The organism is Pseudomonas hormoni (assembly GCF_018502625.1).
GTDB classification, from domain to species: Bacteria; Pseudomonadota; Gammaproteobacteria; order Pseudomonadales; family Pseudomonadaceae; genus Aquipseudomonas; species Aquipseudomonas hormoni.
Genome location: NZ_CP075566.1, coordinates 5168865 through 5398413, shown reverse-complemented (window position 1 = coordinate 5398413; position 229549 = coordinate 5168865). Strand labels below are relative to the sequence as shown.

Here is a 229549-nt window from a genome sequence, read left to right as displayed (position 1 = left end):
TTGGTTGAAAGACCACAAGATCACAGAAGTCGAATGCATGATCGCCGACTTGACCGGGATCACCCGGGGCAAGATTTCGCCGACCAACAAGTTCATTGCCGAGAAAGGCATGCGCCTGCCCGAGAGCGTTCTGTTGCAGACCGTGACCGGCGACTATGTCGAAGACGACATCTATTACGAACTGCTCGACCCGGCGGACATCGACATGATCTGCCGCCCCGACCAGAACGCGGTGTATGTGGTGCCCTGGTCCATCGAGCCGACCGCTCAGGTGATCCACGACGCTTATGACAAACAAGGCAACCCGATCGAGCTGTCACCGCGCAACGTGCTGAAGAAAGTGTTGAAACTCTATGCCGACAGAGGCTGGCAGCCGATCGTGGCGCCGGAAATGGAGTTTTACCTGACCAAGCGCAGCGACGACCCGGACTACCCGTTGCAACCGCCGATTGGCCGTTCCGGGCGCCCGGAAACCGGCCGTCAGTCGTTCTCGATCGAAGCGGCGAACGAATTCGATCCGCTGTTCGAAGACGTCTACGACTGGTGCGAACTGCAGGAACTTGACCTCGACACGCTGATCCACGAGGACGGCACGGCGCAGATGGAAATCAACTTCCGTCACGGTGATGCCCTGTCCCTGGCCGACCAGATCCTGATCTTCAAGCGCACCATGCGCGAAGCCGCGCTCAAGCACAACGTGGCGGCGACCTTCATGGCCAAGCCCATGACTGGCGAGCCGGGCAGTGCGATGCACTTGCACCAGAGCATCATCTGCATGGAAACCGGCAAGAACGTCTTCTCCAATGAAGACGGGACCATGAGCCAGTTGTTCCTGAACCACATCGGTGGCCTGCAGAAACTGATCCCCGAGCTGTTGCCGCTGTTCGCGCCCAACGTGAACTCGTTCCGCCGCTTCCTGCCGGACACTTCGGCACCTGTGAACGTGGAGTGGGGCGAAGAGAACCGCACCGTGGGCCTGCGGGTTCCGGATGCGGGGCCACAAAACCGTCGGGTGGAAAACCGCCTGCCGGGCGCCGACGCCAACCCGTACCTGGCGATTGCCGCGAGCCTGCTCTGCGGTTACATCGGCATGGTCGAAGGCCTGAACCCGAGTGCGCCAGTGGTAGGGCGTGGCTATGAACGCCGCAACCTGCGCCTGCCCCTGACCATCGAAGACGCGCTGGAACGCATGGAAAACAGCGCGACTGTCGAGAAATACCTGGGCAAGAAATTCATCACTGGCTACGTCGCGGTCAAGCGGGCCGAGCATGAAAACTTCAAGCGCGTGATCAGTTCGTGGGAGCGGGAATTCCTGCTCTTCGCCGTCTGATGCGCCGGGCGCCGCTGCACTTGGCGGCGCCCTTTACTGGAATCTTAGGAGAATTCGCATGACCAGCAACAACCCGCAAACCCGTGAATGGCAAACCCTGAGCAACGATCACCACCTGGCCCCGTTCAGCGATTTCAAGCAGCTGAAAGAGAAAGGCCCGCGGATCATCACCAACGCCAAGGGCGTTTACCTGTGGGACAGCGAAGGCAACAAGATCCTCGACGGCATGGCCGGCCTGTGGTGCGTAGCGATCGGCTACGGTCGCGATGAACTGGCCGATGCCGCCAGCAAACAAATGCGCGAACTGCCTTACTACAACCTGTTCTTCCAGACCGCTCACCCGCCGGTGCTTGAGCTGGCCAAGGCCATCGCCGACATCGCACCGGAAGGCATGAACCACGTGTTCTTCACCGGTTCCGGTTCCGAAGGCAACGACACCATGCTGCGCATGGTCCGCCACTACTGGGCGATCAAGGGCCAGCCGAAGAAGAAAGTCATCATCAGCCGCAAGAACGGCTATCACGGTTCCACCGTGGCCGGCGCGAGCCTGGGTGGCATGACCTATATGCACGAACAAGGCGACTTGCCGATCCCGGGCATCGTCCACATCGCCCAGCCGTACTGGTTCAGCGAAGGCGGCGACATGACACCGGAAGAGTTTGGTGTGTGGGCGGCCAATCAGCTGGAAGAGAAGATTCTGGAAATCGGCGTGGACAACGTCGGTGCCTTTATTGCCGAGCCGATCCAGGGTGCCGGCGGCGTGATCATTCCGCCAGAGACCTACTGGCCGCGCATCAAGGAAATCCTCGCCAAGTACGACATCCTGTTCGTGGCGGACGAAGTGATCTGTGGTTTCGGCCGCACCGGTGAGTGGTTCGGTACCGATTTCTACGACCTCAAACCCGACATGATGACCATCGCCAAAGGCCTGACGTCCGGCTACATCCCGATGGGTGGCCTGATCGTGCGTGACGAAGTGGTGGCGGTGCTCAATGAAGGCGGCGACTTCAACCACGGTTTCACCTACTCCGGTCACCCGGTGGCGGCGGCGGTGGCGCTGGAAAACATCCGCATCCTGCGCGAAGAGAAAATTATCGAGCGCGTCCACGCAGAAACGGCACCCTATTTGCAAAAGCGTCTACGGGAACTGAACGATCACCCGTTGGTGGGGGAAGTTCGTGGGGTGGGTCTGCTGGGGGCCATCGAACTGGTTCAGGACAAGGCCACGCGTAAACGTTACGAAGGCAAGGGCGTCGGCATGATCTGCCGCACGTTCTGCTTCGACAACGGCCTGATCATGCGCGCCGTGGGGGATACCATGATCATCGCTCCGCCGCTGGTGATTACCAAGGCTGAAATCGATGAGCTGGTGACCAAGGCACGCAAGTGTCTGGACCTGACCCTGAGTGCGTTGCAGGGCTAAGTGCTAGGCTCTGAGCGGGAGTCATGAAACTTTCGCTCGGAGCAGTCAGAAAGGTTGGCCTTTTCTTGAAAGACCGCCTCGGATCTTGCCAGACTAGCCGCGGTTCCAGTTGTCCGGGTTCGGCCGCTGAACAAAGTGGTTCAAAAAAGAAAAATTTGGAGCATTACGCATGAAGGCATTAGGAAAAAAGCTTGCTGGCAAGACACTCCTCGCCATGTCCCTGATGGGCATAATGGCGGGTGCGGTTCAGGCGGACGACAAGGTGTTGCACGTCTATAACTGGTCCGATTACATCGCTCCTGACACCATCAAGAAGTTCGAAACCGAGTCCGGCATCAAAGTCGTCTACGACGTTTTCGACAGTAACGAAACCCTGGAAGCCAAGTTGCTGGCAGGCAAGTCCGGCTACGACATCGTCGTGCCGTCGAACAACTTCCTGGCCAAGCAGATCAAGGCCGGCGTTTACCAGAAGCTGGACAAGTCCAAGCTGCCTAACTGGAAGAACCTGAACACTGACCTGCTCAAAGCGGTATCGGTGAGCGACCCGGGCAACGAACACGCCTTCCCGTACATGTGGGGTTCGATCGGTATCGGCTTCAACGCCGAGAAGGTCAAGGCTGCACTGGGTGCCGATGCGCCAACCAATTCCTGGGACCTGCTCTTCAAACCTGAGAACGCGGCGAAGTTGAAATCGTGCGGTATCAGTTTCCTGGATTCGCCAACCGAGATGATTCCGGTGGCACTGCATTACCTGGGCTATCCAACCGACAGCCAGGACAAAAAACAACTGGCCGAAGCCGAAGCACTGTTCCTGAAGATTCGTCCTTCGGTGGGCTACTTCCACTCGTCCAAGTACATCTCCGACCTGGCGAACGGCAACATCTGCGTAGCCGTCGGTTATTCGGGTGACATCTACCAGGCCAAGTCCCGCGCGGCTGAAGCCGGTGACAAGGTGAAAGTCAGCTACAACATTCCGAAAGAAGGTGCCGGCAGCTTCTATGACATGGTCGCCATCCCTAAAGATGCCGAAAACGTCGAAGGCGCCTACAAGTTCATGACCTTCCTGCAGAAGCCGGAAATCATGGCTGAAATCACCAACGCCGTGCGCTTCCCGAACGGTAACGCGGCCGCCACCCCATTGGTCGAAAAAGAAATCACCGATGATCCAGGCATCTACCCGCCAGCGGACGTGCTGGCCAAGCTGTACGCGATCGCCGACTTGCCGGCCGCGACCCAGCGGATCCTGACTCGCAGCTGGACCAAGATCAAATCGGGTAAATAAGCCGGTTTGAGGCAACAACCTGTTGTCGTCGCCTGCGCGGTGACGGCAACAGGTGTAATTAAATGACAGAAAGTTTTGCTGGAACGGTTTTTCGAGGGTAAGTTGCGCGCCGGTTTTGTTGCTGGGCAGCTACGACTGTCATGTAACGCGGGGCAACTTGGGCCCAACTAATTTTAGAGGACCTCCACTTGCCTATTTCTTCTTTGCTGCGCAATGCCTTGCTGGTTGGCGCCGGGCTGACATTCGCTGTCAGTGCCCAGGCCGCCGGCACCGTGCATATTTATAACTGGTCGGATTACATCGGCGAGACCACCCTGGCCGACTTCCAGAAAGAGACCGGCATCAAGCCGGTTTATGACGTGTTCGACTCCAACGAAACCCTGGAAGGCAAGTTGCTCGCCGGGCGTACCGGGTATGACGTGGTCGTGCCGTCCAACCACTTCCTTGGCAAGCAGATCAAGGCCGGTGCGTTTCAGAAACTCGACAAGTCGAAGTTGCCGAACTACTCGAACCTCGACCCTGTATTGCTCAAGCGTCTGGAGCAGAACGATCCGGGCAACCTGTACGCCGTACCGTACCTGTGGGGCACCAACGGCATCGGTTACAACGTCGACAAGATCAAGGCTGTGCTGGGTGTCGACAAGATCGATTCCTGGGCTGCGGTGTTCGAACCGGAGAACATCAAGAAGCTGCACAGTTGCGGCGTGGCGTTCCTCGATTCCGCCGATGAAATGATGCCGACGGTCCTCAATTACATGGGCCTGAACGCCAACAGCACCAACCCCGAAGACTACAAAAAGGCCGAAGCCAAGTTGCTCGCGGTGCGGCCTTATGTGACTTACTTTCACTCCTCCAAATACATCGCCGACCTGGCCAACGGCGATATCTGTATCGCCATCGGTTTCTCCGGCGACATGTTCCAGGCCCGCAACCGTGCGGCTGAAGCGAAGAAAGGCGTGAACATCGCCTACTCGATTCCAAAGGAAGGCGGTGCGCTGTGGTTCGACATGCTGGCGATTCCAAAGGACTCGGCCAACGTCAAAGAAGCCCACGCCTTCATCAACTATTTGCTGAAACCTGAGGTGATCGCCCAGGTCAGTGATTACGTCGGCTACGCCAACCCTAATCCGGGGTCGGACACACTGATGGAACAGTCCATTCGCACCGACGAAGCGGTATATCCACCGCAAGCAGTCCTCGACAAGACCTACGTGTCGATCGAGTTACCACCAAACATTCAACGTTTGATGACCCGCAGCTGGACCAAGGTCAAGTCGGGCAAATAGCTTCAAGGCTCAAACTATCCAAGGTTGGCTCACCTTGAGCGAACTGCACTCTTTTTTTTTGGGAGTTTCGTAAATGGCAGTTGCCTCCGGCGCCTATAAGAAAGCCCTCGAGGGCGACCAGTCACCTAAACAGGTGCTGGTCAAAATCGACCGGGTCACGAAGAAGTTCGACGAGACGATTGCCGTGGACGATGTGTCCCTGGAAATCAAGAAAGGCGAGATTTTTGCCCTGCTCGGCGGTTCGGGATCGGGCAAATCCACCTTGCTGCGCATGCTCGCAGGCTTCGAACGGCCCACGGAGGGGCGCATTTTCCTCGATGGCGTAGACATCACCGACATGCCGCCGTACGAGCGGCCGATCAACATGATGTTCCAGTCCTACGCCTTGTTCCCGCACATGACCGTGGCGCAGAACATCGCCTTCGGCCTTAAGCAGGACAAGCTTCCCGCTGCTGAAGTTGATGCCCGCGTGGCCGACATGCTCAAGCTGGTACAGATGAGTCAGTACGCCAAACGCAAACCGCATCAGTTGTCCGGTGGTCAGCGTCAGCGTGTGGCGTTGGCGCGTTCGCTGGCCAAGCGGCCGAAGCTGTTGCTGCTCGACGAACCGATGGGGGCGCTGGACAAGAAACTGCGCTCGCAAATGCAGCTGGAGCTGGTCGAGATCATCGAGCGCGTCGGCGTAACCTGCGTCATGGTGACCCACGATCAGGAAGAGGCCATGACCATGGCCGAACGCATCGCGATCATGCACCTGGGCTGGATCGCCCAGATCGGCAGCCCGATCGACATCTACGAAACCCCGACCAGTCGCCTGGTCTGCGAGTTCATCGGCAACGTCAACATCTTCGACGGTGAAGTGATCGACGACGCCGAAGGCCACGCCACCATCACCTGCAAGGACCTGGACCGTCAGATCTACGTGGGCCACGGCATCAGCACCTCGGTGCAGGACAAGTCCGTAACCTACGCGATCCGTCCGGAAAAACTGCTGGTGACTCCGACCATGCCGACCTGCGAATACAACTGGTCCAGCGGCAAGGTGCATGACATCGCCTACCTCGGCGGTCACTCGGTGTTCTACGTCGAGCTGCCGAGCGGCAAGATCGTCCAGTCGTTTGTCGCCAACGCCGAGCGCCGCGGTCAGCGCCCAACCTGGGGTGACCAGGTTTACGTGTGGTGGGAAGACGACAGCGGCGTGGTGCTTCGCTCATGAACATGCGCAAATTCAAACGCCGCCTCAACCGAATAATTCCCGGTGGCCGCCAGCTGGTCATCGGGGTTCCGTTCATCTGGCTGTTCCTGTTCTTCATGCTGCCGTTCTTCATCGTCCTGAAGATCAGCTTCGCCGAAGCCGACGTGGCCATTCCGCCGTACACCGAGATCTACAGCTTCATCGACCAGAAGCTCCAGGTGCTGCTTAACCTGGGCAACTACGCGATGCTCGGCGACGATGAGTTGTACATCGCCGCCTACCTTGGCTCGCTGAAGATGGCGCTGATCAGCACCATCCTCTGCCTGCTGATCGGCTACCCGATGGCCTACGCCATCGCCAGTGCCCGCAAAGAGCTGCAAACGGTGCTGGTGTTGCTGATCATGATGCCGACCTGGACCGCGATCCTGATCCGCGTCTATGCGTGGATGGGCATCCTCAGCAACAACGGCCTGCTCAACGGTTTCCTGATGACCATGGGCTGGATCGACGAACCGCTGCAGATCCTCAACACCAACCTGGCGGTTTATATCGGCGTGGTTTATTCGTACCTGCCGTTCATGATCCTGCCGCTCTACGCCAACCTGGTGAAGCACGACAACAGCTTGCTGGAAGCCGCATCCGACCTGGGTTCGAGCACCTTCAACAGCTTCTGGAAGATCACCATTCCGCTGTCCAAGAACGGCATCATCGCCGGCTGCATGCTGGTGTTCATTCCGGTGGTGGGCGAGTTCGTGATTCCGGAACTGCTCGGCGGTCCGGAGACGCTGATGATCGGTAAAGTGCTGTGGCAAGAATTCTTCAACAACCGTGACTGGCCGGTGGCCTCTGCCCTGGCGGTAGTGATGCTGGCGATCCTGATTGTGCCGATCATCCTGTTTAACCGTAGCCAGGCCAAAGAAATGGAGGGCAAAGAATGAAGCGCTTCCGTTTCTCGAGTTTCATGCTGATAGCAGGTTTGCTGTTTATCTACGCGCCGATGCTGATTCTGGTGATCTACTCCTTCAACGCCTCGAAATTGGTGACGGTGTGGGGCGGCTGGTCGATCAAGTGGTACGTCGGGCTGATGGACAACACCCAACTGATGGGCTCGGTGGTGCGCTCGCTGGAAATCGCCTGCTACACGGCGGTGGCGGCGGTGGCGCTGGGCACGTTGGCGGCGTTCGTCCTGACCCGTATTACCCACTTCAAGGGCCGCACACTGTTCGGTGGCCTGGTCACCGCGCCGCTGGTGATGCCCGAAGTGATTACCGGTCTGTCGCTGTTGCTGCTGTTCGTGGCCATGGCGCAGATGATCGGCTGGCCACAGGAACGCGGCATCGTCACCATCTGGATCGCCCACACGACGTTCTGTGCGGCGTATGTGGCGGTGGTGGTGTCGGCGCGCTTGCGTGAGCTGGACCTGTCCATCGAAGAGGCGGCCATGGACCTTGGCGCGCGGCCGTGGAAGGTGTTCTTTCTGATCACCATCCCGATGATCGCGCCATCGTTGGGTGCGGGCGGCATGATGTCGTTCGCCCTGTCGCTGGATGACCTGGTGCTGGCGAGCTTCGTGTCGGGGCCGGGTTCCACGACTCTGCCGATGGAGGTGTTCTCGGCGGTGCGTCTGGGCGTGAAGCCCGAGATCAACGCCGTGGCCAGTCTGATTCTGCTGGCGGTGTCGCTGATGACCTTCCTGGTCTGGTTCTTCAGCCGTCGTGCCGAAGAAGCGCGCAAGCGTGCGATTCAGCAGGCCATCGAAGAAAGCGCTGCCGACTCCTGGAAGCAACCGGACGTGCGTCGCGCGCAGCAGGCGCCGGAAGCGGCTTGAAGCGTTGGCCACAATTACGTGGTCAACCCCGATCCGATGTGGGAGCGAGCCTGCTCGCGATGGCGGTGTGTCAGACGACGAAAATGTTGACTGACACACCCTCATCGCGAGCAGGCTCGCTCCCACATTTGCTTTAGGAAACCCAAGGCGATTTGCGGATGATCTCGACGAAGTTCATCGGCTTGAACCCTGGCTCGCTGTCCACCAGCACGTCCGCATTCACCGTACCGAACGTGGTATCCGGCTTGTGTTTGAAACCGTTGGCGAATGCACACAGGATGCACTCCTTGAACCCTTCACCCCGTGGATGGGCATGCACCACCGCTTCGCGTTGCACGGTAGGGAACGCCGCGTAGTCGATACCCAGCACGTCCATTTCAACCCCCGCGGTCACCAGCGCCACGTTCGGACGCAGGTGTTGTGGCACGCCCGGTGTGGTGTGCAGGGCAATCGACAACCACACTTGCTCGATGTCGTCGTCACTCAACCCGTAGGGCTTGAGGAACGCTTTGGCGGCGTTGGCGCTATCGACTTCGAAGCGTTCGTCGTCCGTGCGATGGCCTTCCACCAGACCCAGGTCATGGAACATGGCGCCGACATATAATAGCTCGGGGTTGTAGGCCAGTTGCTTGCGTTCACCGCTCAACGCACCGAACAGAAACACCCGGCGCGAGTGGTGGTAAAGCAAATCGGATTCGACGTCGCGAATGTAGTCCGTGGTGGCCCGGGCCAACGCGCTGTCAGGGATTTTGATACCGGCGATGGTGCTGCTCATGGTGCTGTCCTCGTGGGGAACGCCGTGGCGGCGCTGATGGAACAAGTCTGTTCCGGCAGCCAAAACCGGACAATCGATCCATGGCTGCGATCCTTGCCAATGAGCATGTATATCGCGCCAGCCTCGCTTGTTGGGTGCGGATTGGCTAAGTTTGCTGCCAGCGAGAGAGCTTTTGTGGCGAGGGAGCTTGCTCCCGCTGGGTCGCGAAGCGGCCCCAAAGAAACTGCAGCCGAATTCTGTCAGGCACATCGCATCCGACGGTTTTGCGACTGCTGCGCAGTCGAGCGGGAGCAAGCTCCCTCGCCACAGGTAAGCGTGATCCACAGAGGCGTTTTGAACCATGAGTAAAACCGTTGCCATCGTGGTCTTCGCCGGCGTCCAGTCCCTGGACGTCACCGGCCCCATGGATGTGTTTTCCGAGGCCAATCGTTTCCTGGCACCGGAGGATCACTATCGGCTGGAGGTGATCGGCGTGGAGCGCGGGATGATGCCGTGCTCCAACGGTTTGGCGCTCAATGCCCATCGCCATTTCAGCGAGGCGCTGGACGCGTACGACTTGTTGCTGGTGGCTGGAGGGCCGCAGTTGCCGTTCATGGATTTCGGCGCAGCCTTCGATGCCTGGCTGCGGGATGCCAGCGCACTGGCGCAACGCTTCGGCTCGATCTGCAATGGCGCGTTCATGCTCGCCCGCGCCGGGTTACTCGAGGGGCGAACGGTGACGACTCATTGGGGCGATGCAGCGGCGCTCGCGGCGTTGTGTCCTTCGACTCAGGTCGAGGCTGATCGCCTGTACGTGCAGGACGGCGAGCTGTACACCTCGGCCGGCGTCACCGCGGGAATCGATTTGTCGTTGTACCTGTTGGCCCGGGATCACGGACCGGAAGTCGCGCTGAGTGTGGCCAAGCGGCTGGTGGTGTTCACCCAGCGTTCGGGCGGGCAGTCACAGTTCAGCCCATTCCTCACGCCCCATGCCGAACCGACGTCGGCGGTGGCGATGGTTCAGCACTACGTGCTGGCCAACCTGACCGGCGACCTGACCATTGCCGACCTGGCCAACGCGGCCAACATGAGCGCTCGCAACTTTTCCCGGGTGTTTGCCAAAGAGGCGAAAGTCACCCCGGCGGAATTTGTCGAGCGGGCAAGGGTGGATGCGGCGCGGGTGATGCTGGAAAGCACTGGGGCACCGCTGAAAACCGTGGCGTACCAGTGCGGATTTCGCGATGCCCAGCATATGCGCAGCGTGTTCAATCGCCGGTTGGGGGTGACACCGCAGCAGTTCAGGTTGAATTTTGCGGCGATGGTTTGAGCCATGAATAGGCGTTGTTCTTGCGGGCCTCATCGCTAGCAGGCTAGCTCCCACAATGGATCTGCGTGCACAGGACCACTGTGGGAGCTAGCCTGCTAGCGATGAGGCCAGTCCAGCCAATACAAATCTACTGAGCACTGCGCGCCGGCAACAGCTTCAACGTACTCCGCGTATTCGCCGTGACTTCCTCATCATTAAGATGCGCCTGGAAGTACACCCCTTCGACATACGCCTCAGCCTGATCTTCATAATGCCGGTCAAACGGCACACCACTTTGACCTACCGGGTTCACGGTCAGGCTGTGCGCCGGGTCGGCGAAATCGATCAGGCGCCGGGTCGATGGCCCGTAAGTGACTGGCCATGGCGCCGGCCCGATTTTGGCCGAGAGATTGTTCGGCACTTCATGGGTACCGGGCGCCGCGAACGGCCCGACATTGAAAATCCGGTCCAGCGGCTTCTGCTGCCCCAGCGGATGACCATGGGTCAGCGTGTGCGCCTTGCCCCACTGCCATTGCGCGAAATCCGCGCCCAGCGTGGTCTTGAGGTGCGCGATGCTCGCTTGCCACGCCACCTTCACCGTATCGCCACGGGTTTCCTTGCCGAGGGTGTTGCGGTTGTCCCACCACGGCGAGTCGGCGTTCGCCGCCAGACGCGGCAGCGCGGCATCGATCACCCGGGTCGAGAGCAGCGTTTCAAAAAAGTCATTGCCCAGTTCATCGTGCATCGATGCGTCCGCGAGGTTGAACAGGAACTGGTTGAACAGCGTGGCGCTGGTGGAATCCAGCGGGTAGTCACCTTTCCACTGAGCCAGTTGCTCCACCAGTTTGAGTTCGGCGGGATCGCTCACCCCTTCACGCAGCACCGGCAACAACGGCGCCAGCAAGCGCGAGCCGTAGGCCGTGGTGGTGCCCAGTTGCAGCTTCTGGCTGGTCTCCAGATCCCATTTGACGGTTTTGTCGCCGAGCTGGCGATTGAGCTGCTGACCCCGATCCGCGAGGTTGTAGTAACCGGGAATCTCCATGCCGGTCGACGACACGGGCTGGAAGTTGGCCGAGACAATGTAGCCCCGCGCCGGGTTCTCTTCCTGCGGGTTGGCGCTGAACGGGTAGAAGCCGTCCTTGTCCGCTTCGGCGCTGCTGCCGTCGAGGATGAACCACGGCCGCACACCCGCGGGGCGTTTCGGCAACTGCGCCGCCGCCCACCAGCCGATGTCGCCCTTGGCATTGGCCCACACGATGTTCAGGCCCGGAGCCTGGACCTTGGCGGCGGCACTGCGCGCCTTGGCCAGGGTGTCGGCGCGATTGAGTTGGTAGAAGCCTTCAAGGATCGGATTCTGGCTTTCGAGAAAACCCCACCACATGGCGATTGGCGTTTTGCCGACGCTGTTGCCCAGCGCATCGTTGACGATCGGCCCGTGGGGCGACTGGCGCAGCACCAAGGTCACTGGCGCCTGGCCCTTGACCGCGATCTGCTGCTCGCTGGTGACCATGTCCACCCATTTGCCGCGATACCAGACCTGATTGGGGTTGTCAGGATTGACCTTCTCGGCGATCAGGTCGAGGTCGTCGTTCTGGAACATGGTGATGCTCCAGCCGAAGTCTCGGTTCATTCCCAGCGAGGCGAACGGCATCAACGCCTGATAGTGACCGTAGAGTTCGAAGCCCGGCGCCGAGAGCTGCGCTTCGTACCACACCGACGGCGCGGAAAAGCGGATATGCGGGTCACCCGCCAGCAGCGGCTTGCCGCTTTTGGTGCGGTTGCCGGAGACCACCCAGGCGTTGCTGCCCTCGAACTGCGGCAAGCCGTTGTCGGCCAGTGCTTGCTCGCTCAGGCGGGCGAGGGCGTTGAGGTCTTTCCAGTCGGCGCTGGCGAGGGTCGGCATGGCGCTGCCGGGGTTTTTCGCCAGCACACCTTTGGGCTGCCAGTCGAGCTCGAAGACGTTCAGGTAGTCGGCACCCAGCTGGTCACGCACGTAAGTCAGCAAGGGTTCGGTGCGAAACGCCGCGGCAAAACTGTAGGCCATGTAACCGGCGATGCTGATGGTGTCCTGAGCGGTGAACGGGCGTTTCGAAATGCCCAGTGCATCGAACTCGGCGGGTTTCGGATGGCTGTCCTGATACTGGTTGATGCCATCCAGATAGGCCTGCATGGCAATGAATGAAGGGGACTGTTTGTCCAGATTGGCGAGGTAGGTTTCGGCGCGTTCGCGAATGCGCAGGCTGCGCATCAATTTGTCGGTGTCGAGCAGTTTCGGGCCCAGCACTTCGGCCAGTTCACCGCGGGCGAGGCGACGCAGGACTTCCATCTGAAACAGCCGGTCCTGGGCGTGCACGTAGCCGAGGGCGCGGTACAGGTCGGTTTCGTTTTCGGCGCGGATGTGCGGGATGCCTCGCTCGTCGTACCGGACGGTGACGGAGCCTTGCAGGTGTTGCAGTTCAACCATGCCCTGGCGTGTCGGCTGCTTGCTGTAGACGTACCAGCCGGCGCCTGCGGCGAGCACGACAATCAGCAGGACGAGCGCAGTCAGGAGACGTTTCATGGTGATTCCTTGTTCTTGTTATGAGTGGCAGCAATTCCCTGGCGTCACTGTTTAACACGGCCTGCCGAATCGGCCCATCACCCGTAGGAGGGATTCTTGTTGCCTGATCTGTCGCTACTTCGTTGTATCGACAGGCCACGGGCAGTAACACCCCACGGCCAGAGTGTGCGTGGCATTCACCTCGCGGCCGGCGTTCAACGCTTGCAGGATCGGCTCGATAAAGCTGTTGCTCGAATTGCAGGTCAGGCCCTCGCTGTAAGGGCCGAAGTAGGCGAGTTTGCCACTGCGATCCCAGATCGCCACGGCCGGGCTGGCCGGGATCTGTTCCGAGCCTGGGAGGACGGTGATGGTTTTCAGGCTGCTCAAGGTGCTGGGCAACTGGCCGTGGCTGCCGGGCTTTTGTACCGCATAAAATTCGACGCCCTGCGCAGCGTACTGCTCGACCAGTTCGCTCAGGTGTTGCTGATTGCCGACGTTGCACGGGCAGGCCGGGTCCCAGAAATGCACGAGGCGGATCGCGCCGGGGCCGGCGAGGTGGTCGGGCAGGCGCAACGGGTCGCCGGAAAATACCGCGGTGTGCTCGCTGAACGCGCGCAGATAGCGTCCCTGAAACCAGTCGTAAGCCGCCCACAACACACCGGCACACACGAGGGCGATCAGGCTGGCAAGCAGTGGGGTGCGGTAGGGCGAACGCATGGGTGTCGATCCTCGAAGGTCGCCCAGCTTGCCATGCTTGCCGCGACAGATGAATATCGCAGGCTTATAAAGTCCGCTTCGTGCTCTGGAATCGCCCATGTCCGCCACTTTCGACCCTGATCATCTGCGTGCCGGCCTGCGGCCTTTGGCCGAGTGGCAGCCGCTGTCCGTGGAGGCGCTGGCGTACCGGCGGTTCTACGGCCTGGATTTTCCGGGGCGTCAGTTGCGCAGTGGCCTGGGGCGTTTCGAGGTGGACGGTTATGAGCTGGTCAGCCAGCTCTGGTGGCCGGAACGGGCGAAGGCGACGTTGTTTGTGTTTCACGGTTTCTACGATCACACCGGGCTTTACCGGCATGTGATCGAGTGGGCCCTGGATCAGGGGTTTGCGGTGATCGCCTGCGACTTGCCGGGGCACGGTCTGTCCAGCGGCGAACGGGCGAGCATCAAGGATTTCGCCGAATATCAGGACACGCTGCAAGGGCTGTTTGCCGAGGCGCAATCCCTCGATCTGCCACAGCCGTGGCACCTGTGCGGGCAGAGTACCGGTGGCGCCATCGTGATCGACCATGTGCTGAATGAAGGCGCTAGCAGCCCGGCCCAGGGCCAGGTGATTTTGTTGTCGCCATTGGTGAGGCCGCGGGCCTGGGGGTGGTCGCAGCTCAGTTATTACCTGCTCAAGCCTTTCGTCAAAGCCATCGCCCGGCGCTTCAGCGAGAACTCCAACGACCCGGATTTCCTGCCGTTCCTGCAAGCCGACCCGTTGCAGCCGCTGCGGCTGCCGACGGCCTGGGTTGGCGCGCTGGCGCGGTGGATCAAGCGCATCGAAGCCGCTCCGGGCAGCATGCGGCAGCCGTTGATCGTGCAAGGGCAGGCGGACATGACGGTGGATTGGGAGCACAACCTTGAGGTGTTGAAAGCCAAGTTCGATCGGCCGCAGGTGTTGATGCTGCCTGAGGCTCGGCATCATTTGGCGAATGAGACAGTGGCGTTGCGCGGGGAGTATTTCGGGTTTTTGAGCAAGCGGATCAAAGGCCGGAATCTTTAGTGATTGTTCCGGCCCCTTCGCGGGCAAGCCTCGCTCCTACAGGGTTCACGCATGACCTGTAGGAGCGAGGCTTGCCCGCGAAAGCGTCCTCTCAGACGCTGAGCATTACTGGGTCAAATTCGAAGGATCCTGCCCCACCGCCAACCCCGCCCGAATCGCCGCAAGCGCCGCCTGGTAATAAGCCTTGCCTTCGGCCGACTCGGCAAACGTAGCAAACTCCTCAAGCTCGTTATCCGTCAGGTCGCGATAGACATACAACAGCGTGTTGTTCAGGTCGCTGCCGATCTGATCCATCAAGCGCTGACGCTGGCCGTTCAACAGACCTTGCGCCTGACCGCCGCCGAGCAGGCCGGGGATCATCGAACTCAAGCTGTCGGCCGCGACGCCGGCAATCGCCAGGCTGACTTCCGCCCCGGCCTCACGCGCGGGCAAGGCCTGGGCGAGGTGACCGATGATCAGCGTGCGGCTGTCGCTGGCCTGAATCTTCGGCAGGCCCTTGGCGTTCTTCGCCAACTGATCACGACGGGTCGCCAGCAGCTCGGCGGCCACGATTTTCTGGCCCAGCGGCGACTGGAAGAAGGCCAGTGCAGGCTTCGGATCAGCGAGGGTTTTGCGCAATTGCGCTTCGGCGCGCTGGTCCACGGCCTGCGGGGCAAAGCGCTGATTGCTGTTGTTCACCAGCGCCTGAAACACGGCGGGCGGCAGGCTTTTCTGGTAACGCTGCTGAGCGGCGGAGAGGGCATCGCTGAAATGCGCGCGTTGTTCTGGCCAGCCGGCGACCTTGTACAACTGGTCGTGGCCGTCTGCCCAGGCGGGCAAAACGCAGAACATCATCAGGGAAAAAAGCAAACGGCGCATAGGGACTCCTGTCAGCAGGCGACTATTCTCCGTGTGGCATACAGACTTGTCGAGAATTCGTATCAAGCCGCTGTGCGGCTCTGTCGGATTTTCGGGCACAGGAATACTATGCGCGCCATGCAAATATCCTCTGATCACCCGCTGCTGTTACGTATCGTCGACGACCTGGCTGAACGCGGCTGGTCGCAGCAGAATATTTTCCTGCCTTTGGGTCTGACCCAAGAACTGGCGGCTGAGTGCCGTAAACGTGCCGCCGAGGGTGAACTGGCCCCGGCCGCAGTGGGCCGCGGGCCGACATCGGAGATTCGCGAGGGGATTCGCGGCGACAAGATCCAGTGGATCGAGCCCGGTCAGGCGTTGGCATGCGACAGCTATCTGCAGTTGATGGACAGCCTGCGCGAGGCCATGAATCGCGGTTTGTATCTGGGCCTGGAAGATTTCGAAAGCCATTTTGCGATGTACCCGCCCGGTGCTTTCTACCTCAAGCATGTCGACCGCTTTCGCGATGACGACCGACGCATGGTCTCGGCGGTGGTCTACCTCAACGACGGTTGGTTGCCGGCGCACGGCGGTCAGTTGCGCATGTACCTGAAGGATGGCGTCGAACACGATGTGGTGCCTACCGGCGGATGCCTGGTGGTGTTCCTGTCGGGCGAGGTGCCCCACGAAGTCCTGCCCGCGACCCGTGATCGCCTGTCATTGACCGGCTGGTTCCGGCGCCGTGGCAACGAGCCTTTCTGATCATGCAGAAAATCCTGGTAAGTCGCTGCCTGCTCGGCCACCGCGTGCGTTACGACGGCGGAGCCAGCGGGCCGTTCGATCAGCTTCAGCAGTGGCTCGACGAAGGCCGCGTCGTGCCGTTGTGCCCTGAGGTCGCCGGCGGGTTGCCGACGCCTCGGGCGGCGGCAGAGATTCCGGGCGGGCAGGGTAGTGACGTGCTGGAGGGGCAGGCGGCGGTAATTACCACCGAAGGCGAGGATGTCAGTGCGCAGTTTCTTTCTGGCGCTTATCAGGCACTGGAGCTGGTAGAAAAACACGGCATCCGCATCGCCGTGCTCAAGGCCAACAGCCCGTCTTGCGGGAATTTGCTGACCTATGACGGGACGTTCAGCGGAGTGAAGGTCAGTGGTGAAGGTGTCACCGCTGCGTTGCTCAAGCGCCATGGCGTGCAAGTGTTCAGCGAGCTGGAACTGCCTGAAGCGGCGGCAGCGTTGGTCGCGCAAGAGTGAAGCCCTGCACAAACCCTGTGGGAGCGAGACCGGCTTGCCGGCGATAGCGGTTTGTCAGTCGATATCTCTATCGGCTGACAGGGCCCCATCGCGAGCAGGCTCGCTCCCACAGGGTTATTCATCAGCCTGAGATCAGGGTTTCGGTTCTACGCTCGCATCCGCCCCAAACCATTTCTTCTCCAGCGCCGCCATCCGCCCATCCGCCTTGATCCGCTGCAAGGCGCTTTCCAGGCTGGCGTGGAACGCCGGATTACCCTTCTGAAACGGAATCGCCAGGCTCACAGCCGGGGCGGTTTTCGGTTTTTCTTCCGTCAGCGACTGCACAAGCAGGATCGAACGCGGCTCTTCTTTCTGCGCGATCAATTGCGAATTGGTGTGAATGTAAGGTTCGCTGAAGTCGAAACGATCCTTGAGTTCCGGGGTCACTGCTATGTGGTTGATGGCGACGTCGTACTTGCCGCTTTCGACGCCGGCCAACAGATCGCTGGAGTCGGTGACGACAAAGTCGGCCCGCACATCCAGTTCATTGGCCAGCAGTTGGCCCAGTTCGACTTCGAAGCCCGAGAGTTGGCCGTCGTCCTTGAAATTGAAGGGCGGTGTATTAGCCTCAAGGGCAATGCGCAATTCGCCGCGGTCGTTTACATCGTCAATCAGTTCGGCATGAGCCAAAGGGCTCAGAAGGGGTAGCAGGCAGATCAGGCCAGGCAGAAAGCGCATGGTCACTCCTTTGAATACATTTATCGCGATGCGCTGGTTCAGGCTCGCTTTGCTATGGTTGTCGAGAGCCTTCGACAACGAATGGCCGTGAAGTTGTCATGGTCGTGCGGATTTTATGAAAAAACTGGAGAAGAGAATGAAAACCTTTATGTCACGTGCTGCGTTGGCGGGCCTGCTGATGGGCGTTTCGGTGCTGGCCAGTGCGGCTACGCCGGCACCCAAGGGCGCTGAAGTGTCCATTGTTTCTCCTAAAGATGGTGGGACTGTCCCGCAAACTTTCAAAATCAAATTCGCTGTTGAGAACGTTGCGTTGGCGCCAGCGGGCGATGCCACCAAGAATACTGGCCACCACCATTTGCTGGTCGATGCCAAGGACGTAGTTGCAGCAGGGGCCGTCATCCCGGCAGATGCCAATCACGTTCATTTCGGCAAGGCGCAGACAGAAGCCGAGCTGACGCTGACACCTGGCAAGCACACCTTGCAGTTGGAGTTGGGCGACAAGAACCACATGGCCTTCGATCCGCCGATCGTCTCCGAGAAGATCACCGTCAACGTTAAGTAACGTTAGTAGCGCCCATGAAAAAGGAGACCCGAGGGTCTCCTTTTTTTGTCGCTCAAGTTGCGATCAGAACAACACGCGGCAACGAATGGTGCCGTTGATGTGCTGCAGCTTCTCTTGCGCCAGGTCCGAGTACTCGGCGTCGACGTCGATTACCACGTAGCCGACTTTCTCGTTGGTCTGCAGGAACTGACCGGAAATGTTGATGCCGTTTTCGGCGAAGACCTTGTTGATCTCGCTCATCACACCCGGAATGTTCTCGTGGATGTGCAGCAGACGGTGCTTTCCAGGGTGAGCCGGCAGGGCCACTTCCGGGAAGTTCACGGACGATACCGAAGTACCGTTGTCGCTGTACTTGACCAGTTTTTCCGCCACTTCCAGACCGATGTTGGCTTGCGCCTCGGCGGTGGAACCACCGATGTGCGGGGTCAGGATCACGTTGTCCAGGCCACGCAGCGGGCTTTCGAACTCTTCGTCGTTGGAGCGTGGCTCCACCGGGAACACGTCGATGGCCGCGCCGATCAGGTGCTTGTCCTTGATCGCGTCCGCCAGGGCTTGCAGTTCGACCACGGTGCCGCGCGCGGCGTTGATCAGGATGCCGCCCTTCTTGATGGCGCGGATTTCCTTCTCGCCGATCATCCACTGGGTCGCAGCGGTTTCCGGAACGTGCAAAGTGACGATGTCGGACATGCCCAGCAGCTCGTGCAGGTTGCCGACCTGGGTTGCGTTGCCCAGTGGCAGCTTGGTCACGGTGTCGTAGAAGTACACCTGCATGCCCAGGCCTTCAGCCAGAACCGACAATTGCGTACCGATCGAGCCGTAACCGACGATGCCCAGCTTCTTGCCACGGATTTCGAAGGAGTTGGCCGCGCTCTTGATCCAGCCGCCACGGTGGCAGGAAGCGTTCTTCTCAGGGATGCCGCGCAGCAACAGGATCGCTTCGGCCAGCACCAGCTCGGCAACGGAGCGGGTGTTGGAGTACGGAGCGTTGAACACCGCGATGCCGCGTTCGCGGGCAGCGTTCAGGTCAACCTGGTTGGTGCCGATGCAGAAACACCCTACAGCCACGAGCTTCTTCGCGTGATCGAAGATCTCTTCGGTCAGTTGAGTGCGGGAGCGAATGCCGATGAAGTGAGCATCAGCGATCTTTTCCTTCAGCTGGGCTTCCGGCAGAGAACCAGTGAGGTACTCGATGCTGGTGTAGCCCGCCGACTTGAGAACGTCGACAGCCGATTGGTGGACGCCTTCGAGAAGAAGGAACTTGATCTTGCTCTTATCGAGAGAAGTCTTGCTCATCTGCGTAAACCCTGTATCCCGGAGAAAAATGGCAGGAAATGGAGCAGCCTGGAGCTGACCCGGACGGCAAGTAAGCCGTCGCCGCAGAACAGCCTTTCGGCACTACCCTGCGGGGTCGGTATGCTAGCATAGGCGCCCCGCTAAACACTCATTCCTGCGACGTGAAGCGTTCTCAGGATGACCATGAATTGTTCGAGAGTTCTGTCGATGACCATTCCTGCGCTGATTGATGAGCTGAAGACCCTGGTTGAGCCTGGCAAGGTGCTGACCGATGCCGACTCCCTGAATGCTTACGGCAAGGATTGGACCAAGCATTTCGCGCCGGCCCCGACGGCCATCGTGTTTCCCAAGACCACCGAACAGGTCCAGGCCATCGTCCTTTGGGCCAATAAACACAAGGTGGCGCTGGTGCCATCCGGCGGGCGAACCGGGCTTTCCGCCGCCGCCGTGGCTGCGAATGGCGAAGTGGTGGTGTCCTTCGACTACATGAACCAGATTCTCGACGTGAACCTGACCGACCGCACCGCCGTGTGCCAGCCGGGTGTGGTCACCGAACACTTGCAGAACGTCGCTGAAGAAAAAGGCTTGTACTACCCGGTGGATTTCGCTTCCGCGGGTTCGAGTCAGATTGGCGGCAATATCGGCACCAATGCCGGCGGGATCAAGGTGATTCGCTACGGCATGACCCGCAACTGGGTCGCCGGCATGAAAGTGGTCACCGGCAAAGGCGACGTGCTGGAACTGAACCGCGACCTGATCAAGAACGCCACTGGCTACGACCTGCGTCAGCTGTTCATCGGCGCGGAAGGCACCCTCGGTTTTGTGGTCGAAGCGACCATGCGTCTGGACCGTGCCCCGAAGAACCTCACTGCGATGGTCCTCGGCACCGCTGATTTCGACTCGATCATGCCGGTGCTGCACGCGTTCCAGAGCAAGCTCGACCTGACAGCCTTCGAATTCTTCTCCGACAAAGCCCTGGCCAAAGTCATGGGGCGCGGCGACGTGCCGGCGCCGTTCGAAACCGATTGCCCGTTCTACGCGCTGCTGGAATTCGAAGCGACCACCATCGATGTGGCCAACCACGCCCTGGAAACCTTCGAGCACTGCGTCGAGCAGGGCTGGGTGCTGGACGGCGTGATGAGCCAGAGCGAAACCCAGCTGCAGAACCTCTGGAAGCTGCGCGAATACATCTCCGAAACCATTTCCCACTGGACGCCGTACAAAAACGACATTTCGGTCACCGTGTCGAAAGTACCGGCGTTCCTCAAGGAAATCGACGCGATCGTCGGCGAACACTACCCGGATTTCGAAATCGTCTGGTTCGGTCATATCGGCGATGGCAACCTGCACTTGAACATCCTCAAGCCGGATAGCCTGAGCAAGGACGAGTTCTTCGCCAAGTGCGCGACCGTCAACAAGTGGGTGTTCGAAACCGTCGAGAAGTACAACGGTTCGATTTCCGCCGAACACGGCGTGGGCATGACCAAGCGGGATTACTTGACCTACAGTCGTTCGCCGGTTGAGATCGAGTACATGAAAGCCGTCAAAGCGGTGTTCGACCCGAACGGCATCATGAACCCGGGCAAGATTTTCGCTGTTTGACGTTTGAATTTAAGAGCTACGAACCAGGAGTCGGTAATGAGCTATCAGCACCAGTATGTCGACGGTACGCGTATTCATTTCCCGCTGGGAAAAGTGGTGTGCATCGGCCGTAACTACGCCGAACACGCCAAGGAACTGGACAACCCGGTGCCAACGGAGCCCCTGCTGTTCATCAAGCCCGGCAGTTGCGTTGTGCCGCTGGAAGGTGGTTTCAGCATTCCGACCGAGCGTGGCTCGGTGCATTACGAAGCGGAAATCGCTGTGTTGATCGGCAAGCCTTTGTCGACCAAACCGAGTCGTGAAGAAGTGCTCGACGCAATCTCCGGCTTCGCGCCGGCGCTGGACCTGACCTTGCGTGACAAGCAGGCTGAGTTGAAGTCCAAGGGCCTGCCATGGGAAATCGCCAAGTCCTTCGACGGCGCGGCAGTGATTGCGCCGTTCGTGTCCGGCAGCACCTTTGCTGACCTGACTGACATCGGCATTCGCCTGACCATCAACGGCGAAGTCCGCCAGGATGGCAACAGCAGCGCGATGCTTAACCCGATCGTGCCGATGATCCAGCACATGGCTGGCTGCTTCTCGCTGCAGGCGGGTGATGTGATCCTGACCGGCACGCCGGTTGGCGTTGGACCGTTGAATGTTGGTGATGAGCTGGTACTGGAATTGCCAGGCGCCAGCAGCTTTACCAGCAGCGTCCGCTAATCGCAACACCGCCTAACCCTGTGGGAGCGAGCCTGCTCGCGATGAGGGCATAACATTCAACATCCATGTTGAATGTTGCGCCGCTATCGCGAGCAGGCTCGCTCCCACAGTGGTTTTTGGCGGCCTCAGTTCAGCACTCATGCAGGGCAATCCCGCCATTTGCCGTTTTTTTCACATCTTGTCTGGATAATTCCAGGGTTTCTGGCGTCTGAGCCGGTCCCAATTGTGCTATTACCCTTAGCCTGAATTTCTGGAACGCATCCTTGATGGCCACCCAACCACTGCCCACGCTTAAAACTGCCCGTCGCCCGCGCTTTTTCATGCGCTGGTATTACTGGCTGTTGCTGGCCGTGGCCGCCGCGTATGGCCTCGCGTTTGCGATGCATTGGGATGACCGCGGTGTGCTCTGGGTGCTGGAGCGTTTCGAAAGCCCGGCCGAACGCCAGGAAAGTATCTGGCTGCCGGATTACCGCGCTGTGATCGATGCCAAGCCAATGCCGGGGATGGAAAAGGACGAAGCGTCCGACCTGGCCTACAACCCTGAAACCAAAACCCTGTTCTCGGTGATGGGCAAGAACCCGTTCCTGGTCGAGCTGACCTTGCAGGGCGACGTGCTGCGCAAAATGCCGCTGGTGGGCTGGAGCAATCCGGAAGGGGTGACGGTCATGGGCAACGGTCTGCTGGCGATTGTTGATGAGCGCGAGCACGTGCTCACCATCGTCAAGGTCGATGCCGATACCCGCGAGCTGAACATCGCCAACTTCTCGAAGTACGACCTTGGTCCTTCGAAAGACCAGAACAAAGCGTTTGAATCGGTCGTCTGGGATGCGCGCAACCAGCAAATGCTGCTGGGTGAGGAGCGTCCGCCGGCGCTGTTCACCTGGAAAAGCGCCGACGGCCTGACGCTCACCGGCGACAAGCAGAAACTGGCCAATGACGACCTGGACATCCGCAACCTGTCGGCCCTGGCCATTGACCCGCGCACCCGACACACGCTGGTATTGTCCGCCGACTCCCATCTGTTGCTGGAGCTGGACGAGAAGGGCGAGCAGGTGAGTTTCATGACCTTGCTGGGCGGCTTCAATGGTCTGAAAAAGACCATTCCCCGTTCCGAAGGTGTGACCATGGACGATGCTGGCACGCTGTACATGGTGAGCGAGCCGAACCTGTTCTATCGTTTCGAAAAGCAGCACTGATCTGTGTCTTGATCCGCGATCTTGTAGGAAACGCGACGCTCAGTTGTAGGCCCCGGCTAATGGCCATTAAGCTTCAATTCAGACTGCCGTGGTATTTCATCCGCCTGTCCTGATTTCGAGCTCGCCTGAATGCGCCGACTTGCCCGCCCCAAACCCCTGATGCTGATTCTTTTGGTGATTGTGCTGATCGTGCTGGTTGCGATCGGCCAGTACCTGCGGCTGTTCGAGCGCACCTGGTTCAATCTGCACACGTTCTGGCAGCCGGAGAGCGAGCAGTCCATCGGTCTGGGTCACTATCAGGTCACGGTCGAGGGGCGGGTCATCGAAGGCCTGGATGACGATGTATCGGCGCTGACCTTCGATCCGGTGCGCAAAAGCCTGTTCACCGTCACCAACAAAAACTCCGAACTGATCGAGCTGTCGCTGGAAGGCCAGATCATTCGGCGTGTCGCGCTGGTCGGCTTCGGTGATCCGGAGGCGGTGGAGTTCATCAGCGCCGACACTTACGTGATCACTGACGAGCGCCAACAACGGCTGATCAAGATTCATCTGGAAAAGGACACCACGTTCCTCGACGCGGCGGAAGCCGAGCAGATGACGCTGGGCGTGCACATGAGCGGCAACAAGGGCTTTGAAGGCCTGGCCTACGATTCGGTGGGCAAGCGTCTGTTTGTCGCCAAGGAGCGCGACCCGATGCTGATCTACGAAGTGCAGGGCTTCCCGCATTACAACCCAGAGAAATCCTACGCGGTGCATGTGGTCAACAACCCCAAGCGCGATGCCGGGATGTTTGTCCGAGACCTGTCGAGCCTGCAATACGACGAGCGCAGCGGCCATTTGCTGGCGCTGTCCGACGAGTCGCGACTGATTCTGGAGCTGGACGTGGACGGGCGACCACTGAGCACCATGTCATTGAACAAAGGGCGTCAGGGGTTACAGAAGACGGTCCCGCAAGCGGAAGGGATCGCCATGGATGACGACGGCACGATGTACCTGGTGAGCGAGCCGAACCTGTTCTACGTCTTCAAGAAACCTGCACAACCCTGACCAACACCCCAACCCCTGTAGGAGCAGAGCTTGCTCGCGAAGGCGGTGTGTCAGTCAATAGAGATGCCGACTGACACACCGCCTTCGCGAGCAAGCTCTGCTCCTACAGGGGGTTGTATTTGGCTTACTCGGCGCGCAGGGTCTTCACGCCTTCGCTGGTGCCCAGCAACAGCAAGTCCGCCGGACGCGCCGCGAACAACCCATTGGTTACCACGCCGACGATCGCATTGATCTGCGACTCCAGCTCTACCGGGTTGGTGATCTGCATGTTGAACACATCCAGAATGATGTTGCCGTTGTCGGTCAACACGCCTTCACGGTAAACCGGGTCGCCGCCGAGCTTCACCAGTTCGCGAGCCACGTGGCTGCGGGCCATCGGGATCACTTCCACCGGCAGCGGGAATGCACCGAGTACCGGCACCAGTTTGCTGGCGTCGGCGATGCAGATGAAGGTCTTGGCCACGGCCGCGACGATCTTCTCGCGGGTCAGGGCTGCGCCGCCGCCCTTGATCAGGTTCAGGTGCTCGTCGCTTTCGTCGGCGCCGTCAACGTAGAACTCCAGGTCGCTGACCGTGTTCAGCTCATACACCGGAATGCCATGGCCCTTGAGGCGCGCGGCGGTGGCTTCGGAGCTGGCGACGGCGCCGTCGAATGCGCCTTTGTGCTGGGCCAAAGCGTCGATGAAGCAGTTGGCAGTGGAGCCGGTGCCGACCCCGACGATGCTCTTGTCGTCGAGTTTCGGGAGGATGAAGTCGACGGCGGCCTGGGCCACTGCCTGTTTGAGTTGATCCTGGGTCATGCGGGCTCCGAAAGCGGGCAAGGGGGAAACGAAGGCCGGCATTATAGGCGTCGGGGCGGGGAAGGTCATTGCCCGATTGGCGGGCGGGGCAGATTGGCTTTTGTGGCGAGGGAGCTTGCTCCCGCTCGACTGCGTAGCAGTCGCAAAACCTGTTTGCACAGTATGTCTGAAAGAATGCCGGGGACCGCTTCGCGCTCCAGCGGGAGCAAGCTCCCTCGCCACAAGGGTTCGATGGTGTCTAAAACCACCTGTTTAGTGTGGTCGCCCGGCCGAAAGCCGGGTTAGACTCCTTGACCCTGCCCAACCCGCTCAGTGATGCTTTCCGATGCTCGAACAGTACGTCAAAAAGATCCTCACCTCGCGCGTTTATGACGTTGCCGTAGAAACCCCATTGCAGACTGCCCGCCAGCTCTCCGAGCGGCTGGGCAACAGTATTTTGCTCAAGCGTGAAGACTTGCAGCCGGTGTTCTCGTTCAAGATTCGCGGTGCCTACAACAAGCTCACGCAGCTGAGCGATGAAGAGCGCGCTCGCGGCGTAGTGACGGCTTCGGCGGGCAACCACGCGCAGGGCCTGGCCCTGGCAGCGAAAGTGCTGGGTGTGAAAGCCACCATCGTCATGCCCAAGACCACTCCCGAGATCAAAGTCGAAGGCGTACGTTCCCGCGGCGGCAAAGTGGTACTGCACGGGGATTCGTTCCCGGAAGCCCTGGCCTACTCGCTGAAACTGGTCGACGAAAAAGGCTACGTCTACATTCACCCGTACGACGATCCCCACACCATTGCCGGGCAGGGCACGGTGGCCATGGAGATTCTGCGCCAGCACCCTGGGCGTCTGGATGCGATCTTCGTTCCGGTGGGCGGCGGTGGGCTGATCGCCGGTATCGCGGCGTACGTGAAATACCTGCGCCCGGAAATCAAAATCATCGGCGTCGAGCCGGACGATTCCAATTGCCTGCAAGCTGCGATGGCCGCCGGCGAGCGCGTGGTGCTACCGACCGTGGGCCTCTTCGCCGACGGTGTCGCGGTCGCTCAGATCGGGCAGCACACCTTCGACATCTGCAAAGACTATGTTGATGAAGTGATCACGGTCAGCACCGACGAAATCTGCGCGGCCATCAAGGATATCTACGACGATACCCGCTCGATCACTGAACCAGCCGGCGCTCTGGGTGTGGCCGGGATCAAGAAGTACGTCGAGCAGCACGCCGTCACAGGCCACACCTTCGTGGCCATCGATTCCGGCGCCAACGTCAACTTCGACCGCTTGCGTCACGTCGCCGAACGCGCTGAGCTGGGCGAGGGTCGCGAAGCCATCATCGCCGTGACCATCCCCGAGAAACCGGGTAGCTTCAAGGCGTTCTGCGAAGCCATCGGCAAGCGCCAGATCACCGAATTCAACTACCGCTACAACACCGGCAGCGAAGCGCACATCTTCGTTGGCGTGCAGACGCACCCGGAAAACGATCCGCGCAGCGCGTTGATTGCCAGCCTGACCGAGCAGGGTTTCCCGGTGCTGGACCTCACCGACAACGAACTGGCCAAGTTGCACATCCGGCACATGGTCGGTGGCCGCGCGGCGCAGGTTGTTGATGAAGTGGTGCTGCGCTTTGAGTTTCCGGAGCGGCCGGGCGCGCTGTTCAACTTCCTCAACAAACTCGGCGGCCGCTGGAACATCTCGATGTTCCACTACCGCAACCACGGCGCGGCGGATGGCCGCGTGGTCGCGGGGCTGCAAGTGCCTCACGAGGAACGTCATCTGGTGCCCGCAGCGCTGGAAGAAATCGGCTACCCATACTGGGACGAAAGCGACAACCCGGCCTATCAGCTGTTTCTCGGCTGAGGGGCTACGCTGATGGGCAGGTCATAAGGAAATCGAACAATGGAAACGTTAACCGCCCTGAAAGTGGCGCACATGGTGGCGACGGTGGTGTTGCTGGTGTGTGCGCTGGGCCTGGGGATCTGGGTCTGGCGGACTCGGCGTAATGGCGACGCAACGGCGGCAAGCCGCACCCTGCAACGGCCGCGTGTATTCATCTGGCTGTTGATGGGGCTGGCGCTGCTGAGCATGCCGTTTACCGGTTGGTGGATGGTGCATCTGGTGGGTTGGCCGCTGGGGCAGACGTGGTTGCTGGGATCGAGTGTGCTTTATGCCTTGGCGGCGTTGGGGTGGTTCTGGTTGCTGGTGCGGCTTAACAGGCTGCGCACTGCGCCGGGAGGTAGCGGCAAGTTCACCTTCGCCTTGGCTCTGTTCAGTTTTGTTTGTTTTATCGCAATAGCGGGATTGATGGGCGCGAAGCCGGTTTAAGGCTTGGGACCGAGTCGACCCCTTCGCGGGCAAGCCTCGCTCCTACAGGTCATGCGTCAATTATGAAAATGACGCAAACCCTGTAGGAGCGAGGCTTGCCCGCGAAGGCGATTTCAGTTGCGCAGACTAATCACCGGCCAGCCACGCTTCTCGGCTTCGGCGCGCAGATTCGGGTCCGGATCAACCGCCACCGGATTCGCCACCTGCTCCAGCAACGGCAAATCATTCATCGAGTCGCTGTAGAAGTAACTGTCTTCCAGCGAATGCCCGGTCTCTTCCAGCCAACGAGCCAGCCGCGTCACCTTGCCTTCGCGAAAGCACGGAACGTCGGTGCTGCGTCCGGTGTAACGGCCATCGACCATTTCGCACTCGGTGGCGATCAGGGTTTCGACGCCCAACCGCTGGGCAATCGGCCCGGTGACGAAACGGTTGGTGGCGGTGATGATCACCAGTTTGTCACCCGCCTCGCGGTGCTTGGCCAGCAGCTCGAGCCCCTTGGGCAGCACGATCGGTTCGATGCAGTCGCGCATGTAATCGAGGTGCCATTGATCCAGCGTGGCCATCTCGGTGCGGCCGAGGACTTCCAGGCAAAAGTTCAGGTAGGCATCGTTATCGAGCTTGCCGGCCAGGTAGTCCTGATAGAACTCATCGTTGCGTGCCTTGTAGGCGACGGCGTCGAGGAAGCCGCGTTCGCACAGGTAATCGCCCCAGGCGTGGTCACTGTCGCCGCCCAAAAGCGTGTTGTCCAAGTCGAATAAAGCCAGCCGCATTGCAGTTACTCGCTGAAAAGTTTGTAGAAAGGCCTCCAGAATACGGACTTTTCACAAGAGTGCACATAAGGTAGGCCGGCTCGTTGCTGCCTTCACAACCTTTGTGGAACAATGCGGCGACATGCGTTTGCGAGGTTGTTGCCGTGATCGACCCCGATGGTTTCCGCCCCAATGTCGGGATCATTCTCACGAATGATGCCGGACAGGTGCTATGGGCTCGCCGTATCAATCAAGATGCCTGGCAGTTTCCGCAGGGTGGTATCAACCCCCAGGAGACGCCGGAAGACGCCTTGTACCGCGAGTTGAACGAAGAAGTGGGTCTGGAGCGCGAAGATGTTGAAATTCTCGCCTGCACCCGGGGCTGGTTGCGCTATCGTTTGCCGCAACGTCTGGTCCGTACCCACAGCCAACCGCTGTGCATCGGCCAGAAACAGAAATGGTTTCTCCTGCGCCTGACCTCCAACGAGCAGCGGGTGCGGATGGATTTGACCGGTAAACCGGAATTCGATGGCTGGCGCTGGGTCAGTTATTGGTATCCGTTGGGCCAGGTGGTGACATTCAAGCGCGAGGTGTATCGACGCGCTCTCAAAGAGCTTGCCCCGCGCCTTTTAGCGCGCGACTGACGACGGAGTTCGACCCCGAGCCATGCTCAATACGCTGCGCAAGATCGTCCAGGAAGTTAACTCCGCCAAGGATCTCAAGGCGGCGTTGGGGATTATTGTGTTGCGCGTCAAAGAGGCCATGGGCAGCCAGGTCTGCTCGGTCTACCTGCTTGACCCCGAGACCAACCGCTTCGTGCTGATGGCGACCGAGGGCTTGAACAAGCGCTCGATCGGCAAAGTCAGCATGGCACCCAACGAAGGTCTGGTCGGCCTGGTCGGCACGCGTGAAGAACCCCTGAACCTCGAAAACGCCGCGGATCACCCGCGCTACCGCTACTTCGCCGAGACCGGTGAAGAGCGCTACGCCTCATTCCTCGGGGCGCCGATCATTCACCACCGGCGCGTCGTCGGCGTGTTGGTCATTCAGCAAAAAGAACGGCGCCAGTTCGATGAAGGCGAAGAAGCCTTCCTCGTGACCATGAGCGCGCAGCTCGCCGGCGTTATCGCCCACGCCGAGGCCACCGGTTCGATCCGGGGCCTGGGCCGTCAGGGCAAAGGGATTCAGGAAGCCAAGTTCGTCGGCGTACCGGGTTCGCCGGGCGCGGCGGTCGGTACGGCGGTGGTCATGTTGCCACCGGCCGATCTGGACGTGGTGCCCGACAAGACCATCGTCGACATCGAGGCCGAACTCGGGCTGTTCAAGACCGCCATCGAAGGCGTGCGCGCCGACATGCGTGCGTTGTCGGCCAAACTGGCCACGCAGTTGCGCCCGGAAGAAAGGGCCTTGTTCGACGTGTATCTGATGATGCTCGCCGACGAGGCGCTGGGCAGCGAAGTGACCACCGTGATCAAGACCGGTCAGTGGGCCCAGGGCGCGCTGCGTCAGGTGGTCACCGATCACGTCAACCGTTTCGAACTGATGGACGACGCCTACCTGCGTGAACGCGCCTCGGACGTCAAGGACCTTGGCCGCCGCTTGCTTGCCTACTTGCAGGAAGAGCGTCAGCAGACCCTGGTCTACCCTGACAACACCATCCTGATCAGCGAAGAACTGACGCCGGCGATGCTCGGCGAGGTGCCGGAAGGCAAGCTGGCGGGTCTGGTGTCGGTGCTCGGTTCCGGCAACTCCCACGTGGCGATCCTCGCGCGAGCCATGGGCATCCCGACGGTGATGGGCCTGGTCGACCTGCCGTACTCCAAGGTCGATGGCATCCAGATGATCGTCGACGGCTACCACGGTGAGGTCTACACCAACCCGAGCGACGTGCTGCGCAAGCAGTTCGCCGAAGTGGTCGAGGAAGAGAAACAACTGGCCCTCGGGCTGGATGCGTTGCGCGACTTGCCATGCGTGACCCTCGATGGCCACCGTATGCCGCTGTGGGTCAACACCGGCCTGCTGGCGGACGTGGCGCGGGCGCAGAAGCGTGGCGCCGAGGGTGTCGGTCTGTACCGCACCGAAGTGCCATTCATGATCAACCAGAGGTTCCCGAGCGAAAAGGAGCAGTTGGCGATCTACCGCGAGCAACTCGCCGCGTTCCATCCGCAACCGGTGACCATGCGCAGCCTGGACATCGGCGGCGACAAATCGCTGTCGTACTTCCCGATCAAGGAAGACAACCCGTTCCTCGGCTGGCGCGGCATTCGCGTCACCCTCGACCACCCGGAAATCTTCCTGGTGCAGACCCGCGCGATGCTCAAGGCCAGTGAAGGCCTGAACAACCTGCGGATTCTGTTGCCGATGATCTCCGGCACCCATGAACTCGAAGAAGCCCTGCACCTGATTCACCGGGCCTGGGGCGAAGTCCGCGACGAAGGCACTGACGTGCCGATGCCGCCGATCGGCGTGATGATCGAGATTCCGGCGGCTGTTTATCAGACCAAGGAACTGGCGCGGCAAGTGGACTTCCTGTCGGTCGGCTCCAACGACCTGACCCAGTACCTGCTGGCCGTGGACCGCAATAACCCACGGGTAGCCGACCTCTACGATTACCTGCACCCGGCGGTGCTGCAAGCGTTGCAGAACGTGGTGCGTGATGCCCATGCCGAAGGCAAACCGGTGAGCATCTGCGGCGAAATGGCCGGTGACCCGGCGGCGGCGGTGCTGTTGATGGCGATGGGGTTCGACAGTCTGTCGATGAACGCCACCAACTTGCCGAAGGTGAAGTGGATGCTGCGTCAGATCAACCTGAGCAAGGCCAAGGAATTGCTCGCGGAGCTGATGACCATCGACAACCCGCAAGTGATCCACAGCTCGCTGCAGTTGGCGCTGAAGAACCTTGGGTTGGCGCGGATGATCAATCCGGCGGCGATCAAACCCCACTAAAGCACGGATGGCCCTTGTGGCGAGGGAGCTTGCTCCCGCTGGAGTGCGAAGCGCTCCCAATCTGGCCAATGTTTTCTTTCGGAAAACTTCATTTGCCATTTTGCGATTGCTGCGCAATCGAACGGGAGCAAGCTCCCTCGCCACAATTTATTGCCAGACTGTCAGATCTTTATCTCCACTTCCCCCAAATGCCCGCCATACGGCCCAAAACTCCGTTCAACCAGATGCCGCGTTCCATCGGCATGAACAATCAACGCCGTACTCGCCCGGGTCCCGTAACTCTGGCTGGCAATAAACACACTCGACAACAGCGTCTCGGTCGCCAAACCCACCCCGGTATCCGGCAGCTCCGCAAACGGCGCGGTCTGCGCATCACTCAGCAACGCCAATAACGCCTCAGGCTGCGGATCCTCCAGAACCGTCTCCAGCGCCGCCCGTGCCTTGAGCAACTTCGGCCACGGCGTATCCAGTCCCGCATTCGACAATCCATAAACACCCGGCTGCAACATCACCGCCTCAGTCGCCCGAGCGTTGTAATACCACAACTCATTGGCATTGCCGATCAGCAGGTTAAACCCGGCATATTCCAGCGAACGTCCTACAACGTCGCCCAAGTAGTCATCAATCGGCATTTCGCCATTGAGAAATCGCGCGACCAGTTCACCGCGAGATTTTCGAGCGGGCGGTTGATGAGGATCCCGGATATTGGTCAGCGCCGCGAAGCGCCCGTTGGCGCCGACACCGAGCCAGGTGCCGCCGGCTTCCAGGTCTCGACCGGCGTAGACCTGCGGTGCTTCGGGCCACTGCGCCAGGGGCAGGCTGGGCCGGGCATAGAATTCGTCGCGGTTGGCCGCCACGATCAGCGGCTGGGCATGACCCGGGCGCCAGGCTAAGACAATCAGGCACATAAGGTAGTCCTTGTGTGTTTTTTTGCCCACTCTACGCAGTCATTGTGCTGGTATCCATCGCCATCCAGTGGAGCCCAAGGCCATGCATCCGTTACCATGCCGCTCCGGTTTTGGGGTTGGGTGGGGAAACAGCATGGAATTTCTGCTCTATCTGGCGCTCGGCGCCTGTGCCGGGGTGCTGGCCGGGCTGTTTGGCGTGGGCGGCGGCATCATCATCGTCCCGGTGCTGGTGTTCAGTTTCACCCTGCAGGGCTTCGATGCGTCGATCCTGACTCACCTGGCGGTTGGCACCTCCCTGGCGACGATCATCTTCACCTCGGTCAACGCGGTGCGCGAGCACCATCGCCGCGGCGCCGTGCGCTGGCCGATTTTTGCCTGGATGACCGTCGGTATTCTGCTGGGTGCCGGTTTCGGTGCGTTGACCGCCGAAGCGATCTCCGGCCCGAACCTGCAAAAAATCATCGGCGTGTTCGCCCTGATCATCGCCGTGCAGCTGGCGCTGGACGTCAAACCCAAGGCCAGCCGAACGGTGCCGGGGAAAGTCGGTCTGACCCTGGCCGGCACAGTGATTGGCTGGGCTTCGGCGATTTTCGGGATTGGCGGCGGTTCGCTGACCGTGCCGTTCCTGACCTGGCGCAGCGTGCCGATGCAGCAAGCGGTGGCGACGTCGTCGGCGTGCGGCCTGCCCATTGCGCTGGCCAGTGCATTAAGTTTCATGATTCTGGGCTGGCACGATCCGTTGCTGCCGGCCCATAGTCTCGGTTTTATTTATTTGCCGGCGCTGCTGGGGATCGCCCTGACCAGCATGGTCTTCGCCCGCCTCGGTGCGCGACTGGCCCACAGGCTGTCGCCGAAGTTGCTGAAAAGACTGTTCGCCGCTTTGCTGTTCTGCGTAGGTTTGAGTTTTCTGATCTGACGCACCGCACAATCCTGGCTTAATCCTGAGGTGGCAGCGTCGCCCGGGAATTTTGAAGGTTTCAACTCTAACGAGGAGTCGCAATGCTGCCTTACCCGCAGATCGACCCGGTGGCCCTGGCCATCGGTCCGCTGAAAATCCACTGGTACGGCCTGATGTACCTGATCGGCATCGGCGGTGCGTGGCTGCTGGCGTCGCGCCGGCTCAACCGTTTCGACCCGACCTGGAGCAAAGAGAAACTCTCCGACATGGTCTTCTGGATGTCGATGGGCGTTATCGTCGGCGGTCGCCTGGGCTACGTGCTGTTCTACGATCTGAGTGCTTATCTGGCCAACCCGACGCTGATTTTCGAAGTGTGGAAGGGCGGCATGTCGTTCCACGGCGGCTTCATTGGCGTGATGCTGGCGGCGTTGTGGTTCGGTAAAAAGAACAACAAGTCGTTCTTCCAGCTGATGGACTTCGTCGCACCGATGGTGCCGATCGGCCTGGGCGCCGGGCGTATCGGCAACTTCATCAATGCCGAATTGTGGGGCAAGGCGACCGACGTGCCGTGGGCGATGATCTTCCCGCCGTTCAGCGATCCGGCGCAGTTGCCGCGTCATCCGTCGCAGCTGTATCAGTTCGCGCTGGAAGGCGTGGCGCTGTTCCTGATCCTGTGGCTGTTCTCGCGCAAGCCGCGACCAACCATGGCGGTGTCCGGGATGTTCGCGCTGTTCTATGGCATCTTCCGTTTCATCGTCGAATTCGTCCGCGTACCGGACGCGCAACTGGGCTATCTGGCCTGGAACTGGCTGACCATGGGCCAAGTGCTGTGCGTGCCAATGATCGTCGGCGGTCTGTTCCTGATCTGGCTGGCGTATCACCGCGCTCCGGCGACGCCAGCGGCAGCCGTATAAATTCGAATGCCGGGGGCGACGGCCTCCGGGTTCAAGGACACAGGTAACTCATGAAGCAATATCTCGAACTGGTCGCCCACGTCATCAAGAACGGCACCAAGCAAGCCAACCGCACCGGTGTGAACACCATCAGTTTTCCCGGCGCGATGCTGCGGTATGACCTGCAAGAAGGTTTCCCGGCGATCACCACGCGCAAGATGGCCTTCAAGTCGGCCATCGGCGAGATGTGCGGTTTTCTGCGTGGCGTTAACAACGCCGCCGAATTCCGCGCGCTGGGTTGCAAGGTCTGGGACCAGAACGCCAACGAAAACGCGCAGTGGCTGGCCAACCCGTTCCGTCAGGGCGAAGACGACCTCGGCGAGATCTACGGCGTGCAATGGCGCAAATGGCCGGCGTACAAGCAGATTCCGGTCAGCAACAAAGCGGCCATCGAGCAAACCCTGAGCCAAGGCTATCGTCAGATCGCCGAAGGCGAAGAAGACGGCCAGGCTTACGTGGTGCTGTACAAAGCGATCGACCAGATCCGCCAGTGCGTCGACACCATCATCAAGGACCCGGGCAGCCGCCGCATTCTGTTCCACGGCTGGAACGTTGCGCAACTTGATGAAATGGCTTTGCCGCCATGCCACTTGCTGTACCAGTTCCACCCGAATGTCGAGACCAAGGAAATCTCCCTGACGCTCTACATCCGCTCCAACGACCTGGGCCTGGGCACGCCGTTCAACCTCACCGAAGGTGCCGCGCTGCTGAGCCTGATCGGTCGCCTGACCGGCTACACGCCGCGCTGGTTCACCTATTTCATCGGCGATGCGCACGTCTACGAAAACCATCTGGACATGCTGAACGAACAGCTCAAGCGCGAGCCGTTCCCGATGCCGAAACTGGTGATCAGCGATCGTGTGCCGGAGTTTGCCAAGACCGGTGTTTATCAGCCGGAATGGCTGGAGTTGATCGAACCGAGTGATTTTTCGCTTGAGGGTTATCAGCACCATGCGCCGATGACCGCGCCGATGGCGGTCTGACAATCTGCACGCAATACCCCTGTGGGAGCTAGCCTGCTAGCGATAGCGACGGCACATCCAACAATGATGTGGCTGAAAAACCGCTATCGCTAGCAGGCTAGCTCCCACATTGGGTTCTGTGGTGGTCTCAATGACCGTGACTGCGGCCCACATGCGAATGCTCAACCTCCGTCGCCACAACCCCGCCACTCACTTCCAACCGCTGCAAAATCCCGCATTGATCAATATCCGGCCCTTCGCCACAGCGTTGGCGCAGGTCGAGCAGTTGTGCCTGTAACGCCATCAACCCATCAATCCGCGCTTTCACGTGATGAATGTGTTCGTCGATAAGCGCATTCACGCTTTCACACTGATCCTGCGGACTGTCGCGCAAAGCCAGCAGGCTGCGGATTTCCTCGAGTGTCATGTCGAGGGTGCGGCAGTTGCGGATGAAGGTCAGGCGTTCGGCGTGGGCCTGGGTGTAGACGCGGTAGTTGCCGTCGCTGCGGGCCGGTTCGGGCAGCAGGTTTTCGCGCTCGTAATAGCGGATGGTTTCCACGGCGCAGTCGGTGAGTTTCGCCAATTCTCCGATCTTCATGACGGCAATCTCCAAATAGGTGCTTGACCCTATAGTGGCTACAGGGTCTTTACTTGGCAACAGGCACCTTCATGGACGCAACCAATGAGCGATTCCCTTCACACCCACAAACGCGAGGCTGATCACGATCACGATCACGATCACGATCACGATCACGATCACGATCACAGCCACAAGCTGCAGCCTGTGCAGAAGCATGACGATGGCGGCCACGGGGATTCCTGCTGTTCTTCCAAAACGGCGGCGCCGTCGCTGATCACGCTCAGCGAAGCGCCAACCGCCAATGCGCGGTTGAGCAGTTTCCGCATCGATGCGATGGACTGCCCGACCGAGCAGACGCTGATTCAGAACAAGCTCGGCAAGATCGCAGGTGTGCAGCAACTGGAATTCAATCTGATCAACCGCGTGCTGGGCGTCACTCATGACTTGCCGAGCACCGAGCCGATCATCGACGCGATCAAATCCCTCGGCATGTTGGCCGAGCCGCTGGAGCAGGGCGTCGAAGCGCCTGCTCCCACGCCCGAGAAAAAGCCGTGGTGGCCGTTGGCGCTGTCCGGCGTGACCGCGCTCGCCGCCGAAGTCATCCACTTCACCAACGCTGCGCCCAACTGGGTCGTGGCGGTTATCGCGTTGATCTCGATCCTCAGCGGCGGTCTCAGCACTTACAAGAAGGGCTGGATCGCGCTGAAAAACCTCAACCTGAACATCAATGCCTTGATGAGCATCGCGGTGACCGGCGCGATCCTGATCGGGCAGTGGCCGGAAGCGGCGATGGTGATGTTCCTGTTCACCGTGGCCGAGTTGATCGAGGCCAAGTCCCTGGACCGCGCGCGCAACGCCATCAGCGGCTTGATGCAGATGACGCCGGAGCAGGCCACGGTGCTGCAGGCCGACGGCAGCTGGGTTTTGCAGGACGTCAAAACCATCGAGCTGGGCGCGCGAGTGCGAGTCCGTCCCGGTGAGCGAATTGGAATGGACGGCGAAGTCGTGTCGGGCAGTTCGACCATCGATCAGGCGCCGATCACCGGCGAAAGCCTGCCGGTAGAGAAGACCGTCGGCGATAAGGTATTCGCCGGCACCATCAATCAGGCCGGCTCCCTGGAATATTCAGTGACCACCGCAGCCAACAATTCGACCCTGGCGCGGATCATCCACGCCGTCGAACAGGCGCAAGGTGCGCGGGCACCGACCCAGCGCTTCGTTGACCAGTTTTCGAAAATCTACACGCCCGCCGTGTTCATCTTCGCCCTCGCGGTGGCGGTGATTCCGCCGCTGTTCATGGGCGCAGTCTGGTTCGACTGGATCTACCGCGCGCTGGTGTTGCTGGTGGTCGCATGCCCCTGCGCATTGGTGATTTCCACCCCGGTGACCATCGTCAGCGGCCTCGCGGCGGCGGCGCGCAAAGGGATTCTGGTCAAGGGCGGCGTGTATCTGGAGGGTGGTTACAAACTCGACTACCTGGCGCTGGACAAGACCGGCACGATCACCCACGGCAAGCCGGTGCAGACTGATTACCTGTCGCTCGATCCCACGGCCGATGCTTCGGCGCCGGCCATTGCGGCAGCGTTGGCCGGTCGTTCGGATCACCCGGTATCGCTGGCCATCGCCAACGCCGCTGTGGATAAACCCTTTGCGCCACTCGTTGTGGATAACTTCGAAGCCCTGGCCGGTCGCGGGGTGCGCGGTGAGATCAACGGGCAGACCTACCATTTGGGCAATCACCGTTTGGTGGAAGAGCTGAACCTGTGTTCGCCGGCGCTGGAAGAAAAGCTGTTTGCGCTGGAGAAACAAGGCAAGTCCGTGGTGCTGTTACTCGACAAATCCGGCCCACTGGCGTTGTTCGCCGTGGCCGATACGGTCAAGGAATCCAGCCGTGAGGCGATCCAGCAGTTGCACGATCTGGGTATCAAAACCCTGATGCTCACCGGCGACAACGTCCACACCGCCCAGGCGATTGCTGCGCAAGTCGGCATCGACGAGGCCAAGGGTGATCTGCTGCCGACCGACAAACTGCAAGCCATCGAAGCCCTTTATGCACAGGGCCATAGCGTCGGCATGGTCGGCGATGGGATCAACGATGCTCCGGCACTGGCCCGGGCCGAAATCGGTTTTGCGATGGCCGCCGCCGGCACCGATACCGCCATCGAAACCGCGGATGTCGCCCTGATGGACGACGATCTGCGCAAAATCCCGGCGTTTATCCGCCTTTCGCGCCAGACGTCGAGCATCCTCAAACAGAACATCGCCCTCGCTTTGGTCATCAAGGCTATCTTTCTTGGGGTAACCTTCGCCGGTATCGCCACCATGTGGATGGCGGTGTTCGCCGACATGGGCGTGAGCCTGTTGGTGGTGTTCAACGGTTTGCGCCTGTTGCGCAAGTAAGCGATGAGGAGCGGGTGTGCTGAGTGCCGAGCTGAAGGCGTTTTACATGGTGGCCCGCCTGGGCAGCATTACGCTGGCGGCGAAAAAGCTCGGCCTGAGCCAGCCCACGGTAACCACGCAGATCCGCAATCTGGAAAGCCAGTATTCGGTTGAGCTGTTCTACCGTGGCGGCCGCCGCCTCAGCGTCAGCGACGAAGGCGCGCGGTTGCTGCCGATGGTCAAGGCGCTGTTGCAGCAGGAAGCCGACATCGAGTTTTTCCTGCGCAACAGCGGCCAGGTCCAGGGCACATTGCGCATCGCCGCCACCGCGCCGTATTACATCCTCGATCTGGTGAAGACCTTTCGCGAGCGTTTGCCACAAGTGGAAGTGTCAGTGGAAATCGGCAACTCGCAGCAGGTGCTGGAAGCCTTGGAGGATTACCGGGTCGATGTCGCGGCGTCCTCGCAACTGCTCGACGACGCGCGACTGATTCGCCGGGTGCTCGGAAGCGATCCGCTGGTGCTGGCGGTGCATCGCAATCATCCGCTGGCGGTGCACGATCATGTGCCGCTCAGCGCGTTGGCCGGGCATACGTTGTTGATGCGCGAATCCGGCTCGACCACTCGGCGGTTGACCGAGGAATTGCTGGCCAGCGCCGGGGTGAGTTTCGGGCCGTTGCTGGAGATTGGTAGCCGTGAATCGATTCGCGAGGCGGTGCTGCGCAACATCGGGATCAGCATCATTGCCCGGCAGGAAGTGCCGCATGATCCGCAATTGCGTGTGCTGACCATCGAGAATGCGCCGCAGATTCCGGAGTATCTGTACTGCCTGAAAGAGAGAAAGAACGCCAGGTTGCCCGCGGCGTTTCTGGGGTTGGCGCAGGAAATGGCCCCGGCCTGAAATCTCTATTGCCTGTGCTGGCCTCTTCGCGGGCAAGCCTCGCTCCTACAGGTTGATCGCGTTCCCCTATAGGAGCGAGGCTTGCCCGCGAAGGCGTCTGTCGGGACACCGCCGAACCCAACCCAAATCCCCGAATACCACTATCAACCGTTTTTGCCTCACTGCCACATGACGGACGCATTACCTCCCTAGGATGGCCTTCATCTGCTTGATGAGGCCTGTCCATGAACCACTCGATCGCAACTGCCCTGACCAACCCCGGCGCCCCGATGAAGGTGCGCAGCGTGCAGAAACGCTTCGGAGCCTTCACCGCGCTGGATAACGTTTCCCTCGACGTGGCGGCCGGTGAACTGGTGTGCCTGCTGGGCCCGTCGGGTTGTGGCAAAACCACCTTGCTGCGTTGCATCGCCGGTCTGGAAAAACAGGACAGCGGCGAGTTGCACCTCGGCAATCGCGACGTGTCCCACTTGGCACCGCAGGCTCGGGACTACGGCATTCTGTTTCAGTCCTACGCGCTGTTCCCCAATCTCACCGTCGAAGCGAACATTGCCTACGGCCTCGCCGGCAGCGGTCGCGATGAAGTGCGCAAGCGCGTCGGTCAGATGCTGGAACTGGTCGGCCTGACCGGCAGCGAGAAAAAGTACCCCGGCCAATTGTCCGGCGGTCAGCAGCAACGTGTTGCGCTGGCCCGCGCCTTGGCGCCGGCGCCTTCGTTGTTGCTGCTGGACGAACCGATGTCGGCCCTCGACGCTCGGGTTCGCGAGCACCTGTGCACCGAACTGCGCCAACTTCAACGCAACCTCGGCATCACCACCCTGATGGTCACGCACAATCAGGACGAGGCCATGCTGATGGCCGACCGCATTGCTGTGATGAACAACGGCAAGGTCGAACAGTACGCCACGCCGCAGGAAATCTACGACCGCCCGGCCACGCCGTTCGTGGCGGAGTTCGTCGGTCAGGGCAACTGGCTGCCGTTCCACCGCAGCAGCGACAGCCACGCCCAGGTCGGCGGGATGAACATGCGTCTGGCCGATGGCAGTGCAAAAACCGCGTCTGGCCGGTTGTTCTGCCGCCCCGAGGCGATCAACGTCAACCCGCTGGTGCATGAGGAAAACCTGTTCCCGGCCAAGGTTCGCGAAATCACCTTCCTCGGCAACCGTTGCCGCATGAGCTTCGAACTCGATCAACTGCCAGGCCACGCATTGCTGGCGGAACTGGCACCGGAAGCGATGCCGCGCCTCGGCGCGCAGCACATCATGGTCGCCTTGCCGCCGCGCAGCCTGCAGGTGTTTGCCTGATGAGCGCGAACATCGCGCTGCCGATACCGCACAAGCAGGTTCGGCAGACCTCCCGTGCCGAGATCGGCGACCGGGTGTTCGTGGTCGGCGGCAAAATCCTGTTGCTGGTGTTGCTCGGCGTCGCGGTGTTGATGCCGTTGCTGGCGATCTTCTGGCGTGGTTTCAGTTCGGAGGCCGGGCAGGGCGGTGGTCTGGTGGCTGCGCGTGAATTGGTCACCAGTGCGAATTTCCACTGGTTGCTCGGCAATAGCCTGAAAGTTTCCCTCAGCGTGGCGGCCATTGTCGTACCGCTGGCCTACCTGTTTGCCTACGCCCTGCAACGCACCTTGATTCCGGGCAAAGGCCTCTGGCGTGGCCTGTCGCTGTTGCCGCTGATGGCGCCGTCGATGTTGCCGGGTATTGCGCTGGTTTACCTGTTCGGCAACCAGGGCATGTTGCGCGGTTTGCTCTCGGACAATATCTACGGCTTCTGGGGCATCGTTCTGGGTGAGGTCATCTACACCTTCCCACACGCCTTGATGATTTTGCTGTCAGCCCTGTCCCTGGCGGATGCGCGACTCTTCGATGCCGCCTCCAGCATGGGCGCCAGTCCGGCCAAAGCCTTTCGCAGCATCACTTGGCCGGCCACCCGTCAGGCGGTGTTCGCAGCGTTCTGTCTCGTATTCACCCTGACCATCACTGACTTCGGCGTGCCCGTGGTGGTCGGCGGCGACTATCAGGTGCTGGCGCTGGAAGCCTACAAAGCCGTGGTCGGCCAGCAACAGTTCGGTCGCGGTGCGTTGATCGGCATGGTCCTGTTGCTGCCGGCACTGTTCAGTTTTGCGGTCGATGCCTGGTTGCGTCGGCGTCACGGTGATTCCATGAGCGGTCGGGCGCAGGTGTTTCAACCGACGCCGTCGAAACTGCGCGACGGCTGCTACCTGGCCATCGTGCTGCTGATCTGCGCGGTGTTGTTGCTGGTGTTCGGCATGGCGGTGTTCTCGTCGCTGGTGAAGTTCTGGCCATACAACCTGTCGCTGTCGCTCAACCATTACCAGTTCAACGACACGGCGGGCGGCGGTTGGCTGGCTTACGGAAACAGCGTGAAGATGGCCCTGTGCACGGCGTTGATCGGCAGTGTGCTGATCTTCACCGGCGCCTATCTGATGGAAAAAACCAAGGGTCAGCGCGGACTGAACCTGACCCTGCGCATGCTCAGTTTCGTACCGATGGCGGTGCCGGGTCTGGTGCTGGGCCTGGGTTATGTCTTCTTCTTCAACCTCACCGACAACCCGCTGCATGTGCTCTACGGGACCATGACCCTGCTGGTGGTCTGCACCATTGCTCACTATCTGACCACCGCGCAAATGACCGCGACCACCGCATTGCGTCAGCTCGACGCCGAGTTCGAAGCCGCCGCGCTGTCGCTCAAGGCGCCGCTGTATCGGCATTACCTGCGGGTAACCGTACCGATCTGCCTGCCGGCGCTGCTGGATATCGTGCGCTACCTGTTCGTCTCGGCCATGACCACCGTCTCGGCGGCGATCTTCCTCTACAGCCCCGACACCATCCTCGCGGCGGTGGCGGTGCTGAACATGGATGACGCCGGCAACGTCGGCGGCGCGGCGGCGATGTCGACCCTGATTCTGTTCACCTCGGCGGGCGTGTCCCTGCTGCTGGCCTGGGCCTCGCGCGGTTTGCTGCGCCGTTCCCAGGCCTGGCGGCAGACCGCGCCCGGCCACTGATTTCCAATCCCGCAAACCTCAACTCAAAACAGGAAAAGATCATGTTCAAGCCCCTGGCCCTGGCCGCTGCTGTCCTCACCGCTTTCAGCCTGAACGCCTTCGCGGCGCAAACCGAGTTGACGGTGTACACCGCCCTCGAAGCCGAACAACTGAAGACCTACAAAGAAGCCTTCGAAAAAGCCAACCCGGACGTCGAGATCAAGTGGGTGCGCGACTCCACCGGCATCATCACCGCCAAACTGCTGGCCGAAAAAGCCCGTCCACAGGCTGATGCTGTCTGGGGTCTGGCGGCGTCGAGCCTGGCGATCCTCGATCAGCAAGGCATGCTGCAAAGCTACGCGCCGAAAGACCTGGGCAAGATCGGCGGCAACTACCGCGACGCTGCCAATCCGCCAGCCTGGGTCGGCATGGACGTCTGGGCCGCGACCATTTGCTTCAACACCGTCGAAGCCGAGAAGCAGGGTTTGACCAAGCCCGTGAGCTGGCAGGACCTGACCAAGCCTGAGTACAAAGGCAAGATCGTGATGCCGAACCCGGCCTCGTCCGGCACCGGTTTCCTCGACGTCAGCGCCTGGCTGCAAACCTTCGGCGAGAAGCAGGGCTGGCAGTACATGGACGACCTGCACCAGAACATCGGCCAGTACGTTCACTCCGGCTCCAAGCCTTGCAAACTGGCAGCTGCGGGTGAGTTCCCGATCGGTATTTCCTTTGAATACCCGGCCGTTCAGTTGAAGCGCCAGGGTGCGCCGCTGGACATCATCCTGCCGAAAGAAGGTTTGGGCTGGGAGATCGAAGCGACGGCTGTGATCAAGGGCACACCGCATGAAGACGCGGCGAAGAAACTGGCTGACTTCTCGGCTAGCCCGGCGGCGATGGAGCTTTATAAAGAGAACTTTGCGGTGCTTGCGCAGCCGGGGATTGCCAAGCCGCAGACTGAATTGCCGGCGGATTACGAGCAGCGTCTGATCAAGAACGACTTTGCCTGGGCGTCGAAAAATCGCGACGAGATCCTGACCGAGTGGCGCAAGCGTTATGACGGCAAGTCCGAGAAAGTGGTTGCCAAGTAACTGACTCACATCCTGTGGCGAGGGAGCTTGCTCCCGCTGGAATGCGCAGCAGGCCCTTTTTTGGGGCCGCTTCGCGGCCCAGCGGGAGCAAGCTCCCTCGCCACAAAAACGGGATTATCTTAATGACACACCCCAACGACATGCTGATCGTAGGCGCCGGCATTCTCGGCCTGTCCCACGCCTACGCTGCCGCCAGGCGCGGCCTCAAGGTCACGGTTTTCGAGCGCAGCGAAACCCCGCTCGGCGCCTCGGTGCGCAACTTCGGCCAGGCCCTCGTCACCGGCCAGCCGCCCGGCCCGATGCTGGAACTGGCCAAAGCCAGCCGTGAAATTTGGGGCCAATGGGCGCAACTGGCCGGCCTGCAGCTCAAGCGCAACGGCTCATACCTGTTCGCCCGCACCGAAGCCGAAGAACACCTGCTGGAAGTTTTTTGCGCCGGACGAGCCGTAGAACACGGTTACCGCGTCGACCTGCTGCGCGGTGCTGCATTGCGCGATTTATACGGCGGCCAGTTCAGCCATCACCGCGCCGCGCTGCACGGCATGGACGATCAACAACTGTATTCCCGCGAAGCAATCCCGGCGTTGATCGATTACCTGCGCCGCGAAATGAACGTCGAGTTTCACTTCTCCACCCTCGTGCGCGACATCGAGCCCGGCCGCTTGCACAGCACCGCCGGCACCTTCAGCGCCGAGCAGATCATCGTCTGCTCCGGCCACGATTATCAGACCTTGCTGGCCGAGCCGATCGCCGCGCTTGACCCGCAAATCTGCCGCCTGCAAATGCTTCGCGCCCGACCGCAGATCAATCTCAACCTGCAACACGCGCTGCTCACCGGTTTGAGTTGTGTGCATTACGGCGCGTTCGCCGATCTGCCGGAAGCGGCGGCGGTGCAGGCGCACATCCTGCGTGAAGAACCGCACCTGCACGAAAACGGCATTCACCTGCTGATCAGCCCGACGCCTTACGGCGAACTGATCATCGGCGACTCCCATCACTATGGCAGCGATCCATCTCCCTTCAACGCCGAGCAAGTGGACGACTGGATGATCGAACTGGCCGAGCAGACGTTGGGCTGCAAGGTGCAAGTGGTCGAGCGCTGGCAGGGTGTCTATGGTTCCCGGGGGCCAGGACCGTTTTCATTCCTGCGGCCGATGCCGGGCGTGAGCGTGGCACTGATGCACACCGGCGTCGGCATGAGTGTCGGGCCGGCGATGGCCGAACGCAATGTCGCAACTGTATTGGGAGAGCTTTGATGGACCGCACTGCGCAAGTGATCGACGAGGTATTCGGGCTGTACGAGCGTTTTGGCGACAGTGATTACATCGGCGAGCCGGTGTCGCAGATCGAGCACATGTCCCAGGCCGCACAACTGGCCATGGCGGAGGGCTTCGATGACGAAGTGGTGCTCGCCGCGTTCTTCCACGACATCGGGCACATCTGCGCCGAGAGCGCCGAGAACATGGGCGGTTTCGGCGTGGTCAGCCACGAGCGACTGGGCGCTGATTACTTGCGTCGCGCAGGTTTCAGCGAGCGCATGGCGCGGCTGGTGGAGTACCACGTTCAGGCCAAGCGTTATCTGACACTCAAAACGCCTGGGTACTACGAGCAATTGAGTGAAGCCAGTCGTCGGACCCTGGAGTATCAGGGCGGGGTGATGACCGAGGCGGAAGCTGAAGCTTTCGAGCAGGACCCGTTGTGCGCGATCAGTCTGCGCATGCGGCAGTGGGATGAGCTGGCCAAGGAGATGTGGGTGCCGGTCATTGATCTCGACGTGTTGAAGCGCAAGGCCGTGAACGTCTTGTCCGGCGAGGCGCGTTGAGTTGTCTCACAGGTAATAGCGAAACGGTGGATGGTTTGCCTGGCGGCGACGGTGCAGTCTGGGCTTTTCCCAGGGAAGCGCACGGATGCGTTATTTGAAAGTGATTGCACAGGATCGAAGCGGGAAGGGTGTGGCGGATACGCTTCATGTTGAGTTTTATGAAGGTGACCAGTTGCAGCGCAAGGCAACGGAAGCGGATCGACAACGGCTCAAGTCGTTCAGCAAAACCTATTTGAAATGTGCCTGGTTCAACAGCGGTGAAGGCGAGGACCGGCATGTGCGCATCTTCTCGCACAATCCATCCGCAGACGGCACGCCGGAAACGGTGCGGCTGCATTTTCATGAAGGGCCGGTGATTGCTTATAAAGCAGCGGCTCACGATCTTGATAACGATGGGGTGTTCGAGCTGATATTGAGCTCTGATGTGGACAATGATGGGCGGGCTGATCGGACGGATCGCAATCGTGTCAGGTCGTTGGTGCGGGAGTTTTTGAGGGTCGGTTGGTAGCGATCAATCCACAAACCGAGTAACGGCCATCGCGGGCAAGCCCGCTCCCACAGGTTCGGAGGTGTTCACAACACTTGTGTTCACCGCAAATCCCTGTGGGAGCGGGCTTGCCCGCGATAGGGCCCGTCCAACCACCAGAATTATTCCGTTTACTACAACTGTTGGGCCAACACCTCAACCTGCTCCTGTCGCTCCGCCTGACTCAACTTCGCCTGCGGATTCAGCGACGACCACTGCGGATGCGCTCGCGCCTTGTGCAGGGCTTCGGGCAGTTTGCCTTCGCGCCAGGTCTTGTCCTGGGGCGTGGCGACCTGGATGCTGTCCATCGCCGCATGCCCGCGCGCATTCAGCGCCTGCAGCAACTGCCGCTGGCGCAACGCCAACAACCGCAACACGCTGTCGTCGACCGTCAATTCGCGCTGACCCTTGATCTTGCCCAGCAACCGGCTGCCATAACTGCGCGCGGTTTGCAGGGCACCGCCGGCAATCGCGCCGGCCAGCGCCGCCGCGCCGAGGGTCAGACCGCCGACCAGCAGATCCACCCCGGCCCCGGCCGCCGCGCCGGCTGCGATACCTCCGCCGACCCGCACACCCAGTTGCTTGAGGGTTTCGGGGTTGAACAGATCATCGCCCCAACGGCCATCGAGCAGTGGCAGATCACTGGCCGCCGCGTCCTGCGGGCGAAAGGCATAGAGCTTGAGCAGCGCTTCGACGCAGCGCTGTTCCCGTTGGCGAACGGCTTTGCGCAGTTCGCTGATGGCTTGTTGTTCCTGCTCGGCGTCGCTGACCACGCTACGCCGACACGCCGCGCAATCGATCAACAATTCAGCAATCAACCGCGCCGCACTTTGCTGTCGGGCCAGACGCTGGGCCTGCTGATCAGCGATCAAACGCTCCAGTTGCTCGCGGGAATTTTCCAGCAGCAGCGCGAGGCTTTCATAGAGACGACGTTCGCCATCCTCCGGCGGCGCGACGCTGTCGAAACGCACCAAGGCGTGCAAGCCCAACCGTGCCAGCGCTTCGCGCCAGTCCGGTTCGCGGTGGTTGGCGCTGCTGACGAAATTCAGCACCGGCAGTAGCGGTTTGCCGCAGTTGGCCAGCACTTCCAGTTCGTCGCGGTACTTGGCCAACACCGGTTCGCGGGCGTCGATCACATAGAGGCCGGCGTCACAGGTGAGCAGTTGCCGCAGCACTTTGGCTTCTTGCTCGAAACGCTGCCGAGCTTCGCTGCCCTCAAGAAAACGCGCCAGCCGCGCCGGGCCGTCGAGGCGTTCGCCGGGGCGCTCCAGGCGTTCGAGATAGTCGAGCAGGGCGATGGCGTCTTCCAGTCCCGGCGTGTCGAACAGGTCGAGCAAGGGCTCGCCATCCACCGACAACCGCGCGCCTTCGACGTGTCGCGTGGTGCTGGGGCGATGCGACACTTCGCCGAAACCGACGTCACGGGTCAGCGTGCGCAGCAGCGAGGTTTTGCCAACGTTGGTGTGGCCGACCACGGCGAGCTTCAACGGCGCTTTCCATGGATTAATCATGGCCGGTCTCCAGCCAGTTCAGCGGTGCGCAATCGGCGAAAGGCAGCTCCAACTGTTGCAGCGCCACGTGCCAGTCGCCGAGGCGCGCGGCATCCAGTGCTTCGCCGGGTGGCGCTTGCAGCAACCAGACGCGGGTGGCGCTGGCGCTGCGAGCCAGTTCGGCGATCAGTGCCAGGCTGCCGCGATCCGGCGAACGTCGTGGATCGCAGGCGATGGCCAGGCGCGCCGGAGGGAAACGGCTAAGTTGTTCCAGGAGTTTGTTACGCGATTCACGACTGTCGAGGATGCCCGCATCGCTCACGTTTTCAGGCAGTTGTGGCGGCCATGGGCGTTGATTGTCCAGCTCGATGGCCACCAGCAACGCGCCATCGCTTTGCAGATCGCTGACGCCGCTTTCCACCCGATGAAGTTGCGCGGGCGCGGCATCGCTGATCCCCAGGCGTTCGCTGGTGGGCATCAGGCGTTCGCGCAGTTGCGCGTAACCGGGCAGGTTCAGGTCTAGATGCAGGTTTGCGCGGCCGGTCTTCCAGCGCCACAGGCAGAGCAGCGCCAGAAGCAGGCGCGGCACAATGCCGTAAACCACCAACACGCCGACCAGCCAGGTGGCCCAGGCCTGACGGGCGCTTTCGATGTTCAATGCGGCATCGCCACTGGCGCGGATCATCTCCACCGTCGGAACATTGAAACCCGCCAGGGCGGGCAGCGCGCCCAGAGTCTGGGTCATGGCCACGAAGGTGTCGGCGCTGAGCAGGGTGGTTTCCCAGACGAAGCCATAACGCCGGGTCGCCATCAGCGTCAGCAGAATGACCAATGCGCTGAGCATCACCAACAACCACAAACCGTTGACCAATACGCCGAGCGCCCAGCGATTGAGTTTTTGTCGTTGCAGCAGCAACAGCAGGGCGGGTGCCAGTTGCACGGCTTTGGCGTCGCGGGCGAGTTTTTCGCTGAGCCACAACCACAAACGTCCCAGCGTTGCACCATGTTCGCCGGCAAACACCAGGCCCAGCGCCCAGCTCAGCAGCAGAATCAGGTTCAGCCCGAGCAAGCTGCCCAAGGCCCAGAACACATTGACCGACGTTTGTCCGTCGCCCATCGCGGCAAACGCCAGCCCGGCGCCGCTGATCACGGCCAGCACGGCTATCACGATCAATGCCAGTCGCGCGCCTTGCAGCCAATGCCTGAGGGCTTCAGCCAACCCATCGCGCTCGGCCAGCCACACGGCGCGGCGCGCAATTCGAGTCGGCAGATCGCCGCCCGCGGTGCGGGCCAGTCTGTTGGCTTCCATATCATCCAGAGGGCCGGCGTGTTCTTCACGCAGGCGGATGGTTTCCGTCAGCCAGAGGTTATTCAGTTCAGTCACGCGGCATCCCGTCGCTCAATTGAGCTGTGAGCATAACCGCTGTGGCGCTTATCGGGGTACGGGAGGCTCTGGTATCCTCGCCGGCATGACTAAATCACTCCCCCTTAGCCTGATCGCAGCCCTCGGTGAAAACCGCGTGATCGGCGTCGACAACAGCATGCCCTGGCACTTGCCGGGGGACTTCAAATACTTCAAGGCCACCACCTTGGGCAAGCCGATCATCATGGGTCGCAAGACCTGGGATTCCCTCGGTCGTCCGCTGCCGGGCCGGTTGAACATCGTGGTCAGCCGTCAGGCGGATCTGGTGCTGGAAGGCGCGGAAGTTTATCCGTCGCTGGAGGCTGCGGTGGTTCGCGCAGAGGCGTGGGCGAAGGAGCAGGGCGTCGATGAGTTGATGCTGATTGGCGGGGCGCAGTTGTATGCGCAAGGGTTGGCTCAAGCGGATCGGTTGTATTTGACGCGCGTAGCGTTGAGCCCGGAAGGGGATGCGTGGTTTCCGGAGTTTGATTTGATAGCGTGGAAGTTGGTGTCGAATGTGCCGAATCCTGCCGAAGGCGACAAACCAGCGTACAACTTCGAAGTCTGGGAAAAAGTCTAAAAGCTTCGCGGGCAAGCCTCGCTCCTACAGGATTTGTGTCAACCGCGAAAATTGCGTACGGCACAAATCCTGTAGGAGCGAGGCTTGCCCGCGAAGAGGCCCGCTCAGACCATGAAAGTCTTAAGCGTGAGCCAACTCCGAATGCTCATCCGCATCCAGCAACTCTTTATCCGTCTGCTGCATGATCTGGCTGGTAATCGCCCCGGCCGTGATCGAACCGCTCACGTTCAACGCCGTACGCCCCATATCAATCAGCGGCTCAACCGAAATCAGCAACGCCACCAGTGACACCGGCAAGCCCATCGCCGGCAACACGATCAGCGCCGCGAACGTCGCGCCACCACCGACACCGGCCACACCGGCCGAGCTCAGCGTCACAATCGCCACCAGCGTCGCGATCCACAGCGGGTCCAGCGGGTTGATGCCCACGGTCGGCGCCACCATCACCGCCAACATCGCCGGGTACAGGCCGGCACAGCCGTTCTGGCCAATGGTCGCGCCGAACGAAGCGGCGAAGCTGGCGATGGACTGCGGAATGCCCAGACGGCTGGTCTGCGCCTCGATACTCAGCGGAATGGTTGCAGCGCTGGAGCGACTGGTGAAGGCAAAGGTCAGCACCGGCCAGATCTTGCGGAAGAAACGCAGCGGGTTGATCCCGGCCGCGGACACCAGCACGCCGTGGACCACAAACATCAGGCCCAGGCCGATGTAGGACACCACCACAAAACTGCCGAGCTTGATGATGTCTTGCAGGTTGGAACCGGCGACCATTTTGGTCATCAGCGCCAATACACCGTAAGGGGTCAGCTTCATCACCAGTCGCACCAGACGCATCACCCAGGCTTGCAGGGTGTCGATGGCGTTGATCACTTTCTGACCTTTCTCGACATCGTCCTTCAGCAATTGCAGGGCCGCGACGCCGAGGAAGGCCGCGAAAATCACCACGCTGATGATCGACGTCGGCTTGGCGCGGGCCAGGTCGGCGAACGGGTTTTGCGGGATGAACGATAGCAACAACTGCGGCACATTCAGGTCAGCGACCTTGCCCGCGTAGTCAGTCTGAATGGTTTGCAGACGGGCCATTTCCTGCGTACCGGCGACCAGGCCTTCGGCGGTCAGGCCGAACAAGTTGGTCAGACCGATACCGATCAACGCTGCGATAGCAGTGGTGAACAGCAGCGTGCCGATGGTCAGGAAGCTGATCTTGCCCAGCGACGACGCGTTGTGCAGACGCGCCACGGCGCTGAGGATCGAGGCGAACACCAGTGGGATCACGATCATTTGCAGCAACTGCACATAACCGTTGCCCACCAGATCGAACCAGCCGATCGAGGCTTTCAGCACCGGGTTACCGGCACCGTAAATCGTGTGCAGTGCGACACCGAACACGACGCCCAACACCAAAGCGAGCAGGACTTTTTTAGCCAGGCTCCACGTCGTGTGACGGGTTTGTGCCAGTGCGACGAGCAGGGCGAGGAACACCAGCAGGTTGAGAATCAGCGGCAGATTCATTGGAACTCCCATTAGACATGTGCCAACTGCCTTCCGGGGCAGCTGCGAACCGGCAAGCCTAACAGCTTGATTTCCAATGAATTAATATCAAAAAAGTCTGATAACTGTCGTTTTTGGAATAAGCGGGTGTCGCTCACGGGGATGCAGCTGGCGCGATAGGTGCGTTGGCCGTCGCTGACAGACGAGGACTGTCACACTAATTTGTTAGCGTCGATGTCTTTAATTCAGGGAGAAATGCCGATGAAGCTTGCACCGAAATTTCTGGCTGCTGCGTTGGGATTGGGTTTGGGCCTTAGCCTCGCCGGCCAGGTCTTCGCCACGGATCTGAAGCATTGGCCAGCCGATCAGGCCAAGGCGCTGGACGCGATGATCGCGGCCAACGCCAACAAAGGTAACTACGCGGTGTTCGACATGGACAACACCAGTTACCGCTACGACCTCGAAGAGTCGTTGCTGCCGTTCATGGAGAACAAGGGCCTGATCACCCGCGACAAACTCGACCCCTCCCTGAAACTGATGCCGTTCAAGGACACCGCCGACCACAAGGAAAGCCTGTTCAGCTACTACTACCGTCTCTGCGAAGTTGACGACATGGTTTGCTATCCATGGGTCGCCCAGGTGTTCTCCGGTTTCACGCTCAAGGAGCTCAAGGGCTATGTCGACGAGTTGATGGCCTCTGGCAAACCGGTGCCTGCGACTTATTACGAAGGCGACGTGGTCAAGAACCTCGACGTCAACCCGCCGAAAATCTTCACCGGCCAGCAAGAGCTCTACAACAAGCTGATGGAGAACGGCATCGAGGTCTACGTAATGACCGCCGCTTCCGAAGAGCTGGTGCGCATGGTCGCTGCCGATCCGAAGTACGGCTATAACGTCAAACCGCAGAACGTGATCGGTGTGAGCCTGCTGCTCAAGGATCAAAAGTCCGGCGAGCTGACTACAGCGCGCAAGCAGATCACCGCCGGCAAGTATGACGAGAAGGCCAACCTCGGCCTCGAACTGACCCCGTACCTCTGGACCCCGGCGACCTGGATGGCCGGTAAACACGCGGCGATTCTGACCTACATCGATGAGTGGAAAAAACCGGTACTGGTCGGCGGCGACACCCCGAGCAGCGACGGTTACATGCTGTTCCACGATGTTGACGTGGCCAAGGGCGGCATCCACTTGTGGGTCAACCGCAAGGACAAATACATGACCCAGATTAACGGCATGATGGCCAAGCACGCAGCCGCTCAGGCCAAGGAAGGGTTGCCGGTGACGGCGGACAAGAACTGGGTGATCGTGACGCCGGCGGAGATTCAGTAAGACCGAATCGCTCTCATCGCGGGCAAGTCTCGCTCCCACACTTGACCGAGCTGACTGCAAAAAAATGCCCCGCACTTTGGCGGGGAATTTTTATTTCTGCGATTGACGCTTACAGCCCGTCAAGCATCGCCTTGTTACGTACAGCACCTTTGTCGGCGCTGGTCGCCAGCAGGGCGTAGGCTTTCAGCGCGGTGGTCACCTTGCGTGGACGTTTTTCCACAGGCTTCCAGCCTTTCTGATCCTGCTCGGCGCGGCGGCCGGCCATTTCTTCGTCGCTGATCAACAGGTTGATCGAGCGGTTCGGAATGTCGATCAGCACCTTGTCGCCGTCCTGCACCAGGCCGATCGCGCCGCCCGCCGCCGCTTCCGGCGAAGCGTGGCCGATGGACAGGCCCGAAGTACCGCCGGAGAAACGGCCGTCGGTGAGCAGGGCGCAGGCTTTGCCCAGGCCTTTGGATTTCAGGTACGACGTCGGGTACAGCATTTCCTGCATGCCCGGGCCGCCTTTCGGGCCTTCGTAACGAATGATCACGATGTCGCCGGCCTTCACTTCGTCCGCGAGGATGCCGCGTACGGCGCTGTCCTGGCTTTCGAAGATCTTCGCGTTGCCTTCGAACACGTGGATCGACTCGTCGACGCCCGCGGTTTTCACCACGCAGCCGTCCAGCGCGATGTTGCCGTAGAGAACGGCCAGGCCGCCTTCTTTCGAGTAAGCGTGTTCGACACTGCGGATGCAGCCGTTTTCACGGTCGTCATCCAGGGTTTCCCAACGGGTCGACTGGCTGAACGCGGTTTGCGTCGGGATGCCCGCCGGACCGGCCTTGAAGAAGTGATGCACCGCTTCGTCGTCGGTCTGGGTGATGTCCCACTTGGCGATGCCTTCGGCCAGGGTCTTGCTGTGCACGGTCGGCAGGTCGGTGTGCAGCAGGCCGCCACGGGCCAGCGAACCGAGGATGCTGAAGATCCCGCCGGCGCGGTGCACGTCTTCCATGTGGTACTTCTGGATGTTCGGCGCGACCTTGCACAGTTGCGGCACGTGGCGGGAGAGACGGTCGATGTCGCGCAGGTCGAAATCGATCTCGGCTTCCTGGGCGGCAGCCAGCAAGTGCAGGATGGTGTTGGTGGAACCGCCCATGGCGATGTCCAGCGTCATGGCGTTTTCGAACGCCTTGAAATTGGCAATGTTGCGCGGCAACACCGACTCGTCGTTGTCGGTGTAGTAACGCTTGCACAGTTCGACGATGGTGCGGCCGGCCTGCAGGAACAGTTGCTCGCGGTCGCTGTGGGTCGCCAGGGTCGAACCGTTGCCCGGCAAGGCCAGGCCCAGGGCTTCGACCAGGCAGTTCATCGAGTTGGCGGTGAACATGCCGGAGCACGATCCGCAGGTCGGGCAGGCGCTGCGCTCGTACTCGGCGACTTTCTCGTCAGAAGCGCTGGAGTCGGCGGCGATCACCATGGCGTCGACGAGGTCGAGACCGTGGCTGGCCAGTTTGGTCTTGCCGGCTTCCATCGGGCCGCCGGACACGAAGATCACCGGGATGTTCAGGCGCAGGGACGCCATCAGCATGCCAGGGGTGATCTTGTCGCAGTTGGAGATGCAGACGATGGCATCGGCGCAGTGGGCGTTGACCATGTACTCGACGGAGTCGGCGATGATCTCGCGGCTCGGCAGCGAATACAGCATGCCGTCGTGGCCCATGGCGATGCCGTCATCGACAGCGATGGTGTTGAATTCTTTCGCTACACCGCCGGCGCGTTCGATTTCGCGGGCGACCAGTTGGCCCAGGTCCTTGAGGTGGACGTGGCCCGGTACGAACTGGGTGAACGAGTTGGCAATGGCGATGATCGGCTTTTTGAAGTCGTCATCTTTCATCCCCGTGGCGCGCCACAGTGCGCGGGCGCCGGCCATGTTGCGGCCATGGGTGGATGTTTTCGAGCGGTAATCAGGCATGAAGCACTCCGGGCGGCTAATCAGGTATCAAAAGGGAAGTGAGCTTCTATTGACGTCTGGAACACCCAGAAATGGCCGTGTGTCCGGAAGTTGCCGATAACTTTGCGGGATCGCCGCGCGCTTCAGCTTGAGCTCATAAACCCGCCGGGGGATGACTGGCGATGAATGTCGCGATTCTACACGGCTGGCGGCGGGAGGGAATGCCGGGAAGCGTTGATCCCGCGCCGGTGGCGTGCGCGGGATGACGACCGGCGTTTATCAACTAACGTTCAGTGCCAGATTGCGCTGCATGATCAGCGCGTTCAAACCAAGGCCCGCGGCGCTCAGGATCAGGAAACATAAGGCGAGGGCCGTGGTCAGGTTTGCAGACGCGAGATTGATCACCACGCTGATCACGCCGCCGCACATAAAGATCATCACGCCGCCGACCGAGGAGGACGTGCCGGCATCTTGTGGATAAAGGGTCATGGCTTTGGAATTGGCGATAGGCCGGGCAATGGTGGTGCCGGCCGTACAAATGAGCATGGGGATCAGAACGGCAGCGGCAGTGAGCCCGAACTGATTCGCCAGCCACAGCATGACCAACCCCGACAGTGCGATCAGCCCAAGGCCGATCACGATCTGCGAATTGGCCGGCAAACGCCGATGCAGTGCGCTGGCGACTATCCCGCCGAACACATAAGCCACGCCATACAGCAACAATGTCCAGGCAAATTCGTAGGGCGAGAGTGCCAGGCGTTCCATGAAAATGATCGGCGACATGACGATGAATGAAAAATGGCAGGCGAAGGCCAGGCCGGAAATAAGCCAATAACCCATGAAGCGCAGGTCGGAACACAGCCGCCAATAGGCACTGAAAAAGCGACCGGGCGCCGCATTCCGACTGCGTGGACTTTCCTTGAGCAAGACGCCAGCCTTTATCCAGACAATGGCTGCCAACGCGATAAAGACATAGAAGCTGCCTTCCCAGCCCAGATGCATTTGCAGCCAGGTCCCGAGCAGCGGCGATATGGAAATGAACACCCCGGCGGCGGTTGTCATCCAGATCCTGATTCGCTCCTGTTCCTTGCCGACGAACAAATCCTGAATCAGCGCCTGCGACAGCACAAAGGAGCCGCAGCCCACCGCCTGGATGACGCGAAACACCAGAAACCAGCTGTATTCGCTGGACAGCAGACAACCTGTCGCACCCACCATCGAGATGGCGATACCGGTCAGCAAAAGGTTCTTGCGCCCCCACAAATCCGACAGCGGCCCGACCAGCACCACGGATAGCGCAAGGCCAATGGCGAACAGGCTGACCGAAAGGGCAATGTCGGACGCGGAGGTCCGGAAGTAGTCAGAGAGCGCGGGAAAGGACGGGAGTACGACGTCCAGCGGGAAAACACCCAGCAGCGTCATCGTCATCAACAGCAGGATGAGCGACGATTTTTTCGCGGTGTGCGTGGTGGAAGGGTTCATCAACAACGCTCTCGATCCGTGAGGGGTGGCCGAGAGTTGACCTGATGGACATGGAAGTCAATGCAGCAGGTGCGGGACTGTTCCGAATCTGTTGCGGGAGCGAGCTGACTCGCTCCCGCAATCAGACAGCGATTAGCTGTTTGGCAGCAACCGGCAGGTGATGCTCTTGATGTAACGCGTTTCAGCAATCGCCGGGTGCACCGGATGATCCGGACCCTGACCACCACGTTCCAGCATCTGGATGTTGCGGTCCAGGTGACGGGCGCTGGTCAGCAGGATGTTCTGCAGGTCGTCTTCCGGCAGATGCATCGAGCACGAAGCGCTGACCAGGATGCCGTCCTTGCTCAGCAGGCGCATGGCTTGCTCGTTCAGGCGTCGGTAGGCGCCTTCACCGTTTTTCATGTCTTTCTTGCGTTTGATGAACGCCGGCGGGTCGGCCACGATCACGTCGAAACGTTCTTCGCTGGCTTTCAGCTCTTTAAGGGCTTCGAAGACGTCGCCTTCGATGCAGGTCATTTTCTCGGCGACACCGTTCAGCGCGGCGTTGCGCTCGACGCCGTCGAGGGCGAAGGCCGAAGCGTCGACGCAGAACACTTCACTGGCGCCGAACGCAGCCGCTTGCACGCCCCAGCCGCCGATGTAGCTGTAGAGGTCGAGTACGCGTTTGCCTTTGGCGTAAGGGGCCAGGCGTGCGCGGTTCATGCGGTGGTCGTAGAACCAGCCGGTTTTCTGGCCCTGGATGACCGGCGCTTCGAACTTCACGCCGTTCTCTTCCAGCGCCACCCACTCCGGCACCAGGCCGAACACGGTTTCGACGTAGCGGTTGAGGCCTTCGGCATCGCGAGCAGCGGAGTCGTTCTTGAACAGAATGCCGCTTGGCTTAAGCACTTGGGTCAGGGCCGCGATCACGTCGTCTTTATGCGCTTCCATGGTCGCCGAAGCGATCTGCACCACCAGAATGTCGCCGAAACGGTCGACCACCAGGCCCGGCAGCAGGTCGGAGTCGCCGTAGACCAGGCGATAGAACGGCTTGTCGAACAGGCGGTCGCGCAGGGACAGGGCGACGTTCAGGCGATGCACCAGCAGCGATTTGTCCAACGGCAACTTGATGTCGCGCGACAGCAGGCGGGCGCAGATCAGGTTGTTCGGGCTCATGGCGACGATGCCCAGCGGTTTGCCGCCGGCAGCTTCGAGGATCGCCTGGTCGCCGGCCTTGAAGCCGTGCAACGGAGTGGCGGCTACATCGATTTCGTTGCTGTAGACCCACAAGTGGCCGTTTCGCAGGCGACGGTCGGCGTTGGCTTTGAGGCGCAGGCTAGGCAGGGACATGACGTCGCTCCGGAAAAAAGAGCGGGAGTATAGCGTGTTGAGTGTTGTGGCGGGCTGGGTGGGCGATGAAACGCTGATGGCCTCTTCACGAGCAAGCCTTGCTCCTACGGGTTTTGTGTCATGTGCAAGTTCCGCGACCGACACAAAACCTGTAGGAGCGAGGCTTGCCCGCGAAGGCGATTTCAAATGCTACGCCGACAATGAAACTTTGGCCGATGTTGCCGGCTGGTGTGTCGGATCCAACTTTATAAAGGTTAGAATCGCCACCTGTCCCAGAGTGTGTACTTATGTCCCAAGAGCTGACCACCGAACAGATCCAACAGTCCCTGCAAGGCATCAGCGTGCCGGCCCAGCCGCAGATCATGGTGGATCTGCAGATGGAGCAGTACATGCCCGACCCGGATCTGGAAGTGATCGCCAAGCTGATCTCCCAGGACCCGGGCCTCTCTGGCGCATTGCTGAAAATCGTCAACTCGCCGTATTACGGCTTGAGCAACAAGATCGCCTCGATCCAGCGTGCGGTGAATCTGCTGGGCAGCCGTTCGATCATCAACCTGATCAACGCGCAGTCGATCAAGGGTGAAATGAACGATGACACCATCGTCACCCTGAACCGCTTCTGGGACACCGCACAGGATGTGGCGATGACCTGCCTGACCCTGGCCAAGCGCATTGGCGTCCAGGCGGGCGATGAAGCGTACGCCTTGGGCCTGTTCCACGATTGCGGCGTGCCGTTGATGCTGCAGCGATTCCCGGACTACATGACGACGCTGGAAGAGGCCTACGCCAACGCGAGTGCAGAATGCCGCATAGTCGACACCGAAAATCGGGTGTTCAATACCAACCACGCGGTAGTCGGTTACTACACGGCCAAATCCTGGCGCCTGCCGGAGCACGTGAGCACCGCGATCGCCAATCACCACAATGCGCTGGCGATTTTCAGCGATGAGTCTTCGCGCAACAGCCAGCTGAAAAACCTGCTGGCAATCCTGAAGATGGCCGAGCACATTTGTGCGTCCTACCGGGTACTGGGCAACCAGAACGAGGACCATGAATGGAATACTATCGCGCCGCTGGTGCTCGATTACGTAGGCCTCTCGGACTACGACTTCGAAACCCTCAAACAAACGATTCGCGACCTCGGCACTCACCGCTGAGTGTCGTGAGAGCCTGATTCGAGAGCACCATGCCTGAACTGCCGGAAGTCGAAACCACCCGCCGCGGGATTGCGCCGCACCTGGAAGGCCAGCGCGTCAGCCGGGTGATCGTGCGTGATCGTCGCCTGCGCTGGCCGATCCCTGAAGACCTCGATGTGCGCCTCTCCGGTCAGCGCATCGTGCTGGTGGAACGGCGCGCCAAATACCTGCTGATCAATGCCGAAGTCGGCACGTTGATCAGTCACTTGGGGATGTCGGGCAATCTGCGTCTGGTGGAAGTCGGCATGCCGGCCGCCAAGCATGAGCATGTGGATATCGAACTGGAATCGGGCCTGGCCCTGCGTTATACCGACCCGCGACGGTTCGGCGCGATGCTCTGGAGCCTCGATCCGTTCAACCACGAACTGTTGATTCGCCTGGGGCCGGAGCCGTTGACCGACCTGTTCGACGGCGAACGCTTGTTCCAGCAGTCCCGCGGGCGCTCGATGGCGGTCAAGCCGTTTATCATGGACAACGCGGTGGTGGTTGGCGTCGGCAATATTTATGCGACTGAAGCGTTGTTTGCGGCCGGTATTGACCCACGCCGTGAAGCCAAGAGCATTTCCCGGGCGCGCTATTTGAAATTGGCGATCGAGATCAAACGCATTCTGGCCGCTGCCATCGAGCGCGGCGGTACTACGTTGCGCGACTTTATCGGTGGCGACGGTCAGCCGGGGTATTTCCAGCAGGAACTGTTTGTGTACGGCCGTGGCAGTCAGCCGTGCAAGGAGTGCGGGACGGAGTTGCGGGAAGTCAAACTCGGGCAGCGCGCCAGCGTCTTTTGCCCACGCTGTCAGAGCTGATATCTCCTACGGTCTATAGTCAGTGTTCTCACTGTTACAGGACCGAGCCATGAACCTGCTTCGAACCGCTGCCGTCATTGCGCTGCTGAGCGTCGGTACGCCAGTGCTGGCGGCAAACACCGGCAGCGGTGATCCGCGCTACACCATCCAGAACCCTCCGGCCTACGCCATGCTCGGCGATCTGCTGATCGCCCGACCCTTGCTGGTCGCGGCAACGGTGATCGGCGTGGGGGCATTTGTGGTGTCGTTGCCGTTTACCGCGCTGGGCGGCAATGTCGGCGATGCGGGGCAGGCACTGGTGGTGGATCCGGCGAAAGCGGCGTTTGTGCGGTGTCTGGGGTGTATCGGGGAGGGGTTTGAGCAGCGGGAGTGAAACCAGTTACATCTTCGGTGTTGCTGATGGCCCTCATCGCCGGCAAGCCGGTCTCGCTCCCACATTTGATTTATGTTGTGAACCAAATGATGTGAACACCACAAATCCACTGTGGGAGCGAGACCGGCTTGCCGGCGATGAGGCCGGCACAGGCGCTACAAAGATGCCTGCCTCAAGCCTTACCGGTAATCTTCCGGTACTTCTCCATCAACTGCTCTTCAGTCTCCGGATGCGCCTCGTCCAGCGGAATGCAATCCACCGGGCAGACCTGCTGGCACTGAGGTTCGTCGTAGTGGCCAACACACTGGGTGCACAGGTTCGGGTCGATCACGTAGATCTCTTCGCCCTGGGAAATGGCGGCGTTCGGGCACTCGGGTTCGCAGACGTCGCAGTTGATGCAATCGTCGGTGATGATCAGGGACATGCTAACTCCAGCCGGGGCGCAAGGCCCGGGCGCAATAAACCAATGCGCGCAATTGTGCCGCATTGGCGCTGTAGGAGCCAGCTTGCTGGCGATGGACGGGAGAGCGCCGCGTTCATTCAGGCAGCTCTCGTCACCGTTAACGTCCATCGCCAGCAGGCTGGCTCCTACAGGTTTACTTCTTGAAGCGCTCGGTGAGGGCGTCCGCCACCGCAGGGTGAACGAACTTGGTGATATCGCCGCCCAGGGCCGCGATTTCACGGACCAGCGTCGAGGAGATGAACGAATAACGCTCGGACGGCGTCAGAAACAGGCTTTCCACGTCCGGAGCCAGCTGGCGGTTCATGTTGGCCAGCTGAAATTCGTATTCGAAGTCCGACACGGCGCGCAAACCACGCAGGAAAACGTTGGCGTTCTTCTCTTTGGCGAAATGCGCCAATAGCGTCGAGAAGCCGACGACTTCAACGTTCGGCAGATGTTTAGTGACCTCACGGGCCAGCGCCACACGCTGTTCCAGGGGAAACAACGGGTTTTTCTTCGGGCTGGCAGCAACGGCAATGATCACATGATCGAACAGGCGCGCGGCGCGTTCGACCAAGTCGCCATGGCCCTTGGTAATAGGGTCGAAGGTACCTGGGTACAACACTCGGTTCATCGCGTCGTCCTGGCGGGAGTCCGTTGGGGAGTCGGATGGTATCGCAGCCTTCCCGGTCGGCCAAGTCGCCTTTTGGGTAAGAAAGCACTATAGACGATGGGAATATTCGCTCTTTTCACGGGTTTTTCAAACGTTCGGCGAGCGAAGTCGCTAGTTGCGCCGTCAGCCCGTAGACCGACAATTGCGGGTTTGCGCCAATGCTGGTGGGGAACAGCGAGCCGTCGTGGATCGACAGGTTGCTGAGTTGATGATGCCGGCCAAGGCTGTCGGTCACGGCGTTTTTCGGGTCTTCACCCATGGCACAACCGCCCATCACATGGGCACTGCCCAGGCGAGTGCGATACAGCTCAAGGCTCAACCCGTCAATCAGCGTGCGCGCTTCGGCCAGGGTTTTCACGTAGCGAGCGTCGGCGTGCATCGGCATGACGGCGTTGGCGCCACCGGCGAACTGGATCTCGGCCATGCTGTGGAACGCGCGGCGCAAACCGTCCCAGGCGTAGGCTGAAACCTGATAGTCGAGCACCGGCGTGTTGTCACCGCGCAACTCGACGCTGCCGCCGGGGCTGTCCGGGTGAAAACCATCGCGCAGTAATGCGAGCATGGCGTGGGTGTGGGGCAGGTTTCCCATGTGCTGCGCGTTTTTCGTGCCGAAACCGCCGAGCAGAGTGGCGGCCAGCGCCGGGTGCAGCGGTGGCACTTCGAGTTTGTAAGCCATCTTGCCGGTCGTGCCGTCCTGCCATTGGAAGTGGTCGGAGTAGATCGACTGCGGCGCGCCATAGAACGGGTTGATCACCTCGTCGAACAGCCCGGCGGACATGTTGACCAGATGCAGAAAGGTCCGTTTGCCCAGCCGCTTGTGCGGGTCTGGCGCATCCGAGCGCAACAGCAGCGCGGGGCTGTTGATCCCGCCGCCGGCCAGCACGTAATGCCGCGCCTTGACCGTGATCGTCTTGCCCGTGGGGGCGACGCAACGATCGTCCATCGCCACGCACTGCAGGCCTGTGACCTTGCCTTCCTTGATCACCAGTTTTTCAGCGCGGGCCAGGTAAATCAGTTCGCCACCCTTTTCCAGGGTCGCCGGAATCGTCGTGACCATCATCGATTGTTTGGCGTTGGTCGGGCAGCCCATGCCGCAATAACCGAGGTTCCAGCAGCCACGCACGTTGCGCGGGATGACGTGCCAGGTGTAACCGAGCTTCTCGCAGCCCTTGCGGATCACGTCGTTGTTGGCGTTGGGCGGAACCCTCCACGGCGCGACGCCGAGACGCTGTTCCATTTTCTCGAACCATGGCGCCATTTCGGTCGGGCTGTGGCCTTTCACGTCGTGCTCCCGGGCCCAATGTTCGAGCGTCGGGTCCGGGGTACGAAAGCTCGACGTCCAGTTGATCAGCGTGGTGCCGCCCACCGCCCGGCCTTGAAGGATGGTGATCGCGCCGTCCTTGCTCATGCGGCCGATGCCTTCCTGATAGAGGCTGGTGTAGGCCTGGTCTTCGAGCAGCTTGAAATCGCTGCTGGTCTTGAGCGGACCTTCTTCGATCAGCAACACCTTGTACCCGGCAACGCTGAGGATTTCGGCGGTGGTGCCGCCGCCCGCGCCGCTGCCGATGATCGCCACGTCCGCTTCGAGGGTCAGGTCTTCGGTCAGTTGCGAGCCGTTGTAGGTTTTCCAGCCGCGGGCCATGCCTTCGCGGAACGGATCGGTTACGGGCATGTTCGGGTTCTCTTATTGTTTTTGGATTTTGTGGTGATGCGGATGACGCTTCGCGGGCAAGCCTCGCTCCTACAAGGCCTACGCACTTCTGTAGGAGCGAGGCTTGCCCGCGATAGGGTCACCTCGGTCTCAAACGGTTGGAGGCCCGGGATACCCGCAATGCGCCCACGATTCCGCCCGGCTGTACCACGCCATCATCACCAGTTGCAGCAACGAGCTGTGCCCCATGCGCAACAGGCTCAACGAGCTGTTTTCCCAGCGATCAAGAAAATGCCGGATCTCGCCGGCGCTGGCGTTTTCCCAACTGCCCCAGATCCCGGTCAGCGGCCCGCGAGTCACGGCCATCCCCAGCACATCGAACAATTGCCGGGTCAGCTTGAGCATTTCCGGCGACAGGTGATTCAGGCTGTTATCCAGGCAGTGCAAAGTCTGGTCGACCGCCATCGGCATTTTCCCGGCGACCACGGCGCCATCGAGCATCACCGGAATCAGCGCCCGCAAAAACAACAGATCGCCGCTGCGCAGCATCACGAAACCGTCGGCCGGGATGCTCGACGAACAACCGCTGAGGCTCGCCCCGAGTCCGGCCGTGGCCAGAAAAGCACTCGCGCCGAGGCTGAATTTAAGCAAGCCGCGCCGTGACAGCGCGGGTGTATCGGACAGGCCTGGGCTCATTATTGTTATTACCCGAAGGATTTGATCGTTAGCGGATAAACAGCTTCTGGATCAGTTTCTGGATGGATTTGCCGTACGGCGGGTAGATCAGCTTCGCCGCGTTGAAACGCTGTTTGATCAGCACACCTTTGGCTTTGCTGAAGGTCAGGAAGCCTTCGTGGCCGTGGTAATGACCCATGCCCGAGGCGCCGATGCCGCCGAACGGCATGTCGTCCTGAGCGACGTGCAGCAACGTGTCGTTCAGGCACACGCCACCGGAATGGGTCTCGTGCAGGACGCGGTTTTGTTCGCGCTTGTCGTAGCCGAAGTAATACAGCGCCAACGGACGAGGTCGCTGGCTGATGTAGGCAAACGCTTCATCCAGGTCCTTGTACGGAACGATCGGCAGCAAAGGGCCGAAGATTTCGTCCTGCATCACCATCATCTCGTCAGTGACGTTGAGCAGCAGGCTATGGCTCATGCGGCGCCCCTGGCCCTGGTCGAACAGCGGAATCAGCAGCGCGCCTTTGCTGGTGGCATCGCTGATGTAGCCATTTAGCCGGGCCAGTTGTCGGTCATTGATGATCGCGGTGTAGTCCGGGTTGTCCGCCAGGGTCGGATAAAATCCGCGAACCGCCTGACGATAGGCTTCGATGAAAGACCCGACGCGGTCTTCCGGCACCAGCACGTAGTCCGGGGCCACGCAGGTTTGTCCGGCGTTGAGCGTCTTGCCGAACGCGATGCGTTCGGCGGCATCTTTCAATGGCACATCCCGGGAAACGATGGCCGGGGATTTTCCGCCCAGTTCCAGCGTCACCGGCGTCAGGTTCTCGGCCGCTGCGCGCATCACGTGTTTGCCGATGCTGGTGGCACCGGTGAACAGCAAGTGATCGAAACGCAGTCGGGAGAACGCCACGCCGATATCGGCCTCGCCGAGCACTACGCAAACCAGGTCTTCGGGAAAGATCCGGCCCAGCAATGCCTTGAGCAGCAAGCCGGTGGCGGGGGTCGACTCGCTGAGTTTGAGCATCACCCGGTTGCCCGCCGACAATGCGCCCACCAAAGGGCCGATGGCCAGGTAAAGCGGGTAGTTCCAGGGCACGATCACCCCGACCACGCCCAGCGGCTGATAAACGACTTTGGCCGAGGCGGGCTGAAAGGCAACGCCGACTTTACGCCGTGAAGGCTTCATCCAGCCATTGAGGTGCTGACTGGCGTAATGAATGCCGTGCAGGCTCGGCATCAGTTCGGCGAGCAGGGTTTCATCGGCGCTGCGATGGCTGAAGTCCTGACTGATGGCGTCGATCAGCGCCTGGCGTTCAGTGCTCAACAAATCCCGCAAGGCTTTGAGCCATTGCTGGCGCTGCGCCGCGGGCGGCATCGGGTGGGCGGCGTAGGCTGCGCGCTGGGCGTCGAACAGGGTTTGGAGTTCTTCCAGTGGCTGCTGCAGATTCTGAAGGTAGGCAATTTCAGCAGTCATGGTCATCTCCGGATTTATTGTTGTGAAGAGCTTTTTAGAGTCCATGCTCTAGAAAGTCAAATGACATCCTGGCGCTGCGTTGTTTTATCCACGGGCGGATAGGTCGTAAGATGCCCGTCAACGCCCTCTGAATTAAAGCTCAAGCCATGGCCCCACGGATCAAAACCAGCGAGCGCATCGTGCAGAACAGCCTGGAGCTGTTCAATCAGCAGGGCGAGCGCAGCATCAGCACCAACCACATTGCTGCCCACATGGAAATTTCCCCGGGCAACCTGTACTACCACTTCCCCAACAAGCAGGCGATCATCGCCGTGTTGTTCAGTGAGTACGAAAGCCTGGTGGACAGCTTCCTGCGCCCGCCCCAGGGACGCGCCGCGACGGTGGAGGACAAGCGTTACTACCTTCAGGAGTTGCTGGCGGCCATGTGGCGCTACCGTTTTTTGCACCGTGACCTCGAGCACTTGCTCGACAGCGATCCGGAACTGGCCGCCCGTTATCGGCGTTTTTCCCAGCGCTGCGTGATCCAGGGCACGGCGATCTACAAAGGGTTCGTCGAGGCCGGCATCTTGAAGATGGACCGGGTGCAGATCGAGTCCCTGACGCTCAACGCCTGGATCATCCTGACGTCCTGGGTGCGTTTCCTGTGCACCACGCGAGAAAACTCCAATCACCTGAGCGAACAGGCGATCAAACGTGGGGTTTACCAGGTGCTGGTGCTGGAGGCCGGGTTCGTCACGGATCAATCCCGCGACGCGGTCAATGCCTTGTTTGAGGAGTTTTACGTGCCGTTGGCGCAAGCCCTGGAAGAAGTACAGTAGGATCAGACATCGCCTAATCACTGGAGCCCGTTATGCCCATTGCGCAACTGATCAGCCCGCAAGCACTGGACCTGAAAAAGGAGCAGCCGGGGCTGGTGATTCTGGATTGTCGTTTTGCCCTCGAAGACCCGGATTACGGCCAGCGCAGCTATGCCGAAGGGCATATCGCCGGGTCGAGTTTTGCCGATCTTGAGCGTGACTTGAGCGGGACAGTGGTCAAAGGGGTGACCGGACGCCATCCGTTGCCAGAACCTGAAGAGTTGATCGAGCGTTTGCAGACCTGGGGCATCAATGCCGACAGCGATGTGGTTTTGTATGACGACGGTCCAGGCGCCTACGCGGCGCGGGCCTGGTGGTTGCTGACCTGGCTGGGCAAGCGCGACGGTGTGTTCATCCTCGATGGCGGGCTCAAGGCCTGGCACGCGGCGGGATTGCCCCTGAGTCTTGATGCTCCCGGTGTTGAGCGTGGCACCTTTAACGGGACGCCGGACAACGCGCTGACCCTGAGCGCCGAACAGCTTCAACAACGTCTCGGCCAACCCGCCCTGACCCTGCTCGATGCCCGCGCCTTGCCGCGTTTCAAGGGCGAAGTGGAACCGATCGACCCGATTGCCGGACACATTCCCGGCGCGCAATGCGCGGCGTTCACCGACAACCTGGGCAGCGACGGGCATTTCCTGCCGGCCGATCAGCTCAAGCAGCGGTTTGCGGCGAAACTGGGCAATCGTTCGCCGAGTGATCTGGTGGCGTATTGCGGTTCCGGCGTGACGGCTTGCCATAACCTGTTCGCCTTGTGCCTCGCGGGATATCCGTTGGGGTCGTTGTATGCCGGGTCGTGGAGCGAGTGGATCAACGAGCCTGCGCGTGGCGTCGCCACCGGCGAATAAACACAAATCAAATGTGGGAGCAACTGTCTTCACCCTGCCATTCGTCATCGCCATTCGGTGCCGTCTCTCACATTTGCATCTTCATCGCCATCAATATCCGGGCAACTGCCGAGCACTTCGATACGCCCCCGGCCCAACTCCGTAAACCTGCTTGAACTGCCGATTCAGGTGGCTCTGGTCGGCAAACCCCAATTGTGTGGCCACTTCCAGCGGCAAACATCCACTCTGCAATAACCCTCGTGCCCGGGCGATACGTTGCTGTATCAGCCATGTGTGCGGTGGCATGCCAGTGGCGCGGCGGAATACCCGGGCGAAGTGGAACGGCGACAGGTTCACCGCTGCCGCCAGTTCTTCCAGCGACGGCGGCGCCGCCAGTTGCGCCTGCAGTAGTTCCTTGGCCAGGGTCACCGCCCGGTGTTCCTTGCCGGGTTTGCCAGCGTCCGGGACAGCGGCGTGACGTTGCAGCAACGACAGCATCATTTCCCGCCAGGCGGTCTGCTGTTGCAGGGCGGTGGACGGCGTCTCGAGCAGGCGATGAAGTTGGCAGAAGCCCTTCACCAGATCGGGATCGCGATACAGCGTGGCGCCAAACGCCGGCAAGGCGTGGGTCGGCAGTTCCAGCTCGGTCAGCAGCGAGAGAATCTGCCCACTGTCGGGGTAAAACGCCCGGTACAGCCAACCGTCTTCCGTGCCCTTGTGGCCAGTGTGCAATTCATCCGGATTGATCAACACCAGCGTGCCGCTGCCCGCCAGGTGTTCGGCGCCGCGATAGCGATAACGCTGGGCGCCGGCCATGATCATGCCGATCACGTAACCGTCATGCACATGGGGGGCGAAACGGTGTTCGATGTAGCGCGCGGACAACAACTCGACCCCGGCCAACGGCGCCGTTTGCCAGAAACGGATCGATTCGCCCTGATCGGTATCCATCGATTTACCCGCGACCCACGGCGGCCAGCCACTGCGGGATGCGCCGTTCCAGGTAGTAACCCGGTTGCCGGAACGAACCGTCGACGAAGCCGACATGCCCGCCCTTGGCTTGCAGCTCGAACTGGGTGCAGGCGGACAATTCCTCGGCGGGCGGCAGGCTGTGAGGAAACACAAACGGGTCGTCGGCAGCCTGGATGATCAGCGTCGGCGTACGAATTTCCCCAAGGAAATAGCGGCTCGAGGCGCGGCGATAGTAATCCTGTGCGTCGGTGTAGCCATGCAGCGGCGCGGTGACCCGGCCATCGAAATCCCAGAAGGTGCGCATGTTTTCCAGCGAGCCCAGGGCGGCCAGCTTCGCCAGGCCATCCTCGCGCCCGTCATGCTGGAACTGCCGTTGCTTGTTCTTGATGTAGGCGACCATCTCGCGCATGAAGTGCGCCTGATACACCTTCGAGAAACCCTGGCCGATACGGTCGGCACACTGATCGAGCCGAAACGGCACCGACACCGCCACGGCGCCAAGCACGCCGCTGTCGCTGCCGGTCTCGCCCAAGTGTTTGAGCAAAACGTTGCCGCCGAGGGAATAACCGACCGCGTACAGCGGCGCGAGCGGTCGTTTGGCCCGCAGGTGTCTGATGGTTTCGGCGAGGTCTTCACTGGCGCCGGAGTGGTAGCTGCGCGGCAACAGATTCGGTTCGCCCGAACAACCGCGCCAGTTCAGCGCGACGCTGGCCCAACCCTGAGCACCCAGCGCCTTTTGTACGCCGGCTACGTAAGGTGAATTGGAAGAACCGGTCAGGCCATGCAACACCAGCACCAACGGCGCGTCGGCCGTGTGCGGCCCGTGCCAGTCCAGATCGAGGAAGTCGCCATCCTCGAGCCACAAGCGTTCGCGCTCGCGTTCGATGTGTGTGGTTTTGCGCCAAAGCGGTCCCCACAAGGTTTGCAAGTGCGGGTTGCCAAGGCCGAAGGCGGGGGTGAAACGTTCTGGCGGAAGGGGCACGATTGCTCTCGATGCAGCGGTGCGCAACCTGTGCGCACCTTTTCAGGCCGGTCGGTTAACCGGCGATCTCTGCCATACGTTGCCACAACGAGTAGTAGACGCGCCCGGATTTCTGCTCGCGGTGCAGGCGCCAGTTCGATGGTAAACCGAGCGTCGACGGCGCGGTTTCGCTTTCGGTGTACACCCAGGCATCGTCCGCCAGCCATTGGCGCTCCTCAAGCAGGGTGCAAACGGCCGGCAACAGGTTCTGGTTGAACGGCGGATCGAGGAACACCAGGTCGTAAGCCACAGCTGGCTGGGTTTCCAGGTAGCGCAGGGCATCGGCCGTCTGAATCTGGCCGGTGGTGCAGCGCAGGGTGCCCAGATGTTCCTTGATGCTTGAGACCGCGATGTTGCTGGCGTCCAGCGCCTGGCCCATCGCCGCGCCACGGGACAGTGCCTCGAGGAACAACGCGCCGCTGCCGGCGAACGGGTCAAAGACCTTGGCCCCGGCTACATACGGTGCGAGCCAGTTAAACAAGGTTTCACGCACTCGGTCTGGCGTGGGGCGCAGGCCCGGTGCATCGGGGAAGCTCAGCTTTCGGCTGCCCCATTCACCGCCGATGATGCGTAGTTGGTTCACGCCGTTGTGCACGTTGTGAACAGGTTTTTTAGGACGAGTGGCCATTAATGCTCCGGAACCCCGAGCGGCTGCTCGGCAGGTTTATCAGTAGGGGCCGGTAACGGCTTTTGCGGCACGGTCGGGCCAGCGCTGACGATGACCATTTTGTCCGTGCTCAGGTGTTTGTTCAGTGCGGTTCTGACTTGCTCGACCGTCAGGCTCTGGGACTGCTGCATGAAGTCCTCCAGATAGCTCAACGGCAGGTTGTAGAAACCCATCGCGCCGAGCTGGCCGACGATATCGGCGTTGCTGGCGGTGGACAGCGGGAAGCTGCCGGCCAGTTCACGCTTGGCGTCGTCGAGTTCTTTCTCGGTCGGTCCGGTTTTAAGGTAGTCGGCGAGTACGTCCTGCACCAGTTTCAGCGTGCCTTCGCTCATCTCGGCGCGGGTTTGCAGGTTGATCATGAACGGGCCGCGCGCCTGCATCGGGGTAAAGCCCGAATACACGCCGTACGTCAGGCCGCGCTTCTCACGCACTTCGCTCATCAAACGGGTGCCGAAGCCACCGCCGCCGAGGATCTGGTTGCCCATGGACAGCGCGGCGTAATCCGGATCGTCACGGTCGATGCCCAGTTGCGCGAGCATCAGGTTGGTCTGCTTGGACGGAAACTCGATGTGGCCAATGCTGGCTTTCGGCTCGACCGGTTGCGGCAGTTTCGCCAGCGCAGGGCCTTTTGGCAGCGCGCTGGAGACTTGCGCAGCAATTGCCTCGGCCTCGGCGCGAGAAAGGTCGCCCACCAGTGCAATCACCACGTTGCCCGCGGCGTAGGCTTTCTCATGGAAAGCCTTCAACTGAGCCAGGGTAATCGCTGGAACGGTTTTCGCCGTGCCATCGCTGGAATGCGCATACGGATGGTCGCCGTACAAGCGGTTCATCAGCTCGATGCTGGCCAGTTTGCCGGGGTTCTGTTTCTGGTATTCGAAGCCGGCAAGCATCTGGTTCTTGATGCGCGCAAACGAATCGGCGGGGAAGGTCGGTTTGCCGACGACTTCAGAGAACAGTTTCAGCGCGGGCTCGCGTTTGTCCGCGGCGCTGAGGCTGCGCAACGAGGCCAGTGCCATGTCCTTGAACGCGCCGTTGCCAAAGTCGGCACCCAGGCCTTCGAAGCCCTGGGCAATGGCGCCAACATCCTTGCCGGCCACACCTTCGTTGAGCATCGCGTTGGTCAGCACGGCCAGTCCCGGCGCATCACCGTCCTGGCTGCTGCCAGCGGCGAAGATCAGGCGCATATCAAACATCGGCAGTTCACGGGCTTCGACGAACAGCACCTTGGCGCCTTCGGCGGTGTTCCAGGTCTGAACGTCCAGGCTGCGGCGACTGGGTGCCTTGCCGTCGAGTTCGGCCAGCGATTGCAGTTTCTGGCTGGACTTGGCCTTGTCGAGGGCTTCGCTGGCGTTGGACTCGTCGGTCTTCAGGAAATAGAACGCAGCAGATCCGATCACCGCGACAGCGATCAGGCCGATCAAGGCCAGACGTGGTTTTTTACGCTCACTCATGAGTCGTCTCCAGTGGCAGGACATGGGCGACGCTGAGACGTTCGCGGGTGAAATACAGCTTGGCGGCTTTCTGGATGTCTTCTGGCGTGACGCTTTCCAGTTCGGCCAGTTCGGTGTCCATCAGTTTCCACGACAGGCCGACGGTTTCCAGTTGGCCGATGGCGGTCGCCTGGCTGGTGATCGAATCACGCTCGTAAACCAGGCCGGCAATCACCTGGGCCCGCACGCGCTCCAGCTCTTCAGCCGATGGCGCGGTGGTTTTCAGCTGTTCGAGCAGCTTCCACAACCCGGCTTCGGCCTGGGCCATGGTTTTGTTTTTCTGGGTGTTGGGCGTAGCCGACAGGGTAAACAGACTATCGCCGCGGGTGTAGGCGTCGTAGCTCGACGAACCGCCGGACACCAGTTCTTCACCGCGCTCCAGCTGTGTCGGGATGCGTCCACTGTAGCCGCCGTCGAGCAGGGCCGAGATCAGCCGCAGAGCGTGGACCGAGCGCTTGTCTTCGGCGGTCGCGATGCTCGGTACGTTGAAGCCCAGCATCAGGCTTGGCAATTGCGTCTGCACGTGCAGCGTGATCTGCCTCTCGCCGGGTTCGGCCAGTTCCATCGGGATTTTCGCCGGCGGCACATCACGCTTGGCGATCGGACCGAAGTAGCGCTGGGCCAGGGTTTTCACTTCTTCCGGAGTCACGTCGCCGACGACCACCAGCGTGGCGTTGTTCGGCACGTACCAGGATTGGTACCAGTGGCGCAGCTCTTCGACTTTCATGCGGTCCAGGTCCGCCATCCAGCCGATGGTCGGCGTGTGATAGCCACTGGCCGGGTAGGCCATCGCCTTGTAGCGTTCGTAGGCCTTGGACATCGGCTTGTCGTCAGTGCGCAAGCGGCGTTCTTCTTTAATAACCTCGATCTCGCGAGCGAATTCGTCGGCCGGCAGGCGCAGGCTGGCCATGCGGTCCGCTTCGAGCTCGAAGGCCACGCCCAGACGGTCGCGGGCCAGCACTTGATAGTAGGCAGTGAAGTCGTCGCTGGTGAACGCGTTCTCTTCCGCGCCGAGGTCGCGCAGGATCAGCGAGGCCTCACCGGGGCCGACTTTCTCGCTGCCCTTGAACATCATGTGTTCCAGGGCGTGGGACAAACCGGTCTGCCCCGGTGTCTCGTAGCTGGAACCGACCTTGTACCAGACCTGGGAAACCACCACCGGCGCACGATGGTCTTCACGCACGACGACCTTCAGGCCATTGTCGAGGGTGAATTCGTGGGTGGGTTGCGGGTCGGCAGCGAGGGCTGAAAGGGGCAGACAAACTGTGCTGAGCAGCAGGCCTGCAGCGCGGCGGGCTAGAGCATTCATTCGTTTTTAAACCTGTTGAGCTGCCCGCTTGGTCTTAGCGTCGGCGGGCGAGAGGGTGCTAGGATACTGATCCGTTTTACTGGCGGCCACGCCTATCAGGCCTTTGATCGGTCAGCAGGTTGTTTGGGTTTGCGTCGGAAGCTTTGAGTTTGTCAGCTAAACTCTGCGTTTTCGCCGACGATGCCGTTCCAGTCCTTCGTATTAGTCGACCTTTGAGGTGCTGTTTGCACCTCTACAAAATGTTGCGCGTGAACAAGCTGGGTCAATCGCAGTCTGTTCTGCATCGAATATTTATTTGCCGGGGCGCCCTTAGGCGCGTCGCTACCGTGAGATAGCCGTCCTCCATGTTTGGTTCCAACGACGACAAGAAAGCCCCAGCTGCGGCTGGCGAGAAGAAAAGCCTGTTCGGATGGCTGCGCAAAAAGCCGCAGGAAACCGTCGTCGAACAGCCACAGCCCATTCCTGAGCTACCCCCTGCACCGGTAATAGATGAATCGCCGGCGCCGGTTGTCCTGCCGATCACCGAGCCGGTGCTGCAACCGGTGGTTGAGGCGCAAACCGAAGTCGTGGCCGAACAGCCGCTGACACCAGCCGCCGAGCCGTGGCTGACATTGCCGGTGGCGGAAGAGCCGGTGGCTTTGGTCGAAGACGAATTGGCGCCGCACATTACGCCGCCGATTCCAGCGCCGACTGCGTTCGCGCCTGAGCCGATTCAGGCATCGGTGGCGGAACCGGTTGTTGAGCCGATTGTTGAACCGGTTGTTGTGGCCGAGCCTGCGCCGGTTGTTCCAGAGCCTGTGATTCCTGCATTCGTCGCTCCGGCCGCTTCTGTTGTTCAAGCGCCAGAGCCTGCGCCGGTCGTCGCTCCCGTTGCCGCCGCGCCCGTCGTGCCGGTCGAAACACCCGCCGAGCCTGCGCGTACCGAAGAAACCAAGGCCGGTTTCTTCGCCCGCCTCAAGCAAGGCCTGTCCAAGACCAGCGCCAGCATCGGCGAAGGCATGGCCAGCCTGTTCCTCGGCAAGAAGATCATTGATGACGAGCTGCTTGAAGACATCGAAACCCGTTTGCTGACGGCCGACGTTGGCGTCGAAGCGACTTCGGTGATCATCCAGCGCCTGACCCAAAAGGTTGCGCGTAAAGAGCTGGCCGACGCCGATGCGCTGTACAAATCCCTGCAAGGTGAACTAGCGGCGATGCTCAAACCGGTCGAGCAGCCACTGAAAATCACCTCGCAGAACAAGCCGTTCGTGATTCTGGTCGTCGGCGTCAACGGCGCCGGCAAGACCACCACCATCGGCAAACTGGCGAAGAAACTGCAACTCGAAGGCAAAAAAGTCATGCTCGCGGCGGGCGATACCTTCCGTGCCGCGGCGGTCGAGCAATTGCAGGTCTGGGGCGAGCGCAACAAGATTCCGGTGATCGCCCAGCACACTGGCGCCGACTCGGCTTCGGTGATCTTTGATGCGGTGCAGGCCGCCAAGGCCCGCGGCATCGACGTGTTGATCGCCGACACTGCCGGTCGTCTGCACACCAAAGACAACCTGATGGAAGAGTTGAAGAAGGTTCGCCGGGTGATCAGCAAGCTCGACGCCGATGCACCGCACGAAGTGCTGCTGGTGCTCGATGCCGGCACCGGTCAGAACGCGATCAACCAGGCCAAGCAATTCAACCAGACCGTTGAACTGACGGGCCTGGCGCTGACCAAGCTCGATGGCACCGCCAAGGGCGGGGTGATTTTCGCCCTGGCCAAGCAGTTTGGCCTGCCGATTCGCTACATCGGCGTCGGTGAAGGCATCGATGACTTGCGTACTTTTGAAGCAGAACCCTTTGTCCAGGCACTGTTTGCCGAGCGGGAGCGTTCATGATTCGTTTCGAACAGGTCGGTAAACGCTACCCGAACGGTCACGTCGGCTTGCATGAGCTGAGCTTTAGAGTCCGTCGGGGCGAGTTCTTGTTTGTGACCGGCCACTCCGGCGCCGGTAAAAGCACTTTATTGCGGCTGCTGCTGGCAATGGAGCGTCCGACCACCGGAAAATTGCTGCTGGCTGGCCAGGACCTCGGCACCATCAGCAATGCGCAGATCCCTTATCTGCGTCGGCAGATTGGCGTGGTGTTCCAGAATCATCAGTTGCTGTTCGACCGCACCGTGTTCAACAACGTCGCGCTGCCGTTGCAGATTCTTGGTTTGTCCAAGGCCGAAATCGCCAAGCGTGTGGATTCGGCATTGGAACGCGTGGCGCTGTCGGATAAAACTGATCTGTACCCCGGCGACCTGTCCACCGGCCAGCAACAGCGCGTCGGCATCGCCCGCGCCATCGTTCACCGCCCGGCATTGCTGCTGGCGGATGAGCCGACCGGTAACCTCGACCCGCGTCTGGCGGCCGAGATCATGGGCGTGTTCGAGGACATCAACCGCTTGGGCACCAGCGTGCTGATCGCCAGTCACGACCTGGCGCTGATCGCGCGCATGCGTCATCGCATGCTGACCCTGCAACGCGGCCGACTGATCGGCGACGGGGAGGCAGGCGAATGAGTGCGACACGCAGCCCCAAGGTTTCCGAGCGCGTGGCACCGAAAGCCGCCGATCCGCAACCGCAGAAGAAAAACGCGACGATGACGACGGTCCGGACTTCGCCACGCTGTTTTGTGCCTGGGTCGAAAGCCATCGCGCCAGCCTGCTGGACAGTTTGCGTCGTCTGGGCAAGCATCCCATCGGCAGTTTCTTCACCTGCATGGTGATGGCGGTGGCCCTGAGTTTGCCGATGGGCCTGTCACTTTTGCTAAGTAACGTCGAGCGTCTCGGCGGTTCCTGGCAGCGTGCGGCGCAGATCTCCCTGTACCTGCAACTCGAGGCCAGTCCGGCTGAAGGCGAGTCGCTGCGTGACCAGATCAAAGGCATTCCGGGCGTCGCCGATGCTGAATATGTCGGCCGCGATCAGGCGCTGGAAGAGTTTCAGCAGCAGTCCGGTTTGGGTGAGGCGCTGAAGGAGTTGCCGGAAAACCCGCTGCCAGGCGTGGTGTTGGTGACGCCGAATGAAGTCGACAAGCCCGCACTTGAAGCATTACGACAAAAACTTTCCGAGCTGCCGAAGGTACAACAGGCACAACTTGATCTAGTCTGGGTCGAGCGTCTGGCCGCCATCCTCAAGCTGGGCGACCGGTTTGTCTTCGGTCTGACCGTGCTTCTGGTTTCTGCATTACTTTTGGTGATAGGCAATACCATTCGTCTTCATATTGAAAACCGCCGCACAGAGATAGAAGTGATTAAACTCGTGGGCGGCACTGACAGCTATGTGCGCAGGCCCTTTCTGTATATGGGCGCGCTGTATGGCTTCGGTGCGGGGATACTTTCCTGGGGCGTATTGGCGTTCGGCCTGAACTGGCTGAACGACGCGGTAGTGGGGCTGGCCGGTTTGTACGGCAGTGATTTTGCGCTGGCCGGAGTGCCGGCTGCCGACGGTCTGTCTCTCTTGCTTGGCGCGGTGCTGTTGGGGTATATCGGTGCATGGATTGCAGTCGCACGCCACCTGAGGGAGCTTGCGCCTAAGTAGTATCATTTTGCTCGTATTGACCTTTCAGCGTTTTTGGGAACTTGTCTTTCGGTTTCCGGTCAATTTTCGCAGTGCTGAACTGCACGAGTTTGTAAGTGGGAGGTTTTTTCGTATGACCAATTCTTTGCAACCTGCATATGCTCTGGTCCCGGGTGCGAACCTGGAGGCCTATGTGCACACCGTGAACAGCATTCCTTTGCTGACGCCGGAGCAGGAGCGTGAACTGGCCGAGAGTCTCTATTATGAGCAGGATTTGGGGGCGGCTCGGCAGATGGTGCTCGCCCACCTGCGTTTTGTCGTACATATCGCCCGTAGCTATTCCGGCTACGGTCTGGCTCAGGCTGACCTGATCCAGGAAGGCAACGTCGGCCTGATGAAGGCCGTGAAGCGCTTCAACCCGGAAATGGGTGTGCGTCTGGTTTCGTTCGCCGTGCACTGGATCAAGGCGGAAATCCACGAGTTCATCCTGCGCAACTGGCGCATCGTGAAAGTCGCGACCACCAAGGCCCAGCGCAAGCTGTTCTTCAACCTGCGCAGCCAGAAGAAGCGTCTGGCGTGGCTGAATAACGAGGAAGTCCACCGTGTGGCGGAAAGCCTCGGCGTAGAGCCGCGGGAAGTGCGCGAAATGGAAAGTCGCCTGACCGGCCATGACATGGCTTTCGACCCGGCCGCAGAAGCGGACGATGACAGTGCTTTCCAGTCGCCGGCCAACTATCTGGAAGACCACCGGTATGACCCGGCCCGTCAACTGGAAGATGCCGACTGGAGCGACAACTCCAATCACAACCTGCACGAAGCGCTGGAAGTGCTGGACGACCGCAGCCGCGACATCCTCTATCAGCGCTGGTTGGCTGAAGAGAAAGCCACGCTGCACGACCTGGCGCAGAAGTACAACGTGTCGGCCGAGCGTATTCGTCAGCTTGAAAAGAGCGCGATGAACAAGCTCAAGTTGTCGATCGCCGCTTAACCTGCACGAAGGCAATAAAAAACGCCCCGATCATTGATCGGGGCGTTTTTGTTTGTGCGAACTATTCCCGCATCACATCGACCCCCTGTAGGAGCGAGGCTTGCCCGCGAAGGCGGTGTGTCAGCCGATGAAGATGGTGGCTGATACATCGCCTTCGCGGGCAAGCCTCGCTCCTACAGGGGGCGGTGTTGAGTCATTGAGCCCAAGGTGCCCGGCGTGAATCGTTGAGGCCAACCAGATAGCTGTCGCCCCCCAACTGGCTCATCTGCTGCCGAATCCAGCCTGCCCGCCGAGCGACATAGTTGGTCGGATGACTTGCACTCCACACTCGTGGATTGGGTAGAACGGCAGCGAGCAAACTCGCTTGCTGGCGCGACAAAGAACGAGCGCCAACCCCAAAGTGATGCCTGGCCGCCGCTTCCGCTCCAAACACGCCGTCATCCCACTCGACGCTGTTCAAGTAAACCTCAAGAATCCGCTGCTTGGGCCAGAGCACCTCGATCAACCCGGTAAACCAGGCTTCCAGCCCTTTGCGCAACCAGCTGCGCCCAGACCACAGAAACAGGTTTTTCGAGACTTGCTGGCTCAATGTACTGGCGCCGCGCACCGAGCCGCCCAGCTCGTTGTGGGCCAGTGCGGCCCGGATCGCGCCCAGGTCAAAACCCCAATGCTCCGGGAATTTCTGATCTTCGCCGGCAATCACTGCGACTTTAAGGTCGTCAGAAATTTCATCCCAGGGTTTCCAGGTGCGTTGCAGGTCAATCGGCTCGCCGTCGAACCAGGATTCGATCTTGCGCTCGACCATCAGCGCCGTGCCCGGTGGCGGTACCACGCGAAAAATCAGCACCAGCAATACGCTGCCACCCGCGAACCAGAGCAGGGCTTTCGTGAATCGTCGCAAAAATAAACGCAGCATAGAGATGGCTTGGCCGAACCCGTTGAGCGGGCCATTATACAGACCCTGTTGATCGAGTCTGACTGGAGTTCTTCATGCTGCGTGGCTTTCTGATGCTGGCCGCTTTCTTCGGCTTCACCGGCGTTGCCCTTGGCGCGTTCGCCGCCCATGGCCTGAAAAACCGTCTGACGCCTGAATACCTGGCGATCTTCCACACCGGCGTCACCTACCAATTGGTGCACACCTTGGCATTGCTGGGTCTGGCGCTGCTGGCCACACAGATTCCGGGTCGGCTGATCACTTGGGCCGGCGCCTCGTTTGCCATCGGCATCGTGCTGTTTTCCGGCAGTCTGTACGTGTTGACCCTGACCGGCGTCAGCAAGCTCGGGATCATCACACCCTTCGGCGGCCTGGCATTCCTGGTTGGCTGGTTCTGCCTCGGTCTCGCCGCCTGGCGACTGACATGACCTTGTAGGAGCGAGGCTTGCCCGCGAAGGCGTTGTGTCAGGCGGCATCTCATCAACTGACACTACGCCTTCGCGGGCAAGCCTCGCTCCTACAAGGATCGTGTTTCAAGACGAATGGCTTGGGTCGCCAAGACTGATCGGGCTAGAATGCCTGCCCCTAAAAATGATGGCGGCTTCTTGCATGCGCATTCAGTTGAACGGCGAATCCCTTGAACTGCCCGACGGTGAAACCGTTGCGGCCCTGCTGACCCGTCTGGATCTGACCGGACGCCGGGTGGCGGTTGAACTCAATCTGGATATCGTCCCGCGCAGCCAGCATGCCGACACCACGCTGAACGACGGCGACAACGTCGAAGTCGTGCACGCCATCGGCGGCGGCTAGCCGCCCGGCCCGCAAGGGCACAGAATTCTGCAAGAACCTCACCCCTACAGAGGATTTCCCATGAGCATCGTTCGTAGCGACAAGCCTTTCGTCCTGGCCGGTCGTACTTACCAGTCGCGTTTGCTGGTAGGCACCGGCAAGTACCGCGACATGGAAGAAACCCGCCTGGCCATCGAGGCCTCGGGTGCCGAGATCGTCACCTTCGCCGTGCGCCGGACCAACCTCGGCCAGACCCCGGGCGAACCGAACCTGCTCGAAGTCCTGTCGCCGGATCGCTATACCTTCCTGCCGAACACCGCCGGCTGCTTCGACGCTACCGAGGCTGTGCGCACCTGCCGCCTGGCCCGTGAGCTGCTCGGCGGCCACAACCTGGTGAAGCTGGAAGTGCTGGCGGACCAGAAAACCCTGTTCCCCAACGTCATCGAAACCCTCAAGGCCGCCGAAGTGCTGGTCAAGGAAGGCTTCGACGTGATGGTCTACACCAGCGATGACCCGATCATTGCCCGTCAACTGGCGGAAATCGGCTGCATCGCGGTCATGCCGCTGGCCGGTCTGATCGGCACGGGCCTGGGGATCTGCAACCCGTACAACCTGCAGATCATCCTCGAAGAAGCCAAGATTCCGGTGTTGGTGGATGCCGGTGTCGGTACGGCTTCCGACGCCACCATCGCCATGGAACTGGGTTGTGAAGCGGTGCTGATGAACTCGGCCATCGCCCATGCCCAGCAACCGATCATGATGGCCGAAGCCATGAAACACGCCATCGTCGCGGGCCGCCTGGCCTACCTCGCCGGCCGCATGCCGAAAAAACTCTATGCCAGCGCCTCCTCGCCGCTGGATGGTCTGATCAAGTAAGAGCCATTGATGACTGAATCAAACGACACGCCAATCCAGACGGAAGAAGGCGACGAGCGCCAACATCGCCGCATCAAGAGTTTCGTGATGCGCGCCGGGCGCATGACCGAAGGCCAGCAAAAAGGCCTGGATCAAGGCACGCCGCTGTTTGTGCTGCCATTGGCTGACGCGCCGGTGGATTACGACCAGGTGTTCGGTCGCTCGGCGCCGCGCTCGCTGGAAATCGGTTTCGGCATGGGCCATTCGCTGCTGGAAATGGCCGCGGCCTCGCCGGAACAGGATTTCATTGGCGTGGAAGTGCACCGGCCGGGTGTCGGCGCGCTGCTCAATGGCGTACTGACTCAGGGCCTGACCAACCTGCGCGTCTACGATTGCGACGCGATCGAAGTGCTCAACCGTTGCATCGCCGACAACAGCCTCGATCGCCTGATGCTGTTTTTCCCGGACCCGTGGCACAAGAGCCGTCACCACAAGCGCCGTATCGTTCAGGCGTCGTTCGCTGAACTGGTGCGCAGCAAGTTGAAGGTCGGCGGTATTCTGCACATGGCCACCGACTGGGAACCGTACGCCGAGTACATGCTGGAAGTGATGAACGTTGCGCCGGGTTATCGCAACCTGGCTGAAGACGGCAAGTGCGTTCCGCGCCCGGCTGAACGCCCGATTACCAAGTTCGAACGCCGTGGCGAACGTCTTGGGCATGGCGTGTGGGACCTGAAGTTCGAGAAACAGCCCTAAACCCTGCGCAATACAAACTGTGGGAGCGAGCCTGCTCGCTCCCACAGTTGTTTTGGGTGTAGCCAAAGGTCAGCGGCGGTCGGCGACGACGCCGATGAGCACCAACACCACCAACAACACCGGCGCCAGGCTGTAGTTGTTGAACTGGCTCAGGCCTTTGATGATCCACGGCGTGGCGTAGATCAGCGCGAGGCCGCTGCCGACCATGCACAGCAGGGCCATCAGCGGGACGCGCAAGGCGCCGGCGATGCTGCCCAGGCGTTGGTCGACCCAGCCTTTGATGTCCGCGCCGAACAGCACCAGCAAACAGCCCACCAGCGCCAGCGAGATTTCCGACAGGTTGCTGCGGCTCCAGCGGGAGACGGTGGCGAGCAGGTCGAGTATCAAATCCATTCGTTTTCCCTTAAGGCTGAAATCAGCTCAGAAATTTTTGCAGCAAGTCGTTGAGGAACAGTTGCCCGCGCTCGGTGGCCGCCAGGCGTGACGGTTCGACCTGCAACAGGCCGCTTTGTTCGGCCTCGAGGCGGCGTTCGGCAAGGCTTTCCAGACTCAGCCCGGTACGCTCCGGGTACAGCCGCGATTCCACGCCCTCGGTCAGGCGCAAGGCGTTCATCAGGAACTCGAACGGCAGTTCATCATTGGTCAGTGCCTTCTCGCCAGCCTTGAAGCTTTTCGCAGGGTTCAGGTAGTCCTTCGGCAGGCGCGTCTTCCAGGTGCGCACGATGCGGCCGTCCGGGTGACTGAGCTTGCCGTGAGCGCCGGCGCCGATGCCGATGAAGTCGCCAAAACTCCAGTAGTTGAGGTTGTGCCGCGCCGGGCGACCGGGTTGGGCATAGGCAGAGACTTCGTATTGCGCGTAACCGTGCTCGGCCAACAGCGCCTGACCAGCCTCCTGAATGTCCCACAGCATGTCGTCTTCCGGCAGCGTCGGCGGCTGGTTCCAGAACACCGTGTTCGGCTCCAGCGTCAGTTGATACCAGGATAAGTGGGTCGGTTTGAGGGCGATGGCCTGGCGCAAATCGCTCAGGGCATCGTCAAGCGACTGATCGGGCAAGCCGTGCATCAGGTCCATGTTGAAGTTATCGAACCCGGCCTCACGGGCCATGCCGGCGGCACGTACCGCTTCGTCACCGTTGTGAATCCGCCCCAGCGCCTTGAGTTTCTCTTCCTGAAAGCTCTGGATGCCGATCGACAGCCGATTGATGCCCAATGCGCGGTAGGCGACGAACTTCTCTTGCTCGAACGTCCCCGGATTGGCCTCCAGGGTGATTTCGATGTCACTGGCAAACGGAATGCGCTGCTCGACGCCCTTTAGCAAGCGGCCCAAGGCTTCGGCGCTGAACAGGCTCGGCGTGCCGCCACCAAAGAAGATCGAGCTCAACTCGCGACCGTAGACCGCGTGCAGGTCCTGATCGAGATCGGCCAGCAAGGCGTCGACGTACTCCTGCTCCGGCAGCACCGGGCTGGCAGTGTGGGAGTTGAAGTCGCAATAAGGGCATTTGCGCACACACCACGGGATGTGGATGTACAGCGCCAGGGGCGGCAGCGTTGGCAGCGCGGCCCGAGGCGATTGTGCGGCACCGCCGTAGATCAGCGGTGACGCGGATGATTCATGGGTCATATCAGGCCTAGACGCTGGCGCAGCAGATCCATTGCACGGGCGCGGTGGCTGATGAGGTTCTTTTCGCTGGGGCTTAGCTCGGCGCTGGAGCAATCGCGCGACGGCACCCAGAACAGCGGGTCGTAGCCAAACCCGTGTTCACCACTGGCCTTGGTCAGGATGCGGCCATGCCACAGACCTTCGCAGAGGATTGGCAATGGATCGTCGGCGTGACGCACCAGCGCCAGCACACAGACGAACTGCGCACCGCGCTCGGCTTCCGGCACATCTTTCAAGGCGTCGAGCAGTTTGGCGTTGTTCGCCGCATCGCCCTGGCCATCGGCATAACGGGCCGAGTAGATCCCCGGCGCACCACCGAGGAAATCCACTGCCAGCCCCGAGTCGTCGGCCAGTGCCGGCAGACCGGAAATGCGCGCGGCATTGCGGGCCTTGAGGATGGCGTTCTCGACGAACGACAGGCCGGTTTCTTCAGGCTCGACGCTGCTGAACTCGCCGATCGAGCGCAGTTGCACCGAGCCGCCGAGCATGGCCTGGAGTTCCTTGAGTTTGCCGGCGTTGTGGCTGGCCAGTACGAGTTGCGTGAAGTTGATCATTGGCCAGGGAAGAGCTCTTGGTTGAAATTGATGGTGTTGATTTTGTCACCGGTCTGCACCTTGATGTCGAAGGTGCGGACTTCCTGCTGATCCACCGGATATTGCGCGATGTAGTAGATCGCGCCTTGTTCGGTGATCTGTTTGAATTTCAGTGGCACGGTCTGGCTGGTCAGGTCTTTGACCGAGCCGCTCACTTGAGCCATCTGCGGCTTGCCATCCTTGAGTACCGAAACGTTGATCACGCCTTGATTCTTGCTGCGGGTAAGTTCCGCGGCCTTGGCGATGTCGGGCGTCAGGAAGGTGGAGTTGAAGGTGTTGTAATGCACCGTCACATCGCCGAATTTTTCCTGACGGTCACCTTTGATGGCATCGGCAGCCATGGCGGTGACGCTCAGGCAGGCAGTGAGTAAAAACAGCGCTAGACGACCCATGATCGTTCTCCTTGTAATGTCGTGGTTCAGACCGCGACCTTGTGGTCCTGCAGCCCGGGGCTGCTGACGCGGTAGATACCGATCTCACCTAACAGATTAGGCCATAGCTTACTGGCCCACCCGTGCCGATGCTGTTGATCCACGGCAAGCCGATCAATGACCTTGGCTTCACGTTCGCGACATAACGCTTCAAAGTCTTCAAAGGTGCAGAAGTGGATGTTCGGCGTGTTGTACCAGGTGTACGGCAGAAACTCGGACACCGGCATCCGGCCCTTGCTCGCCAGGTACCAGCGGCAGCGCCAGTGACCGAAGTTGGGGAAGGTGATGATGCACTGGCGACCGACGCGCAGCATTTCGTCGAGGATCTTGTCCGGGTAGTGCACGGCTTGCAGCGCCTGGGTCATGACCACGATGTCGAAGCTGTTGCTGGCGAAGTTGCCCAGGCCCTTGTCCAGGTCCTGTTCGATGACGTTGATGCCCTTGGCCACGCACTCGGCGATGTTGTCCGCGTCGTTTTCCAGGCCGTAACCGGTCACTTGCTTGTTGTCCCGCAGCCACGTCAGCAGCTCGCCGTCGCCGCAACCGAGGTCGAGCACGCGGCTGCCGGCGGGGATCCATTCCTGGATGATTTCCAGATCAGCTCTCATGGCTTTCTCACAACGTAATGCGGTTCATGTAATTGCTGAACGCCTGCAGGTAGCGCGGGATCGGAATCAGGAAGGCGTCGTGGCCTTGCGGAGCATCGATCTCGAGGTAGCAGACGTCTTTCTTGGCCGCCATCAATGCGTCCACCAGTTCCCGCGAGCGGGCAGGGGAGAAGCGCCAGTCGGTGGTGAAGGACATCACGCAGAACTTGGCCGAGGCGCCGGCGAAGGTTTTCGCCAGGTCATCGTCGAAGTTCGCCGCCGGGTCGAAGTAGTCCAGCGCCTTGGTCATCAGCAAGTAGGTGTTGGCGTCGAAACGCCCGGAGAACTCTTCGCCCTGATAACGCAGGTAGCTTTCGACCTGGAACTCGACGCTGTGGAAGTCGTAGTTGAGCTTCTCACTCTTGAGGCCACGGCCGAATTTCTCGCCCATGGAATCGTCGGACAGGTAGGTGATGTGCCCGACCATCCGCGCCAACATCAAGCCGCGCTTGGGGATCACGCCCGCTTCCTGGAACGAACCGCCGTGGAACTCGGGGTCGGTGAGGATCGCCTGGCGTGCCACTTCGTTGAACGCGATGTTCTGCGCCGACAGCTTCGGTGCCGAGGCGATGGCAAGGCAGTGACGAATGCGATCGGGGTAAGTGATGCTCCACTGCATCGCCTGCATGCCGCCGAGGCTGCCGCCAATCACGGCGGCCCATTGGCTGATGCCGATCCGGTCGGCCAGACGTGCCTGGCTGTGCACCCAGTCTTCCACGGTCAGCACCGGGAAATCGGCACCGAACGGCTTGCCGGTTTCCGGGTTGACGCTGCTCGGGCCGGTGGAGCCGTTGCAACCGCCGAGGTTGTTCAGGCTGACCACGAAGAACTTGTTGGTGTCGATCGGTTTGCCGGGGCCGATGCAGCTGTCCCACCAACCGGGCTTGCGGTCGTCTGGGCTGTGGAAACCGGCAGCGTGATGGTGCCCGGACAAGGCGTGGCAGATCAGCACGGCGTTGCTCGCCGTGGCGTTCAGCGTGCCGTAGGTTTCGTAGATCAGGTCATACGCCGGAAGCGAACGGCCGCAGGCCAGGGCCAGGGGTTCGCTGAAGTGCGCCACTTGCGGCGTCACCAGACCAACAGAATCGGGGGGAAAGGCAGTTGGCATCGACCCTGCTCTCGTTGAAATGAGGCGTAAGTCTAAAGACCGGTGGGGTTAGCGGCAAGCAAAGGCCCGAGCTGATTTTATTCAGTTGGACCGAGGTGCGGCATTCGCGGGCAAGCCTCGCTCCTACAGGGATTTCGTAGATCCTGTGGGGGCGTGGCTTGCCCGCGAAGAACGATGACGCGGTATCAGATCAGGCCGAGCAGCCCCTGCGGCATCAGGGCAAAGTACGCCAGGCGCGGAATCAGCCAGCTTTGCAGCAACTGGATCACGATAAACGCGAAGATCGGCGAGATGTCGAGGCCGCCCAGGTTCGGAATGATCCGGCGGAACGGGGCCAGTACCGGTTCGGTAATCTGCGCGACCAGCTCGGCGCCCGGATTGTGACTCCCCGGGGCTACCCAGGACAGAATCACGCTGATGATCATCGCGTAGAACAGGATGTTCAAAAACAGCGAGAACAGCGCAATCAGCGACCAAGGCACCAGCAGCACCCAGTCGACCATGAAGCCTTTGAGCGACACGATGACCGCGATCAGCAGCATCTGCACGATCAGCGCCAGCACCAGCGACGACATGTCCAGCCCGAACATGCTCGGGATGACGCGGCGCAGCGGCTTGAGCAGCGGCTGGGTGGCCTTGACGATGAACTGGCAGAGCGGGTTGTAGAAGTTCGCCCGGACCAGTTGCAGGATGAAGCGCAACAGCACGATCAGCAGGTACAGGCTGCCCAGGGTTTTGATGATGAAAATGGCAGCGTCATTGAGTCCGAGCATTATTGATTCCTTTGTAAGAGCTGATTAGCGGCCAAGTTGCTCAGCCATCTCGGCCGAGCGGTGCGCAGCGGCACCCAGTGCTTTTTCTACCAGGGCTTCGAAGCCATCAGCCTGGAACGATTTGATTGCAGCTTCTGTAGTGCCCGCAGGCGAAGTCACGCGGCGGCGCAGTTCAGCGGCGTCGACATCGCTGGCAACCGCCATGTGCGCGGCACCCAGCGCGGTTTGCAGGGTCAGTTGCGCGGCGATGTCCGCCGGCAGACCAAGCTTCACGCCAGCGGCGGTCATGGCTTCGATCAGCAGGAAGAAGTACGCAGGGCCCGAGCCGGACACGGCGGTGACGGCGTCCAGTTGCTGTTCTTCGTTCAACCACAAGGCGATGCCGACGGCCGACAGCAGCTCTTGCGCCTGCTGGCGTTGCTCTGCGGTCACTTCGGCAGTGGCGAACAAACCGCTCACGCCCTGACGCAGCAGCGCCGGAGTGTTGGGCATGCAGCGCACGATCGGTTGCGCGCCGAGCCAGTTGTTCATGCTTGCGCAGGTGATGCCGGCGGCGATCGACACCACCAATTGATTCGGTTTCAAACTTGGGCGAATCGCTTCGCAAACGGCTTTCATCGCCTGGGGTTTGACCGCCAGCACAACCACGTCCGCGCCTTGAATGGCCTCGGCGTTGTCGGCGAATACGTCGATGCCGTGTTCGGCGTTCACTTTGGCGCGGGTTTCAGCGCCCGGATCGCTGGCGCGGATCTGCGCGGCGTCCAGACCTTTGGCGCGCAGGCCGCCGATCAGGCTGGCGGCCATGTTGCCGGCACCGATAAAGGCAATACGAGTCTTGCTCATGTCAGGTCCTTATAAAGAGAGGAGTCAGCCATGTTCATGGTTGACCGTAGTCGCGGGCGCCAAACAGGGCCGTACCGATGCGGACCCAAGTGGCGCCCATGGCGATGGCCGACTCGAGGTCGTGGCTCATGCCCATGGAAAGTGTGTCGAGCGGCAGGTTCAGGCTGGCTTGCAGGCTTTGCACGGCAGCAAAAGCAGCGTCCTGAGCGGCGCGATCTTCAGTCGGCTCGGGAATCGCCATCAACCCGCGCAGCTTGAGGCGCGGCAGCTCGTTGATGGCGTGGGCCAGGGCGGGCAGATCGGCCGGGGTGCAGCCGGATTTGCTGGCTTCACCGCTGACGTTGACCTGGATGCAGATGTTCAGTGGCGGCAGATCGGCGGGACGTTGTTCGGACAGGCGTTGTGCGATTTTCAAACGATCCACGGAATGCACCCAGTCGAAATGCTCGGCGATAGCGCGAGTCTTGTTCGATTGAATGGGGCCGATGAAGTGCCAGATCAAGGGCAGGTCGGCCAATTCGAGTTGTTTGCCCAGGGCTTCCTGCAGGTAGTTCTCGCCAAAGTCGCGCAGGCCGGCGGCGTGGGCTTCACGTACGGCGTCAGCGGGCTTGGTCTTGCTCACGGCCAATAGCTGGACGCTGTGCTCGTTGCGGTGGGCGGCAAGGGCGGCAGCCCGGATGCGTGAACTAACCAGGGCAATGTTGTCTGCTATCGTGGACATTCAAGAGGCGCCAGCGGGTCTGAGGTTGGCGGCATTCTACTGGAATTGAGGAGTGCTATGGATATCACTGAACTGCTGGCGTTCAGCGCCAAACAAGGAGCGTCCGACTTGCACCTGTCGGCAGGCCTGCCACCGATGATTCGCGTCGACGGCGATGTGCGGCGCATCAACCTGCCGGCTCTGGACCACAAGGAGGTGCATGAGCTGATCTACGACATCATGAATGACCTCCAGCGGGTGGACTTCGAGAAGCATCTGGAAACCGACTTTTCCTTCGAAGTCCCCGGCGTGGCGCGTTTTCGGGTCAACGCCTTCAACCAGAACCGTGGTGCTGGCGCCGTATTCCGGACCATTCCGTCCAAGGTCCTGAGCATGGACGACCTGGGCATGGGGGAAGTGTTTCGCAAGATTACCGAAGCACCCCGTGGCCTGGTGCTGGTGACTGGCCCGACCGGTTCCGGCAAGTCCACCACCCTGGCAGCGATGATCGATCACCTGAACAGCAATCGCCATCACCACATTCTGACCATCGAAGACCCGATCGAATTCGTCCACGAATCACGCAAATGCCTGATCAATCAGCGCGAAGTCCATCGCGATACCCGCAGTTTCGCCACCGCCTTGCGTTCGGCCCTGCGGGAAGACCCGGATGTGATTCTGGTGGGGGAAATGCGGGATCTGGAGACCATTCGTCTGGCGCTGACCGCTGCCGAGACCGGTCACCTGGTGTTCGGCACGCTGCACACCACGTCGGCGGCGAAAACCATCGACCGGGTGGTGGATGTGTTCCCGGGGGACGAGAAGTCGATGGTGCGTTCGATGCTGTCCGAATCATTGCTGGCGGTGGTGTCGCAGACGCTGGTGAAGAAGATCGGCGGTGGGCGCATCGCGGCGCACGAGATCATGCTGGGGACATCGGCGATCCGTAACCTGATCCGCGAAGACAAGGTCGCACAGATGTACTCGTCGATTCAGACCGGGGGGAATCTGGGGATGCAGACGCTGGATATGTGCTTGAAGGATCTGGTGACCAAAGGCTTGATCAGTCGCGAGCATGCGCGGGAGAAGGCGCGGTCGCCGGATAACTTCTGAGGGTTGGAATGCTGGACTGTGGCGAGGGAGCTTGCTCCCGCTGGGCTGCGAAGCGGCCCTAAAAAACTGGGAGCGCTGCGCACTCCAGCGGGAGCAAGCTCCTCGCCACAAATGCCTGCCTTCAGGAATGTGTCAGCAAATCAGCGCTGAACGACCTGCAAGGTGTTCTTCTCTTTCGGCAGAACCCGCTTGGCAACCACGTAGTGGCTTTCCCAGTACGGTTTCTTCAAGGTGTCGATGGTCACCGACTTGCCACGGCGTGGTGCGTGGATGAAGCGGTCGTTGCCCAGGTAGATGGCAACGTGATTGACCCGGCGGCTCTTGATGTTGAAGAAAATCAGGTCGCCCGGCTTCAGATCCTTGCGATCGACTTTCTCGCCATGACCGCTGGCCATGGCATTCGAAGTGCGCGGCAGGTCGAACGTGGCGTCGTTGAACGCGTATTTCACCAGGCCGCTGCAATCGAACCCTTTGCTTGGGCTGCTGCCGCCCCAACGGTAAGGTGTACCGAGGACGTTCACGGCGCGGCTCAGCACGTTGCTGCTTTCCTTGCTCGCCATCGGCGGAACAAGGCTGCTTTTGCTGGCCAGCTGCGGGGCGCGTTTTACGGCTTGTTTGTTTTTGCTCGAAGGAGCAGAAACATGGGATTTGGGGGTGTAACCATTAACGTTAGGAAGACGTTGCTCACGATTGGTGGCGTGGGCGGCCAGTGGCATCAAAAGGCAAATGGTTAGCCATGTCTTGAAAAATGGACGCATTAGGCAAGGCTCATATAGGTTAGCGCGCAACTTTATAACAGCTTTTTTGAGCCTTCCGAGGCCGTTGGTCGATTCAAACGGGAGGCAACGGAACCAAATAAGCGTTAAATGGACGCAATTGTCGGACAGAACTCAGTTGTTACAAGGGTTTGACGGCAGACAAGGTAGCACCTGCCATACGTCGGCTACTCGTAAAAAAGTCACAAAGATTTAAAGAATATTTATCTATCGTGTGAATTGAGGTCATCCATGAACACCTATCAACACCCCGTTCCGCATCAGGACACCCACAGCAAAGTGATCGGTTATCTGCTGTGGATTCTCGGTTTTACCGGGGCGCACCGCTTCTATTACGGCAAGCCGGTGACCGGGACGATCTGGTTTTTCACCTTCGGTTTGCTGGGCATTGGCTGGCTGATCGACCTCTTCCTGATTCCGGCGATGGACCGGGAAGCGGACCTGCGTTTCACCGCCGGGCCGATCGAATACAACGTTGCGTGGATTCTGCTGACGTTTCTGGGGGTGTTCGGCGTACACCGGATGTATCAGGGGAAGTGGATCAGCGGGTTGCTGTACCTGGTGACGGGCGGGTTGTTCTTTCTGGGGGTTTTGTATGACTTCTGGACGCTGAATGATCAGGTTTCTGTGCGTAACGCACAGAACAAAGGCACGTTCTAGTAAAAGCATCGCTAGCAAGCCGGCTCCTACAAGATCGGTGTATTGTCACGGATTTGTGAGCACTACAAGCCCTGTAGGACAAGCTTGCTCGCGATGCAGCGACTCGTCTTAAGCTTTGTGATTAATTCATCCATGGTTTTTTTCGGTTCAATTATTTGGTTGATAGTCGTAGTCGATTATAGATATAAACCGTTGCGGTTAAACTATAAAGCATTGAAATAAAAAAGTGGTCCGGGGTATACCAAAAGAGCGAGCTTCCAGCGAGGATGGCGATAGATGTTATTGTTAAGAGCGCCGATATCATAGCCAGCAATAGCCTGCTGCATCGAGGGTCTGATTCTCTTGCATTGCAAATCAACTGTAGCAGGTGGGTTATAGTAAGCGATAAAAAGATAGCTGCTATGAAAGCTATAGGGATGGCAATTGAGTCTTGGTTGATGTTGTATGCCCCTGTTATTTGATTTTTAATTATGATGGTTGTTGCGGTAGTAGAGGTTATCAAAACAAGTAGCGGATATATGTAATTCATGATTTTTAATAACGCCTAATTAGTTGATTGGATGCCCAGCCCGCATCCAATCAAGATGTCAGTACATTTAAAGCGGATTAGGTTGGAAGCCTTCTCCGTACAGCTTTATTATATGTTCGCCTGTAATGTCGATTTCATAAGGCCTCCCCGAAAATAATCTACCTGCAGTGGTCAGTATTTCCAATACTGGAGCCCTGTTGCTAGCGTCAAAATCGAAAGTATCCGTATATGCTTTCACTATCCCATCGAACTCCCAAGTGTTATTTTCATTTCTAGTAAAATCTCCCTCAATCTTTAAAGTGATTCTACCTAGATACGCTCCTGTTATCGCACTGGCATCGAATGTGTTATAGGCAACTTTAGGGTCTGATAGGTGATAGATTCCAGCCTCGCGTGTGCTGGCTATTGTGCTTATCAACAACGGGATATGCTGAGCTTGAATATCCAGCCCTATATTGTTTATATTTACGCTGAGTTTCTCTCCATTCCCCCAAAGGTAATGAGTGAATGCCTTTACTGGTGAAAAAGTTCCTCCTGAAAGCTCAGGTGTTATTTTTTCATATCTCGTGCTGTAGCCATTCGCCGAGGCTCGATTTAATGCTTCTGTGTTGCTTGCATTTTGTTGTGCTGCGAGAGCATCGGCGAGGCTAAAGTTGACGAGTTTATTTTTAAAGTACGCATGTGTAACGATTGGTGATTTGTTTAAAAGGTAATTGTCGCTTTCGGTTATTTTCCAAAGATCCCTAATGGCGCCAAGCGCGTCATTATTGTTGATTGATCTTTCTGCCATTTTTAGTTCGTAGGTAAATGCCTTGAGTCCACTTTTCATTTCCAACCAGTCGTGAAACATATCCATGTCAGCGGAGGAAATGACGGGGCCTTCGGCTAACGGTAGTGAATACATCATACCGTCGGTGGTGATAATAGCCTCTCCAGCGCCTTGCCAATCAGCTGTAGCGTAAGTTCCCCATCTGAACCCGGTATTAATTGTAAAGCCTCCAAATGTCCCTGTGGTGACGATTGGAGGTAATGTAAGTCCATTTTTCATATGTTGCTCCTTGTCCCTGCGCAGGAGGCGCAGAGATATGTATTAGTTTCTCCTTGCTCGATTGATATTAAGTGATGATTCGCGTATTCGCGTCTCATAACGCTGTAGGCTAATTCGGATTGTTATGAAGGGAGATTAAGACTTTATTTGAATTTCGCGTCTCATCTTTTTGGGAAATGGTATTGGCTTACAATTTTTACGGAGTTTTCTGACAAGCAGGCGATTTGGAATATTTGCTCAGTGCTCGTTCACACTGCTCGAAATGAAGATATTGAATGTCTGGGGGAGGCGTGTAGCGTCGTAGATCGCGACGAGGAGGCAGTTACGGCCCCCTCGCCACGAGGTTTACGCCTGGTGGCTGATCCGCCCATCCACCAGGGTGTAACGCACCACACCCGGCAGGGTATGCCCAATGAACGGGCAGTTCTCACCCTTGGACAGCCAGGTTTCACCGGCCACGGTCGAAGCCGTCGGGTCGAACAGCACGATGTCCGCAGCCCCACCCACCGCCAGTTTCCCCGCTGGCAGGCGCAAGGCTTCGGCAGGCCCGGCACTCAGGCGCGCCAACAACGTCGGCAGATCCAGCAAGCCATCCTCCACCAGCGTCATCGCCAACGGCAGCAGCAGTTCGACACTGCTGATCCCCGGCTCAGTTGCACCGAATGGCGCCAGTTTGGCATCCCGCTCGTGTGGCTGGTGATGGCTGGAAATGGCCGAGACCACCCCCGACTTCACTGCCTCACGCAAGCCATCGCGGTCGGCGCGGGTGCGCAGCGGCGGCTGGACGTGATAGAGGCTGCTGAAATCGATCAGCGCTTCATCGGTCAGGATCAACTGGTACAACGCGACATCAGCCGTCACCGGTAGCCCACGGGCCTGAGCCTGAGCGATCAGGGCCACGCCGCGAGCGCTGGTCAGCTGGCTGAAGTGCGCGCGCACGCCACTTTGCTCGACCAGCAGCAGATCCCGGGCCAATGCCACGGTTTCGGCGGTCTCCGGAATGCCCGGCAAACCCAAGAAACTGGCGGTTGGGCCTTCATGCGCCAAGCCACCTTCGGCCAGATCATGGTCCTGGGAGTTGAAAATCACCGTCAGGTCGAAGGTCGCCGCGTACTCCAGCGCACGGCATAGCGTGCGAGTGTTGCGGAAGCTTTCCAGGCCGTTGCCGAAGGCCACGCAACCGGCGTCGCGCAAGGCAACGAGCTCTGCCAGTTGCTCACCGTCCAGACCTTTGCTCAGCGCGCCGATCGGGAAGACTTTGGTGTTGCCGGCCTCGCGGGCACGGTCGAGGATCAGTTCGGCCACGGCCGAGGTGTCCAGCACCGGTTTGGTTTTCGGCGGGCAGCACAGGCTGGTCACACCACCGGCCGCGGCAGCGCGGGTTTCGCTGACGATCGAGCCTTTGCGGCTGTAACCCGGCTCGCGCAGGGCGACGTTCAGGTCAACCAGGCCAGGGGCGGCCACCAGGCCTTGGGCGTCGAGGGTGTCGACGGCGACGAAACCGGCGGGTGCGGCGCCAATGGCGACGATCTTGCAGGCTTCGATGTGGATATCAGTCACTTGATCCAGCCCGCTGACTGGATCGATCACGCGGGCGCCGAGAATGCTGAGCTTCACTGGGCGTTCTCCTGCTCGAATTGGCGCTGGGCAGTCTGCCCGCTCATGGCCATGGACAACACGGCCATACGTATGGCGATGCCGTAGGTCACCTGGTTGAGAATCACCGAGTGCGGGCCGTCGGCCACCGCCGACTCAATTTCCACGCCGCGGTTGATCGGGCCCGGGTGCATGACAATGCAATCCGGTTTGGCGCCGGCCAGGCGCGCGGTGGTCAGGCCGAACAGGCGGTAGAACTCGCCTTCGCTCGGCAGCAGGCCGCCGGTCATGCGTTCACGTTGCAGGCGCAGCATGATCACCACGTCGACGTCCTTCAGGCCCTCGGTCATGTCGGTGTAGACCTTCACGCCGTATTGCTCGATGCCGATCGGCAGCAGGGTTTTCGGCGCGATGACGCGAATGTCCGGGCAACCGAGGGTTTTCAGCGCCAGCATGTTCGAGCGCGCGACCCGCGAATGCAGGATGTCGCCGACGATGGCTACCGAAAGGTTTTCGAAACCGCCCTTGTGCCGGCGGATCGTCAGCATGTCGAGCATGCCTTGGGTCGGGTGGGCGTGACGGCCGTCGCCGCCGTTGATGATCGCCACTTGCGGGCACACGTGTTCGGCGATGAAGTGCGCGGCGCCGGAATCACCGTGACGCACGACGAACATGTCGGCGGCCATGGCTTCCAGGTTGCGCAGGGTGTCGAGCAGGGTTTCGCCCTTGCTCGCCGACGAGGTGGACACGTTCAACGTGATCACGTCCGCCGACAGCCGCTGGGCCGCCAGTTCGAAGGTGGTGCGGGTGCGGGTGGAGTTCTCGAAGAACACGTTGCACACGGTCTTGCCGCGCAGCAACGGGACTTTCTTCACCGCCCGGGCGCCGACTTCGAGGAACGAGTCGGCGGTGTCGAGTATTTCCGTCAGCAGCTCGCGGCGCAAACCGTCGAGCGAGAGGAAGTGGCGCAGCTGGCCCTGATCATTGAGCTGCAGCGGGCGCTTGGTTTCTAGAGGCGTCATCGCGAGGGGGACTCTCAATAGGGCGAATTAAAGGGCGAGGTCTTGCAGTTCGAGCTTGAGTTCCGGGCCGGACAGTTTCACGCGTTCGTGGGCCGCCAGCGACAGGGTCGCGCCAACCACATTCGGGCGGATCGGCAGTTCGCCGGCGTCCAGGTCCAGCAGGCACACCAGCGTCACGCTGGCCGGGCGGCCGTAGTCGAAGAGTTCGTTCATCGCGGCGCGGATGGTGCGGCCGCTCATCAGCACGTCGTCGATCAGCACCAGGTCCTGGCCTTCGATCTCGAACGGCAGCGCCGAAGGGCGCACTTGCGGGTGCAGACCGTTCTGGCTGAAATCGTCGCGGTAGAAGGACACGTCCAGCGTGCCGAGCGGCGCATCGCTACCCAGTTCCTCGAGCAACGCCTGGGCGACCCAGACGCCACCGGTACGAATGCCGATGTAACGCGGTTCGCTGATGCCACGGTGTTCCAGATGTGCCTTGAGACGGATCGCCATCTGGCTGATCAGTTCGGCGGGATTGGGCAGGCTCATGGTTGCTCCTTCTTGGTCCCGAGCCGGGTGGTGCTGGAGGTGGCTCGGGTTGTCGCTATAGAGAGTCGCTTGTTACGGCTCTTCAGGATTCGAACAGTGCGGTGTTTTCGTCGAGCCAGCCTTGCAGCAGCAGGGCGGCGGCGATGGCGTCGACCGGGTTGTCGCGGTAACTGCCTTTTTGCCCGCCGCGATCACGCCGTTCGCCCTTGGCTTCAAACGTGGTCAGGCGTTCATCGTGGGTATAGAAGGGCAGGTTGTAGCGGCCGTTCAGGCGGCGGGCGAACTTTTCGGCCCGCAGGCACATGTCGCTCGGCGTGCCGTCCATATTCAGCGGCAGGCCGACGACGACAGCGTCGGGTTTCCACTCTTTAATGAGGGCTTCGACCTGATTCCAGTCGGGCACACCGTTTTGCGCCTTCAAGGTGCACAGCTCGCGGGCCTGCCCAGTAATCACCTGGCCGACCGCCACGCCGATCTGTTTGGTGCCGTAGTCGAACCCCAGGATCAGGCGCAGGGCCATCAGGCGTGCCCCGCCTGGCTGGTGAGCAGGCTGAGGTTGACGCCGAGGTGCTTGGCTGCCGCCTCGAGGCGCAGTTCGCTGCTGGTGTTGAACAGGATGTCGGCGTCGAACGGGCAGGTGAGCCAGGCGTTCTGCGCCAGTTCGGCCTCAAGCTGCCCGGCTTCCCAGCCGGCATAACCCAGGGTGATCACACTCTTGGCCGGGCCGACGCCATCGGCGATGGCGAACAGCACATCCTGGGACGTGGACAGGGACAGGTCGCCTTCCAGATCAACGGTCGCCTGAAACTTCTTGCCCGACGGGTGCAGGACAAAACCGCGATCAGTCTGCACCGGGCCACCGATGAAAATGGGCACATGCTGGCAGAGCAGCGGCGGTTCGATATCGGGGCGCAATTGCTCGAGGATATCGGCCAGGTTCAGGTCTTGCGGACGGTTGACCACCAGCCCCATGGCACCATTGGCCGTGTGCTCGACGATGTAGGTCAAGGTGTGCGCAAAGTTCGGGTCGGCCATGTGAGGCATGGCGATCAGGAAGTGATGCTTGAGGTAGCTGGGGCTGACGTTCTTCATGAGCGCTAGTGTGGCGTTGGAGGGGCGAACTGACAAGCTGGGGATGCGTAGGAAATGGTGAATGAAGCCACCGCAGAACCCTGTGGCGAGGGAGCTTGCTCCCGTTCGGCTGCGCAGCAGTCGTGATCTGATTGTTGCGGTGTGTCAGGAAACACAAGGCCTGCAGGTTTTGGGGCCGCTTCGCTGCCCAGCGGGAGCAAGCTCCCTCGCCACAGGGTTAACACTTGGCAGAAAATCTCCAATCAATTACTGGACAACCGATCCCCACGGGCAAACTTCCACGTACGAATGATTTCCAGCCGATCAATATCCGACAAGTCCCCGGTAAACGGTGAGAACGGCGCCGCCAGCCTTACGATCCGCTGTGCCGCCTGATCCAGCAGCGGTTGCCCGGACGATTCCAGCACCAGCACTTCATACAGAGAACCGTCGCGGTTGATCGAGACCATCAACCGCAAATTGCCGTAGATCTGTTTGCGCCGCGCTTCGTCGGGGTAATTGAGGTTGCCGATGCGCTCGACCTTCTTGCGCCATTCGTCCTTGTACCAGGCGCCTTTGTCTTTCATGGTCGAGGCGGCGCTCAGGCGGTGGATGCGCGGGCGCTTGGCGTACAACTGTTGTTCGTTGGCCAGTTCCGCTTCCAGGCTGGCGATGTCGCTGGACAGCTGTTCACTGTCGAACGTTGGCGCCGCGACAGCAGGTTTGGCCACGGGCTTGGGTTCTTCGGTCTTGGCCGCGGCTTTTTTCGGTTTCGGTGCGACGGTGGTCACGGCGGCCTTGGGCGGCGCTTCCTGCACTTCCGGTTTGGCGGCCGGCGGTGGCGTGACTTTCTGCACCTTGTTGTCCTGGAACGGCGCGACCTCGGTGGTCTTGGGAATCGCCTTTTTATCCAGGGTGCCGCTGCCTTCCTGATTTTCCTGGGCGAGGAAATCAGCCTTTGTCGGCTTCTTTTCGCTTTTGAAGGTGGCGAGGGTGATTTCCAGGGTTTTGCTGATTTGCTTGGGTTCGACCATCGTGAAACCGACGCCCAACAGCAAGGCCAAGTGAATCAGCGCCGCGAGAAACAGGGTAAATCCGAGGCGATCGGCCGGGCGCACGCCACGGTGGGCGAGTTCTGCGGGCAGATCGGACGGAAGTGTCATGACAAGAAAACCAACATCGCGTTTTTCAGAGGCCGCGCATGATAACGCAATGTTGGTTCTGTCTTGGCTGTTCTATATCAACGAGCCTTGAGCTTCTGATCGATGGCATCCATCAGCATCCCGCCGATGTCTGTGCCGAACGCATTATCAATCTCGCGAATGCAGGTCGGGCTGGTGACGTTGATTTCCGTCAGGTGCTCGCCAATCACGTCCAGGCCTACGAACAGCAGGCCTTTCTCGCGCAGGGTCGGGCCGACTTGCGCGGCGATCCAGCGGTCTTTCTCGGTCAGCGGACGGGCTTCGCCACGACCACCGGCCGCGAGGTTGCCACGGGTTTCGCCGGCGGCAGGAATGCGCGCCAGGCAGTAATCCACCGGTTCGCCGTCGATCATCAGGATGCGTTTGTCGCCGTCCTTGATCGCCGGCAGGTAGGCCTGGCCCATGATCTGCTGGGAGCCCAGTGCGGTCAGCGTTTCCAGAATCACCGACAGGTTCGGATCGCCCGCGCGATGACGGAAGATCGAGGTGCCGCCCATGCCGTCCAGCGGCTTGAGGATCACATCACCGTGCTTGGCAGCGAATTCACGCAGCACGTCGGCGCGACGGCTGACGATGGTCGGCGGCGTGCACTGCGGGAACAGCGTGGCGAACAGTTTCTCGTTGCAGTCACGCAGGCTCTGCGGCTTGTTGACCACCAGCACGCCGGCGCGCTCGGCCTGCTCCAGCAGGTAAGTGGAGTAGACGAATTCCATGTCGAACGGCGGATCCTTGCGCATCAGGATCACGTCCAGATCGCTCAGCAGCGCGTCGGTCTCGGCTTCCAGTTCAAACCATTTTTCCGGGTTGGCGAAGACTTTCAGCGGCCGCATCCGCGCCCGTGCTTCACCTTCGGCCTGATACAAATCGCCCTGTTCCATATAGAACAGTTCCCAGCCGCGCTTCTGTGCGGCCAGCAACATGGCCAGCGAGCTATCCTTTTTATAGGAGATGCTGGCGATAGGGTCCATGACAATCCCGACGCGAACGCTCATGGGTAACTCCTCTGAAAGTAGATGAGGCCTGTGTCGATCCCTGTGGGAGCGAGCCTGCTTGCGATGGACTTCAGAACACCGCGTTTATCCCGCCAGGACGCGTCACCGTTGGCGACCATCGCGAGCAGGCTCGCTCCCACAAAAGATCAGTCCAAATGGCCGTATAAAAGTGGCGTCAGAGTGGCGCCGAGTGTGTTTCCGGTCAAGGAAAAACCACCGCGCCAGTCCCCCGATAGATTGCATTTGGAGACTGTGCTAAAAAGGCTGCCATGTCGTGCTGGCCCTTGAGCATCAAGGGTTTCGAGCCACCGAAGATCCGTAAACGGACAAATTGATTCGCAAAGGCGACGGTAGAGCATTTATGGACCAGCATTCCAGCGCCTTGAAGGTCATGGTGATCGACGATTCGAAGACGATTCGCCGCACCGCCGAAACGCTGCTGAAGAACGTGGGGTGTGAGGTCATCACGGCCATCGACGGTTTCGATGCCCTGGCCAAGATTGCCGACAATCATCCCGGCATCATTTTCGTCGACATCATGATGCCGCGTCTGGATGGTTATCAGACCTGCGCCTTGATCAAGAACAACAGTGCGTTCAAGTCCACGCCAGTGATCATGCTGTCGTCCAAGGACGGGCTGTTCGACAAGGCCAAGGGGCGCATCGTCGGTTCCGACCAGTTTTTGACCAAACCTTTCAGCAAGGAAGAACTGCTGAACGCGATCCAGGCCCATGTACCGGGCTTCGCCGCCGTTTTGCCGCAGTAGGACACGCACAGTGACGCTCGGCCAGCGGGCCCGGCGTCGACAAGAAGAATGGGGAAAACCATGGCACGAATTCTGATCGTCGATGATTCGCCGACTGAAATGTACAAACTGACCGGCATGCTGGAAAAGCACGGTCATGAAGTATTGAAAGCCGAAAATGGCGCCGACGGCGTGGCGCTCGCCCGTCAGGAAAAACCCGACGCCGTGCTGATGGACATCGTCATGCCCGGCCTCAACGGGTTTCAGGCGACCCGCCAGCTGACCAAAGACCCGGAAACCGGGCACATCCCGGTGATCATCATCACCACCAAGGATCAGGAAACCGACAAGGTCTGGGGCACGCGCCAGGGCGCCAAGGATTACCTGACCAAGCCGGTCGACGAAGAGACCCTGATCAAGACCCTGAACAACGTGCTGGCTGGTTGATCGTCCGGCCATGACCGAGTCGCTGACGGCTTTCGAACTGCTGCTGCAGATCGACCAGCGCTGTCGTCTGCTGGCGGCGGATCTGCCGTCGCAGCCGACCCGGCAGGACAGCTGGAGCGGCATCGGTTTTCGCCTCGGCGAGCACTGGTACGTCGCACCCATGGGTGAGGTCAGCGAAGTCCTGCACGAACCGCGGTTCACGCAACTGCCGGGAGTCAAACCCTGGGTCAAGGGCGTGGCCAACCTGCGCGGGCGTTTGTTGCCGTTGATGGATTTGTGCGCCTTCTTTTCAGATAAAGAGCTCGGCCACGAGTTGTCGGCGGTGCGCAAACAGCGGCGGGTGCTGGTGGTGGAGCATAACGACGTGTTTGCCGGGTTGATGGTCGATGAAGTTTTCGGCCTTCAGCACTTTGCCCAGGACAGTCTGGAACCGGTAGAGGCGTTGAACGGCCCGATTGCACCGTTCATCAAAGGCCGGTTTCGGCGCGAGCAGAATTGGCAGGTGTTCAGCCCGTTTGCGTTGGCGCGATCGCAAAGCTTTATGCACGTAGCGCTGTAAAACGCGTGGCGACATCGAACCTGTAGGAGCGAGGCTTGCCCGCGAAGAACGATAACGCGGTTTTTCTGCAAGACCGCAGCGCCTGCTTCGCGGGCAAGCCTCGCTCCTACAGGGGCGGGTTGAATTGGGCAGGACAGGCGAGGACCGATGATAAAAGCAAAAACAGGCAAGCCAGAAGGGTCGCGCAGCCGGTCGCAGATCATCGCGCTGTTCATCGCGTTGATTGTTTTCATCATGCTGCTGTTCGCCAACTTCGCTTACCTCAACACTCAAGCCACGTACGATAAACAGTACATCGGCCACGCCGGCGAGCTGCGCGTGCTGTCCCAGCGTATTGCCAAGAACGCCACCGAAGCCGCCGCCGGCAAGGCTGCCGCGTTCAAGTTGCTCAGCGATGCGCGCAACGATTTCGCCCAGCGCTGGGGTTATCTGAAGAAAGGCGACCCTTCCACCGGCCTGCCGCCAGCCCCGTCCACCGTGCGCCCGGAAATGCGCGCCGTGCAAATGGACTGGGAACGCCTGCTGAAAAACACCGACGCCATTCTGTCCAGCGAACAGACGGTGTTGTCGCTGCATCAAGTCGCCGCCACCCTCGCTGAAACCGTGCCGCAATTGCAGGTCGAGTACGAAAAAGTCGTCGAAATCCTTCTGCAACGCGGTGCGCCGGCCGCTCAGGTCGCGATGGCCCAGCGTCAGTCGCTGTTGGCCGAGCGGATACTCGGTGCAGTCAACACCGTGCTGTCCGGTGACGAAAGTTCGCAACAGGCCGCCGACGCTTTTGGTCGCGACGCCGCGCGTTTCGGCCAGGTGCTCACTGGCATGCTCCAGGGCAATCCAGCGCTGAAAGTCAGCCAGGTCGAAGACCACGATGCCCGCGCCCGATTGGTCGAGATTTCCGAGCTGTTCGAATTCGTCTCCGGTTCGGTGGATGAAATCCTCGAAACCTCACCGGAGCTGTTCAAGGTCCGCGAATCGGCGACCAACATTTTCACCTTGTCGCAAACCCTGCTCGATGAAGCCTCGCACCTGGCCACCGGGTTCGAAAACCTTGCGGGCGGGCGCGATACGGACACTATTGGCGGCTACGTGTTGGGTCTGGCGGCGCTGATGTCGATCATCCTCATTGGCCTGGTGATGGTCCGCGAAACCAATCGCCAGTTGCGTGAAACCGCTGAAAAGAACGAACGCAACCAGAATGCGATCATGCGCCTGCTCGACGAAATCGAAGACTTGGCCGACGGCGACCTGACCGTGACGGCGTCGGTGACCGAAGACTTCACCGGGACCATCGCCGATTCGATCAACTATTCCGTGGATCAGCTGCGCGATCTGGTGGCAACGATCAACCTCACCGCTGGCCAGGTCGCTGCCGCCGTGCAGGAAACCCAGGCCACCGCCATGCACCTGGCGCAGGCCTCGGAACATCAGGCGCAACAGATCAGCGAAGCCTCCACCGCGATCAACGACATGGCGCAGTCCATCGATCAGGTCTCGGCCAACGCCGCCGAATCTTCGGCAGTCGCCGAGCGCTCCGTGGAAATCGCCAACAAGGGCAACGAGGTGGTGCACAACACCATCCACGGCATGGACAATATTCGCGAGCAGATTCAGGACACCGCCAAACGCATCAAGCGCCTGGGTGAGTCTTCGCAGGAAATCGGCGACATTGTCAGCCTCATTGATGACATTGCCGACCAGACCAACATCCTCGCGCTCAACGCCGCGATCCAGGCCTCCATGGCCGGTGACGCCGGGCGCGGTTTTGCGGTGGTGGCCGATGAAGTCCAACGGCTGGCCGAACGCTCGTCCGCCGCGACCCGGCAGATCGAAACCCTGGTGCGGGCGATCCAGGCCGATACCAACGAAGCGGTGATTTCCATGGAGCAGACCACCACCGAAGTGGTGCGTGGCGCGCGTCTGGCGCAGGATGCCGGTGTGGCCCTGGAAGAAATCGAAGGCGTATCGAAAACCCTCGCGGCGCTGATCCAGAGCATCTCCAACGCCGCCCAGCAACAAACCTCTTCGGCCGGGCAGATTTCCCTGACGATGAACGTGATCCAGCAGATCACCACGCAAACGTCGTCCGGCTCCACGGCCACTGCCGAGAGCATCGGCAACCTGGCGAAGATGGCCAGCCAGTTGCGGCGCTCGGTGTCCGGTTTCACCTTGCCGGCCGCCAAGGCGCAAACTGTGGATAAAGTGTGAAGTGCCCACGGGCGTTCGAACGATGAACGGAGCAGTTATGGGTGATCGGCACGACTATGTGGCCCTGGAGTGGGTCAAAGGCGAGATTGCCGAAACGCTGAAAGTGGCTCACCAGGCGATTGAAACGTTGCTTGATGACCCTCAGGCGACGCACGCCCTCAGTGAATGCCTGGCGTGCATCCATCAGGTTCACGGCAGTTTGCAGATGGTCGAGTTTTACGGCGCGGCACTGCTCGCCGAAGAAATGGAGAAACTGACCGCTGCCTTGCAGCAGAACCGTGTCAGCCATCGCGACGAGGCTATTCACCTGTTGCTGCAAGCGATCGGTCAGTTGCCGGCCTACCTCGACCGCGTACAAGGCGCACGCCGCGACTTTCCACTGGTGGTGTTGCCGTTGATCAACGATCTGCGCAGCGCCCGTGGCGAAAGCCTGTTGTCGGAAACCAGCCTGTTCACCCCGCAATTACCGGACCTGCCTCCGCTGAATGAAGAATCACTGGCGCTGCTCGAACCGGCGGACCTGCCGAACATGCTGCGCAAATTGCGCCAGATGTTGCAGATGGCCTTGGTCGGGTTGCTGCGCGAGCAAGATGACGACACCCACCTCGGTTTCCTGACCAAGGTGTTCTCCCGCCTCGAAGGGCTGTGTGGCAACGCGCCCCTGAGCCCGTTGTGGCAAGTCGCTTCGGCGCTGGTCGAAGGCATGCGCGGCGGTTCGATCGCCAACAGCCCGGCCCTGCGCAGCCTGTTCAAGGACGCCGACAAAGAGCTCAAGCGCCTGCTCGAACAGGGCATGTCCGCGATCAATCAGCCGGCACCGCCGGAGTTGCTCAAGAGTTTGCTGTTCTACATTGCCAAGGCCGAACACCCCACCGGGCAGATGCTGACCATGAAAGATCGCTACGGATTGGACGACGCGCTGCCTGACAGCGCGATGGTCGACGAAGAACGGGCGCGGCTGGCCGGTCCTGACCGCGATGCCATGCGCTCGGTACTGGCGGCGCTGTGCGAGGAACTGGTGCGGGTCAAGGAACGCCTGGACCTGTTCGTGCGCAGCGACCGTCAACACTCCTCGGACCTCGAAAGCCTGCTCGCGCCGCTGCGACAGATCGCCGACACCCTGGCGGTGCTCGGTTTCGGCCAGCCGCGCAAGGTCATCATCGATCAACTGGCGGTGGTGCTGAGTCTCGCCCAGGGCCAGCGCGAACCCAACGACGCGATCCTCATGGACGTCGCCGGGGCCTTGCTCTACGTCGAGGCGACGCTGGCCGGCATGGTTGGCACCGTCGAACCGGAAAGCCAGGAAGACAGCCGCCTGCCGACCACCGACCTGACGCAGATCCATCAGATCGTGATCAAGGAAGCGCGCATCTGCCTGCAACAGGCCAAGGACATGATTGTCGATTACATCGACGCCGATTGGGACCGCCAGCATTTGCAACCCTTGCCGGCCTTGCTGACCCAGGTGCGCGGTGCGCTGGCGATGATTCCGCTGAGCCGGGCCGCGAGTCTGATCGACGCCTGCAACCACTTCATCCGCGAGCATTTACTGCTGGACCCGGACCAGCCTGGCTGGCAGGAACTGGACAGCCTGGCCGACGTCATCACCAGCATCGAGTATTACCTTGAGCGCCTCAGCGACGATCCCGAAGCAGCCGGCGAACAGCTGCTCGACGTCGCGGAAAAAAGCCTGGCATCACTCGGTTTTTTCCCCAGCGAACACAATGTGCCGGTGCTTGAAGACGTGCTCACCCCGAGTGAAGCGCAGGTCATGCAGGGCCAGCAGGAACTGGACGATCCGGAGGTCGTACAGACCCTGGCGGATGTACTGGCCAATCCGGTCTCTGCCGTTAACCCGCCCGCGCTGAACACGCCGGGCAGCCTGTTGCCGCCACCGGTGGACGAGGCGCCGGTGGACGACGAGCTGCGCGAAGTCTTCCTTGAAGAAACCGATGAAGTCCTGGACATCCTTCGCGAGTACCTGCCGCGCTGGTTGGCTTATCCCGATAACACGGCGGCCTTGAGCGAATTGCGCCGGGCCTTCCACACGCTCAAGGGCAGTGGCCGCATGGTTCGCGCCTTGGTCCTGGGTGAATTGGCGTGGACCGTGGAAAACCTGCTCAACCGCGTGTTGGAACACAGCGTTGAGCCCGGCCAGGCCGTGCAACAACTGCTCGGCGACGTGCTGAACCTGCTGCCGGAGCTGGTGGCTGAATTTGCCGACAATGCACAGCGTCAGCGCAACGATGTTGACCAATTGGCCGCACGCGCCCATGCCCTCGCCAAGGGTGACGAGCCTTTGTCCGATGAAGACGTGCAGGACGTCGCGGCCCTCGATCCGTTGTTGCTGGAGATTTTCCGCAACGAAGCCGAAACCCATCTGGCCAGCCTCAACCGCTTCCTCGAACAGGCCGCCGAACATGTGCCGTTGCAGGCCAGCGACGAGTTGCAGCGGGCGCTGCACACCCTCAAGGGCAGCGCCTCGATGGCCGGCGTCTTGCCTATCGCAGAGCTGGCGACACCGCTGGATCACCTTGCCCGTGAGTACAAGGCCCACCTGATCGCCCTGGACCTCGACGAGGTCGAACTGCTGCTGGAAGCCGAAGGCGTGTTCCGCGTCGGGCTGCGTCAGCTCAAGGTCGATCCGCTGGCCGAGATTCCCGGCGCCCGTTCATTGATCGAGAGAACCCAGGCGCAGCTCACCGAGCGTTTGGAAGCGCTGTTGAGCACGCCGAGCGCGGCACTTCGAACCAAGCGCGATCCGCAGTTGATCAACAACTTCCTGGCCCAGGGCATGGACATCCTGCTGGATGCCGAAAGCCTGTTGCAGCGCTGGCAGCAACATCCCGGCGAACGTCAGGAACTCAGTGCGCTGCTGGACGAATTGACCACGCTTGGCGAAGGGGCACACCTGGCGGATCTGCATCCGGTGGATGAGTTGTGCGAAGCCTTGCTGGATCTTTATGGCGCGGTGGAAGAAAGCAGTCTTGCCGTCAGTGACCGGTTTTTCCACGAGGCGCAAAGTGCTCACGAAGCGCTGATCAACATGCTCGACGAACTGGCTGCCGGTCAGGAAGTCAGCCCGCAACCGGAGCGCATCCGGGCCTTGCGCGGCTTGCTTGATGAGAGCCTCGACCCGGCGGCCATGGGCCTGATTCGCAGTGACGGCAGCCGCACCCTGAGCATTCGCGAACTGGGCGACGCCACCGCCGAACTTGAGCGCACGCTACCCCCTGTGGGAGCGAGCCTGCTCGCGATGGACGTCAACGATGACGCATTATCGCAGGATAAAAGCGGCGCCTATGAATCCATCGCGAGCAGGCTCGCTCCCACAAGGGATCGTGAGCTGGACGACGAGATCGTATCGATCTTCCTCGAAGAGGCGGTGGACATCCTCGAAAGCGCCGGCCAGGCCTTGCAGCGCTGGCTGAATGACCCGGAAAACGCCGCGCCGCTGTTGTCGTTGCAGCGGGATTTGCACACGCTCAAGGGTGGTGCGCGGATGGCCGAGGTCGAGCCGGTCGGTGACCTGGCCCATGAGCTGGAAAGCCTCTACGAAGGACTTGTCGACCGCCGTTACAGCCACAGCGATGTGTTGGCGCAGCTGCTGCAACAAAGCCATGACCGACTGGCTCAGTTGCTTGACCAATTACAGAACCAGAAACCGCTGGGTGATCCGGGTGAGCTGATCGAAGCCATTCGCGAGTTCCGCCAAGGCAATGCCATCGCGCCTGAAGCCGTCGAGGCTGCACGGGCCGAGGATTCGCCGGGGCATGATCCGGAGCTGCTGGAAATCTTCCTCGAGGAAGGTTTCGACATCATCGAAAACTCTGGTGCGGCGCTGGTGCGCTGGCAGGCCGAACCTTCCAATCGTCAGGAAATGGAAACCCTGCTGCGCGATCTGCACACGCTCAAGGGCGGTGCGCGGATGGTCGAAATCGGCCCGATCGGCGACCTCGCCCATGAGCTGGAATTTCTCTACGAAGGCTTGTCCGCCGGTACGCTGAAACCGACGGCAGCGCTGTTCGGGCTGTTGCAAAGCAGCCATGACCGACTGGCGCAAATGCTCGACGCCACCCGCGCCGGTCAACCGTTGCCGCCGGCCGATCAATTGATCGACGCGATCCGCAATTTCAGTCATCCGGAGGTGCTGGAAGCGCCGGTTGCCGCACCGGTTGCACCCAAGGTCGAGCCGCTTGCGCCACAAGTCGATGCCGGTGCCGACATGGTCAAGGTCTCGGCAGAACTGCTCGACGACCTGGTCAACCTGGCCGGGGAAACCTCGATCTTCCGTGGCCGCATCGAACAGCAGGTCAACGACGCGCGCGTGGCGTTGAACGAAATGGAAACCACCATCGAGCGCATGCGTGATCAATTGCGCCGGCTCGATACCGAAACCCAGGGGCGGATTCTCAGCCGTCAGCAAGTCGACGCCGAGCGTTCGGGCTACGAAGAATTCGACCCGCTGGAGATGGATCGCCACTCGCAGTTGCAGCAACTGTCGCGGGCGCTGTTCGAATCCGCCTCTGACTTGCTCGACCTCAAGGAAACCCTCGACCGGCGCAACCAGGACGCGGAGAACCTGCTGCAACAGCAGGGCCGCATCAACACCGAATTGCAGGAAGGCCTGATGCGCACGCGCATGGTGCCGTTCGAGCGGATGTTGCCGCGCTTGAAACGCATCGTCCGTCAGGTCTCCAGCGAATTGGGCAAGGACGTGGAATTCATCGTCGGCAACGCCGAAGGCGAGATGGACCGCAATGTCCTCGAACGCATGGCCGCACCGCTGGAACACATGCTGCGCAACGCCGTCGACCATGGCCTGGAATCGGCAGAAGTGCGTATCGCGGCAGGTAAACCGGCGCAGGGGCGGATCACCCTCGACCTGTCCCGCGAGGGCGGCGACATCATTTTCGACATCCGCGACGACGGCGCCGGCGTGCCGCTGGACGCGGTGCGGCGCAAGGCGATCAAGCGCGGCTTGCTGGCCCCGGACAGCGACATCAGCGACCGCGACGTACTGCAATTCATCCTGCAACCGGGGTTCTCCACGGCCGAAAAAATCACTCAGATTTCCGGTCGCGGCGTCGGCATGGATGTGGTCCATGAAGAGGTTCGGCAACTGGGCGGCAGCATGAGCCTCGACTCTGTGCCGGGGCAGGGCGTGCATTTCCGCATTCGCCTGCCGTTCACCGTGTCGGTCAACCGGGCGCTGATGGTGCAGTGCTTTGATGATCAATACGCGATTCCGCTGAACACCATCGACGGCATCGTGCGGGTACTGCCCAACGAACTCGAAGGGCATTACCGGCTCGATCCGCCGACCTACAAATACGCCGGGCAGGACTATGAGCTGTGCTACCTCGGCGAACTGCTGAAAACCAGCCCCCGCCCGAAACTGTTGGGCCAAAGCCTGCCGCTGCCGGTGTTGCTGGTGCAGTGCAACGAACGGCACATCGCGGTGCAGGTCGATGCCATGGCCGGCACCCGGGAGATCGTGGTGAAAAGCCTAGGCCCGCAGTTTGCGGCGGTGCAGGGTTTGTCCGGGGCGACGATCCTTGGCGATGGTCGGGTGGTGCTGATTCTCGATTTGCTGGCACCGATCCGCGCGATGCAGGCGCGGGTGCCGCAACAACCGGTGAGGCAGGACGCAGAATCCGAGCCGCACAAACCGTTGCTGGTGATGGTGGTCGACGACTCGGTCACCGTGCGCAAGGTCACCAGCCGTTTGCTCGAACGCCACGGCATGAACGTACTGACGGCCAAGGATGGCGTCGATGCCATGTTGCTGCTCGAAGAGCACATGCCGGACCTGATGCTGCTGGACATTGAAATGCCGCGCATGGACGGTTTCGAAGTGGCGACCCAAGTGCGTGCGGATGAGCGTTTGCAGCATCTGCCGATCATCATGATCACCTCGCGTACCGGCCAGAAACACCGCGACCGCGCCATGGCCATCGGCGTCAACGACTACCTCGGCAAGCCGTACCAGGAATCGGTGCTGCTTGAAAGCATCGCGCTGTGGAGCAAAACCCATGTTTGAACACCGCTCCAGCAACCTCACCGGGCTGCTGCTGCCCCTGGCTGACCGCAATCTCATTTTGCCCAACGTCGCGGTTGCAGAGCTGATCGACTATCAGCCGGGGGCGTTCGATCTGGATACGCCGCCGTGGTATCTGGGACGGGTAACGTGGCGGGAGCGGCAGATTCCGTTGCTGAGTTTTGAGTCGGCCTGCGGGCAGAAAATCGTCATCGGCGAACGGGCGCGGATTGTGATTCTCAATGCGCTGGGTGGGCGGCCGGAGCTGAAGTTTATTGCGTTGCTGGTGCAGGGGATTCCGCGGTCGTACAAGCTTGATAGCCAGTTGAGCTATGTGGATGTGCCGTTGTGCGCGCTGGAGCAGGCAGCGGTGCAAGTGGGTGATCAAGTGGCCAAAGTGCCGGACTTGTTGGCGCTGGAGGAGTTGCTTGTGAGTGCCGGGCTAGTCTGACTGGCCCTTGTGGCGAGGGAGCTTGCTCCCGCTGGGTTGCGAAGCGGCCCCAATCCAGGCGACCCGTTTCCTTCAGAGACACCTCATGCGCAGTTTTACGACTGCTTCGCAGCCGAGCGGGAGCAAGCTCCCTCGCCACAAGGGGGGGTGTTCGTTACCCTGACCGTAACGATCCGTCTCTCTGCTTGATTGATGCCCCCACCCAACACTCCTAAGGTGACCCCCACGACAGCGAACCCGTGGAGTGGTCATGACAACAACAATATCCCCCGACTCGCGATGGACGCGGCGGCGCAGCGAAAAGCTGCGGCGTCTCGAGTTGGTCAAGGGCCTGGCCGACGGTGTGGTCCTGCCCACCGACAACATCGTCGCGGCGCTCGAAGCATTAATCCTGCCCGGCGACCGTGTGGTGCTGGAGGGCAACAACCAGAAGCAGGCGGATTTCCTTTCCCGCTCACTGGCAAAAGCCGATCCGACAAAGCTCCACGACCTGCACATGATCATGCCCAGCGTCGGACGCTCCGAACACCTGGACCTGTTTGAACGCGGCATCGCCCGCAAGCTCGACTTTTCCTTCGCCGGCACCCAGAGCCTGCGCATCAGCCAGTTGCTGGAAGACGGCCTGCTGGAAATCGGCGCGATTCACACCTACATCGAGCTTTATGCGCGGCTGGTGGTGGACCTGATTCCCAACGTCGTGCTCTCGGCCGGTTTCATGGCCGACCGCGCCGGCAACATCTACACCGGCCCCAGCACCGAAGACACGCCAGCGCTGATCGAACCGGCGGCTTTCAGCGACGGCATCGTCATCGTTCAGGTCAATCAGTTGGTGGACGACGTCACTGACCTGCCACGCGTTGACATCCCCGCCTCGTGGGTCGATTTCGTCGTAGTGGCGGACAAGCCGTTCTACATCGAACCGCTGTTCACCCGCGACCCACGCCACATCAAGCCTGTGCATGTGCTGATGGCGATGATGGCGATCCGCGGGATCTACGAAAAACACAACGTCCAGTCGCTCAACCATGGCATCGGCTTCAACACCGCCGCCATCGAACTGATCCTGCCGACCTACGGCGAATCCCTCGGCCTCAAAGGCAAGATCTGCCGCAACTGGACCCTCAATCCGCATCCAACCCTGATCCCGGCCATCGAAAGCGGCTGGGTCGAAAGCGTGCATTGCTTCGGCACCGAACTGGGTATGGAAAACTACATCGCCGCGCGGCCGGACGTGTTCTTCACCGGGCGCGACGGCTCGCTGCGGTCCAACCGAATGTTCAGCCAACTGGCCGGGCAATACGCGGTCGACCTGTTCATCGGGGCGACCCTGCAAGTCGATGGCGACGGCCATTCTTCCACCGTGACCCGCGGACGCCTGGCCGGTTTCGGTGGCGCGCCGAACATGGGCCACGACCCGCGCGGTCGCCGCCACGGCACCCCGGCCTGGCTCGACATGCGCCACACCGACGTGCCCGAGCCAATGCTGGAACGTGGCAAAAAACTCGTGGTGCAAATGGTCGAGACCTTCCAGGAGGGCGGCAAACCGACCTTCGTCGAAACCCTCGACGCGATTGAAGTGGCGAAGAAAAGCGGCATGCCGCTGGCGCCGATCATGGTCTACGGCGACGACGTTACCCACCTGCTGACCGAAGAAGGCATCGCCTATTTGTACAAGGCGCGTTCGCTGGAAGAACGCCAGGCGATGATCGCGGCCGTCGCCGGCGTGACCGTCATCGGCTTGCGCCACAACCCGAAAGACACCGCACGCATGCGTCGCGAAGGGCTGATCGCCTTGCCCGAAGACCTCGGCATCCGTCGCACCGACGCCACCCGCGAATTGCTCGCCGCCAAAAGCGTGGCTGATCTGGTCGAGTGGTCCGGTGGCCTCTACAACCCGCCCGCCAAATTCAGGAGCTGGTAATGCACGCCTTCAACCTGCAACCGAAAACGTTAACCCTGGCCGAACGGCTGGCGGACCTGGCGGTGGACGCGCTGATCGATGAAGCGGATTTGTCGCCTAAACCGGCGCTGGTCGATCGTCGTGGCAATGGCGCTCATACCGATTTGCACCTTGGGCTGATGCACGCTTCGGCGTTGTCGCTGTGGCCGGCATTCAAGGAAATGGCGCAAGCCGCTATCGAATTTGGCGAAGTGGGTTTGCAGCTGCGTGAGGTCCTCGGGCGGATTGGCCGGGAAGGTGAGCAAACGATGCTCGTCACCACGAACGGTGTGAATACTCACCGTGGGGCGATTTGGGCGTTGGGACTATTGGTCGCGGCGGCCGCGCTGGAACCTGAATCCAGCGGCGCAAGCTCGGTCACGTTGCGCGCCGCTCGCCTCGCGTTACTCGACGATCGTTACGCCCCACATCCTTTGAGCCACGGCGCGCAAGTCGCCCAACGTTACGGCGCGCGCGGTGCCCGTGAAGAGGCGCAACTTGGCTTTCCTTCGGTGCTGCAACGCGCACTGCCGCAACTTAAACGAAGCCGCGCCGCCGGCCATGGCGAACAGAACGCCCGGCTCGATGCGTTGCTGGCGATCATGACTCAACTGAGCGACACCTGCGTGCTCTACCGCGCGGGCGAACATGGCCTGCACACCATGCAACTCGGCGCCCAATCGGTACTCGATGCCGGTGGCAGTGCCAGCCTCGCCGGTCGCCGTCGCCTGCATGAGCTGGACCAACAATTAATCGCGTTGAATGCGTCGCCCGGCGGCGCTGCGGACTTGCTCGCAGCCTGCCTGTTCATCGACCGTATCGAGTCGGCTGACGGCATCAACCAGGGAGCGTTTTGATGGAAACCTTATCCTTTGAATTCCCCGCCGGGCAGCCGCCACGCGGCCGCACCCTGGTGGGTTGTGTCGGCTCGGGCGATCTGGAAGTGCTGATCGAACCGGGTCAGGCCGGCAAGCTGACCATCAAGGTGCAGACCTCGGTCAATGGCGCCGAACAACGTTGGCAGCATCTGTTTGCGCGGATGTTCGACGGCCAGAAGCCACCGGCGATGGCCATCGATATCCACGACTTCGGCGCCACCCCCGGCGTGGTGCGCTTGCGTCTGGAACAAGGCTTTGAGGAGATCGGCCATGACTGATCTCCTCCAGCCAGACCTACAAAGACGCAGCTTCGTTGAACTGGGTGCCCGACAACGGGCGAAAGCCTTGCTCGATGCCGGCACCTTCCGCGAATTGCTCGACCCGTTTCAACGGATCATGTCGCCGTGGTTGTCGCGCCAGGGCGTGGTGCCGCAAGCCGATGACGGCGTGGTGATTGCCAAGGGCAGCCTCGGCGGTTTGCCGGTGGTCATCGCGGCCATCGAAGGCGCGTTCCAGGGCGGCAGCCTCGGTGAAGTCGGCGGGGCGAAGATTGCCGGTGCACTGGAACTGGCCGCCGAAGATAACCGCAACGGCACTCCAACCCGCGCCGTGTTGCTGCTGGAAACCGGCGGCGTGCGGTTGCAGGAAGCCAACCTCGGGCTGGCGGCGATTGCCGATATTCATGCGGCGATTGTCGATTTGCGCCAGTACCAACCGGTTGTGGGTGTTGTCGCCGGCAGCGTTGGTTGCTTTGGCGGAATGTCGATTGCTGCCGGGTTGTGCAGCTATCTGTTGGTGACCCAGGAAGCGCGACTCGGGTTGAACGGCCCACAAGTCATCGAACAGGAAGCCGGGCTTGAGGAGTACGACTCCCGCGACCGTCCTTTCATCTGGAGCCTGACCGGTGGCGAGCAACGTTTTGCCAGCGGTTTGGTGGATCGCTTCGTCGCTGACGACGTGGCGCAGATTCAGCAGCAGGTCAGTGAATTGCTGCAACAGGGCTTGCCGGCGCAACAACGCAGTCGTCAGGCCGATCTGTTCCTGCAACGGCTGGCCCGACTGGACGCCGAGCCGCAAATCGATCCGGCGACGGTTCGCGATCTTTATCAAGGAGAGCGCTCATGAATTCGTATTCCCTGAGAGGTTTGAGCTGGTTCAACGCCTTGAGTGCGGGCGCGAAACCGGTCGATGGTTTGCCTGCTTCGTTGAAGGTGGCCGACGGTGTGTTGGGTGATCAGCCTGTTCGGTTTATTGCGGTGGTGGCTGATCCGGACAACCGGTTTGTCCGCGCTCGCAACGGTGAGGTGGGTTTGCTGGAAGGTTGGGGTTTGGCCAAGGCTGTGGATGAAGTCATCACGGCTGATGTTGATAAACCGCACAAGCGCGCCTTGATCGCGATCATCGATGTGCCGAGTCAGGCCTACGGTCGGCGCGAAGAAGCGCTCGGTATTCATCAGGCTTTGGCGGGTGCGGCGGACAGTTACGCTCGCGCCCGACTGGCTGGCCACGCGGTGATCGGTTTGCTGGTGGGCAAGGCGATGTCCGGGGCATTCCTGGCCCATGGTTATCAGGCCAATCGGCTGATCGCCCTGCGTGATCCAGGCGTGATGGTGCATGCGATGGGCAAGGCTTCGGCGGCGCGGGTGACGTTACGCAGTGTCGAAGAGCTGGAAGCACTGGCCGCCAGCGTGCCGCCGATGGCGTATGACATCGACAGCTATGCCAGCCTGGGTTTGCTTTGGGAAACCTTGCCGGTGGAGCAGATTGAGCAGCCATCATCAGCGGATCTGGCGCGGGTGACTGAATGCCTGAGTCTGGCGATTGACGATGTTGCCGCAAGCGGTCGCGATTTGAACAGCCGTTTGGGCGCGAGCAACCGTGCGGCCTCGAGCAAGGTCCGCCAACTGCTGAGAGAGCAGTGGTGAACACTTTTCTGGCCCACGACCTGCTCTGGGGTATGACCCCGGAGCAGTTGCCTGCGGATGCGCCTGCGTGGGTGATCGAGTCGATCCTCGCGGGGCAGCCAGTGGTGGTTCGGCGTGCGCTGAGTGAGCCGGATCACATTGCGGTCGGGGTGCGTGGACGGTTGCGTGAACAGCGCTTTGGAACGGTGATGTCGGTCGATGGGATTTCGCGCTGCGTAACGCCGGAAGAACTTTGCCACGTCTCGATTGAGCGGGATCTGCCGGCAGTGCGTGCCCTGCGCCAATTGCGACCGATGCTCGATGGCTGCGGTTGGGTGTGGGGTGTCAGCGGCAGTGCCGGGTTTGAATTGGCCTGCGGTGTCCACGCCTTGCACGAAGGCAGCGATCTCGACTTGATCCTGCGCACACCGCAACCGTTGGATCGCTTGAAATCGCAGGAATTGGTGAAGATTCTGGGCACGGCTATGTGCCAGGTAGACATGCAATTGCAAACACCTTTCGGCGCCGTCGCCTTGCGTGAATGGGCCGGTTCCGCACGTCGCGTGTTGCTGAAAAATACCAGTGAAGCCTGTCTGGTGATTGATCCGTGGAACCCGCAGGAGCAAGCAGCGTGAGCAGTTTGCTGGTGTTCCCCGGCCAGGGCGCGCAGCAGCCGGGCATGCTCCATCGTTTGCCTCGCGAGACGCTGATCGAGGCCAGTGATGTGTTGGGCGAAGACGCGTTGTTGCTGGATTCCTCCGAAGCATTGAAGTCGACACGTGCGGTTCAGCTTTGCCTGTTGATTGCCGGTGTCGCGGCTTCGCGTCAGTTATCAATGGCGCCGGATTACGTGGCGGGATTGTCCATCGGCGCCTATCCCGCGGCGGTGGTCGCCGGTGCCTTGAGTTTCAGCGATGCGCTGCATCTGGTCAGCCTGCGCGGTGAACTGATGCAACAGGCTTATCCACAGGGCTACGGCATGACCGCGATCATCGGTCTCGACTTGTCCACAGTGGAAGGCTTGCTGGCGCAGGTTCACAGCACTGACACACCGGTTTACCTGGCCAACATCAATGCCGATAACCAGGTGGTGATTGCCGGCAGCGACGGCGCGATGAAAGCCGTCGCCGAGTTGGCGAAAGGTCGCGGTGCAGGCCTGGCCAAACGACTCGCCGTCAGTGTGCCGTCGCATTGCCCGCTGCTGGATGCGCCCGCTAAAACGCTGGCCGATGCATTCGCCAAGGTGTCGCTGAAGACACCAACCTTGGGTTACCTCAGCGGCAGTCGCGCCCGGCCCATCATCAATACCGAAGCCTTGCGCGACGACCTGGCCTTCAACATGTGCCGCGTCGTCGATTGGCGCGGCACCGTGCAAAGCGCCTACGAGCGCGGCGTACGTCTACAGATCGAACTGCCGCCCGGTGCGGTGCTGACCGGGCTGGCGCGCCGGGTGTTCGAGCAGGGCACCGTGATTGCTTTCGACGGGGCGCGGCTCGATACCTTGCAGGCGCTGTTGCGTGAGGAGGGAAGCCGCCAACCCTAGACCACCGACTCAGGCCTTCGAACAACAAAAACAACATTCGACGATGCACTTTGAGGACAACAACAATGATTATTTACGGTGTGGCGCTGTTGGCGATCTGTACGCTGGCAGGGGTGATCATGGGTGACATGCTTGGCGTGTTGCTGGGTGTGAAATCAAACGTCGGCGGTGTCGGGATCGCGATGATCCTGTTGATCTGCGCGCGGTTGTGGATGCAAAAGCGCGGCGGCATGACCAAGGATTGCGAGATGGGCGTCGGCTTCTGGGGAGCGATGTACATTCCGGTGGTGGTGGCGATGGCGGCGCAACAAAACGTCGTCACCGCCCTGCACGGCGGCCCGGTGGCGGTGCTTGCAGCGATCGGTTCAGTGGTGATCTGCGGCTGCACCATTGCCCTGATCAGCCGGACCCACAAAGGCGAACCGTTGCCCGATGAACCCGAGGAAACAATCCCCGTTGGCACACCCGTAGGAGGTCGCTGACATGTGGGATCTCATCGAGAAAGGTCTGGAACATAACGGTCTGGTCACGGCGTTCGCGTTTGTCGGCGTGATCATGTGGGTGTCGGTGGTGTTGTCCAAACGCCTGACGTTCGGACGGATTCATGGCTCGGCGATTGCCATCGTCATTGGCCTGGTACTGGCCTGGGTCGGCGGCACCATGACCGGCGGGCAAAAAGGCCTGGCGGACCTGACGCTGTTTTCCGGCATCGGCTTGATGGGTGGCGCGATGTTGCGGGATTTCGCCATCGTCGCCACGGCGTTCGAAGTGCAGGCCACCGAAGCGAAAAAGGCCGGGTTGATCGGCGTGATCGCGCTGCTGCTGGGCACGGTGCTGCCGTTCATTATCGGGGCGAGCATTGCCTGGGCGTTTGGTTATCGCGATGCGGTGAGCATGACCACCATTGGCGCGGGCGCGGTGACGTACATCGTCGGGCCGGTGACCGGGGCGGCGATTGGCGCCAGTTCCGATGTGGTGGCGTTGTCGATTGCCACCGGGCTGATCAAAGCGATTCTGGTGATGGTCGGCACGCCGATGGCAGCGCGCTGGATGGGGCTGGATAACCCGCGCTCGGCGATGGTGTTTGGTGGGTTGGCCGGGACGGTGAGCGGTGTGACGGCCGGGTTGGCAGCGACGGATCGGCGGTTGGTGCCTTATGGCGCGTTGACGGCAACGTTTCATACCGGGCTTGGGTGCTTGCTGGGGCCTTCTTTGTTGTACTTCATTGTTCGCGGGATTATGGGCTAGACCGCTGACTGATTTTTGTGGCGAGGGAGCTTGCTCCCGCTGGGCTGCGCAGCAGCCCCACTTCTACCACCGAGGTGTATCAGGTAAATCCGGTGGTTTGATAGGCGGGTGCTCCGCACCCGAGCGGGAGCAAGCTCCCTCGCCACAAGGTCTCAAGCCTGGCGATTGGCATACATCCGACACTCCGCCAGCAACGCCAGCAAATTCGGGTCGCGCTCCTTGGCTTTCAGGAACACCACACCAATGTGCTGCTGCAACCGGTACTTTTCCTGCAACGGAATCAGCTTCACGCGGTTCTCATACACCGCCGCAATCCGCCCCGGCAGCAACGCATAACCCACCCCCGAGCTGACCATGCTCAGCAGGGTGAAGATGTCGTTGACCTGCATCGCCACCTTCGGTTCGAACCCCGCCTGCCTGAACACTCGATTGCCATCCTGGTGCGTGGCGAAGCCCTGGGTCAGGGTGATGAACGTCTCGTCGCGGACTTCGGCCAGGTCCACTTCCGTGCGTTGTGCAAACTTCGAATCCGCCGGGGTGGCCAAAAAGATGTCATCGGAAAACAGCGGAATCTGTTCGCAGTCCGGGTCGTTCACGCTGTCGTCCAACGACACCAGGATCGCATCGACTTCCATGTTCTTGAGCTTGTACAACAGGTCGAAATTCGAACCGAGGATCAAGTCGATGTTGAGTTCGCTGCGGCGGATTTTCAGGCCCATGATCAACTGCGGCACGGTCTTTACCGTCAGCGAATACAACGAGCCCAGCTTGAAGCGTTCAGCGGAGAACCCGGCAGCCTCGCGGGTCAGGCGCACGGTTTCAACCACATCCTGAATCAACTTCTGCGCCCGTTCTTCCAGCACATACGCGCTTTCCAGCGGCGTCAGGTTGCGGCCTTCATGTTTGAACAGCGGACAACGCAGGGCGCTCTCCAGGGAATGGATGGCGCGGTGCACGCTGACGTTGCTGGTTTGCAACTCGGCGGCGGCCCGGGCCAGGTTGCCGGAGCGCATGAAGGCGAGGAACACCTCGAGTTTTTTCAGGGTCAACTCTTCGTCGATCAGCATGGGCGTGACTCTTGGTCGAATGGCTCGATTGTGCACGTATGTTGGGGTGTTTGTGTTTTGAAACATTGCGCTTTTACGCTTGAGGCCTGAGCCTTGCGCAATGCTGTAACGAATGTCGAGGTGAGTAACACATGTATCACGGGGAAAGATTGAACGCCTGGACGCATCTGGTCGGGGCGGTGGCGGCGACGGTCGGGGTGGTGTGGATGCTGGTGATTGCCGGCATGGACGGCAGCCCGTGGAAGATCGTCAGTGTGGCGATCTACGGTTTCACGTTGATGGTGCTCTACAGCGCATCGACCGTTTACCACAGCGTGCAGGGGCGCAAAAAAACGATCATGCAGAAGGTCGATCACTTTTCGATCTACCTGTTGATCGCCGGCAGTTACACGCCGTTTTGCCTGGTCACCCTGCGCGGGCCGTGGGGCTGGACGTTGTTCGGGATTGTCTGGGGGCTGGCGCTGATCGGCATCCTGCAAGAGATCAAACCGCGTTCGGAGGCGCGGATCCTGTCGATCGTGATTTACGCGGTGATGGGCTGGATCGTGCTGGTGGCGGTCAAGCCGTTGCTGGCGGCGCTGGGCATGGCCGGGTTCGCCTGGCTGGCGTCGGGCGGGATTTTGTACACCGTGGGGATTGTTTTCTTTGCCCTGGATAATCGGTTGCGGCATGCGCACGGTATCTGGCATTTGTTCGTGATTGCGGGGAGTTTGCTGCACTTTGTGGCGATTCTGGTGTACGTCTTGTAGACCGCGTCGCGGCCAATCGCTAGCAGGCTAGCTCCCACAGGAGATCTCCCGTGAACATGAAACGGGTGAACACCCAAAATTCAATGTGGGAGCTAGCCTGCTAGCGATGGCGGCCTAGAAATCACCCCAAAGTTGCTGGGCAACCGCCAGTGCAACCACCGGCGCAGTCTCGGTGCGCAACACCCGCGGGCCGAGGCGGGCGGCGTGGAAGCCGCTGCCCTTGGCCTGATCCACTTCGGCATCCGACAACCCACCCTCAGGCCCGATCAGAAACGCCAGCGTCCCAGGCTTCGCATGACTCACCAACGGCTCTGCCACCGGATGCAGCACCAACTTCAAATCCGCCTCGGTCTGCTTCAACCAGTCCGCCAACAACACCGGCGGATGAATCACCGGCACCCGTGCCCGCCCGCACTGCTCGCACGCGCTGATCGCCACCTGACGCCAGTGCAACAGGCGTTTGTCGGCGCGCTCGTCCTTCAGCCGGACTTCGCAACGGTCGCTGAAGATCGGGGTGATTTCGGTCACGCCCAGTTCAGTGGCTTTCTGGATCGCCCAATCCATCCGCTCGCCACGGGACAAACCCTGGCCGAGATGGATCTGCAGCGGGGATTCGACCTGACCGGCGAAGCTTTCATCGATCTGCACCACGACGCGCTTCTTGCCGACCTCCACCAGCGTGGCGCGAAACTCATGGCCCGAGCCGTCGAACAATTGCAAAGCATCGCCCTCGGCCATGCGCAGTACGCGGCTGATGTAATGGGCCTGAGCCTCGGGCAACTCGTGTTGGCCGGTGCTCAGGGGGGCGTCGATAAAGAAGCGGGACAGTCTCATGCTGGGTCTCTACTGAATCAGTAAGTTGGATCAAGTCGCAAATGTGGCTGGCTTTTGTGGCGAGGGAGCTTGCTCCCGCTGGACTGCGCAGCAGTCCCCTTCTTTCCAGGGATAAGCGGGGCCGCTTCGCGACCCAGCGGGAGCAAGCTCCCTCGCCACAGGGTTTCTCGGTGACTTTTAGCCCGGATCACGGAAGCCGGGATGGAAATCCTTCGGCACCGACACGCTCACGCTATTGCGGGTCGCGATGTCGATCCCTTCACTGGCCACTTCCGCCAGAAAATCGATCTGCTCCGGCGTGATCACGTACGGCGGCAGGAAATACACAACGCTGCCCAACGGTCGGAGTAAAGCACCTCGCTCCAACGCATGCTGGAACACCTTCAAGCCACGACGTTCCTGCCACGGATAAGCTTCCTTGGTCGCCTTGTCCTTGACCATCTCGATGGCCAGCACCATGCCGGTCTGCCGCACTTCCGAGACGTTCGGGTGATCGGCCAAATGTGCGGTAGACGAGGCCATGCGCTGTGCCAGCGCCTTGTTGTTTTCGATGACGTTGTCTTCTTCGAAGATATCCAGCGTCGCCAATGCCGCCGCGCACGCCAGCGGATTGCCGGTGTAGCTGTGGGAATGCAGGAACGCGCGCAGGGTCGGGTAGTCGTCGTAGAACGCGCTGTAGACATCTTCGGTGGTCACGCAGGCCGCCAGCGGCAGGTAACCGCCGGTCAGGGCCTTGGACAGACAGAGAAAGTCCGGGCGGATGCCGGCCTGTTCACAGGCAAACATGGTCCCGGTGCGGCCGAAGCCGACGGCGATTTCGTCGTGGATCAGGTGCACGCCGTAACGGTCACAGGCTTCGCGCAGCAGCTTCAAATATACCGGGTGATACATGCGCATGCCGCCGGCGCCCTGGATCAGCGGCTCGACGATCACCGCCGCGACGGTGTCGTGGTTCTCCGCCAGCGTCTGCTCCATCGCGGCAAACATGTTGCGTGAATGCTCTTCCCAACTCATGCCTTCCGGGCGCAGGTAGCAATCGGGGCTCGGCACCTTGATGGTGTCCAGCAACAGCGCCTTGTAGGTCTCGGTGAACAGCGGCACGTCGCCCACCGACATCGCCGCCATGGTCTCGCCGTGGTAGCTGTTGGTCAGGGTGACGAAGCGCTTCTTGTTCGGCTGGCCGCGGTTGAGCCAGTAGTGAAAGCTCATTTTCAGCGCGACTTCGATGCAGGACGAACCGTTATCGGCGTAGAAGCATCGGGTCAGGCCTTCCGGCGTCATCTTCACCAGGCGCTCGGATAACTCGATCACTGGCTGATGGCTGAAACCGGCGAGGATCACGTGCTCCAGCTGATCGACCTGATCCTTGATGCGCTGGTTGATGCGCGGGTTGGCGTGGCCAAACACGTTGACCCACCAGGAGCTGACCGCGTCGAGGTAGCGTTTGCCTTCGAAGTCTTCCAGCCACACGCCTTCACCGCGCTTGATCGGGATCAGCGGCAACTGTTCGTGGTCTTTCATCTGGGTGCAGGGATGCCACAACACCGCGAGATCGCGTTGCATCCACTGATTATTCAGGCCCATGTTCAGTCTCCTCGAGGCGGTCCGTGACAGGCGCGGACCTACAATCGCGCAAGCCTATGCAATGCGTCGCGCGGGAACAACCCATTGTGTCGATTGAGCTACTTTGTATAGGGCGATAGACGTCGCTGGCGGCCCAATGATGGCTAACGTATTCTTCGCGGTTCTTTGAGTCGTCTGACTCGCAAAACCGTTTTTCCTACGTGTATTTCCGGAGTTCGCTGAATGTCTGCTGGTTGGCTGCGCGCCTGTGCGCTGGTGATGTTGGGGCTGTTCAGCGTGTCTGCGCTGGCCAAGGATAAAACGGCGATCGTGATCGGCGGCGGGCTTGCGGGCCTGACGGCGGCGTACGAACTGCAGAACAAGGGCTGGCAGGTCACCCTGCTGGAAGCCAAGCCGAGCCTCGGCGGCCGCTCCGGCATGGCCACCAGCGAATGGATCGGCAACGACAAGACCCAGCCGGTGCTGAACAAGTACGTCTCGACCTTCAAGCTGAGCACCACGCCGGCGCCGGAATTCGTGCGCACGCCGAGCTACCTGATCGACGGCGTGTATTACACCGCCGCTGATCTGGCCACCAAGGAACCGGCCACCAGCGATGCGCTCAAGCGCTACGAAAAGACCCTGGACGATCTGGCGCGCTCGATCGAAGACCCGCAGAACCCGGCGGCGAACAGCACGCTGCATGCCCTGGATCAGATCAACGTCTCCAACTGGCTCGACCGTTTGACGCTGCCAGCCACGGCTCGGCAGTTGATCAATCAGCAAATTCGTACCCGTTATGACGAACCTTCGCGCCTGTCGCTGCTGTATTACGCACAACAGAGCCGGGTTTATCGCGGTGTGTCCGACCGTGACCTGCGTGCTTCGCGCCTGCTCGGCGGCAGCCCGGTGTTGGCACAAGCTTTCGTCAAACAACTGAAAACCATCAAGACAAGCTCCCCGGTCTCGTCCATTACCCAGGACAAGGATGGCGTGACCGTCAAAGTCGGCAGCGTTGGCTATCAGGCTGACTACGTCGTGGTCGCCGTGCCATTGCGTGCCCTGAGCAAGATCCAGATGACCCCGGCGCTGGATGCTCAGCACATGGGCGCCATCAAAGGCACCAACTACGGTTGGCGCGACCAGATCATGCTGAAGTTCAAGACGCCAGTATGGGAAAGCAAGGCGCGCATGTCCGGCGAGATCTACAGCAACACCGGACTGGGCATGTTGTGGGTCGAGCCAGCCCTGAAGGGCGGTGCCAACGTGGTGATCAACCTGTCCGGCGACAATGCACGGGTGATGCAGGCCTTCGGCGACAAGCAGATGGCCGATCAGGTGCTGATTCGTTTGCATGCGTTTTATCCACAGGCACGCGGTTCGTTCACTGGCTATGAAATCCGTCGCTACAGTACCGATCCGTCGATGGGCGGCGCTTACCTGGCCTTTGGCCCGGGCCAGATCAGCAAGTACTGGCGCCTGTGGGAACGTCCGCTGCAACGCGTAGCGTTCGCTGGCGAACACACCGACACGTTGTACCCAGGCACGCTGGAAGGCGCATTGCGCACCGGTCAGCGCGCAGCCAGTCAGGTTGAAGACCTGGCGGCGGGCAAGTCGTTTGAGCCGGCGAAAGTTGTTCCGGCAGCGACTGCTGTTGCGGCCGGAGCAGTGGCGGCGAAGAAGGGCAACTTCTTCAGCAATCTGTTTGGTGGATCCTCCGATGAGGACAAGAAGCCGGAGCCGGTCAAGGCACCAGAGCCGGTCACACCGCCAGCACCGGCGCCAGCTCCAGTGGCCACCCCGGCACCTGCGCCAGTGGAAGCACCGAAGCCTGCAGCACCGGTGAAAGCCGAGCCAGCCAAGAAGGCTCCGGCCAAAGCGCCGGCGAAAAAGCCTGCTGCCAAAACCGAAGCCAAAAAAGCGCCGGCTAAAACCCCGGCGAAAAAAGCTGAAACGGCGAAGAAGCCTGCGGCCAAGCCCGCTGTGGCCGATACCAAAGCGCAGTAAGCTTTTGGATTAAGGAAACGCGGCAGAAATGCCGCGTTTTTTTATGCCTGAAGAAAAGAACTGAATAAACCTCATGGCGGAGGTGTTCTTCATTTGGACGTCATCTTTTTTCACACATTGGTCTTTAATCTTTCCTTAACTCACCCATTTCAGACTCTTGATCGTATTTCTCGATATTTCAAAGCGAAATTTTCCGCTTTAAATCGATAGATAACTCGATAGTCTTGGTCGCAGTTCTCACAGGATTTGGGCATGCAGCTACGTAACTCTTCTTCCCGCTACGGTTGGGTCAGCATCTTCATGCATTGGGGCGTGGCGCTGGCGGTCTTCGGTCTGTTCGCGTTGGGGTTGTGGATGGTCGGACTCGACTACTACAGCGTCTGGCGCAAAGACGCGCCGGACCTGCACAAGAGTATTGGCCTGGTGTTGTTGGCGGTGATGTTTCTTCGGGTGATCTGGCGTTTCATCAGCCCGCCGCCGCCCACACTGGAAAGCTATAGCCGCCTGACGCGCATCGGCGCGAAGTTCGGCCATTCGTTCCTGTACCTCGGCCTGTTTGCTGTGATGATTGCCGGTTACCTGATTTCCACCGCAGACGGTGTCGGGATTCCGGTGTTTGGCCTGTTTGAAGTTCCTGCGCTGGTGTCCGGACTACCGGACCAGGCAGACACCGCCGGTGTGATTCATCTGTATCTGGCGTGGGTACTGGTAATTTTTTCCGGTCTCCATGCGTTGGCAGCATTGAAGCACCACTTTATCGATCGTGATGCGACCCTCACTCGAATGCTGGGCCGCAAAGCCTGAAGTTCAACCTCGACTCAAAGGAATAGAAAGCATGTTGAAAAAGACCCTCGCCGCTCTGGCAATCGGTTCCGCTCTGCTGTCCGCCGGTCACGTAATGGCTGCTGACTACGTCGTCGACAAGGAAGGCCAGCACGCCTTCGTTGACTTCAAGATCAGCCACCTGGGCTACAGCTACATCACCGGTACCTTCAAGGACATCGACGGCAAGTTCAGCTTCGACGCTGCCAAGCCTGAAGCCAGCAAGATCGAGTTCAATGTGAACACCGCCAGCGTGTTCACCAACAACGCCGAGCGCGACAAGCACATCGCCAGCGGTGATTTCCTGAACGCGAGCAAGTTCGCTAAAGCCACATTTGTTTCCACCAGCGTCAAATCCACCGGCAAAAATGCCGCGGGCAAAGACACTGCCGACGTGGCGGGTGATCTGACCATCGCAGGCGTCACCAAGCCAGTCGTGGTCAAGGCCACCTTCCTGGGTGAAGGCAAGGATCCATGGGGCGGCTACCGTGCCGGCTTCGAAGGCACTACCAGCATCAAGCGTTCCGACTTCGGCAAGCAGAAAGACCTGGGCCCATCGTCCGACGCGGTCGAACTGTACGTGACGTTTGAAGGTGTGAAAGCGAAGTAACTTTCGCCGCTTGAACAAAAACGCCCCCGATCTCGCGATCGGGGGCGTTTTTTATTGCCTGGCAAAACCTGGAGGATCTATGCAAATCCCCTGTGGGAGCGAGCCTGCTCGCGATAGCGTCTTAACATTCAACATCTCTATTGGCTGATCTACCGCCATCGCGAGCAGGCTCGCTCCCACAGGGGGGTTGATGATGCATAAAAAAATGCCCCGGATCGTGAGATCAGGGGCATTTTTTATGGCTGGGGAAAACTCAGCGGTTGCGAGTCAGCAACGCTGGTTTTTCACCACGCGGACGGCCTGGCAGTTGATCAAGCTGCTCAGGAGTCGGGAAACGATCGGTTTTCGACTCCTTGTGAATGATCTTCGGTGCCGGACCACGCGGGTTTTGCACGGCCGGTTCCGAACGCGGCTGGTCATCACGCGCCGGGCGACGATTGCGGCCTTCTTCGCGACGGGCCTGACCGTCACGTGGAGCGCCGTTACGTGGACCGCTGCGCTTGGCCGGCGGCGTGCCAGTGGTGGCGCCGTCGCTGCTGCGAGGACCGCTTTGGCGACCCTGAGGCTTGCCGCCAGTGCGCGGAGCACCAGCGCCAGCGGCCGAACCTTGTGCCGGAGCACCCGGACGGCGACCACGGCCCTGAGCCGGCTTGGCTTGAGGCACGTAGTCGACGCGGTTACCGAAGTTATCGACATCGTCGTCCAGGAACTCGTCCGGAGCGCGATCAGCGGCAGCGCGTGGCGCCGGACGCTGTTGCTCGCGAGCCGGAGTGCCTTCGCGTGGTTTCTGCTCACGGGCCGGACGCTCGCCACGACCGCTGGCTGCAGGTTTTTCCTTGCCGCCCTTGTCCTTGCCCTTGTCTTTACGACCGCCGCCACCGCCGCTGCCGTTCGGACCGTCGCCGCGCGGGCCACGTGGGTTGCGCGGGTTACGCACATCCGGACGCTCGCGGACTTCCGGTTTCTCGGCTTCCACAGCGCTGGAATCGAAGCCCATCAGGTCGCCGTCGGCGATTTTCTGCTTGGTCATGCGTTCGATGCTTTTCAGCAGCTTTTCTTCGTCCGGAGCCACCAGCGAGATCGCCTCGCCCGAACGACCGGCACGGCCGGTACGGCCGATGCGGTGAACGTAATCTTCGTCGACGTTCGGCAGCTCGAAGTTGACCACGTGTGGCAACTGATCGATGTCGAGGCCGCGAGCGGCGATGTCGGTGGCAACCAGGATGCGCACTTCGCCAGCCTTGAAGTCGGCCAGGGCTTTGGTGCGCGCGTTCTGGCTCTTGTTGCCGTGGATCGCCACTGCGCTCAGGCCGTGTTTGTCCAGGTATTCGGCCAGACGGTTGGCGCCGTGCTTGGTGCGGGTGAACACCAGCACCTGTTCCCAGGCGCCCGCGGTGATCAGGTGCGCCAACAGCGAACGCTTGTGGCTGGCGGCCAGACGAAACACACGCTGTTCGATGCGCTCGACCGTGGTGTTCGGCGGCGTGACTTCGATGCGTTCCGGGTTGTGCAGCAGCTTGCCGGCGAGGTCGGTGATGTCCTTGGAGAACGTCGCCGAGAACAGCAGGTTCTGACGCTTGGCCGGGAGGCGGGCCAGGACCTTCTTCACGTCATGGACAAAGCCCATGTCGAGCATGCGGTCGGCTTCGTCCAGCACGAGGATTTCCACGTGGGACAAGTCGACGCTGCCTTGACCGGCGAGGTCGAGCAGGCGGCCGGGGCAGGCCACCAACACGTCAACACCACGGGACATGGCCTGAACCTGCGGGTTCATGCCGACGCCGCCGAAGATGCAGGCGCTGACGAACTTCAGGTCACGGGCATAGACCTTGAAGCTCTCGTGAACTTGAGCCGCGAGTTCGCGGGTTGGGGTCAGGACCAGCACGCGTGGCTGGCGCGGGCCGTGACGCTGGGATTTGTCCGGGTGACCGCCCGGAAACAACCGCTCCAGAATCGGAAGGGCGAAGCCGCCGGTTTTACCAGTACCTGTCTGAGCCGCAACCATCAGGTCGCGACCTTGCAACACGGCGGGAATGGCCCGCTGTTGCACCGGAGTAGGCTCGGTATAGCCCGCTGCCTCGATGGCGCGGACTAAAGCCTCGGAGAGACCGAGGGAAGCAAAGGACATGAGTAATCCTGTTTTAGTTAGGGCTTGGCCCAATGGGAGTCTTGCCTGGCGCGAATGGCGTTTAAGAGGAACGCAATCCCGTCCGGTCCTGCTGGGCCTTGAAAGCTCGTCTGGAGCGCTCGCGCGGGCTGAAAAGCTGCGCTGTAGCGGGGTCGAGATGCCTTGAACAAGTCCGAGCGTCCGGGCGTGAGCCTGGCGGGAAGGCCGGAGTATAACAGAGCAATCACTGCGCGCCGCTTTCCTGCTGCTCAACGGTTTTTCCGCGGGCGGCGGTGGCCCTGGCGGCTTTCGTGCTGACTGCCGGATCGGCGCCATAACGGGCACTCAGTTCGGCGTAGGCGGGCTCGCGCTTGAACCGCTTGAGTTCGGCGCCGAAGCGTTGCACCAGCAAGTCCATGCCCGCATTGCGGCGCACCGCCAGGAATTGGCTTTGTTGGCTGATGATGGTCGGGTTTTCGCTGATCTGGTCGCGGATGTTCAATTCGTCGAGCAAATGCTGGCCGACCCGGCGATCGGTGATCAGCAGATCGATCCGCCCGCGCACCAGTTTGCCGAAGTTGGCTTCATGGGTGGGCGCCGGTTCGCGAGTGAACAGGGTCGATTCGCGAAAGTCCGGGCTGTACAGATAGCCCGGCGACGTGCCGATGGTCAGGCCTTTCAGGTCCTCGAGGGTGCGAAACGGATGAGGTCGCTCGTTGGCGTAAAACATCACGAACTGGACTTCCGAGAGCGGTTCGCTGGGGTAGAGCAGGGTGGCGTCGCGCTCTTCGCTGTGAAAAATGTCCAGCGCGCCATCGGCCTGGCCGGTTTCGAGCATCGACAGGCAGCGTTTCCATGGCAGGAACTGCCACTCGACTTCGATCCCCAGGCGCTTGAAGACGATGGCCGTGGTTTCGTAGTCCAGGCCCAGTGATTTGCCGTTTTCCTCATAGACGTAAGGCGCCCATGGTTCGGTGACAATGCGCAATTTCTCGCCCCGAGCGGCGAAGCTCAGGCAAGTGAAAACCAGCACGGCGATTAACTGCGGGATCAATGGCATGGGCTTGAGATTACGACGAGAAACGGGAAAGAGCCAGAAACCGCCTGCAGATGCTCTATCTCCGTGTGTTGCATCACAATAAAAGCGCGTGAAAAGCAAAAAATCGCAGACTTCCGCAGCGCCTACAGGGATTAAACAATCCCGAATGCAGGCGCTGCCGAAGACTGCGATCTTTTGATCTTGCGTGTAACGATGTTTAGCGCGGCAGCTTCAGGTTGTTCCACACCGCCAGACTCGCTTCAGCCTGGTTCAGTGTGTAGAAGTGCAGCCCCGGAGCGCCACCTTGCAGCAGGCGTTCACACATCTCGGTGATGACTTGCTCACCAAAGCCTTGAATGCTCTGGGTGTCGTCGCCGTAGGCTTCCAGTTGCTTGCGGATCCAGCGCGGGATTTCCGCACCGCAGGCATCGGAGAAGCGCGCGAGCTTGCTGTAGTTGGTGATCGGCATGATCCCCGGCACGATCGGGATGTTCACGCCCATCGCCCGTACGCGCTCGACGAAGTAGAAGTAGCTGTCGGCGTTGAAGAAGTACTGGGTGATCGCGCTGTCGGCGCCAGCGTTGGCCTTGCGCACGAAGTTGTTCAGATCGTCTTCGAAATTGCGCGCTTGCGGATGCATTTCCGGGTAAGCGGCGACTTCGATGTGGAAATGATCGCCGGTCTCTTCACGAATGAATTCAACCAGGTCGTTAGCGTGGCGCATTTCACCGCTGGCCATGCCCATGCCCGAAGGCAGGTCGCCGCGCAGGGCAACAATACGCTTGATGCCGGCTGCCTTGTATTGCGCCAGCAGGCCGCGCAAGTCGTCCTTGCTGTCGCCCACGCAGGACAGATGCGGTGCGGCAGGGACTTTGACTTCGCTTTCGAGCTGCAACACGGTGTTGAGGGTTCGATCACGGGTCGAACCGCCAGCGCCATAGGTGCAGGAGAAGAAGTCGGGGTTGTACGTGGCCAGCTGACGAGCAGTGGCGAGCAGCTTTTCATGCCCAGCGTCGGTCTTCGTAGGGAAGAACTCGAAACTGTAGCGACGGTCTTGGGACATGGTCATATCCTTGGAAACACGTAAGCCGGAGGCTTGCACGTCCCAATGTGGGAGCGGGCTTGTGTGGCGAGGGAGCTTGCTCCCGCTGGGTCGCGCAGCGTCCCCAAAGCTTTGCGACTGCTTCGCAGTCGAGCGGGAGCAAGCTCCCTCGCCACACAAACCCGCTCCCACAAGGGAGAGCAGGCAGCAGGTCGAATCAGTAGCGGTAAGCGTGCGGCTTGAACGGACCTTCAACAGTCACGCCGATGTAGTCGGCCTGGGTCTTGGTCAGTTGAGTCACGACGCCGCCGAAACCGCGGACCATTTCCAGGGCCACTTCTTCGTCGAGTTTCTTCGGCAGTACTTCAACGGTCAGGCGCTCGGCTTTCTGGGCTGGCGACAGGTCGGCGTACTTCTGGCCGAACAGGAAGATCTGCGCCAGAACCTGGTTGGCGAACGAACCGTCCATGATGCGGCTTGGGTGACCGGTTGCGTTACCCAGGTTAACCAGACGGCCTTCGGCCAGCAGGATCAGGTAGTCGTCGTTCTGGGCATCGAATGCGCCAGGACCGGTACGGTGGATTTTGTGAACCTGCGGCTTCACTTCTTCCCATGCCCAGTTCTTGCGCATGAAAGCGGTGTCGATTTCGTTGTCGAAGTGACCGATGTTGCAGACAACAGCACGCTTCTTCAGGGCTTTGAGCATGTTCGCGTCGCAAACATTGACGTTGCCGGTGGTGGTCACGATCAGGTCGATCTTGCCCAGCAGCGCTTTGTCGATGCTTGCTTCGGTGCCGTCGTTGATGCCGTCGATGAACGGCGAAACCAGCTCGTAGCCGTCCATGCAGGCTTGCATGGCGCAGATCGGGTCGACTTCGGAGACTTTAACGATCATGCCTTCCTGACGCAGGGACTGAGCGGAGCCCTTGCCCACGTCACCGTAACCGATGACCAGCGCTTGCTTGCCGGACAGCAGGTGGTCGGTGCCGCGCTTGATCGCGTCGTTCAGGCTGTGACGGCAGCCATACTTGTTGTCGTTCTTGCTCTTGGTCACCGAGTCGTTGACGTTGATGGCCGGGATTTTCAGCTCGCCCTTGGCCAGCATGTCCAGCAGGCGGTGAACGCCGGTGGTGGTTTCTTCGGTGACGCCGTGGACGCGGTCCAGGATCGCCGGGTATTTCTTGTGCAGCAGCTCGGTCAGGTCGCCGCCGTCGTCGAGGATCATGTTGGCATCCCAAGGCGCGCCATCTTTCAGGATGGTTTGCTCCAGGCACCACTCGTACTCTTCTTCAGTTTCGCCTTTCCAGGCGAAAACCGGAATACCGGCAGCAGCGATAGCGGCAGCGGCCTGGTCCTGAGTCGAGAAAATGTTGCAGGACGACCAACGCACTTCGGCACCCAGGGCAACCAGGGTTTCGATCAGCACGGCAGTCTGAATGGTCATGTGGATGCAGCCGAGGATTTTCGCGCCTTTGAGCGGTTGCTCGGCGGAGTACTTGCGGCGCAGACCCATCAGGGCTGGCATTTCGGATTCAGCGATGATGGTTTCGCGACGGCCCCAGGCAGCCAGGGACATGTCGGCGACTTTGTAATCGTTAAAATCTGCAGGCGTGATAACAGCGCTCATGATGAGCCTCCATTCGTAATGTATGCGAATGGGCGCCGTTGTGCGTTTAGTGTCTGGCCGTGGCCAGGCAACGCCCCATCCGAGCCTGACAGGTCGAACCTGCTGCAGCGCCCCTCGGACAGGTGGCGGGAAAACGGTATCAATGGAACGTTACCGTTTTGAAACGGGGGCGATTATAGCGGGCTATGCTGATCTTCCAAAGCCTTTCTGCAGGTCAATGTCCGAACGGTAATCGAGACCATAGTCGATGCTCAATAGAGCTCTAGTCCGGGCTCTGCCATGATGGGCGGCATCAATCGGCAAGACGGTCAGGAGTGAATATGAATTTCCACACCCGCAAATGGGTAAAACCCGAAGACCTCAACCCCAACGGCACGCTGTTCGGCGGCAGCCTGTTGCGCTGGATCGACGAAGAAGCGGCGATCTACGCGATCGTCCAGTTGGGCAATCAACGCGTGGTCACCAAGTACATTTCCGAAATCAACTTCGTCAGCGCTTCGCGCCAGGGCGACATCATCGAACTGGGCATCACCGCCACCGAGTTCGGCCGTACGTCGATCACCCTGACCTGCGAAGTGCGTAACAAGATCACCCGCAAAAGCATCCTGACGGTGGAGAAGATGGTCTTCGTCAATCTGGGTGAGGACGGCTTGCCTGCGCCGCATGGCCGGACCGAGATCAAGTACGTCAAGGATCAGTTTCAGGATGATGGCATCACCGAGTGAGATCGGCGGTGTGCCCATCGCTAGCAGGCTAGCTCCCACATTGATTCAGCGGACCACTGAACAGCACCGAAGCCAACGTGTCGTACCTACATGACACGCCACAGGTTCAGGAGCTTCAATGGACACGCAAAAAGAAGGCAAGACCCCCGACCTCTCGGCGAAAGAACAGCATGAGGTCGAAAAAAACCAGCCTCCACGCGCAGCGGTGCTGCACGAAATCATCCGCACCCAAGGCGACCAGGAGCTTGAGCGCAGCGTCGCCGCGCTGTGGTGGTCGGCGTTGGCCGCCGGCCTGACCATGGGGCTTTCGCTGATGGCCATGGGGTTGCTCAATTCCCGCCTGCCGGACGCCGAAGGCTTCAAGGTCATCGCCAGTTTCGGCTACTGCGCCGGTTTTCTCGCGGTGATCCTCGCCCGCCAGCAACTGTTCACCGAAAACACCCTGACGGCCGTGCTGCCGATCATGAGCAAACCCACACTGGGTAACTTCGGCCGGTTACTGCGGTTGTGGTCGGTGGTGTTGGTGGGCAACCTCTGTGGCACGCTGCTGGTAGCGTATGTGATGCTGCATCTGCCGATTTTCGACAGCAAGACCGACCTGGCCTTCCTCGACATCGGCCGCAAGGTCATGGAAAACGATGCCAGCCAGATGTTCGCCAAGGGCATCGTCTCGGGCTGGATGATCGCCACCATGGTCTGGATGATCCCGTCCATGGAGAGCGCCAAGATGTGGATCATCATCCTCATCACCTATTTCATGGCGCTGGGGGACTTCACCCACATCGTGGTCGGTTCGGCCGAGGTTTCGTATCTGGTCTTTGCCGGGGAACTGCCGTGGAAGGATTTCTGGCTGGTGTTCGCCGGTCCGACGCTGGCGGGCAACATCATCGGTGGCAGCTTTATTTTTGCGCTGATCAGCCATGCGCAGATTCGCAGTGAAAGCGGCGCGCCTAAAGAGAAGGGAAGCGAAGCCAGGAAGACCGCTGACGAGGACGCCAGGCCATGAGGCCGGGCGAGGCATCGGCGCTCGCCCGGGCCGTGCGGGAATTTTCGGTTATCTGTCAGGGATCAGCCATGCGCGGGCCTGATCGACTGTTGTCGAGTGGGAAGGGCGCGATGAGGACAGGGCAGTGCGGGAGACGTACCGATCGGCAATTCGACTCAGTACAACGTTGTAATCCTTGTCGCTCCGGGCTTCTCGCAAGTCAACGATGGCCTGGTTCAACAGCTTGACGTTGACGTCGGGCTGACGAGAGCGATACAGGGAGGGGTAAATCACTTCGCGAATGAAGTTTTCAGTCTTGGTGACGATGTCGCGCTGGCCCATTTCCTTGATCGCCTCGGTCATTACCACGGACTTTGGCCCTGTAGCCCCGGCATCCATGCGTTTAACGGCTTGCAACAGCTCGATGTAATCCGGATCGTTTTCGTGGTTGAGCTTTTTCGCCAGCCAATCGATTTTTCCTGGAACGTCGCCGATCTGATCCAGGCTCGCCATCGCTTTACGCATTTCTGTGGTGAGTGTCAGCGTGTCATTCGTTGTGGCTTTTGCATCAACCAGGGCGTTTTTCAGATCTGTCAGCGCCTGTTGGGCTTGCTGCCGGAAGGTGATGACGGCTGTGGAACCCTCATCGTTCTTCAGCTCAAGCGCCACCGCTTCGAACAGCGGATCATCCAGCGCCAGCAGTGCACCGCCAATGGAGTTGAAGGTGTACGTTTCTTTATGGTCACGGCGCCCCAAGTAGTTACCAACTTCAAGTTGCAGTTTCTGCTGCAGGTGGTTTTTGTGCTCTAGCGGCATGCTGAAGTTGACGGTGCCTTGTAACGCCCCCGTGAAGTCACCCTTTTCGGTCCTCAGAGGAACAGTGACGGTTTTACTTGCGAATGTTTTGATGCCATTGGCTTCTTGTGCATCCCGAGCCGAGTAGCGTACGCCGACGAACTTGTCGGCCATGGCCGAAGACAATGTGCCGCGATCGTTTTTTTTGCCGGCGTTCCCGCTCTGAAACTTGAGAATCAACTGATCGCTTTCGGGAATTGCGCTCATCGGGAATTGAGGCTCGTAAAGATCCATGACCGGTGTATTGAGCATGATCCCCCCGTCCTGAAATGCAGTCCGCTCTCCGTCAGCCTGAAAGGGTAATTGTTGTTCCGTAGGCTTTTGGAATACGACGGGCAATGAACCTGAAATATGCGCCGCACGAGCCACGTCCAGGTCCGGGGTCAGACTGGCATTGAACACCACCATCTGGGGGCGTTCGTCAAACATGGCCGTGCCGGTGATGTGCAGTTGCTTGATTTGAGGCTTCTCTTCGCTAAGCGCGGCCAGATTGTCGAAGGTCACATAACGGTTTTGTTCTATTTGTTCCAATGCGTCGTCCGCTCTAGAAAGTGGCCGCGGTAAACCTTCCAGGGAGTGGTTGAAGTGTGACTGGACCGACTCAACCATTTTTTCGCGGATCAGTGCTTCCAGCGGCAGGGCTTTGGATTGGAAACGAGGTAACAGATCGAACAGTAACCTGCCGATGGTGCCGGCTTTGCCCGGGATCTTTGCGATGCCTTTGCCAAGGGTGGAGCTGGCGTGCTGTATCGGTCCCAGCACTTTGCTCTGACTGTCGAGCAGCGAAACGAGGTTGGTTTCGTCCGACATCTTGTCGAAGTCTGCGTGACCCATGCCGCTGGCCAGGAAAGCCGCAGAAATAGCGCCGGCTGACGAGCCGGAGATGATTCGGATCTTGCCCAAGGCTCCACTCTCCTCCAGCGCTTTGACCATACCGGAGAAGGCGACGCCCTTGGCGCCGCCGCCGCTGAGTACCAGGCGTTCGATATCGGGGAGCTTGAGGTCCATTTCGACCACGCCGTTTTCAAAACGACGAATCGACAGCCCTCGATCGGTAGGTGGTTGCGCCAGTATTTCGCACTTACCTTGAACGGTTCGCGTAGCCCCCGTTATGAAATCACCCCAGTCATGGTCTATCGAATGAGTAGGTGAGGCCGCAGGGGGGACGCTCGAGATGCTTGCAGGACGTATCGAAGTTAGATGGCTGTTGACGGAAATGGGCATGCTGTCTCTTCCTTGAGGAATACCGGAAGTGACACTTTAGACGTGTATGGACGCGTCAAAACTCTGCGCAGCAATTGGAAATAATATCGCGAAAGACGCTTTTGAAACGGTCCGAAAGGCTCTGGCGCGAGCCTTTCAGAATGCACTGTCCAATCGGCTATACGGTCTGGGAAATATTCCCACAGCGCGCGTCTCCAATGCTTCGACACCCAGGGCAGATTTCCAGGCCGGTTTTGTCTCCGATTCAACCGGGCAAATTGGCCAGCGATGTAACGCGACGTTGCCGATAGATGAAGTACAGAGCAGTCAGTACGGTCAATCCGCTGACCAGTGCGCCGGTCCACGGCAAGTCCGCCAGATCGGCACCACTGGCGACCACCAGCCCGCCGATCCAGGCCCCCGCCGCGTTGCCCAGATTGAATGCACTCTGATTCAGCGTTGAACCCAGGTTCGGCGCTTCATGGGCCTGATCGATGATCAGCAGCTGCAAAATCGGACACAGCGCGAAGGCAAAAATCCCCCACAGCACCAGCGTGATCGCCGCCGGAATCACCGAATGGCTGGTCTGAGTAAACGCAGCCAGTACGACCAACACCGCCAGCGCCATGCCCACCAGCGAAGGCAACAAACGACTGTCCGCCAATCGACCACCCAGCATGCTGCCCGCCGTCAGACCCACGCCAAACAACAGCAACATGATGGTCACGCCATGGGGGCTGACGCCGGTGATGTCCTGCAGGATCGGCGCGATGTAGGTGAACACGCTGAACAGACTGGTCGATGCCAATACGCTCATGCCCAGGGCCAGCAGCACATTGACCTTGCCCAGCACTTTGAACTCTCTGGCCAGGTTGGCCTTGTCCATGGCGATGTCCTTCGGCAGCCAGAGCCATTGCGCGATCGCGGCAATCACCCCGATCACGGACACCGCCCAGAACGTCGAACGCCAACCGGCGTATTGCCCGAGTGCAGTACCCAGCGGTACACCGAGCACGTTGGCCAGCGTGAGGCCCGTGAACATCATGGCAATCGCCTGGGCCCGTTTGTTCGGTGCCACCAGGCCGGCGGCGACCACCGAACCAATGCCGAAAAATGCGCCGTGGCACAGTGCAGTAATCACGCGAGCGGCCATCAGCGTGGCGTAGTTCGGCGCGAGGGCGCAGAGGATGTTGCCGAGGATAAACATCAGCGTCATGCCCAGCAGCGTGGCTTTGCGCGGCATGTTGGCGGTGCCGATCGCGAGGATCGGCGCGCCGAACACCACGCCCAGGGCGTAGCCGGTGATCAGCAGGCCGGCGTCGGGAATGCTCACGGCAAGGTCGCGAGCGACGTCGGGCAGCAGGCCCATGATGACGAATTCAGTGGTGCCGATGCCGAACGCGGCAACAGCGAGGGCAAGCAAAGCGAGTGGCATGCGCAAGGTCTCTGTCGGTAGTCTTGACGCTGTGATCAGGCATACGCAGGCCGACGACCGTTCTCGAGGAGAGCGGACCGAGGCAGAAATTATTGGAATTAGTCTGAGCGCAACTGAGTGCGGCGTGGTCGCTTGCAGTATAAACAGCTGCTGACATATGGCGAATCAATTCTCTCCCCGCTTCCTGTAGGAGCACGGCTTGCCGGCGATGGCGGTTTCAAGAACGCCTTCGCCGGCAAGCCGTGCTCCTACACGGGAGAGGATGATGAACAAAAGGAGCGTGCCGTGCTTGCGACGGTTTTGGTGTTGGTGGCGGCGCTGTTGCACGCGGCGTGGAATACGCTGATTAAATTCAGCGCGGAACGGTTGTTGGTCGTGGCCTGCATGGACAGCGTGGCGATGTTGTTTGTCGCCCTGATGCTGCCTTTCGTGGCGTTGCCGCCGATTGAAATCTGGCCGTGGATCCTGGCGTCGGCGGCGTTCGAGTTGCTCTATCGCTATTTGTTGATTCAGGCCTATCGGGTCGGCGATCTGGGGCTGGTCTATCCATTGATGCGCGGACTGTCGCCGCTGGTGGTGCTGGCCCTGACGCTGATCTTTGCCGGAGAAGTGCTGACCCATCAGCAGATCTTCGGAATTCTGCTGATCCCGTTCGGCATGCTGTGCTTGCTGTGGCAGGGCGGTGGCGGCGCGCGTTTGCCGTGGTCGATGCTGCCGGTGGTAGCACTGATCGGTCTGTGCATCGGCTGCTACACCTTTATCGACGGCCAGGCGTTGCGGCGCTGGTCGCATCCGCTGGATTACCTGGTCTGGGTGACGCTGCTCAGTGCCTGGCCGTTTCCGTTACTGGCACTCGTGCGCAAGCGGCCGGCGTTTATGCTGTTCTGGCGTGAACAGTGGCGGCTGGGGTTGGCGGTCGGGTTTTGCGTGTTGTTCAGCTACGCTCTGGTGCTGTGGGCGATGCAGCTGGGTTCGATTGCCGAGGCGGCGGCCTTGCGCGAAATCAGCGTGATTCTGGTGGTGTTGTTTGGCATGCGCTACCTGAAAGAACCTTTCGGCCGGCCTCGGCTCCTGGCCTGTGGGCTGGTACTGATCGGCATGTTGGTGATGAAGTTTTGACTGGCTCACTGTCGACAAACGCTCGACGCATGAAACTTGAAGAAGGGATGACTCTATGACGGTTGCTTTGTGGTGCATTTTGATCGCGATTTTCCTGCCTTACCTGTGTACGGGCGTGGCCAAGATCAGTGGCGGTTACAGGCTGGAAGACAACCATGATCCCCGGGATTTTCTTGATTCACTGGAAGGTTTGGGCAGGCGCGCGAATGCGGCGCAACTGAACAGTTTTGAAATCATCCCGGCGTTCGCTGCGGCGGTGATCGTGGCGCATCTGGCGGGCAATGCCGAGCTGGTGACCATCAATGTGCTGTCGGTTTTGTTTATCACCAGCCGGTTGCTGTACATCATTTGCTACCTGGCGGACTGGCATATCTTGCGGTCGTTGGTGTGGTTTGTGGGGCTGGGGTTGATCGTTAGTTTCTTTGTGGTTTCGGTCTGACGGATCTGCGGCGTTTGTTCCGGCCCCTTCGCGGGCAAGCCTCGCTCCTACAGAACAACTTTAGCTGTAGGAGCGAGGCTTGCCCGCGAAGGCAATTCATCAGGCGAAACAAGACTCAAGGATTGGCTTTAACCGCATCAGTCACCTGAGGTACTTGCGGCAATGCCGCGCCTTTGGGCCACAACATCCAGATCTGCCCCTGCTGTTTCATGTCGCCGGCCAATTGCCCGGCCGCTTCGCCGGTGCCCCAGAACAAGTCCGCACGGACTTCGCCAGCAATCGCGCCGCCAGTGTCTTGAGCCGCCACCGGACGTACCAGCGCGGTGCCGTCCGGCCGTGTTGTGGATAACCACAACAGGCTGCCCAGCGGAATCACTTTACGATCCACTGCCGCGCTGTAACCCGCAGTCAGTGGTACGTTCAGCGAGCCGCGAGGACCTTCATTGCTGTCCGGGTTACGGGTGAAGAACACATAACTCGGGTTGCTTCCGAGCAGTTCTGGGATGCGCGCCGGATGAGCCTTGGCCCAGTTGCTGATTGCGCCCATGGTCACGTCTTCTTTCTTCAGCTCGCCTTGTTCCACCAGCCAGCGGCCGATGGGGCGATACGGATGGCCGTTCTGGTCGGCATACGCGATACGTAACTGGCGACCATCGTCGAGCTGAATGCGACCGGAGCCCTGGATTTGCAGGAATTGCAGGTTCATCGGGTCGGTCAGCCACGCCACGACCGGCGCTTTGACCCCTTTGGTTTCGATGGTTGCCGCATCGTCGTAAGGCTTGAGCACGCGACCTTCGAGCCGTCCGCGCAGGCGTTTGCCTTTGAGCTCCGGGTAGATGCTGTCCAGAGAGACAATGATCATGTCTTCTGGAATCCCGTACACCGGGATGTTCGCCACGGCAGTTTGGGTCAGGCTGCCGGGGTATACCGGCTCGTAGTAACCGGTGATCAAGCCGTTGGGATTGTCGTTGGCGGCGCGCAGGCCGTAGACGTCGAGGTTCTGTTTGAGGAAGCCGCGAATGTCATTGGCGGTTTGCGGCACCTTGGTGGCAGCGGCGCAGGTCGAGCCCCAGACCGGGTCGGCCTTGAGTCGGGTGCAGGCGCTGCGCCACGAACCGAAGCCGGCGACCAGGTCGTTGTCGGACACCGATGGAAGCGCTTCCCACGTGGCGCTGGAGTAAGTGGCCAGGGCGTGGGTTTTCGGTTTGTTGTTGTCACCACCGGTGCAGCCTGCGAGCACGGCCACTATCGGGAGGGTCCAGGCCAGGCGGTGACGCCATGCCTTGAAACGGCTGTTCATGGAGTAATTCCTTTGCCGGTTGCGCGAGTGCTCCCTGCGCTCGAACAACCCGTATTGATAATAGGGCTATTGGTGTTTGTCGGTGACGCGAGGATACTGGCCGCCGTTTCCCGTGACCTGAAGCCACCATGACATTTAAAAGACTTTCCGTTGTATTGCTGGCCTGCTTGACGTTGTCTGCGTGTGGCGGTGTCGACCCGAACTCGCCACTGGGCCAGCGCAAGGCGATCTTCAAGCAAATGCTCAAGACCGGCGAAGACCTGGGCGGCATGTTGCGCGGCCGCATTCCATTCGACGGTCCGAAGTTCGCTGACGGCGCGGTGAAGCTTGATGCGCTGTCCCATGAGCCGTGGAAGCATTTTCCGCAGGTGCGCGAAGAAGATCACACCAGTGCCAAGAGCGATGTCTGGCAGAAACAGGCACGCTTTCAGGAAATGGCCCGCACCCTTGAAGCCACCACCGGTGAATTGGTGATTGCCAGCAAGGTCCAGCCTTACAAGGCCAGTAACCTCGGGCCGGCGGTGCAGAAAGTCGAAGATGCCTGCAGTGCCTGTCATAAAGAATTTCGGGATCATTGATTCTCGGATGTGACTGGGTGAGCCTGCTGCGCAACTGTGGCGAGGGAGCTTGCTCCCGCTGGGCTGCGAAGCGGCCCCAAAACCATTCAACCGAGTTTCGTCAGCTGTATTCTGCGATCCGGATTACGACGGCTTCGCCGCCGAACGGGAGCAAGCTCTCTCGCCACAAAAGTTCGCTCGCTAATCCGGATTACTTGTCCAGCTCGTCCAGCGCATCCTGCAATTCCTTGCGGGACTCGGCGAGTTTGTCTTTGCGCTTGTTGATCTTCTCGGGATCGCCTTTCTTCATGGCTTTGTCGAGGTCGGCCTGACGCTGACTGACTTCATGTTTGGCGTCGAGGACCTTGTTTTCCCGTTCCTTCTTCAACGAAGCATCGGTGCAATGAGCGGTGACTTCACTCAGGGCCGTTTCCAGGCCCGCCTGCTGATCGGCGTTGCCGTGGGACTTGGCCAGTTCGATCTGGTTGATGATTCCCTGTTTCTTGGCGGCGCAACCGGTCAGGCCCGGGGCCTCTTCGGCGGCCATCAGCGGAGCGGCCATCACACCGCAAAGAGTCAGCAGGGCGAGCGGTGAAAGAAATTTCATAAAAGCTCCATGTACAAAGTGCAAATCGGATCGATATGGCGGTGGGCGTTTGAGCCCATTGGCACCTTTGGGTTCCCGGGTGGGCGAGCATCTGCGGACACTAAAACCCGTCGATTCCCGCCGCACGTAATGTGTCACTCAAGGCCAGGACCTGCGGGTCGCGGAAAAATGCGCTCAATTGCGCTGCGCGTCCCGGGCCGATACCGGCCTCGGACTGCCATTGTTCGGTGTTTCGTTGTGCCAGTGCCTGCCATGAATCGGCTAGCTGCGCCTGGCCGGTCGGTGGTAATCCCAAGGCTTTGAGCCAGCGAGCAAAAGGGCGTTGGCGGGCGCTGTTGAAACTGTTTAAAAGACGCGTCGTGCTGCGCTCGCCGAAACCGTCAATGTTAGCAAGCTCTTGAGCATCGAGGGTCAACCAATCCAGCAGGCCGTTCAGCTGGCCTGTTTCGAGAAGTTTCTCCCAGGTGCCGGGACCGACATGAGGCAAGGCCAACCCTTGCTTGCCACTGAGCCAGGCCAGTCGCGCGAGGAATTGGCTTTCGCAGCCAGGCGTCGGCTGCCAGCAACTCAAAGGATGAAAGTCTGCCGCCAACGGTACGTTTAATTCGGCGCGTTCGGCGGTGCGCAGAATGACGCCGTCGAGCCTGGGGATGGTCAGCCCCGCCAGGCTGATGGACACCTGATCACCGGGGCGGATATCCAGTTCCTCCCAGCGTCGAAGGGAGCTGACGCTGACGCGCTTGATCTGCCTGTCATCAAGCGTCACCGGTTTCAGGTCCAGCACGGGGGTGATCCGTCCGGTGCGACCGACCTTGAAGTCGATTTTGCGCACTTGAGCCAACGCCTGGGCAAACGGGTATTTCCAGGCGACGACCCAGTGCGGTGTTTTCGCCTGCCAGCGTTCGGCCGAAGGGCGTTGGCTCTGGCGCAGGACGACACCGTCACTGGCAAAGGGCAGGGGCGAGCGGTACCAGTGATCGCGCCAGCGTTCGGCATCGGCAAACGTCTGCACCGGCTGACTGTAAGGCACCGTGCTCGGCAGCCCCAGTTCATCCAGCGCCGCGCCACGGGCGGGCAGGCTGGCCGGGCCTTGCGGCCAATCCCAGATAAATAGTCCGATGCCTGCGGCTTGCTCAGGGGCGAGTTCCTTGCGGGCCATCAGGCCGGCTACCGTAGAACGGGCATTGAGGCTGCCGGCCTTGGCTTGTACATGGTCGATCAGGCGCCAGTAGAGTTCGCCTTGCACGAGCAAATCCACGGGTTGCGCCAGTTGTCGGGGGATAACGGGAATCAAGTGCGCCGAGGCAGTCCAGTCCTGTCCGTTCATACCGTCACCACGACTGATCGCCTGATGCAGCATGCCGTTGCGATAGATCAACGTCACGGCCACGCCGTCAACCTTGGGTTGTATCCAGATGTCTTTGCGATCACGCAGCCAGTTCTCGACGGCGCGATCATCGCGCAGTTTTTCCAGGCCCGTGTGGGCAATGGGGTGGGCAATTTTGCCGCCAGTTGCGCGCGAGGGTTCAGACGCCATGCCCAGGTCAAAACACTCACACCATTCGGTCAGTCGCGCGCGGGATTGATCGTAGAGTTCGTCGGCGACTAATGAGTGGCCACGGCGGTGATAGCTGTCGTCCCAAATGTCGATTTGTTTTTGCAGTGCTGTGATTTCGTCCAGAGCTCTGGCGGGCGGCCAGTTGGGGCAATGGGCAGCGTTTGATATTGAGCAGATTGAAGTCAGGAAGAAAAGAGAAAACAGGCGCAGAAGCATTGTGAGCGTCCTTGCTCAAGGAGAATGCTTGAAGGCTAGTCACTTATTGTCAGGCGGGAAGGGTGGGTGTTTTGCCTTGTGTTTCCGGGTTACTGGGCTGGCCTCATCGCCGGCAAGCCGGTCCCAAGCGAAAGACAATAAAAAACCCCACACGGCGAGCCGTGCAGGGCTTTTGGTACCGCCGGGGAAGTCTTACAGACCGGCAGCCGAACGCAGGTCGTCGGCGCGGTCGGTTTTTTCCCAGGTGAACGTGGTGAAGGTATCTTCGCCCACAGTCTTGGTAGCCGGAGTGCGGCCGAAGTGGCCGTACGCAGCGGTTTCCTGGTACATCGGGTGCAGCAGGTCGAGCATGGTGGTGATTGCGTATGGACGCAGGTCGAACACTTCGCGAACCAGTTTGACGATTTTGTCGTCGCTGATTTTGCCGGTGCCGAAGGTGTTCAGCGAGATCGAAGTTGGTTGAGCAACACCGATCGCGTAGGAAACCTGAATCTCGCAACGCTCGGCCAGGCCGGCAGCGACGATGTTCTTGGCCACGTAACGACCGGCGTAGGCAGCCGAACGGTCAACCTTCGATGGATCTTTACCGGAGAACGCGCCGCCGCCGTGACGGGCCATGCCGCCGTAGCTGTCGACGATGATCTTGCGACCGGTCAGACCGCAATCACCTACCGGGCCACCGATGATGAACTGGCCGGTCGGGTTGATGTGGAACTGGGTATCTTTGGTCAGCAGTTCGGCAGGCAGCACGTGCTTGACGATCAGCTCCATTACGCCTTCGCGCAGGTCTTTGTACGACACTTCAGGGTTGTGCTGGGTCGACAGAACAACGGCGTCGATACCGACAACCTTGCCGCCTTCGTAACGGCAAGTCACTTGCGACTTGGCGTCCGGGCGCAGCCAAGGCAGCAGGCCGGATTTACGGGCTTCGGCCTGGCGCTGAACCAGTTGGTGCGAGAAAGTAATCGGTGCTGGCATCAGCACGTCGGTTTCGTTGCTGGCGTAGCCGAACATCAGGCCCTGGTCGCCGGCGCCCTGATCTTCAGGCTTGGCGCGGTCGACACCCTGGTTGATGTCAGGGGACTGCTTGCCGATGATGTTCATCACGCCGCAAGTGGCGCCGTCGAAGCCGACATCGGAGCTGTTATAGCCGATGTCCAGAATGACGTTACGCACGATTTCTTCCAGGTCGACCCAGGCCGACGTGGTGACTTCACCTGCAATGATTGCCACGCCGGTTTTCACCAACGTCTCGCACGCCACACGGGCGAACTTGTCTTCAGCAATGATGGCGTCCAGCACCGCATCGGAAATCTGGTCGGCGATTTTGTCCGGATGCCCTTCGGACACGGACTCGGAGGTGAAGAGGGAGTATTCGCTCATCTCGATTTTTTCCTGAATTTACCGATGGTGAGTGTCGCCAGCTGGCCGCTGAAAGTGGCGGACCTGAATCTGGAAACCATTACGTAAGCCTACATAGAGGCTTTCCCCGGGAACGAGTCCCGCAGCGGTGGCCCAACGGGCCAGATCGTCCTGTTCAAACCCCAACCAGAGATCACCGCAGGCCTCCCTGGCCCAACTCTGGTTGTGGCTACATAACTCTGTCACGAGCAGGCTACCGCCCGGTTGCAGCAAGTCGGCCATGTGCTTGAGCGCATCGGCCGGCGCGGCAAAGTGGTGCAGCACCATGTTCAGTACAACGCAATCGGCCTTGAGGCTGACACCATTCAATGCATCGGCCAGTTGCAGGCTGACGTTAGCCAGCGTTTCACGTTCGCAGACCTGGCGCGCCAGTTCGAGCATCGCCGTGCTGTTGTCCAGCGCCGTGACGTGCGTGAAGCGGCGCGCCAGTTCCGGCAGAAAAGCGCCGTCGCCAGGGCCGACTTCAATGGCCGTGGCCCCTTCGCTGAAGCTCAGTTTGTCGAGCAGGGCCACCACGCTTTCGCGGTACTGCGGCAGGCCGGCAATCAAGTCCTGCTGGGCGCGAAACTTCTCCGCAACCCGTGAGAAAAAGTCCTGGCTGGCCGCCGCCCGTTGCCCATGGACCTGACCGATCCGCGACTGCACATCGGCAGGCAGGGTCAGGTTGTCCACTTCTTCGAGCAGCGCGGCATGCAGCTTGCCGCCCAGCAGGTCTGTGTGGGGCAGGGCGCGACGGTAGAAAATCGCATTGCCTTCACGACGGGTCGCCACCAGGTCGGCCTGGGCCAGCACCTTGAGGTGATGGCTCATGCCCGACTGGCCGATGCCGAAGATCTGCGCCAGTTCCAGTACGCCAAACGAATCGTTGGCCAGCGCGCGCAATACATTCAGCCGCAGAGGATCGCCGCCGGCCTTGCACAGGGCCGCCAGCTCATCGCACTCGTCATGTTGAATGGAAGGCACGCGTAAATTCATAGGGCCAGCAGTCTAGTGACGGTCATAAAGCTCTGCAAGAGCAATATCAAAAAGTTTTGATATTGCTCGATAGATGGCACTTCTCGGGGAAAGGGTCACTCTACAAATCGTCAGCGGAAAGGTTTCACCAGGCGAATGCGACTTTATCCACCGGAAAAACGCCTTCAGATGACTATCTGTCATTGCCGCGAGGCATGCCTGTGAGGGAAAATGCTCGCCTTTTTTCCGTTTCGTTTTATTCAAACCCTAGGAGATCAGCGATGCCCAGCCGTCGTGAGCGTGCCAACGCCATTCGTGCCCTCAGCATGGATGCCGTGCAAAAAGCCAACAGCGGCCATCCCGGTGCCCCGATGGGTATGGCGGATATCGCCGAAGTACTTTGGCGTGACTACCTGAAGCACAACCCGAGCAATCCATCGTTCGCCGACCGTGACCGCTTCGTGCTGTCCAACGGCCACGGCTCGATGCTGATCTACTCGCTGCTGCACCTGACCGGCTACGACCTGTCGATCGATGACCTGAAAAACTTCCGCCAACTGCACAGCCGTACCCCGGGTCATCCGGAATTCGGCTACACCCCAGGCGTTGAAACCACCACCGGTCCACTGGGCCAGGGCCTGGCCAACGCCGTGGGTTTCGCCCTGGCAGAAAAAGTCCTGGCGGCGCAATTCAACCGTCCGGGCCACAACGTTGTCGACCACCACACCTACGTATTCCTGGGTGATGGCTGCATGATGGAAGGCATTTCCCACGAAGTCGGCTCCCTGGCCGGTACGTTGGGCCTGGGTAAGCTGATCGCCTTCTACGATGACAACGGTATCTCCATCGACGGCGAAGTCGAAGGCTGGTTCACCGACGACACCCCCAAGCGTTTCGAAGCCTACAACTGGCAGGTGATCCGCAATGTCGACGGTCATGACCCGGAAGAGATCAAGATCGCCATCGACACTGCACGCAAAAGCGCGCAGCCAACCCTGATCTGCTGCAAGACCACCATCGGTTTCGGTTCGCCGAACAAGCAAGGTAAAGAAGACTGCCACGGCGCCCCATTGGGTGACGCGGAGATCGCTCTGACCCGCACGGCGTTGAAGTGGAACCACGGTCCTTTCGAAATCCCGGCCGACATCTATGCCGAGTGGGACGCCAAGGAAGCCGGCCGCGCGGTCGAAGCCGAGTGGGATCAGCGTTTCGCTGCCTACTCTGCGGCTTTCCCTGAGCTGGCCAACGAGCTGATCCGTCGCCTGAGCGGCGAGCTGCCGGCCGACTTCGCTGAAAAAGCGTCTGCTTATATTGCTGAAGTCGCGGCCAAGGGCGAAACCATCGCCAGCCGTAAAGCCAGCCAGAACGCCCTGAATGCCTACGGCCCGATGCTGCCGGAATTCCTCGGCGGCTCCGCTGACCTGGCCGGCTCCAACTTGACTCTGTGGAAAGGTTGCAAAGGCGTCACCGCCGACGACGCCAGCGGTAACTACGTGTACTACGGCGTTCGCGAGTTCGGCATGAGCGCGATCATGAACGGCGTTGCTTTGCACGGCGGTCTGGTGCCTTACGGCGCGACCTTCCTGATGTTCATGGAATACGCCCGCAACGCCGTGCGTATGGCCTCGCTGATGAAGAAGCGCGTGCTGTTCGTCTACACCCACGACTCTATCGGTCTGGGCGAAGACGGCCCGACTCACCAGCCGATCGAGCAACTGACCAGCCTGCGCAGCACGCCGAACCTCGACACCTGGCGTCCAGCCGATGCCGTTGAATCGGCAGTGGCCTGGAAGTTCGCCCTGGAGCGTAACGACGGTCCTTCGGCCTTGATCTTCTCGCGTCAGAACCTGCAGCACCAAACCCGCAATGCGATTCAGATCGAAGAGATCTCCCGTGGCGGTTACGTGCTGAAGGATTGCGCAGGCGAGCCTGAGCTGATCCTGATCGCCACCGGTTCGGAAGTGGGTCTGGCGGTTCAGGCTTACGACAAGCTGACCGAGCAAGGTCGCAAGGTGCGCGTTGTTTCGATGCCTTGCACCAGCGTGTTCGATGCCCAGGACGCCGGCTACAAGCAATCGGTTCTGCCGTTGCAGGTCAGCGCCCGTATCGCCATCGAAGCCGCTCACGCGGACTACTGGTACAAGTACGTGGGCCTGGAAGGCCGCGTCATCGGCATGACCACCTACGGTGAGTCGGCGCCTGCGCCAGCCTTGTTCGAAGAGTTCGGTTTCACCCTGGAAAACATCCTGGGTCAGGCTGAAGAGCTGCTGGAAGACTGATCCAGAAGTTGCGGTATCGGGGCTGACGTCTTCGCGGGCAAGCCTCGCTCCTACAAGGGATTGCGTTGTTTTTCAAGGCAACCGAAGACCTGTAGGAGCGAGGCTTGCCCGCGAAGGCGGCAGACCTGGCAACCACATTCCCAAGCTTCATCGAGAACCCCATGCCTCAACCGCGTCCCTACAAAGTTGCACTCAACGGCTACGGCCGGATTGGTCGTTGCGTCTTGCGTGCGTTGTTCGAGCGAGGCGAGAAGGCCGGGTTTGAGATTGTCGCGATCAACGATCTGGCGGATATGGCCAGCATCGAATACCTGACACGCTTCGACTCCACGCACGGGCGCTTTCCCGGCGAAGTGAGGGTTGAAGGCGATTGTCTGCATATTAATGGCGACTGCGTGAAGGTCCTGCGCAGTGCCACCCCCGAAGGCATCGATTGGGCGTCGTTGGGCGTCGATCTGGTGCTGGAGTGCTCCGGCGCTTACCACACCCGCGAAGACGGCCAGCGTTTCCTCGACGCCGGTGCGCCACGCGTACTGTTTTCCCAGCCGATGGCCAGCGAGGCGGATGTCGACGCCACCATCGTCTACGGCGTGAACCAGGATTGCCTGACCGGCGAAGAGCTGCTGGTGTCCAACGCCTCCTGCACCACCAATTGCGGCGTGCCGCTGTTGCGCCTGCTGGATCAGGCCATTGGTCTGGAATACGTGTCGATCACCACCATCCACTCGGCGATGAACGACCAGCCCGTCATTGACGCCTATCATCACGAAGACCTGCGCCGCACCCGTTCGGCGTTTCAGTCGGTGATTCCAGTGTCCACTGGTCTGGCACGCGGCATCGAACGCCTGTTGCCGGAACTTGCCGGGCGAATTCAGGCCAAAGCCGTGCGGGTGCCGACGGTGAACGTGTCTTGCCTCGACATTACGATGCAGACCGTGAGCGACACCGACGCCACCGAGGTCAATCGGATTCTGCGCGAGGCGGCCACCAGCGGCCCGCTCAAAGGCCTGCTGGCCTACACCGAGCTACCCCACGCAAGCTGTGATTTCAATCATGACCCACATTCGGCCATCGTCGATGCCAGTCAGACCCGAGTTTCCGGCCCACGGCTGGTGAACATCCTGGCCTGGTTCGACAACGAATGGGGTTTTGCCAACCGAATGCTGGATGTTGCAGAACACTATCTGCAAACAGCGACTTCAAAAAAACCGTAGGAAGTGCGACCCATGACCGTGTTGAAGATGTCCGACCTCGATCTGCAAGGTAAGCGCGTATTGATCCGCGAAGACCTCAACGTCCCAGTCAAGGACGGTGTAGTCACCAGCGATGCGCGAATCCTGGCTTCGCTGCCGACCATCAAGCTGGCCCTGGAAAAAGGCGCGGCCGTGATGGTCTGCTCGCACCTTGGCCGTCCGACCGAAGGCGAGTTCTCGGCCGAGAACAGCCTCAAGCCTGTCGCCGACTACCTGAGCAAGGCCCTGGGCCGCGAAGTGCCGCTGGTGGCCGATTACCTGGGCGGCGTTGACGTGAAGGCCGGCGACATCGTCCTGTTCGAAAACGTGCGCTTCAACAAAGGCGAGAAAAAGAACGCTGACGAACTGGCCCAGCAATACGCTGCCCTGTGCGACGTATTCGTGATGGACGCCTTCGGCACCGCTCACCGCGCCGAGGGTTCGACCCATGGCGTGGCCAAGTTCGCCAAAGTCGCTGCCGCTGGCCCGCTGCTGGCCGCTGAACTCGACGCACTGGGCAAAGCCCTGGGCGCCCCGGCCCAGCCAATGGCGGCCATCGTTGCCGGCTCCAAGGTCTCGACCAAACTCGACGTGCTGAACAGCCTGAGCCAGATCTGCAACCAGCTGATCGTCGGCGGCGGCATTGCCAACACGTTCCTGGCCGCTGCCGGTCATCCGGTCGGTAAATCCCTGTACGAACCGGACCTGCTGGACACCGCTCGTGAAATCGCCGCCAAGGTCAGCGTGCCGCTGCCGGTGGACGTTGTGGTTGCCAAGGAATTCGCTGAAAGCGCCACTGCCACCGTCAAGCTGATCGCCGACGTAGCCGCAGACGACATGATCCTGGACATCGGCCCACAGACCGCGGCGAATTTCGCCGAGCTGTTGAAGTCGTCCAAGACCATTCTGTGGAACGGCCCGGTGGGCGTGTTCGAGTTCGACCAGTTCGGTAACGGCACCAAAGTGCTGGCCCAGGCCATCGCGGAAAGCTCGGCGTTCTCCATCGCGGGCGGCGGCGACACCCTGGCGGCCATCGACAAATATGGCGTCGCGGATCAGATCTCCTACATTTCTACCGGCGGCGGCGCATTCCTTGAATTCGTCGAAGGCAAGGTATTGCCGGCGGTTGAAGTCCTGGAAAGTCGGGCCAAGGCCTGAGGTCGCTGATTTGACCAGGAAAGGGAGTGTTCAGATGGTCAAGACGCTAGCGCTGTTGATCGTTGCGGGTTCGCTGGCGGCTTGCGGGAGTAACCCGAAAGCCAAGCCGGACCCTGCGCCGCAATCGCTGGAAAAAGGCTGCTACCAGGCCGACTGGCAAGCGGAAACCAACCCGGTGATCAACAAGCGTTCCGGTCCTGATGGCCTGGACAAATACGAAACACAGACCCCCGCCAAGGAACATGGTTGCCCTTGACGGGTCTGACTCCTTACTCAGGGCTGGCGGCGTGCGCCGTCAGTCGAGGAACACGGATGAAAGGTTTTATCGCCATTACGGCGCTGGCACTGCTGGCAGGTTGCTCGAATTTCAACCTGTTCAAGCCGGCCGAATCGACGGACAACTGGACCACCTGGACCTGCGACAGCCAGGCCAAAGTGCTCTGGCGCTACACAGACGACAGCCGCAAGGCCGTCGACGTGCGCCTCGGCGGGGCCGATCAGGTCTATCGCCTGAAGCTTGAACCGGGCGCGGAAGGTTCGCTGTACAGCAGCGACATGTTGGCGTTTCACGTAAAAGGTGAGGAAGGCCTGGTGTACTGGGTCGCCACCAATGATTTGATCGGCCGCGGTTGTAAAGCGCAGTAGGAGCCGATCGCTGGGCTTTTGTGGCGAGGGAGCTTGCTCCCGCTGGAGTGCGAAGCGCTCCCAAAGCCAGTCGACGCCGTGTTTGAGAAAGACCGAGTCGACCGGTTTACGACTGCTTCGCAGCCGAACGCGAGCAAGCTTGCTCGCCACAGGTTCTTCGTCACACTCAGGATTTATGTTGTACCGAATCCGCAGCCCGGACCAACCCCCGATCTGCAAAAACTTGAATAGCCGCCGCCGCTCCGGCAGGCTGGCACGATTAACGACCCAAACCGGGAGAGACACACACAATGGCACTTATCAGCATGCGCCAGATGCTGGACCACGCAGCCGAATTCGGCTACGGCGTTCCAGCCTTCAACGTCAACAACCTTGAGCAGATGCGCGCCATCATGGAAGCCGCTGACAAGACTGACTCCCCGGTGATCGTCCAGGCTTCGGCCGGTGCTCGCAAATACGCCGGCGCGCCGTTCCTGCGTCACCTGATCCTCGCGGCAATCGAAGAATTCCCGCACATCCCGGTGTGCATGCACCAGGATCACGGCACCAGCCCTGACGTCTGCCAGCGCTCCATTCAACTGGGCTTCAGCTCGGTGATGATGGACGGTTCCCTCGGCGAAGACGGCAAGACCCCGACCGACTACGACTACAACGTGCGCGTTACCCAACAAACCGTGGCCCTGGCTCACGCCTGCGGCGTTTCGGTAGAAGGCGAGCTGGGTTGCCTGGGTTCGCTGGAAACCGGTATGGCCGGTGAAGAAGACGGCATCGGCGCCGAAGGCGTTCTGGATCACAGCCAGATGCTGACCGACCCGGAAGAAGCCGCTGACTTCGTCAAGCGCACCCAGGTCGACGCCCTGGCCATCGCCATCGGCACCAGCCATGGCGCCTACAAGTTCACCAAGCCGCCTACCGGCGACGTGCTGGCCATCGACCGCATCAAGGAAATCCACAAACGCATCCCGAACACCCACCTGGTGATGCACGGTTCGTCTTCGGTTCCGCAAGAGTGGCTGGCGATCATCAACCAGTACGGCGGCGATATCAAAGAAACCTACGGCGTGCCGGTCGAAGAAATCGTCGAAGGCATCAAGCACGGCGTGCGCAAGGTCAACATCGACACCGACCTGCGTCTGGCGTCCACCGGCGCGATGCGTCGCCTGATGGCTACCAACCCGAGCGAGTTCGACCCACGTAAATTCTTCGGCGCGACCGTTACCGCAATGCGCGACGTATGTATCGCTCGCTACGAAGCTTTCGGCACTGCCGGCAACGCTTCGAAGATCAAGCCGATCTCGTTGGAAGCGATGTATCAGCGTTACCTGAAAGGTGAGTTGAACGCCAAGGTGAACTAAGCCTTCAGCGTTTGAACCGCATAAAAAACCCGCCGAGAGGCGGGTTTTTTTGTGGGTGATTCTATTTATCGTGATCAATATCCAGCTTGCTGAACGTCACTTTCCCGCCTTCACTTGTGTACCCGGTGTTGTCCTGCACATACACACCGGCCTTGAAGTACAGCGGTTTGACGCGCCACGTGGCGCTGATGTTGGTGTCCCATTGGTAACCCGCCGCACTGATGCCCAGCGCACCTCCGGGGCTCAGGTGGATGAGGTAGGAGAACTCCTGATCCAGCTTCACGCCGGTGGCGATGGTGATCACCCGGCCTTCGCCATCATCAGGGTGCATGCGCACTTTGGCGACGATGTTGCCGGTCTTGCTGCTGGTCTTGTACTGATATTCGACCTTGACCATGGGCTTCTGGCTTTCATAGGCGTGTATCTGGCCGATGACGATCTTGCCCGAGCTCGGCACCTGGTTCACCGCCAGGGTGGCACGCAGGGCGTTGTCGGCGTCCGGGTAGTACCAGTTTTTCAGGGTGCCGTTGCTGTAGGTTTCCCGCAGCTCGGTGCGCGGATATTTCGCGTTTTCGGTTTTCGTGCCGGTCACTGGGGACCAGAAAAACAGGGTGCCGGTGTCGGAATGGAAGTATTGATCCTTGAAACCCTTCACCAGTTTGGCTGTTTCAACGGTGTACGGCGGGTTACCGACGGGAACACTGAGGTTCCAGGATGCGAGATCGATCATAGGCAAAGCTTCCACAAATTTTGCAGCACGGACGTACCAGATGCTCTAGCACGCGCCTTGGAGGGCGGTCTTTATAAGCGTAGAAGGCCGTTTTGTTAACGCCTGTCTGACAGATGGATGACGTCAAAATCCTGTTAAAAGGCCATCTTTCCCGGTTTTAGCGGCCTGTAGCGGTGACCGTTAGTCGGTAAATGAACTCTTTAGTTAAATGATGGCGTACTGATATCTTCTGCTTTAGCTAATCCCGGTCTAGAGTGAAGGCTTGTTATATGTCCGGTTTTCACGAGAAACCGGCCTGACGCCCCAACAAGAGAAGCAGCATGGAATGCGCGCAACCCACGCCAGCCGACGGCAGCTCAACCCTTTTAATCGTCGATGATTACCCTGAAAACCTGATCAGCATGCGCGCGTTGCTCCAGCGCCAGGATTGGCAGGTCCTGACGGCTGCGTCCGGTTTTGAAGCCCTCAGTCTTTTACTCGAGCACGATATCGACCTGGTGCTGCTGGATGTGCAGATGCCGGGCATGGACGGGTTTGAAGTGGCGCGCCTGATGCGGGGAAGCCAGCGAACCCGCCTCACGCCGATCATTTTCCTCACCGCCAATGAACAGTCCCAGGACGCCGTGATCAAGGGCTATGCCAGCGGTGCGGTGGATTACCTGTTCAAACCGTTCGACCCGCAGATTCTCAAGCCCAAAGTCCAGGCACTGCTCGAGCATCAGCGCAATCGCCGGGCGTTGCAGCGCCTGAGCCACGATCTGGAGGTCGAGCGCGCCTTTAATGCCTCGGTGCTGGACAATGCCGCCGAAGGCATCCTGGTGGTCGGCGAGGACGGTTTGATCCGCTTTGCCAACCCGGCGATGTCACGGCTGCTCAATGCCAAGCTGCAGGACCTGCAGGGCAAAGAGTTTCTGGATTACCTGCAAAAACCGCACATTCCGATCTGGGCCGATTCCGAATTGCTCGCCGGTTACAAGCGCGGCGAAACCTTGCGCCTGCATGACGCACTGTTGCGTACGGCCCCCGGCCAGCAGGTGCCCGTGGCGCTGTCTTGCGCGCCACTGCCCGCCGAACAACATGCGATGGTGGTGACGGTGCTGGACATGTCGGTGGTGCGCCACCTGCATCAGCAGCTGGAATTCCAGGCGGTGACCGACCCGTTGACCGGGCTGCTGAATCGCCGGGGCTTCTATCAGACGGTGGAAAACCTGTTGCTGCGCGGCGAACGCTCCGACAGCGCGTGGGTGTTGCTCTACCTCGATCTCGACGGGTTCAAGCGAGTCAACGATTCCCTCGGCCACGATGCCGGCGACCGCGTGCTGCGCTGGGTTTCCGAGCAGTTGAAGGCGTGCTTGCGGCCGTTCGACATTCTGGCGCGCATGGGCGGCGATGAGTTCACGGCGCTGCTGGATCTGGAGTTCCCCGAACAAGCGGCGAAGATTGCCGAGAAACTCATCGAGCGGGTGTCGATCTGTCAGCAGATCGATGGTCTGGACATCGCGCTGGGCGCCAGCATCGGCATTGCTACGTACCCGGATTGCGGGGCCAATCTCGATGGATTGATGCGAGCGTCGGACATCGCCATGTACGAGGCCAAGCGCGCCGGCCGTCAGCAGTATCGTTTTTATGACCATGACATGAATGGTCGGGCGCGCTCACGGCTGATGCTCGAAGAAAGTGTGCGTGCCGCCATTGAAAACCGTGATTTCAATCTGGTGTATCAGCCTCAGGTGGCGATCGACGGCGGGCAGATTCGCGGGTTCGAAGCGCTGTTGCGCTGGCAGCACCCGAGTGTCGGCGACGTGCCGCCGGGGCTGTTTTTACCGTTGCTGGAAGAAGCGCGGTTGATCAGCCGACTGGGCAGCTGGATCTATCGTCGCGGCGCCGGGCAGCGTAAAGCCTGGGAAACCCTGTTTGCCGAGGACCTGGTGCTGGGCGTCAGTTTGAGCAGCACGCAGTTCGGCATGCCGAACCTGGTCACCGAGTTGCGCCAGGTGCTGGAGCGTCATGGCTTGCAGGCGCGTCATCTGGAAGTCGAGGTCACGGAAGAGGCCTTGATGCACAACCCCGAGGAAACCCGCAAACAGCTGCGCCTGCTGCATAACCTGGGTGTGCGGGTGGCGCTGGATGACTTCGGTTCAGGGCCGTGCTCGCTGTCCCATCTGCGCGACCTGGAGCTGGACACGCTCAAGCTCGACCGCCATCTGATCGCTCGCTTGCCAGCGTCTACACGGGATGCGGCGCTGGTGCGCAATGTGATCGACCTGTGCAAACAATACGGAATCCTGGTGATCGCCGAAGGGGTGGAAACAGTCGCGCAATATGAGTGGCTGCAAGCCAATGGTTGCGAGTACGTGCAAGGCTTCCTGGTGGCGCACCCGATGGTGGCCGAAGAAGTCCCAACCTTTGTGCAGCCGTTCGACTGGAGCGCGCTGACGGACTGAATTCGCTACACTGGCGACCTTTTCGTAACCGATGTTGCCGCCCCGATGACTGCCTTGAAATTCCTCCAGGCCTATCCCGTTGCATTGCAGGACCAGGTGCGCCGGCTGATCACCGAAGGTCGGCTGGGCGATTACCTGAGCCAGCGTTACCCGCAAATGCATGACGTGCAGAGCGACAAGGCGTTGTACACCTATGCGCTGGACCTGAAACAGGAATACCTGCGCAACGCCCCGGCCATCGACAAGGTGTTGTTCGATAACCGTCTGGACCTGACCCACCGCGCCCTCGGCCTGCACACCACGATCTCTCGGGTGCAGGGCGGCAAGCTCAAGGCCAAGAAAGAAATCCGGGTGGCTTCGTTGTTCAAGGACGCCCCCGCCGAGTTTCTGAAAATGATCGTGGTGCATGAGCTGGCACACTTCAAGGAGTCGGATCACAACAAGGCGTTCTACAAGTTGTGCGAACACATGTTGCCGGGGTATCACCAGATCGAGTTCGATTTGCGGGTGTACCTGACGTGGCGGGAAATGCAGTAGCCAAGGAGTGTGTGGATGGACGTGAGCAAGACCAAGAGCAGCTTCTATCGCCGTTTGTACGTGGCGTACCTGATCGACAGCGGGCTGGCCAGCAGCGTCCCGGCACTGACCGAGGTGACCGGCATGCCCCGGCGCACGGCCCAGGACACCATTGCGGCGTTGGCGGATCTGGACATCGTTTGCGAATTCGAGCAGGAAGAGGGCGCGCGCAACCATGCCGGGCGTTATCGGATTCGCGAGTGGGGGGCGATTGATCGGGGGTGGATCGAGCGTAATCTGCGGCAGATCAAGGCGGTGTTGGAGTATCCCTGAATTCTGCGGCGTCAGTTATGCCGCCATCGCGGGCAAGCCCGCTCCCACAATGTTCTCTGTTGTTCACAAATATTGTATTCACAGAAGATCCCTGTGGGAGCGGGCTTGCCCGCGATAGGGCCCTCAAGAACGACGCATCCCGATATGCGGAATGTCATCCTCGAGGTATTCCTCACCCGCCACGACAAACCCGTACCGCCCGTAATACCCCTGCAAATGCGCCTGGGCCGACAGATAAACCGGCACTTCAGGCCAGCGCTTTTCCGCCTGCTTCAACGCCTGGGCGATCAGCTCATGACCCAGGCCCTTGCCGCGATAATCCGGCGCGGTAATCACCCGCCCGATCACCACATCGCCGCCCTGTAATTCAGGGTCGAGCAAGCGCAGGTATGCCACCAGTCGATCCCCGTCCCAGGCCATCAAGTGGCAGGTGTCACCTTCCAGATCCTGGCCATCGACGTCTTGATAAACACATTTCTGCTCCACAACGAACACCTCGGCGCGCAGCTGCAGAACGGCGTACAGCTGTTCCTTGCCCAGATCGCTGTGGTGTTTGCAGATCCAATCGATTGTCATCTTCACATTCCTTGAACAACGTCCCTCCGATACTAAGCGTGTGCGCGAAAGATGTCTTGATGGCGGAGAAATCTGTGACAAAGGCCAAAATGCCATCATTCATTTCGCGCGGCGTTGTCTTCTTTGTGTAATCTGGGATGAAGCGCTGTGCAGTGGCTTCGATGAGCTAATGTTAGTACCTGGGTTTCGCCGGTACGGGGCCTTGGAGTTTTGGCTGAAAACGTCGGGCAGCCGCCCGCTAAGGATTTTCGAGCATGCCGCGATTGCATCGAGCTTTGGCCTTGATCGGATTGCTGTTGCTGACTCAGAGCGCCGCAGCGGAAAAGCTGCGACTGGTTGCCGATTTATGGCCGCCCTTTACCGACGCCACGCTGATCAACGGTGGGTTGGCCACTGACATCGTCAGCACCGCGCTGGCCCGGGCCGGCTATGCCAGCGATTTTGAACAGGTGCCCTGGGCACGCGCGCTGCTGGGCGTCGGAGAAGGGCGTTACGACGTGCTGGTGAACGCCTGGTACACCGAAGAACGCACCAAACTAGGCCAGTTTTCCGGCGAATACCTGCTCAACCGCGTGCGCTTTCTCAAGCGCAAGGACGCGCCGATCGAATTCAATAATCTGCAGCAATTGCACACGTACCCGATTGCGGTGGTGCGTGGTTATGCCTATTCACCCGCGTTCGATGAAGACGCCTCGCTGCAGAAGGTCCCGGTGCACAGCTTCGCCATGGCCGTGCGCATGGTCGCTGCCGATCGGGTCAAGCTGACGCTGGAGGATGAATACGTCGCGCGTTACTACCTGTCCCGGGAGTCGGCCAAGGTGCGTAATTCCGTCGAGTTCCTGCCCAAACCGTTGAGCGAGAACAGCCTGCATATTCTGGTCAGCCTGAAAAATCCGCAGCATGAACAGATCGTGGCGGGTTTTGATCGGGAGATTGCCGAGATGAAGGCAGATGGGAGTTATGAGCGGTTGATGAAGGAGCATGGGATGTAGTTTTTGTGGGGCGGCGGATGGCCCCTTCGCGGGCAAGCCTCGCTCCTACAGGTTTCGCGTGATCTCTGTAGGAGCGAGGCTTGCCCGCGAAGAGGCCCGCCCAGCCACCACAACTCTCAATCCTCGCTGGTGTCTTTGATGAGATGCGCCGCCAACGTCCGCAGCGGCCCCAACTGCCGGCAAATCAGCGCCAACTGCGTTTGCACCAGCCGCTGCCCTTCATCGATTTCATCCGGCATCTGCTCCAGCTCATTGGCCAGCGCTTCTTCCTCATCACTTTGAATCGCAATCGGCAGTTTGCTCGCCAGGCCTTGAGCGATCTCATCAATGCTCGCCGCCAGTTTCACGCCGGCACCTTCGATCAAGTGCTCGCGCACGTCTGCCGGCAGCTGGGTTTCACGGTGTGCGCCCAGTCCTGACAAATAGCTGAGCAAGGTGTGCGACAACACCAGGAAGCGGAACCCGACATCCGCTTCCTTACGGAAATGCCCGGGCTCCATCAGCATGTTGGCCAGCGTCGTCGACAGTGCCGCATCGGCGTTGTGCGCGTTGCGCCGGGCCAGGCGATAAGCCAGGTCGTCGCTCTTGCCGACGGCGTATTGCTGCATGATCTGGCGCAGGTAAATGCTGTTGCAGGTCAGGGTGTTGGCCAGCACCTTGTTCAGGCGTCGACCCTGCCAGTCCGGCAGGAACAGGAACACCGCGAGCCCGGCGATCAGGCTACCGAGCAAGGTATCGAACAGTCGCGGCAGGAACAGGCCGTAACCGTCGCCGACCTGGTTGAAGCAGAACAGCACCATCAAGGTGATCGCCGCCGTCGCCAGGGTGTAGCGCGTGGTGCGGTTGGTGAAGAACACCACCCCGGCAGCAATCGCGAAGCACGACTGGATCAGCGGGTTCGGGAACAGATCGAACAGTGCCCAGGCCAGGGTCAGGCCGATGGCGGTGCCGATGATCCGCTGACCGAGCTTGCGCCGGGTCGCGCCGTAGTTCGGTTGGCAGACGAACAGCGTGGTGAGGATGATCCAGTAACCTTGCGACGGGTGAATCAAATGCACCATGCCGTAGCCGATGCTCAACGCGAGGGGCAATCGCAGGGCGTGGCGGAACAGCAGCGAGGTCGGCGTCAGCTGCGTGCGCAAGCGCATCCACACATCCTTGAGGCTGCGTGGCGAGCGGTCGAGCAGGCTGCTGTCGGTGGCGTCGGCGAGGGCGTCGGGGTTGCTCGCATCGCTGAGCAAACGGTCGAGGGTGCCGAGGTTGGCGGCCAGTGCGCGCAAGGATCGCAGCAGTCCGCGCCAGGCCGGGTTGCTCTGGATGCGCAGGTGTTCGAGGGAGGCGTGCAGGTCGCTCAGGGCTTCGGCGAAGCCGGCGTCGTAGATGAACGGTTGACGCATCTGGATCGATTCCGCCAGCGCTCGACAAGCCTTGCCCTGCTGGCGCAGCAGGCGCTGACAGCGGAACAGCACGTCGCTGTGGAAGAAGGCGTCGGCCAGCGCGTTATACGGATAGTGCGAGGAACTGGCGCGTTCGTGAATGTCCTGGGCAAGGAAGTAGAGTTTCAGGTATCGGCTGACTTTCGAGCCCGGTCTACCGTTGCCGACCCGGTGCAGAATGATTTCCTTGGCGGCGTTCAGAGCCGCTACGACCCGGCCGTTCTGCTGGGCCAGTTCCAGTCGGCGCGCCTCTACGTCCATCTGCCGGATCGGTTCGAACAGCGACGATTTCAGCTTCAGGTAAAAGCCCAACTCACGGAATAATCGCGCCAGACTTTGCTGCACCGGCTGATTGGAAAACATCGCCTGCCACAACACCGAGAGCAAGCCGTACCAAGCCGCGCCGGCCACCAGCAGCACCGGCTCGTGCCAGAAATCGGTCACCGCGCCGCCGCGCTGATCCACGCCGATCATGGTGTAGACCGACAGAATCAACGTCGCCGAGGCAATCGCGCCGTAACGTTCACCCAGTGCGCCGAGCATGGTCAGGCAGAAGGCGGCCAGGGCGAAGGCGATGATAAAGAGAATGGGATAGGGGAACAGCAGTTCGACCGACAGGGCGGCGACGATAAAACACACCAGTGTCACGGCCAGCGAATTGAGGCGGCCCTGCCAGCTGTCGTCGGTCTCGGCCAGGGCGCTGGCGATGATCCCCAGGAACAGCGGGATCAGCAGCCCCATTTCATCCTGATACCAACACAGCGCCATGCTGCCGGTCAGGGCGATGAACACCCGCACGCTGTAACTGAATTTATCCAGCGCCCAGAGACGGCGCAGAGACTGACGAAAAGGGGTCGATGGCATGAAGTGCGAGGGCCTTCCGAGGCAATGACGCTAAATTGAGCCAGTAATGACGCCGACGCAATGGCGCCGATCACATCTGACAGCAAAATCTGTTCCTTGATTGCTCTGTGTTGTTTGTTCGGACGCTTTCGCGGGCAAGCCTCGCTCCTACTGTTTTGTGTCGTTCGCAATATTGCGTATGACACGAACCTGTAGGAGCGAGGCTTGCCCGCGAAAAACGATAACTCGGTCGATCAGACGTATTGCGCGGCGGCGTAGCCCGAAGCCCATGCCCACTGGAAGTTGAAGCCGCCCAGATGTCCGGTCACGTCTAGCACTTCGCCGATGAAGTACAGGCCGGGGCTTTTCAGTGATTCCATGGTCTTGGACGACACCTCGTTGGTATCGACGCCGCCCAATGTCACTTCAGCGGTGCGATAACCTTCAGTGCCGGCCGGCACGACTTTCCAGCTCGCCAGTTTCTCGGCGATGTCGGCGATTTCCGCGTGGGTGTACTGCTTCATCGGTTTGGAGGCGAACCAGTTGTCCGCCAGCAGGTTGGCCATCTTCTTGGTGAAGATCTCGCCAAGCAGGGTTTTCAGCTCGCTGTTTGGACGTTCGGCTTGCTGCTGTTGCAGCCAGCTCGGCACGTCGTGGTCCGGCATCAGGTTGATCTCTACCGAGTCGCCGGACTCCCAGAACGAGGAAATCTGCAAAATCGCCGGGCCGCTGAGACCGCGGTGGGTGAACAGGATGTTCTCGCGGAAACTCTGGTCGTTGCAGCTCACCAGACAATCGACCGACGTACCGGACAGCTCGGTGCAAAGCTCCTTGAGCTGATCGGTGATGGTGAACGGCACCAGGCCGGCGCGGGTCGGCAACAGTTCGTGGCCAAACTGCTTCGCGACCTGATAACCGAAACCGGTGGCGCCCAGGGTCGGAATCGACAGACCGCCGGTGGCAATCACCAGGGATTCACAGGTGATCTGGCCCAGCGTGGTGTCCAGCAAGTAACCGCTTTCCAGCTTCTCGATCGTCTGGATCGAGGTGTCCAGGTGCAGGCTGACACCGACTTGATCGCACTCGTTGAGGAGCATCTCGAGGATGTCGCTGGATTTGTTATCGCAGAACAGCTGGCCGAGTTTTTTCTCGTGGTACGGCACGCCGTGTTTGGCGACCATCCCGATGAAATCCCACTGGGTGTAGCGCGCCAGTGCGGATTTGCAGAAGTGTTCGTTCTGCGAGAGGAAATTGCCCGGTTCGGTGTACATGTTGGTGAAATTACAGCGACCACCGCCCGACATCAGGATTTTCTTGCCGGCCTTGTTCGCGTGGTCGAGCAACATCACCTTGCGCCCGCGCCCGGCGGCGGTCAGCGCACACATCAACCCTGCGGCGCCAGCGCCAATGATCACGACTTCGGTAGAGCGCAAAACGGTGTCCTCACACAAGAGCTGATCTGGAATGCAATCAAATGTGGGAGCTGGCCTGCCGGCGATGGTATCGACTCGGTTTACCAGTCAGACCGAGTCGATGCCATCGCTGGCAGGCCAGCTCCCACAGGGGCCGAGGCGTTCTTACAGGATGCGAACGCGCAACGAACGGCCTTTGATCTTGCCGTCATTCAGGCGCTGCAAGGCTTGCTTGGCGATCCCGCGTTCAACAGCCACGTAGGCCTGGAAGTCGAAAATCGCAATCTTGCCAACCTGCGCACCCGGAATCCCGGCATCGCCGGTCAGTGCGCCGAGGATGTCACCCGGGCGAACCTTGTCTTTACGGCCCGCGCCGATGACCAGCGTACTCATCACCGGCAGCAACGGTCCGCCACCCTGGGATTTGAGGTTGTCCAGCTGATCCCAGCTCAACGGCGACTTCTGCAGTTGCTCGATGGCCTGGGCGCGGTGCGCTTCGGACGGGGCGACCAGGCTGATCGCAATACCTTTCTCACCCGCACGGCCGGTACGGCCAACGCGGTGAATGTGGATTTCCGAATCACGGGCCAGTTCGACGTTGATCACCATGTCCAGCGCATCGATGTCCAGACCGCGCGCGGCGACGTCGGTGGCGACCAGCACTGACGTGCTGCGGTTGGCGAACATTGCTAGCACCTGGTCACGGTCACGCTGTTCCAGATCGCCGTGCAGGCCGACGGCGGAGATGCCTTTGGCCGTCAGGTGGTCAACGGTTTCCTGAACCTGCTGCTTGGTGAAGCAGAAGGCGACGCAGGACGCCGGACGGTGATGCGCGAGGACTTTGACCACGGCATCCATGCGCTCTTCCGGGGAAATCTCGTAGAAGCGCTGCTCGATCTGCGTGTCGTCGTGGAACGCCTCGGCCTTCACTTGCTGCGGGTTGCGCATGAACTTCGAAGCGAGCTGCTTGATGCCCACCGGATACGTGGCGGAGAACAGCAGGGTCTGGCGACGCTCGGGGCACTGGGCAATGATTTCTTCGATGGAGTCGTAGAAACCCATGTCGAGCATGCGGTCGGCTTCGTCGAGGATCAGCGTGTTCAGGCCATGAAGGATCAGCGAACCCTTGCGCAAGTGCTGCTGGATACGACCCGGGGTGCCGACGATGATGTGCGCGCCATGCTCCAGCGAACCGATCTGCGGGCCGAACGCGACGCCGCCGCACAGGGTCAGGATCTTGATGTTGTCTTCGGCGCGGGCCAGACGACGGAGTTCCTTGGCGACCTGGTCCGCCAGCTCGCGCGTCGGGCAAATGACCAGCGCCTGGCAACCGAAGAAGCGCGGATTGATCGGGTTCAGCAGGCCGATACCGAAGGCGGCGGTCTTGCCGCTGCCGGTCTTGGCCTGGGCGATCAGGTCCATCCCTTTCAGGATCACCGGCAAGCTTTGCGCCTGGATCGGCGTCATCTGGGCATAACCGAGGGAGTCGAGGTTAGCCAGCATGGCGGCGGACAGCGGCAAAGTATTAAAAGCGGTGGCGATGGTGGTCACGGGACTGGCCTGCAAAACAAAATGTCGCGCAGTGTATCAGTCCCGCGCCCTCCACCTGCAAATTCTGGACGAACGCAATCCTGTGGCGAGGGGGATTTATCCCCGCTGGGGTGCGCAGCGCCCCAAATTGGCAAACGCGGTTTGACAGACAGACCGCATCAGCCGGATTTACGACTGCTTCGCAGCCGAACGGCGATAAATCCCCTCGCCACAGATAAATCCTTCACCACCTGTGCCCGGCTCAATGTTCGATGTGTTGTTCGGGACTTCTGACACGCCGTCCGTCTTCCTTTGAAAGCTGCGAGAAGATCGTCGCGGCCAGCATCGCCATGATTCCAACGGTCACAAACGTAAGTTGGAACGCGCCCAGCACCGTGTTCACGCCGTCATTACCGACTTCCGCCGTGAACCCGCCGAGCAGCGCACCGGCGCACGCAACGCCCAGGCTCAAGGACAATTGCGCGACCACCGACAGCAGGCTGTTGCCGCTGCTGGCGCTGGCGTCGTCGAGGTCGATCAGGGTCACGGTGTTCATCGCGGTGAACTGCAAGGAGTTGATCGCGCCGAGGATCGCCAGCATGCCCAGCAACAACCAGTACGGCGTCTGCTCGCTGACCAGCCCCATGCTCGCTAACATCAACCCCAGCGCCAACGTGTTGCCGGTCAGCACGATGCGATAGCCCAGGCGTTCGATCAGCGGCCGCGCCACCGACTTGGCAACCATCGCCGCAGCGGCCAGCGGCAACATGCTCATCCCGGCCTGGGACGGCGAGTAACCCAGCGCCACTTGCAGCAGCAACGGTACGAGGAACGGCAACGCGCCGCTGCCCAGACGGGCGAACAGGTTGCCGAGGATACCCACGGCAAACGTCCGGGTCTTGAACAGCGACGGCGCGAACAGCGGATTCTCGATGTGCCCGGCCCGCAACCAGTACGCCGCCAGACAGGCCATGCCGCCGAACAGCAGCAACATCACGCGCAGATGCGGCAGGTGCAGTTCGCCGAGACCTTCCATGGCGATGGTGATCAGCACCATCGCCGCGCCAAACAGCAAGAAACCGAGGCTGTCGAAACGCGTACGTTCAGTGCCGCGCAGGTCGGGGATGAATCTCCAGACCGCGTAGCAACCGACGGCGCCGACCGGCAGGTTGATCAGGAAGATCCAGTGCCAGGTCAGGTATTCCACCATCCAGCCACCCATGGTCGGGCCGATCAACGGGCCGAGCAGGCCGGGAATGGTGATGAAACCCATGATCCGCACCAGTTCCGAACGCGGGTAGGCGCGCAGCACCACCAGCCGCCCGACCGGCAGCATCAGCGCACCGCCCAGGCCCTGAATCACCCGGGCGCCGATCAGCATGCTCAGGCTGCTCGACAGGGCGCAGAGCAACGAACCGATGCTGAACAACAGGATCGCGCCGAAGAAGATTTTCTTGGTGCCGAAACGATCGGCGATCCAGCCGGAGGCGGGGATCAGCAGGGCGACGGTGAGCATGTAGGCGATGATTACGCCCTGCATGCGCAGCGGGTCTTCCGCCAGGTCGCGCGCCATGGCCGGCAGGGCGGTGTTGAGGATGGTCCCGTCGAGGGACTGCATGAAGAAGGCAATGGCGACGACCCACGGCACCCAGCGGGCGGTGACGGCATCGAGAGGCGGGCGGTTGGGCATGGGACCTCTTGTGGGTTGTTGATGCAGATTCGTGGCAGTTGCTGAACCTGTGGCGAGGGAGCTTGCTCCCGCTCGGCTGCGAAGCAGTCGTCGATCCTGAGAATGCGGTTTAACGGTTAACCGCATGTGTTGGGTTTGGGGCCGCTTCGCAGCCCAGCGGGAGCAAGCTCCCTCGCCACAGGGTTTTGTGTTTACAAGGTCAGCGTCAGTTTGCTGATCAGCGCACCCGGCAACAACGCCGAAGCCGTCGCTCGCTGACTGTAAGTGCTTGCCGACAGCAACAACTCGCGCTCTTCGGTCAACGCCTCCAGCTGTGAACCCAGCAAACTGTAAGCACTGTCATCGAAACGCATGGTGCTGACCGGCGCCTGGATCTCGCCATTCTCGACCCAGAACGTCGCAAACCTTGTCATGCCGGTCATGCGTGCCCCCGGTTGGTCCGAGTAGTTCAAGTACCACAGATTGCTGATGTACAGCCCCGTGCCCAGTTGCTTGAGAATCTGCGCATCAGGCAACGTCCCGGCCGCCATGTTCAAGGCGCTCGGCATTTCACCGCCGCTGGCGCCGTTGGCGGTCAGGCCGTACTCGGCCGCACTGCGCGAGCTGACCATTTGCGCGCCGGCCTTGCCGTCGACAATCAGCTTGAGATCGCTGCGCGGATAGCCCTCGCCGGAAAACGCCGGGCTTAATGAACCGCTGACTTTTTCATCGACGGACACAAACGGGCTGAACGAGCTGTTGCCTGCGTAAAGCTTCTGCAGCGGACTGTTTTTGCTGGCAATCGACTGCGCTGAAAATCCACCCCAGCCCAGCATGTCCATGATTTCGCCCATGGCTGCCGGTGCCAGATAGGCGCGGTACTGACCGGGCGGCAGAGTGCGTTGCGGCCTGCCGAGAAACGCCAACTGCTCGCGTGCCTGGGCAAAGCGTTTGGCAAACCCTTCGCTGTTCCAGTCGTGCCCGGCGTAGCTGGCTTTCACTGCCTGACCGTTGTCATGAAACAGGCTGAAGTCAAAATTGAAGCTGTTGGCCTGATGCCAGCCGAACGCGCCCGAGGAACTGGCGAAACCGCGACTGATCGGACCGGCCGCATAGAAACCCACCAGGTCCAGCCCTTCGGCAGCCTGGGCGATTTCAGCAACCACCTGCTCGGTATCCGGCAGCGGATGCGCCTGCACATTCTTGCTCTGCCAGCCGTTGTGGTTGAGCAGCAGATACGGATCTTTCGGCAACAACGGCAAGGTCTCGCGCAACTGTTGCAGCCCTTCGGCCAGCCGTTGGAGGTCGACTTCGGTATCGCCCGACAGTGTGATGTCGAGGTCCGCATGCCGGCCTTCGTTAATCAGTTTGAAGCCGACACTGGCTTGCTGAACCTGACCGGCCTGACGCACCTTCGCATGGTTGAAACGCACGAAGGCCGACGACTCGGCGGCGTAGCTGAGGGTGAACTGCTCCGGTTCGCGAATCGCGTCGCGCAGCCAGTTGACCAGGGCCTTGAACCCATCGGCCTGATTGTTTGACGTACTCATCAGGCGTCTCCCCCAAACACATCCACATTGCTGAACACACAGGCCGGCGACGCATGGCCGACGCGGATCACCTGATTCGGCTCGCCCTTGCCGCAGTTCGGAGTGCCAAGGACCTTGAAGGTGCTGGCATCGCCGACGGCGCTGAGGTTTTTCCAGAACTGCGCGGAAATCGCCCGGTAGTTCGGGTTTTTCACCACGCCTTTGAGCTCGCCGTTTTCGATCAACTGGGCCCATTCGCAACCGAACTGGAATTTGTTGCGCGCATCGTCGATCGACCACGAGCGGTTGGTGCTCATCAAAATGCCGTGCTCGATGTTGCCGATCAGCTGCTCAAGCGGCTGATCGCCAGGCTCGATGTTCAGGTTGGCCATGCGGTCGATCGGCGGGCGATTCCAGCCGCAGGCGCGGCTGTTGGCGACGCCGTCCATGCCGGCACGGAATTGCGACAGCGCACCGCCCAATGGGCGCAGCAGCAAGCCTTCCTTGATCAGAAATTGCTTGCTGGCGGCAGTGCCGTCGTCGTCATGGCCGTAGCTGGCGAGCTGCTCTGGGATGTCCGGGTCGAAGGTCACGTTGAGCAGTTTCGAACCGTATTGCAGATGACCGAAGTCCTCTGCTTTGACGAAACTGGTGCCGGCGTAATTGCGCTCATCGCCAAGGATGCGGTCCAGTTCCAGCGGGTGGCCGATGGATTCGTGGATCTGCAGCATCATCTGGTCGGGCATCAACAGCAGGTCGCGTGGGCCTTGCGGGGTGTTCGGTGCAAGCAGCAATTGCAGCGCCTGATCGGCGATTTTCGGGCCTGCACCCACCAGGCCGCAGCGACTGATTACATCGAAGCCGCCCTGTTGGCCGAAGTTTTCGCGGCCGAGGGTGCGGGTCTGGCTGTCGCTGCCATCGTAGGCGGTGACTTCCAGGCTCGGGTAGATGAAACGCTGGGCCTGGCGCAGTTCAGCGCCGGCGCTGCTGAGGTAGATCTGTTCGACGTGGGTGATGCCTATGCTCACCTGCCAGTTCACCAGTCGCTCGTCCTTGGGCACGGACGCGGATTCGGCGCCGAGCAGTTGATAGCAGTCGCTCAGGGATGGGAAGGGCTGGTCGAAGTTGGGTGAAAAGTAATCGGCGCGGTCGCTCGAGACAGCTTGATCACGCAGGTCGAGCAGGGCGTTGGGCTTGAGGTGACGGGCTTGTTGCTCGGCTTTTTCCAGCGCGGCCTGCAGGCCGGATTGCGACAGGTCGTTGGTCGCGGCGTAGGCTTCGACGCCGTTGACGCGCACGGTCAACATCGCGCCTTCATCACGGCTCAGGCTCGGAGGTTCGGCGACGTTCTTGCGCACCGACAGGTACTGTCCGGACTCGCGCACGTAACGCAGCGAAAAGAATTCAGCGCCCGTGCGCAAGGCAGCGAAGCGCTGCTTGAGCTGGGGGTGGAAATCGAACATTCGTGAACCTCCTTGGTATGGAGTGGCGATGTAGCGGTGTTGCGAGGGGGGGTGAAACGTTTGCGTGGCGCTAGATTAGGCCTGTGCGGGGGGAGGATCAAGGGCGGAGCGGTGTGTCAGGAAGTTGTGTGGTTGTTGTAATGGCCTCTTCGCGGGCAAGCCTCGTTCCTACAGGGTTGTTGGGTGTCGATCACGAACTTTCGGTACAACGCCATTCCTGTAGGAGCGAGGCTTGCCCGCGAAGGGCGCGCCTCGGTATTACGCCTTACTGAGCAGTCAGGCTCACATCCCGCAACGGCTTGCCACGCACCGGTGCATCACCGGCCACGTAGTAATCGGCCGTGCTGCGCGGCAATGGCTTGCGACCACGGATCTTGTCGGCGATTTTCTCGGCGATCATGATCGTTGGCGCGTTCAGGTTGCCGGTGGTGATGATCGGCATGATCGAGGCATCGACCACGCGCAGGGCTTGCATGCCGTGCACACGACCTTCGGCATCGACCACGGCCATGTCGTCGGTGCCCATCTTGCACGAGCAGGACGGGTGGAACGCGGTTTCGGCGTGCTCGCGGATGAACTTGTCGAGCTGCTCATCGGTTTGCACTTCAATGCCCGGGCTGATTTCGCGACCACGGAAGGCATCCAGCGCAGGCTGTTGCATGATTTCACGGGTCAGGCGGATGCCGTCGCGGAATTCCTGCCAGTCCTGCTCGGTGGCCATGTAGTTGAACAGGATGCTCGGGTACTCGCGAGGATCCTTGGACTTGGCCTGGATGCGACCACGGCTCGGCGAACGCATGGAACCCATGTGCGCCTGGAAGCCGTGCTCTTTCACACCGTTGCTGCCGTTGTAGTTAATCGCGACCGGCAGGAAGTGGTACTGGATGTTCGGCCAATCGAATTCCGGACGGGTACGGATGAAACCGCCGGCTTCGAACTGGTTGCTGGCGCCGATGCCGGTGCCGTTGAACAGCCACTCGGCACCGATGGCTGGCTGGTTGCGCAGCAGCAGCGACGGGTACAGCGAGACCGGTTGGGTGCAGGCGTATTGCAGGTACAGCTCGAGGTGATCCTGCAGGTTTTCGCCGACGCCTGGCAGGTCGTGTACCACCGGGATGTCGAGCTTGTTCAGCAGCTCGGCCGGGCCGACGCCGGAGCGTTGCAGAATCTGCGGCGAAGCGATGGCGCCGGAGCACAGCAACACTTCTTTGCGGGCGCGGACTTCAACGCGCTCTTCAGCGGCGCCGATCAGGTAACGCACGCCGACTGCACGCTTGCCTTCGAACAGGATCTTGTCGGTCAGGGCGTGGGTGACGATGGTCAGGGTCGAGCGCTTCTTGGCGATGTCCAGGTAACCGCGGGCGGTGCTGGCGCGACGGCCGTTCGGCGTCACGGTACGGTCCATCGGGCCGAAGCCTTCTTGCTGGTAACCGTTCAGGTCTTCGGTGCGCGGGTAACCGGCTTGCACACCTGCTTCAACCATCGCGTGGAACAGCGGGTTGTTGCCGGCTTTCGGCGTGGTCACGCTGACCGGGCCGTCGCCACCGTGGTAGTCGTTCGGGCCGATGTCACGGGTTTCTGCCTTGCGGAAATACGGCAGGCAGTCGAGGTAGGTCCAGTCTTCCAGACCTGGCAGTTTCGACCAGTTGTCGTAGTCCATCGCGTTGCCGCGGATGTAGCACATGCCGTTGATCAGCGAGGAGCCGCCGAGGCCCTTGCCGCGACCGCATTCCATCCGGCGACCGTCCATATGTGGTTCTGGATCGGTTTCGTAGGCCCAGTTGTAGCGACGACCTTGCAGCGGGAACGCCAGGGCAGCCGGCATTTGCGTGCGGAAATCCATGCGGTAATCCGGACCGCCCGCTTCGAGCAGCAGGACGGTGACGCCTTCGTCTTCAGTCAGACGGGTCGCCAGGGTGTTACCGGCCGAGCCGGCACCGATGATGATGTAATCGAATTCTTGGGACATTGAAATGCACCCTCTTTGAAGTTGGTCAGGTTGCGGTGGCCGAGGCGCCACTTACCTTGTGGCGAGGGAGCTTGCTCCCGCTCGGCTGCGCAGCAGTCGCAAAATCAGCGACCGAGTTCTGTCTGAATGAAACGCGGTGCCTGGAGTTGGGGCCGCTTCGCAGCCCAGCGGGAGCAAGCTCCCTCGCCACATAGGGCCGCCACTCCAGAACCGCGTCAGATCAGAACACCGAGGCGTAATCGCCCAGTTCGACCTGTACCGATTTGATGCGTGTGAAGTTGTTCAGCGAGCTGATGCCGTTCTCACGGCCAACACCCGACTGCTTGTAGCCGCCGACCGGCATCTTCGCGTCGGACTCGCCCCAGGCGTTGATCCAGCAGATACCGGCTTCCAGTTGATGAATCACGCGGTGAGCGCGGTTCAGGTCCTTGGTGACGACGCCAGCGGCCAGGCCGAAGTCGGTGTCGTTGGCACGACGGATCACTTCTTCTTCGGTTTCGTAGGTCAGGATCGCCATGACCGGGCCGAAGATTTCTTCGCGCACGATGGTCATCTCGTCAGTGCAGTCGGTGAACACGGTCGGGGCCACGAATGCGCCTTTGGCGAATTCGCCTTCGGTCAGACGGCTACCGCCGCACAGCACGCGAGCGCCTTCTTCCTTACCTTTGGCGATGTAACCCAGCACGCTTTCCATGTGAGCGAAGCTGACCAGAGGACCGAAGTTGGTGTTTTCGTCTTCCGGGTTGCCGATGCGGATACGGGCAACGCGCTCAGCGATCTTGGCTTCGAAAGCGGCTTTCAGGTGAGTCGGTACGAACACGCGGGTACCGTTGGTGCAGACCTGACCGGAGCTGTAGAAGTTGGCCATCATCGCGGTGTCGGCGGCGCGATCGAGGTCGGCGTCGTCGAAAATGATCAGCGGGGATTTGCCGCCCAGTTCCATGGTCACGTCTTTCAGCGACGAAGCAGAAGCACTGGCCATAACCTTCTTGCCGGTGTCGGTGCCGCCGGTGAAGGAGATTTTTTCGATGCGCGGATGCTCGGTCAGCCAAGTGCCGACTTCACGGCCGCTGCCGGTCAGGACGTTGAACACACCGGCTGGCAGGCCTGCTTCGGTGTAGATCTCGGCCAGTTTCAGGGTGGTCAGGGAAGTAACTTCGCTTGGCTTGAAGATCATCGCGTTACCGGCCGCCAGGGCTGGAGCGGATTTCCACAGGGCGATCTGGATCGGGTAGTTCCACGCGCCGATACCGGCCACGACGCCCAGCGGCTCGCGACGGGTGTAGACGAACGAAGTGGTGCGCAGCGGAATCTGCTCGCCTTCGATGGCCGGAACCAGGCCAGCGTAGTACTCCAGCACGTCAGCGCCGGTGACGATGTCGACATACTTGGTTTCGGAGAACGACTTGCCGGTGTCCAGGGTTTCCAGGGCGGCCAGTTCATCGTTGCGCTCGCGCAGGATGTCCACGGCGCGACGCAGGATGCGCGAACGCTCCATGGCGGTCATCGCGGCCCAGATTTTCTGGCCCTTTTCGGCGCTGACGACAGCGCGCTCAACGTCTTCCTTGGTCGCGCGTTGTACTTTTGCGAGGACTTCACCGTTAGCCGGGTTGATGGCTTCGAAAGTGGCGTCGCTGCTGGCGTCACTGTAGCCGCCATCGATGTAGAGTTTTTGCAGTTCGAAACGGGCCATAAAGTCCTCGCAAGTGCATAAGTGGTTGGCGTTAACCACCGGGCGTGCCGTGAAGCAGTTGGCATCACATCGGTAGCGTTCAGGGGTTGAGCGTTTTATGTGTGCTCTAACTCACCCGCTTGGCCAGTTGGAAATCCATGTATTCGTAAGCGATCCGGTGCGCCTGCTCGGTGTCGAAAGCATCTCCCGACAGCGCGCCGCGCAACCACAAACCGTCAATCAACGCTGCCAGGCCACGGGCTGCACTGCGCGCATCATCGAGCGGCAATACGCGGCGGAACTGGCAGCACAGGTTGGAATACAGACGGTGATCGTTGATCCGCTGCAACCTGTGCAAAGACGGGTGGTGCATGCTGGTGGCCCAGAAGGCCAGCCAGGTTTTCATTGCCGGGCCATTGACCTGGCTGGCGTCGAAGTTGCCTTCGATGATCACCTGCAGATGCGCCCGCGGGCTGTCATCTGTCAGCGCCTGACGGCGCGCGGTGACGTTCTCGCTGAGGACACTCATCAGGTACTGCGCCGTGGCAGCGATCAGGCCGTTCTTGTCCTGAAAGTAGTGACTGATGATGCCATTCGAGACACCGGCCAAACGGGCGATCAGCGCAATGCTGGCGTCCCCCATCCCGACCTGATCGACGGCCAGCAATGTGGCTTCGATCAATTGCTGGCGGCGGATGGGTTGCATACCGACCTTGGGCATCTTGCACATCTCCTTAGGCCTTCCGGCAGACGCAAAACGTCTATCGGATTGAGGGCCAGTCTATTTTGTTTTGATTGAACGTTCAATCAACAAAGAATAAGATCTGCGACAAATCGTCGCTGCTTACAGATTTTTCCTACGTGTAAATGGCGATAAACCGACATCCAAAACGGCTCGAAACCTATACGCAACGGCGTCCACAGGCTTCGGGCTTTTTTCGGGGTGTCTTTATATCACCCGCCGGTCGGCTGCCAACTAACCGATTGGTCGGGTATCGCGTTGCCTTGTGTTCTTCTCTCGCACTGCCGGAGCATCTGTGCCATGAGTTCTGCCTCTCTTATAAAGACCCCGCCCGAGAAGGTGACGGTCAACGGTTGGGTGTTCTACACCTCTACCGCGCTGATCCTGCTGTTGACCGCCATTCTGATCATCGCCCCGCAAGAGGCTGGCAGAATGCTCGGAGTGGCTCAGGCCTGGTTGTCCCGCAGCTTCGGCTGGTACTACATGGTGGTGATCGCCGCTTACCTGGTTTTCGTGGTTGGCCTGGCGTTTTCGTCCTACGGCAAGCTCAAACTGGGCAGCAAGGACGACACCCCGGACTTCAGTTATGGCGCCTGGGCGGGGATGCTGTTCTCCTCGGGTATCGGCATCTCGCTGTTGTACTTCGGTGCTTCCGAGCCGCTGGACCACTACTTCAACCCGCCGGAAGGCGTTTCGGCCAGCAACATGGCCGCGCGTCAGGCGGTGCAACTGACCTTCCTGCATTGGGGCCTGCATGGCTGGGCGATCTACGCACTGGTCGGCCTGGCCGTTGCTTACTTTGCCTACCGCCATAACCAGCCGCTGGCGTTGCGTTCGGCGCTGTATCCGCTGGTGGGCGAGCGTTGGGTCAAAGGCGCGGCCGGTCACGCGGTGGACGGCTTCGGCATGTTCGTGACCCTGCTGGGGCTGGTGACGAACCTGGGGATTGGTTCGCTGCAAGTGTCGTCGGGCCTTGAAAACCTGTTCGGCATGGAACACAGCAACACCAACCTGCTGATTGTGATCATCGTGATGAGCACCGTGGCGACCATTGCGGCCGTGTCCGGCGTGGAAAACGGCATTCGTCGTCTGTCCAACCTGAACATCGTGCTGTTCAGCGGCCTGCTGATTTTCGTGCTGCTGTTCGGCCCGACCCTGCACCTGCTCAACGGCTTCGTGCAGAACATCGGCGACTACCTGAACGGCGTGGTGCTGAAGACCTTCGACCTCTATGTGTACGAAGGCGACAGTGAGAAGTCCGACCGCTGGTTGGGCCTGTGGACCCTGTTCTACTGGGCCTGGTGGATTTCCTGGGCGCCATTCGTAGGCATGTTCATCGCGCGTATTTCCCGTGGTCGTACGGTGCGTGAACTGGTGGCCGGCGTGCTGCTGATCCCGCTGGGTTTCACCCTGGCGTGGCTGTCGATCTTCGGTAACTCGGCCCTGGACCTGGTGATGAACCATGGGGCGGTGGAACTCGGGAAGACGGCGCTGGAACAGCCTTCCATGGCGATCTACCAGTTGCTGGAGCATTACCCGGCGTCGAAAGTGGTGATCGGCGTGTCGATCTTCGTTGGTTTCGTGCTGTTCCTGACCCCGGCGGATTCCGGCGCGGTGATGATGGCCAACCTTTCGTGCAAGGGCGGCAATGTCGACGAAGATGCGCCGCACTGGCTGCGGATCTTCTGGTCGGCGGTGATCACCCTGGTGACTATCGGCCTGCTGTTCGCCGGTAACTTCGAAGCCATGCAAACCATGGTGGTGCTGGCCGGTCTGCCGTTCTCGGTGGTGCTGGTGTTCTTCATGTTCGGCTTGCACAAGGCCATGCGCCAGGACGTGCAGATCGAACAGGAGCAAGCGGAACTGGCTGCACGCGGTCGTCGTGGTTTCAGCGAGCGTTTGACTCAACTGGACCTGCAACCGAATCAATCGATCGTTCAGCGTTTCATGGACAAGCAAGTCAGCCCCGCGCTGGAAGAGGCCGTGGTGCAATTGCGTGGTAAAGGTCTGGACGTGCAAACGTTGCTGGGCAAGGCCAAGCGCTGCATGGGCCTGCGGATCGAGATGGAAGAGGGCAACCCTTTTGTCTACGAAGTGAGCCTGGATGGCTATCTGGCTGCGGCGAGCGACATGGTGTCGGCTGAAAGTGCTGATGAACCGCGTGCGCGCTACTACCGCGCCGAGGTGTACCTGCACAACGGCAGCCAGGATTATGACCTGATGGGCTTCACTCAGGATCAGATCACCCGCGACGTGCTCGATCAGTTTGAAAGCCATCGGCAGCTCCTTGGCCGTGTCTATAGCTGAGATATGAGGTGATGCGGTGCTAGTTGCTGCACCGCAGATCCCTTGTGGCGAGGGAGCTTGCTCCCGTTCGACTGCGCAGCAGTCGCAAATCCGGATAACGCGGTCTGTCTGAAATACCGCAGTGTCTGGTTTTAGGGTTGCTTCGCAACCCAGCGGGAGCAAGCTCCCTCGCCACAGTTGTCAGTATTCCAAGCCAAATATCTGCACCAACAAAAACGCCGCGATCCTCTCGCGGCGTTTTTGTGTCTGCGGTCTTAGCCCAGGTTCTTGCCGAGCAGCGCGTGATACAGCTCGCTGTCACCGAGAATCCCGACCACATGGTTGTTGTCGTGCAGCACCAGTTTGTTGCCGGTTTGATAACGAATCTGCAGCGCATCGCGCATGCCGATGTTCGAATCCACCAGGGTAGGCCGACGACCGAGGCCTTCTACGGCCTGACCCGGCACCCAGTTCTGCAGATCCAGGGCCGAACCATTCTGGCGTGCGCCTTTGATGGTGTTGCCTTCGGCTAGGTCCAGCCACGAATCGCCGCCCGGATCGAGGCAGACCGAACCGTTGATGCGTTTGCAGTTGTCGAGGGTGCGCATCAGGCTGCGACCGCACAACACGTTCAGCGGGTTGGTGTGCGCGACGAAGGTCCGCACGTAGTCGTCCGCCGGGTTCAACACGATTTCTTCTGGCTTGCTGTACTGGACGATCCGGCCGTCTTTCATGATCGCGATACGGCTGCCCAGTTTCAGTGCTTCATCGAGGTCGTGGCTCACGAACACGATGGTTTTGTTCAGCTTGCTTTGCAGCTCCAGCAGTTCGTCTTGCAGGCCTTGGCGGATCAGCGGGTCGAGGGCCGAGAACGGTTCGTCCATCAGCAGAATGTCGGCGTCCATCGCCAGCGCGCGGGCCAGGCCGACACGCTGCTGCATGCCGCCGGAGAGCTCGTCGGGCTTTTTGTTGCGCCACTGGGTCAGGCCCACCAGCTCAAGCTTTTCGTCCACCAGTTTGCGCCGTTCTTTCTCGGGGCGGCCCTGCATTTCAAGACCGAAGCTGATGTTCTCGCGCACCGTCAGCCAAGGCATCAGGGCGAACTTCTGGAACACCATCGCGATACGCTTGGTGCGCATCATTTTCAGTTCTGCCGGGGTACAGGACGCGATGTCGATCTGCTTGCCTTCGTGCTCGACAAACAACTTGCCACGGCTGACGGTGTTGAGCCCGTTGATGCAGCGCAGCAGGCTGGATTTACCGGAGCCGGACAAGCCCATCAATACGCAGATTTCACCTTTTTCGACGTCCAGGCTGGCTTTTTCAACGCCCACAATCTGGCCGGTCTTTTTCAGGATCTGGTCGCGGGTCATGCCCTGGTCGAGGAGCTTGAGCGCCTCGCGCGGATCTTTGGAGAAGATTACGTCGACGTCTTCGAAGCGAATAATGCTCATGCGTCACCCCCTACTTTAGCGTCGGGTTGTTTGCAGATACGGTCGAGCATGATCGCCAGCAATACGATCGCCAGGCCGGCTTCGAAGCCCAGGGCGATATCAGCAGTGTTCAGTGCGTTGACCACGGGTTTGCCCAGGCCGTCGGCGCCCACCAGTGCCGCGATCACTACCATCGACAACGACAGCATGATGCACTGGGTGATACCGGCCGCGATGCTTGGCATGGCGTAGGGCAGTTCGATGCGTGCGAGCAGTTGACGGCGCGAACAGCCGAAGGCTTTGCCGGCGTCCATCAATTCTGCGGGAACATCACGGATACCCAGGTAAGTCAGGCGGATAGGCGCGGCAATCGCAAACACCACCGTGGAGATCAGACCCGGGACCACACCCAGACCAAAGAGGGTCAAGGTAGGAATGAGGTAAACGAAGGTCGGTACGGTCTGCATCAGATCGAGCACCGGACGCATCAGGGTGTAGAACATCGGTTTGTGCGCGGCGACGATGCCCAGCGGTACGCCGATGACCACGCAGACCAGGGTGGCGAACAACACCTGGGCGAGGGTTTCCATGGTTTCCTGCCAGTACCCCAGATTGAGGATCAGCAGAAAGGAGGCAATGACGAAAACGGTCAGCCCCCACTTTCGTTGAATGAAGTGTGCCAGTAGCGCGATGAGGCCGATCAATGCCAGCGGGTTGAACCAGGTCAGCGCAAAAGTCACGCCGTGGATCATCGTTTCCAGTGTCACGGCGATCGCGTCGAAAGTGTTGGCGCCGTGTTGCGTCAACCATTCAACGAAGCCCGCGATGTACTGGCCTAGAGGTATTTTCTGATCAATCAGCATGGTAGTGAACGTCCGCATGCAAGGAAATAAACAGCCCGGGCGAGCGAACCCGCCCGGCGTAAGCGATTACTGCGCGAGCTTGGCTTTCACGGCCTCCAGGCCTGGTTTACCGTCAATGGTAGTCACGCCAGCGAGCCAGGTATCGAGGACCTGTGGATTCTTTTTAAGCCAGGCCTTGGCGGCCGCGTCAGGCTTCATCTTGTCGTCCAGGATGTTGCCCATCAGTGAGCTTTCCATGTCGACGGTGAATTCCAGGTTTTTCAGCAGCTGGCCAACGTTGCTGCATTCCTGGACGTACCCCTTGCGGGTATTGGTTGCCACGGTGGCAGCACCGAAGTCCGGGCCGAAGAAGTCGTCACCACCCGTCAGGTACTGAATCTTGAAACGCTTGTTCATTGGATGCGGCGCCCAGCCGAGGAATACGACGGCGGTGTCGCGTTTCTGGGCGCGGTCGACTTGCGACAGCATGCCGGCTTCGCTGGATTCGACCATCTTGAAACCGGCGTCCTTCAAGCCGAAGGCGTTCTTGTCGATCATACTCTGGATCAGACGGTTGCCGTCGTTACCCGGTTCGATGCCGTAGATCTTGCCGTCGAGTTCTTTCTTGAATTTGGCGATGTCGGCGAAGTCATGCAGCCCTTTGTCGTACAGCGCCTGCGGCACGGCGAGGGTGTACTTGGCGCCGGTGAGGTTGGTGCGCACGACATCCACGGTACCGGCATCGCGGTAAGCCTTGATGTCGTTTTCCATGGTCGGCATCCAGTTACCAAGGAAAATGTCCATGTTCTTGCCGTCGGCCAGGGACTTGTAGGTCACCGGCACGGAAATCATGGTGGTTTTGGTCTTGTAGCCCAAGGCATCGAGAACGACGCTGGTGGTGGCGGTTGTCGCGGTAATGTCGGTCCAGCCGACATCGGAGAAGTTTACGGTACTGCACTGAGCGGGTTCTGCGGCTTGAGCCAGTAACGGCAGACTCAGCATGGCGGCCAACAACAACGACGGGGAACCTTTCATGGATGGACTCCTTGGTGTTTTTTTTGGCAGTGTTCCGACTGGACCACCGCACTTATAGGTTGCGGTTGGATGGCGTTTTGGAGACAGCTCTACCACGGCGCCTTGCAATCGAGTCGATACGATCATGTACCAGTGAAAATCTGACGCCTACAGGGTGCGTCGTAACCAGTACAGGGATGGTCGCATCCAGTGTCGGTGACGTCGTTTACAGATTTTTTCAGCCCCTTTTCCCCCTCTGCATCGCAAAAAAATGGCGAAAACATGGCGTAAAACGCACACGGCGTTGGTGGGCATGAGTGCGTCGGTGTGAGACGTCGAACGACACCGTAAAAGCCTGATGATGCGGCCATCTCGGCGGATTGCAGCTTGAGCGTAGCAGCTCCGTCACCGGGCGCTTCTGCGCCTGGAGTTGGCACATCCAGGAGTTCGGCAGTAATGGCTATCAGCGTTTTCGACCTGTTCAAAATCGGCATCGGCCCTTCCAGTTCGCACACCGTGGGGCCGATGCGCGCCGCGGCGCTGTTCGTGCAAGGTTTGCGTGAGCAGGGTCTTTTGGAACAAGTGCGGCGCGTCGAAGTTCAGCTTTATGGTTCGCTGTCCGCCACCGGCATCGGTCACGGCAGCGACAACGCGGTGATCATGGGCTTGATGGGCGAGTGGCCGGACGCGATCGATCCGTCGCAAATCGGCATCCGCATTGAAACCCTGCGCGAAACCCACACGCTGTTGCTCGACGGCCGTTTGTCAGTGCCGTTCATCTGGGCCCGGGACATGCGCCTGATCGACGAAAACCTGCCGTTCCACCCCAACGCCATGACCCTGATCGCCGAAGGCGATGACGGCGAGCTGCATCGCGACACCTACTATTCCATCGGCGGCGGATTCGTCGTCGATGAAGCACAAGCGTCCAGCGGTGTTGTGGATCTGGATCGCACCGAGTTGCCTTACGATTTCTCCAGCGCCGTCGAGCTGCTCAGCCTCTGCAAGCAGCACAACTTGCGTGTTGCCGAATTGATGATGGCCAACGAGAAGGTCTGGCGCAGCGAAGAAGAAATCCGCGCCGGGCTGATGAAGCTCTGGCGGGCGATGCAGGATTGCGTCGAGCAGGGCCTCAAGCACGAAGGCATCCTGCCCGGAGGCCTGAATGTGCGCCGTCGTGCGGCCAAATTGCACCGTAGCCTGCAGGAGTTGAACAAGCCCAACGTAATCGGCTCGACACTGAGCGCGATGGAATGGGTCAACCTGTTCGCCCTGGCGGTCAACGAAGAAAACGCCGCCGGCGGGCGCATGGTCACGGCGCCGACCAACGGCGCGGCGGGGATCATTCCGGCGGTGTTGCACTACTTTATGAAGTTCAGCGAAGTGGTCACCGACGCCAACGTAGTCGACTATTTCCTCAGCGCCGCAGCGGTGGGGATTCTGTGCAAGAAGAACGCCTCTATTTCCGGGGCGGAAGTCGGTTGCCAGGGCGAAGTCGGTTCGGCTTGCGCCATGGCGGCGGCGGGGTTGGCGGAGATCCTTGGCGCCACGCCGGAGCAGTTGTGTAATGCGGCGGAAATCGGCCTGGAGCACAACCTCGGTCTGACCTGCGATCCGGTTGGCGGACTGGTTCAAGTGCCGTGCATCGAGCGCAATGCGATTGCTGCGGTGAAAGCGATCAACGCGGCGCAAATGGCGTTGCGCGGCGATGGTCAGCACTTTATCTCGCTGGATCGGGTAATTCGCACCATGCGTGATACCGGGGCGGATATGCATGACAAATATAAAGAGACATCGCGGGGTGGGTTGGCGGTGAGTGCGGTGGAGTGCTGATACCGGGTTGACCTTGTGCTGAGGAGGCTTTTGTGGCGAGGGAGCTTGCTCCCGTTGGGTCGCGAAGCGGCCCCAAAGCTTTGCGACTGCTTCGCAGCCGAACGGGAGCAAGCTCCCTCGCCACAAGATCTCATTGGCCACGTCAGACCAGTCAAAACTGCGCGCTAAGTGAACACGGAAATTAAAACGCGCCACGTTTTGGCGCGTCGCTTACAGATAAGCCACTTGCAGCAAGTCAGGCGTCCAACTCGACCCTGACCGCCCGTCCCCCGTGCTTGCGGTGACACTCTTTCCTGAGGCGCCGCAAGCCTGTTCCCACAAGTGCTACCGATTTGCTCACACGCAACGGAGCAGAGCGCTTGCTGCCCTTCCTGCTGCTTATAACCCCCACTCGCGACGCGGCTTATATAGACACGCTGCGACGTCGTTTTCAGGAGTTATTGAACGCGCATTCAATTTTAGGCATGGCAATTGCTCTGTCATTACAAAGCCCGTCTCCCACGCGAGAACGATGGCAATAACAAGAGCCTCCGCCTGAGGCCATCACCCGCTTTGTGTGAGGAGATACCGCGATGACGACGTTCAACTCCGGGGCTCAACCCCAGAACCGTGCGCCTCAATCCATCGGCTTTCTGCTGCTGGACAATTTCACGCTGATTTCTCTGGCCTCCGCCGTAGAACCCCTGCGTATGGCCAACCAATTGTCCGGTCGCGAGCTGTATCGCTGGACCACGCTCACCGTCGACGGCGGTCAGGTCTGGGCCAGTGACGGTCTGCAGATCACCCCCGACGCCTCCATGCACAAAGCACCGTCCATGGACACCATCATTGTCTGCGGCGGTATCGGCATTCAGCGCACTGTTACTCGCGAACACGTCTCATGGCTGCAAAGCCAGGCGCGTCAATCCAAGCGCCTCGGTGCCGTCTGCACCGGCAGCTGGGCCCTGGCCTGCGCCGGCCTGCTGGACGGTTTCGATTGCAGCGTGCACTGGGAATGTCTGGCCTCGATGCAGGAAGCCTTCCCGCGCGTGGCCATGAGCACCCGTTTGTTCACCCTCGACCGTAACCGTTTCACCAGCTCTGGCGGCACTGCGCCGCTGGACATGATGCTGCACCTGATCAGCCGCGATCATGGTCGTGAACTGTCGGCCGCGATCTCGGAAATGTTCGTCTACGAGCGCATCCGTAACGAACAGGATCACCAGCGCGTGCCGCTCAAGCACATGCTCGGTACCAACCAGCCGAAGTTGCAGGAAATCGTCGCGCTGATGGAAGCCAACCTCGAAGAACCGATCGACCTCGACGAACTGGCGGTGTATGTCGCCGTGTCCCGTCGCCAGCTAGAGCGGTTGTTCCAGAAATACCTGCACTGCTCGCCGTCGCGTTACTACCTGAAACTGCGCTTGATCCGCGCCCGGCAGCTGCTCAAGCAAACGCCGATGTCGATCATCGAAGTGGCGTCGGTGTGCGGCTTCGTGTCCACGCCGCATTTCTCCAAGTGCTACCGCGAATACTTCGGCATTCCGCCGCGTGACGAACGCGTCGGTTCCAACACCACGCAGCAAGTGGCGATGATGCCGCTGCCGCAAGCATTGGTGCTGTCGCCGTTGTCCGGGCCGTTGTCGGCGTTGAGTCAGGCGCGCAATGAGTCGACTTTCGCTAGCGTAAGGCTTTAAACCAAAGGAGCTTTTGTGGCGAGGGAGCTTGCTCCCGCTGGGCTGCGAAGCAGCCCCAAAACCAGAAAATGCATTCTTTCAGACAGATAGCATTCGCTGGTTTTGCGACCGCTTCGCGCTCGAGCGGGAGCAAGCTCCCTCGCCACAGTGTTTGCACCTCAGAGATCAGGCGCTACGACTCTGCTGATACTCCGCCAACGCCGGCAGCAATTGCTTGTCGATGGCCTGGCGCACAGCCGGCAGGATGGTCGCGCTGCTGGTGTACATCTGCTTGACCATGGTGCGCAGCACTATCGCCCGTTCATCGTTCAAACCCCTCACCGCACATTCGCAAGCCTGCTCGGCGGTGGAGCCGTTCGGTACTTGAAACCCCAACGACTTCAGTTGGCCCAGCAGGTCTTCCTGGTCAATCAAATCGGCGTGCATCATGACGCAATCCTTCTTCAGGGAACGGTGTCGTGGTTCGATTCTCGTAGGGGCCGTTGGCGTCGGCAAGGACGATTTGTCGCAATGGCCGCAATACCTATGAACAGGTCGTTTTCGGCTAACTTGCGAGCGGGGAGAGTGGGCACACTGGATTCAGCTGGCTTCACGAAGGTTTGGTCACCCTCGCGCAACGGCTCCTCAACAGTACCTTCTGCCCCGATCCTGTCACGGCTTGATCGGGGTTTTTTTTGCCTGGGAATCGGGAGGGTATGTGTTGGCTGGACTGGCGCCATCGCGAGCAGGCTCGCTCCCACAGTTGATTTGTGCACGACGCAAAACCACTGTGGGAGCGAGACCGGCTTGCCGGCGATGAACGATGACTCGGTCTAGCGTTGCAGCACGAGAATCCGCGACAACAACTCATCCCGATCCACATAGCATCCCTGGAAATGCCGGGCACCCGTGGCGGGATCGAACGCATTGCGGGCATGAAGCGTGCGGCGGTTATCAAAGCACCACATCTCACCCGGATTAAGCCGCGTCATCACCCGGAACCGCGCCTCGCGGGTCATGGCGATAAACCGGCGGTAGGCGCGATACAGCCTGGGCATCTCATCCACCGACGCATCAAACGGCCCACGCAGAAAGTTCGCCATGCGGATTTCCGACACATGCCCCACCGCATCCAGAGCAATGATCGGCGCGAGGCAGCGATAGTCGCTGTGACGGTCCTTGTTGCGAAACTCCACAGGGATTTCACACAAGGCTTTGAACGACTCGGGATCTTCCTCGCGCAACGCTTGGGCAATCGCGAAACCGTCGACAAAAATACTCTCGCCGCCGTCCGCGTCATTGACCAGGCAATGCAGGAACTGCAGGCCCGGTTGCAGCTCACGGGTCGGCAGGTCGCTGTGCAACGGCAGGTTGAAAGCGGTGTAGGCATTGCTGTCGGCATCGGCCTTGGATTGCACGTTGAACAGCACGCCGAAATTGCTCTCGCGGATGAAGGAAATCCGCTGGGCAATCAGCTTCAGCGAGCCGGGTTCGGTGGGCACGCCGCGGACCTGGGTGAGGCCGATATCACGCACGGCCAGCAGCCACTGCAGCAAGGCGTCGTTGTCGTTCATCAGCGCCTGATAGTCGAACACCGGCAGCGGCAAGTCGCTTTTCCAAAGTCTGGATTTCGGTTTGCCGGCTCGGCGTTCGGCGCGGGATTCGTCGTCATAGGCGTGGGCCCGCAACCAGCCTGGATCAAAGCGACTCTGGTGGCCGTCCTGCCAATCGACACACAGGCAACCTTCAGCATCGACACGCGCATTTGCCGTCGTCAGGTCCTCTGCAACATCGACGATTTCCAGCACCTGCTCACGGGTCACGGTGTAGACGCATTGCGGGCACGGGCAGTTGTCCCGCAGCCATTGATGATGAAAGGGGCTGATACGGGTATCAGCCCATGTCACAAGAATGCGATCCGCCAGGGCCTGCACGCCACTCAGCGCGCTGATCAACGGATAAGTACGAAAGTCGGCAAACGCAGCGGCGGTGTTCATGGCGATCTCCTTGTTATTTTTTTGCGGGTAGAGCGATCACTCGGCCAATGTAGTGGGGGGCAGGCAGGTCGGTTTGCTCGGCAACGATGGCTTGCAGCTTGCCCAGAGTTGCTTCGCTGAACGGCGCGGAACGCGGCCCGGCGAGATCGACGTGGAGCAGCATTTGTTCGTTGCCTGCCAGTTCCTTGTCATCACCGACCAGATGCAGGCTGTGATAGAGGTGCAGGCGTTTGCTGTCGTGGGCGATGATCTGGGTGTGCACTTCAACGTCGGCATCGAGCTTCACTTCGTGCAAGTAATTGAGGTGCAGTTCGAGGGTGAACAGCGAGTTGCCGCTGGCTTCGCGGTTGTTGCTGTCCATGCCCAGACGGTCCATCAGTGCGTCGGTGGCGTAGCTGAAAATCAGCAGGTAGAAGGCGTCGCGCAGGTGGCCGTTGTAGTCGACCCAGTCGGGGATGATTGTGGTTTGGTAGGTGGTGAGGGTGGGCATGTCGTCACATCCGAAAGTGGTTGAAACCTGTAGGAGCGAGGCTTGCCCGCGAAAGCGGTATTCCTGCCGCAAGAGATCCGTCGGATGTACCGGCCTCTTCGCGGGCAAGCCTCGCTCCTACAAGTTAGTGGCGGTGGTTAGTCGGCGAACGCCATCCCGTGCTTCTCTTTGGTGGTTTTCACCGCTTCCAGCACCGCCAGCAGGCAATCATCACGATAGCGTTCCAGCGCCGAAATGCTGTGTCTGCCCAGCTGATCACTGGTGCCATCCACCACGTCATCAATCAATTTGTCGGTCAGCTCCGGAGCCGGCAGATAGGTCCACGGCAATTGCAGCGCCGGACCGAACTGCGCCATGAAGTGACGCATTCCCGCATCGCCACCGGCCAGGGTGTAGGTCAAAAAGGTGCCCATGAACGACCAGCGCAGACCTGCGCCAAAACGGATCGCGTCGTCGATTTCACCGGTGGTCGCCACACCGTCGTTCACCAGGTGCAGCGCCTCGCGCCACAGCGCTTCGAGCAAACGGTCGGCGATAAATCCTGGCACTTCCTTGCGCACATGCAGCGGACGCATGCCCAAGGATTCGTAGACTTTCATGGCCGCTTGAACGGCTTCCGGTGCGGTATTTTTGCCACCGACCACTTCGACCAGGGGCAGCAGATAAACAGGATTGAACGGGTGGCCGACCACGCAGCGTTCCGGGTGAGTCGAGCTCTCGTAGAACTCGCTCGGCAACAGGCCCGAAGTGCTGGAACCGATCAGTGCATTGGGCTTGGCCGCCGCGCTGATTTTACTGTGCAGTTCCAGTTTCAGATCGAGGCGTTCCGGGGCGCTTTCCTGAATGAAGTCGGCATCGCGAACACACTCTTCAATTGTCGTGACAAAGCGCAGGCGATCCTGCGAAGCGCCGGGTGCCAGGCCTTGCTTCTCCAGCGCGCCCCAGGCATTGGCGACGCGTTTGCGCAGGGCGGCTTCGGCACCGGGCGCGGGGTCCCAGGCCACCACGTCGAGGCCGTGGGCGAGGGCGCGGGAGACCCAGCCGCTGCCGATGACACCGCTGCCCAGGGCGGCGAAGGTTTTGATATCAGTGATAAAGCTCATGGCGACGTCCTAAAAGAATTCGGTAATCCCTGTAGGAGCGAAGCTTGCTCGCGAAGAGGCCTGTACATCCGGCGGATTTCTTACGGCAGGAATACCGTCTTCGCGGGCAAGCCTCGCTCCTACAGGGTTGTGTGTGGGTTTTAACCGCGCTTGGTCAGGCCCATTTTTGCCCGGCCTTCCGCCGGCGTCAGAACCCGGGCGCCGAGGCGGCTGAGGATTTCCGAGGCGCGTTCGACCAGTTGTCCGTTGGTCGCCAACACGCCCTTGTCCAACCAGATGTTGTCTTCCAGACCGACCCGCACGTTGCCGCCGAGCAGCACCGCTTGCGCCGCCATCGGCATCTGCATGCGACCGATGCCGAAACCGGCCCACACGGCGTTGGCTGGCAGGTTGTCGACCATGGCTTTCATGGTGGTGGTATCGGCCGGCGCGCCCCACGGGATGCCCAGGCACAGCTGGAACAGCGGATCGTCGAGCAAGCCTTCCTTGATCAACTGTTTGGCAAACCACAGGTGACCGGTGTCGAAAATTTCCAGCTCGGCCTTCACGCCCAGCTCTTGAATGCGTTTGGCGCCAGCACGCAGCTGGGCCGGGGTGGACACGTAAATGGTGTCGCCATCGCCGAAGTTCAGGGTCCCGCAATCGAGGGTGCAGATTTCCGGCAGCAGTTCTTCGACGTGGGCCAGACGGGTCAGCGGGCCGACCAGGTCGGTGTTCGGGCCGAACTCCATCGGGTTCTCGCCCGCGCCGATTTCCAGGTCGCCGCCCATGCCGGCGGTGAGATTGACGATGATGTCGACGTCGGCCTCGCGGATGCGCTCCATGACTTCGCGGTACAGCGCCACGTCACGGCTGAACTTGCCGGTTTCGGGGTTACGAACGTGGCAGTGGACCACGGTGGCGCCGGCCTTGGCGGCTTCCACAGCGGCAGCGGCGATTTGTTTCGGGGTGACCGGCACGTGTGGGCTTTTGCTGGTCGTGTCGCCAGCACCGGTGAGTGCGCAGGTGATGATGACGTCGTGGTTCATGAGGGGGTTCCTTGCAGGCGTGGTGATGCCGTTCGCAGCCCGGTCGGGCTGCGAATCGGTGGTTTGATTCATAAAAAGTGAGCGGGTTATTTGCTGGTCAGTTTCAGGTTGTCAGCCGCCGGTTTGCCATCGAAGGTGGTCACACCTTCGAGCCAGCGCTGTTTGTCTTGCGGGTGATCTTTCAGCCATTGCCTGGCCGATTCGAACGCGTCCTTGTGATCCAGCAGCGGCTGCATCATCCGGCTCTCGTCTTCGGCGGTGTAGGTCAGGTTGCTCAGCAAGCGACCGATGTTCGGGCATTGCTCGGCATACGTCGGCGCGGTGACGGTCCAGACGGTGGCCATGCCTTCGTTCGGGCCCAGCGCGTCATCGCTGCCGGTGAGGTAAGTCATCTGCACGTTGACGTTCATCGGGTGCGGTGCCCAGCCGAAGAACACCACCGCCTCTTTGCGGCGCACGGCGCGATCTACCGCCGCGAGCATGCCGGCCTCACTGGACTCGACCAACTGGAACTTGCCGAGGCCAAACTGGTTCTTGGCGATCATCGCCTTGATCTGGGTGTTGGCGCCCGAGCCGGGCTCGATGCCGTAGATTTTGCCGCCCAGTTCTTTTTCGAACTTGGCGATGTCAGCGAAAGTTTTCAGGCCCTTGTCGGCGAGATAAGTCGGTACGGCGAGGGTGGCGCGGGCGTCTTTCAGGCTGGGCGCTTCAAGCACTTTGACCTGCTTGCCATCGACGAACGGCGTGATGGTCTGGGTCATCAACGGGTTCCAGTAGCCCAGGAACAAGTCCAGGCGCTGGTCGCGGATCCCGGCGAAGATGATCTGCTGGGACGCGCTGGTTTGTTTGGTGTTGTAGCCGAGGCCGTCGAGCAGGACCTGGGTCATGGCGCTGGTGGCGATCACGTCGGTCCAGTTCACGACGCCCATGCGCACGTTCTGGCAAGACGCGGGTTCGGCGGCCATGACGCTGGCGCTCAGGAAAGCGGTACCGCTGAGTGCAAGAACACAGCTGCTGATCAGTCGTTTCATCTCAGGTTTCCTCGGCAGTTCGTTATTGTGGGTCCGGTCGTCTTTGTGCGCCGGTGATGCCAAGTTACGCAGCTTGAGGCCCGCTAAAACGCACTGCGGCGACCAGCTCTTGCACTGCAGCGACCTGCCCTCTTGAATGCCGCTCGCAAGTGGCGTATCAACATCACACGCTACCCGCCAACCGAGTGCGCTCCATGTCCCAGGATTTCTACTTCATGTTGATGCCGGGTTTCTCGGCCATCGGTTTTATCTCGGCGATCGAGCCGCTGCGGGTTGCCAATCGCTTTCGCGGCGAGCTGTATCGCTGGCATGTGCTGAGCGCAGACGGTGGTGCGGTGCTGGCCAGCAACGGTATGTCGGTGAACGCCGACGCGGCGCTGGAACCGCTGAAGAAAGGTGCGACGCTGTTGGTGGTCGCTGGCTTCGAACCGCTGAAATTCGCCACCCCGGCGCTGGAACACTGGCTGCGTCGACTGGACAACGAAGGCGTGACCCTCGGCGCGATCGACACCGGCAGCTTCGTCCTCGCCGAAGCCGGCCTGCTCGACGGCCATCGCATAACCCTGCACTGGGAAGCCATCGACGCCTTCAAGGAGTCTTATCCACAGCTCAGCGTCACCCAGGAACTGTTCGAGATCGATCGCCGGCGCATCACCTCCGCCGGCGGCACGGCCTCCATCGACCTGATGCTCGACCTCATCGCCCAGGCCCACGGCCCGGAACTGGCGATCCAGGTTAGCGAGCAATTCGTACTCGGCCGCATCCGCCCGCGCAAAGACCACCAGCGCATGGAAGTCGCCACGCGGTATGGCATCAGCAACAAGAAGCTCGTTCATGTTATTGGCGAAATGGAACAACACAGCGAACCGCCGCTGACCACGCTGGAATTGGCAGAGTCGATCAAGGTGACGCGGCGGCAGCTGGAGCGCTTGTTTCGCCTGCACCTGAACGACACGCCGAGCAATTTCTACCTGCGGTTAAGGCTGGAGAAGGCGCGGCAGTTGTTGCGGCAGACGGACATGAGTGTGCTGGAAGTGAGTATTGCGTGCGGGTTTGAATCACCGTCGTATTTCACCCGGAGTTATCGGGCGCGGTTTGCGCGGTGTCCGCGAGAAGATCGACGGCGCGTTAGTCAGGTCGAATGATTCATTGTGGCGAGGGAGCTTGCTCCCGCTGGGCTGCGAAGCGGCCCCCAATAGCGACTGCTGCGCAGTCGAGCGGGAGCAAGCTCCCTCGCCACAGTTTTTGTGTGAATCTTACTTCTTCATCAACGCCGAGCAGGCCGCTTTGTAAGCCTCATGCTGATACTTGTTCAGCGTCCCCGGCAGCTCAAAATCAAACTTCTTGTTCTGCGCATTGATCGTCTGCGGCGACAGCAGCGTCACCTCGCAGCTCTCCAGCAACTGAAACACGCCCTCGATCTTGAACGTGGTCGGCCCGCCGGCAAATTCACCTTTCTTGCTGCGCTTCTTGATCGCGATCCGGTCTATGGAATTCTCACGTACAAACGACGCGACCTGAGCGGCAAACACCTTGACATTGGCGGCTTCGTCGTCATCGTCGAGGGCGATTTTCTTGGTGTTGAGCGCGACGTGGCTCAGCACCTGATCGTCCAGGGACGCCACGGCGATGATTGCTTCGCTGCCTTTGATTTCGATGCCGCAGATTTTCATTTCGATCCCTTTACTGGCTGAAGTAAGCAGCTTTGCCGCTCTAGTTGGCCGGAGTTTGCATCACTCCTGCCCAATCGACTCCAAAAACTCCGACCGCTCATCACTCATCCGCGCCACGCAATCATTCTGCGCAATGGTGAACGCCTTGCTGCCGCTGGTCGCCGGGAAGGCTTCCACCGCGCAATCCGCGTCCCGAGTCTTCAGCCATTGTTGCTGGGCCGCCTTGATTTTGGCGGTGATGTCGGCCAGTTGCGTCGGGCTTTTGCCGTAGAGCGTTTGCATGCGCTCGGTCAGGCTCTGGTAGTTGTCCTTGAGCAGGTCTTCGGCGGTGGTTCGGCTGTAGACCGAGCATTCCAGGGTCTGGACGTCGTTTTCGACCGCATCGCAGGGGTTGGTGTCGGACTCTTCAGCCGCCTGTACGCCGGTCGCTATCAGTGCCAAAGCCAGGAAGATCGATTTCATTGCGTCGCCCTAAATCCAGTAAGCATCCAGTAATGTGCCGAATTCTGGCCCAAGAGGACGGCATTGAACAGCCAGCTGATAAGGCCCGATAACGACCCTTTGTCGCGGATTGACGCTTTCGGCAAACCCTCTGTCGTTTTTGCACCCGGCTGCACCGGTCCTCAGGCATATGCTGGCCCCAAAGCGCCGGCACACGATTCGGCGCATGAATCGCTAATAGGGGACAGCCTGATGAGCCCAGCCGAATTGCACGCCGACAGCATCGTTATCGACGGGCTGATTATCGCCAAGTGGAACCGCGAGCTGTTTGAAGACATGCGCAAGGGCGGTCTGACCGCTGCCAACTGCACCGTGTCGGTGTGGGAGGGGTTTCAGGCCACCGTCAACAACATTGCCGCCAGCCAGAAGCTGATCCGCGAGAACAGCGACCTGGTGATTCCGGTGCGCACCACCGCCGACATCCGTAAAGCCAAGGAGCAGGGCAAGACCGGCATCCTGTTCGGCTTCCAGAATGCTCACGCCTTCGAAGACCAGATCGGCTACGTCGAGGTGTTCAAGCAGCTCGGCGTCGGTATCGTGCAGATGTGCTACAACACCCAGAACCTGGTTGGCACCGGTTGCTACGAGCGTGATGGCGGCCTGTCGGGCTTCGGCCGTGAAATCGTTGCCGAGATGAACCGCGTCGGGGTCATGTGCGACCTGTCCCACGTCGGTTCGAAAACTTCCGAAGAAGTCATCCTCGAATCCAAGAAACCGGTCTGCTACTCCCACTGCCTGCCGTCGGGTCTGAAAATCCACCCGCGCAACAAATCCGATGAAGAACTGAAGTTCATCGCCGATCACGGCGGTTTCGTCGGTGTGACCATGTTCGCGCCGTTCCTGGCCAAGGGCATCGATTCGACCATCGACGACTACGCCGAAGCCATCGAATACACCATGAACATCGTTGGCGAAGACGCCATCGGTATCGGCACCGACTTCACCCAGGGCCATGGCCAGGACTTCTTCGAATACCTGACCCATGACAAGGGCTACGCCCGCCGTCTGACCAGCTTCGGCAAGATCATCAACCCGCTGGGAATCCGCACCGTCGGCGAGTTCCCGAACCTGACCGAAACCCTGCTCAAGCGCGGCCACTCCGAGCGAGTGGTGCGCAAGATCATGGGCGAGAACTGGGTCAACGTCCTCAAGGACGTCTGGGGCGAATAAGCCACCGCACCTCTGAATCCTTTCCCCCGGCCGTCCGTGCCGGGGGCAACACCAAAATTTTTCTGGAGTTAAGTTTCCATGGCCAAGATCGCCCCGCAATTGCCAATCGAAGTCGACAGTGAAACCGGTGTCTGGACCTCCGACGCCCTGCCGATGCTGTACGTACCGCGTCACTTCTTCGTCAACAACCACATGGGCATCGAGGAAGTGCTGGGCGCCGAAGCCTACGCCGAGATCCTCTACAAGGCCGGCTACAAATCCGCCTGGCACTGGTGTGAAAAAGAAGCCGAATGCCACGGCCTGGAAGGCGTCGCGGTGTTCGAGCACTACATGAAGCGCCTGTCGCAGCGCGGCTGGGGCCTGTTCAAGATCCAGGACATCGACCTCGACAAAGGCACCGCCAGCGTCAAGCTCGAACACTCGGCGTTCGTCTACGTGTACGGCAAGGTCGGGCGCAAGGTCGACTACATGTTTACCGGTTGGTTTGCCGGTGCCATGGACCAGATTCTGCAGGCCCGCGGCAGCAAGATTCGCACGGTTGCCGAGCAAGTCTACGGTGGCTCCGAAGAAGGCCACGACGACGGTTTGTTCACCGTCAAGCCGTTGTAAGTCGAGGACCCCGCCATGGCTTTCGAAGCAATGTTCCAGCCGATCCAGATCGGCAAACTGACCATCCGTAACCGCGTGCTCAGCACCGCGCACGCCGAGGTCTACGCGACCGACGGCGGCATGACCACCGACCGGTACGTCAAGTATTACGAAGAGAAAGCCAAGGGCGGGATCGGCCTGGCGATTTGCGGCGGTTCCTCCAGCGTGGCCATCGACAGCCCGCAAGGCTGGTGGAAGTCGGTCAACCTGGCCGATGACCGGATCATTCCGCACTTCCAGAACCTGGCCGATGCCATGCACAAGCATGGCGCCAAGATCATGATCCAGATTACCCACATGGGCCGTCGTTCCCGTTGGGACGGCGAGCACTGGCCGACCCTGCTGTCGCCGTCGGGCATCCGTGAACCGGTGCACCGTGCGACCTGCAAAACCATCGAGCCGGAAGAAATCTGGCGCGTGATCGGCAACTACGCCAGCGCTGCAGCACGCGCCAAGGCCGGTGGCCTGGACGGCGTCGAACTGTCCGCCGTGCACCAGCACATGATCGACCAGTTCTGGAGCCCGCGAGTCAACAAACGTACCGACGAATGGGGCGGCAGCTTCGAAAACCGTATGCGTTTCGGCCTGGAAGTGATCAAGGCTGTGCGGGCCGAAGTCGGCCCGGATTTCTGCGTCGGCATCCGCCTGTGCGGTGATGAATTCCACCCGGACGGCTTGTCCCACGAGGACATGAAGCAGATCGCCAAGTATTACGACGACACCGGCATGATCGACTTCATCGGCGTCGTGGGCTCGGGTTGCGACACCCACAACACCCTGGCCAACGTTATCCCGAACATGAGTTATCCACCGGAGCCGTTCCTGCACCTGGCCGCCGGTATCAAGGAAGTGGTGAAGGCGCCGGTGCTGCATGCGCAGAACATCAAGGACCCGAACCAGGCAACCCGTATTCTGGAAGGCGGCTACGTGGACATGGTCGGCATGACCCGCGCCCACATCGCCGACCCGCACTTGATCGCCAAGATCAAAATGGGCCAGGTTGACCAGATCAAACAATGCGTCGGTGCCAACTACTGCATTGACCGTCAGTATCAGGGCCTGGACGTGTTGTGCATCCAGAACGCCGCGACTTCCCGTGAATACATGGGTGTGCCGCACATCATCGAGAAATCGACCGGTGTGAAACGCAAAGTCGTGGTGGTCGGTGCCGGTCCTGCCGGGATGGAAGCGGCTCGCGTGTCCGCCGAACGTGGCCACGACGTGACCCTGTTCGAGAAGAAAGAATTCATCGGCGGGCAGATCACTACCGCTTCGAAAGCCCCGCAACGGGACCAGATCGCCGGTATCACCCGTTGGTTCCAACTGGAGCTGGCGCGTCTGAAAGTCGACCTGCGCCTGGGCGTGGCAGCCGATGCGGCGACCATTCTCGACCTGCGTCCGGACGTGGTGGTGCTTGCCGTCGGCGGTCATCCGTTCCTTGAGCAAAACGAACACTGGGGCGCGGCTGAAGGCCTGGTAGTCAGCAGCTGGGACATCCTTGACGGCAAAGTTGCGCCGGGCAAGAACGTACTGGTCTACGACACCATTTGCGAATTCACCGGGATGTCGACTGCCGACTTCCTCGCCGACAAGGGCAGCCAGGTCGAGATCGTCACCGACGACATCAAGCCGGGCGTGGCGATTGGCGGCACCTCGTTCCCGACTTACTACCGCAGCATGTACCCGAAAGAAGTGATCATGACCGGGGACATGATGCTGGAGAAGGTCTATCGCGAAGGCGACAAGCTGGTGGCGGTGCTGGAAAACGAATACACCGGCGCCAAAGAGGAGCGGGTGGTGGACCAGGTCGTCGTTGAAAACGGCGTGCGTCCGGACGAAGAAATCTACTACGCCATGAAGGAAGGCTCGCGCAACAAAGGCCAGATGGACATCGAAGCCTTGTTCGCGATCAAGCCACAACCTTCGTTGAGTCAGGCGGGCGACGGCTACTTGCTGTTCCGCATCGGCGACTGCGTGGCGCAGCGCAACACCCACGCGGCCATCTACGACGCGCTGCGACTCTGTAAGGATTTCTAAAGGATAACCACCATCACCTGTGGCGAGGGAGCTTGCTCCCGCTGGGCTGCGAAGCAGCCCCAAAACCGGCAGTCGAGGTGTATCAGATAGATACCGGCGGCTGTTATGGGAGCGCTTCGCGCTCCAGCGGGAGCAAGCTCCCTCACCACAAGTAGTGCGTCGCTCTTACCGGCACGCACACGACCCTGCGGTCTTTGGGAGCAACACCTATGTTGAACACCCTTCTTCCAATCCTGTTGTTCGCTGCCTTGGGCCTTGCGGTTCTGGGCGCGTTGCGGCGGGTGGCTATGTGGCGCCGGGGCCGGGCTTCGAAAGTCGACCTGATCGGCGGCCTGTTCGCCATGCCCAAGCGCTACATGGTCGACTTGCACCACGTCGTCGCGCGGGACAAATACATCGCCAACACCCACGTCGCTACGGCCGGTGGTGCGGTGGCGTCGGCGGTGCTGGCGATTCTGGTGCACGGTTTCGGCCTGCATAACCGCTTCCTCGGTTACGCGCTGTTGCTGATGACGGCGGTGATGTTCGTCGGTGCGATCTTTGTGTACCTGCGTCGACGCAACCCACCAGCCCGTTTGTCCAAAGGCCCGTGGATGCGTTTGCCGAAAAGCTTGCTGGCGTTTTCGGCGTCGTTCTTCCTGGTGACCCTGCCGGTAGCCGGCATTCTGCCGGAAAACTTCGGTGGCTGGATCCTGGCCGTGATCCTCGGGATCGGTGTGCTGTGGGGCGTCTCGGAATTGTTCTTCGGCATGACCTGGGGCGGCCCGATGAAGCACGCCTTCGCCGGTGCGCTGCACCTGGCCTGGCACCGCCGCGCCGAGCGTTTTGGCGGTGGTCGTTCCACCGGTTTGAAACCGCTGGACCTCAACGATCCAAGCGCACCGCTGGGCGTGGAAAAACCCAAGGATTTCACCTGGAACCAACTGCTCGGTTTCGACGCCTGCGTGCAGTGCGGTAAATGTGAAGCAGCCTGCCCGGCATTCGCCGCCGGCCAGCCACTGAACCCGAAAAAACTGATTCAAGACATGGTGGTCGGCCTCGCCGGTGGCACCGACGCCAAGTTTGCTGGCAGTCCCTATCCCGGCAAAGCCATCGGCGAACACGCGGGTAATCCGCATCAACCGATCGTCAACGGTCTGGTGGACGCCGAAACCTTGTGGTCCTGCACCACTTGCCGTGCCTGCGTCGAGGAATGCCCGATGATGATCGAGCACGTCGATGCCATCGTCGACATGCGCCGTCACCTGACCCTGGAAAAAGGCGCGACCCCGAACAAGGGTGCCGAAGTCCTCGAAAACCTGATCGCCACCGACAACCCGGGCGGCTTCGCCCCGGGCGGGCGGATGAACTGGGCAGCGGACCTGAACCTCAATCTGATGAGCGAGAAGAAATCCATCGACGTGCTGTTCTGGGTTGGCGACGGTGCTTTCGACATGCGCAATCAACGCACCTTGCGCGCTTTCGTCAAAGTGCTGAAAGCGGCCAAGGTCGACTTCGCCGTGCTCGGTCTTGAAGAGCGTGACAGCGGTGACGTGGCCCGCCGTCTGGGCGACGAAGCCACCTTCCAGCTCTTGGCTAAACGCAATATCCAGACCCTGGCCAAGTACAGCTTCAACCGCATCGTCACCTGCGACCCGCACAGCTTCCACGTGCTGAAAAACGAGTACGGCGCCTTCGACGGCAACTACCTCGTGCAGCACCACAGCACCTACATGGCCGAAATCATCGGCGCTGGTGCCCTGAACCTCGGCCAGCACAAAGGCAGCAGCGTGACCTATCACGACCCGTGCTACCTCGGCCGCTACAACGGCGAATACGAGGCACCGCGTGAAGTGCTGCGCGCCCTCGGGATTGAAGTGAAAGAGATGCAACGCTCCGGTTTCCGCTCGCGCTGCTGCGGCGGCGGTGGCGGTGCGCCAATCACCGACATTCCGGGCAAGCAGCGGATCCCTGACATGCGCATGGAAGACATCCGCGAAACCGGCGCCGAACTGGTGGCCGTGGGTTGCCCACAGTGCACCGCGATGCTCGAGGGCGTGGTCGAACCGCGTCCGCTGATCAAGGACATCGCCGAACTGGTGGCGGACGCGTTGCTCGAAGACGCAGCCCCTAGCAAACCGACCACACCGGCCCAACGTGAACCTGCGGAGGCCCACTGATGAGCGACATTATCCGCCGCGACCCCCGCGCCGAATGGATTGCCCGTAACCGCCTGCACCCGCTGCATGCGGCCATGCAGCCGGCACAACACAGCTGGATGGGGCCTAACGGCGTCATTCGCAAGAATCCCCATGGCATAGGTTTCATTGGCCCGAACGGCATCAAACGGATCGACCGCAGTGGGGCTCAGCAGGGCGGGGCGACCAAACGCTCGGCTGCCGTTGAAGTGCAATTGCCGCTGCATCAAGTACCTGCACCTGCGTTTTACATCAGCGTGGTGCCGGACATGGTTGGCGGCCGTTTGAGCAGTCACGACCGCGACTTGCTCGGCCTGGCGCATCAATTGGCCGGCAAGGACGGCGCGGTATTGGCCGTGGTCTTCGGCGAGCACAAGGAAAATGCCTTCGCTACCGCTGGCGTTGATCGCTTGCTGGTACTCGAAGGCGACGAATTCAGCGGTTATGCACCGGAACAACGGGTCCAGGGCCTGCGGGCTGTGGATAACCAGTTCAGCCCGCGTCACTGGCTGCTGCCGGACAGCCGCAGCGGTGGCGGCGAACTCGGTCGACGCTTTGCCGCTGCACTGGGCGAGCGCCCGGCCACGCGGGTCTGGCAGGTCAAGGGTCAGGAGTGCATCGGCCGCGCCGGTGCCGGTTTGCAAGACCTTGCACGCCCGGTGGCACGCTTGATCCTCGCCGCCGTCGAATGCGCCGAACCGGTCAGCGAAACCCGTCATGAAGCCTTGCCGGTGGAGTTATCCACAGCTGTCGCACGAAGCTTGTCGCGCATCGAGGATTTGGGTGCAGTGGCGGTGGATCCGGCGGCGATTCCGATGGCCGAGGCCGAGTTCATCTTCTCCGGCGGCAACGGGGTCAAGGACTGGGGACTTTTCCACAGGACTGCCGAAGCGCTCGGCGCCACCGAAGGCGCGTCCCGGGTGGCAGTGGACGACGGCTTCATGGCGCGTGACCGTCAGGTCGGCGCGTCCGGCACCTGGGTCACCGCGCGGGTTTACGTGGCGGTGGGGATTTCCGGGGCGATCCAGCACCTGCAAGGCATCGGTGCCTGCGACAAGGTAGTGGCGATCAACCTCGACCCTGGCTGCGACATGATCAAACGGGCCGACCTGTCGGTGATCGGCGAGAGCGCCGAGATTCTTCAAGCCTTGATCGCGGCGGTAGAGGAATACCGCAACGAAGCCAAGCGCGATGCGGCTTAAGGGAAGGAAAGGGTTATGAGCACGAAAATCATCAGCCTGGTGTCCATCGGCGCCCACCCGACTTCCGGCCGGCCACGTCGCGCGGAGCAGGATGCGCGGGCCGTGGAACTGGGTCTGCAACTGGCTGGGAATAACCTGCAAGTGCTGCATGCCGGCGACGTCGCGGAACCGGCATTACGCGCTTATCTGGGCATGGGCCTGGAGCAATTGCATGTGCTGGAACAACCCCAGGGCGCCGATGCCTTGCCGGCGTTGACCGCCTATCTGCGCGATGCCGGTGCGCAAGTCGTGTTGACCGGCAGCCAGGCAGAAACCGGCGAAGGCTCGGGCATGCTGCCGTTTCTGCTGGCGGAAAGCCTCGGCTGGCCGCTGGTGGTCGGGCTGGCTCAGGTGGAGTCCATCGATGGCAGTTCGGCGCTGGTGCTGCAGGCCTTGCCCCGTGGTCAGCGTCGTCGTTTGAAGGTACGGCTGCCGTTTCTCGCGACGGTGGATAACGCCGCGCCGAAGTCTCGGCAGAGCGCCTACGGCCCGGCCCGGCGCGGAGTGTTGCAGGCGGATGAAGTCGAAGTGATCGACGATGAACTGCTGGCGGTCGCCACGTTGCAACCCGCCAAACCGCGGCCGAAACGCTTGAAAGTGATCAAGGCGAAAAGCGGCGCAGACCGGATGAAAGCCGCGACGGCCAAGGCCAGTGGCGGCGGCGGGCAGGTGCTCAAAGGCGTAACTGCGCAAGCGGGTGCCGAGGCGATTCTCAAGTTGCTGATCGAAGAAGGCGTGGTTCGCTGACACACAACCACCACAAATCAAAATGTGGGAGCGAGCCTGCTCGCGATAGCGTTGGGTCAGTCGACATTATCGGCGGCTGACTCAACGCAATCGCGAGCAGGCTCGCTCCCACAAGGAAAAACAATGACCGTTGAATTTCGTTCGGCAGTGCGCGCGGATGCGCGGGAGATTGCTCGTCTGTTCCAGATTTCGTCAGAGGGGGCTGCTGATTACATCTGGAGCCAACTGGCAGAGCCCGGCCAGGATCTGCTGGACGTCGGCGCCAGTCGTTATGCCCGCGACGATGTGGATTTCTCCTGGCAGAACTGCCTGATTGCCGAAGTGGACGGGCAGGTCATCGGCATGATGCACAGCTACACAATGCGTCACGATCCCCTGGCCGAGCCCACCACCGACCCGGTGCTGGCGCCGTATGCCGACATGGAAATCCCCGACACGCTCTACATCTCCAGCCTGGCTCTGCACGAAGGCTGGCGAAATCAGGGCCTCGGCAAACAGTTCCTCGCGCACGCTCACGAGCGCGCGAACCAGTTGGGCCTCAAGGGGTTGAGCCTGATCGACTACGCCGTCAACACCGGCGCCCGTCGGTTCTACGAACGCCATGGCTTTCGAATCGTCGATTCCTGCCAGATCACCCCTCACCCGATGATTCGAGTGACCGGTGACGCCTACCTCATGCAGTGGCCCTAGTGAGCTACATTTCTCTATGAGCTGTCCGAACTGGCAGCAGCGCTAATTCAAACAATGCGTTTTCAGGCACGGGTTGATCATGAACGCGGTCAGTCGGCGTGAGACATGTCTGATCTGTGCCCTGACGGTTTTTCTGGTTGTATCCAAGAATTCGACGGCTGATAACGCAGCGCCGGATTTCTACACATGGATCGAGTCCGGACAGGGGCGGAGCGCTTCCCTGGCGCAGATGAAGCAGCGGTGCGACGACGTGCGCGATGCTGAAAAAAACCTGCAATGTTCAGTCTCCGTTCTCGCCAGAATGTTCGAGGCCAAAGCCGCCAACCAGCTTCCCGATTACTACCTGGCGATCAAGCGCCGTCATGCCGGGGCCATCGCGAACGACCCTGAGCTCAAACTGATGTTTTCCATGTTCGGCAGCGAATCGATCGCCACCTTGCGCACGGTCGCCGATTTCTCGGTGACCCGGACCAAGCACCACGAAGTACTGCCGATCCATCCTTACCCCGGTGACGGCCACGTGACCGACGAAGCGCTGCCCTACATCGATGTCAAAGCGGCCAATGGGGTTTCGGCGCGGTTCATTCTTGACACGGGAGCCCCTCAAACACGGGTCAACACTGAAACCGCGAAGCTGATGGGCATCAGGTTATTAACCGACTCCCATTATGGCTACAGCACGTTTTACGGTGAGCGAGACCTGGCAGCCCAACTGGGAATCCTGGAATCCCTGAAGATAGGCACAAGCGAATTCAGGAATGTCCTGGTGTTTGTCAGTGACCGGGATAACTTGTTGGGGCTTGATCTGATCGGTAAGTCAGGGCGTTTGAAGGTCACGAACAAGACCCTGGAGATTAACGCTGCACCGCCCACACGATGTGATTCGCCCATCACCTACGTGCGTATGGACATCAATCAAAGACTGACCATTGCCGCGCGACTGGATCGTCGGGCGACGCTGGCGATTGTCGACACCGGCAATGTGGATTACCTGACCTCGTCCTCGCCCGGCCATTCACCCGACAACGTCACCGTCACGCCGAGCCACCGGACTTACAGGGGCGAGTTGAGCCTGTCCGGGCGCATCCGGTCGATCACCTATAAATACTACCCGGACTATACGATTCCGCCGTCCCTGCTACTCGGGCAGTACGTGCCTTCGATCCTGCTCGGGTGGGGGGCTTTCAATGACTATGAACTGAATCTGGACATCGCCTCAGGCCTGTCCTGTTTCAACAGGGTTTGATGACGGTTACCCACAATCCCTGTTAGCGCTTCTGTGGATAACATGTTCGCCCCTCGCTGCACGCCATGAAAATCAAGCCCTGCAAGCCTTCGTACAAAAAACAACCAGCCTAACTTACGGTTTTTACGGGCTTTTTCCCGAGGATAAGTTTAAGCGGGCGGCAATACTTGCCCCCAATCTCTGTTGGCGCTTCTGTGGATAAGATGTTCGCTGTCCGCTACAGGCCGTATAAACCGGGGCTTTCCGCTGCGTGATCAAAAAGTGAACAATTCGACGATTTGGAGGGGTTAACCTCGCGCAAACCCTGATTTATCGCGGTTTACGGCAGTTTTCCACAGCGGCGCAGAAGTTGCCCCCAAAGTCTGTTGGCGCTTCTGTGGATAAGGTGTTCGCCATCCGCTACAGGCCACGTATTGCGTTGCTTTCAGGTGTCAGGTCAAAAAACAACCAATTGCTGTTCAAAACCCTGCTTCTGGATAAGTCACGGATTTTCTTCGGTTTCTGTGGAGAAAGTTATGGGTTGTCACACACTTGTCCCCATTAGCTGTGGGTGGAGGTGTGGATAACTTGTTTGCTGAAGGCTGGAAGCCACGCACGGCATAGCGCTGAACGCAATAGATCATATTTCGTACAGTTCTAAGGTTGCGGGGAGTCAGAAGGGGATGTGTCGCGGAGGATGGCGCTATCGCGAGCAGGCTCGCTCCCACATTGATTGATGTCGTTCACAACATGTGTGAACACCACCGATCCCCTGTAGGAGCAAGGCTTGCCCGCGAAGCTTTTGCTGTTAGCCCTGGACAGGAACGCCTTTCAGATACGGAGCCGGCTCAGCCCCCAGGTTGTTCAACAGACGCTCGCTGTACCAGTCCACAAAGTTCACCACACCAAACTCATAAGTCTTCGAGTAAGGCCCAGGCTGATACGCAGTGGAGTTGATCCCACGCTGGTTCTCTTCGGCCAGGCGACGGTCCTGGTCGTTGGTGGCGTCCCAGACCTGGCGCATGCGCTCCACGTCGTAGTCCACGCCTTCGACGGCGTCCTTGTGGACGATCCACTTGGTGGTGACCATGGTTTCCTGCGCGCTGATCGGCCACACCGTGAAGACGATGATGTGGTCGCCCATGCAGTGGTTCCACGAGTGCGGCAGGTGGAGGATGCGCATCGATCCCAGGTCCGGGTTCTTGATGCGGCCCATGAGTTTGGCGCAGCCCTGTTTGCCGTCCAGGGTCATCGACACGGTGCCCTTGAGCAGTGGCATGCGCACGATGCGGTTACGCAGGCCGAAGCTGGCGTGGGCGTAAGGGATCTTCTCGGCTTCCCAGGCAGCGGCGGACGCGGCGACGTGATCCTTGAAGGCCTGATCGGCGCGCGGGTCGGTGACGTCGTCCCATTCCAGCAGGGTTTTCAGCAATTCAGGGTGCGACGCGTTGCAGTGGTAGCACTCGCGGTTGTTTTCCAGCACCAGCTTCCAGTTGGCTTTCTCCACCAAGGTGGTGGTAATCGCCACCTTGGTGTTCTCCATGTCGTACGGTTCCATGTAATGGTTCAGCGTCGACAGGAAGTCATCAATGGCCGGCGGGTTCTCCGACAGGCTGATGAAGATGTAGCCACCGGCGGTCTTCACGTTCACTGGCTTGAGGCCGTACTGCTTCATGTCGAAGTCGGCGCCCATTTCGGTGCCGGCGAATAGCAGGCGACCGTCCAGCTCGTATGTCCATTGGTGGTAGTGGCAGACCAGCTTGGCGACCTTGCCTTTTTCGCTGGTGCACAGCCGCGAACCGCGGTGACGGCAGACGTTGTGGAACGCGTGAATCACGCCTTCGGCACCGCGAATGACGATGATCGGGTTCTTGCCGACTTGCAGGGTCAGGTAGTTGCCCTTGGTCGGGATTTCGCAGGCCATGCCGGCGATCAACCACTCTTTCTGGAAGATCTCCTGCATGTCGATATCAAACAGCCGCTCGTCAGAGTAAAACGGCTGCGGCAGCGAGAAAGTACGCTCGCGCTCTTGCAGCATCTGCGCGGTGGCCTTGCGTGCGGGTTCCAGCGGATCGCCCAGGCTGATTTTTGCGGTGACGTCCATCGTGTGTTTCCTCAAGGCCATCTGCGTGGCCGCGAAAGTGGCTGATCAGGGTTGCTACGCAAGGTGTAAAGAATGTGTCTTGGTATGGGGCGAGTGTGGGGCCGGCGCTGCCCAGAACCTTATCCATGGGCGACATGGCCCAATCTGTTCCCGACGCGCAACCCTCGGTAGTTGGGGGCTGGTCGCGATAAGTATGTGAATGTCGCAGATAGGTAAATGGGTGGTTCGCGCTATACGCAGAATCGCCAACATAAGGCCGACCATCGGCGGTGGAGAACAGCATGTCCAACAGCTTCCTGAATCCGGTAACTACCCAGACCTGGGCCAATGGCCGACACATCGTCCGTTGCGTCAAAGTCATCCAGGAAACCTGGGATGTGCGCACCTTCTGCTTTATGGCCGACCAGCCGATCCTGTTCTTCTTCAAACCGGGGCAGTTCGTCACCCTGGAGCTGGAAATCGAAGGCGTGCCGATCATGCGCTCCTACACCATTTCCAGCTCGCCGTCGGTGCCGTACAGCTTTTCGGTAACGATCAAGCGCGTGCCGGGCGGCAAGGTTTCCAACTGGCTGCACGACACCCTGCACGAAGGTCAGGAACTGGCGGTGCACGGGCCGGTCGGGCTGTTCAACGCCATGGACTTCACCGCGCCGAAAGTGCTGTACCTCAGCGGTGGTGTCGGCATCACGCCGGTGATGTCGATGACGCGCTGGTTCTACGACACCAACGGCAACGTCGACATGGTGTTTATCCACAGCGCCCGTTCGCCCAAGGACATCATTTACCACCGCGAGCTGGAACACATGGCGTCGCGGATCGACAACTTCAGCCTGCACCTGATCTGCGAGAAGCATGGTCTGGGTGAACCGTGGGCCGGTTATCGCGGCTACCTGAACCACAAGATGCTGGAGCTGATGGCGCCGGACTTCCTTGAGCGCGAAGTGTTCTGCTGCGGCCCGACGCCGTACATGAACGCGGTCAAGCGCATGCTCGAAGCCGCCGGTTTCGACATGAAGCGGTATCACGAGGAGTCCTTCGGCGCCACGCCCCCGGAAGCCCGCGCCGATGCGGTGGAGCAAGCCGAAATTGCCGCAGATGCACCGGACATCGACGTGGCGGATCTGCATCAAGTGGAGTTCACCGCGTCCGGCAAGAGCATTCGCGTTGCACCGGGGGAAACGGTCCACGCCGCTGCTGCCAAGCTGGGTCTGTTGATTCCAAAGGCCTGCGGGATGGGGATCTGCGGGACGTGCAAGGTGATGAAGCTGGGTGGCGAGGTCGAGATGGACCACAACGGCGGGATCACCGAAGAAGACGAAGCCGAGGGATACATTCTTTCGTGCTGCAGCGTGCCGAAGGGTGATGTGCGGATTGAGTTCTAAACCTGTGGGAGCGAGCCTGCTCGCGATAGCGGTGGATCAGTCAATATCAATGTTGAATGTTCCGGCCTCATCGCGAGCAGGTACGGTGTTTTTTCAGTCGACGAATAGGTCTGGCATCAGCTTGTCGTTGGTGTGGGGCTCAAAGCGGTAATGATCGAATTCGGTCACGCCATGCTCCCGAAGTATTTCCTCATCAATAAGCAACCGACCCGTAATGCTGCGACCGCTGCTGTCCAGAATCACATGGGCGGCGTCCGCCATGATCGCCGGTGTGCGCGCATGTTTGAAGGACTCGCGAGAACCCAGCTGAAACTCGATGGCCGCGGTGGCGATCATGGTCTGCGGCCACAGTGAATTGACGCTGATGCCGTAGTTCTTGAATTCCTCGCTCATGCCCAACGTGAGCATGCTCATGCCGTATTTTGTCACGGTGTACGGGCTGTATTGGGCGAACCATTTGGTGGCCAGGTTGAGTGGCGGTGACAGATTGAGGATATGGCCGCTGCTCTTTTTCAAATAGGGCAGGGCGGCCTGACTGCACAGCAGCACGGCGCGGGTGTTGATCTGGTGCATCAGGTCAAAGCGCTTGAGCTCGATGTGCTGAACGCCGGTCAGCTTGATTGCGCCGGCGTTGTTGATCAGCGCATCAATACCGCCGAAATGTTCGTTGGCCTGGGCGAGCGCTTCACGCACCGCGACTTCATCGCGCACATCCACCTGCAAGGCCAGCGCTTGGCCTCCCGCGGCTTCAACTTCCTTCGCGACGCTGAAAATCGTGCCCGGCAGTTTGGGATGCGGCTCGGCACTTTTGGCCGCAATCACAATGTTGGCCCCATCCCGCGCCGCCCGCAGCGCGATCTCACGACCAATCCCGCGACTGGCGCCGGTAATGAACAGGGTTTTGCCTTGTAAGGACATGCGTGCGCTCCTGATTGTTATTGTCTGAGCGAGTGGAACGGCTCGCCAGTCAATGTAGACGAAGTCTTCAGGTGTACGCGGTCGCTGTGGCGAGGAAGCTTGCTCCCGCTGGGCTGCGAAGCAGACCCAAATACTGAGGACGCGGTCTGTCAGGCAGACCGCGTTGGCAGGTTTGCGACGGCTTCGCCGCCGAGCGGGAGCAAGCTCCCTCGCCACAGAGGGGAGCGGGGCTTGCTGCTTAGCGGGACATGACTTCCCGAATATCCGCCGCCAATTCACGAACGCGTTCTTCCTCGGTATCCCACGAGCACATGAAGCGTGCGCCGCCGTTGCCGATGAAGGTATAGAAGCGCCAGCCCTTGGCGGTCAGCGCAGCGATGGCCGGTTCCGAGAGTTGCAGGAACACGCCGTTGGCCTGCACCGGGAACATCAGTTCAACGCCCTGAATGTCACTGACCAGTTCAGCCAGCAACTGCGCGCAGTGGTTGGCATGGCGGGCGTACTTGAGCCAGGCGTCGTTTTCCAGAATCCCGACCCACGGTGCCGAGAGGAAGCGCATCTTGGACGCCAGCTGACCGGCCTGTTTGCAGCGGTAGTCGAAGTCTTCGGCCAGTTTGTGGTTGAAGAACAGAATCGCTTCACCCACGGCCATGCCGTTTTTCGTGCCGCCGAAGCACAAGACATCGACCCCGGCCTTCCAGGTCAGGTCCGCTGGCGAGCAGCCAAGAAATGCGCAGGCGTTGGAGAACCGCGCGCCGTCCATGTGCAGGTTCAGGCCCAGTTCTTTGCAGGTGACACTGATGGCGCGGATTTCTTCCGGGGTGTAGATGCTGCCGACTTCGGTGGCCTGGGTCAGGGTCACGACGCGCGGTTTCGGGTAGTGGATGTCCTGGCGCTTGAGGGCCACTTCGCGGATCGATTCCGGGGTCAGCTTGCCGTTTTCGGTGCGGGCGACCAGCAGTTTGGAGCCGTTGGAAAAGAACTCCGGCGCGCCGCATTCGTCGGTTTCGACGTGGGCGGTTTCCGAGCAGATCACGCTGTGGTAACTCTGGCACAGCGACGACAGGGCCAATGAGTTGGCCGCAGTGCCGTTGAAGGCGAAGAACACTTCGCAGTCGGTTTCGAACAATTTGCGGAATTGATCGGACGCGCGGGCGGTCCATTCATCGTCGCCGTAAGCGCGCTGGTGACCGTGGTTGGCCTGTTCCATCGCCGCCCAGGCTTCAGGGCAGATACCGGAATAGTTGTCGCTGGCGAATTGTTGGCTCTTATCGGTCATGGCCCTGCTTTCCGTGGTCGGGACGCTTATGGTGAAGCGTTTCGTGGTCAATGATGGTGCGCACTTTACCGAAGATCATCCGGGGAGCACACGGGATGCGTCTGACAGAACAATACAAAGACGACGGGCAATTATGCACATGACGCAACGGGATGGGGCACTGGATCTGCTGAAGTGGCTGGCGCTCCTGAGCATGGTGCTCGATCACCTGCGATATGTCGGTTACTCCGTCGATATTCTTTATGCTCCCGGCCGGTTGGCGTTTCCGTGGTTTTGTCTGGCGATGGCGGCGAATGTTTCGCGGGCACGGGAAGTCACACATCAGTGGCGGTATTTGGGCTGGTTGATTCTGTTCAGTGCCATCAGCGAAATCCCTTACAGGATATTCATCCCTGATCCCGACACCCTGAATGTGTTGCCTACGCTGGTGCTTGGGCTATTGGTCGCGCGTGGCTGGCAGGATGAAACACTGCCATCGCGCCTGCTCGCGGTCGGCGCTGTGATGCTGGGAGCACTGTTCTCGGAACGCCTGATGTTCGGTTTCTTTGGTGTTCTGCTGCCTCTGGCGATGCTGCTGGTGATCAGGCGGCCCTGGTATTTCAGCCTGTTTCCGGGATTGGTTTGCATGGCTGCCAATCAATGGCATGTGTTGTATGCCTCGGCCCGATTTGGCAGCAGCGCCGCCTTGTTCGGGATTGCCACTTGTCTGATCGCGCCATTGCTCGGGTTGTTCTTGTTGCGACATGCCAGCCGTTTCAAGCCGCCGCCGATGCGGCGTTGGGCGTATGCGCTCTATCCCGCGCACTTCCTCGCATTGCTGGCCCTACGCCAACTCCTGGCCTGAACCCGTCCTGTGGCGAGGGAGCTTGCTCCCGCTGGGCTGCGCAGCAGCCCCAAACCCAGAACATGCGGTTCTGCAGTCAGATCGAGTTTGTCGGTTTTACGACTGCTTCGCAGCCGAGCGGGAGCAAGCTCCCTCGCCACAAAGGCCTTTGCCAGCCATCCTTTGCAGTCCATGTCGTAAACGCACCTTTGCGTGGCGTCCGTAGGCATTTGGCCTGTCTGCGCCGGTCATACCATCGCATCAAAGGGCACTGCCGACAGGTACGTGCCTCACCGAGACGAATGGCGCACCGCCGCCGCTGGGAGAGACGCGATGTTCAGCAAGCAAGACCAGATCAAGGGTTACGACGATGCACTGCTGGCGGCGATGAATGCCGAGGAGCAACGCCAGGAAGATCACATCGAGCTGATCGCGTCAGAGAACTACACCAGCAAACGCGTCATGGAAGCGCAGGGCAGTGGCCTGACCAACAAATACGCCGAAGGCTATCCGGGCAAGCGCTACTACGGTGGCTGCGAGCACGTGGACAAGGTTGAAGCCCTGGCCATCGAACGCGCCAAGCAACTGTTCGGCGCCGATTACGCCAACGTGCAGCCGCACTCCGGTTCTTCGGCCAACAGCGCCGTGTACCTGGCCCTGCTGCAAGCCGGCGACACCATTCTGGGCATGAGCCTGGCCCATGGCGGCCACCTGACCCACGGTGCCAAGGTGTCGTCCTCGGGCAAGCTGTACAACGCCGTGCAGTACGGTATCGACACCAAAACCGGCTTGATCGACTACGACGAAGTCGAGCGCCTGGCCGTCGAATGCAAGCCGAAGATGATCGTCGCCGGCTTCTCGGCCTACTCCAAGACCCTCGACTTCCCACGCTTCCGCCAGATCGCCGACAAGGTCGGTGCGCTGCTGTTCGTCGACATGGCTCACGTTGCCGGTCTGGTCGCTGCCGGCCTGTACCCGAACCCGCTGCCTTACGCCGATGTGGTCACTACCACCACCCACAAGACCCTGCGCGGTCCACGTGGCGGCCTGATCCTGTGCAAGTCCAACGAAGAAATCGAGAAGAAGCTCAACGCAGCCGTCTTCCCGGGTGCCCAGGGCGGCCCGCTGATGCACGTGATCGCCGGTAAGGCCGTGTGCTTCAAGGAAGCTCTGGAGCCAGGTTTCAAGGCTTACCAACAACAAGTGATCGACAACGCCCAGGCCATGGCCGGCGTATTTATCAAACGCGGCTACGATGTAGTGTCCGGCGGCACCGACAACCACCTGTTCCTGGTCAGCCTGATCCGTCAGGGCCTCACCGGCAAAGAAGCGGATGCAGCACTCGGTCGCGCCCACATCACCGTGAACAAGAACGCTGTCCCGAATGATCCACAGTCGCCGTTCGTCACTTCGGGCCTGCGCATCGGCACCCCGGCGGTGACCACGCGCGGCTTCAAGGTGACCCAGTGCGTCACGCTGGCCGGCTGGATCTGCGACATCCTCGACAACCTCGGCGACGCCGATGTCGAGGCCAATGTCGCGCAGCAAGTGTCGGCCCTGTGCGCAGATTTCCCGGTTTATCGCTGAGCGCGGTTTTGGAGTAAATGACTATGCAACGCTACTCGGGCTTCGGCCTCTTCAAACACTCCCTCAGCCATCACGAAAACTGGCAGAAAATGTGGCGCACGCCGACCCCTAAAAAGGTCTATGACGTGGTCATCGTCGGCGGTGGCGGGCATGGTCTCGCCACGGCTTACTACCTGGCCAAGGAACACGGCATCACCAACGTGGCCGTGGTCGAGAAAGGCTGGCTGGGCGGCGGTAACACCGCGCGCAACACCACCATTGTCCGCTCCAACTACCTGTGGGACGAGTCGGCGCACCTGTACGAACACGCGATGAAATTGTGGGAAGGTCTTTCCCAGGACCTGAACTACAACGTGATGTTCTCCCAGCGCGGCGTCTACAACCTGTGCCACACCCTGCAAGACATTCGTGATTCCGAGCGTCGGGTCAGCGCCAACCGCCTCAACGGCGTGGACGGTGAACTGCTCGATGCCAAACAAGTGGCCGACGAGATTCCGTACCTCGACTGCTCGAAGAACACGCGCTATCCGGTGATGGGCGCAACCGTCCAGCGTCGCGGCGGCGTAGCCCGTCACGATGCCGTGGCGTGGGGCTTTGCCCGTGCCGCTGACGCACTCGGCGTGGACCTGATCCAGCAGACCGAAGTGATCGGTTTCCGCAAGGAAAACGGTGTGTGCATCGGTGTTGAAACCAACAAGGGCTTCATCGGCGCCAAGCGCGTCGGTGTGGTCACTGCCGGTAACTCCGGGCACATGGCCAAGCTGGCCGGTTTCCGTCTGCCGATCGAATCCCACCCGCTGCAAGCGCTGGTGTCCGAGCCGATCAAACCGATTATCGACAGCGTGATCATGTCCAACGCCGTGCACGGCTACATCAGCCAGTCCGACAAGGGCGACCTGGTGATCGGCGCCGGTATCGACGGCTACAACGGCTACGGCCAGCGTGGTTCGTACCCGGTGATCGAACACACCATCCAGGCCATCGTCGAGATGTTCCCGGTGCTGTCTCGCGTCCGCATGAACCGTCAGTGGGGCGGCATCGTCGACACCACGCCGGATGCGTGCCCGATCATTTCGAAAACCCCGGTCCCGAACATGTTCTTCAACTGCGGTTGGGGCACCGGTGGCTTCAAGGCAACACCTGGCTCGGGCAACGTGTTTGCCGCGAGCCTGGCCAAGGGTGAAATGCACCCATTGGCCGCACCTTTCTCCATCGACCGTTTCCACAACGGTGCGTTGATCGACGAACACGGCGCTGCTGCGGTTGCCCACTAACAGGAGAAATCCCCATGTTGCATATCTTCTGTCCTCACTGCGGCGAGCTGCGCTCCGAAGAGGAATTCCACGCATCCGGCCAGGCGCACATCCCGCGTCCACTGGATCCGAACACCTGCACCGACGAGGAGTGGGGCGACTACATGTTCTTCCGCGATAACCCTCGCGGTTTGCACCACGAACTGTGGATTCACGCCGCCGGTTGCCGTCAGTACTTCAACGCCACCCGCGACACCGTGACCTACGAGATTCTCGAGACCTACAAGATCGGCACCAAGCCACAATTCACCGACAAGACCGATAGCCCGAAAGCGGCCACCACGGCTCTGGGAGAGAAGGTATGAGCCAGATCAATCGCCTGTCCAACGGCGGACGGATCGACCGCAACAAAGTGCTGAGCTTCACCTTCAACGGTCAGGTCTACAAAGGCTTTGAAGGCGACTCCCTGGCCGCTGCCCTGCTGGCCAACGGTGTCGACATCATCGGCCGCAGCTTCAAGTATTCCCGTCCGCGCGGCATCTTCGCTGCCGGTGCCGAAGAGCCGAACGCCGTGCTGCAGATCGGCGCCACCGAAGCCACGCAAATCCCGAACGTACGCGCCACGCAACAAGCGCTGTACCAAGGCCTGGTCGCCACCAGCACCAACGGCTGGCCGAGCGTGAACAACGACATGATGGGGATTCTCGGCAAGGTCGGCGGCAAGCTGATGCCGCCGGGCTTCTACTACAAAACCTTCATGTACCCGCAATCGTTCTGGATGACGTACGAGAAGTACATTCGTAAGGCCGCAGGTTTAGGCCGTTCGCCGACCGAGAACGATCCGGACACCTACGACTACATGAACCAGCACTGCGACGTGCTGATCGTCGGCGGTGGCCCTGCTGGCCTGGCCGCTGCCTTGGCCGCTGCGCGCAGCGGTGCCCGCGTGATCCTCGCCGATGAGCAGGAAGAGTTCGGCGGCAGCCTGCTCGATTCCCGCGAAAGCCTCGACGGCAAACCGGCTACCGAGTGGGTCGCCAGTGTCATCGCCGAACTGAAAGACACCCCGGACGTGCTGCTGTTGCCGCGCGCCACGGTCAACGGTTACCACGACCATAACTTCCTGACCATTCACGAGCGCCTGACCGATCACCTCGGCGACCGCGCCCCGATTGGCCAGGTGCGTCAGCGCATCCACCGGGTTCGCGCCAAGCGCGTGGTCCTGGCGACCGGCGCTCACGAGCGTCCACTGGTTTATGGCAACAACGACGTGCCGGGCAACATGCTCGCCGGTGCAGTCTCGACTTACGTGCGCCGTTACGGCGTGGCACCGGGCAAGAAACTGGTGCTGTCGACCAACAACGATCACGCCTACCGCGTTGCGCTGGATTGGCTCGATGCCAGCCTGCAAGTGGTGGCCATCGCTGACGCCCGCAGCAACCCGCGTGGTGCGCTGGTGGAAGAAGCCCGCGCCAAAGGCATTCGCATCCTGACCGGCAGCGCCGTGATCGAGGCCCGTGGCAGCAAGCACGTGACCGCCGCTCGCGTTGCCGCGATCGATGTAAAAGCACACGCCGTGACCAGTCCTGGCGAGTGGCTTGATTGCGATTTGATCGCCAGTTCCGGCGGTTACAGCCCGGTGGTTCACCTGGCGTCGCACTTGGGTGGCAAGCCGATCTGGCGTGAAGACATCCTTGGTTTCGTACCGGGCGAAGCACCGCAGAAACGCGTGTGCGTCGGTGGCATCAACGGCGTCTACGGCCTCGGCGATTCCCTGGCCGATGGTTTTGAAGGCGGCGCTCGCGCAGCCAGCGAAGCCGGTTTCAGCGTGGTCGAAGGCACCTTGCCGAAAGCCCTGAGCCGTCTGGAAGAGCCAACGTTGGCGCTGTTCCAGGTGCCGCACGAAAAGAACACCGCACGTGCGCCGAAGCAATTCGTCGACCTGCAAAACGACGTCACCGCTGCCGCCATCGAACTGGCGACCCGCGAAGGCTTCGAGTCGGTCGAGCACGTCAAACGCTACACCGCACTGGGCTTCGGCACTGACCAGGGCAAGCTCGGCAACGTCAACGGCCTGGCCATCGCCGCCCGTTCGCTGAACGTGACCATCCCGCAGATGGGCACCACCATGTTCCGTCCGAACTACACGCCGGTTACCTTCGGCGCCGTGGCCGGCCGTCACTGTGGGCACATTTTCGAGCCAGTCCGTTTCACTGCCCTGCATCACTGGCACGTGAAAAACGGCGCCGAGTTCGAAGACGTCGGTCAGTGGAAGCGTCCGTGGTACTTCCCGAAAAACGGTGAAGACATTCATGCCGCGGTGAAACGCGAATGCAAAGCCGTGCGCGACAGCGTCGGCCTGCTGGACGCGTCGACCCTCGGCAAGATCGACATCCAGGGCCCGGATGCGCGCGAGTTCCTCAACCGCATCTACACCAACGCCTGGACCAAGCTCGACGTGGGCAAGGCCCGTTACGGCCTGATGTGCAAAGAAGACGGCATGGTCTTCGACGACGGCGTCACCGCTTGCCTGGCCGACAACCATTTCGTGATGACCACCACCACCGGCGGCGCTGCACGCGTGCTGCAATGGCTGGAAATCTACCAACAGACCGAATGGCCAGACCTGAAGGTGTACTTCACTTCCGTGACGGATCACTGGGCAACCATGACCCTGTCCGGGCCGAACAGCCGCAAGCTGCTCAGCGAAGTCACCGACATCGACCTGAGCAACGAAGCCTTCCCGTTCATGACCTGGAAAGAAGGCCTGGTCGGCGGTGTGCCGGCGCGGGTGTTCCGGATTTCGTTTACCGGTGAGCTGTCGTACGAAGTCAACGTGCAAGCCGACTACGCCATGGGCGTGCTCGAGAAAATCGTCGAGGCCGGCAAGCAATACAACCTGACCCCGTACGGCACCGAAACCATGCACATCCTGCGGGCCGAGAAGGGCTTCATCATCGTCGGCCAGGACACTGACGGCTCGATGACGCCTGATGACCTGAACATGGGCTGGTGTGTCGGTCGCACCAAACCGTTCTCGTGGATCGGCTGGCGTGGCATGAACCGCGAAGACTGTGTGCGTGATCAGCGCAAACAGCTGGTGGGCCTGAAGCCGATCGATCCGGCCAAATGGCTGCCGGAAGGTGCGCAACTGGTGTTCAACACCAAGCAGACGATCCCGATGACGATGGTCGGTCACGTCACCTCCAGCTACCTGCACAACTCCCTGGGCTATTCGTTTGCCATGGGCGTGGTGAAAGGCGGTTTGAAGCGCATCGGCGAGCGGGTGTTCGCACCGCTGGCGGATGGCAGCGTGATCGAGGCGGAAATCGTTTCTTCGGTGTTCTTCGATCCGAAGGGTGATCGCCAGAACATCTAATGGCCTCGAGAACTGTGGGCGGGCTACCAATCGCTAGCAGGCTAGCTCCCACAGGGGAACGCGGTTGAATGTGGGAGCTAGCCCGCTAGCGATAGTGGTAGTGCAGCCTCCACAGGAACCAACAGAATTCAGGAACAGGTGCTTTATGACCGCAGCCAATGTTTACCAACAACGCCCAACCACCGGGGCCAAGGCCGAGTCGTCGCTGCATCATGCCGACCTCGCCAGCCTGGTCGGCAAGGGCCGCAAAAACGCCGGCGTGATCGTGCGTGAGAAAAAACTCCTCGGCCACCTGACCCTCCGTGGCGATGGCCACGACGCTGCGTTTGCCGCGGGCGTGCACAAGGCCCTGGGCATCGAATTGCCGGGCGCACTGACCGTCATCGTCAAAGGCGAAACCAGCCTGCAATGGATGGGGCCGGATGAATGGCTGCTGATCGTGCCAACCGGCGAAGAGTTCGCCGCCGAGCAGAAACTGCGTGAAGCGCTGGGCGATTTGCACATCCAGATCGTCAACGTCAGCGGTGGTCAGCAGATCCTCGAACTGAGCGGCCCGAACGTGCGTCAGGTGCTGATGAAATCCACCAGCTACGACGTGCACCCGAACAGCTTCCCGGTGGGCAAGGCTGTCGGCACCGTGTTCGCCAAGTCGCAACTGGTGATCCGCCACACGGCCGAAGACACCTGGGAACTGCTGATTCGTCGCAGCTTCTCGGATTACTGGTGGTTGTGGTTGCAGGATGCGGCGGCTGAGTACGGGCTGAGCGTCCAGGCGTAATTCGGCTCATGACTGCTTTTGTGGCGAGGGAGCTTGCTCCCGCTCGACTGCGAAGCAGTCGCAAACCCTGTATCCGCATTCCTCCTGTAGGAATGCGGTCGCTGATTTTGGGGTCGCTTCGCAACCCAGCGGGAGCAAGCTCCCTCGCCACAGAGTTCTCTCTGATCACAGATGTAGCAGCAGGAGTCACCGCACTATGAGCCGCGCCCCAGACACATGGATTCTGACCGCCGACTGCCCCAGCGTCCTCGGCACCGTGGACGCGGTGACCCGCTTTCTGTTCGAGCAGGGCTGCTACGTCACCGAGCACCACTCCTTCGATGACCGGCTTTCGGGCCGGTTCTTCATTCGCGTGGAATTCCGCCAGCCCGACGGCTTTGACGAACAAGCCTTCCGCGCGGGCCTCGAAGAACGTGGCCAGGCCTTCGGGATGATCTTCGAACTGACCGCGCCGAACTACCGGCCAAAAGTGGTGATCATGGTCTCCAAGGCCGATCACTGCCTCAACGATTTGCTCTACCGCCAGCGCATCGGCCAGTTGTCGATGGACGTCGCCGCCGTGATCTCCAACCACCCGGACCTCAAGCCGTTGGCCGACTGGCACCAGATTCCGTATTACCACTTCCCGCTCGACCCCAACGACAAGCCGTCGCAGGAGCGTCAGGTGTTGCAGGTGATCGAAGAGTCCGGTGCCGAACTGGTGATCCTTGCGCGCTACATGCAGGTTCTGTCGCCGGAGCTGTGCCGCAAACTCGACGGCAAGGCGATCAATATCCACCACTCCCTGCTGCCGGGGTTCAAGGGTGCGAAGCCGTATCACCAGGCCTACAACAAGGGCGTGAAACTGGTGGGCGCAACGGCGCATTACATCAACAACGACTTGGATGAAGGTCCGATCATCGCTCAGGGCGTGGAAGTGGTGGACCACAGTCATTACCCGGAAGATTTGATCGCCAAGGGGCGGGATATTGAAGGGCTGACGTTGGCTCGCGCGGTTGGATATCACATCGAGCGACGCGTGTTTTTGAACGCGAACAGAACCGTCGTTCTTTAGGTCGCCATCGCTAGCAGGCTAGCTCCCACAGGGTTTTGGGTTGTTCACAAATCCTGTGTTCACCCGAATCACTGTGGGAGCTAGCCTGCTAGCGATGACGCCATTACAAGCAACACATAAACAGCATCTATACCCGAGCAATCAACGCGCCGCCGATCCAATGGCGACGCGACCGCTACATAAAAACAACAGCGAGGTGAAAGCATGTCTGGCAATCGTGGTGTGGTGTATCTCGGCGCAGGCAAGGTCGAAGTACAGAAAATCGACTATCCGAAAATGCAGGACCCGCGTGGCAGGAAGATCAATCACGCTGTCATCCTGCGCGTGGTTTCCACCAATATCTGTGGTTCCGACCAGCACATGGTGCGCGGCCGTACCACCGCCCAGACCGGTCTGGTGCTGGGCCACGAGATCACTGGCGAAGTGATCGAAAAGGGCAGCGACGTCGAGAACCTGCAGATCGGCGACCTGGTGTCCGTTCCGTTCAACGTGGCTTGCGGGCGCTGCCGTTCCTGCAAGGAAATGCACACCGGCGTCTGCCTCAGTGTTAACCCGGCGCGTCCGGGCGGCGCTTACGGTTATGTCGACATGGGCGACTGGACCGGCGGTCAGGCTGAATACGCGATGGTGCCGTACGCCGACTTCAACCTGCTGAAACTGCCTGATCGCGATCGCGCGATGGAAAAAATCCGCGACCTGACCTGCCTCTCCGACATCCTGCCAACCGGTTACCACGGCGCAGTGACGGCCGGCGTTGGCCCAGGCAGCACCGTGTACATCGCAGGTGCCGGCCCGGTCGGTCTGGCGGCTGCCGCTTCCGCTCGCCTGCTGGGCGCGGCGGTAGTGATCATCGGCGACGTCAACACCGTCCGCCTGGCACACGCCAAGGCGCAAGGTTTCGAAATCGCCGACCTGTCCCTGGACACCCCGCTGCACGAACAGATCGCTGCGCTGCTGGGTGAACCGGAAGTGGATTGCGCCGTCGACGCCGTGGGCTTCGAAGCGCGCGGTCACGGCCATGACGGCGTGAAACACGAGGCTCCGGCCACCGTGCTCAACTCGCTGATGGGCGTGGTTCGGGTGGCCGGCAAAATCGGTATCCCTGGCCTGTACGTGACCGAAGATCCGGGTGCCGTGGACGCGGCCGCGAAAATGGGCAGCCTGAGCATCCGCTTCGGTCTGGGCTGGGCCAAGTCCCACAGCTTCCACACCGGCCAGACTCCGGTGATGAAGTACAACCGCCAGCTGATGCAGGCGATCATGTGGGATCGCATCAACATCGCCGAAGTGGTGGGCGTTCAGGTGATCAGTCTGGATCAGGCACCGCAAGGCTATGGCGAGTTCGATGCGGGCGTGCCGAAGAAGTTTGTGATCGATCCGCACAAGCTGTTCAGCGCGGCATAAGGCTTCACGCAATACAAAACGGCGACCTTCGGGTCGCCGTTTTTATTGGAAGGAACACAAACCCTGTGGCGAGGGAGCTTGCTCCCGCTGGGCTGCGAAGCAGCCCCAAAACAATCCTACTCGGTGTATCAGGTAAAAAGAGGTGACTGAATTTACGACAGCTTCGCCGCCGAGCGGGAGCAAGCTCCCTCGCCACAAAAGCTTGCTTCAGTGCCGCGAGTTAGAGCACCGCCAACGCCCCTTGATACAACACCGGCCCCGTCGGTTGCCCGGTCGGCGAACCACCCTTCGGCTCAAGACTCACCGCCAATGCTATCGGCTTGCCGATCAACGCTTTCTGCGCATCGCTGAGTTCTACGCGTCCCTTGCCACCCGCCGGAATCACACCAAGGGAAATCGGTTTGCCATCCGCCGGAATCGCCCACAACTCCAGGCTGCGTCCCGGATCGACCGCCGCCAGCGTCAGTGGTTCGACCTTCAGATAATCCTCATGTGCTTCGACCTTAAGCGCAGGCTGCGCGTCGGCCGTCAGCAGCGTGGCGCTGTAACGCGCACTGTCGCGGTTATAAATCACGCCCAGCGTTACCGCGATCACCAGCGAACATACCGCCGCCGTCAGCCGCATCCAGTTCCAGAACGGTCGTTTCTCAGGCACATGCAAAACCTGTGGCTCGATTCGCGCGGTGATGCCTTCCCACACACGATCCGGCACCGGCTGTTCGGGCAGGGCTTCAGTCAGGCTGGCCAGGCTTTCCTGCCATTGCGCCAGCTCTGCACGCAACGCCGCGTCCTCCAGCAGCAACCGTTCAAATCGTCGGCGAGCGGCCGGGGGCATCAGGCCGATGGCGTAGTCGGCGGCGAGGGCGCGGCGCAGGGGCGGGGTTTGATAGTTCATGATTCAAGGCACCTGCGCAGGCGCTCCATTCCACGGCGGATCCAGGACTTCACCGAGCCCAGCGGCGCGGCCAGGTGTTCCGCCAGTTCCGAGCACGACAACCCCTGAAAATACGCGACGGTAATTGATTGGCGCTGCATGCCTTCAAGGCTTTCCAGGCAGCGGTTCAAGTCGCTGGCATCGCGGGCACTGCTCAATTGTTCATGGGCCGAGGGACTTTCATCCACCAGGGCCTGTTCTTCGAATTCGGTCAGCGGCCGGTCGCGGTGTTTGCGCAACTGGTCGATGGCTTGGTGACGCGTGATGTTGATCATCCAGGTCAGCGGGGCCGACAGATGAGCCTCATAGCGCGCAGCGTTGTTCCAGATGCGCACGAAACTTTCCTGCAAGACCTCTTCAGCCAGGTCGGAGCGCCCCATGAATCGCAGGGCGACACCGTGCAGCCGTGGTCCGACACTGCGGTAGAGCGTCTCGAAAGCGCGGCGGTCACCCAGCGAACACTGGGCCAGAAGCTGCCTGAGCTGATCGGTGTCGGCGATGGATATAACGGTTCTCCAGACAATCGAAGCGGGCTGTGTGAGGGGGCGGGTGCAGCCAGAGGTTAGTTCACGGTGTGCGGTTGTTCCATTCACTGGCCGACCCCTCGGGAAAAACCGCCGCCCCCGATGCGCGGGCGGCGGCACGGCTCAGCTCTTGGGCATCAGCACTTTGTCGATGACCTGAATCACCCCGTTGGACTGGTACACGTCATAGGTGGTGATGTCGGCAACGTCACCTTTTTCATCCTTGATGGTGATGTTGTGCGGGCCGTTCATCATGGCCCAGAGCTTGCCGCCGGCCACCGTGGTGAGCTCGGTTTTCCCGCCACCGGCCTTGATCTTCCCGGCCAGGGTCGTCATGTCGAGTTTTCCGGCGACAACGTGGTACGTGAGGATTTTGCTCAGGGTTGCCTTGTTTTCCGGTTTCAGCAGCGTATCGACAGTGCCAGCGGGGAGGGCGGCAAACGCCGAGTTGACCGGCGCAAACACCGTGAACGGGCCTTTACCCTTGAGGGTGTCGACCAGGCCCGCCGCTTTCACGGCGGCTACCAGCGTGGTGTGGTCGGCGGAGTTGACCGCGTTATCGACGATGTCCTTGCTCGGCAGCATGTTTTGGCCGCCGACCATGACAGTGTTGTGACCCCTCTCTTTCGCTTGCACAGTGTTCAGGGCAAATCCGCCAAGGGCCAGGGTCAGCAGGCTGGCAATCAAGGGAGTTTTGATCGAAGTGCGTTTCATGGTGATGATCCTTTTGTGGAGAATCGGCCAGTAGTGTCTGTCCGTGCTTGATATACGTGGCTCGGACTCGACTGGATGCAGCACCGGGAAATTATTTTGAACAGGTTTTGCGTTTTGACCGGCTGGGATTGAGCTATTGCTCGCCCTTGGAAAGGCTGGGAACAATCCTCGGGGATGCCAGTCCAACAGACAGTTTTTCGCCGCCCGTTATCAGGCGGTTTTCATGGCACACGAGGATGTCTGGATGAAGATTTCACATGGTTTTGCACTGGCATCGCTCATGACCCTGGCGGCCAGCCCGGTCTTTGCTCAGTTCAGCCTGAGCGATGCGGCCAATGCCATTTCCGGCATGAAGGGCGATAACGCCGCCACAGCGGCAGCGCCGACCTCTGAAACGGCGGGTTTGCTGGGTGCGCTCAGCCAATTGAACGTGACACCCCAGCAAGCCGTCGGTGGCACCGGGGCAATGTTGGGGCTGGCGAAGAACCAGTTGAGTTCGACCGACTATTCGGAACTGGCCAAAAGCGTACCGGGCATCGACAAGCTGTCGGGCGGCGGTGAGCTGGGTGCGCTCGCCGGTCTGCTCGGTTCGAATGGCAAGGCCGCCGGTCTGGATAACGCGCTGGGCAACGTCAAGGACACCAAGGACCTGAACAACGCGTTCAGTGCACTGGGCATGGACAGCGGCATGATCGGCCAGTTTGCCCCGGTGATTCTGCAGTATCTCGGTCAGCAGGGCGTGGGCGGTTCGCTGCTGCAGAGCCTGGGCGGAATCTGGGGCGCCGGCAGCTGATTCAGCGGCGCTCGGCGCGCAAGGCGTCGATGCGCCGGTCCTTCTCGATCCAGAGCTGGTTGACCCAGTTCTGGACCGTCTCGCGAAACGCCGCATCATTCTCGTAATCGCCCTGCCACAGCGCGGGGTCGAGTTCGCGGGTGTTGATGTCGATGATGACCCTCGGCACGTTGCCGCTGATCAAATCCCAGAACCCCGGAATCTTCTGCTGCGGATACACCACCGTCACATCGAGAATGGCATCCAGCTGTTCACCCATCGCCGCCAGTACAAACGCGACACCACCAGCCTTGGGCTTGAGCAGATGGGTGAACGGTGACTGTTGCTGAGCGCTTTTCACCGAGGTGTAGCGGGTGCCTTCCAGATAATTGACCACCGTTACCGGCTGGCGCTTGAACAGCTCGCACGCGGCTCTGGTGATCTCCAGATCCTTGCCCGCAAGCGTCGGGTTTTTCGCCAGAAACGCCTTGGTGTAGCGCTTCATGAACGGGTAATCCAGCGCCCACCACGCCAGGCCCAGGAACGGTACCCAGATCAGTTCTTTCTTGAGGAAGAATTTGAAAAACGGCGTGCGCCGGTTGAGTGTCTGGATCAGTGCCGGGATATCGACCCAGGATTGATGGTTGCTGATCACCAGATACGACGTGTCGACCCGCAGGTCAGCGCCGCCGCGAATGTCCCATTGTGTGGGGATGCACAGACGGAAGATCAGCTTGTCGATCTCGGCCCAGGTCTCGGCGATCCACATCACCGCCGTGGATGCGTAATCACGCCAGCGGCCGGGCAGGATCAGTTTGAGCAGGGCAAACACCATCAGCGGTCCGAACAGGACCAGGGTGTTGAGCAACAGCAGCAGGATAACGAAACAGCCGGTGAGCAGGCGGCGCATAAATAACTCTTGAAAGCGTTTGGGCGCGCCATGATAAGCAGCTTGGCGGCGCAGGCCAAATCGGTGGTGACGAATGTTTCACCTTTGCATCGTTATGCTTGCAGCCTGATGAGATCCCTGTGGCGAGGGAGCTTGCTCCCGCTGGGCTGCGAAGCGGCCCCAAAACCAGGCGCTGCGATTTTTCAGGCACACCGCATGAACCGGTTTTAGGACTGCTTCGCAGCCCAGCGGGAGCAAGCTCCCTCGCCACAAAGGTGTATGGCCGTCCAACTATCGTTGTTATTTGCGGTCTAGAATTCGGCCTCTGCGCTCCTATTTTCCAAAAAGGACATCCATTACGTGAAATCCCTCCTCGCACTGCTTTCCCTCGTGGCCCTGCCGGTCCTGGCCGCCGAGCCGACCCTGTACGGGCGCTACGAATACATTGCGCTGCCGGAAATCGGCGGTGAAGTCCTCAAGGCCAAAATGGACACCGGCGCCCTGACCGCGTCGCTGTCGGCCAAGGACATCGAAACCTTCACCCGCGACGGCGATGAGTGGGTACGCTTCCGCCTCGCTACCAAAGATGCGAGCAACAAGGTCTACGAGCACAAGGTCGCGCGGATCAGCAAGATCAAGACCCGCACAGAAGAAGACGAGGATGAAGATGCAGCGGCGCCCACCAAGCGTCCGGTGGTCGATCTGGAACTGTGCCTGGGCAACGTCAAGCGCACGGTTGAGGTCAACCTGACCGACCGCAGCAGCTTTAACTACCCGCTGCTGATCGGTGCCAAAGCCCTGCGTGAGTTTGGCGCGGCCGTGAACCCGGCGCGACGTTTCACCGCTGACAAACCCGACTGCTGATTTCAAGTGGTCTCATTGACGTGAGGTGAGGCTTGGGGCACCGTTCGCCCACCCAACTGCCGGGCTCGGACGCCATGCCTCATATCCTGATTGTCGAAGACGAAGCGGCGATTGCCGACACCCTGATTTTCGCCTTGCAGGGCGAAGGGTTCACCACGACGTGGCTGAGCCTCGGCGCCGCCGCGCTGGAGCTTCAGCGGCAGACGCCAGCGGATCTGATCATTCTCGACATCGGTCTGCCCGACATCAGTGGCTTCGAAACCTGCAAGCAACTGCGGCGTTTCAGCGACGTGCCGGTGATTTTTCTCAGTGCCCGCGATGCGGAAATCGATCGCGTCGTGGGCCTGGAAATCGGCGCCGACGATTACGTGGTCAAGCCGTTCAGCCCACGGGAAGTGGCCGCGCGGGTCCGGGCCATCCTCAAACGCATGGCGCCGCGTGCGGTGGCCGAGGTTGCATCGACACTGTTTCGCATCGACAGCGAGCGAGTGCAGATCAGCTATCGCGGCCAGTTGCTGACCCTGACGCGCCACGAATTCCGTCTGCTGCAATGCCTGCTCGAACAACCCGAACGCGTCTTCAGCCGCGAGCAATTGCTCGATGCGTTGGGTGTCGCCGCCGATGCCGGGTACGAGCGCAGCATCGACAGCCACATCAAGAGCGTGCGCGCCAAATTGCGCCAGGTGAAGGCCGACGCCGAGCCGATCCAGACCCATCGCGGCCTCGGCTACAGCTACAGCCCGGGGCACAGCTGATGCCATTGGGGATCCGGATTTTCCTGGTCTATGTGCTGTTCATCGGCCTGACGGGTTACTTCGTACTCAGCACCGTGATGGAAGAAATCCGCCCCGGCGTGCGTCAGTCCACTGAAGAAACCCTGGTCGACACCGCCAACCTGATGGCTGAAATCCTGCGCGACGACTTCAAGGCCGGCACGCTCAACCAGAACCGCTGGCCGGAACTGCTCAGGGCCTATGGCGAGCGGCAGCCAAAAGCCAATATCTGGGGGCTGCCGAAGAATCAGGTCAACCACCGTATCTACGTCACCGACGCCAAGGGCATCGTGGTCCTGGACTCCAGCGGCGTGGCGGTGGGTGAGGACTACTCGCGCTGGAACGACGTTCTGCTGACCCTGCGTGGCGAGTACGGCGCCCGCTCCAGTCGCAGCGATCCGAACGATGCCAGTTCTTCGGTGATGCACGTTGGCGCGCCGATTCGCGATAACGGCCGGATCATTGGCGTGGTCACGGTAGCCAAACCCAACAGCTCGTTGCAGCCTTACGTCGATCGCACCGAGCGCCGATTGCTCGCGTATGGCGCCGGGCTGATCGGCCTCGGTTTGCTGTTCGGCGCGCTGCTGTCGTGGTGGCTGAGCGCGGCGCTGCGGCGCTTGACCGCTTATGCGAAAGCCGTGAGTGAAGGCCGGCGGGTCGAGGTTCCGCATTATCGCGGCGGCGAAATGGAGCAACTGGCGACCGCCGTGGAGCAGATGCGCACGCAGCTCGAAGGCAAAGCCTACGTCGAGCGTTATGTGCACACGTTGACCCATGAACTGAAAAGCCCGCTGGCGGCGATTCGCGGCGCGGCGGAGTTGCTGCAGGGTGAGATGCCGTTGGCTCAACAGCAGCGTTTCGTCAGCAACATCGACAGCGAAAGCGTGCGGATGCAGCAATTGATCGAGCGTCTGCTGAATCTGGCTCAGGTTGAGCAGCGCCAAGGGCTGGAAGAGCGAGTGGCCGTGCCGTTGGCGGGGTTGGTCGATGAGTTGCTGAATGCGCAGGCCGCGCGCATTGAAGGCAAACAGTTGCGCGTGGAACAGGCGATTCCAGTGGATCTGGCGATCACTGGCGAGCCGTTTCTGTTGCGTCAGGCGTTGGGCAACCTGCTGGAAAATGCCTTGGATTTCACGCCGGCAAACGGTGTATTGCGATTCAGCGCCGCGAAGGTCGGGGAGCAGATTGAATTCAAACTGTTCAACCAGGCCGAGGCCATTCCCGACTACGCGTTGCCGCGATTGAGTGAGCGCTTCTATTCCTTGCCGCGTCCGGACAGCGGGCGCAAGAGCACCGGGTTGGGGCTTAACTTTGTTGAGGAAGTGGTGAAGTTGCATGGTGGGACATTGCACGTCGGCAATGTCGAGGGCGGGGTTGAAGTGATGTTGCGCCTGGCTTAGGACCGAGTCGTGGCCAATCGCCGGCTTGCCGGCGATGGGGCCGACCCGGTCTCCACACACTCTCCATATTCCCTCCATAAACCCCACACACTCTGATCCCAGACTCTCCCCATCCAAACAGGGAGAGTCCCATGAACCGAAATCTGACCCTAAAACTCGGGGCCATTGCCCTGCTGATTCTGTTGTTGCTGATCCCGCTATTGATGATCAACGGCGTGATCCAGGACCGTCAGCAACTGCGCGACGGTGTGCTCGAAGACATCGCGCGCAGTTCCAGCTACAGCCAGCGACTGAGCGGACCGTTGATGGTGGTGCCGTATCGCAAAGTGGTGCGCACCTGGAAACTCAACGAAAAAACCAACGAGCGTTACCAGGACGTCGGGGAAGAACGCGGTCGTTTGTATTTCCTGCCGGAACATTTCGAGCTGGAAGGGAAGGTCGACACCGAACTGCGCGCCCGGGGCATTTACGAGGCGCGGTTGTTCCACGCCGACAACCGCATCAGCGGACATTTCTCGGTCCCGGCGCAGTTGGGCATCAAAGAGGACTTCGCCGATTACCAATTTGACCAGCCGTTTCTCGCGGTCGGGATCAGCGACATTCGTGGCATCGAGAATGCGTTGAAACTGGAACTCAATGGTCAGCGTCTGGACTTTATTCCAGGCAGTCAGGTGGGGTGGTTGGGCGAGGGCGTGCACGTGACACTGCCGGCATTGAACACCGCGCAAGCCACAGAACTGGCTTTCGGTTTCGACCTGCGTTTACAAGGCACTGGCCAACTCCAGGTCCTCCCGGTGGGCAAGACGAGCAAGGTTTCGCTGGAGGCCAACTGGCCGCATCCAAGCTTCATCGGCAACTATCTGCCGGCCCAGCGCGAAGTCACCGATCAGGGCTTTACCGCCAATTGGCAGACAACCTTTTTCTCCACCAATCTGCAAGAAGCCCTGAGCAGCTGCGTATCCGGCAATGACTGTGAAGCGTTCAACAGCCGCAGCTTTGGCGTGAGCTTCATTGATCCAGTAGACCAGTACCTGAAAAGCGACCGGGCGATCAAATACGCATTGCTGTTCATCGTCCTGACCTTCGCCGGTTTCTTCCTCTTCGAAGTCCTGAAAAGCCTGGCCGTGCACCCAGTGCAATACGCGCTGGTGGGCGTGGCGCTGGCGTTCTTCTACTTGTTGTTGCTGTCGTTGTCTGAGCACATCGGTTTTGCCCTGGCGTATCTGTTGTCGGCGAGCGGTTGTGTGTTGCTGATCGGTTTCTATGTCTGCCACGTGCTGCGCAGCGTGCGCCACGGCTTGAGTTTTTCGGCGGGACTGGCGGCGTTGTATGGCCTGCTCTATGGCTTGTTGAGTGCCGAGGATTACGCGCTGCTGATGGGCTCGTTGCTGCTGTTCGGCTTGCTGGGCGTGTTCATGGTGCTGACCCGCAAACTGGATTGGTACGGGATCGGGCAGAAAGCAGCCAAGCCGCTGGAATTTGATATCGGGGTGGTGGAATGAGCCGGACGTTGGGGTTGCGTGAGGATCAGCGGGAGGGGGAGGTGTTGGCGACGCTGATATTCGGGTTGTTTCCGGTAGATCCGGTGTGGTGCCATCGCGAGCAGGCTCGCTCCCACAAAGGATCGATTGTGAACACAAAATATGTGAAAACCATAGATCAAATGTGGGAGCGAGCCTGCTCGCGATGAGGCCGGTCCAGCCAGCGAAAATCTAGACCTTAGGCATCGTCGCCACCATCGAAGGCCGCTGACTCACCTCGAAATACCACGCGGCCAACTGCGGATTCGACTCGCGCCATTCCAGATCCGGATGGCGCAGGTCGAGGTAACCCAGCGCACACGCCACACTGATCGCCGCCACATCGAAATGGCTGGTCAGCTCGGCAATCGCGTCTTTTTCCAGCAGCGCCAAGGCGCGGCGAATCTTGTCGCGCTGGCCGTCGAGCCATTCGTCCCAATGTTTCTCCGGGGCGCGCAGGGCGACTTCATAACGAACCAGCACCGCGGCGTCCATGATCCCGTCGGCCAGGGACGCCAGAGTCAGGCGCCGCCAGCGGGCCGAGCCTTCACGGGGGATCAGCGGATTGCCGACGTGCTGGTGGTCGAGGTAATCGAGGATCACCCGGCTGTCATGGATGACGTTGCCGTCTGCCAGGCGCAGGGCCGGGATTTTGCTCAGCGGGTTGTCGTCGATAAGCGGCAGGTCCGGGGCGACCGGGGTCAGCACACAGTTTTGCAGGGCGACGCGGTCTTGCTGACCGGTTTCGTGCAGCAGCACCATGACTTTGCGAACGAAGGGCGACAACGGGTTGTGGTAGAGGGTCATGCTGGGGGCGGACATGGCAGCGTCTCGGTCGGTGGACAGTGTCGGGAGCATAGCGCGTTGGGCCGACAGCCTGTAGGAGCAAAGCTTGCTCGCGAAGGGATCGCCTCGGTCAGTCCGTCAGACCGCGCTGACCCCTTCGCGAGCAAGCTTTGCTCCTACAGGGTTTTGCGCTGGAGCAACCCGCGCAGGGCGAGGATTGCGGGAACACCCAGGCCCAACCAGCTCAAGGCATCCCACACGCCATCCCCCAGTAACGCGGCAAACAAACCCGCGGCGCTGAGCAGGGCGATGACGGTCGGGGTGGCGAAGACCTTCCAGAAATTCGACTGCCTCGGCCTCATGCTTGCGCCTCCGCTTGTTCAAGCACTGGTCTGGCTGCCTTGCGCCGCACCACCCACAGGTAAACCCCGCTGCCGAGCACGATGATGGTCAGCACATCCATCGTTGCCCAGAGGATTTTCATCGGCATGCCGCCGTAATCACCGAAGTGCAGCGGTTGCGACATGCCCATGGCGTCCATGTACCACGGCCTTTCAGCCACCGCGGTGACTTGTAATGTACTGGCGTCGATCAACACCGGCGTCAGCAAGTGCGAGGTCAGGTGTGTGCTGCCCTTCATGAACACCGCGTAATGGTGTTCGCTGGAAAACCGCGTGCCGGGGAAGGCGATGAAGTCTGGCTGCATGCCGGGCGCGACTTCCTTGGCGATGTCGAGCAGGCGGGTGGCTGGCGCCAATTGTGTCAGGGGTGGCGCGTCGCGGTACGGCGCGACCATCGCACTCAGGCTGTCGTTGCGCCACGCGGCGATCAGCAGGTCGGCGCAAGCACTGATGACGCCGGTCACGCCAACCACCAGCGCCCAGGTCAGGGTGACCACACCGATCAGGTTGTGCAGGTCGAGCCAGCGCAGGCGGGTGGATTTGTCCTGGCGCACGGTGGCGAATTTCAGCCTGCGCATGAACGGCAGGTACAGCACCGTTCCGGACACGATCGCCACGACAAACATCAACCCCATGAACGCCAGCAACAGCTTGCCCGGCAGGCCGGCAAACATGTCCACGTGCAGGCGCAGCATGACCATCATGAAGCCGCCATTGGCCGATGGCATCTCCAGCGCTTCGCCGGTACGGGCGTCGAGCATGAAGGTGTGGGACGAATTCGGTTCGGTGCCGGCAGTGGCTGCCATGATCGCGATCGCGGCGTTGGGTTCGTCTTCGTCGAAGCCGAAATACTGCATGACTTCGCCGGGACGATGTTTTTCCGCGGCCTGCACCAACTGCTGCAAATTCAGCTGCGGGGTGTCGGCCGGCATGGACTTCAACTCGGCGGCATCACCCAGCAGGTGGTCGATCTCGTGATGGAAGATCAGCGGCAAGCCGGTCAGCGCCAGCATCAGCAGGAAGACCGTGCAAATCAGGCTGGTCCAGGTGTGGACGAAGGACCAGCGGCGAATTGTTTTGCTTTTCATTTCTCAGCCTTTAGAAATACCAAAGCCGTCCACGAAGGACGGCCTGGTTGCAGCGCGTATCAGATCAAACCGTTACCACTTGTAATTGACACTGGCCATCACGTTGCGGCGGTCGCCGTAGTAGCAATAGAAACCGTCACAAGTCGATATGTATTCCTTGTCGAACACGTTATTCGCATTGACGGCGACGCTGACGCCTTTGAGCGCGTTGTCCAGACGGCCGAGGTCGTAATGTACGGCTGCGTCATAGACGGTGTAAGAGTCGGAATGTCCGTCCGATTCATCACGCACGAAGGCCATGCTGCCAATGGCGATGTTGTCTGTTTCTCCGATGTAGCGCACGCCAAAGCCGAGTCCGAAGCCATCCAGAACACCCGTATGCCATGTGTAGTCACCCCAGACAGAGGCCTGATTTTCCGGGGTTAGAGGCAGTGGGCGGTTTTTGTCCAAGGGGCTGGTGACTTTGGTCATCTTGGTGTTGGCGTAAGTGTACGCGGCCGTCAATTTGAGGTTTTCGTTGACGTTGCCGGTTGCTTCCAGCTCAAAGCCACGTACTTTTGCTTCCCCTAGTGGGCGCGATACCCCCAAGGTGTCACTGAGCACGATGTCTTTTCTGGTCAGGTCGTAGGCCGCTGCCGTAAACAGGATATCGCTGCCTGGAGGTTGGTACTTGAGACCCACTTCATATTGCTTGCCCGTACCCGGCTGAAAAGCTTCACCATTGGCTCCACCGGCTTCGGCTTGAAAGGACTCGGCATAGGAAATGTAAGGTGTGAAGCCGGAATCGAATACATAACTGAGGGCCGCGTTACCGGTGAAGGCGGTATCGTCACGGGTGTCCTTGGCGTCGTTCATGTTGTAGAAGGTCGAGTCGGTATGCAGCCAGTCCTGACGACCGCCCAAAGTCAGACGCCAGTTGTCGAGGGCCATCTGGTCCTGAACGTATAGGCCCGTGTCATGGGTCTTCTGGTTGTAATCATTGAACGCGGTGTAGTTGACGTTACTGAAGTCTTGACCGTAAATCGGGTTGATGATGTTGCTGGTCGGCGCGCTACCGAACAGCCATTTGTAATTGGTATTGACGCGTTGGTGGTCCAGGCCCAGCAACAGCGTGTGCTTGATTGCACCGGTGTCAAAATCGGCCTGGAAGTTGTTGTCCACAGCGAACTGGCTGATGTCCTCGTTCACGACGTTGGCACCCCGAGCCACGGTACCGTCATCACTGACCGAACCGAAGAACCCGCCGGCGGTGATGCCTTGGAACGACAGATCGCTCTTGGTATAGCGAAGGTTTTGACGGAATTGCCAAACGTCGTTCATCCGGTGCTCGAAGGCATAACCCAAGGCGTAGTAAGTCTTGTCGTAGAACTCCCAGCTCGGATCGCCGAGGTTCTTGTGGTACTTCACCTCACCGGCGGGCGATGAGAGCTTGGTGCCCTGTAGTGGCAGGAATTGGCTGGTGATGCCGGTATCGTCGCGATTGAACTGGCTGAGGAAAGTCAGCTTGGTATCGGGATCGATATTCCAGGTCAGGCTGGGAGCGATGTTGTAGCGCTTGTCGTCGTTATGTTCGATGGCGGTGTTGCTATCGCGCACCACGCCGCTGACACGGTATAAAAAACGCCCTTCGTCATCGACGGGGCCAGTACTGTCGAAGCTGATCTGCTTGCGCTGGTAGCTGCCGACCTGCAATTGCACTTCGTTGCTGGCAATTTGTTCAGGGCGGCGGCTGACCATATCGATCAAACCACCGGGCGGCGTCTGGCCGTAGACTGAGGACGCAGGGCCACGCAGTAAAGCCACGCGCTCAAGATCCCAGGTTTCCATCTTCGGCATGGTGTAGGTGCCCTTTGGTAGCGGCAACCCATCGAGGAACTGGGTAGGTTCAAAACCGCGAACCTTCAGCCATTCGGCGCGACTGTCGCTGCCGTAGCTGCTGGCAACGACACCGGGCATGTAACGTACGGCGTCATCCAGGTTCTGTACCGCACGGTCTTGCATCTGCTCACGGCTCGCCACAGAGATCGAACGCGGCGCCTCAACCAACGCGGTGTCGGTCTTGGTCCCGGCGGCGGTACGCTTGGCCAGGTAACCTTCCACCGGGCCCCACGCGCTTTCCGTGTTTTCCACGCCGATGATGGCGGTTTCCGGCAAAGCCATCACGCCTTCAGGCACGGCCACAAGGCTGTAGGTGCCGGTGCTGCTCTGTTCCAGTTGCAGACCGGTGCCATTCAAGGCCGCGCGCAGGGCGCCGACGGCATCGTACTGACCGTTGACCGGGGCGGAGGTTTTGCCCGCTGCCAGTGCCGGATTCAGCGACAACGCTAGGCCAGACTGGCTGGCGATCTGGTTCAAGGTGCTGGCCAAAGGAGCGGCCGGCAGGTTGTAGGCGCGAACGCTGGACGCCTGTTCCGCAGCGATCAGTTGGCTGCTGGCCAGAGGAGTGCAAAGGGCAATGGCGACCGCCAGCAAACTGGGGCGCAACAAGGTGTCTAGCGAACGGGACATACGGCGGCTCCTGAAAGGGAATACTTCTCAATTGCCTAGGTGCCGAACGAAAAACCAAAAGTGATAGGGCTGGATGAAAATAATTTCGATTCAATTAGTGAATCGGTGCGCATCAGCCTTGAGGCATACGCCAAACCCTGTGGCGAGGGAGCTTGCTCCCGCTGGCCTGCGAAGCAGGCCCAAAACCAACGAATGCGTTTTCTTAAAACAGCTGGGGACGCTCCGCGACCCAACGGGAGCAAGCTCCCTCGCCACAAATGGCCTGCCTCAGGGCTTGGCATCCGCCTTCGCCACCGTCACCCACCATTGCGTGTGCTGCTCGATCTGCACCGGCAACGTCGGCAACAGGGCGCTCAACGCCAGATCGGTGTCATGCAACGGGAAACTGCCGGTGATCCGCAGGTCGGCAACCTCTGGCGCAACGCCCAGATGCCCGCGACGATAGCGCCCGAGTTCATGGACCAGATCCTCCAGGCGCGCGTTGTCCACCACCAGCATGCCGCGGGTCCAGGCATCGGCGCCGAGGTTGAGCGCGATGATCGGGCCCAGTCCATTGTTGCGCATCAGCACTTGCTGGCCTTCGCGCAGAATCTGTTCTTCCGGGCTCGACTCCGGATGGGCAGCCACGGCGGACTGCAGCACGCTCAGGCGCGTGCCTTCTTCTTCGCGTTTGACCAGGAACCGCGTGCCCAGTGCGCGCATGCTGCCTTCGCGGGTTTCGACGATAAACGGCCGGGCATCGCCGTGGCCGGTTTCGACGAGGATTTCCCCGTCCTGAAGAATCACCCGGCGCTGCTTCTCATCAAAGCGCACGTCTACGGCACTGTGGGTATTGAGGTTGATCACGGTGCCGTCGCTCAGGCGCAAGGTGCGTTGCTCGCCGGTGGCGGTGCGCTGATCGGCCAGCCAATAGTCGACCGGCAGATAACGTTCACCGGCGAATAGCGCCAGACCAATCACCGCGACGATGCTCGCCACGCCACTGCCCAGCTTGCGCACCCGTCGGCGAATGCTTTCACGCGATTGCAGCAACGCGGTGCGGGCCGGGCCGCTGGCCACGCTGAAACGCTGATCGAGCATGCCCAACTGGCGCCAGGCGCGGGCGTGCTCTTCGTGGGCGGCGTGCCATTTGGCGAACTCCTCGCGCTCCACCGGGTTGCCGGAGTCCAGCGACAATTGCCAGGCAATCGCCGCGTCCAGCACCTGTGCCGAGACCGGTTTGGAACTGACCGGGCTCATACCGGCTCACCGTACAGCGCGATGTAGCACTGACGAATGCCCTGAGCCAGGTATTGACGCACTCGCGGCACCGACACGCCCAGGCGCTGGGCGATTTCGGCGTGGCCGAGGCCGTCGAGACGGTTGTAGAGAAACGCTGCCCGGGCTTTGCTGGAGAGTTTGCCGAGCAGGCGATCGATGTTTTTCAGATCTTCGAGGATCAGTTGCTGTTCCTCCACCGACGGTTGTTCGCCTTCGGGAATCAGCATCAGTTCAGTGAGGTAAGCCTGTTCCAGCGCGGCGCGGCGGAAATAGTCGAACAGCAGGCCCTTGGCGATCGCCACCAGAAACGCCCGCGGTTCGCGCGGTTCGTTCAATTGATCACGGCCCAGCAACCGCACGAAGGTGTCCTGACTCAGGTCTTCGGCCCGTTGCGGACAGGCGACATTGCGTCGAAGCCAGGCCAATAGCCAGCTGCGGTGGTCGCGATATAACGCACCGACGAGCTCACTGTGGGGGCTTTGGACTGACGACACGCAGCATCACCGATTGGGAAGTGTTAACTAACGAGAATTGTTCGCGATTGTGGCAGAGGCGGGGGAGGTAAGCAATTGGCCACTGGTCAGGTGGATTTGAGCGGTGCGGTTCAACGGTAAACACATACCTGTGGCGAGGGAGCTTGCTCCCGCTCGGCTGCGCAGCAGTCGCAAAACCTGCGAACACGATTTGTCTGGAGAATGCAGGGGGCTGCTTCGCACCCCAGCGGGAGCAAGCTCCCTCGCCACAGAGACAGGTGTGAGGTCTAAAAGGAAGGCGAGCGCTGCCTGCGTTTCCACTGACTCACCCGCTGCTGCAGATTCAACGGGCTATGAATCTGCTGTTGCCGCGCGCGGCTGAACAGGATCAACGCCAGTTCCGCCGTCGCCAGCGCATCGGCACTGGCGTTGTGGCGCTCGAACACTTCGAGCTTGAACCAGTCGATCCACTCATCCAGCCCCGCCTCGCGAATCTGCGCCTGAGGGCACAGCAGCGGGGCGATGTCGGCCACATCAAGAAACGTATGCTGCAGCTTGTAACCCAGATGATCCTTCAACGCGCGCCCGAGCATGTGCTGATCAAAAGGCGCATGAAACGCCAGCACCGGACTGTCACCCACAAACTCCATGAACTCGACCAGGGCCTGCGCCGGATCACTGCCGGCGGCAATCGCACTCGGCCCCAAGCCGTGAATCAACACGCTGGGCGCCACTTTCATATCCGTGCATTGAAGGGTGCGTTCGAACTGCTGGCTGAAGTCGATCGCCCCGTCCTCAATCACCACCGCGCCGATGGACAGCACTCGATCCTTGTTCATATTCAACCCGGTGGTTTCCAGGTCCAGCACCACCCAGCGCTGCTCGCGCAGGCTGCATTCGCTCAGTTCGGCACCCGCCGGCAAGGCTATCAGGCGTTGCTGCAATTCCCCGGTCAACATCGGGCCTGCCGGGCGCAGCCACGAAAACAGGCTCATAGCTGATACCGCAGCGTCAGGCTGCTTTGCAGGCGTTGGGCCTGGCGCAGGGATTCGCGCAGGATGCGTCGGTCCAGATGATTGAGACTGTCGGGATCGACCCGGTTGGAGTAGGGCAAGTTCTCCCGGGTCTGTAGCTGATGTTGCTGCATGCGGGTTTGCTGGATGAAGTGATACGCCTCTTCGTACGCCGCACCGTCCAGCCGTTCGATGACCTCTTTTTCGACCAGTTGGCGAAAGCGCTCCAGCGTATTGTTGGCCTCGATGCCGTGGGCCAGTGCGAGCAATCGGGCGCCGTCGACAAAGGGCGTCAGACCCTGGACTTTCAGGTCCAGCGTGGCTTTCTCGCCATTCTTGCGCGCCAGCACGAACTCGCGGAAACGGCCTACGGGCGGACGGTTGCGCAGGGCGTTTTCGGCCATCATCCGCTGGAACAGCCGGTTGTCGGCGACCTGATCGAGAATCCCACGGCGCAACTGATCGCAGCTTTGCTCGTCGCCCCAGACCACGCGCAGGTCGAAATAGATGCTCGAACCCAGCAGGTTCTCCGGCGTCGCTTCACGAATAAACGCCGCAAAACGTCGCGCCCATTCAGCCCGGGACAAACACAGCTCGGGGTTGCCAGCCATGATGTTGCCCTTGCACAGGGTGAAACCGCACAGCGCCAGGCTCTGGTTGATGTGTTGAGCGATGGGCAGCAACTTGCCGCGAATCTCGGCGGCATGCGCGGCGTCCCGCGCCTCGAACAGAATGCCGTTGTCCTGATCGGTGTGCAGCGTCTGTTCGCGGCGGCCTTCGCTGCCGAAACACAGCCAACTGAACGGCACGCCGGGGTCGCCTTTCTCGGCGAGGGTCAGTTCGATTACCCGGCACACGGTGTGGTCGTTGAGCAGGGTGATGATGTGGGTGATCTGGGTCGAAGACGCGCCATGGGCGAGCATGCGCTCCACCAGTTGGCCGATTTCGCCGCGCATCGCCACCAGGTTCTCCACGCGCTGGGCGCTGCGGATGGTCCGCGCCAGATGCACCAGATCGACCCGTTGCAGGGAAAACAGGTCACGCTCCGAGACCACGCCGCACAGGCGCTGATCCTTGACCAGGCAAACGTGGGCGATATGCCGCTCGGTCATGGCAATCGCCGCATCAAAGGCACTGTGGTCCGGCGTCAGGAAAAACGGCGCCTGGGTCATGTGCAATTCGATGGCTTCGCTGAAGTCGTTGGTGCCTTCGGCCACCACGTGACGCAGGTCGCGCAGGGTGAAAATCCCCAGCGGCGCCTTGTGTTCATCGACCACCACAATGCTGCCGACCTGCTGCTCGTGCATCAGGGTCACGGCTTCGCGCAAAGGCGTTGCGGGGCTGCACGTCACCGGATGGCGCATGGCCAATTCGCCAAGGCGCGTATTCAGCGAATACTGAGTGCCGAGGGTTTCCACGGCTTTTTGCTGGACTTGCTGGTTGACCTGATCCAGCAAACTGCTGACGCCGCGTAGGGCAAAGTCGCGAAACGCGTTGGAAAGTGCGAACAGTTTGATGAACGCCAGCTTGTTCAGCTGTAGGCAAAAGGTGTCTTCGGCGGCCAGATGTTCGGTGCGCGTCGCACGCTCACCCAGTAGCGCGGCAAGGGGGAAGCACTCGCCGGTGGTGATTTCGAAGGTGGTTTCGGTGCCGCCCTTGGCCGTGTGGGGGCGTTCACCGACGACGCGACCCTGTTTGACGATGTAGAAATGTTCAACCGGGCCATCGGCGGGCTTGATGATGCTTTCGCCGGGCGCATAAAAACGCAGCTGACATTGTTCCACCAGGTACGCCAGGTGAGCGTGTTCCATTTGATTGAAGGGCGGGAAGCGCTGAAGGAATTGCAAAGTGCCCTGGATGTTTTGCAACACCGCGGTTTTCCCTGCCTGTGTGAAGGCGTCCGCTTTACTCATAACCATTACCGCAGTCTTTTTTTGAATTGTTGTTGTCGGATGACTCAGCCATGGTCGGCCCCGGAGCGCTGGGTGCCCATTGGACGTAAGTCTAGGTCGGGCCTTTCGGTGATGAAATTTCGGAAATACCTTACGCAATCTTGGGAAGAATCTATCCTTTCCCCTATAGGAAATAAATCCGACGAAGTGCACATTCAAGGTCTGCTTAGCGATGTCTCACCACTGTGCTAGGGAATGAAATTGAACATTTAGAGAACGTTATGTCCGACCACGATATTTTGAGCGACGCCGAGCGCGAGGCGCTGAGTGCCGTCATGCTGGAACCCGACCTGCCGCCGCAACGGGTGCTGATCGTCGATGACGATAAAGATGCGCGTGAGCTGCTGTCGGAAATCCTGGGTCTGGATGGCATTCGTTGCATGACCGCGGCCAGCGGTGAAACCGCGCTCAAGATGCTGGATGAGAAGCCATCGATCGGCTTGGTGATTACTGACCTGCGGATGGGACACATTGACGGCCTGGATTTGATCCGCAAAGTCCGTGAATCCGTTCGGGCAGCCATGCCGATCATCATCGTTTCGGGCGATGCCGACGTGAAGGACGCGATTGCCGCCATGCATTTGAGCGTGGTGGATTTCCTGCTGAAGCCAATCGATACCGGCAAGCTGTTGGCGCTGGTCAAGCATGAGCTGGGGATGGAGCCGTAACATCTAGCTGATGTGTTGTCCTTCAGATCGCCTTCGCGGGCAAGCCTCGCTCCTACAGAGTTGTGCGTTACTCACGAGCGACGAAAATCCTGTAGGAGCGAGGCTCGCCCGCGAAGGCAGCACCGCCGATTTGAAGTGAACAAAAAAGGCCCTGATCTTTCGATCAGGGCCTTTTTTTGTTCGGCGTAATAGCTCAGTTACAGACCATTCGCAGCCTTGAACTCGCGACGACGACGGTGCAGAACCGGCTCGGTGTAGCCGTTCGGCTGTTTGGTGCCTTCAACCACCAGTTCGACCGCCGCCTGGAAGGCGATGTTGCTGTCGAAATTCGGTGCCAGCGGACGGTACAGCGCGTCGTTGGCGTTCTGACGGTCAACCACCGGCGCCATGCGCTTGAGGCTTTCCATCACTTGCTCTTCGGTGACGATACCGTGGCGCAGCCAGTTGGCGATGTGCTGGCTGGAAATCCGCAGCGTGGCACGGTCTTCCATCAGGCCGACGTCGTTGATGTCCGGCACTTTCGAGCAGCCAACACCCTGGTCGATCCAGCGCACCACGTAACCGAGAATGCCCTGGGCGTTGTTGTCCAGTTCGTTCTTGATCTGTTCCGCGGTCCACTGCGGGTTTACCGCCAGCGGGATGGTCAGGATGTCGTCCACGGAAGCGCGGGCACGTTTGGCCAGCTCGGCCTGACGGGCGAACACGTCGACCTTGTGGTAGTGCAGCGCGTGCAGCGCAGCAGCCGTCGGCGATGGCACCCAAGCCGTGTTGGCACCGGCCAGCGGGTGAGCGATTTTCTGTTCGAGCATCGCTGCCATCAGGTCCGGCATTGCCCACATGCCTTTTCCGATTTGCGCACGACCTTGCAGGCCGGTGCTCAAACCGATATCGACGTTCCAGTTCTCGTAAGCGCCGATCCACTTCTCAGCCTTCATGTCCGCCTTGCGCACCATCGGGCCGGCTTCCATGGAGGTGTGGATTTCATCGCCCGTGCGGTCGAGGAAACCGGTGTTGATGAACACCACGCGCTCGCTGGCCGCCTTGATGCACGCCTTGAGGTTGACCGTGGTGCGGCGCTCCTCGTCCATGATCCCGACTTTCAGCGTGTTGCGCGGCAAGCCCAGCACGTCTTCGATGCGACCGAACAGTTCGTTGGTGAACGCGGCTTCTTCGGGGCCGTGCATCTTCGGCTTCACGATGTAGACCGAACCGGTGCGGCTGTTCTTGCGCGAGCTGTTGCCGTTGAGGCTGTGGATCGCCGCCAGGCAAGTCACCAGACCATCGAGAATGCCTTCCGGCACTTCGTTGCCGTCTTTGTCGAGGATCGCGTCGATGGTCATCAGGTGACCAACGTTGCGCACGAACAGCAGCGAGCGACCGTGCAGGCTCAGTTCCTTGCCATCAACGCCGGTGTAGGTGCGGTCGGCGTTCATGGTGCGGGTAAAAGTCTGACCGCCCTTGGATACTTCTTCCGACAGGTCGCCCTTCATCAGGCCGAGCCAGTTGCGGTAGATCACCACTTTGTCATCGGCATCGACGGCAGCGACGGAGTCTT

The 229549-nt window shown here is 60.4% G+C and carries 205 protein-coding genes, 1 pseudogene and 1 riboswitch (2 of these 207 only partly in view); of the genes and pseudogenes, 109 read left to right on the top strand and 97 right to left on the bottom strand.

The features are described 5' to 3' along the window. From KJF94_RS25125 to KJF94_RS25095, 7 genes are all read left to right on the top strand, one after another. Positions 1–1330 carry the 3' portion of a glutamine synthetase family protein gene (locus KJF94_RS25125; RefSeq protein ID WP_214379626.1) on the top strand. Its footprint begins 29 nt before the window's first position, so the window shows 1330 of its 1359 coding nt (coding positions 30–1359); the start codon falls outside the window, past its left edge; the stop codon is at positions 1328–1330. A 58-nt stretch (positions 1331–1388) separates the two neighbouring features. Next, the gene (locus tag KJF94_RS25120) at positions 1389–2753 is read left to right on the top strand and encodes an aspartate aminotransferase family protein (RefSeq protein WP_214379624.1); all 1365 of its coding nucleotides are present in this window, start codon (positions 1389–1391) and stop codon (positions 2751–2753) included. A gap of 169 nt (positions 2754–2922) precedes the next feature. Then, positions 2923–4035 (top strand): polyamine ABC transporter substrate-binding protein, encoded by a 1113-nt coding sequence (locus tag KJF94_RS25115; protein WP_214379622.1) that lies wholly within the window; start codon positions 2923–2925, stop codon positions 4033–4035. A 188-nt stretch (positions 4036–4223) separates the two neighbouring features. Further along, positions 4224–5321, top strand: coding sequence for a polyamine ABC transporter substrate-binding protein (locus tag KJF94_RS25110; RefSeq protein WP_031319171.1), 1098 nt, complete (start codon positions 4224–4226; stop codon positions 5319–5321). Positions 5322–5394: 73 nt separating this feature from the next. After that, the gene (locus KJF94_RS25105) at positions 5395–6537 is read left to right on the top strand and encodes an ABC transporter ATP-binding protein (RefSeq protein WP_214379620.1); all 1143 of its coding nucleotides are present in this window, start codon (positions 5395–5397) and stop codon (positions 6535–6537) included. Between the two features lie 35 nt (positions 6538–6572). Beyond that, positions 6573–7454, top strand: a complete 882-nt coding sequence (locus tag KJF94_RS25100; RefSeq protein WP_214384954.1) for an ABC transporter permease subunit — start codon at positions 6573–6575, stop codon at positions 7452–7454. Then, positions 7451–8344 (top strand): ABC transporter permease subunit, encoded by an 894-nt coding sequence (locus tag KJF94_RS25095; protein ID WP_010466694.1) that lies wholly within the window; start codon positions 7451–7453, stop codon positions 8342–8344. Before KJF94_RS25100 ends, KJF94_RS25095 begins: the two co-directional genes overlap by 4 nt. 133 nt (positions 8345–8477) lie before the next feature. Here the strand turns inward: KJF94_RS25095 and KJF94_RS25090 are convergent, their stop codons facing one another. Continuing rightward, entirely contained in the window at positions 8478–9119 is a 642-nt protein-coding gene (locus KJF94_RS25090) for an HD domain-containing protein (protein WP_214379618.1), read from the bottom strand. A 340-nt stretch (positions 9120–9459) separates the two neighbouring features. Here KJF94_RS25090 and KJF94_RS25085 point away from each other — a divergent pair, with 340 nt between their 5' ends. Continuing rightward, positions 9460–10425: a GlxA family transcriptional regulator gene (locus KJF94_RS25085; RefSeq protein WP_214379616.1), complete on the top strand. Its 966-nt coding sequence runs from the start codon at positions 9460–9462 to the stop codon at positions 10423–10425. 127 nt (positions 10426–10552) lie between these two features. Here the strand turns inward: KJF94_RS25085 and KJF94_RS25080 are convergent, their stop codons facing one another. Beyond that, positions 10553–12964 (bottom strand): penicillin acylase family protein, encoded by a 2412-nt coding sequence (locus KJF94_RS25080; protein ID WP_214379614.1) that lies wholly within the window; start codon positions 12962–12964, stop codon positions 10553–10555. Positions 12965–13078: 114 nt separating this feature from the next. After that, positions 13079–13660, bottom strand: a complete 582-nt coding sequence (locus KJF94_RS25075) for a DUF6436 domain-containing protein (RefSeq protein WP_214379612.1) — start codon at positions 13658–13660, stop codon at positions 13079–13081. 97 nt (positions 13661–13757) lie between these two features. Between KJF94_RS25075 and bipL the strand changes: the two genes are divergently transcribed. After that, positions 13758–14705 carry a phospholipase BipL gene (bipL, locus tag KJF94_RS25070; RefSeq protein ID WP_214379610.1) on the top strand — a complete coding sequence of 316 codons (948 nt, stop codon included), beginning with the start codon at positions 13758–13760 and terminating at the stop codon, positions 14703–14705. Between the two features lie 105 nt (positions 14706–14810). On the opposite strand, the gene KJF94_RS25065 is transcribed toward bipL, so the two are convergent. Then, positions 14811–15563 (bottom strand): DUF2059 domain-containing protein, encoded by a 753-nt coding sequence (locus KJF94_RS25065; protein ID WP_214379608.1) that lies wholly within the window; start codon positions 15561–15563, stop codon positions 14811–14813. A gap of 108 nt (positions 15564–15671) precedes the next feature. Here KJF94_RS25065 and KJF94_RS25060 point away from each other — a divergent pair, with 108 nt between their 5' ends. Then, entirely contained in the window at positions 15672–16304 is a 633-nt protein-coding gene (locus KJF94_RS25060; protein ID WP_214379606.1) for a 2OG-Fe(II) oxygenase, read from the top strand. A 2-nt stretch (positions 16305–16306) separates the two neighbouring features. Then, on the top strand, positions 16307–16792 hold the full coding sequence (locus tag KJF94_RS25055; protein WP_214379604.1) for a 2-thiouracil desulfurase family protein: 486 nt from the start codon (positions 16307–16309) through the stop codon (positions 16790–16792). A 132-nt stretch (positions 16793–16924) separates the two neighbouring features. Here the strand turns inward: KJF94_RS25055 and KJF94_RS25050 are convergent, their stop codons facing one another. Continuing rightward, positions 16925–17509, bottom strand: coding sequence for a transporter substrate-binding domain-containing protein (locus KJF94_RS25050; RefSeq protein ID WP_214379602.1), 585 nt, complete (start codon positions 17507–17509; stop codon positions 16925–16927). Positions 17510–17645: 136 nt separating this feature from the next. Here KJF94_RS25050 and KJF94_RS25045 point away from each other — a divergent pair, with 136 nt between their 5' ends. Then, positions 17646–18071 (top strand): DUF4399 domain-containing protein, encoded by a 426-nt coding sequence (locus KJF94_RS25045; RefSeq protein ID WP_214379600.1) that lies wholly within the window; start codon positions 17646–17648, stop codon positions 18069–18071. Positions 18072–18134: 63 nt separating this feature from the next. Here KJF94_RS25045 and serA read toward each other — a convergent pair whose 3' ends face one another. Beyond that, a complete protein-coding gene (gene serA, locus KJF94_RS25040; RefSeq protein ID WP_084320376.1) occupies positions 18135–19364 on the bottom strand; it encodes a phosphoglycerate dehydrogenase in 1230 nt (409 codons plus the stop codon). A gap of 207 nt (positions 19365–19571) precedes the next feature. On the opposite strand from serA, the gene KJF94_RS25035 reads away from it, so the two are divergent. The 4 genes from KJF94_RS25035 (at position 19572) to KJF94_RS25020 (ending at position 23911) form a co-directional block, all read left to right on the top strand. Continuing rightward, a complete protein-coding gene (locus KJF94_RS25035) occupies positions 19572–20966 on the top strand; it encodes an FAD-binding oxidoreductase (RefSeq protein WP_214384953.1) in 1395 nt (464 codons plus the stop codon). 36 nt (positions 20967–21002) lie between these two features. Continuing rightward, on the top strand, positions 21003–21668 hold the full coding sequence (locus KJF94_RS25030) for a fumarylacetoacetate hydrolase family protein (RefSeq protein WP_149416311.1): 666 nt from the start codon (positions 21003–21005) through the stop codon (positions 21666–21668). A 266-nt stretch (positions 21669–21934) separates the two neighbouring features. Then, positions 21935–22864 carry an SdiA-regulated domain-containing protein gene (locus KJF94_RS25025; RefSeq protein WP_214379598.1) on the top strand — a complete coding sequence of 310 codons (930 nt, stop codon included), beginning with the start codon at positions 21935–21937 and terminating at the stop codon, positions 22862–22864. A 129-nt stretch (positions 22865–22993) separates the two neighbouring features. Beyond that, positions 22994–23911: an SdiA-regulated domain-containing protein gene (locus KJF94_RS25020; RefSeq protein ID WP_214379596.1), complete on the top strand. Its 918-nt coding sequence runs from the start codon at positions 22994–22996 to the stop codon at positions 23909–23911. Between the two features lie 124 nt (positions 23912–24035). On the opposite strand, the gene rpiA is transcribed toward KJF94_RS25020, so the two are convergent. After that, on the bottom strand, positions 24036–24710 hold the full coding sequence (rpiA, locus tag KJF94_RS25015) for a ribose-5-phosphate isomerase RpiA (RefSeq protein ID WP_214379594.1): 675 nt from the start codon (positions 24708–24710) through the stop codon (positions 24036–24038). A gap of 325 nt (positions 24711–25035) precedes the next feature. Between rpiA and ilvA the strand changes: the two genes are divergently transcribed. Beyond that, positions 25036–26550 (top strand): threonine ammonia-lyase, biosynthetic, encoded by a 1515-nt coding sequence (ilvA, locus tag KJF94_RS25010; RefSeq protein WP_214379592.1) that lies wholly within the window; start codon positions 25036–25038, stop codon positions 26548–26550. 39 nt (positions 26551–26589) lie between these two features. After that, positions 26590–27015 (top strand): DUF2269 domain-containing protein, encoded by a 426-nt coding sequence (locus tag KJF94_RS25005; protein ID WP_214379590.1) that lies wholly within the window; start codon positions 26590–26592, stop codon positions 27013–27015. A gap of 113 nt (positions 27016–27128) precedes the next feature. On the opposite strand, the gene KJF94_RS25000 is transcribed toward KJF94_RS25005, so the two are convergent. Continuing rightward, positions 27129–27785 carry a histidinol-phosphatase gene (locus KJF94_RS25000; protein ID WP_214379588.1) on the bottom strand — a complete coding sequence of 219 codons (657 nt, stop codon included), beginning with the start codon at positions 27783–27785 and terminating at the stop codon, positions 27129–27131. A gap of 143 nt (positions 27786–27928) precedes the next feature. Here KJF94_RS25000 and KJF94_RS24995 point away from each other — a divergent pair, with 143 nt between their 5' ends. Next, positions 27929–28408: an RNA pyrophosphohydrolase gene (locus KJF94_RS24995; RefSeq protein WP_214379586.1), complete on the top strand. Its 480-nt coding sequence runs from the start codon at positions 27929–27931 to the stop codon at positions 28406–28408. A 22-nt stretch (positions 28409–28430) separates the two neighbouring features. Then, positions 28431–30710: a phosphoenolpyruvate--protein phosphotransferase gene (ptsP, locus tag KJF94_RS24990; RefSeq protein ID WP_214379584.1), complete on the top strand. Its 2280-nt coding sequence runs from the start codon at positions 28431–28433 to the stop codon at positions 30708–30710. A 161-nt stretch (positions 30711–30871) separates the two neighbouring features. On the opposite strand, the gene KJF94_RS24985 is transcribed toward ptsP, so the two are convergent. After that, positions 30872–31618, bottom strand: coding sequence for an NRDE family protein (locus tag KJF94_RS24985; RefSeq protein WP_214379582.1), 747 nt, complete (start codon positions 31616–31618; stop codon positions 30872–30874). A gap of 133 nt (positions 31619–31751) precedes the next feature. Between KJF94_RS24985 and KJF94_RS24980 the strand changes: the two genes are divergently transcribed. From KJF94_RS24980 to KJF94_RS24970, 3 genes are all read left to right on the top strand, one after another. Then, on the top strand, positions 31752–32534 hold the full coding sequence (locus KJF94_RS24980) for a sulfite exporter TauE/SafE family protein (protein WP_214379579.1): 783 nt from the start codon (positions 31752–31754) through the stop codon (positions 32532–32534). Positions 32535–32617: 83 nt separating this feature from the next. Next, the gene (lgt, locus tag KJF94_RS24975) at positions 32618–33430 is read left to right on the top strand and encodes a prolipoprotein diacylglyceryl transferase (RefSeq protein WP_214379577.1); all 813 of its coding nucleotides are present in this window, start codon (positions 32618–32620) and stop codon (positions 33428–33430) included. A gap of 50 nt (positions 33431–33480) precedes the next feature. Further along, complete coding sequence (locus tag KJF94_RS24970; protein WP_214379576.1) at positions 33481–34452, top strand: thymidylate synthase; 972 nt, start codon at positions 33481–33483, stop codon at positions 34450–34452. A gap of 127 nt (positions 34453–34579) precedes the next feature. Here KJF94_RS24970 and cadR read toward each other — a convergent pair whose 3' ends face one another. After that, positions 34580–35029 carry a Cd(II)/Pb(II)-responsive transcriptional regulator gene (gene cadR / locus KJF94_RS24965; protein ID WP_214379574.1) on the bottom strand — a complete coding sequence of 150 codons (450 nt, stop codon included), beginning with the start codon at positions 35027–35029 and terminating at the stop codon, positions 34580–34582. A gap of 84 nt (positions 35030–35113) precedes the next feature. Here cadR and KJF94_RS24960 point away from each other — a divergent pair, with 84 nt between their 5' ends. The 8 genes from KJF94_RS24960 to KJF94_RS24925 all read left to right on the top strand — a co-directional run bounded on the left by KJF94_RS24960 (position 35114) and on the right by KJF94_RS24925 (position 44713). Next, entirely contained in the window at positions 35114–37411 is a 2298-nt protein-coding gene (locus tag KJF94_RS24960) for a heavy metal translocating P-type ATPase (protein ID WP_214379572.1), read from the top strand. Positions 37412–37427: 16 nt separating this feature from the next. Beyond that, entirely contained in the window at positions 37428–38291 is an 864-nt protein-coding gene (locus KJF94_RS24955) for a LysR family transcriptional regulator (protein WP_214379570.1), read from the top strand. 224 nt (positions 38292–38515) lie between these two features. Further along, positions 38516–39592 carry a putative 2-aminoethylphosphonate ABC transporter ATP-binding protein gene (locus KJF94_RS24950; protein ID WP_214379568.1) on the top strand — a complete coding sequence of 359 codons (1077 nt, stop codon included), beginning with the start codon at positions 38516–38518 and terminating at the stop codon, positions 39590–39592. Beyond that, the gene (locus tag KJF94_RS24945) at positions 39592–41316 is read left to right on the top strand and encodes a putative 2-aminoethylphosphonate ABC transporter permease subunit (RefSeq protein WP_214379566.1); all 1725 of its coding nucleotides are present in this window, start codon (positions 39592–39594) and stop codon (positions 41314–41316) included. The genes KJF94_RS24950 and KJF94_RS24945 overlap by 1 nt, the downstream gene beginning before the upstream one ends. A gap of 41 nt (positions 41317–41357) precedes the next feature. Beyond that, positions 41358–42383, top strand: coding sequence for a putative 2-aminoethylphosphonate ABC transporter substrate-binding protein (locus KJF94_RS24940; protein ID WP_214379564.1), 1026 nt, complete (start codon positions 41358–41360; stop codon positions 42381–42383). 122 nt (positions 42384–42505) lie between these two features. Continuing rightward, entirely contained in the window at positions 42506–43639 is a 1134-nt protein-coding gene (locus tag KJF94_RS24935; RefSeq protein ID WP_214379562.1) for a TIGR03364 family FAD-dependent oxidoreductase, read from the top strand. Beyond that, complete coding sequence (locus tag KJF94_RS24930; protein ID WP_214379560.1) at positions 43639–44205, top strand: phosphonate degradation HD-domain oxygenase; 567 nt, start codon at positions 43639–43641, stop codon at positions 44203–44205. The genes KJF94_RS24935 and KJF94_RS24930 overlap by 1 nt, the downstream gene beginning before the upstream one ends. An 85-nt stretch (positions 44206–44290) precedes the next feature. Further along, complete coding sequence (locus tag KJF94_RS24925; RefSeq protein ID WP_214379558.1) at positions 44291–44713, top strand: hypothetical protein; 423 nt, start codon at positions 44291–44293, stop codon at positions 44711–44713. 152 nt (positions 44714–44865) lie between these two features. Here the strand turns inward: KJF94_RS24925 and KJF94_RS24920 are convergent, their stop codons facing one another. Together KJF94_RS24920 and KJF94_RS24915 are read right to left on the bottom strand one after the other, a co-directional pair. Next, positions 44866–46242, bottom strand: a complete 1377-nt coding sequence (locus KJF94_RS24920) for a GTPase/DUF3482 domain-containing protein (RefSeq protein ID WP_214379556.1) — start codon at positions 46240–46242, stop codon at positions 44866–44868. Beyond that, on the bottom strand, positions 46235–47605 hold the full coding sequence (locus KJF94_RS24915) for a DUF2868 domain-containing protein (RefSeq protein ID WP_214379554.1): 1371 nt from the start codon (positions 47603–47605) through the stop codon (positions 46235–46237). The genes KJF94_RS24920 and KJF94_RS24915 overlap by 8 nt, the downstream gene beginning before the upstream one ends. A gap of 85 nt (positions 47606–47690) precedes the next feature. Between KJF94_RS24915 and KJF94_RS24910 the strand changes: the two genes are divergently transcribed. Then, a complete protein-coding gene (locus KJF94_RS24910; protein ID WP_214379552.1) occupies positions 47691–48203 on the top strand; it encodes a dihydrofolate reductase in 513 nt (170 codons plus the stop codon). A 120-nt stretch (positions 48204–48323) separates the two neighbouring features. Here the strand turns inward: KJF94_RS24910 and KJF94_RS24905 are convergent, their stop codons facing one another. Beyond that, a complete protein-coding gene (locus KJF94_RS24905; protein ID WP_214379550.1) occupies positions 48324–49715 on the bottom strand; it encodes an L-cystine transporter in 1392 nt (463 codons plus the stop codon). 240 nt (positions 49716–49955) lie between these two features. Between KJF94_RS24905 and KJF94_RS24900 the strand changes: the two genes are divergently transcribed. Next, a complete protein-coding gene (locus KJF94_RS24900) occupies positions 49956–51023 on the top strand; it encodes an HAD family hydrolase (protein ID WP_214379548.1) in 1068 nt (355 codons plus the stop codon). Between the two features lie 109 nt (positions 51024–51132). On the opposite strand, the gene ilvD is transcribed toward KJF94_RS24900, so the two are convergent. From ilvD to KJF94_RS24885, 3 genes are all read right to left on the bottom strand, one after another. Further along, the gene (gene ilvD / locus KJF94_RS24895) at positions 51133–52974 is read right to left on the bottom strand and encodes a dihydroxy-acid dehydratase (protein WP_214379546.1); all 1842 of its coding nucleotides are present in this window, start codon (positions 52972–52974) and stop codon (positions 51133–51135) included. 258 nt (positions 52975–53232) lie between these two features. Then, positions 53233–54435 carry an MFS transporter gene (locus KJF94_RS24890; RefSeq protein WP_214379544.1) on the bottom strand — a complete coding sequence of 401 codons (1203 nt, stop codon included), beginning with the start codon at positions 54433–54435 and terminating at the stop codon, positions 53233–53235. Positions 54436–54567: 132 nt separating this feature from the next. Beyond that, positions 54568–55764 (bottom strand): class I SAM-dependent rRNA methyltransferase, encoded by a 1197-nt coding sequence (locus KJF94_RS24885; RefSeq protein ID WP_095052499.1) that lies wholly within the window; start codon positions 55762–55764, stop codon positions 54568–54570. 341 nt (positions 55765–56105) lie between these two features. Between KJF94_RS24885 and KJF94_RS24880 the strand changes: the two genes are divergently transcribed. From KJF94_RS24880 to KJF94_RS24870, 3 genes are read left to right on the top strand one after another with little or no spacing between them, the layout of a single operon-like run. Continuing rightward, entirely contained in the window at positions 56106–56921 is an 816-nt protein-coding gene (locus tag KJF94_RS24880; protein WP_214384952.1) for an HDOD domain-containing protein, read from the top strand. Between the two features lie 29 nt (positions 56922–56950). Further along, the gene (gene mutM, locus KJF94_RS24875) at positions 56951–57763 is read left to right on the top strand and encodes a bifunctional DNA-formamidopyrimidine glycosylase/DNA-(apurinic or apyrimidinic site) lyase (protein ID WP_214379542.1); all 813 of its coding nucleotides are present in this window, start codon (positions 56951–56953) and stop codon (positions 57761–57763) included. Between the two features lie 49 nt (positions 57764–57812). Beyond that, positions 57813–58136: a multidrug transporter gene (locus KJF94_RS24870; RefSeq protein ID WP_214379540.1), complete on the top strand. Its 324-nt coding sequence runs from the start codon at positions 57813–57815 to the stop codon at positions 58134–58136. A 172-nt stretch (positions 58137–58308) separates the two neighbouring features. Here KJF94_RS24870 and KJF94_RS24865 read toward each other — a convergent pair whose 3' ends face one another. The 5 genes from KJF94_RS24865 to KJF94_RS24845 form a co-directional block, all read right to left on the bottom strand. Continuing rightward, positions 58309–58560 (bottom strand): YfhL family 4Fe-4S dicluster ferredoxin, encoded by a 252-nt coding sequence (locus KJF94_RS24865; protein WP_003195146.1) that lies wholly within the window; start codon positions 58558–58560, stop codon positions 58309–58311. A 172-nt stretch (positions 58561–58732) separates the two neighbouring features. Next, positions 58733–59212 carry a pantetheine-phosphate adenylyltransferase gene (gene coaD / locus KJF94_RS24860; protein ID WP_109635631.1) on the bottom strand — a complete coding sequence of 160 codons (480 nt, stop codon included), beginning with the start codon at positions 59210–59212 and terminating at the stop codon, positions 58733–58735. 115 nt (positions 59213–59327) lie between these two features. Beyond that, on the bottom strand, positions 59328–60923 hold the full coding sequence (locus KJF94_RS24855; RefSeq protein WP_214379538.1) for a GMC family oxidoreductase: 1596 nt from the start codon (positions 60921–60923) through the stop codon (positions 59328–59330). Between the two features lie 129 nt (positions 60924–61052). Beyond that, a complete protein-coding gene (locus KJF94_RS24850; RefSeq protein ID WP_214379536.1) occupies positions 61053–61598 on the bottom strand; it encodes a twin-arginine translocation pathway signal protein in 546 nt (181 codons plus the stop codon). A gap of 28 nt (positions 61599–61626) precedes the next feature. Next, positions 61627–63102: a coniferyl aldehyde dehydrogenase gene (locus KJF94_RS24845; protein ID WP_214379534.1), complete on the bottom strand. Its 1476-nt coding sequence runs from the start codon at positions 63100–63102 to the stop codon at positions 61627–61629. 101 nt (positions 63103–63203) lie between these two features. On the opposite strand from KJF94_RS24845, the gene KJF94_RS24840 reads away from it, so the two are divergent. Both KJF94_RS24840 and KJF94_RS24835 read left to right on the top strand, forming a co-directional pair. Next, positions 63204–63875, top strand: a complete 672-nt coding sequence (locus KJF94_RS24840) for a TetR/AcrR family transcriptional regulator (protein ID WP_214379532.1) — start codon at positions 63204–63206, stop codon at positions 63873–63875. A 32-nt stretch (positions 63876–63907) separates the two neighbouring features. Continuing rightward, positions 63908–64762, top strand: coding sequence for a sulfurtransferase (locus tag KJF94_RS24835; protein ID WP_214379530.1), 855 nt, complete (start codon positions 63908–63910; stop codon positions 64760–64762). 90 nt (positions 64763–64852) lie between these two features. Here KJF94_RS24835 and KJF94_RS24830 read toward each other — a convergent pair whose 3' ends face one another. From KJF94_RS24830 to KJF94_RS24810, 5 genes are read right to left on the bottom strand one after another with little or no spacing between them, the layout of a single operon-like run. After that, the gene (locus KJF94_RS24830; RefSeq protein WP_214379528.1) at positions 64853–65692 is read right to left on the bottom strand and encodes an AraC family transcriptional regulator; all 840 of its coding nucleotides are present in this window, start codon (positions 65690–65692) and stop codon (positions 64853–64855) included. A gap of 4 nt (positions 65693–65696) precedes the next feature. Then, positions 65697–66695 (bottom strand): hydrolase, encoded by a 999-nt coding sequence (locus tag KJF94_RS24825; protein WP_214379526.1) that lies wholly within the window; start codon positions 66693–66695, stop codon positions 65697–65699. Between the two features lie 55 nt (positions 66696–66750). Beyond that, positions 66751–67362 (bottom strand): 16S rRNA (guanine(966)-N(2))-methyltransferase RsmD, encoded by a 612-nt coding sequence (rsmD, locus tag KJF94_RS24820; RefSeq protein ID WP_214379523.1) that lies wholly within the window; start codon positions 67360–67362, stop codon positions 66751–66753. Next, a complete protein-coding gene (locus KJF94_RS24815) occupies positions 67362–68852 on the bottom strand; it encodes a M16 family metallopeptidase (RefSeq protein WP_214379521.1) in 1491 nt (496 codons plus the stop codon). The genes rsmD and KJF94_RS24815 overlap by 1 nt, the downstream gene beginning before the upstream one ends. Further along, positions 68845–70200 (bottom strand): M16 family metallopeptidase, encoded by a 1356-nt coding sequence (locus KJF94_RS24810; protein WP_214379519.1) that lies wholly within the window; start codon positions 70198–70200, stop codon positions 68845–68847. Before KJF94_RS24810 ends, KJF94_RS24815 begins: the two co-directional genes overlap by 8 nt. Before the next feature lie 344 nt (positions 70201–70544). Between KJF94_RS24810 and ftsY the strand changes: the two genes are divergently transcribed. The 4 genes and pseudogenes from ftsY to rpoH all read left to right on the top strand — a co-directional run bounded on the left by ftsY (position 70545) and on the right by rpoH (position 74718). Then, positions 70545–72065 carry a signal recognition particle-docking protein FtsY gene (gene ftsY, locus KJF94_RS24805; RefSeq protein ID WP_214379517.1) on the top strand — a complete coding sequence of 507 codons (1521 nt, stop codon included), beginning with the start codon at positions 70545–70547 and terminating at the stop codon, positions 72063–72065. Further along, entirely contained in the window at positions 72062–72733 is a 672-nt protein-coding gene (gene ftsE / locus KJF94_RS24800) for a cell division ATP-binding protein FtsE (protein WP_008026149.1), read from the top strand. Before ftsY ends, ftsE begins: the two co-directional genes overlap by 4 nt. After that, positions 72730–73751: pseudogene (gene ftsX, locus KJF94_RS24795) on the top strand (permease-like cell division protein FtsX). Before ftsE ends, ftsX begins: the two are co-directional and overlap by 4 nt. Before the next feature lie 112 nt (positions 73752–73863). Beyond that, positions 73864–74718: an RNA polymerase sigma factor RpoH gene (gene rpoH, locus KJF94_RS24790; protein ID WP_007897890.1), complete on the top strand. Its 855-nt coding sequence runs from the start codon at positions 73864–73866 to the stop codon at positions 74716–74718. Positions 74719–74911: 193 nt separating this feature from the next. On the opposite strand, the gene mtgA is transcribed toward rpoH, so the two are convergent. Then, complete coding sequence (gene mtgA / locus KJF94_RS24785; protein ID WP_214379515.1) at positions 74912–75634, bottom strand: monofunctional biosynthetic peptidoglycan transglycosylase; 723 nt, start codon at positions 75632–75634, stop codon at positions 74912–74914. 74 nt (positions 75635–75708) lie between these two features. Between mtgA and KJF94_RS24780 the strand changes: the two genes are divergently transcribed. From KJF94_RS24780 to trmB, 4 genes are all read left to right on the top strand, one after another. After that, positions 75709–76080: a DUF423 domain-containing protein gene (locus KJF94_RS24780; RefSeq protein ID WP_214379513.1), complete on the top strand. Its 372-nt coding sequence runs from the start codon at positions 75709–75711 to the stop codon at positions 76078–76080. Between the two features lie 181 nt (positions 76081–76261). Beyond that, positions 76262–76462: a sulfur carrier protein ThiS gene (thiS, locus tag KJF94_RS24775; protein ID WP_167394879.1), complete on the top strand. Its 201-nt coding sequence runs from the start codon at positions 76262–76264 to the stop codon at positions 76460–76462. Between the two features lie 60 nt (positions 76463–76522). Beyond that, a complete protein-coding gene (locus KJF94_RS24770) occupies positions 76523–77317 on the top strand; it encodes a thiazole synthase (protein WP_008036703.1) in 795 nt (264 codons plus the stop codon). Between the two features lie 9 nt (positions 77318–77326). Beyond that, entirely contained in the window at positions 77327–78052 is a 726-nt protein-coding gene (gene trmB / locus KJF94_RS24765; protein WP_214379511.1) for a tRNA (guanosine(46)-N7)-methyltransferase TrmB, read from the top strand. Positions 78053–78121: 69 nt separating this feature from the next. Here trmB and KJF94_RS24760 read toward each other — a convergent pair whose 3' ends face one another. From KJF94_RS24760 to KJF94_RS24720, 9 genes are all read right to left on the bottom strand, one after another. Beyond that, complete coding sequence (locus KJF94_RS24760; RefSeq protein ID WP_157712796.1) at positions 78122–78445, bottom strand: DUF3392 domain-containing protein; 324 nt, start codon at positions 78443–78445, stop codon at positions 78122–78124. Positions 78446–78467: 22 nt separating this feature from the next. Then, positions 78468–79673 (bottom strand): radical SAM family heme chaperone HemW, encoded by a 1206-nt coding sequence (hemW, locus tag KJF94_RS24755; protein ID WP_250548193.1) that lies wholly within the window; start codon positions 79671–79673, stop codon positions 78468–78470. Continuing rightward, positions 79670–80266: an RdgB/HAM1 family non-canonical purine NTP pyrophosphatase gene (gene rdgB, locus KJF94_RS24750; protein ID WP_214379510.1), complete on the bottom strand. Its 597-nt coding sequence runs from the start codon at positions 80264–80266 to the stop codon at positions 79670–79672. The genes hemW and rdgB overlap by 4 nt, the downstream gene beginning before the upstream one ends. Then, positions 80263–80697 carry a DUF4426 domain-containing protein gene (locus tag KJF94_RS24745; RefSeq protein ID WP_214379508.1) on the bottom strand — a complete coding sequence of 145 codons (435 nt, stop codon included), beginning with the start codon at positions 80695–80697 and terminating at the stop codon, positions 80263–80265. The genes rdgB and KJF94_RS24745 overlap by 4 nt, the downstream gene beginning before the upstream one ends. A gap of 26 nt (positions 80698–80723) precedes the next feature. After that, positions 80724–81344 carry a methionine biosynthesis protein MetW gene (gene metW / locus KJF94_RS24740; protein WP_214379506.1) on the bottom strand — a complete coding sequence of 207 codons (621 nt, stop codon included), beginning with the start codon at positions 81342–81344 and terminating at the stop codon, positions 80724–80726. Positions 81345–81351: 7 nt separating this feature from the next. After that, positions 81352–82491 (bottom strand): homoserine O-succinyltransferase MetX, encoded by a 1140-nt coding sequence (gene metX / locus KJF94_RS24735; RefSeq protein ID WP_214379504.1) that lies wholly within the window; start codon positions 82489–82491, stop codon positions 81352–81354. A 185-nt stretch (positions 82492–82676) separates the two neighbouring features. After that, complete coding sequence (locus KJF94_RS24730) at positions 82677–83264, bottom strand: YggT family protein (RefSeq protein WP_214379502.1); 588 nt, start codon at positions 83262–83264, stop codon at positions 82677–82679. Between the two features lie 24 nt (positions 83265–83288). Next, positions 83289–84107 carry a pyrroline-5-carboxylate reductase gene (gene proC / locus KJF94_RS24725; RefSeq protein ID WP_214379500.1) on the bottom strand — a complete coding sequence of 273 codons (819 nt, stop codon included), beginning with the start codon at positions 84105–84107 and terminating at the stop codon, positions 83289–83291. Between the two features lie 34 nt (positions 84108–84141). Next, positions 84142–84828: a YggS family pyridoxal phosphate-dependent enzyme gene (locus tag KJF94_RS24720; RefSeq protein ID WP_214379498.1), complete on the bottom strand. Its 687-nt coding sequence runs from the start codon at positions 84826–84828 to the stop codon at positions 84142–84144. Positions 84829–84885: 57 nt separating this feature from the next. On the opposite strand from KJF94_RS24720, the gene KJF94_RS24715 reads away from it, so the two are divergent. Further along, positions 84886–85920 carry a type IV pilus twitching motility protein PilT gene (locus KJF94_RS24715; protein ID WP_214379496.1) on the top strand — a complete coding sequence of 345 codons (1035 nt, stop codon included), beginning with the start codon at positions 84886–84888 and terminating at the stop codon, positions 85918–85920. Positions 85921–86060: 140 nt separating this feature from the next. Here KJF94_RS24715 and KJF94_RS24710 read toward each other — a convergent pair whose 3' ends face one another. Continuing rightward, entirely contained in the window at positions 86061–86678 is a 618-nt protein-coding gene (locus KJF94_RS24710; RefSeq protein ID WP_214379494.1) for a C40 family peptidase, read from the bottom strand. Between the two features lie 249 nt (positions 86679–86927). Here KJF94_RS24710 and KJF94_RS24705 point away from each other — a divergent pair, with 249 nt between their 5' ends. Next, positions 86928–87356 (top strand): NINE protein, encoded by a 429-nt coding sequence (locus KJF94_RS24705; RefSeq protein ID WP_214379492.1) that lies wholly within the window; start codon positions 86928–86930, stop codon positions 87354–87356. A gap of 596 nt (positions 87357–87952) precedes the next feature. Here KJF94_RS24705 and KJF94_RS24700 read toward each other — a convergent pair. From KJF94_RS24700 to gshB, 8 genes are all read right to left on the bottom strand, one after another. Further along, positions 87953–88933, bottom strand: coding sequence for a lipid II-degrading bacteriocin (locus tag KJF94_RS24700; protein ID WP_214379490.1), 981 nt, complete (start codon positions 88931–88933; stop codon positions 87953–87955). 345 nt (positions 88934–89278) lie between these two features. After that, positions 89279–90550, bottom strand: coding sequence for a dihydroorotase (locus KJF94_RS24695; protein WP_214379488.1), 1272 nt, complete (start codon positions 90548–90550; stop codon positions 89279–89281). Continuing rightward, the gene (locus KJF94_RS24690) at positions 90547–91551 is read right to left on the bottom strand and encodes an aspartate carbamoyltransferase catalytic subunit (RefSeq protein ID WP_007897943.1); all 1005 of its coding nucleotides are present in this window, start codon (positions 91549–91551) and stop codon (positions 90547–90549) included. Before KJF94_RS24690 ends, KJF94_RS24695 begins: the two co-directional genes overlap by 4 nt. Before the next feature lie 27 nt (positions 91552–91578). Beyond that, positions 91579–92082: a bifunctional pyr operon transcriptional regulator/uracil phosphoribosyltransferase PyrR gene (gene pyrR / locus KJF94_RS24685; protein WP_008026190.1), complete on the bottom strand. Its 504-nt coding sequence runs from the start codon at positions 92080–92082 to the stop codon at positions 91579–91581. 82 nt (positions 92083–92164) lie between these two features. Then, the gene (gene ruvX, locus KJF94_RS24680) at positions 92165–92602 is read right to left on the bottom strand and encodes a Holliday junction resolvase RuvX (RefSeq protein WP_003195067.1); all 438 of its coding nucleotides are present in this window, start codon (positions 92600–92602) and stop codon (positions 92165–92167) included. After that, positions 92602–93174 (bottom strand): YqgE/AlgH family protein, encoded by a 573-nt coding sequence (locus KJF94_RS24675; protein ID WP_084322404.1) that lies wholly within the window; start codon positions 93172–93174, stop codon positions 92602–92604. The genes ruvX and KJF94_RS24675 overlap by 1 nt, the downstream gene beginning before the upstream one ends. Before the next feature lie 242 nt (positions 93175–93416). Then, positions 93417–94316, bottom strand: a complete 900-nt coding sequence (locus KJF94_RS24670; protein WP_214379486.1) for an energy transducer TonB — start codon at positions 94314–94316, stop codon at positions 93417–93419. A gap of 77 nt (positions 94317–94393) precedes the next feature. Further along, positions 94394–95347, bottom strand: coding sequence for a glutathione synthase (gene gshB, locus KJF94_RS24665; protein ID WP_214379484.1), 954 nt, complete (start codon positions 95345–95347; stop codon positions 94394–94396). Between the two features lie 361 nt (positions 95348–95708). On the opposite strand from gshB, the gene pilG reads away from it, so the two are divergent. The 15 genes from pilG to madM all read left to right on the top strand — a co-directional run bounded on the left by pilG (position 95709) and on the right by madM (position 113306). After that, positions 95709–96113, top strand: a complete 405-nt coding sequence (pilG, locus tag KJF94_RS24660; protein WP_027926573.1) for a twitching motility response regulator PilG — start codon at positions 95709–95711, stop codon at positions 96111–96113. 60 nt (positions 96114–96173) lie between these two features. Next, positions 96174–96539 carry a twitching motility response regulator PilH gene (pilH, locus tag KJF94_RS24655; protein ID WP_008068134.1) on the top strand — a complete coding sequence of 122 codons (366 nt, stop codon included), beginning with the start codon at positions 96174–96176 and terminating at the stop codon, positions 96537–96539. Between the two features lie 10 nt (positions 96540–96549). After that, positions 96550–97098 carry a chemotaxis protein CheW gene (locus tag KJF94_RS24650; protein ID WP_214379482.1) on the top strand — a complete coding sequence of 183 codons (549 nt, stop codon included), beginning with the start codon at positions 96550–96552 and terminating at the stop codon, positions 97096–97098. A gap of 147 nt (positions 97099–97245) precedes the next feature. Continuing rightward, positions 97246–99303, top strand: a complete 2058-nt coding sequence (locus tag KJF94_RS24645) for a methyl-accepting chemotaxis protein (RefSeq protein ID WP_214379480.1) — start codon at positions 97246–97248, stop codon at positions 99301–99303. 37 nt (positions 99304–99340) lie between these two features. Then, positions 99341–105346: an Hpt domain-containing protein gene (locus KJF94_RS24640; protein WP_214379478.1), complete on the top strand. Its 6006-nt coding sequence runs from the start codon at positions 99341–99343 to the stop codon at positions 105344–105346. Beyond that, on the top strand, positions 105339–105794 hold the full coding sequence (locus tag KJF94_RS24635) for a chemotaxis protein CheW (protein ID WP_214379476.1): 456 nt from the start codon (positions 105339–105341) through the stop codon (positions 105792–105794). Before KJF94_RS24640 ends, KJF94_RS24635 begins: the two co-directional genes overlap by 8 nt. Positions 105795–106044: 250 nt before the next feature. Beyond that, entirely contained in the window at positions 106045–107715 is a 1671-nt protein-coding gene (mdcA, locus tag KJF94_RS24630; RefSeq protein ID WP_214379474.1) for a malonate decarboxylase subunit alpha, read from the top strand. After that, positions 107715–108590, top strand: coding sequence for a triphosphoribosyl-dephospho-CoA synthase (locus KJF94_RS24625; protein WP_214379472.1), 876 nt, complete (start codon positions 107715–107717; stop codon positions 108588–108590). Before mdcA ends, KJF94_RS24625 begins: the two co-directional genes overlap by 1 nt. Then, entirely contained in the window at positions 108590–108889 is a 300-nt protein-coding gene (locus KJF94_RS24620; RefSeq protein ID WP_214379471.1) for a malonate decarboxylase subunit delta, read from the top strand. Before KJF94_RS24625 ends, KJF94_RS24620 begins: the two co-directional genes overlap by 1 nt. Continuing rightward, a complete protein-coding gene (locus tag KJF94_RS24615; protein ID WP_214379470.1) occupies positions 108882–109736 on the top strand; it encodes a biotin-independent malonate decarboxylase subunit beta in 855 nt (284 codons plus the stop codon). Before KJF94_RS24620 ends, KJF94_RS24615 begins: the two co-directional genes overlap by 8 nt. Beyond that, positions 109733–110536, top strand: a complete 804-nt coding sequence (gene mdcE, locus KJF94_RS24610) for a biotin-independent malonate decarboxylase subunit gamma (protein WP_214379468.1) — start codon at positions 109733–109735, stop codon at positions 110534–110536. The genes KJF94_RS24615 and mdcE overlap by 4 nt, the downstream gene beginning before the upstream one ends. Continuing rightward, positions 110530–111150: a malonate decarboxylase holo-ACP synthase gene (locus tag KJF94_RS24605; protein WP_214379466.1), complete on the top strand. Its 621-nt coding sequence runs from the start codon at positions 110530–110532 to the stop codon at positions 111148–111150. The genes mdcE and KJF94_RS24605 overlap by 7 nt, the downstream gene beginning before the upstream one ends. Then, positions 111147–112058, top strand: a complete 912-nt coding sequence (gene mdcH / locus KJF94_RS24600) for a malonate decarboxylase subunit epsilon (RefSeq protein WP_214379464.1) — start codon at positions 111147–111149, stop codon at positions 112056–112058. Before KJF94_RS24605 ends, mdcH begins: the two co-directional genes overlap by 4 nt. A gap of 65 nt (positions 112059–112123) precedes the next feature. Next, positions 112124–112540 carry a malonate transporter subunit MadL gene (madL, locus tag KJF94_RS24595; RefSeq protein WP_150637977.1) on the top strand — a complete coding sequence of 139 codons (417 nt, stop codon included), beginning with the start codon at positions 112124–112126 and terminating at the stop codon, positions 112538–112540. Position 112541: 1 nt separating this feature from the next. Next, on the top strand, positions 112542–113306 hold the full coding sequence (gene madM, locus KJF94_RS24590) for a malonate transporter subunit MadM (RefSeq protein ID WP_214379462.1): 765 nt from the start codon (positions 112542–112544) through the stop codon (positions 113304–113306). Positions 113307–113458: 152 nt separating this feature from the next. On the opposite strand, the gene KJF94_RS24585 is transcribed toward madM, so the two are convergent. Beyond that, a complete protein-coding gene (locus KJF94_RS24585; protein WP_214379460.1) occupies positions 113459–114373 on the bottom strand; it encodes a LysR family transcriptional regulator in 915 nt (304 codons plus the stop codon). A gap of 131 nt (positions 114374–114504) precedes the next feature. Here KJF94_RS24585 and trhA point away from each other — a divergent pair, with 131 nt between their 5' ends. Further along, positions 114505–115122 (top strand): PAQR family membrane homeostasis protein TrhA, encoded by a 618-nt coding sequence (trhA, locus tag KJF94_RS24580; protein ID WP_214379458.1) that lies wholly within the window; start codon positions 114505–114507, stop codon positions 115120–115122. Positions 115123–115236: 114 nt separating this feature from the next. Here trhA and KJF94_RS24575 read toward each other — a convergent pair whose 3' ends face one another. Together KJF94_RS24575 and KJF94_RS24570 are read right to left on the bottom strand one after the other, a co-directional pair. Continuing rightward, a complete protein-coding gene (locus tag KJF94_RS24575; RefSeq protein ID WP_214379456.1) occupies positions 115237–115956 on the bottom strand; it encodes a 16S rRNA (uracil(1498)-N(3))-methyltransferase in 720 nt (239 codons plus the stop codon). Between the two features lie 177 nt (positions 115957–116133). Next, complete coding sequence (locus KJF94_RS24570; RefSeq protein ID WP_214379454.1) at positions 116134–117540, bottom strand: adenosylmethionine--8-amino-7-oxononanoate transaminase; 1407 nt, start codon at positions 117538–117540, stop codon at positions 116134–116136. Positions 117541–117762: 222 nt separating this feature from the next. Here KJF94_RS24570 and KJF94_RS24565 point away from each other — a divergent pair, with 222 nt between their 5' ends. From KJF94_RS24565 to KJF94_RS24555, 3 genes are all read left to right on the top strand, one after another. Beyond that, the gene (locus KJF94_RS24565) at positions 117763–119526 is read left to right on the top strand and encodes a flavin monoamine oxidase family protein (RefSeq protein ID WP_214379452.1); all 1764 of its coding nucleotides are present in this window, start codon (positions 117763–117765) and stop codon (positions 119524–119526) included. A gap of 252 nt (positions 119527–119778) precedes the next feature. After that, positions 119779–120330, top strand: coding sequence for a cytochrome b (locus tag KJF94_RS24560; RefSeq protein WP_214379450.1), 552 nt, complete (start codon positions 119779–119781; stop codon positions 120328–120330). Positions 120331–120361: 31 nt separating this feature from the next. Then, the gene (locus tag KJF94_RS24555; RefSeq protein WP_214379448.1) at positions 120362–120958 is read left to right on the top strand and encodes a YceI family protein; all 597 of its coding nucleotides are present in this window, start codon (positions 120362–120364) and stop codon (positions 120956–120958) included. A gap of 253 nt (positions 120959–121211) precedes the next feature. Here the strand turns inward: KJF94_RS24555 and rhlE2 are convergent, their stop codons facing one another. From rhlE2 to ahcY, 4 genes are all read right to left on the bottom strand, one after another. Next, positions 121212–123086, bottom strand: a complete 1875-nt coding sequence (rhlE2, locus tag KJF94_RS24550; RefSeq protein WP_214379446.1) for an RNA helicase RhlE2 — start codon at positions 123084–123086, stop codon at positions 121212–121214. Positions 123087–123309: 223 nt separating this feature from the next. Beyond that, positions 123310–124125: a substrate-binding periplasmic protein gene (locus KJF94_RS24545; RefSeq protein ID WP_214379444.1), complete on the bottom strand. Its 816-nt coding sequence runs from the start codon at positions 124123–124125 to the stop codon at positions 123310–123312. A 196-nt stretch (positions 124126–124321) separates the two neighbouring features. Next, positions 124322–125167, bottom strand: coding sequence for a methylenetetrahydrofolate reductase [NAD(P)H] (gene metF, locus KJF94_RS24540; protein WP_010466919.1), 846 nt, complete (start codon positions 125165–125167; stop codon positions 124322–124324). 196 nt (positions 125168–125363) lie between these two features. Next, a complete protein-coding gene (gene ahcY, locus KJF94_RS24535; protein WP_214379442.1) occupies positions 125364–126773 on the bottom strand; it encodes an adenosylhomocysteinase in 1410 nt (469 codons plus the stop codon). 23 nt (positions 126774–126796) lie between these two features. Next, positions 126797–126895, bottom strand: a riboswitch (S-adenosyl-L-homocysteine riboswitch). Positions 126896–127093: 198 nt separating this feature from the next. On the opposite strand from ahcY, the gene KJF94_RS24530 reads away from it, so the two are divergent. After that, a complete protein-coding gene (locus KJF94_RS24530; RefSeq protein WP_214379440.1) occupies positions 127094–127498 on the top strand; it encodes an acyl-CoA thioesterase in 405 nt (134 codons plus the stop codon). 118 nt (positions 127499–127616) lie between these two features. Beyond that, on the top strand, positions 127617–128504 hold the full coding sequence (locus KJF94_RS24525) for a formate/nitrite transporter family protein (RefSeq protein ID WP_214379438.1): 888 nt from the start codon (positions 127617–127619) through the stop codon (positions 128502–128504). A gap of 48 nt (positions 128505–128552) precedes the next feature. Here the strand turns inward: KJF94_RS24525 and KJF94_RS24520 are convergent, their stop codons facing one another. Further along, positions 128553–130562, bottom strand: a complete 2010-nt coding sequence (locus KJF94_RS24520) for a patatin-like phospholipase family protein (protein ID WP_214379436.1) — start codon at positions 130560–130562, stop codon at positions 128553–128555. Positions 130563–130806: 244 nt separating this feature from the next. Continuing rightward, positions 130807–131976 (bottom strand): MFS transporter, encoded by a 1170-nt coding sequence (locus KJF94_RS24515; RefSeq protein ID WP_214379434.1) that lies wholly within the window; start codon positions 131974–131976, stop codon positions 130807–130809. Positions 131977–132261: 285 nt separating this feature from the next. Between KJF94_RS24515 and KJF94_RS24510 the strand changes: the two genes are divergently transcribed. Both KJF94_RS24510 and KJF94_RS24505 read left to right on the top strand, forming a co-directional pair. Further along, a complete protein-coding gene (locus tag KJF94_RS24510; RefSeq protein WP_214379432.1) occupies positions 132262–133095 on the top strand; it encodes an EamA family transporter in 834 nt (277 codons plus the stop codon). 55 nt (positions 133096–133150) lie between these two features. After that, the gene (locus KJF94_RS24505) at positions 133151–133534 is read left to right on the top strand and encodes an MAPEG family protein (protein ID WP_214379430.1); all 384 of its coding nucleotides are present in this window, start codon (positions 133151–133153) and stop codon (positions 133532–133534) included. Between the two features lie 115 nt (positions 133535–133649). Here the strand turns inward: KJF94_RS24505 and mltA are convergent, their stop codons facing one another. Next, a complete protein-coding gene (gene mltA, locus KJF94_RS24500) occupies positions 133650–134834 on the bottom strand; it encodes a murein transglycosylase A (RefSeq protein ID WP_214379428.1) in 1185 nt (394 codons plus the stop codon). A gap of 128 nt (positions 134835–134962) precedes the next feature. Here mltA and KJF94_RS24495 point away from each other — a divergent pair, with 128 nt between their 5' ends. Further along, the gene (locus KJF94_RS24495; RefSeq protein WP_214379426.1) at positions 134963–135412 is read left to right on the top strand and encodes a c-type cytochrome; all 450 of its coding nucleotides are present in this window, start codon (positions 134963–134965) and stop codon (positions 135410–135412) included. Between the two features lie 190 nt (positions 135413–135602). On the opposite strand, the gene KJF94_RS24490 is transcribed toward KJF94_RS24495, so the two are convergent. The 4 genes from KJF94_RS24490 to KJF94_RS24475 all read right to left on the bottom strand — a co-directional run bounded on the left by KJF94_RS24490 (position 135603) and on the right by KJF94_RS24475 (position 140169). Beyond that, on the bottom strand, positions 135603–135998 hold the full coding sequence (locus KJF94_RS24490; RefSeq protein WP_214379424.1) for a DUF1090 domain-containing protein: 396 nt from the start codon (positions 135996–135998) through the stop codon (positions 135603–135605). A 100-nt stretch (positions 135999–136098) separates the two neighbouring features. Next, positions 136099–137772: an NAD-dependent DNA ligase LigB gene (gene ligB / locus KJF94_RS24485; protein WP_214379422.1), complete on the bottom strand. Its 1674-nt coding sequence runs from the start codon at positions 137770–137772 to the stop codon at positions 136099–136101. 192 nt (positions 137773–137964) lie between these two features. After that, the gene (metK, locus tag KJF94_RS24480) at positions 137965–139155 is read right to left on the bottom strand and encodes a methionine adenosyltransferase (RefSeq protein WP_008033298.1); all 1191 of its coding nucleotides are present in this window, start codon (positions 139153–139155) and stop codon (positions 137965–137967) included. An 18-nt stretch (positions 139156–139173) separates the two neighbouring features. Continuing rightward, complete coding sequence (locus tag KJF94_RS24475) at positions 139174–140169, bottom strand: ArsR/SmtB family transcription factor (RefSeq protein WP_214379419.1); 996 nt, start codon at positions 140167–140169, stop codon at positions 139174–139176. A 260-nt stretch (positions 140170–140429) separates the two neighbouring features. On the opposite strand from KJF94_RS24475, the gene tkt reads away from it, so the two are divergent. From tkt to fba, 6 genes are all read left to right on the top strand, one after another. After that, complete coding sequence (gene tkt / locus KJF94_RS24470) at positions 140430–142427, top strand: transketolase (RefSeq protein WP_214379417.1); 1998 nt, start codon at positions 140430–140432, stop codon at positions 142425–142427. Between the two features lie 161 nt (positions 142428–142588). Further along, positions 142589–143641: an erythrose-4-phosphate dehydrogenase gene (epd, locus tag KJF94_RS24465; protein ID WP_214379415.1), complete on the top strand. Its 1053-nt coding sequence runs from the start codon at positions 142589–142591 to the stop codon at positions 143639–143641. A gap of 12 nt (positions 143642–143653) precedes the next feature. Beyond that, positions 143654–144817 carry a phosphoglycerate kinase gene (locus tag KJF94_RS24460; protein WP_027926616.1) on the top strand — a complete coding sequence of 388 codons (1164 nt, stop codon included), beginning with the start codon at positions 143654–143656 and terminating at the stop codon, positions 144815–144817. Between the two features lie 34 nt (positions 144818–144851). Next, positions 144852–145073, top strand: coding sequence for a hypothetical protein (locus KJF94_RS24455; protein ID WP_214379413.1), 222 nt, complete (start codon positions 144852–144854; stop codon positions 145071–145073). 56 nt (positions 145074–145129) lie between these two features. After that, a complete protein-coding gene (locus tag KJF94_RS24450) occupies positions 145130–145462 on the top strand; it encodes an MliC family protein (protein WP_214379411.1) in 333 nt (110 codons plus the stop codon). Between the two features lie 290 nt (positions 145463–145752). Then, complete coding sequence (fba, locus tag KJF94_RS24445) at positions 145753–146817, top strand: class II fructose-bisphosphate aldolase (protein WP_027617054.1); 1065 nt, start codon at positions 145753–145755, stop codon at positions 146815–146817. 61 nt (positions 146818–146878) lie between these two features. Here fba and KJF94_RS24440 read toward each other — a convergent pair whose 3' ends face one another. Next, positions 146879–147547, bottom strand: a complete 669-nt coding sequence (locus tag KJF94_RS24440; RefSeq protein WP_214379409.1) for a polysaccharide lyase family 7 protein — start codon at positions 147545–147547, stop codon at positions 146879–146881. Positions 147548–147867: 320 nt separating this feature from the next. Here KJF94_RS24440 and KJF94_RS24435 point away from each other — a divergent pair, with 320 nt between their 5' ends. From KJF94_RS24435 to KJF94_RS24425, 3 genes are read left to right on the top strand one after another with little or no spacing between them, the layout of a single operon-like run. After that, positions 147868–149991 carry a putative bifunctional diguanylate cyclase/phosphodiesterase gene (locus KJF94_RS24435; protein ID WP_214379407.1) on the top strand — a complete coding sequence of 708 codons (2124 nt, stop codon included), beginning with the start codon at positions 147868–147870 and terminating at the stop codon, positions 149989–149991. Positions 149992–150036: 45 nt separating this feature from the next. Next, the gene (locus KJF94_RS24430) at positions 150037–150528 is read left to right on the top strand and encodes a M48 metallopeptidase family protein (RefSeq protein WP_214379405.1); all 492 of its coding nucleotides are present in this window, start codon (positions 150037–150039) and stop codon (positions 150526–150528) included. Positions 150529–150543: 15 nt separating this feature from the next. Beyond that, positions 150544–150840: a winged helix-turn-helix domain-containing protein gene (locus KJF94_RS24425; protein ID WP_007894945.1), complete on the top strand. Its 297-nt coding sequence runs from the start codon at positions 150544–150546 to the stop codon at positions 150838–150840. A 123-nt stretch (positions 150841–150963) separates the two neighbouring features. Here KJF94_RS24425 and KJF94_RS24420 read toward each other — a convergent pair whose 3' ends face one another. Continuing rightward, positions 150964–151416 carry a GNAT family N-acetyltransferase gene (locus tag KJF94_RS24420; RefSeq protein WP_214379403.1) on the bottom strand — a complete coding sequence of 151 codons (453 nt, stop codon included), beginning with the start codon at positions 151414–151416 and terminating at the stop codon, positions 150964–150966. 254 nt (positions 151417–151670) lie between these two features. On the opposite strand from KJF94_RS24420, the gene KJF94_RS24415 reads away from it, so the two are divergent. Next, complete coding sequence (locus tag KJF94_RS24415) at positions 151671–152408, top strand: substrate-binding periplasmic protein (RefSeq protein WP_214379401.1); 738 nt, start codon at positions 151671–151673, stop codon at positions 152406–152408. Positions 152409–152524: 116 nt separating this feature from the next. Here the strand turns inward: KJF94_RS24415 and yccS are convergent, their stop codons facing one another. The 9 genes from yccS to betI all read right to left on the bottom strand — a co-directional run bounded on the left by yccS (position 152525) and on the right by betI (position 166652). Next, positions 152525–154708: a YccS family putative transporter gene (gene yccS / locus KJF94_RS24410; protein WP_214379399.1), complete on the bottom strand. Its 2184-nt coding sequence runs from the start codon at positions 154706–154708 to the stop codon at positions 152525–152527. A gap of 233 nt (positions 154709–154941) precedes the next feature. Continuing rightward, on the bottom strand, positions 154942–156120 hold the full coding sequence (locus KJF94_RS24405; RefSeq protein ID WP_214379397.1) for a BaiN/RdsA family NAD(P)/FAD-dependent oxidoreductase: 1179 nt from the start codon (positions 156118–156120) through the stop codon (positions 154942–154944). 144 nt (positions 156121–156264) lie between these two features. Continuing rightward, entirely contained in the window at positions 156265–157602 is a 1338-nt protein-coding gene (gene dbpA / locus KJF94_RS24400) for an ATP-dependent RNA helicase DbpA (protein WP_250548323.1), read from the bottom strand. 289 nt (positions 157603–157891) lie between these two features. Continuing rightward, positions 157892–159445, bottom strand: a complete 1554-nt coding sequence (gene mdtD, locus KJF94_RS24395) for a multidrug transporter subunit MdtD (RefSeq protein ID WP_348772787.1) — start codon at positions 159443–159445, stop codon at positions 157892–157894. A gap of 65 nt (positions 159446–159510) precedes the next feature. After that, a complete protein-coding gene (locus tag KJF94_RS24390; protein WP_214379390.1) occupies positions 159511–160848 on the bottom strand; it encodes a TldD/PmbA family protein in 1338 nt (445 codons plus the stop codon). Further along, a complete protein-coding gene (locus KJF94_RS24385; protein WP_214379388.1) occupies positions 160848–162290 on the bottom strand; it encodes a TldD/PmbA family protein in 1443 nt (480 codons plus the stop codon). Before KJF94_RS24385 ends, KJF94_RS24390 begins: the two co-directional genes overlap by 1 nt. A 265-nt stretch (positions 162291–162555) precedes the next feature. Beyond that, complete coding sequence (betA, locus tag KJF94_RS24380; protein WP_214379386.1) at positions 162556–164259, bottom strand: choline dehydrogenase; 1704 nt, start codon at positions 164257–164259, stop codon at positions 162556–162558. Positions 164260–164479: 220 nt separating this feature from the next. Next, complete coding sequence (gene betB, locus KJF94_RS24375) at positions 164480–165952, bottom strand: betaine-aldehyde dehydrogenase (RefSeq protein WP_150633754.1); 1473 nt, start codon at positions 165950–165952, stop codon at positions 164480–164482. A 106-nt stretch (positions 165953–166058) separates the two neighbouring features. Next, positions 166059–166652 carry a transcriptional regulator BetI gene (betI, locus tag KJF94_RS24370; protein ID WP_027926636.1) on the bottom strand — a complete coding sequence of 198 codons (594 nt, stop codon included), beginning with the start codon at positions 166650–166652 and terminating at the stop codon, positions 166059–166061. Positions 166653–167030: 378 nt separating this feature from the next. Here betI and KJF94_RS24365 point away from each other — a divergent pair, with 378 nt between their 5' ends. Next, positions 167031–168980 (top strand): BCCT family transporter, encoded by a 1950-nt coding sequence (locus KJF94_RS24365; RefSeq protein WP_250548322.1) that lies wholly within the window; start codon positions 167031–167033, stop codon positions 168978–168980. Positions 168981–169234: 254 nt separating this feature from the next. On the opposite strand, the gene choV is transcribed toward KJF94_RS24365, so the two are convergent. From choV to KJF94_RS24350, 3 genes are all read right to left on the bottom strand, one after another. Further along, complete coding sequence (gene choV / locus KJF94_RS24360; RefSeq protein ID WP_214379383.1) at positions 169235–170413, bottom strand: choline ABC transporter ATP-binding protein; 1179 nt, start codon at positions 170411–170413, stop codon at positions 169235–169237. Further along, positions 170410–171255 carry a choline ABC transporter permease subunit gene (gene choW / locus KJF94_RS24355; protein ID WP_133835662.1) on the bottom strand — a complete coding sequence of 282 codons (846 nt, stop codon included), beginning with the start codon at positions 171253–171255 and terminating at the stop codon, positions 170410–170412. The genes choV and choW overlap by 4 nt, the downstream gene beginning before the upstream one ends. Positions 171256–171321: 66 nt before the next feature. Further along, complete coding sequence (locus KJF94_RS24350; RefSeq protein ID WP_214379381.1) at positions 171322–172269, bottom strand: choline ABC transporter substrate-binding protein; 948 nt, start codon at positions 172267–172269, stop codon at positions 171322–171324. 435 nt (positions 172270–172704) lie between these two features. Between KJF94_RS24350 and KJF94_RS24345 the strand changes: the two genes are divergently transcribed. Next, on the top strand, positions 172705–174081 hold the full coding sequence (locus tag KJF94_RS24345; RefSeq protein WP_214379379.1) for an L-serine ammonia-lyase: 1377 nt from the start codon (positions 172705–172707) through the stop codon (positions 174079–174081). Positions 174082–174653: 572 nt separating this feature from the next. Next, entirely contained in the window at positions 174654–175757 is a 1104-nt protein-coding gene (gbdR, locus tag KJF94_RS24340) for a choline metabolism transcriptional regulator GbdR (RefSeq protein WP_008033265.1), read from the top strand. Positions 175758–175922: 165 nt separating this feature from the next. Here the strand turns inward: gbdR and KJF94_RS24335 are convergent, their stop codons facing one another. The 6 genes from KJF94_RS24335 to KJF94_RS24310 form a co-directional block, all read right to left on the bottom strand. Continuing rightward, on the bottom strand, positions 175923–176186 hold the full coding sequence (locus tag KJF94_RS24335) for a hypothetical protein (protein WP_214379377.1): 264 nt from the start codon (positions 176184–176186) through the stop codon (positions 175923–175925). 383 nt (positions 176187–176569) lie between these two features. Then, on the bottom strand, positions 176570–177733 hold the full coding sequence (locus KJF94_RS24330) for a gamma-butyrobetaine dioxygenase (RefSeq protein ID WP_214379375.1): 1164 nt from the start codon (positions 177731–177733) through the stop codon (positions 176570–176572). Between the two features lie 13 nt (positions 177734–177746). Continuing rightward, positions 177747–178223, bottom strand: a complete 477-nt coding sequence (locus KJF94_RS24325) for a thioesterase family protein (RefSeq protein ID WP_214379373.1) — start codon at positions 178221–178223, stop codon at positions 177747–177749. A 137-nt stretch (positions 178224–178360) separates the two neighbouring features. After that, a complete protein-coding gene (locus KJF94_RS24320) occupies positions 178361–179326 on the bottom strand; it encodes an L-carnitine dehydrogenase (protein ID WP_214379371.1) in 966 nt (321 codons plus the stop codon). A 140-nt stretch (positions 179327–179466) separates the two neighbouring features. Beyond that, on the bottom strand, positions 179467–180354 hold the full coding sequence (gene cdhC, locus KJF94_RS24315) for a 3-dehydrocarnitine:acetyl-CoA trimethylamine transferase CdhC (RefSeq protein ID WP_017341199.1): 888 nt from the start codon (positions 180352–180354) through the stop codon (positions 179467–179469). Positions 180355–180440: 86 nt separating this feature from the next. After that, positions 180441–181385, bottom strand: coding sequence for a choline ABC transporter substrate-binding protein (locus tag KJF94_RS24310; RefSeq protein WP_214379369.1), 945 nt, complete (start codon positions 181383–181385; stop codon positions 180441–180443). Between the two features lie 194 nt (positions 181386–181579). Here KJF94_RS24310 and KJF94_RS24305 point away from each other — a divergent pair, with 194 nt between their 5' ends. Then, the gene (locus tag KJF94_RS24305; protein ID WP_214379367.1) at positions 181580–182530 is read left to right on the top strand and encodes a GlxA family transcriptional regulator; all 951 of its coding nucleotides are present in this window, start codon (positions 181580–181582) and stop codon (positions 182528–182530) included. Positions 182531–182641: 111 nt separating this feature from the next. Here KJF94_RS24305 and KJF94_RS24300 read toward each other — a convergent pair whose 3' ends face one another. Both KJF94_RS24300 and KJF94_RS24295 read right to left on the bottom strand, forming a co-directional pair. Then, entirely contained in the window at positions 182642–183058 is a 417-nt protein-coding gene (locus KJF94_RS24300; protein ID WP_214379365.1) for a DUF3010 family protein, read from the bottom strand. Between the two features lie 60 nt (positions 183059–183118). Further along, complete coding sequence (locus KJF94_RS24295) at positions 183119–183520, bottom strand: lysozyme inhibitor LprI family protein (RefSeq protein WP_017341195.1); 402 nt, start codon at positions 183518–183520, stop codon at positions 183119–183121. A gap of 231 nt (positions 183521–183751) precedes the next feature. On the opposite strand from KJF94_RS24295, the gene KJF94_RS24290 reads away from it, so the two are divergent. From KJF94_RS24290 to KJF94_RS24255, 8 genes are all read left to right on the top strand, one after another. Beyond that, positions 183752–184729: a dipeptidase gene (locus KJF94_RS24290; RefSeq protein WP_008033250.1), complete on the top strand. Its 978-nt coding sequence runs from the start codon at positions 183752–183754 to the stop codon at positions 184727–184729. 78 nt (positions 184730–184807) lie between these two features. Continuing rightward, positions 184808–185338, top strand: coding sequence for a DUF5943 domain-containing protein (locus KJF94_RS24285; protein WP_007947752.1), 531 nt, complete (start codon positions 184808–184810; stop codon positions 185336–185338). 15 nt (positions 185339–185353) lie between these two features. Beyond that, positions 185354–187414, top strand: a complete 2061-nt coding sequence (gene dgcA, locus KJF94_RS24280; protein ID WP_008151900.1) for a dimethylglycine demethylation protein DgcA — start codon at positions 185354–185356, stop codon at positions 187412–187414. A gap of 209 nt (positions 187415–187623) precedes the next feature. Next, positions 187624–189573: a dimethylglycine demethylation protein DgcB gene (gene dgcB / locus KJF94_RS24275; RefSeq protein ID WP_214379363.1), complete on the top strand. Its 1950-nt coding sequence runs from the start codon at positions 187624–187626 to the stop codon at positions 189571–189573. Next, positions 189573–190793, top strand: coding sequence for an electron transfer flavoprotein subunit alpha (gene etfA / locus KJF94_RS24270; RefSeq protein WP_214379361.1), 1221 nt, complete (start codon positions 189573–189575; stop codon positions 190791–190793). Before dgcB ends, etfA begins: the two co-directional genes overlap by 1 nt. Positions 190794–190808: 15 nt before the next feature. Further along, the gene (gene etfB / locus KJF94_RS24265) at positions 190809–191579 is read left to right on the top strand and encodes an electron transfer flavoprotein subunit beta (protein ID WP_214379359.1); all 771 of its coding nucleotides are present in this window, start codon (positions 190809–190811) and stop codon (positions 191577–191579) included. 123 nt (positions 191580–191702) lie between these two features. Continuing rightward, a complete protein-coding gene (locus KJF94_RS24260; protein ID WP_214379357.1) occupies positions 191703–192269 on the top strand; it encodes a GNAT family N-acetyltransferase in 567 nt (188 codons plus the stop codon). 79 nt (positions 192270–192348) lie between these two features. After that, a complete protein-coding gene (locus tag KJF94_RS24255) occupies positions 192349–193515 on the top strand; it encodes a retropepsin-like aspartic protease (protein WP_214379355.1) in 1167 nt (388 codons plus the stop codon). A gap of 787 nt (positions 193516–194302) precedes the next feature. On the opposite strand, the gene gbcA is transcribed toward KJF94_RS24255, so the two are convergent. Beyond that, a complete protein-coding gene (gene gbcA / locus KJF94_RS24250) occupies positions 194303–195598 on the bottom strand; it encodes a glycine-betaine demethylase subunit GbcA (RefSeq protein WP_214379353.1) in 1296 nt (431 codons plus the stop codon). A gap of 281 nt (positions 195599–195879) precedes the next feature. Between gbcA and gbcB the strand changes: the two genes are divergently transcribed. Then, a complete protein-coding gene (gene gbcB, locus KJF94_RS24245) occupies positions 195880–196980 on the top strand; it encodes a glycine-betaine demethylase subunit GbcB (protein WP_214379351.1) in 1101 nt (366 codons plus the stop codon). Positions 196981–197073: 93 nt separating this feature from the next. Here the strand turns inward: gbcB and KJF94_RS24240 are convergent, their stop codons facing one another. Both KJF94_RS24240 and KJF94_RS24235 read right to left on the bottom strand, forming a co-directional pair. Beyond that, complete coding sequence (locus KJF94_RS24240; RefSeq protein WP_214379349.1) at positions 197074–197898, bottom strand: SDR family oxidoreductase; 825 nt, start codon at positions 197896–197898, stop codon at positions 197074–197076. Between the two features lie 238 nt (positions 197899–198136). Next, positions 198137–199177 carry a threonine aldolase family protein gene (locus KJF94_RS24235; RefSeq protein ID WP_214379347.1) on the bottom strand — a complete coding sequence of 347 codons (1041 nt, stop codon included), beginning with the start codon at positions 199175–199177 and terminating at the stop codon, positions 198137–198139. 133 nt (positions 199178–199310) lie between these two features. Here KJF94_RS24235 and KJF94_RS24230 point away from each other — a divergent pair, with 133 nt between their 5' ends. The 8 genes from KJF94_RS24230 (at position 199311) to fdhA (ending at position 209455) form a co-directional block, all read left to right on the top strand. After that, positions 199311–200021, top strand: coding sequence for a TraX family protein (locus tag KJF94_RS24230; RefSeq protein WP_214384949.1), 711 nt, complete (start codon positions 199311–199313; stop codon positions 200019–200021). 312 nt (positions 200022–200333) lie between these two features. After that, positions 200334–201587 carry a serine hydroxymethyltransferase gene (gene glyA / locus KJF94_RS24225; RefSeq protein WP_214379345.1) on the top strand — a complete coding sequence of 418 codons (1254 nt, stop codon included), beginning with the start codon at positions 200334–200336 and terminating at the stop codon, positions 201585–201587. A 23-nt stretch (positions 201588–201610) separates the two neighbouring features. After that, positions 201611–202861, top strand: a complete 1251-nt coding sequence (locus tag KJF94_RS24220) for a sarcosine oxidase subunit beta (protein WP_007947735.1) — start codon at positions 201611–201613, stop codon at positions 202859–202861. 14 nt (positions 202862–202875) lie between these two features. After that, positions 202876–203205 (top strand): sarcosine oxidase subunit delta, encoded by a 330-nt coding sequence (locus KJF94_RS24215; protein ID WP_017341182.1) that lies wholly within the window; start codon positions 202876–202878, stop codon positions 203203–203205. Further along, positions 203202–206219, top strand: a complete 3018-nt coding sequence (locus KJF94_RS24210; RefSeq protein WP_214379343.1) for a sarcosine oxidase subunit alpha — start codon at positions 203202–203204, stop codon at positions 206217–206219. The genes KJF94_RS24215 and KJF94_RS24210 overlap by 4 nt, the downstream gene beginning before the upstream one ends. Before the next feature lie 145 nt (positions 206220–206364). Further along, complete coding sequence (locus tag KJF94_RS24205; RefSeq protein WP_214379341.1) at positions 206365–206997, top strand: sarcosine oxidase subunit gamma; 633 nt, start codon at positions 206365–206367, stop codon at positions 206995–206997. 196 nt (positions 206998–207193) lie between these two features. Beyond that, positions 207194–208051, top strand: coding sequence for a formyltetrahydrofolate deformylase (purU, locus tag KJF94_RS24200; protein WP_214379339.1), 858 nt, complete (start codon positions 207194–207196; stop codon positions 208049–208051). A 204-nt stretch (positions 208052–208255) separates the two neighbouring features. Beyond that, positions 208256–209455, top strand: coding sequence for a formaldehyde dehydrogenase, glutathione-independent (gene fdhA, locus KJF94_RS24195; protein WP_017341178.1), 1200 nt, complete (start codon positions 208256–208258; stop codon positions 209453–209455). A gap of 220 nt (positions 209456–209675) precedes the next feature. Here fdhA and KJF94_RS24190 read toward each other — a convergent pair whose 3' ends face one another. From KJF94_RS24190 to KJF94_RS24180, 3 genes are read right to left on the bottom strand one after another with little or no spacing between them, the layout of a single operon-like run. Further along, positions 209676–210350, bottom strand: a complete 675-nt coding sequence (locus tag KJF94_RS24190) for an anti-sigma factor (RefSeq protein WP_214379337.1) — start codon at positions 210348–210350, stop codon at positions 209676–209678. After that, positions 210347–210982: a sigma-70 family RNA polymerase sigma factor gene (locus KJF94_RS24185; RefSeq protein WP_214379335.1), complete on the bottom strand. Its 636-nt coding sequence runs from the start codon at positions 210980–210982 to the stop codon at positions 210347–210349. Before KJF94_RS24185 ends, KJF94_RS24190 begins: the two co-directional genes overlap by 4 nt. 54 nt (positions 210983–211036) lie before the next feature. Next, positions 211037–211627 (bottom strand): fasciclin domain-containing protein, encoded by a 591-nt coding sequence (locus tag KJF94_RS24180; protein ID WP_214379333.1) that lies wholly within the window; start codon positions 211625–211627, stop codon positions 211037–211039. Between the two features lie 244 nt (positions 211628–211871). On the opposite strand from KJF94_RS24180, the gene KJF94_RS24175 reads away from it, so the two are divergent. After that, a complete protein-coding gene (locus KJF94_RS24175) occupies positions 211872–212420 on the top strand; it encodes a DUF2780 domain-containing protein (RefSeq protein ID WP_214379331.1) in 549 nt (182 codons plus the stop codon). Position 212421: 1 nt separating this feature from the next. Here the strand turns inward: KJF94_RS24175 and yihG are convergent, their stop codons facing one another. Continuing rightward, positions 212422–213309 carry a 1-acylglycerol-3-phosphate O-acyltransferase, YihG family gene (gene yihG / locus KJF94_RS24170; RefSeq protein WP_214379329.1) on the bottom strand — a complete coding sequence of 296 codons (888 nt, stop codon included), beginning with the start codon at positions 213307–213309 and terminating at the stop codon, positions 212422–212424. A gap of 339 nt (positions 213310–213648) precedes the next feature. Here yihG and rloA2 point away from each other — a divergent pair, with 339 nt between their 5' ends. The 4 genes from rloA2 (at position 213649) to creD (ending at position 217827) form a co-directional block, all read left to right on the top strand. Next, positions 213649–214152 carry a retropepsin-like aspartic peptidase RloA2 gene (rloA2, locus tag KJF94_RS24165; protein ID WP_214379327.1) on the top strand — a complete coding sequence of 168 codons (504 nt, stop codon included), beginning with the start codon at positions 213649–213651 and terminating at the stop codon, positions 214150–214152. A 74-nt stretch (positions 214153–214226) separates the two neighbouring features. Then, positions 214227–214907 carry a two-component system response regulator CreB gene (gene creB / locus KJF94_RS24160; RefSeq protein WP_214379325.1) on the top strand — a complete coding sequence of 227 codons (681 nt, stop codon included), beginning with the start codon at positions 214227–214229 and terminating at the stop codon, positions 214905–214907. Further along, the gene (gene creC / locus KJF94_RS24155; RefSeq protein ID WP_214379323.1) at positions 214907–216325 is read left to right on the top strand and encodes a two-component system sensor histidine kinase CreC; all 1419 of its coding nucleotides are present in this window, start codon (positions 214907–214909) and stop codon (positions 216323–216325) included. The genes creB and creC overlap by 1 nt, the downstream gene beginning before the upstream one ends. Positions 216326–216456: 131 nt before the next feature. Continuing rightward, positions 216457–217827 (top strand): cell envelope integrity protein CreD, encoded by a 1371-nt coding sequence (creD, locus tag KJF94_RS24150; RefSeq protein ID WP_214379321.1) that lies wholly within the window; start codon positions 216457–216459, stop codon positions 217825–217827. Positions 217828–218037: 210 nt separating this feature from the next. Here the strand turns inward: creD and KJF94_RS24145 are convergent, their stop codons facing one another. The 8 genes from KJF94_RS24145 to KJF94_RS24110 all read right to left on the bottom strand — a co-directional run bounded on the left by KJF94_RS24145 (position 218038) and on the right by KJF94_RS24110 (position 227293). Then, positions 218038–218667 (bottom strand): glutathione S-transferase, encoded by a 630-nt coding sequence (locus KJF94_RS24145; protein WP_214379319.1) that lies wholly within the window; start codon positions 218665–218667, stop codon positions 218038–218040. A gap of 140 nt (positions 218668–218807) precedes the next feature. Then, a complete protein-coding gene (locus tag KJF94_RS24140) occupies positions 218808–218993 on the bottom strand; it encodes a hypothetical protein (protein ID WP_214379317.1) in 186 nt (61 codons plus the stop codon). Continuing rightward, positions 218990–220120 (bottom strand): PepSY-associated TM helix domain-containing protein, encoded by a 1131-nt coding sequence (locus tag KJF94_RS24135; protein ID WP_214379315.1) that lies wholly within the window; start codon positions 220118–220120, stop codon positions 218990–218992. The genes KJF94_RS24140 and KJF94_RS24135 overlap by 4 nt, the downstream gene beginning before the upstream one ends. 72 nt (positions 220121–220192) lie before the next feature. Next, positions 220193–222628 carry a TonB-dependent siderophore receptor gene (locus tag KJF94_RS24130; RefSeq protein ID WP_214379313.1) on the bottom strand — a complete coding sequence of 812 codons (2436 nt, stop codon included), beginning with the start codon at positions 222626–222628 and terminating at the stop codon, positions 220193–220195. A gap of 267 nt (positions 222629–222895) precedes the next feature. After that, positions 222896–223867, bottom strand: coding sequence for a FecR domain-containing protein (locus tag KJF94_RS24125; protein ID WP_214379311.1), 972 nt, complete (start codon positions 223865–223867; stop codon positions 222896–222898). Next, positions 223864–224382: an RNA polymerase sigma factor gene (locus tag KJF94_RS24120; RefSeq protein WP_214379308.1), complete on the bottom strand. Its 519-nt coding sequence runs from the start codon at positions 224380–224382 to the stop codon at positions 223864–223866. The genes KJF94_RS24125 and KJF94_RS24120 overlap by 4 nt, the downstream gene beginning before the upstream one ends. Before the next feature lie 266 nt (positions 224383–224648). Then, entirely contained in the window at positions 224649–225356 is a 708-nt protein-coding gene (locus KJF94_RS24115; RefSeq protein WP_214379306.1) for a 3'-5' exonuclease, read from the bottom strand. After that, a complete protein-coding gene (locus KJF94_RS24110; protein ID WP_214379304.1) occupies positions 225353–227293 on the bottom strand; it encodes a putative nucleotidyltransferase substrate binding domain-containing protein in 1941 nt (646 codons plus the stop codon). Before KJF94_RS24110 ends, KJF94_RS24115 begins: the two co-directional genes overlap by 4 nt. A gap of 254 nt (positions 227294–227547) precedes the next feature. Between KJF94_RS24110 and KJF94_RS24105 the strand changes: the two genes are divergently transcribed. Further along, positions 227548–227994 carry a response regulator gene (locus KJF94_RS24105; RefSeq protein WP_214379302.1) on the top strand — a complete coding sequence of 149 codons (447 nt, stop codon included), beginning with the start codon at positions 227548–227550 and terminating at the stop codon, positions 227992–227994. Between the two features lie 197 nt (positions 227995–228191). Here the strand turns inward: KJF94_RS24105 and KJF94_RS24100 are convergent, their stop codons facing one another. Beyond that, positions 228192–229549, bottom strand: partial view of a malate synthase G gene (locus KJF94_RS24100; protein WP_214379300.1) — the 3' portion only. Its footprint extends 820 nt past the window's final position; only the last 1358 of its 2178 coding nucleotides appear in the window; the start codon falls outside the window, past its right edge — the gene reads right to left on this strand; its stop codon occupies positions 228192–228194.

Bases quoted from the DNA above. Each gene is read 5' to 3' on its own strand.
- KJF94_RS24845 (WP_214379534.1), bottom strand. From the start codon at position 63,102: ATGGACTCTAAAAAGCTCTTCACAACAATAAATCCGGAGATGACCATG.
- creB (WP_214379325.1), top strand. From the start codon at position 214,227: ATGCCTCATATCCTGATTGTCGAAGACGAAGCGGCGATTGCCGACACC.
- KJF94_RS24515 (WP_214379434.1), bottom strand. From the start codon at position 131,976: ATGCCACTCGCTTTGCTTGCCCTCGCTGTTGCCGCGTTCGGCATCGGC.
- KJF94_RS24645 (WP_214379480.1), top strand. From the start codon at position 97,246: ATGATAAAAGCAAAAACAGGCAAGCCAGAAGGGTCGCGCAGCCGGTCG.
- cadR (WP_214379574.1), bottom strand. From the start codon at position 35,029: ATGAAGATCGGAGAATTGGCGAAACTCACCGACTGCGCCGTGGAAACC.
- KJF94_RS24310 (WP_214379369.1), bottom strand. From the start codon at position 181,385: ATGAAACGACTGATCAGCAGCTGTGTTCTTGCACTCAGCGGTACCGCT.
- proC (WP_214379500.1), bottom strand. From the start codon at position 84,107: ATGAGCAAGACTCGTATTGCCTTTATCGGTGCCGGCAACATGGCCGCC.
- metW (WP_214379506.1), bottom strand. From the start codon at position 81,344: ATGAGAGCTGATCTGGAAATCATCCAGGAATGGATCCCCGCCGGCAGC.
- KJF94_RS24210 (WP_214379343.1), top strand. From the start codon at position 203,202: ATGAGCCAGATCAATCGCCTGTCCAACGGCGGACGGATCGACCGCAAC.
- KJF94_RS24505 (WP_214379430.1), top strand. From the start codon at position 133,151: ATGACGGTTGCTTTGTGGTGCATTTTGATCGCGATTTTCCTGCCTTAC.
- madM (WP_214379462.1), top strand. From the start codon at position 112,542: ATGTGGGATCTCATCGAGAAAGGTCTGGAACATAACGGTCTGGTCACG.
- creC (WP_214379323.1), top strand. From the start codon at position 214,907: ATGCCATTGGGGATCCGGATTTTCCTGGTCTATGTGCTGTTCATCGGC.
- KJF94_RS25115 (WP_214379622.1), top strand. From the start codon at position 2,923: ATGAAGGCATTAGGAAAAAAGCTTGCTGGCAAGACACTCCTCGCCATG.
- KJF94_RS24350 (WP_214379381.1), bottom strand. From the start codon at position 172,269: ATGAAAGGTTCCCCGTCGTTGTTGTTGGCCGCCATGCTGAGTCTGCCG.
- rpoH (WP_007897890.1), top strand. From the start codon at position 73,864: ATGACCAATTCTTTGCAACCTGCATATGCTCTGGTCCCGGGTGCGAAC.
- KJF94_RS24865 (WP_003195146.1), bottom strand. From the start codon at position 58,560: ATGTCCCTGATCATCACCGACGATTGCATCAACTGCGACGTCTGCGAA.
- etfA (WP_214379361.1), top strand. From the start codon at position 189,573: ATGAGCGACATTATCCGCCGCGACCCCCGCGCCGAATGGATTGCCCGT.
- serA (WP_084320376.1), bottom strand. From the start codon at position 19,364: ATGAGCAAGACTTCTCTCGATAAGAGCAAGATCAAGTTCCTTCTTCTC.
- KJF94_RS24335 (WP_214379377.1), bottom strand. From the start codon at position 176,186: ATGATGCACGCCGATTTGATTGACCAGGAAGACCTGCTGGGCCAACTG.
- KJF94_RS24525 (WP_214379438.1), top strand. From the start codon at position 127,617: ATGGACACGCAAAAAGAAGGCAAGACCCCCGACCTCTCGGCGAAAGAA.
- KJF94_RS25000 (WP_214379588.1), bottom strand. From the start codon at position 27,785: ATGCGGCTGGCTTTATTCGACTTGGACAACACGCTTTTGGGCGGCGAC.
- KJF94_RS24345 (WP_214379379.1), top strand. From the start codon at position 172,705: ATGGCTATCAGCGTTTTCGACCTGTTCAAAATCGGCATCGGCCCTTCC.
- rsmD (WP_214379523.1), bottom strand. From the start codon at position 67,362: ATGGCCACTCGTCCTAAAAAACCTGTTCACAACGTGCACAACGGCGTG.
- KJF94_RS24560 (WP_214379450.1), top strand. From the start codon at position 119,779: ATGCAGCTACGTAACTCTTCTTCCCGCTACGGTTGGGTCAGCATCTTC.
- KJF94_RS24325 (WP_214379373.1), bottom strand. From the start codon at position 178,223: ATGCCCACCCTCACCACCTACCAAACCACAATCATCCCCGACTGGGTC.
- KJF94_RS25120 (WP_214379624.1), top strand. From the start codon at position 1,389: ATGACCAGCAACAACCCGCAAACCCGTGAATGGCAAACCCTGAGCAAC.
- KJF94_RS24230 (WP_214384949.1), top strand. From the start codon at position 199,311: ATGCACATGACGCAACGGGATGGGGCACTGGATCTGCTGAAGTGGCTG.
- KJF94_RS24815 (WP_214379521.1), bottom strand. From the start codon at position 68,852: ATGAGTGAGCGTAAAAAACCACGTCTGGCCTTGATCGGCCTGATCGCT.
- KJF94_RS24440 (WP_214379409.1), bottom strand. From the start codon at position 147,547: ATGATCGATCTCGCATCCTGGAACCTCAGTGTTCCCGTCGGTAACCCG.
- KJF94_RS24640 (WP_214379478.1), top strand. From the start codon at position 99,341: ATGGGTGATCGGCACGACTATGTGGCCCTGGAGTGGGTCAAAGGCGAG.
- trhA (WP_214379458.1), top strand. From the start codon at position 114,505: ATGTATCACGGGGAAAGATTGAACGCCTGGACGCATCTGGTCGGGGCG.
- KJF94_RS24520 (WP_214379436.1), bottom strand. From the start codon at position 130,562: ATGCCCATTTCCGTCAACAGCCATCTAACTTCGATACGTCCTGCAAGC.
- coaD (WP_109635631.1), bottom strand. From the start codon at position 59,212: ATGAACCGAGTGTTGTACCCAGGTACCTTCGACCCTATTACCAAGGGC.
- KJF94_RS24920 (WP_214379556.1), bottom strand. From the start codon at position 46,242: ATGATTAATCCATGGAAAGCGCCGTTGAAGCTCGCCGTGGTCGGCCAC.
- KJF94_RS24475 (WP_214379419.1), bottom strand. From the start codon at position 140,169: ATGAATTTACGCGTGCCTTCCATTCAACATGACGAGTGCGATGAGCTG.
- KJF94_RS24745 (WP_214379508.1), bottom strand. From the start codon at position 80,697: ATGGGTCGTCTAGCGCTGTTTTTACTCACTGCCTGCCTGAGCGTCACC.
- fdhA (WP_017341178.1), top strand. From the start codon at position 208,256: ATGTCTGGCAATCGTGGTGTGGTGTATCTCGGCGCAGGCAAGGTCGAA.
- metX (WP_214379504.1), bottom strand. From the start codon at position 82,491: ATGCCAACTGCCTTTCCCCCCGATTCTGTTGGTCTGGTGACGCCGCAA.
- choV (WP_214379383.1), bottom strand. From the start codon at position 170,413: ATGAGCATTATTCGCTTCGAAGACGTCGACGTAATCTTCTCCAAAGAT.
- KJF94_RS24730 (WP_214379502.1), bottom strand. From the start codon at position 83,264: ATGCTCGGACTCAATGACGCTGCCATTTTCATCATCAAAACCCTGGGC.
- KJF94_RS25055 (WP_214379604.1), top strand. From the start codon at position 16,307: ATGCAGAAAATCCTGGTAAGTCGCTGCCTGCTCGGCCACCGCGTGCGT.
- KJF94_RS24450 (WP_214379411.1), top strand. From the start codon at position 145,130: ATGAAAGGTTTTATCGCCATTACGGCGCTGGCACTGCTGGCAGGTTGC.
- KJF94_RS24830 (WP_214379528.1), bottom strand. From the start codon at position 65,692: ATGGATACCGATCAGGGCGAATCGATCCGTTTCTGGCAAACGGCGCCG.
- dgcA (WP_008151900.1), top strand. From the start codon at position 185,354: ATGGCTTTCGAAGCAATGTTCCAGCCGATCCAGATCGGCAAACTGACC.
- KJF94_RS24950 (WP_214379568.1), top strand. From the start codon at position 38,516: ATGAACCACTCGATCGCAACTGCCCTGACCAACCCCGGCGCCCCGATG.
- KJF94_RS24330 (WP_214379375.1), bottom strand. From the start codon at position 177,733: ATGAACACCGCCGCTGCGTTTGCCGACTTTCGTACTTATCCGTTGATC.
- KJF94_RS24675 (WP_084322404.1), bottom strand. From the start codon at position 93,174: ATGAAGAACGTCAGCCCCAGCTACCTCAAGCATCACTTCCTGATCGCC.
- KJF94_RS24190 (WP_214379337.1), bottom strand. From the start codon at position 210,350: ATGAACTATCAAACCCCGCCCCTGCGCCGCGCCCTCGCCGCCGACTAC.
- KJF94_RS24555 (WP_214379448.1), top strand. From the start codon at position 120,362: ATGTTGAAAAAGACCCTCGCCGCTCTGGCAATCGGTTCCGCTCTGCTG.
- betI (WP_027926636.1), bottom strand. From the start codon at position 166,652: ATGCCCAAGGTCGGTATGCAACCCATCCGCCGCCAGCAATTGATCGAA.
- KJF94_RS24110 (WP_214379304.1), bottom strand. From the start codon at position 227,293: ATGGTTATGAGTAAAGCGGACGCCTTCACACAGGCAGGGAAAACCGCG.
- KJF94_RS24300 (WP_214379365.1), bottom strand. From the start codon at position 183,058: ATGAAAATCTGCGGCATCGAAATCAAAGGCAGCGAAGCAATCATCGCC.
- yccS (WP_214379399.1), bottom strand. From the start codon at position 154,708: ATGCCATCGACCCCTTTTCGTCAGTCTCTGCGCCGTCTCTGGGCGCTG.
- KJF94_RS24700 (WP_214379490.1), bottom strand. From the start codon at position 88,933: ATGAAAAATGGACTTACATTACCTCCAATCGTCACCACAGGGACATTT.
- ptsP (WP_214379584.1), top strand. From the start codon at position 28,431: ATGCTCAATACGCTGCGCAAGATCGTCCAGGAAGTTAACTCCGCCAAG.
- etfB (WP_214379359.1), top strand. From the start codon at position 190,809: ATGAGCACGAAAATCATCAGCCTGGTGTCCATCGGCGCCCACCCGACT.
- ftsY (WP_214379517.1), top strand. From the start codon at position 70,545: ATGTTTGGTTCCAACGACGACAAGAAAGCCCCAGCTGCGGCTGGCGAG.
- gbcA (WP_214379353.1), bottom strand. From the start codon at position 195,598: ATGGACGTCACCGCAAAAATCAGCCTGGGCGATCCGCTGGAACCCGCA.
- KJF94_RS24585 (WP_214379460.1), bottom strand. From the start codon at position 114,373: ATGCTGATCGACGAAGAGTTGACCCTGAAAAAACTCGAGGTGTTCCTC.
- KJF94_RS24840 (WP_214379532.1), top strand. From the start codon at position 63,204: ATGGCCCCACGGATCAAAACCAGCGAGCGCATCGTGCAGAACAGCCTG.
- rdgB (WP_214379510.1), bottom strand. From the start codon at position 80,266: ATGATCAACTTCACGCAACTCGTACTGGCCAGCCACAACGCCGGCAAA.
- rhlE2 (WP_214379446.1), bottom strand. From the start codon at position 123,086: ATGTCCTTTGCTTCCCTCGGTCTCTCCGAGGCTTTAGTCCGCGCCATC.
- KJF94_RS25025 (WP_214379598.1), top strand. From the start codon at position 21,935: ATGGCCACCCAACCACTGCCCACGCTTAAAACTGCCCGTCGCCCGCGC.
- KJF94_RS25005 (WP_214379590.1), top strand. From the start codon at position 26,590: ATGGAAACGTTAACCGCCCTGAAAGTGGCGCACATGGTGGCGACGGTG.
- bipL (WP_214379610.1), top strand. From the start codon at position 13,758: ATGTCCGCCACTTTCGACCCTGATCATCTGCGTGCCGGCCTGCGGCCT.
- ilvD (WP_214379546.1), bottom strand. From the start codon at position 52,974: ATGCCTGATTACCGCTCGAAAACATCCACCCATGGCCGCAACATGGCC.
- ilvA (WP_214379592.1), top strand. From the start codon at position 25,036: ATGCTCGAACAGTACGTCAAAAAGATCCTCACCTCGCGCGTTTATGAC.
- KJF94_RS24235 (WP_214379347.1), bottom strand. From the start codon at position 199,177: ATGACCGATAAGAGCCAACAATTCGCCAGCGACAACTATTCCGGTATC.
- KJF94_RS25085 (WP_214379616.1), top strand. From the start codon at position 9,460: ATGAGTAAAACCGTTGCCATCGTGGTCTTCGCCGGCGTCCAGTCCCTG.
- KJF94_RS24130 (WP_214379313.1), bottom strand. From the start codon at position 222,628: ATGTCCCGTTCGCTAGACACCTTGTTGCGCCCCAGTTTGCTGGCGGTC.
- glyA (WP_214379345.1), top strand. From the start codon at position 200,334: ATGTTCAGCAAGCAAGACCAGATCAAGGGTTACGACGATGCACTGCTG.
- KJF94_RS24620 (WP_214379471.1), top strand. From the start codon at position 108,590: ATGGAAACCTTATCCTTTGAATTCCCCGCCGGGCAGCCGCCACGCGGC.
- KJF94_RS24670 (WP_214379486.1), bottom strand. From the start codon at position 94,316: ATGACACTTCCGTCCGATCTGCCCGCAGAACTCGCCCACCGTGGCGTG.
- KJF94_RS24930 (WP_214379560.1), top strand. From the start codon at position 43,639: ATGGACCGCACTGCGCAAGTGATCGACGAGGTATTCGGGCTGTACGAG.
- KJF94_RS24135 (WP_214379315.1), bottom strand. From the start codon at position 220,120: ATGAAAAGCAAAACAATTCGCCGCTGGTCCTTCGTCCACACCTGGACC.
- KJF94_RS24420 (WP_214379403.1), bottom strand. From the start codon at position 151,416: ATGACAATCGATTGGATCTGCAAACACCACAGCGATCTGGGCAAGGAA.
- KJF94_RS24545 (WP_214379444.1), bottom strand. From the start codon at position 124,125: ATGCCATTGATCCCGCAGTTAATCGCCGTGCTGGTTTTCACTTGCCTG.
- KJF94_RS25020 (WP_214379596.1), top strand. From the start codon at position 22,994: ATGCGCCGACTTGCCCGCCCCAAACCCCTGATGCTGATTCTTTTGGTG.
- KJF94_RS24570 (WP_214379454.1), bottom strand. From the start codon at position 117,540: ATGGGCCTGAATAATCAGTGGATGCAACGCGATCTCGCGGTGTTGTGG.
- KJF94_RS24145 (WP_214379319.1), bottom strand. From the start codon at position 218,667: ATGTCCGCCCCCAGCATGACCCTCTACCACAACCCGTTGTCGCCCTTC.
- dbpA (WP_250548323.1), bottom strand. From the start codon at position 157,602: ATGCTGGCTAACCTCGACTCCCTCGGTTATGCCCAGATGACGCCGATC.
- ahcY (WP_214379442.1), bottom strand. From the start codon at position 126,773: ATGAGCGCTGTTATCACGCCTGCAGATTTTAACGATTACAAAGTCGCC.
- KJF94_RS24460 (WP_027926616.1), top strand. From the start codon at position 143,654: ATGACCGTGTTGAAGATGTCCGACCTCGATCTGCAAGGTAAGCGCGTA.
- KJF94_RS25080 (WP_214379614.1), bottom strand. From the start codon at position 12,964: ATGAAACGTCTCCTGACTGCGCTCGTCCTGCTGATTGTCGTGCTCGCC.
- pilH (WP_008068134.1), top strand. From the start codon at position 96,174: ATGGCACGAATTCTGATCGTCGATGATTCGCCGACTGAAATGTACAAA.
- purU (WP_214379339.1), top strand. From the start codon at position 207,194: ATGAGCCGCGCCCCAGACACATGGATTCTGACCGCCGACTGCCCCAGC.
- KJF94_RS24945 (WP_214379566.1), top strand. From the start codon at position 39,592: ATGAGCGCGAACATCGCGCTGCCGATACCGCACAAGCAGGTTCGGCAG.
- KJF94_RS24635 (WP_214379476.1), top strand. From the start codon at position 105,339: ATGTTTGAACACCGCTCCAGCAACCTCACCGGGCTGCTGCTGCCCCTG.
- KJF94_RS24885 (WP_095052499.1), bottom strand. From the start codon at position 55,764: ATGTCCCTGCCTAGCCTGCGCCTCAAAGCCAACGCCGACCGTCGCCTG.
- KJF94_RS24970 (WP_214379576.1), top strand. From the start codon at position 33,481: ATGAAGCAATATCTCGAACTGGTCGCCCACGTCATCAAGAACGGCACC.
- KJF94_RS24835 (WP_214379530.1), top strand. From the start codon at position 63,908: ATGCCCATTGCGCAACTGATCAGCCCGCAAGCACTGGACCTGAAAAAG.
- KJF94_RS24870 (WP_214379540.1), top strand. From the start codon at position 57,813: ATGAACCTGCTTCGAACCGCTGCCGTCATTGCGCTGCTGAGCGTCGGT.
- dgcB (WP_214379363.1), top strand. From the start codon at position 187,624: ATGTTGAACACCCTTCTTCCAATCCTGTTGTTCGCTGCCTTGGGCCTT.
- mdcE (WP_214379468.1), top strand. From the start codon at position 109,733: ATGAATTCGTATTCCCTGAGAGGTTTGAGCTGGTTCAACGCCTTGAGT.
- KJF94_RS24115 (WP_214379306.1), bottom strand. From the start codon at position 225,356: ATGAGCCTGTTTTCGTGGCTGCGCCCGGCAGGCCCGATGTTGACCGGG.
- KJF94_RS24855 (WP_214379538.1), bottom strand. From the start codon at position 60,923: ATGCCCGTAACCGATCCGTTCCGCGAAGGCATGGCCCGCGGCTGGAAA.
- KJF94_RS24175 (WP_214379331.1), top strand. From the start codon at position 211,872: ATGAAGATTTCACATGGTTTTGCACTGGCATCGCTCATGACCCTGGCG.
- KJF94_RS24850 (WP_214379536.1), bottom strand. From the start codon at position 61,598: ATGAGCCCAGGCCTGTCCGATACACCCGCGCTGTCACGGCGCGGCTTG.
- KJF94_RS24780 (WP_214379513.1), top strand. From the start codon at position 75,709: ATGCTGCGTGGCTTTCTGATGCTGGCCGCTTTCTTCGGCTTCACCGGC.
- KJF94_RS24720 (WP_214379498.1), bottom strand. From the start codon at position 84,828: ATGTCCACGATAGCAGACAACATTGCCCTGGTTAGTTCACGCATCCGG.
- KJF94_RS25065 (WP_214379608.1), bottom strand. From the start codon at position 15,563: ATGCGCCGTTTGCTTTTTTCCCTGATGATGTTCTGCGTTTTGCCCGCC.
- rpiA (WP_214379594.1), bottom strand. From the start codon at position 24,710: ATGACCCAGGATCAACTCAAACAGGCAGTGGCCCAGGCCGCCGTCGAC.
- pilG (WP_027926573.1), top strand. From the start codon at position 95,709: ATGGACCAGCATTCCAGCGCCTTGAAGGTCATGGTGATCGACGATTCG.
- KJF94_RS24435 (WP_214379407.1), top strand. From the start codon at position 147,868: ATGGAATGCGCGCAACCCACGCCAGCCGACGGCAGCTCAACCCTTTTA.
- KJF94_RS25060 (WP_214379606.1), top strand. From the start codon at position 15,672: ATGCGCGCCATGCAAATATCCTCTGATCACCCGCTGCTGTTACGTATC.
- KJF94_RS24910 (WP_214379552.1), top strand. From the start codon at position 47,691: ATGACTAAATCACTCCCCCTTAGCCTGATCGCAGCCCTCGGTGAAAAC.
- KJF94_RS24140 (WP_214379317.1), bottom strand. From the start codon at position 218,993: ATGAGGCCGAGGCAGTCGAATTTCTGGAAGGTCTTCGCCACCCCGACC.
- KJF94_RS24240 (WP_214379349.1), bottom strand. From the start codon at position 197,898: ATGTCCTTACAAGGCAAAACCCTGTTCATTACCGGCGCCAGTCGCGGG.
- KJF94_RS24650 (WP_214379482.1), top strand. From the start codon at position 96,550: ATGACCGAGTCGCTGACGGCTTTCGAACTGCTGCTGCAGATCGACCAG.
- KJF94_RS25050 (WP_214379602.1), bottom strand. From the start codon at position 17,509: ATGCGCTTTCTGCCTGGCCTGATCTGCCTGCTACCCCTTCTGAGCCCT.
- KJF94_RS24290 (WP_008033250.1), top strand. From the start codon at position 183,752: ATGAGCCCAGCCGAATTGCACGCCGACAGCATCGTTATCGACGGGCTG.
- KJF94_RS24425 (WP_007894945.1), top strand. From the start codon at position 150,544: ATGGACGTGAGCAAGACCAAGAGCAGCTTCTATCGCCGTTTGTACGTG.
- KJF94_RS24295 (WP_017341195.1), bottom strand. From the start codon at position 183,520: ATGAAATCGATCTTCCTGGCTTTGGCACTGATAGCGACCGGCGTACAG.
- betB (WP_150633754.1), bottom strand. From the start codon at position 165,952: ATGGCCCGTTTCGAACTGCAAAAACTCTACATCGATGGCGGCTACAGT.
- KJF94_RS24105 (WP_214379302.1), top strand. From the start codon at position 227,548: ATGTCCGACCACGATATTTTGAGCGACGCCGAGCGCGAGGCGCTGAGT.
- KJF94_RS24625 (WP_214379472.1), top strand. From the start codon at position 107,715: ATGCACGCCTTCAACCTGCAACCGAAAACGTTAACCCTGGCCGAACGG.
- ruvX (WP_003195067.1), bottom strand. From the start codon at position 92,602: ATGGCCCTGCGCCTGATCCTGGGGTTCGACTACGGCACCAAACAGATC.
- KJF94_RS25075 (WP_214379612.1), bottom strand. From the start codon at position 13,660: ATGCGTTCGCCCTACCGCACCCCACTGCTTGCCAGCCTGATCGCCCTC.
- KJF94_RS24390 (WP_214379390.1), bottom strand. From the start codon at position 160,848: ATGAGTACGTCAAACAATCAGGCCGATGGGTTCAAGGCCCTGGTCAAC.
- KJF94_RS24575 (WP_214379456.1), bottom strand. From the start codon at position 115,956: ATGAGACTGTCCCGCTTCTTTATCGACGCCCCCCTGAGCACCGGCCAA.
- KJF94_RS24385 (WP_214379388.1), bottom strand. From the start codon at position 162,290: ATGTTCGATTTCCACCCCCAGCTCAAGCAGCGCTTCGCTGCCTTGCGC.
- fba (WP_027617054.1), top strand. From the start codon at position 145,753: ATGGCACTTATCAGCATGCGCCAGATGCTGGACCACGCAGCCGAATTC.
- betA (WP_214379386.1), bottom strand. From the start codon at position 164,259: ATGTCCCAAGAATTCGATTACATCATCATCGGTGCCGGCTCGGCCGGT.
- KJF94_RS24305 (WP_214379367.1), top strand. From the start codon at position 181,580: ATGTCCCAGGATTTCTACTTCATGTTGATGCCGGGTTTCTCGGCCATC.
- hemW (WP_250548193.1), bottom strand. From the start codon at position 79,673: ATGACCCATGAATCATCCGCGTCACCGCTGATCTACGGCGGTGCCGCA.
- pyrR (WP_008026190.1), bottom strand. From the start codon at position 92,082: ATGAGCCTGCCCAATCCCGCCGAACTGATCAGCCAGATGGCGATCCGT.
- metF (WP_010466919.1), bottom strand. From the start codon at position 125,167: ATGTCCCAAGACCGTCGCTACAGTTTCGAGTTCTTCCCTACGAAGACC.
- KJF94_RS24985 (WP_214379582.1), bottom strand. From the start codon at position 31,618: ATGTGCCTGATTGTCTTAGCCTGGCGCCCGGGTCATGCCCAGCCGCTG.
- KJF94_RS24490 (WP_214379424.1), bottom strand. From the start codon at position 135,998: ATGAAATTTCTTTCACCGCTCGCCCTGCTGACTCTTTGCGGTGTGATG.
- KJF94_RS24415 (WP_214379401.1), top strand. From the start codon at position 151,671: ATGCCGCGATTGCATCGAGCTTTGGCCTTGATCGGATTGCTGTTGCTG.
- mltA (WP_214379428.1), bottom strand. From the start codon at position 134,834: ATGAACAGCCGTTTCAAGGCATGGCGTCACCGCCTGGCCTGGACCCTC.
- KJF94_RS24900 (WP_214379548.1), top strand. From the start codon at position 49,956: ATGAAGCTTGCACCGAAATTTCTGGCTGCTGCGTTGGGATTGGGTTTG.
- KJF94_RS24905 (WP_214379550.1), bottom strand. From the start codon at position 49,715: ATGAATCTGCCGCTGATTCTCAACCTGCTGGTGTTCCTCGCCCTGCTC.
- trmB (WP_214379511.1), top strand. From the start codon at position 77,327: ATGACTGAATCAAACGACACGCCAATCCAGACGGAAGAAGGCGACGAG.
- thiS (WP_167394879.1), top strand. From the start codon at position 76,262: ATGCGCATTCAGTTGAACGGCGAATCCCTTGAACTGCCCGACGGTGAA.
- tkt (WP_214379417.1), top strand. From the start codon at position 140,430: ATGCCCAGCCGTCGTGAGCGTGCCAACGCCATTCGTGCCCTCAGCATG.
- KJF94_RS24810 (WP_214379519.1), bottom strand. From the start codon at position 70,200: ATGAATGCTCTAGCCCGCCGCGCTGCAGGCCTGCTGCTCAGCACAGTT.
- KJF94_RS24495 (WP_214379426.1), top strand. From the start codon at position 134,963: ATGACATTTAAAAGACTTTCCGTTGTATTGCTGGCCTGCTTGACGTTG.
- yihG (WP_214379329.1), bottom strand. From the start codon at position 213,309: ATGCGCCGCCTGCTCACCGGCTGTTTCGTTATCCTGCTGCTGTTGCTC.
- KJF94_RS24320 (WP_214379371.1), bottom strand. From the start codon at position 179,326: ATGAGCTTTATCACTGATATCAAAACCTTCGCCGCCCTGGGCAGCGGT.
- KJF94_RS24925 (WP_214379558.1), top strand. From the start codon at position 44,291: ATGCGTTATTTGAAAGTGATTGCACAGGATCGAAGCGGGAAGGGTGTG.
- gbdR (WP_008033265.1), top strand. From the start codon at position 174,654: ATGACGACGTTCAACTCCGGGGCTCAACCCCAGAACCGTGCGCCTCAA.
- mutM (WP_214379542.1), top strand. From the start codon at position 56,951: ATGCCTGAACTGCCGGAAGTCGAAACCACCCGCCGCGGGATTGCGCCG.
- KJF94_RS24455 (WP_214379413.1), top strand. From the start codon at position 144,852: ATGGTCAAGACGCTAGCGCTGTTGATCGTTGCGGGTTCGCTGGCGGCT.
- KJF94_RS24285 (WP_007947752.1), top strand. From the start codon at position 184,808: ATGGCCAAGATCGCCCCGCAATTGCCAATCGAAGTCGACAGTGAAACC.
- KJF94_RS24125 (WP_214379311.1), bottom strand. From the start codon at position 223,867: ATGAGCCCGGTCAGTTCCAAACCGGTCTCGGCACAGGTGCTGGACGCG.
- KJF94_RS25045 (WP_214379600.1), top strand. From the start codon at position 17,646: ATGAAAACCTTTATGTCACGTGCTGCGTTGGCGGGCCTGCTGATGGGC.
- creD (WP_214379321.1), top strand. From the start codon at position 216,457: ATGAACCGAAATCTGACCCTAAAACTCGGGGCCATTGCCCTGCTGATT.
- KJF94_RS24565 (WP_214379452.1), top strand. From the start codon at position 117,763: ATGTCTGCTGGTTGGCTGCGCGCCTGTGCGCTGGTGATGTTGGGGCTG.
- mdcA (WP_214379474.1), top strand. From the start codon at position 106,045: ATGACAACAACAATATCCCCCGACTCGCGATGGACGCGGCGGCGCAGC.
- ftsE (WP_008026149.1), top strand. From the start codon at position 72,062: ATGATTCGTTTCGAACAGGTCGGTAAACGCTACCCGAACGGTCACGTC.
- KJF94_RS24980 (WP_214379579.1), top strand. From the start codon at position 31,752: ATGGAATTTCTGCTCTATCTGGCGCTCGGCGCCTGTGCCGGGGTGCTG.
- KJF94_RS25105 (WP_214379620.1), top strand. From the start codon at position 5,395: ATGGCAGTTGCCTCCGGCGCCTATAAGAAAGCCCTCGAGGGCGACCAG.
- KJF94_RS24690 (WP_007897943.1), bottom strand. From the start codon at position 91,551: ATGACGCCTCTAGAAACCAAGCGCCCGCTGCAGCTCAATGATCAGGGC.
- KJF94_RS24205 (WP_214379341.1), top strand. From the start codon at position 206,365: ATGACCGCAGCCAATGTTTACCAACAACGCCCAACCACCGGGGCCAAG.
- KJF94_RS24430 (WP_214379405.1), top strand. From the start codon at position 150,037: ATGACTGCCTTGAAATTCCTCCAGGCCTATCCCGTTGCATTGCAGGAC.
- KJF94_RS24710 (WP_214379494.1), bottom strand. From the start codon at position 86,678: ATGCGTCCATTTTTCAAGACATGGCTAACCATTTGCCTTTTGATGCCA.
- KJF94_RS24890 (WP_214379544.1), bottom strand. From the start codon at position 54,435: ATGAACCCTTCCACCACGCACACCGCGAAAAAATCGTCGCTCATCCTG.
- lgt (WP_214379577.1), top strand. From the start codon at position 32,618: ATGCTGCCTTACCCGCAGATCGACCCGGTGGCCCTGGCCATCGGTCCG.
- KJF94_RS25035 (WP_214384953.1), top strand. From the start codon at position 19,572: ATGACCATTCCTGCGCTGATTGATGAGCTGAAGACCCTGGTTGAGCCT.
- gbcB (WP_214379351.1), top strand. From the start codon at position 195,880: ATGTCCAACAGCTTCCTGAATCCGGTAACTACCCAGACCTGGGCCAAT.
- KJF94_RS24960 (WP_214379572.1), top strand. From the start codon at position 35,114: ATGAGCGATTCCCTTCACACCCACAAACGCGAGGCTGATCACGATCAC.
- ligB (WP_214379422.1), bottom strand. From the start codon at position 137,772: ATGCTTCTGCGCCTGTTTTCTCTTTTCTTCCTGACTTCAATCTGCTCA.
- KJF94_RS24705 (WP_214379492.1), top strand. From the start codon at position 86,928: ATGAACACCTATCAACACCCCGTTCCGCATCAGGACACCCACAGCAAA.
- KJF94_RS24255 (WP_214379355.1), top strand. From the start codon at position 192,349: ATGAACGCGGTCAGTCGGCGTGAGACATGTCTGATCTGTGCCCTGACG.
- KJF94_RS24215 (WP_017341182.1), top strand. From the start codon at position 202,876: ATGTTGCATATCTTCTGTCCTCACTGCGGCGAGCTGCGCTCCGAAGAG.
- KJF94_RS24940 (WP_214379564.1), top strand. From the start codon at position 41,358: ATGTTCAAGCCCCTGGCCCTGGCCGCTGCTGTCCTCACCGCTTTCAGC.
- choW (WP_133835662.1), bottom strand. From the start codon at position 171,255: ATGCTGATTGATCAGAAAATACCTCTAGGCCAGTACATCGCGGGCTTC.
- KJF94_RS25090 (WP_214379618.1), bottom strand. From the start codon at position 9,119: ATGAGCAGCACCATCGCCGGTATCAAAATCCCTGACAGCGCGTTGGCC.
- metK (WP_008033298.1), bottom strand. From the start codon at position 139,155: ATGAGCGAATACTCCCTCTTCACCTCCGAGTCCGTGTCCGAAGGGCAT.
- mtgA (WP_214379515.1), bottom strand. From the start codon at position 75,634: ATGCTGCGTTTATTTTTGCGACGATTCACGAAAGCCCTGCTCTGGTTC.
- mdtD (WP_348772787.1), bottom strand. From the start codon at position 159,445: ATGCGGTTAACCGTTAAACCGCATTCTCAGGATCGACGACTGCTTCGC.
- KJF94_RS25095 (WP_010466694.1), top strand. From the start codon at position 7,451: ATGAAGCGCTTCCGTTTCTCGAGTTTCATGCTGATAGCAGGTTTGCTG.
- KJF94_RS24220 (WP_007947735.1), top strand. From the start codon at position 201,611: ATGCAACGCTACTCGGGCTTCGGCCTCTTCAAACACTCCCTCAGCCAT.
- KJF94_RS24760 (WP_157712796.1), bottom strand. From the start codon at position 78,445: ATGGATTTGATACTCGACCTGCTCGCCACCGTCTCCCGCTGGAGCCGC.
- epd (WP_214379415.1), top strand. From the start codon at position 142,589: ATGCCTCAACCGCGTCCCTACAAAGTTGCACTCAACGGCTACGGCCGG.
- KJF94_RS24615 (WP_214379470.1), top strand. From the start codon at position 108,882: ATGACTGATCTCCTCCAGCCAGACCTACAAAGACGCAGCTTCGTTGAA.
- cdhC (WP_017341199.1), bottom strand. From the start codon at position 180,354: ATGAACCACGACGTCATCATCACCTGCGCACTCACCGGTGCTGGCGAC.
- KJF94_RS24935 (WP_214379562.1), top strand. From the start codon at position 42,506: ATGACACACCCCAACGACATGCTGATCGTAGGCGCCGGCATTCTCGGC.
- KJF94_RS24715 (WP_214379496.1), top strand. From the start codon at position 84,886: ATGGATATCACTGAACTGCTGGCGTTCAGCGCCAAACAAGGAGCGTCC.
- KJF94_RS24260 (WP_214379357.1), top strand. From the start codon at position 191,703: ATGACCGTTGAATTTCGTTCGGCAGTGCGCGCGGATGCGCGGGAGATT.
- KJF94_RS24530 (WP_214379440.1), top strand. From the start codon at position 127,094: ATGAATTTCCACACCCGCAAATGGGTAAAACCCGAAGACCTCAACCCC.
- madL (WP_150637977.1), top strand. From the start codon at position 112,124: ATGATTATTTACGGTGTGGCGCTGTTGGCGATCTGTACGCTGGCAGGG.
- KJF94_RS24180 (WP_214379333.1), bottom strand. From the start codon at position 211,627: ATGAAACGCACTTCGATCAAAACTCCCTTGATTGCCAGCCTGCTGACC.
- gshB (WP_214379484.1), bottom strand. From the start codon at position 95,347: ATGAGCGTTCGCGTCGGGATTGTCATGGACCCTATCGCCAGCATCTCC.
- KJF94_RS24770 (WP_008036703.1), top strand. From the start codon at position 76,523: ATGAGCATCGTTCGTAGCGACAAGCCTTTCGTCCTGGCCGGTCGTACT.
- KJF94_RS25030 (WP_149416311.1), top strand. From the start codon at position 21,003: ATGAGCTATCAGCACCAGTATGTCGACGGTACGCGTATTCATTTCCCG.